At 41.6% G+C, this 230,686-nt stretch carries 183 protein-coding genes, 4 tRNA genes and 2 riboswitches (1 of these 189 only partly in view); of the genes, 95 read left to right on the forward strand and 92 right to left on the reverse strand.

Features of this window, described 5'->3' with window-relative positions:
* The 3 genes from AK823_RS08835 to infA all read left to right on the forward strand — a co-directional run.
* Positions 1 to 112, forward strand: the 3' portion of a protein-coding gene (locus AK823_RS08835) for an asparaginase (RefSeq protein WP_068328307.1). Its footprint begins 995 nt before the window's first position; the window shows 112 of its 1,107 coding nt (coding positions 996–1,107); the start codon falls outside the window, past its left edge; its stop codon occupies positions 110 to 112.
* A gap of 70 nt (positions 113 to 182) precedes the next feature.
* Positions 183 to 1,028: a tRNA pseudouridine(38-40) synthase TruA gene (truA, locus tag AK823_RS08840; RefSeq protein WP_228138836.1), complete on the forward strand. Its 846-nt coding sequence runs from the start codon at positions 183 to 185 to the stop codon at positions 1,026 to 1,028.
* A 296-nt stretch (positions 1,029 to 1,324) separates the two neighbouring features.
* Positions 1,325 to 1,546, forward strand: coding sequence for a translation initiation factor IF-1 (infA, locus tag AK823_RS08845; RefSeq protein WP_068036477.1), 222 nt, complete (start codon positions 1,325 to 1,327; stop codon positions 1,544 to 1,546).
* 477 nt (positions 1,547 to 2,023) lie between these two features.
* Here the strand turns inward: infA and AK823_RS08850 are convergent, their stop codons facing one another.
* From AK823_RS08850 to leuC, 5 genes are all read right to left on the reverse strand, one after another.
* Complete coding sequence (locus AK823_RS08850) at positions 2,024 to 3,169, reverse strand: L,D-transpeptidase (RefSeq protein ID WP_068328308.1); 1,146 nt, start codon at positions 3,167 to 3,169, stop codon at positions 2,024 to 2,026.
* A gap of 435 nt (positions 3,170 to 3,604) precedes the next feature.
* Positions 3,605 to 4,708 carry a 3-isopropylmalate dehydrogenase gene (gene leuB / locus AK823_RS08855; RefSeq protein WP_068328309.1) on the reverse strand — a complete coding sequence of 368 codons (1,104 nt, stop codon included), beginning with the start codon at positions 4,706 to 4,708 and terminating at the stop codon, positions 3,605 to 3,607.
* Between the two features lie 110 nt (positions 4,709 to 4,818).
* The gene (locus AK823_RS08860; RefSeq protein WP_068036484.1) at positions 4,819 to 5,529 is read right to left on the reverse strand and encodes a hypothetical protein; all 711 of its coding nucleotides are present in this window, start codon (positions 5,527 to 5,529) and stop codon (positions 4,819 to 4,821) included.
* A gap of 136 nt (positions 5,530 to 5,665) precedes the next feature.
* The gene (leuD, locus tag AK823_RS08865) at positions 5,666 to 6,316 is read right to left on the reverse strand and encodes a 3-isopropylmalate dehydratase small subunit (protein ID WP_068328310.1); all 651 of its coding nucleotides are present in this window, start codon (positions 6,314 to 6,316) and stop codon (positions 5,666 to 5,668) included.
* Positions 6,317 to 6,451: 135 nt separating this feature from the next.
* Positions 6,452 to 7,870 carry a 3-isopropylmalate dehydratase large subunit gene (gene leuC / locus AK823_RS08870; RefSeq protein WP_068328311.1) on the reverse strand — a complete coding sequence of 473 codons (1,419 nt, stop codon included), beginning with the start codon at positions 7,868 to 7,870 and terminating at the stop codon, positions 6,452 to 6,454.
* 319 nt (positions 7,871 to 8,189) lie between these two features.
* Here leuC and AK823_RS08875 point away from each other — a divergent pair, with 319 nt between their 5' ends.
* Both AK823_RS08875 and putP read left to right on the forward strand, forming a co-directional pair.
* Positions 8,190 to 9,062, forward strand: a complete 873-nt coding sequence (locus AK823_RS08875; RefSeq protein ID WP_068036490.1) for a LysR family transcriptional regulator — start codon at positions 8,190 to 8,192, stop codon at positions 9,060 to 9,062.
* A 622-nt stretch (positions 9,063 to 9,684) separates the two neighbouring features.
* Positions 9,685 to 11,187 (forward strand): sodium/proline symporter PutP, encoded by a 1,503-nt coding sequence (gene putP / locus AK823_RS08880; protein ID WP_068036492.1) that lies wholly within the window; start codon positions 9,685 to 9,687, stop codon positions 11,185 to 11,187.
* Between the two features lie 455 nt (positions 11,188 to 11,642).
* On the opposite strand, the gene AK823_RS08885 is transcribed toward putP, so the two are convergent.
* The 3 genes from AK823_RS08885 to AK823_RS08895 form a co-directional block, all read right to left on the reverse strand.
* Positions 11,643 to 13,142 carry a hypothetical protein gene (locus AK823_RS08885; RefSeq protein WP_068328313.1) on the reverse strand — a complete coding sequence of 500 codons (1,500 nt, stop codon included), beginning with the start codon at positions 13,140 to 13,142 and terminating at the stop codon, positions 11,643 to 11,645.
* Between the two features lie 407 nt (positions 13,143 to 13,549).
* Positions 13,550 to 14,935 carry an outer membrane protein transport protein gene (locus tag AK823_RS08890; protein WP_068328314.1) on the reverse strand — a complete coding sequence of 462 codons (1,386 nt, stop codon included), beginning with the start codon at positions 14,933 to 14,935 and terminating at the stop codon, positions 13,550 to 13,552.
* Between the two features lie 238 nt (positions 14,936 to 15,173).
* Positions 15,174 to 15,452: a SlyX family protein gene (locus tag AK823_RS08895; RefSeq protein ID WP_068328315.1), complete on the reverse strand. Its 279-nt coding sequence runs from the start codon at positions 15,450 to 15,452 to the stop codon at positions 15,174 to 15,176.
* 286 nt (positions 15,453 to 15,738) lie between these two features.
* On the opposite strand from AK823_RS08895, the gene AK823_RS08900 reads away from it, so the two are divergent.
* The 6 genes from AK823_RS08900 (at position 15,739) to AK823_RS08925 (ending at position 22,105) form a co-directional block, all read left to right on the forward strand.
* Positions 15,739 to 17,685 (forward strand): ATP-binding cassette domain-containing protein, encoded by a 1,947-nt coding sequence (locus AK823_RS08900; protein ID WP_068328317.1) that lies wholly within the window; start codon positions 15,739 to 15,741, stop codon positions 17,683 to 17,685.
* Between the two features lie 464 nt (positions 17,686 to 18,149).
* Positions 18,150 to 18,734, forward strand: coding sequence for a ubiquinol-cytochrome c reductase iron-sulfur subunit (petA, locus tag AK823_RS08905; protein WP_068036502.1), 585 nt, complete (start codon positions 18,150 to 18,152; stop codon positions 18,732 to 18,734).
* Between the two features lie 22 nt (positions 18,735 to 18,756).
* On the forward strand, positions 18,757 to 19,962 hold the full coding sequence (locus tag AK823_RS08910; protein WP_203226538.1) for a cytochrome bc complex cytochrome b subunit: 1,206 nt from the start codon (positions 18,757 to 18,759) through the stop codon (positions 19,960 to 19,962).
* Positions 19,962 to 20,675 carry a cytochrome c1 gene (locus tag AK823_RS08915; RefSeq protein ID WP_068036506.1) on the forward strand — a complete coding sequence of 238 codons (714 nt, stop codon included), beginning with the start codon at positions 19,962 to 19,964 and terminating at the stop codon, positions 20,673 to 20,675. Before AK823_RS08910 ends, AK823_RS08915 begins: the two co-directional genes overlap by 1 nt.
* Positions 20,676 to 20,893: 218 nt before the next feature.
* Positions 20,894 to 21,508: a glutathione S-transferase N-terminal domain-containing protein gene (locus tag AK823_RS08920; protein WP_068036508.1), complete on the forward strand. Its 615-nt coding sequence runs from the start codon at positions 20,894 to 20,896 to the stop codon at positions 21,506 to 21,508.
* 159 nt (positions 21,509 to 21,667) lie between these two features.
* Positions 21,668 to 22,105: a ClpXP protease specificity-enhancing factor gene (locus AK823_RS08925; protein ID WP_068036510.1), complete on the forward strand. Its 438-nt coding sequence runs from the start codon at positions 21,668 to 21,670 to the stop codon at positions 22,103 to 22,105.
* 105 nt (positions 22,106 to 22,210) lie between these two features.
* Here the strand turns inward: AK823_RS08925 and dcd are convergent, their stop codons facing one another.
* From dcd to AK823_RS08970, 9 genes are all read right to left on the reverse strand, one after another.
* Entirely contained in the window at positions 22,211 to 22,786 is a 576-nt protein-coding gene (gene dcd, locus AK823_RS08930; RefSeq protein ID WP_068036512.1) for a dCTP deaminase, read from the reverse strand.
* A 119-nt stretch (positions 22,787 to 22,905) separates the two neighbouring features.
* Positions 22,906 to 24,027, reverse strand: a complete 1,122-nt coding sequence (locus tag AK823_RS08935) for a DUF2804 domain-containing protein (RefSeq protein WP_068328318.1) — start codon at positions 24,025 to 24,027, stop codon at positions 22,906 to 22,908.
* A gap of 52 nt (positions 24,028 to 24,079) precedes the next feature.
* The gene (locus tag AK823_RS08940; RefSeq protein ID WP_068328320.1) at positions 24,080 to 24,511 is read right to left on the reverse strand and encodes a hypothetical protein; all 432 of its coding nucleotides are present in this window, start codon (positions 24,509 to 24,511) and stop codon (positions 24,080 to 24,082) included.
* A gap of 72 nt (positions 24,512 to 24,583) precedes the next feature.
* Positions 24,584 to 25,801 (reverse strand): iron-sulfur cluster carrier protein ApbC, encoded by a 1,218-nt coding sequence (gene apbC / locus AK823_RS08945; RefSeq protein ID WP_068328323.1) that lies wholly within the window; start codon positions 25,799 to 25,801, stop codon positions 24,584 to 24,586.
* Between the two features lie 389 nt (positions 25,802 to 26,190).
* Positions 26,191 to 27,540, reverse strand: a complete 1,350-nt coding sequence (mgtE, locus tag AK823_RS08950; RefSeq protein ID WP_068328326.1) for a magnesium transporter — start codon at positions 27,538 to 27,540, stop codon at positions 26,191 to 26,193.
* Positions 27,541 to 27,696: 156 nt separating this feature from the next.
* On the reverse strand, positions 27,697 to 28,497 hold the full coding sequence (locus tag AK823_RS08955; RefSeq protein ID WP_068036519.1) for a 3-hydroxybutyrate dehydrogenase: 801 nt from the start codon (positions 28,495 to 28,497) through the stop codon (positions 27,697 to 27,699).
* A gap of 65 nt (positions 28,498 to 28,562) precedes the next feature.
* Positions 28,563 to 29,192, reverse strand: coding sequence for a CoA transferase subunit B (locus AK823_RS08960; RefSeq protein WP_068036520.1), 630 nt, complete (start codon positions 29,190 to 29,192; stop codon positions 28,563 to 28,565).
* 77 nt (positions 29,193 to 29,269) lie between these two features.
* The gene (locus tag AK823_RS08965) at positions 29,270 to 29,983 is read right to left on the reverse strand and encodes a CoA transferase subunit A (RefSeq protein WP_068328328.1); all 714 of its coding nucleotides are present in this window, start codon (positions 29,981 to 29,983) and stop codon (positions 29,270 to 29,272) included.
* Positions 29,984 to 30,140: 157 nt separating this feature from the next.
* Complete coding sequence (locus AK823_RS08970; protein ID WP_068328330.1) at positions 30,141 to 31,481, reverse strand: TIGR00366 family protein; 1,341 nt, start codon at positions 31,479 to 31,481, stop codon at positions 30,141 to 30,143.
* Positions 31,482 to 31,849: 368 nt separating this feature from the next.
* Between AK823_RS08970 and AK823_RS08975 the strand changes: the two genes are divergently transcribed.
* From AK823_RS08975 to AK823_RS09010, 8 genes are all read left to right on the forward strand, one after another.
* On the forward strand, positions 31,850 to 33,265 hold the full coding sequence (locus AK823_RS08975; RefSeq protein ID WP_068036523.1) for a GntP family permease: 1,416 nt from the start codon (positions 31,850 to 31,852) through the stop codon (positions 33,263 to 33,265).
* A gap of 406 nt (positions 33,266 to 33,671) precedes the next feature.
* Complete coding sequence (gene metG / locus AK823_RS08980) at positions 33,672 to 35,777, forward strand: methionine--tRNA ligase (protein ID WP_068328332.1); 2,106 nt, start codon at positions 33,672 to 33,674, stop codon at positions 35,775 to 35,777.
* A 382-nt stretch (positions 35,778 to 36,159) separates the two neighbouring features.
* The gene (locus tag AK823_RS08985; protein ID WP_068328335.1) at positions 36,160 to 37,206 is read left to right on the forward strand and encodes an ABC transporter substrate-binding protein; all 1,047 of its coding nucleotides are present in this window, start codon (positions 36,160 to 36,162) and stop codon (positions 37,204 to 37,206) included.
* Between the two features lie 77 nt (positions 37,207 to 37,283).
* Positions 37,284 to 38,324 (forward strand): ABC transporter substrate-binding protein, encoded by a 1,041-nt coding sequence (locus tag AK823_RS08990; RefSeq protein ID WP_068328339.1) that lies wholly within the window; start codon positions 37,284 to 37,286, stop codon positions 38,322 to 38,324.
* 522 nt (positions 38,325 to 38,846) lie between these two features.
* Positions 38,847 to 39,749 carry an ABC transporter permease gene (locus AK823_RS08995; RefSeq protein WP_025651417.1) on the forward strand — a complete coding sequence of 301 codons (903 nt, stop codon included), beginning with the start codon at positions 38,847 to 38,849 and terminating at the stop codon, positions 39,747 to 39,749.
* A gap of 61 nt (positions 39,750 to 39,810) precedes the next feature.
* Entirely contained in the window at positions 39,811 to 40,605 is a 795-nt protein-coding gene (locus tag AK823_RS09000; RefSeq protein ID WP_068036530.1) for an ABC transporter ATP-binding protein, read from the forward strand.
* 188 nt (positions 40,606 to 40,793) lie between these two features.
* Positions 40,794 to 43,166, forward strand: coding sequence for an FdhF/YdeP family oxidoreductase (locus AK823_RS09005; RefSeq protein WP_068328342.1), 2,373 nt, complete (start codon positions 40,794 to 40,796; stop codon positions 43,164 to 43,166).
* 89 nt (positions 43,167 to 43,255) lie between these two features.
* Positions 43,256 to 44,338, forward strand: a complete 1,083-nt coding sequence (locus AK823_RS09010) for a formate dehydrogenase accessory sulfurtransferase FdhD (protein WP_082785687.1) — start codon at positions 43,256 to 43,258, stop codon at positions 44,336 to 44,338.
* 265 nt (positions 44,339 to 44,603) lie between these two features.
* Here AK823_RS09010 and AK823_RS09015 read toward each other — a convergent pair whose 3' ends face one another.
* The 6 genes from AK823_RS09015 to AK823_RS09040 all read right to left on the reverse strand — a co-directional run bounded on the left by AK823_RS09015 (position 44,604) and on the right by AK823_RS09040 (position 52,881).
* Entirely contained in the window at positions 44,604 to 45,044 is a 441-nt protein-coding gene (locus tag AK823_RS09015; protein ID WP_068036533.1) for an outer membrane protein assembly factor BamE, read from the reverse strand.
* A gap of 79 nt (positions 45,045 to 45,123) precedes the next feature.
* A complete protein-coding gene (locus tag AK823_RS09020; protein ID WP_068328346.1) occupies positions 45,124 to 47,889 on the reverse strand; it encodes a YadA-like family protein in 2,766 nt (921 codons plus the stop codon).
* 1,379 nt (positions 47,890 to 49,268) lie between these two features.
* Positions 49,269 to 50,501: a VWA domain-containing protein gene (locus AK823_RS09025; protein ID WP_068328349.1), complete on the reverse strand. Its 1,233-nt coding sequence runs from the start codon at positions 50,499 to 50,501 to the stop codon at positions 49,269 to 49,271.
* Between the two features lie 11 nt (positions 50,502 to 50,512).
* Positions 50,513 to 51,379 (reverse strand): MoxR family ATPase, encoded by an 867-nt coding sequence (locus AK823_RS09030; protein WP_068328355.1) that lies wholly within the window; start codon positions 51,377 to 51,379, stop codon positions 50,513 to 50,515.
* A 232-nt stretch (positions 51,380 to 51,611) separates the two neighbouring features.
* Entirely contained in the window at positions 51,612 to 52,304 is a 693-nt protein-coding gene (locus AK823_RS09035; protein ID WP_228138837.1) for a hypothetical protein, read from the reverse strand.
* Positions 52,305 to 52,560: 256 nt separating this feature from the next.
* Complete coding sequence (locus AK823_RS09040) at positions 52,561 to 52,881, reverse strand: YcgL domain-containing protein (RefSeq protein ID WP_068036543.1); 321 nt, start codon at positions 52,879 to 52,881, stop codon at positions 52,561 to 52,563.
* Between the two features lie 337 nt (positions 52,882 to 53,218).
* A riboswitch (glycine riboswitch) is annotated at positions 53,219 to 53,345 on the forward strand.
* A gap of 55 nt (positions 53,346 to 53,400) precedes the next feature.
* Positions 53,401 to 53,556, forward strand: a riboswitch (glycine riboswitch).
* Positions 53,557 to 53,722: 166 nt separating this feature from the next.
* Here AK823_RS09040 and gcvT point away from each other — a divergent pair.
* From gcvT to AK823_RS09065, 5 genes are all read left to right on the forward strand, one after another.
* Positions 53,723 to 54,898 carry a glycine cleavage system aminomethyltransferase GcvT gene (gene gcvT, locus AK823_RS09045; RefSeq protein ID WP_068328359.1) on the forward strand — a complete coding sequence of 392 codons (1,176 nt, stop codon included), beginning with the start codon at positions 53,723 to 53,725 and terminating at the stop codon, positions 54,896 to 54,898.
* Between the two features lie 160 nt (positions 54,899 to 55,058).
* Entirely contained in the window at positions 55,059 to 55,439 is a 381-nt protein-coding gene (gene gcvH, locus AK823_RS09050; protein ID WP_068036548.1) for a glycine cleavage system protein GcvH, read from the forward strand.
* 205 nt (positions 55,440 to 55,644) lie between these two features.
* Positions 55,645 to 56,457, forward strand: a complete 813-nt coding sequence (locus AK823_RS09055; protein WP_082785688.1) for a nitroreductase family protein — start codon at positions 55,645 to 55,647, stop codon at positions 56,455 to 56,457.
* Positions 56,458 to 56,586: 129 nt separating this feature from the next.
* Complete coding sequence (gene gcvP / locus AK823_RS09060; RefSeq protein ID WP_068328361.1) at positions 56,587 to 59,487, forward strand: aminomethyl-transferring glycine dehydrogenase; 2,901 nt, start codon at positions 56,587 to 56,589, stop codon at positions 59,485 to 59,487.
* Between the two features lie 293 nt (positions 59,488 to 59,780).
* A complete protein-coding gene (locus AK823_RS09065) occupies positions 59,781 to 60,455 on the forward strand; it encodes an alpha/beta fold hydrolase (RefSeq protein WP_068328368.1) in 675 nt (224 codons plus the stop codon).
* Here AK823_RS09065 and AK823_RS09070 read toward each other — a convergent pair.
* From AK823_RS09070 to AK823_RS09085, 4 genes are all read right to left on the reverse strand, one after another.
* Positions 60,445 to 61,776, reverse strand: coding sequence for an HRDC domain-containing protein (locus tag AK823_RS09070; RefSeq protein ID WP_068328382.1), 1,332 nt, complete (start codon positions 61,774 to 61,776; stop codon positions 60,445 to 60,447). The two genes, AK823_RS09065 and AK823_RS09070, sit on opposite strands and share 11 nt — an antisense overlap.
* 230 nt (positions 61,777 to 62,006) lie before the next feature.
* Positions 62,007 to 62,600 carry a recombination mediator RecR gene (recR, locus tag AK823_RS09075; RefSeq protein WP_068036554.1) on the reverse strand — a complete coding sequence of 198 codons (594 nt, stop codon included), beginning with the start codon at positions 62,598 to 62,600 and terminating at the stop codon, positions 62,007 to 62,009.
* Between the two features lie 107 nt (positions 62,601 to 62,707).
* A complete protein-coding gene (locus tag AK823_RS09080; protein WP_068036555.1) occupies positions 62,708 to 63,037 on the reverse strand; it encodes a YbaB/EbfC family nucleoid-associated protein in 330 nt (109 codons plus the stop codon).
* Positions 63,038 to 63,129: 92 nt separating this feature from the next.
* Positions 63,130 to 64,413 (reverse strand): O-succinylhomoserine sulfhydrylase, encoded by a 1,284-nt coding sequence (locus tag AK823_RS09085; protein WP_068328389.1) that lies wholly within the window; start codon positions 64,411 to 64,413, stop codon positions 63,130 to 63,132.
* Between the two features lie 476 nt (positions 64,414 to 64,889).
* Here AK823_RS09085 and AK823_RS09090 point away from each other — a divergent pair, with 476 nt between their 5' ends.
* The 3 genes from AK823_RS09090 to dusA all read left to right on the forward strand — a co-directional run bounded on the left by AK823_RS09090 (position 64,890) and on the right by dusA (position 69,143).
* Complete coding sequence (locus AK823_RS09090) at positions 64,890 to 66,533, forward strand: phospholipase D family protein (protein ID WP_068328397.1); 1,644 nt, start codon at positions 64,890 to 64,892, stop codon at positions 66,531 to 66,533.
* Positions 66,534 to 66,764: 231 nt separating this feature from the next.
* Complete coding sequence (locus tag AK823_RS09095) at positions 66,765 to 68,039, forward strand: MFS transporter (protein WP_228138943.1); 1,275 nt, start codon at positions 66,765 to 66,767, stop codon at positions 68,037 to 68,039.
* Between the two features lie 132 nt (positions 68,040 to 68,171).
* A complete protein-coding gene (dusA, locus tag AK823_RS09100) occupies positions 68,172 to 69,143 on the forward strand; it encodes a tRNA dihydrouridine(20/20a) synthase DusA (RefSeq protein WP_068328409.1) in 972 nt (323 codons plus the stop codon).
* A gap of 56 nt (positions 69,144 to 69,199) precedes the next feature.
* On the opposite strand, the gene AK823_RS09105 is transcribed toward dusA, so the two are convergent.
* From AK823_RS09105 to AK823_RS09120, 4 genes are all read right to left on the reverse strand, one after another.
* Positions 69,200 to 69,991 carry a CPBP family intramembrane glutamic endopeptidase gene (locus tag AK823_RS09105; RefSeq protein ID WP_068328412.1) on the reverse strand — a complete coding sequence of 264 codons (792 nt, stop codon included), beginning with the start codon at positions 69,989 to 69,991 and terminating at the stop codon, positions 69,200 to 69,202.
* Positions 69,992 to 70,058: 67 nt separating this feature from the next.
* A complete protein-coding gene (locus AK823_RS09110; RefSeq protein WP_068328414.1) occupies positions 70,059 to 70,946 on the reverse strand; it encodes an alpha/beta hydrolase in 888 nt (295 codons plus the stop codon).
* A gap of 135 nt (positions 70,947 to 71,081) precedes the next feature.
* Positions 71,082 to 72,143 (reverse strand): signal peptide peptidase SppA, encoded by a 1,062-nt coding sequence (gene sppA / locus AK823_RS09115; RefSeq protein ID WP_068328416.1) that lies wholly within the window; start codon positions 72,141 to 72,143, stop codon positions 71,082 to 71,084.
* A 168-nt stretch (positions 72,144 to 72,311) separates the two neighbouring features.
* Positions 72,312 to 75,287, reverse strand: coding sequence for a ComEC/Rec2 family competence protein (locus tag AK823_RS09120; protein ID WP_068328419.1), 2,976 nt, complete (start codon positions 75,285 to 75,287; stop codon positions 72,312 to 72,314).
* A 335-nt stretch (positions 75,288 to 75,622) separates the two neighbouring features.
* On the opposite strand from AK823_RS09120, the gene AK823_RS09125 reads away from it, so the two are divergent.
* Positions 75,623 to 76,198, forward strand: a complete 576-nt coding sequence (locus AK823_RS09125) for a DUF2062 domain-containing protein (RefSeq protein ID WP_228138838.1) — start codon at positions 75,623 to 75,625, stop codon at positions 76,196 to 76,198.
* A gap of 42 nt (positions 76,199 to 76,240) precedes the next feature.
* Here AK823_RS09125 and AK823_RS09130 read toward each other — a convergent pair whose 3' ends face one another.
* From AK823_RS09130 to AK823_RS09140, 3 genes are all read right to left on the reverse strand, one after another.
* Positions 76,241 to 76,549, reverse strand: a complete 309-nt coding sequence (locus AK823_RS09130; protein WP_068328426.1) for a hypothetical protein — start codon at positions 76,547 to 76,549, stop codon at positions 76,241 to 76,243.
* 118 nt (positions 76,550 to 76,667) lie between these two features.
* Positions 76,668 to 77,348 (reverse strand): lipoprotein-releasing ABC transporter ATP-binding protein LolD, encoded by a 681-nt coding sequence (gene lolD, locus AK823_RS09135; protein WP_068036567.1) that lies wholly within the window; start codon positions 77,346 to 77,348, stop codon positions 76,668 to 76,670.
* 99 nt (positions 77,349 to 77,447) lie between these two features.
* Positions 77,448 to 78,683, reverse strand: coding sequence for a lipoprotein-releasing ABC transporter permease subunit (locus tag AK823_RS09140; RefSeq protein ID WP_068328428.1), 1,236 nt, complete (start codon positions 78,681 to 78,683; stop codon positions 77,448 to 77,450).
* Between the two features lie 510 nt (positions 78,684 to 79,193).
* Here AK823_RS09140 and AK823_RS09145 point away from each other — a divergent pair.
* Positions 79,194 to 80,159, forward strand: coding sequence for a hypothetical protein (locus AK823_RS09145; RefSeq protein ID WP_068039279.1), 966 nt, complete (start codon positions 79,194 to 79,196; stop codon positions 80,157 to 80,159).
* A gap of 166 nt (positions 80,160 to 80,325) precedes the next feature.
* Here AK823_RS09145 and AK823_RS09150 read toward each other — a convergent pair whose 3' ends face one another.
* Positions 80,326 to 80,715 carry an SCP2 sterol-binding domain-containing protein gene (locus tag AK823_RS09150; RefSeq protein ID WP_068036570.1) on the reverse strand — a complete coding sequence of 130 codons (390 nt, stop codon included), beginning with the start codon at positions 80,713 to 80,715 and terminating at the stop codon, positions 80,326 to 80,328.
* 1,022 nt (positions 80,716 to 81,737) lie between these two features.
* Between AK823_RS09150 and ccoN the strand changes: the two genes are divergently transcribed.
* The 6 genes from ccoN (at position 81,738) to AK823_RS09180 (ending at position 87,809) form a co-directional block, all read left to right on the forward strand.
* Positions 81,738 to 83,219: a cytochrome-c oxidase, cbb3-type subunit I gene (gene ccoN / locus AK823_RS09155; protein WP_068036571.1), complete on the forward strand. Its 1,482-nt coding sequence runs from the start codon at positions 81,738 to 81,740 to the stop codon at positions 83,217 to 83,219.
* 9 nt (positions 83,220 to 83,228) lie between these two features.
* Entirely contained in the window at positions 83,229 to 83,867 is a 639-nt protein-coding gene (ccoO, locus tag AK823_RS09160) for a cytochrome-c oxidase, cbb3-type subunit II (RefSeq protein WP_068036572.1), read from the forward strand.
* Positions 83,867 to 84,049: a CcoQ/FixQ family Cbb3-type cytochrome c oxidase assembly chaperone gene (locus AK823_RS09165; protein ID WP_068036573.1), complete on the forward strand. Its 183-nt coding sequence runs from the start codon at positions 83,867 to 83,869 to the stop codon at positions 84,047 to 84,049. Before ccoO ends, AK823_RS09165 begins: the two co-directional genes overlap by 1 nt.
* Positions 84,046 to 85,194: a cytochrome-c oxidase, cbb3-type subunit III gene (gene ccoP / locus AK823_RS09170; RefSeq protein ID WP_068328430.1), complete on the forward strand. Its 1,149-nt coding sequence runs from the start codon at positions 84,046 to 84,048 to the stop codon at positions 85,192 to 85,194. The genes AK823_RS09165 and ccoP overlap by 4 nt, the downstream gene beginning before the upstream one ends.
* A 450-nt stretch (positions 85,195 to 85,644) precedes the next feature.
* Complete coding sequence (gene ccoG, locus AK823_RS09175; RefSeq protein ID WP_068036578.1) at positions 85,645 to 87,054, forward strand: cytochrome c oxidase accessory protein CcoG; 1,410 nt, start codon at positions 85,645 to 85,647, stop codon at positions 87,052 to 87,054.
* A 167-nt stretch (positions 87,055 to 87,221) separates the two neighbouring features.
* Positions 87,222 to 87,809, forward strand: coding sequence for a FixH family protein (locus AK823_RS09180; RefSeq protein ID WP_068328433.1), 588 nt, complete (start codon positions 87,222 to 87,224; stop codon positions 87,807 to 87,809).
* A 121-nt stretch (positions 87,810 to 87,930) separates the two neighbouring features.
* On the opposite strand, the gene ttcA is transcribed toward AK823_RS09180, so the two are convergent.
* Positions 87,931 to 89,145 (reverse strand): tRNA 2-thiocytidine(32) synthetase TtcA, encoded by a 1,215-nt coding sequence (ttcA, locus tag AK823_RS09185; protein WP_068328436.1) that lies wholly within the window; start codon positions 89,143 to 89,145, stop codon positions 87,931 to 87,933.
* Between the two features lie 304 nt (positions 89,146 to 89,449).
* Between ttcA and queC the strand changes: the two genes are divergently transcribed.
* The 3 genes from queC (at position 89,450) to AK823_RS09200 (ending at position 91,779) form a co-directional block, all read left to right on the forward strand.
* Positions 89,450 to 90,241 (forward strand): 7-cyano-7-deazaguanine synthase QueC, encoded by a 792-nt coding sequence (gene queC / locus AK823_RS09190; RefSeq protein ID WP_068328439.1) that lies wholly within the window; start codon positions 89,450 to 89,452, stop codon positions 90,239 to 90,241.
* A 463-nt stretch (positions 90,242 to 90,704) separates the two neighbouring features.
* On the forward strand, positions 90,705 to 91,034 hold the full coding sequence (locus AK823_RS09195) for a hypothetical protein (RefSeq protein ID WP_068036589.1): 330 nt from the start codon (positions 90,705 to 90,707) through the stop codon (positions 91,032 to 91,034).
* Positions 91,035 to 91,281: 247 nt separating this feature from the next.
* On the forward strand, positions 91,282 to 91,779 hold the full coding sequence (locus AK823_RS09200; RefSeq protein WP_068328442.1) for a peroxiredoxin: 498 nt from the start codon (positions 91,282 to 91,284) through the stop codon (positions 91,777 to 91,779).
* A 110-nt stretch (positions 91,780 to 91,889) separates the two neighbouring features.
* Here AK823_RS09200 and AK823_RS09205 read toward each other — a convergent pair whose 3' ends face one another.
* Entirely contained in the window at positions 91,890 to 93,263 is a 1,374-nt protein-coding gene (locus AK823_RS09205) for a DUF1501 domain-containing protein (RefSeq protein ID WP_082785689.1), read from the reverse strand.
* 25 nt (positions 93,264 to 93,288) lie between these two features.
* Positions 93,289 to 95,325, reverse strand: coding sequence for a DUF1800 domain-containing protein (locus AK823_RS09210; protein WP_149031857.1), 2,037 nt, complete (start codon positions 95,323 to 95,325; stop codon positions 93,289 to 93,291).
* Between the two features lie 647 nt (positions 95,326 to 95,972).
* Between AK823_RS09210 and AK823_RS09220 the strand changes: the two genes are divergently transcribed.
* The 9 genes from AK823_RS09220 (at position 95,973) to AK823_RS09260 (ending at position 107,922) form a co-directional block, all read left to right on the forward strand.
* The gene (locus AK823_RS09220; RefSeq protein ID WP_068328461.1) at positions 95,973 to 97,457 is read left to right on the forward strand and encodes a dihydrolipoyl dehydrogenase; all 1,485 of its coding nucleotides are present in this window, start codon (positions 95,973 to 95,975) and stop codon (positions 97,455 to 97,457) included.
* Between the two features lie 119 nt (positions 97,458 to 97,576).
* The gene (locus AK823_RS09225) at positions 97,577 to 98,764 is read left to right on the forward strand and encodes a mechanosensitive ion channel family protein (protein WP_228138839.1); all 1,188 of its coding nucleotides are present in this window, start codon (positions 97,577 to 97,579) and stop codon (positions 98,762 to 98,764) included.
* A 183-nt stretch (positions 98,765 to 98,947) separates the two neighbouring features.
* On the forward strand, positions 98,948 to 101,254 hold the full coding sequence (gene rlmKL, locus AK823_RS09230) for a bifunctional 23S rRNA (guanine(2069)-N(7))-methyltransferase RlmK/23S rRNA (guanine(2445)-N(2))-methyltransferase RlmL (protein WP_068328467.1): 2,307 nt from the start codon (positions 98,948 to 98,950) through the stop codon (positions 101,252 to 101,254).
* 251 nt (positions 101,255 to 101,505) lie between these two features.
* Positions 101,506 to 102,081 carry a TerD family protein gene (locus tag AK823_RS09235; protein WP_068328475.1) on the forward strand — a complete coding sequence of 192 codons (576 nt, stop codon included), beginning with the start codon at positions 101,506 to 101,508 and terminating at the stop codon, positions 102,079 to 102,081.
* A gap of 240 nt (positions 102,082 to 102,321) precedes the next feature.
* On the forward strand, positions 102,322 to 103,389 hold the full coding sequence (locus tag AK823_RS09240; protein WP_068036609.1) for a DUF475 domain-containing protein: 1,068 nt from the start codon (positions 102,322 to 102,324) through the stop codon (positions 103,387 to 103,389).
* 474 nt (positions 103,390 to 103,863) lie between these two features.
* Positions 103,864 to 104,439, forward strand: coding sequence for a TerD family protein (locus tag AK823_RS09245; protein ID WP_068328480.1), 576 nt, complete (start codon positions 103,864 to 103,866; stop codon positions 104,437 to 104,439).
* Between the two features lie 193 nt (positions 104,440 to 104,632).
* A complete protein-coding gene (locus AK823_RS09250) occupies positions 104,633 to 105,385 on the forward strand; it encodes a TIGR00266 family protein (protein ID WP_068036615.1) in 753 nt (250 codons plus the stop codon).
* Between the two features lie 153 nt (positions 105,386 to 105,538).
* Positions 105,539 to 106,147, forward strand: coding sequence for a TerD family protein (locus tag AK823_RS09255; RefSeq protein WP_068036617.1), 609 nt, complete (start codon positions 105,539 to 105,541; stop codon positions 106,145 to 106,147).
* A 341-nt stretch (positions 106,148 to 106,488) separates the two neighbouring features.
* Positions 106,489 to 107,922 carry a Na+/H+ antiporter NhaC family protein gene (locus tag AK823_RS09260; protein ID WP_068328482.1) on the forward strand — a complete coding sequence of 478 codons (1,434 nt, stop codon included), beginning with the start codon at positions 106,489 to 106,491 and terminating at the stop codon, positions 107,920 to 107,922.
* Between the two features lie 71 nt (positions 107,923 to 107,993).
* On the opposite strand, the gene AK823_RS09265 is transcribed toward AK823_RS09260, so the two are convergent.
* From AK823_RS09265 to AK823_RS09275, 3 genes are all read right to left on the reverse strand, one after another.
* Entirely contained in the window at positions 107,994 to 108,731 is a 738-nt protein-coding gene (locus AK823_RS09265; RefSeq protein WP_068036622.1) for a LytTR family DNA-binding domain-containing protein, read from the reverse strand.
* Between the two features lie 12 nt (positions 108,732 to 108,743).
* Positions 108,744 to 110,492 (reverse strand): LytS/YhcK type 5TM receptor domain-containing protein, encoded by a 1,749-nt coding sequence (locus tag AK823_RS09270; RefSeq protein ID WP_082785691.1) that lies wholly within the window; start codon positions 110,490 to 110,492, stop codon positions 108,744 to 108,746.
* A gap of 123 nt (positions 110,493 to 110,615) precedes the next feature.
* A complete protein-coding gene (locus AK823_RS09275; protein WP_068328489.1) occupies positions 110,616 to 111,908 on the reverse strand; it encodes a TerD family protein in 1,293 nt (430 codons plus the stop codon).
* A 271-nt stretch (positions 111,909 to 112,179) separates the two neighbouring features.
* On the opposite strand from AK823_RS09275, the gene AK823_RS09280 reads away from it, so the two are divergent.
* Positions 112,180 to 113,307, forward strand: coding sequence for an ATP-grasp domain-containing protein (locus AK823_RS09280; protein WP_068330258.1), 1,128 nt, complete (start codon positions 112,180 to 112,182; stop codon positions 113,305 to 113,307).
* Positions 113,308 to 113,484: 177 nt separating this feature from the next.
* Here the strand turns inward: AK823_RS09280 and AK823_RS09285 are convergent, their stop codons facing one another.
* Complete coding sequence (locus tag AK823_RS09285) at positions 113,485 to 114,225, reverse strand: MHYT domain-containing protein (RefSeq protein ID WP_068036631.1); 741 nt, start codon at positions 114,223 to 114,225, stop codon at positions 113,485 to 113,487.
* Positions 114,226 to 114,350: 125 nt separating this feature from the next.
* On the reverse strand, positions 114,351 to 115,055 hold the full coding sequence (locus tag AK823_RS09290) for a hypothetical protein (protein WP_068328492.1): 705 nt from the start codon (positions 115,053 to 115,055) through the stop codon (positions 114,351 to 114,353).
* A 1,045-nt stretch (positions 115,056 to 116,100) separates the two neighbouring features.
* Between AK823_RS09290 and AK823_RS09295 the strand changes: the two genes are divergently transcribed.
* The 4 genes from AK823_RS09295 (at position 116,101) to AK823_RS09310 (ending at position 120,658) form a co-directional block, all read left to right on the forward strand.
* Positions 116,101 to 117,369 (forward strand): phosphoribosyltransferase domain-containing protein, encoded by a 1,269-nt coding sequence (locus tag AK823_RS09295; protein WP_068328496.1) that lies wholly within the window; start codon positions 116,101 to 116,103, stop codon positions 117,367 to 117,369.
* Between the two features lie 54 nt (positions 117,370 to 117,423).
* Positions 117,424 to 118,242 carry an HAD hydrolase family protein gene (locus AK823_RS09300; protein WP_068328498.1) on the forward strand — a complete coding sequence of 273 codons (819 nt, stop codon included), beginning with the start codon at positions 117,424 to 117,426 and terminating at the stop codon, positions 118,240 to 118,242.
* A 78-nt stretch (positions 118,243 to 118,320) separates the two neighbouring features.
* Complete coding sequence (locus AK823_RS09305; protein ID WP_068328501.1) at positions 118,321 to 119,511, forward strand: cysteine protease StiP domain-containing protein; 1,191 nt, start codon at positions 118,321 to 118,323, stop codon at positions 119,509 to 119,511.
* A gap of 67 nt (positions 119,512 to 119,578) precedes the next feature.
* Positions 119,579 to 120,658: an HpcH/HpaI aldolase/citrate lyase family protein gene (locus tag AK823_RS09310; RefSeq protein WP_068036648.1), complete on the forward strand. Its 1,080-nt coding sequence runs from the start codon at positions 119,579 to 119,581 to the stop codon at positions 120,656 to 120,658.
* Between the two features lie 227 nt (positions 120,659 to 120,885).
* Here the strand turns inward: AK823_RS09310 and AK823_RS09315 are convergent, their stop codons facing one another.
* On the reverse strand, positions 120,886 to 121,698 hold the full coding sequence (locus tag AK823_RS09315) for an alpha/beta fold hydrolase (RefSeq protein ID WP_068328503.1): 813 nt from the start codon (positions 121,696 to 121,698) through the stop codon (positions 120,886 to 120,888).
* Positions 121,699 to 122,069: 371 nt separating this feature from the next.
* On the opposite strand from AK823_RS09315, the gene AK823_RS09320 reads away from it, so the two are divergent.
* Complete coding sequence (locus tag AK823_RS09320) at positions 122,070 to 122,867, forward strand: enoyl-CoA hydratase-related protein (RefSeq protein WP_068328506.1); 798 nt, start codon at positions 122,070 to 122,072, stop codon at positions 122,865 to 122,867.
* A 107-nt stretch (positions 122,868 to 122,974) separates the two neighbouring features.
* Here the strand turns inward: AK823_RS09320 and AK823_RS09325 are convergent, their stop codons facing one another.
* A complete protein-coding gene (locus AK823_RS09325) occupies positions 122,975 to 123,418 on the reverse strand; it encodes a PACE efflux transporter (protein WP_203226554.1) in 444 nt (147 codons plus the stop codon).
* A 237-nt stretch (positions 123,419 to 123,655) separates the two neighbouring features.
* On the reverse strand, positions 123,656 to 126,259 hold the full coding sequence (gene acnB / locus AK823_RS09330; RefSeq protein ID WP_068328509.1) for a bifunctional aconitate hydratase 2/2-methylisocitrate dehydratase: 2,604 nt from the start codon (positions 126,257 to 126,259) through the stop codon (positions 123,656 to 123,658).
* Positions 126,260 to 126,704: 445 nt separating this feature from the next.
* Between acnB and AK823_RS09335 the strand changes: the two genes are divergently transcribed.
* The 3 genes from AK823_RS09335 (at position 126,705) to AK823_RS09345 (ending at position 128,979) form a co-directional block, all read left to right on the forward strand.
* Positions 126,705 to 127,130: a carboxymuconolactone decarboxylase family protein gene (locus tag AK823_RS09335; protein ID WP_068330262.1), complete on the forward strand. Its 426-nt coding sequence runs from the start codon at positions 126,705 to 126,707 to the stop codon at positions 127,128 to 127,130.
* A 162-nt stretch (positions 127,131 to 127,292) separates the two neighbouring features.
* Positions 127,293 to 128,336, forward strand: a complete 1,044-nt coding sequence (gene lipA, locus AK823_RS09340; RefSeq protein ID WP_068328511.1) for a lipoyl synthase — start codon at positions 127,293 to 127,295, stop codon at positions 128,334 to 128,336.
* 169 nt (positions 128,337 to 128,505) lie between these two features.
* Positions 128,506 to 128,979: a GFA family protein gene (locus tag AK823_RS09345; RefSeq protein WP_068328515.1), complete on the forward strand. Its 474-nt coding sequence runs from the start codon at positions 128,506 to 128,508 to the stop codon at positions 128,977 to 128,979.
* Positions 128,980 to 129,205: 226 nt separating this feature from the next.
* Here the strand turns inward: AK823_RS09345 and AK823_RS09350 are convergent, their stop codons facing one another.
* From AK823_RS09350 to AK823_RS09360, 3 genes are read right to left on the reverse strand one after another with little or no spacing between them, the layout of a single operon-like run.
* Entirely contained in the window at positions 129,206 to 131,272 is a 2,067-nt protein-coding gene (locus AK823_RS09350; RefSeq protein WP_203226555.1) for a TRAP transporter permease, read from the reverse strand.
* On the reverse strand, positions 131,244 to 131,771 hold the full coding sequence (locus AK823_RS09355; RefSeq protein WP_068328517.1) for a DUF1850 domain-containing protein: 528 nt from the start codon (positions 131,769 to 131,771) through the stop codon (positions 131,244 to 131,246). Before AK823_RS09355 ends, AK823_RS09350 begins: the two co-directional genes overlap by 29 nt.
* Entirely contained in the window at positions 131,749 to 132,780 is a 1,032-nt protein-coding gene (locus AK823_RS09360) for a TAXI family TRAP transporter solute-binding subunit (RefSeq protein ID WP_068328520.1), read from the reverse strand. The genes AK823_RS09355 and AK823_RS09360 overlap by 23 nt, the downstream gene beginning before the upstream one ends.
* A 213-nt stretch (positions 132,781 to 132,993) precedes the next feature.
* Here AK823_RS09360 and mtnP point away from each other — a divergent pair, with 213 nt between their 5' ends.
* A complete protein-coding gene (gene mtnP / locus AK823_RS09365; RefSeq protein ID WP_068328526.1) occupies positions 132,994 to 133,926 on the forward strand; it encodes an S-methyl-5'-thioadenosine phosphorylase in 933 nt (310 codons plus the stop codon).
* Between the two features lie 113 nt (positions 133,927 to 134,039).
* Here mtnP and AK823_RS09370 read toward each other — a convergent pair whose 3' ends face one another.
* From AK823_RS09370 to arsS, 5 genes are all read right to left on the reverse strand, one after another.
* Positions 134,040 to 135,107, reverse strand: coding sequence for a methyltransferase domain-containing protein (locus AK823_RS09370; protein ID WP_068328529.1), 1,068 nt, complete (start codon positions 135,105 to 135,107; stop codon positions 134,040 to 134,042).
* A gap of 101 nt (positions 135,108 to 135,208) precedes the next feature.
* Positions 135,209 to 135,826, reverse strand: coding sequence for a TIGR04282 family arsenosugar biosynthesis glycosyltransferase (locus AK823_RS09375; protein ID WP_068328531.1), 618 nt, complete (start codon positions 135,824 to 135,826; stop codon positions 135,209 to 135,211).
* A gap of 131 nt (positions 135,827 to 135,957) precedes the next feature.
* Positions 135,958 to 136,716: a TIGR04283 family arsenosugar biosynthesis glycosyltransferase gene (locus tag AK823_RS09380; RefSeq protein WP_068328533.1), complete on the reverse strand. Its 759-nt coding sequence runs from the start codon at positions 136,714 to 136,716 to the stop codon at positions 135,958 to 135,960.
* 17 nt (positions 136,717 to 136,733) lie between these two features.
* A complete protein-coding gene (locus AK823_RS09385; protein ID WP_068036684.1) occupies positions 136,734 to 137,543 on the reverse strand; it encodes a DUF547 domain-containing protein in 810 nt (269 codons plus the stop codon).
* 78 nt (positions 137,544 to 137,621) lie between these two features.
* Entirely contained in the window at positions 137,622 to 138,602 is a 981-nt protein-coding gene (gene arsS, locus AK823_RS09390) for an arsenosugar biosynthesis radical SAM (seleno)protein ArsS (protein WP_068328535.1), read from the reverse strand.
* A 523-nt stretch (positions 138,603 to 139,125) separates the two neighbouring features.
* Between arsS and AK823_RS09395 the strand changes: the two genes are divergently transcribed.
* From AK823_RS09395 to AK823_RS09425, 7 genes are all read left to right on the forward strand, one after another.
* Entirely contained in the window at positions 139,126 to 140,055 is a 930-nt protein-coding gene (locus tag AK823_RS09395) for an alpha/beta fold hydrolase (RefSeq protein ID WP_068328539.1), read from the forward strand.
* Positions 140,056 to 140,315: 260 nt separating this feature from the next.
* Positions 140,316 to 141,137: a 2,3,4,5-tetrahydropyridine-2,6-dicarboxylate N-succinyltransferase gene (gene dapD, locus AK823_RS09400; RefSeq protein WP_068036694.1), complete on the forward strand. Its 822-nt coding sequence runs from the start codon at positions 140,316 to 140,318 to the stop codon at positions 141,135 to 141,137.
* 171 nt (positions 141,138 to 141,308) lie between these two features.
* Positions 141,309 to 142,529, forward strand: coding sequence for an L-2-hydroxyglutarate oxidase (lhgO, locus tag AK823_RS09405; RefSeq protein ID WP_068328545.1), 1,221 nt, complete (start codon positions 141,309 to 141,311; stop codon positions 142,527 to 142,529).
* 319 nt (positions 142,530 to 142,848) lie between these two features.
* The gene (gene queE / locus AK823_RS09410; protein ID WP_068036700.1) at positions 142,849 to 143,580 is read left to right on the forward strand and encodes a 7-carboxy-7-deazaguanine synthase QueE; all 732 of its coding nucleotides are present in this window, start codon (positions 142,849 to 142,851) and stop codon (positions 143,578 to 143,580) included.
* A gap of 99 nt (positions 143,581 to 143,679) precedes the next feature.
* Positions 143,680 to 144,753, forward strand: coding sequence for a multidrug resistance efflux transporter family protein (locus AK823_RS09415; RefSeq protein ID WP_068328547.1), 1,074 nt, complete (start codon positions 143,680 to 143,682; stop codon positions 144,751 to 144,753).
* A 131-nt stretch (positions 144,754 to 144,884) separates the two neighbouring features.
* A complete protein-coding gene (locus AK823_RS09420; RefSeq protein WP_068036705.1) occupies positions 144,885 to 145,520 on the forward strand; it encodes a trimeric intracellular cation channel family protein in 636 nt (211 codons plus the stop codon).
* 117 nt (positions 145,521 to 145,637) lie between these two features.
* Positions 145,638 to 146,303 carry a trimeric intracellular cation channel family protein gene (locus AK823_RS09425; RefSeq protein WP_068328550.1) on the forward strand — a complete coding sequence of 222 codons (666 nt, stop codon included), beginning with the start codon at positions 145,638 to 145,640 and terminating at the stop codon, positions 146,301 to 146,303.
* A gap of 45 nt (positions 146,304 to 146,348) precedes the next feature.
* On the opposite strand, the gene recJ is transcribed toward AK823_RS09425, so the two are convergent.
* On the reverse strand, positions 146,349 to 148,232 hold the full coding sequence (recJ, locus tag AK823_RS09430; protein WP_068328552.1) for a single-stranded-DNA-specific exonuclease RecJ: 1,884 nt from the start codon (positions 148,230 to 148,232) through the stop codon (positions 146,349 to 146,351).
* Between the two features lie 317 nt (positions 148,233 to 148,549).
* Between recJ and AK823_RS09435 the strand changes: the two genes are divergently transcribed.
* Positions 148,550 to 149,065, forward strand: a complete 516-nt coding sequence (locus tag AK823_RS09435) for a hypothetical protein (protein WP_068036713.1) — start codon at positions 148,550 to 148,552, stop codon at positions 149,063 to 149,065.
* A gap of 153 nt (positions 149,066 to 149,218) precedes the next feature.
* Here AK823_RS09435 and AK823_RS09440 read toward each other — a convergent pair whose 3' ends face one another.
* A complete protein-coding gene (locus AK823_RS09440) occupies positions 149,219 to 151,270 on the reverse strand; it encodes an autotransporter domain-containing protein (protein WP_068328560.1) in 2,052 nt (683 codons plus the stop codon).
* Between the two features lie 224 nt (positions 151,271 to 151,494).
* Between AK823_RS09440 and AK823_RS09445 the strand changes: the two genes are divergently transcribed.
* Entirely contained in the window at positions 151,495 to 151,884 is a 390-nt protein-coding gene (locus AK823_RS09445; RefSeq protein ID WP_068036715.1) for a hypothetical protein, read from the forward strand.
* A 258-nt stretch (positions 151,885 to 152,142) separates the two neighbouring features.
* Here the strand turns inward: AK823_RS09445 and AK823_RS09450 are convergent, their stop codons facing one another.
* The 4 genes from AK823_RS09450 to uvrB all read right to left on the reverse strand — a co-directional run bounded on the left by AK823_RS09450 (position 152,143) and on the right by uvrB (position 157,776).
* Positions 152,143 to 152,487, reverse strand: coding sequence for a hypothetical protein (locus AK823_RS09450; RefSeq protein ID WP_068036716.1), 345 nt, complete (start codon positions 152,485 to 152,487; stop codon positions 152,143 to 152,145).
* Positions 152,488 to 153,067: 580 nt separating this feature from the next.
* On the reverse strand, positions 153,068 to 154,120 hold the full coding sequence (locus tag AK823_RS09455; protein WP_228138840.1) for a histidinol-phosphate transaminase: 1,053 nt from the start codon (positions 154,118 to 154,120) through the stop codon (positions 153,068 to 153,070).
* A 250-nt stretch (positions 154,121 to 154,370) separates the two neighbouring features.
* On the reverse strand, positions 154,371 to 155,423 hold the full coding sequence (locus AK823_RS09460; protein WP_068328562.1) for a histidinol-phosphate transaminase: 1,053 nt from the start codon (positions 155,421 to 155,423) through the stop codon (positions 154,371 to 154,373).
* Positions 155,424 to 155,664: 241 nt separating this feature from the next.
* Entirely contained in the window at positions 155,665 to 157,776 is a 2,112-nt protein-coding gene (gene uvrB / locus AK823_RS09465; RefSeq protein WP_068328566.1) for an excinuclease ABC subunit UvrB, read from the reverse strand.
* 231 nt (positions 157,777 to 158,007) lie between these two features.
* On the opposite strand from uvrB, the gene AK823_RS09470 reads away from it, so the two are divergent.
* The gene (locus AK823_RS09470) at positions 158,008 to 158,430 is read left to right on the forward strand and encodes a GFA family protein (RefSeq protein ID WP_068328568.1); all 423 of its coding nucleotides are present in this window, start codon (positions 158,008 to 158,010) and stop codon (positions 158,428 to 158,430) included.
* A gap of 309 nt (positions 158,431 to 158,739) precedes the next feature.
* On the forward strand, positions 158,740 to 159,222 hold the full coding sequence (gene dps, locus AK823_RS09475; RefSeq protein ID WP_068036726.1) for a DNA starvation/stationary phase protection protein Dps: 483 nt from the start codon (positions 158,740 to 158,742) through the stop codon (positions 159,220 to 159,222).
* Positions 159,223 to 159,446: 224 nt separating this feature from the next.
* On the opposite strand, the gene AK823_RS09480 is transcribed toward dps, so the two are convergent.
* The 7 genes from AK823_RS09480 to AK823_RS09510 form a co-directional block, all read right to left on the reverse strand.
* Positions 159,447 to 160,550, reverse strand: coding sequence for a cation diffusion facilitator family transporter (locus AK823_RS09480; protein ID WP_068328571.1), 1,104 nt, complete (start codon positions 160,548 to 160,550; stop codon positions 159,447 to 159,449).
* Between the two features lie 149 nt (positions 160,551 to 160,699).
* Positions 160,700 to 161,263 (reverse strand): acyl-CoA thioesterase, encoded by a 564-nt coding sequence (locus AK823_RS09485; RefSeq protein ID WP_068328573.1) that lies wholly within the window; start codon positions 161,261 to 161,263, stop codon positions 160,700 to 160,702.
* Between the two features lie 157 nt (positions 161,264 to 161,420).
* On the reverse strand, positions 161,421 to 161,831 hold the full coding sequence (locus AK823_RS09490) for a DUF2177 family protein (RefSeq protein WP_068036731.1): 411 nt from the start codon (positions 161,829 to 161,831) through the stop codon (positions 161,421 to 161,423).
* Between the two features lie 74 nt (positions 161,832 to 161,905).
* Positions 161,906 to 163,297: a cyclopropane-fatty-acyl-phospholipid synthase family protein gene (locus AK823_RS09495; protein WP_068328576.1), complete on the reverse strand. Its 1,392-nt coding sequence runs from the start codon at positions 163,295 to 163,297 to the stop codon at positions 161,906 to 161,908.
* 63 nt (positions 163,298 to 163,360) lie between these two features.
* Complete coding sequence (locus AK823_RS09500) at positions 163,361 to 164,332, reverse strand: DUF1365 domain-containing protein (protein ID WP_068328578.1); 972 nt, start codon at positions 164,330 to 164,332, stop codon at positions 163,361 to 163,363.
* A 33-nt stretch (positions 164,333 to 164,365) separates the two neighbouring features.
* Positions 164,366 to 166,093: an FAD-dependent oxidoreductase gene (locus AK823_RS09505; protein WP_068328581.1), complete on the reverse strand. Its 1,728-nt coding sequence runs from the start codon at positions 166,091 to 166,093 to the stop codon at positions 164,366 to 164,368.
* A 65-nt stretch (positions 166,094 to 166,158) separates the two neighbouring features.
* Complete coding sequence (locus AK823_RS09510) at positions 166,159 to 166,896, reverse strand: SDR family NAD(P)-dependent oxidoreductase (RefSeq protein ID WP_068328584.1); 738 nt, start codon at positions 166,894 to 166,896, stop codon at positions 166,159 to 166,161.
* Between the two features lie 487 nt (positions 166,897 to 167,383).
* Here AK823_RS09510 and AK823_RS09515 point away from each other — a divergent pair, with 487 nt between their 5' ends.
* From AK823_RS09515 to AK823_RS09535, 5 genes are all read left to right on the forward strand, one after another.
* Positions 167,384 to 168,586, forward strand: coding sequence for a pyridoxal phosphate-dependent aminotransferase (locus AK823_RS09515; protein ID WP_068328587.1), 1,203 nt, complete (start codon positions 167,384 to 167,386; stop codon positions 168,584 to 168,586).
* Between the two features lie 289 nt (positions 168,587 to 168,875).
* Positions 168,876 to 168,951 (forward strand) — tRNA-Asn (locus AK823_RS09520).
* Between the two features lie 472 nt (positions 168,952 to 169,423).
* Positions 169,424 to 169,499 (forward strand) — tRNA-Asn (locus tag AK823_RS09525).
* Positions 169,500 to 169,731: 232 nt separating this feature from the next.
* The gene (locus AK823_RS09530; protein WP_068036744.1) at positions 169,732 to 170,061 is read left to right on the forward strand and encodes a CopG family transcriptional regulator; all 330 of its coding nucleotides are present in this window, start codon (positions 169,732 to 169,734) and stop codon (positions 170,059 to 170,061) included.
* Positions 170,062 to 170,518: 457 nt separating this feature from the next.
* Positions 170,519 to 171,337: a hypothetical protein gene (locus AK823_RS09535; RefSeq protein WP_227514049.1), complete on the forward strand. Its 819-nt coding sequence runs from the start codon at positions 170,519 to 170,521 to the stop codon at positions 171,335 to 171,337.
* A 131-nt stretch (positions 171,338 to 171,468) separates the two neighbouring features.
* Here the strand turns inward: AK823_RS09535 and AK823_RS09540 are convergent.
* The 3 genes from AK823_RS09540 to AK823_RS09550 all read right to left on the reverse strand — a co-directional run bounded on the left by AK823_RS09540 (position 171,469) and on the right by AK823_RS09550 (position 174,770).
* Positions 171,469 to 171,559: transfer RNA gene (locus AK823_RS09540), tRNA-Ser, on the reverse strand.
* A gap of 62 nt (positions 171,560 to 171,621) precedes the next feature.
* Positions 171,622 to 172,803 carry a type I glyceraldehyde-3-phosphate dehydrogenase gene (locus AK823_RS09545; protein ID WP_068328590.1) on the reverse strand — a complete coding sequence of 394 codons (1,182 nt, stop codon included), beginning with the start codon at positions 172,801 to 172,803 and terminating at the stop codon, positions 171,622 to 171,624.
* Between the two features lie 53 nt (positions 172,804 to 172,856).
* On the reverse strand, positions 172,857 to 174,770 hold the full coding sequence (locus AK823_RS09550; protein ID WP_068328593.1) for an AAA family ATPase: 1,914 nt from the start codon (positions 174,768 to 174,770) through the stop codon (positions 172,857 to 172,859).
* A 454-nt stretch (positions 174,771 to 175,224) separates the two neighbouring features.
* On the opposite strand from AK823_RS09550, the gene AK823_RS09555 reads away from it, so the two are divergent.
* The 12 genes from AK823_RS09555 (at position 175,225) to AK823_RS09610 (ending at position 190,675) form a co-directional block, all read left to right on the forward strand.
* Complete coding sequence (locus AK823_RS09555; RefSeq protein ID WP_068328596.1) at positions 175,225 to 176,751, forward strand: aldehyde dehydrogenase family protein; 1,527 nt, start codon at positions 175,225 to 175,227, stop codon at positions 176,749 to 176,751.
* Positions 176,752 to 176,849: 98 nt separating this feature from the next.
* Positions 176,850 to 177,878, forward strand: coding sequence for an alcohol dehydrogenase AdhP (gene adhP, locus AK823_RS09560; RefSeq protein ID WP_203226470.1), 1,029 nt, complete (start codon positions 176,850 to 176,852; stop codon positions 177,876 to 177,878).
* A 238-nt stretch (positions 177,879 to 178,116) separates the two neighbouring features.
* A complete protein-coding gene (eat, locus tag AK823_RS09565) occupies positions 178,117 to 179,559 on the forward strand; it encodes an ethanolamine permease (protein ID WP_068036760.1) in 1,443 nt (480 codons plus the stop codon).
* Between the two features lie 60 nt (positions 179,560 to 179,619).
* Positions 179,620 to 180,999 (forward strand): ethanolamine ammonia-lyase subunit EutB, encoded by a 1,380-nt coding sequence (locus AK823_RS09570; protein WP_068328600.1) that lies wholly within the window; start codon positions 179,620 to 179,622, stop codon positions 180,997 to 180,999.
* Positions 181,000 to 181,069: 70 nt separating this feature from the next.
* Complete coding sequence (eutC, locus tag AK823_RS09575) at positions 181,070 to 182,089, forward strand: ethanolamine ammonia-lyase subunit EutC (RefSeq protein ID WP_082785694.1); 1,020 nt, start codon at positions 181,070 to 181,072, stop codon at positions 182,087 to 182,089.
* A gap of 40 nt (positions 182,090 to 182,129) precedes the next feature.
* Positions 182,130 to 182,456, forward strand: coding sequence for a DUF779 domain-containing protein (locus tag AK823_RS09580; protein ID WP_068036766.1), 327 nt, complete (start codon positions 182,130 to 182,132; stop codon positions 182,454 to 182,456).
* A 222-nt stretch (positions 182,457 to 182,678) separates the two neighbouring features.
* The gene (locus AK823_RS09585; protein WP_068328602.1) at positions 182,679 to 184,322 is read left to right on the forward strand and encodes a GMC family oxidoreductase N-terminal domain-containing protein; all 1,644 of its coding nucleotides are present in this window, start codon (positions 182,679 to 182,681) and stop codon (positions 184,320 to 184,322) included.
* Between the two features lie 394 nt (positions 184,323 to 184,716).
* Positions 184,717 to 186,357 carry an ABC transporter substrate-binding protein gene (locus AK823_RS09590; protein WP_068328605.1) on the forward strand — a complete coding sequence of 547 codons (1,641 nt, stop codon included), beginning with the start codon at positions 184,717 to 184,719 and terminating at the stop codon, positions 186,355 to 186,357.
* Positions 186,358 to 186,559: 202 nt separating this feature from the next.
* Entirely contained in the window at positions 186,560 to 187,576 is a 1,017-nt protein-coding gene (locus AK823_RS09595; protein WP_068328608.1) for an ABC transporter permease subunit, read from the forward strand.
* A 143-nt stretch (positions 187,577 to 187,719) separates the two neighbouring features.
* On the forward strand, positions 187,720 to 188,631 hold the full coding sequence (locus AK823_RS09600; protein ID WP_068328611.1) for an ABC transporter permease subunit: 912 nt from the start codon (positions 187,720 to 187,722) through the stop codon (positions 188,629 to 188,631).
* Complete coding sequence (locus tag AK823_RS09605; RefSeq protein WP_082785695.1) at positions 188,631 to 189,707, forward strand: ABC transporter ATP-binding protein; 1,077 nt, start codon at positions 188,631 to 188,633, stop codon at positions 189,705 to 189,707. The genes AK823_RS09600 and AK823_RS09605 overlap by 1 nt, the downstream gene beginning before the upstream one ends.
* Complete coding sequence (locus AK823_RS09610) at positions 189,704 to 190,675, forward strand: peptide ABC transporter ATP-binding protein (RefSeq protein WP_068328614.1); 972 nt, start codon at positions 189,704 to 189,706, stop codon at positions 190,673 to 190,675. The genes AK823_RS09605 and AK823_RS09610 overlap by 4 nt, the downstream gene beginning before the upstream one ends.
* Before the next feature lie 23 nt (positions 190,676 to 190,698).
* Here AK823_RS09610 and AK823_RS09615 read toward each other — a convergent pair whose 3' ends face one another.
* From AK823_RS09615 to serS, 4 genes are all read right to left on the reverse strand, one after another.
* The gene (locus tag AK823_RS09615; protein WP_068328617.1) at positions 190,699 to 191,715 is read right to left on the reverse strand and encodes an NERD domain-containing protein; all 1,017 of its coding nucleotides are present in this window, start codon (positions 191,713 to 191,715) and stop codon (positions 190,699 to 190,701) included.
* Between the two features lie 121 nt (positions 191,716 to 191,836).
* Positions 191,837 to 192,343 (reverse strand): hypothetical protein, encoded by a 507-nt coding sequence (locus AK823_RS09620; RefSeq protein ID WP_068036783.1) that lies wholly within the window; start codon positions 192,341 to 192,343, stop codon positions 191,837 to 191,839.
* Between the two features lie 271 nt (positions 192,344 to 192,614).
* The gene (gene tkt / locus AK823_RS09625) at positions 192,615 to 194,612 is read right to left on the reverse strand and encodes a transketolase (RefSeq protein ID WP_068328620.1); all 1,998 of its coding nucleotides are present in this window, start codon (positions 194,610 to 194,612) and stop codon (positions 192,615 to 192,617) included.
* 278 nt (positions 194,613 to 194,890) lie between these two features.
* Positions 194,891 to 196,177: a serine--tRNA ligase gene (serS, locus tag AK823_RS09630; RefSeq protein WP_068328623.1), complete on the reverse strand. Its 1,287-nt coding sequence runs from the start codon at positions 196,175 to 196,177 to the stop codon at positions 194,891 to 194,893.
* 669 nt (positions 196,178 to 196,846) lie between these two features.
* Between serS and AK823_RS09635 the strand changes: the two genes are divergently transcribed.
* Positions 196,847 to 197,506, forward strand: a complete 660-nt coding sequence (locus tag AK823_RS09635; protein ID WP_068036786.1) for a YcxB family protein — start codon at positions 196,847 to 196,849, stop codon at positions 197,504 to 197,506.
* 330 nt (positions 197,507 to 197,836) lie between these two features.
* Positions 197,837 to 198,322 carry a Dps family protein gene (locus AK823_RS09640; RefSeq protein ID WP_068328626.1) on the forward strand — a complete coding sequence of 162 codons (486 nt, stop codon included), beginning with the start codon at positions 197,837 to 197,839 and terminating at the stop codon, positions 198,320 to 198,322.
* Positions 198,323 to 198,436: 114 nt separating this feature from the next.
* On the opposite strand, the gene AK823_RS09645 is transcribed toward AK823_RS09640, so the two are convergent.
* The 3 genes from AK823_RS09645 to AK823_RS09655 form a co-directional block, all read right to left on the reverse strand.
* On the reverse strand, positions 198,437 to 199,147 hold the full coding sequence (locus tag AK823_RS09645; RefSeq protein WP_068328629.1) for a DUF2057 family protein: 711 nt from the start codon (positions 199,145 to 199,147) through the stop codon (positions 198,437 to 198,439).
* Between the two features lie 85 nt (positions 199,148 to 199,232).
* The gene (gene hda / locus AK823_RS09650; RefSeq protein ID WP_068036793.1) at positions 199,233 to 200,036 is read right to left on the reverse strand and encodes a DnaA regulatory inactivator Hda; all 804 of its coding nucleotides are present in this window, start codon (positions 200,034 to 200,036) and stop codon (positions 199,233 to 199,235) included.
* Between the two features lie 374 nt (positions 200,037 to 200,410).
* Entirely contained in the window at positions 200,411 to 201,517 is a 1,107-nt protein-coding gene (locus tag AK823_RS09655; protein ID WP_068036796.1) for an AI-2E family transporter, read from the reverse strand.
* Positions 201,518 to 201,877: 360 nt separating this feature from the next.
* Between AK823_RS09655 and purM the strand changes: the two genes are divergently transcribed.
* Together purM and purN are read left to right on the forward strand one after the other, a co-directional pair.
* Positions 201,878 to 202,927, forward strand: a complete 1,050-nt coding sequence (purM, locus tag AK823_RS09660; RefSeq protein ID WP_068328632.1) for a phosphoribosylformylglycinamidine cyclo-ligase — start codon at positions 201,878 to 201,880, stop codon at positions 202,925 to 202,927.
* Entirely contained in the window at positions 202,927 to 203,652 is a 726-nt protein-coding gene (gene purN / locus AK823_RS09665; RefSeq protein WP_068328635.1) for a phosphoribosylglycinamide formyltransferase, read from the forward strand. Before purM ends, purN begins: the two co-directional genes overlap by 1 nt.
* Positions 203,653 to 203,793: 141 nt before the next feature.
* On the opposite strand, the gene AK823_RS09670 is transcribed toward purN, so the two are convergent.
* Together AK823_RS09670 and AK823_RS09675 are read right to left on the reverse strand one after the other, a co-directional pair.
* Positions 203,794 to 205,173, reverse strand: a complete 1,380-nt coding sequence (locus AK823_RS09670; RefSeq protein ID WP_068328638.1) for an NAD-dependent succinate-semialdehyde dehydrogenase — start codon at positions 205,171 to 205,173, stop codon at positions 203,794 to 203,796.
* Positions 205,174 to 205,569: 396 nt separating this feature from the next.
* Positions 205,570 to 206,559 carry a LysR family transcriptional regulator gene (locus AK823_RS09675; RefSeq protein WP_068036814.1) on the reverse strand — a complete coding sequence of 330 codons (990 nt, stop codon included), beginning with the start codon at positions 206,557 to 206,559 and terminating at the stop codon, positions 205,570 to 205,572.
* A gap of 818 nt (positions 206,560 to 207,377) precedes the next feature.
* Here AK823_RS09675 and AK823_RS09680 point away from each other — a divergent pair.
* Positions 207,378 to 208,964, forward strand: coding sequence for an isocitrate lyase (locus AK823_RS09680; RefSeq protein WP_068036815.1), 1,587 nt, complete (start codon positions 207,378 to 207,380; stop codon positions 208,962 to 208,964).
* 132 nt (positions 208,965 to 209,096) lie between these two features.
* A complete protein-coding gene (locus AK823_RS09685) occupies positions 209,097 to 210,710 on the forward strand; it encodes a CYTH and CHAD domain-containing protein (RefSeq protein ID WP_068328641.1) in 1,614 nt (537 codons plus the stop codon).
* Positions 210,711 to 210,843: 133 nt separating this feature from the next.
* Here the strand turns inward: AK823_RS09685 and AK823_RS09690 are convergent, their stop codons facing one another.
* Positions 210,844 to 211,359: a L,D-transpeptidase gene (locus AK823_RS09690; RefSeq protein ID WP_068328644.1), complete on the reverse strand. Its 516-nt coding sequence runs from the start codon at positions 211,357 to 211,359 to the stop codon at positions 210,844 to 210,846.
* 172 nt (positions 211,360 to 211,531) lie between these two features.
* On the opposite strand from AK823_RS09690, the gene AK823_RS09695 reads away from it, so the two are divergent.
* Positions 211,532 to 212,776, forward strand: coding sequence for a hypothetical protein (locus tag AK823_RS09695; RefSeq protein WP_068328647.1), 1,245 nt, complete (start codon positions 211,532 to 211,534; stop codon positions 212,774 to 212,776).
* A 142-nt stretch (positions 212,777 to 212,918) separates the two neighbouring features.
* On the opposite strand, the gene AK823_RS09700 is transcribed toward AK823_RS09695, so the two are convergent.
* Complete coding sequence (locus AK823_RS09700) at positions 212,919 to 214,157, reverse strand: argininosuccinate synthase (RefSeq protein WP_068328649.1); 1,239 nt, start codon at positions 214,155 to 214,157, stop codon at positions 212,919 to 212,921.
* Positions 214,158 to 214,694: 537 nt separating this feature from the next.
* Between AK823_RS09700 and pyrC the strand changes: the two genes are divergently transcribed.
* The 3 genes from pyrC to AK823_RS09715 all read left to right on the forward strand — a co-directional run bounded on the left by pyrC (position 214,695) and on the right by AK823_RS09715 (position 217,349).
* Complete coding sequence (gene pyrC / locus AK823_RS09705) at positions 214,695 to 215,774, forward strand: dihydroorotase (RefSeq protein ID WP_068328651.1); 1,080 nt, start codon at positions 214,695 to 214,697, stop codon at positions 215,772 to 215,774.
* Between the two features lie 277 nt (positions 215,775 to 216,051).
* The gene (gene rnt / locus AK823_RS09710) at positions 216,052 to 216,711 is read left to right on the forward strand and encodes a ribonuclease T (protein ID WP_068039308.1); all 660 of its coding nucleotides are present in this window, start codon (positions 216,052 to 216,054) and stop codon (positions 216,709 to 216,711) included.
* Positions 216,712 to 217,273: 562 nt separating this feature from the next.
* A tRNA-Glu gene (locus tag AK823_RS09715) sits at positions 217,274 to 217,349 on the forward strand.
* 198 nt (positions 217,350 to 217,547) lie between these two features.
* Here the strand turns inward: AK823_RS09715 and AK823_RS09720 are convergent.
* The 11 genes from AK823_RS09720 to AK823_RS09770 form a co-directional block, all read right to left on the reverse strand.
* The gene (locus tag AK823_RS09720) at positions 217,548 to 218,150 is read right to left on the reverse strand and encodes a BLUF domain-containing protein (RefSeq protein ID WP_068036840.1); all 603 of its coding nucleotides are present in this window, start codon (positions 218,148 to 218,150) and stop codon (positions 217,548 to 217,550) included.
* Positions 218,151 to 218,598: 448 nt separating this feature from the next.
* Positions 218,599 to 219,348 carry a 2-C-methyl-D-erythritol 4-phosphate cytidylyltransferase gene (gene ispD / locus AK823_RS09725; RefSeq protein WP_228138841.1) on the reverse strand — a complete coding sequence of 250 codons (750 nt, stop codon included), beginning with the start codon at positions 219,346 to 219,348 and terminating at the stop codon, positions 218,599 to 218,601.
* A 128-nt stretch (positions 219,349 to 219,476) separates the two neighbouring features.
* Positions 219,477 to 219,785, reverse strand: a complete 309-nt coding sequence (locus AK823_RS09730) for a septum formation initiator family protein (RefSeq protein WP_068036846.1) — start codon at positions 219,783 to 219,785, stop codon at positions 219,477 to 219,479.
* Positions 219,786 to 219,896: 111 nt separating this feature from the next.
* Entirely contained in the window at positions 219,897 to 221,213 is a 1,317-nt protein-coding gene (gene eno, locus AK823_RS09735) for a phosphopyruvate hydratase (protein WP_068036849.1), read from the reverse strand.
* Between the two features lie 322 nt (positions 221,214 to 221,535).
* The gene (locus tag AK823_RS09740) at positions 221,536 to 223,896 is read right to left on the reverse strand and encodes a cation-translocating P-type ATPase (RefSeq protein ID WP_068328655.1); all 2,361 of its coding nucleotides are present in this window, start codon (positions 223,894 to 223,896) and stop codon (positions 221,536 to 221,538) included.
* A 288-nt stretch (positions 223,897 to 224,184) separates the two neighbouring features.
* Positions 224,185 to 224,409 carry a cation transporter gene (locus tag AK823_RS09745; protein ID WP_068036854.1) on the reverse strand — a complete coding sequence of 75 codons (225 nt, stop codon included), beginning with the start codon at positions 224,407 to 224,409 and terminating at the stop codon, positions 224,185 to 224,187.
* A 263-nt stretch (positions 224,410 to 224,672) separates the two neighbouring features.
* Positions 224,673 to 224,927: a cation transporter gene (locus tag AK823_RS09750; protein WP_068328657.1), complete on the reverse strand. Its 255-nt coding sequence runs from the start codon at positions 224,925 to 224,927 to the stop codon at positions 224,673 to 224,675.
* A 36-nt stretch (positions 224,928 to 224,963) separates the two neighbouring features.
* Entirely contained in the window at positions 224,964 to 225,839 is an 876-nt protein-coding gene (gene kdsA, locus AK823_RS09755) for a 3-deoxy-8-phosphooctulonate synthase (RefSeq protein WP_068036864.1), read from the reverse strand.
* Between the two features lie 228 nt (positions 225,840 to 226,067).
* Complete coding sequence (locus AK823_RS09760) at positions 226,068 to 227,702, reverse strand: CTP synthase (protein ID WP_068328659.1); 1,635 nt, start codon at positions 227,700 to 227,702, stop codon at positions 226,068 to 226,070.
* Between the two features lie 186 nt (positions 227,703 to 227,888).
* Entirely contained in the window at positions 227,889 to 229,010 is a 1,122-nt protein-coding gene (locus AK823_RS09765) for a porin (protein WP_068328662.1), read from the reverse strand.
* Between the two features lie 272 nt (positions 229,011 to 229,282).
* Positions 229,283 to 230,458: a porin gene (locus AK823_RS09770; RefSeq protein WP_068328665.1), complete on the reverse strand. Its 1,176-nt coding sequence runs from the start codon at positions 230,456 to 230,458 to the stop codon at positions 229,283 to 229,285.
* Positions 230,459 to 230,686: the final 228 nt, after the last annotated feature.

Here is a 230,686-nt window from a genome sequence, read left to right on the forward strand (position 1 = left end):
CTATGCGCGATTGTTATGGCTATTGCTACGCTATGACACACCTGCACGAAGAAGACAACGCTGGACATATACTGTCAATCAGTCAGGAACAGCAATAAGAAAAAATCGTTGAACAATATTACCAAGTAAAACGACAAGCACCTGCCCCGAACACTACGCCTACTAGAGAAATTAAGAGATTAATGGAAGTTGAGAGACCAATGGAAGCTGAAAAACAAGACAACCCTACTTATAACTTGGCCATTGCCATCGAATTTTTAGGAACTAATTATCGGGGCTGGCAACGTCAAAAAGAGGTGCTTGGAGTACAAGAGGCGCTAGAGAAAGCCATTAGTACTGTTGCCAATGAATCTGTTGAAGTGGTCGCGGCAGGTCGTACTGATGCTGGCGTCCATGCCAGCAATATGATTGCGCATTTTATCACCCACGCTTACCGCCCGACTCATAATTGGCTACGCGGTGTTAACAGCCTATTGCCTAATGATATTGCTTTACGCTGGGTCCAACCTATGCCAGCAGATTTTCATGCCCGTTTTGGCGCTATTGCTCGCCGTTATCGTTACATTACACTCAATCAAGCTGCACGTCCTGCCATACTCAATCATCAAGTCACCCATATTCACGAACCTCTAGATTTAGCGGCGATGCAGCTTGCAGCGGCTGATATTGCTGGGACTCATGATTTTAGTAGCTATCGTGCTGCAGCTTGCCAATCTAATCAGCCCATACGTACTGTCAGCCATGCCAAGCTTTTCGCCCATGGCGCATTTATCGTTTTTGACATTCAGGCGAATGGTTTTTTACATCATATGGTACGTAACCTAATGGGTACTTTATATGCGATTGGAAGACATGAACTTGAGCCTACAGACTTCTTATCTATTTTAGAAAAAAAAGACCGCACTATCGCTCCACCTACTGCATCCGGTGACGGCCTATATTTTATTAACGCTTATTATCCTGAGCACTACCAGCAGCTGATGCCACAGGCCCCTCTTACCCCACTTTGGCTCAACCTGCCTGACTGAAAATAGGGCGTGTCCTCATTTTGATAATGGTAATAAAAATGAGATAGATTTTTATCAATCAAAGAAGATTTCGCAGAGAATATGAACATACTGTCTAGAAATTTTCAAAGAGTAACGAAAATATAGCCATTTTTAGCCCATTAGAGGTTCACTTGTTCAGATTGAAGACACGCCCTAGCTAGGATTGGCGAATATACATAACACTTACACAGTGTCAAGTAAAAACAATGTTTTGTTGCTTTAATATTGAAACTTACGTATAATATCGGCTTATTTTTCATTGATTGATACAAATTATGGCCAAAGACGATATTATTGAATTTGAAGGTGAAGTTATCGACACCCTTCCAAATACTTTGTTTAAAGTTCGTTTAGAAAACGGACACGAGATTATTGCTCATATCTCAGGAAAGATGCGTAAACACTATATTCGCATTTTAACTGGTGATAAAGTTAAAGTGGAAATGACACCTTATGACCTAACTAAAGGTCGCATTACTTATCGCGGCAAAAACTAATTTTTTTATAATGTCTTGTTCCTAAGACGACAGTTATTCGATTTTAAGTTATTAAACTGGTTATTGAATGGACTAGTTATTTGGTTGATATACAAAACTGAATGGTCTCCATAACAATAATAACAAAAACGACAAACTGTCCATTGCTATGACTTACAGCAGATAACTATCTACAAATAGCAGCTCGTTTAATAATTAACATTATTTTTGCAATATCTCTATTTCTGCAACGTCTCATTGTTTTACTTAATTTTGCATAAAAAAATACCGCTAATCTTCAGCGGTATTTTTATGTCTGGGTTTTCATTTTGTAACGTTAGCAATTCCTAGGGCTAATCATTTGCCTATATTTAAATCATTGCAAAATCTTCATCTCATTTTCAAAAATTGAAGTTAATGATAAAGAGATGCGTAAGCGTTACGGCTAGTAATTTTTACGCATCACTGATAGATTTAGCTCATTATTTAAAAGTGGTATTACTTGAACTCTACCGTCGCATCATTTTTGATTGTACCTAATAATGCTAAAGCGTCCCAATTGGTCAATCTTATACAGCCTGACGATGCTTGTCTGCTAATGCGCGCTGGATCTGGCGAGCCATGAATACCATATGAGGGTTTACTAAGCCCTATCCATACCACACCTACTGGATTATTAGGGCCAGGAGGGATAATAACTTGACTGCCATCATCTCCAGTATAAGTGTAGTTAGGTTCATGCACTTTGACTTCAACGGTATGTTTGCCTGATGGCGATGGTGTTGCCGTGCTACCTACTGTAGTTGGATAACTAGCAACCAAATTATTCTGCTCATCATAAGCATATAAAGTTTCAGTTGTTTTGTCAGCCACTACTCGACTTACGGGCTTAGTGTTTGGATTGCCAGGATTATAAACAGTGATACCCTCTCCGGCATTAAACTTGGCGTTTGGATTGAGTTCTTTAAGATACTTTTCACTCATATGGAATTTTTCTGCTAAGGCTTCGATAACGCTTTCGTAGTACATACCTTCAAGCTTAGCTTTGGCTTCTGCACCAGCAGGAATAGTGGTGGTTTTTAAATTTACATCAGCATCACTTAGCTTGTAGCTAACCAATACAGGTTGTGACATGAGCTTATTATTTTTAGTTAAAGCTTGCCATGTTTCTTCGTTGAGATTATTCGTCACCTTCAGACCACGAGACTTTTGAAACGCTTGCATGGCTTTGATGGAGTTCTTACCCCAATAGCCATCCACAGGTCCGACACTACTTTGATTCCAATTCAGCAAAGCCTGAAGCTTAGTGCTCATACTACGACTTACGTTTGCGCCTTTTTTCCAGCTGGAACTATTAACCTTCTGAGCAAACTTTGGCAGATTATTCGTTGTGTATTTGATAGTAGGTAGCAGCTTATTCAGCGAATTCGCAGTCTTACTATTCTCAGTAAGATTTTGGCTGACACCATTGGTGACCGGACTAGCATCAGTACTAGCAACCTTATTGGCAGTACTAATAGTATTAGTATTAGTATTAGTATTAGTATTAGTATTAGTATTTGCAGCAATACTTGGATTGATAAATAATACGGCAGATAACCCTAATGCCGCTATAGCAGAATTAATTTTTGTTATTTGATGCATGCTTCATTCCTCAACTGATTATTAATGAAATATTAAGATCACTATCTTATTTTTGTTTTTGACAATAAAATTTAGCGAAATCATTACTAATTTGTTTCTAATTTTATTCTTTATAAAAGTATATTTCTACATACTATTTTAAAAGAGATAATGATGTCACAGGACCATTTTCTGATGTAACAGTTTTATGTTAACAAACATCTAATCTTATAGTTTCTATGTTAAAAATGGACTATATGTCAGAAATTTTCCCATAACACAGTGCAAAAAACCCAATAGATTAGTATGCCGAATATTTATTCGATCATAAAAAACCCACAAACTGCTAGACAGCTTGTGGGCTTTATTCGACTTTAGCATGTATATAAATTATTTATAATCTAACCGATATAGTCAGCTTCAACTGTATCCGTCTAGTTTCCAAATAATGTGGGTTTATACTAGCTTCGCTAATACCGCCTCACCCATTTGCTTGCAACCAACTTGGATTAGCCCCGCCTCACTACTATCTAGAATATCAAGCGTACGCAGGCCATCATCAAGGACGTCACTGACTGCCTGTTCAATCGCTTGTGCTGCTGGTTCTTGTTTAAAAGTATAGCGCAGCATCATGGCGACAGAAAGTATCGTGGCTAATGGATTGGCTTTATCTTGTCCAGCAATGTCAGGTGCTGAGCCATGACAAGGCTCATACATACCCTTGCCGTTTTCATCAAGGCTAGCTGATGGCAGCATACCAATAGATCCTGTCAGCATAGCCGCTTCGTCAGATAAGATATCGCCGAACATGTTACCCGTCACCATGACATCGAACTGCTTAGGATCTTTAATCAGTTGCATACATGCATTGTCAGCATACATGTGCGATAACGCCACATCATTATAATCCGCTTGTTGCATCTCAATCATCGTCTGCTTCCACAGCTCAGTAACCTCTAGCACATTCGCTTTGTCTACTGAGCAGACTTTGGCTGCAGTACCTGCTGCTTGTGCACGCGTTTTTGCCAACTCAAAAGCGACCTTGCCAATACGTTGAATCTCACTAGTGCTATACACCATAGTGTTATAGCCTTGCTGCTCACCATTCTCTAGAGTACGAATACCACGTGGCTCACCAAAATAAATACCACCCGTTAGCTCACGGACAATGAGCAAATCTAAACCTGAGATAATCTCAGGTTTTATACTAGAAGCATTAGCCAGCTGCGGATAAAGTTTCGCGACACGCAAGTTGGCGAATAAACCAAGCTCACCACGAATTTTAAGCAGACCACGTTCAGGACGTTTACTGCGCTCTATAGCATCCCACTTAGGACCACCAACTGCTCCCAATAACACTGCGTCGGCTGCACGTGCACGACTAAGCGTTTCCTCTGGTAAAGGCTCACCAGTTACATCAACAGCTGCACCTCCAATCAATCCAGACTCAAGATTCAAATCTAGCGTAAATTTTTTATTGGCGGCTTGCAGTACATTAATGGCTTGGGTCATAATCTCAGGACCAATGCCATCACCAGCTAATGTTAAAATCGTTGCCATACTAATCCTTGTTGGTAGGTAAAGTGGAAAAAGACAAGAGCAAAGTATTGCTTGATTTGATTCATGTTAGTGAGATATGACACTAAATTAATTATTCAAATGATACAATACTAAACCTTAGCCTTTGATTTTGTTGTTTGGTTTATAACGCTATTTTCTACAAACTCACCCTGACTTTCAGTATTCATCTGTTTGCAAAACTGGCGCTTAATGCTATCGCCTTGAATAAGATCAATACATAAAGGATTAGGTGAAGCAGTGTCTAACAAACTGCCTGTATCTTGATTGGATTTTTTGCGATAAGCACGTAACAGATAAGTATCTGGCTGTACAAACTCATGAATCATCGCAAAGCGTTCAACATAACCGATATTATTTTCGGGATAAAAATTTATATGCACTTCACGCTTTGCAGGCTTGACCCGTGCATAATAGTTAGTCATACCAGGCATGCCAGACGCGGATAAAGGTACGATCTTGACAGACTTTTGGCTCTTTAGCGGTGCGATTATGTTGCTTGATTTAGAGTTAACAATATTATCGTAATCCACTTGCTCAACACTCAGCATGGCAGGATCTACTGGTTTGTGGGTATCTGGCGCAATGACTAAAGTTTGGTCGATTTGCATGATTTCACAATGATAGGTTCCTGCACAAGCAATGTTTACTTCACCAGCAATAGGCTCAATCTTACCTGCCCATCTCTCAGCATTTTCTGCTTTATCTATTTGCTGGTAGCCCGTCAATAATTGACAACCTGACAGTAGCAAGCTTGTTGCGACAGCTGCACTTGTAAATACAACAATACGTTTTTTATTCATAATGACGGCTACTATTTCATAGTGATAACAAATTACCTTTCATTCTAGCCATTTTGTTACCATAACTCAACGTTGTATTATTGACCAATCTACTTTTATTAAATGCTGCAGCTAAGTGCCCAATAAGATTCGTTGCTTATGCCTTGACTTCATTAAATATCCAAGGCGTCTGTTGCATCATTTTATTTTCATAATCCTTAATGGCATCGCTCTGCTGCAGAGTAAGACCAATATCATCTAGACCATTCAACAAACAATGCTTGCGAAACTCATCAATTTCAAATGGATATTCTTGTCCTACTGAATTGATAACGACTTGTCGCTCCAAGTCTGCCGTTAGCTCATAGCCTTCATTTTCTAAAGTCTCTTTCATCAACTTATCGACAATTGCTTCATCTAAAACAATAGGAAGCATGCCATTCTTAAAGCAATTATTATAAAAAATATCTGCAAAACTTGGTGCAATAACCGTACGAAAGCCATATTCAGATAATGCCCAAGGCGCATGCTCACGGCTAGAACCGCAACCAAAGTTTCTGCGTGACAGCAAAATAATTGCGTCTTGATAACGTAGCTTATTTAAGACAAAGTCTGGGTTAATAACGCGCGTGCTATTGTCTTGACCCGGATAGCCTTCGTCAAGATAACGCCAATCATCAAATAAATTGACGCCAAAGCCGGTACGTTTAATGGATTTTAAAAACTGTTTTGCAATAATTTGGTCGGTATCGACGTTTGCGCGATCGAGTGGGCAAACGATACCTGTTTGAGTATTATAAGCTTGCATAAAAATTTCCTATAAATGACATTTCTTATTTAGAAGTAAGTGGCTATTTTAAGTAGCGATACTGAGTGGCGATTAAAAGCAACGCTATGCACGTATCCATATAGAATTGACGCGCATTACACTGGCATATAGCTACTAAAACGTGCGCACATCCACAAAGTGACCAGCCAATGCTGCTGCTGCTGCCATCGCAGGGCTCACTAAATGCGTGCGTCCACCAGTGCCTTGACGACCTTCAAAGTTACGGTTGGACGTTGATGCACAATGCTCTTCTGGCTCAAGCTTATCGGCATTCATCGCAAGACACATTGAACAACCCGGCTCGCGCCATTCAAAACCTGCATCGGTAAACAAGGTATCCAAACCTTCTGCTTCTGCTTGCAGTTTTACTTGCCCAGATCCTGCCACCACGATAGCTTCTTTAATCGTATTTGCAACTTTACGACCTTTAATCACTGCCGCTGCATCACGCAAATCTTCGATACGTGAGTTGGTACAAGAACCAATAAAGATACGATCAAGCTGAATATCAGTGATTGGCTGCCCTGCTTGCAAGCCCATATACGTATAAGCGCGTAACCAGCCTTCTTGCTGCGACTCATCAGCCGCTTGATCAGGGGTTGGTACCGACTGAGTAATGTCAACGACCATTTCAGGTGAGGTGCCCCAAGATACTTGCGGTGCAATTTGACTACCGTCGATTTCAATAACTGTATCAAATACTGCATCATCGTCTGAATATAGTGTACGCCAGTAAGCTTCTGCTTGTTCCCACTGCTTATCCGTTGGTGCGTAAGGACGACCTTTAACATAATCAATCGTTAAGTCATCTACAGCTACCATGCCCACGCGTGCGCCAGCTTCAATTGCCATATTACAGACAGTCATGCGCCCTTCCATGCTCATATCTTCAAACACTTGTCCTGCAAACTCAATTGCGTGGCCATTGCCACCAGCTGTACCAATCTGCGCAATAATGGCAAGTACCACATCTTTTGAGGTTACGCCAGTGCCAAGCTTACCATTGACCCGAATTTGCATGTTTTTCATTTTTTTGGTAATTAAACACTGGGTTGCAAGTACATGCTCAACCTCAGAAGTTCCGATACCATGCGCAAGACAACCAAGTGCACCATGAGTTGCCGTATGCGAATCACCACATACGACTGTCATACCTGGAAGCACCAGACCTTGTTCAGGACCAACCACATGCAAGATGCCTTGACGAGCATCATTAATGGTGAACTCTGCAATATCAAACTTAGCGCAGTTATCATCTAGAGTAACCACCTGCAAGCGTGAGACTTTATCTTTGATACCAGCCACACCCTCAAGACGCTCTTTACTCACTGTCGGTACGTTATGATCAGGGCTGGCAATGTTAGCCGAGAGTCGCCACGGAGCGCGATTGGCAAGCTCTAAGCCTTCAAATGCTTGCGGACTAGTCACTTCATGCAATAGATGGCGGTCAATATAAATCAAGCTCGAACCATCATCACGCTTTGTGACTTCATGAGCATTCCAGAGTTTGTCGTATAACGTATGACCAGCCATATTGCTATCCTTTATTAATTGCCAATTACTTATTATGTATTTATCTCTGCCTATACTTCATAAATAGAGAGTTAATTATTGCAAATTCTTAGGGTTACCTATTTGTTCTTATACTTATTGCTCTTTACTGAAACAGTAATTTATAAAGCCATCAGAATAAAAATGTCAAAAAGTGTCCCAATGTCTTGTGATTATAGCAGCCTAATTCTATAATAATAATTGATGATTTTTATCTATTCACAAACTTTTATTTCTAATACATTATGAATAGGCAAGCCAACTTTTATTTATAGCTTATATCCAAGCTAAGGACATCGGTTTGAATACCACTAATTTGACGACGTTTGTGACCGTTATGCAAACAGGTAGCATATCAGGCGCAGCAGAGAAGCTGTTTATTACCCAGCCTGCTGTTAGCAAACGCATCAAAAATCTAGAAGATGAGTTTAAAATTACCTTATTTGATACCGTAGGTCGGGGTATTGTACCGACTCAAGCAGCCAGTGAAATGCTACCGCATGCGAAGCGCTGGCTAGAAGATTACGAGAATTTTAAGATAAACCTGCAACATTCTAAGCAAATCGTTTCTGGCAAATTAGTCATTGGTACCAGTCATCATATTGGCTTGCATCATCTTGCTCCAGTGTTAAAGGATTTTATCCAGAGTTATCCTGCGGTGCAGCTTGAAGTTCATTTCGTAGACTCAGAAGAAGCGCATAAAGCCGTCCTTGATGGCAATTTATCTCTGGCTTTTTTAACACTACCGCCTGTCTATGATAAGCGCCTCACCTATCATACCCTATGGTCAGACCCACTATATTTTATGACAGGTGCACTATCGCCTTTAGCGACGAAAACCAATGTAACCTTAGAGCAATTGGCACATTACCCTGCTATTTTACCTTCTGCTAACACCTTTACCAGTCAAATTACTCTAGCAGAATTCGCCAAACATAATCTAAAACCCTATGCGACCATGAGTACAAATCCACTTGAGTCTATTCGCATGTTGGTATCCGTTGGACTTGGCTGGTCGGTATTGCCGCAAACCCTAATTAGCCAAGATCTAGAACGTATCAATATGGCTGATAATATCGAACTACAACGATATTTAGGGGTGGTCATTAATCCCAAACTAACGCGTTCTAGTAGCGTTGAAGCTTTATTAGAATTGCTTGCGCCTATTGACTGATAATAGGTATAGCTGACAGTAAAGATAGCAGATCAATTCGTGACATGAATCTAATCAATAGTTTGAAATCTATATGCACAGGCGCTGTTCGCAATTATAATCTCTATACGTTATAATACGCACAGGTTTACTTTTATAACATATAGTTACCATAACAACACTGATACTCACTTACTGAATGGTTTGGGTAAGGTATGATGGCAAATATAGCTATTTTTGCCAATCATCTATCTATGATAAGTAGATAGATGATTTAACTACTATCAGTAATAACGTTTAACAATGGTACTTTATGTTTAATTTTTGCTGACTTCTGCATGTTATATTCTGTATAAGAGATATAGCCAAATTGCAGAATTGACAGTTTTAAATGATTGATTTTGTCCGTGATGATCAGTTAGAACTACTAACATTAGGTAATTTAATTGATTATTGATAACTTAATAAGTTATAGGTGAAAACAGCATCAATCATATAAAACTAGAAGTGAATACTGACTATAAGCAAAAAGCCATTTTGTTCTACTTAATGGCTTTTCTTGTCTTTGTAGATCGTATTTTAATCATAAGACTTTATAGTTAAATATAATTAAAACCAATACAGTTGGTTAAGGACAGTTTCTATGAATGGAATTTCTAGTGGTGTACTAATATCGCTTGGTGCCTATTTTTTGGTAATGATTGGGATTGGCATCTATGCCTACTTTAAACAAGCAAATGACACTGAAGGCTACATGCTTGGTGGGCGTAGCTTAGGCCCAGCAGTAACTGCTTTATCAGCAGGTGCATCAGACATGTCAGGTTGGTTATTACTTGGCCTGCCCGGTTACATGTATGCTGACGGGGTCGTTAGTGTTTGGATTGCACTTGGTTTAACACTTGGTGCCCTGCTCAACTACATCATTGTCGCGCCGCGTCTTCGCGTTTATACCGAGGTCGCTGATAACGCAATTACTCTACCTGACTATTTCGCTAACCGCTTCGAAGACAAGTCGCACATGCTACGTGTCATATCAGCAGTGGTTATTATCTTATTTTTCACCGTCTATACTGCTGCAAGCTTAGTGGGTGGCGGTAAGCTTTTTGAAAGCTCACTCAACCTATCTTATAGTACCGGTCTTTGGGTTACCGCTGGCGTTGTTGTCGCTTACACCTTATTTGGTGGCTTCTTAGCGGTCTCAATGACTGACTTTGTGCAAGGTATCATCATGCTATTTGCGATGGTTATTGTGCCTGTTGTTGCTTTCACCGATCTTGGTGGTATATCGGCGACTACTACAGCAGTGAGAAATATTGATCCAAGCCTGCTAGATATTACTAGTGGTATGAGTGTGATTGGTATTATCTCTTTGATGGCATGGGGTCTTGGCTATTTCGGTCAACCACATATCATTGTGCGTTTTATGGCAATACGTTCGGTTAAAGATGTACCAACCGCACGCAATATCGGTATGAGCTGGATGGTTGTGAGCTTGATTGGTGCATTGATGACTGGTTTTGCTGGTCGTGCTTATGTACAAAAAACAGCAATGACTCTAGATGATCCTGAAACTATCTTTCTAGTGTTTACACAGTTTTTATTCCATCCCCTAGTATCGGGCTTCTTATTAGCAGCTATCTTAGCAGCCATCATGAGTACTATCTCATCACAGCTGTTAGTAGTATCAAGCTCGCTAACTAAAGATGTCTATAAGTTATTCTTTGATAAAGATGCGCCAGAAGCTCGCCAAGTATTGGTCGGCCGACTATCAGTAGTAGCTGTAGCTGTGGTATCAATCTTACTCGCATCTGATCCGGACAGCTCGGTACTAAAGCTAGTGTCTAATGCTTGGGCAGGTTTTGGTGCGGCATTCGGACCACTAGTTATTATTAGTCTAATGTGGAAAGGTATGAACCGTAACGGTGCTGTTGCAGGCATGGTCGTTGGTGCGTTGACCGTTATCCTATGGATTTATGGTGGCTTCACTCTAGCTGACGGTACTGAACTTGGTAGCTGGTTATTCGCGATTGTCCCAGGCTTTATATTGAGTACGATTGCTATTGTCGTAGTCAGTATGGCTACTGGCGGTCCTAAGCCTTCTGTTATTGCGAAGTTCGAAGAGATGGAGCTTAACTTAGATAAGTAAACTATCGACATATTTTGTTGTTATCACAACTCTCGTTACTATCATGGTAGCGAGGGTTTTTTATTGGCTTTTTTTACTGTCTGATGATTTATATCTGCATTAGCTCAGCGATCATTTAGGGCGTGTCATCAATTTGAGTAGCAGGGAAAATGAGTGTAACTATAGTCAATTCATTTTAATCACAGATATAGTGTAGCTATGATGAGTTTACCCAGCCTATGATAGGCTTACTCACAGCAAGCAAAAAAGCTTTTATCAGCTAAACTTATAACCCTTATTGTCGCTACCTCCAAGTTTACAATGAGAGACTGAATCTACGCGATTTACATTGCCTTAAACCTGCTATAACACTCATACCCTTTATCTTTCTCTTAATTAAAATAATAAAAAAGCGACCCATCATGGATCGCTTTTTTATTGTTTTGAAAGTCAGTTACTAGCAAATAAAGAAACTACTAGTAATCTTGATAAGAAAGCTTCACACCCAGAATATAGCCATCATTGTCTTGGAAATCTCCAACGATTTTATCAGTTGGTAATTGACCTTTGGCATCACCGAACCATAGGTATTTACCACCCGCTGAGACTGCCCAGTTTTCGGTGACGTTGTATTTTGCACCAAGACCAACACTATAGTAGCCTTCAATAGGTCCTAATGAAGTCGTTGGATCGCCTGCGCCGCTATCCCAACCGACAGTACCACTAACGGCAAGTGCTGGCGCTAAACGCTTAGCCACACCAACTTCTACCTGCCACTGATCATCATCATATTCAACTAAGTTTAAACCGTTTTCTTCATACAATTCGTTATTTTTACTGACTGCATTATACAATGGTGGTGTTATTTTAAAATCACCCCAAGGTACCCAGCGTACTTTTGCTGTGGCTAAAGTCGTTGGGTTAATACCCGTTTGAAAGTCAAAGTTTACTGATTTAGGAGTCGTAATTTCCATGTTATTACTTTGATTGGCTGCTGCTGGATCACCAGCTAGAACACCAGCTAAAGGATAAGTTTCAGCTATTTTCATATTATGATCAATCTCTGATCGGTATGTCAAAGCAGCTTTTAACGCAATCTCTGGCTTACTATAAGCAATACCTGCTATATAACCGTAGTCTGTATCAGGGCTATTACGTGAGGTATAACCAGTAGCCGGACCATAAGCAAGGCCACGTAGTCGCACTTCAGACTCAATACGCTGAGCGACTGGACCACCATACACTTGGAATTCTTTATTGGCGCCAAACTTTGCACCCAGTATAGCCGTAATGCTATTACTACGAACTTCGACGTTTGTATTTTCACCTGCGTTAGCTGCTTCAGCTCGTGCGATTGCTCCTGCAGTACCAAGGCTAGTAGCATCCTTCACAAAGCCTTGCGCTGCTTCTGCTTGTGCTCTAGCTTGTTGTGCAAAATCTCGTGCGATTTGTGGATCTGTAGCTGTTGCAGCTAATTGTCCAAGTCGTTGCGCTTCTACACCAGCAGCTTGAGCAGCCTCAGTCAGACCTTGAATTGCAGGTCCAATAGTTGTAGCATTCACACGTCCACCAGTTAACTGAGTGATAGATGCATTAATATCGCCCTTCGAAACGAAGTTGCTATCACCAGTATATTCAGCAGCTGCACCGAACGGCTCATCATATAAAATACCAACACTAAAAGTGTCGTTAATATCGGCTTTTACACCATAACGGAAGAAATCATAAGACTCAGCAATATCACCAGTCTCACCACCTTTAACATAGGTATTACTACTAGGGACGTTATTGGCACTATCATAACCACTAACATCGGCATCAATATAAGTATAAACAGCCTCAGCATAAGTACCATCTTGGAAGAATGCGGTGACATCTTGACCAGAGCGATCAAGACCAGCAGCATTAGATAAACTAGCTACAGAAATTGTTGCGATTGCTACCGCGAGTGTTTTCAAGTGAAAAGTATTGCGCATTGTGTATCTCCAAACATCCTCGTTGTTTTACCGTTACCATAATTAGCCAGTGATAATATTTACCACGTTATGCTCGTTATTTAAACGGTCTCCTAATTTGAATAGTAATGGCTTTCTCACACTAAGACAACACTTAAAGTGCTTTATTTCTCTAATATGACTGGACAGTTCTTAATTATAACCATATCTTTAATCAATCGTAGCTAAGGGTTATATATAAATCTAGCTCTATTAAATCGACTTCTTAATATCAATAATATGCTAACAGCAGGATTTCTTTATTTACCTTTTTTACTTAGATTTATCTACAAAAAAAGCGACCCCTTATGGATCGCTTTTTTATAGCTTAAAATAATAGAAATGCAGTTAAGAACTTTTACGTCAGTATAAGTCTGAATATACTCAGATTATTGAGCTTGATAAGAGACTTTAACACCCAGTATGTAACCGTCATTATCTTCAAAGTTGCTAACGATGTCTTGGGTTGGCGTTTTGCCTTCTGCATCACCAAACCATAAGTATTTGCCACCCGCTGAGACTGCCCAGTTTTCAGTCACGTTGTATTTGGCACCAAGGCCTGCACTGTAGTAGCCCTCAATAGGACCCAAAGAAGTTACTGGATTACCAGCACCACTATCCCAACCAATATTACCTGTAACCGCTAATGCCGGCGTTAGACGTTTGGCTAAACCAAGCTCGACAACCCATTGATCATCATCATAGCTGACTAGCGGTAGACCATCAGGATATTTTGCTTTACTAACTGCTGTATATAATGGTGGTACGATATTAAAATCGCTCCATGGTACATAGCGTACTTTTGCAGTGGCTAGTGTCGTTGGGTTAACACCAGTTTGGAAATCAAAGTTCACAGATTCAGGGGTAGTAATATCGATGCTACTACCCATTTCAAGACCAACTGCTGGATACTGCTCATGGATAGGTATGCTGTGGTCAATCTCAGAACGATAAGTTAATGCTGCTTTTAAGGCAATTTCTGGTTTGCTATATGATAATCCAGCTAACCAGCCATAATCTTTACCAGAACTAAGATGAGCGGTATAGCCTGTAGCAGGACCATAGGCAAGACCGCGTAGCTTTACATCAGCTTGGATTTGCTGTGCAACGGGACCACCATAGACTTGGAAGTTTTTATTGACACCAAAGTTCATACCTAAAATACCAGTAATACTTTCACTGCGTACTTCAACGTTAGTACCTTCACCTTTACTATTAAGTTCTGCTTGGGTAGCACCTAAAGCAATATCTACATCTCTTTTTTGTTTTGTCAGAGCTGCTTTCAATTCTGGATCTGTTGTACGATCAATTTCACCTTGTAAAAAAGCTTGTGCACCTAATGCTTCGGTCACATTGGCAAATTTTCCTCTAGAAACAGAGTTAATAGTCGCACTTGTATCACCTTTTGCAACAAAATTATTATCACCACTATAGTCAGCGGCTGCACCAAAAGGCTCATCATATAAGATACCAACGCTAAAAGTATCGTTAATATCCGCTTTTACACCATAACGAAAAAAGTCATATGACTCAGCGATGTCATCAATTTTTTTACCTTGTTGATAACCGTTGTTATCATCACCGATATAAGCATTATCATGTCCACTAACTTTAGCATCAATATAAGTATAACTGGCTTCTGCGTACAGGCCGTCTTGTAAGAATGCAGTAATATCTTGCCCTGAGCGATCAAGACCAGCGGCGTTACCTATACTAGCAACAGAAAAGGCTGCAACAGCTACTACAAGTGTTTTTAAATGAAAATTAGGGCCCATTATATTTCTCCAAACGTCCTCATTGTCATACCTTCCTGATAATCATCATTATGCAGGTGGTATCCTCGGTGAAGGATGTTAATGTCTTTTGAACGTTAAGACAACAAAAAATATATATTATTTCTCGTTTATGACCGTTTGGTCACAGAATAATAGGTATATCTATTTATAGAGATATAGTTTAGTTAATTAAGAAGTTACCAAAAACCAAGATAAATAATAGGTAATTTCCTCAAATTTAATAATGTGGCGGTCTATCTGCTATTACATCAAAGGGCGCAATACCATCGTCAGCACTTTGACTTTCCACTTGCTTGTATACCAGCTGTAGCTGACGCTGCAGTGTATGAATATGTTTGTCTTGGCGAGTAACCACTTCATCAAGACGCTCTATTGTTAATTCAAGATGAGCTATACTCATTTGTAGTTCAACCATTTGTGTGTATAGCTCAGAATGGTCTGATATCCTATCTTTTTGGCTTGTACTGTCTTCTGTATTTTCTAATGCGGTATTCATACTTTTCTCAATGTCATGACTATTTATAGTATAGGTCTCATATTATAGGTCATTTATAGTTAACGAGGGGTTAGTCATGATGATTGTTACTAATAAGATGATAGTGATAAAGTGAAAATTACCTCATTTATATTCGTACTTTAACCATAATAGACATGATAAAAAATCTTTGCTCACGCTAAAGTCGTGTGGCAGCATGTTATACTGCTGACAATTTAGCAACATCCTTTATATCACTATCGTTCAATCATCACTTTCACCACTATATATAAGCTTAAGATAATTTATGGCACTGATACATTTAAAAAATATCCATCTCGCCTTTGGCGTTGCTCCTGTTCTCGATGGCATTGACTTTAGCATCAACGAAGGCGAGCGCGTCTGTTTGATCGGCCGCAATGGCGAAGGTAAATCTACTTTATTTAAACTAATCAACGGCTCATTGCAGCCTGATAGTGGTGAGGTCATCATTAACGGTAGTGCAAGCGTAGCAATGCTTGAGCAGGACGTACCTGAGACTAGCGGTAGAATATTAGACATCGTCATGGGTGGAAGTCGTCGTACCGCTGACCTATTGATTAAATACAACCAGCAGACTAATCTATGTGCAGATGGTGATATGGATGCTTGTGAGCGTATGGCAACGTTGCAGCATGATATTGATGCCGTTCACGGTTGGGATCTAGAACGCGAAGCAACTCGTCTGATCACTACTATGGGACTTGACCCTGAAGATGACTTATCCTCTCTATCCGGTGGTCGTAAGCGTCGTGTACTGCTTGCACGTGCATTAGTAACAAAGCCTGACATGCTATTACTTGATGAGCCAACCAACCATTTGGACGTTGATAGTATTGAATGGTTAGAGCGTTTCTTGCTCGATTGGCAAGGCCTGACCCTGCTGTTTGTCACCCATGATAGAGCATTCGTTGATAAGCTTTCTACTCGTATTGTGGAGCTTGATCGTGGTCAATTAACGAGCTATGACGTCACTCAAGGTGCAACAGGTTATGCACGTTACCAAGAGCTCAAAGAGCAACAGCTATTAGCAGAAGAAAAAAATAACGCAAACTTCGATAAAAAGCTAGCACAAGAAGAAGTTTGGATTCGCCAAGGCATTAAAGCGCGTCGTACCCGTAACGAAGGCCGCGTACGTGAACTAAAGGCGCTCCGTGAAGAACGTAGCGACCGCCGCGAGCAAGTCGGTAACGTTAATATTACGATGGGCGAAGGTGAAAAAAGCGGCAAGCTGGTCTGTAAGGTTAAAAACCTACATCTTGAGTACAACGGCAATGTATTGGTCGATAACTTTACGACTACTATTATGCGCGGTGACAAAATCGGTATCATAGGACCAAATGGCGCGGGTAAAACCACGCTTATTAAAGCCCTACTCGATATGTCTGATGATGAAGTGACCAAAAGTGGTAGCGTTGAGCTAGGCACTAATTTAAAAATCGCATTTTTCGATCAGCTTCGAGATCAGTTAGACCTTGAAGCTACTGTTGCTCAAAACGTATCAGAAGGCTCAGATTTCATCGAGGTTGGTGGACGTAAGACGCATATCATGAGCTATTTACAAGATTTCTTATTTGCTCCAGAACGTGCACGTACCCCAGTTAAAGCCCTATCTGGTGGTGAGCGTAACCGTGTGTTACTCGCCAAACAGCTGCTAAAACCTGCTAATATCCTGGTACTTGATGAGCCAACCAACGACTTGGACATGGCCACCCTTGAGCTGTTAGAAGAGTCCGTCAGCAGCTTTAACGGTACCATTCTTTTGATTAGCCATGACCGCTCATTTATGGATAACGTAGTCACTTCTACTTGGGTGTTTGACCAAGATGAAGATGGCAAAGGTATCGTTAAAGAATATGTCGGTGGCTACCAAGAATATCTGATACAGAAGAATCGCGCACAAGCAGCCAATGCAGTTAAGTCTACTAACAAAGGCGCTGAAAATAGTAAGTCTACTAATAAGTCGACAGCAGTAGCCAAGCCCAATAAAGCGGCAAAAAAGCTGAACTATAATGATCAGCGCGAACTTGATAATCTACCAAAAGAGATTGCCGCTCTTGAACAAGAGCAAATTCAGCTACAAGAAAAATTGGCTGATGGTTCATGGTTCATTCAAGACTTCGAGGCGGCAACTGTTGCAAGCGAGCGACTGTTAGTCATTGAAGATGAAATGATGAATAAGCTTGAACGTTGGGAAGCCCTTGAAAATGATTGAAGTGCTTTTGGTTAGCCAATCAAAATGATAAAGACAATCAATATAGTATTGTTAGGCAAAAAACAGACAAATAGTTGTCAGTTATCTTGAATATGTCTTAATGAGACAAATAGTAGTAAATGTATGGAAAGTTAGTGAACATTACCGTAATTTCAAGTATCATTCTCGGTCTTTGAATATCCTTATTGATTCTAGGGTAATTGTTAAAATCATATTTTAATATAATGAAATGTTAGTTTTAGACTGGCTGTAACTTTTTAGTAAGGTTACAGCTAGAAAAGATGTGCTGTCAGAGTAGTTTTATTTTTGACACAATAATTTATTTTATGACCAAAATAGCTTAGAATAGCAACAATTAGCAAAATTAGGCACAGCTAACGTGGCTTATATATTGGTATTGTAAATTTCTAAGTCACAAACCCAGTGTGGGATAATCCCATTTCATTCACCTGGAGGAAGTATTAATGAGCCATGCCGAAGGCGTTAATGTACAACGCCGTAGAGTTCTTATTGCCTCGACTGCCGCGATTGGTGCAGCTGGGGTAGCTGCTGTGGCGACACCTTTTGTTCGTTCTTGGTATCCAAGTGCTAAAGCAGAAGCTGCAGGCGCTGCAGTTACCCAAGATATCGGTTCTATCGAAGAAGGACAAATGATTGTCGTAAAATATCGCGGCAAACCTATCTTTGTAGTCAAACGCACTGAAGACATGTTAGGTACGCTTGAATCAGTAAAGCCATTATTATCTGACCCTGATTCTAGTGCATCACTACAACCTGAATACTGTACGAATCCTACTCGTTCTTTAGAACCAAGTGTATTGGTTGTAGAAGGCGTGTGTACGCATTTAGGCTGTGCACCAAATTACCGTCCTGATGTTGGTGCTGCTGACTTAGGTGGTAATGACTGGTACGGTGGATTTTTCTGTCCTTGTCACGGGTCTAAGTATGACCTAGCGGGTCGCGTCTATAGTGGCGTTCCGGCACCGCTTAACTTACCCATCCCAGAATATAGTATGGATGGTACCATCTTGACGGTTGGGGAGGCTTAATATGAGTATGGGTAAAAAGTTAATGCATTGGGTAGACGCGCGCTTTCCGGCGACTGAAACCTATGAATACCACATGTCCAAATATTATGCACCGAAGAACTTTAACTTTTGGTACTTCTTCGGCGTTTTATCAATGGTGGTATTGGTCAACCAATTGGTCACTGGGATTTGGCTTACGATGATGTACAACCCAAGTGCCGAAGGAGCATTTGCGTCTGTTGAATACATCATGCGTGACGTCAAAGGCGGCTGGCTTATTCGCTATATGCACTCGACTGGGGCATCAGCATTCTTTGTAGTAGTCTATTTGCATATGTTTAGAGCCTTGCTCTATGGTTCATATCAGAAACCACGTGAGCTTATTTGGCTCATCGGTATGGGCATCTACTTAGCCTTGATGGCAGAAGGCTTCTTCGGTTATCTACTACCGTGGGGCAATATGTCATTTTGGGGTGCACAGGTTATTTTGAATCTTCCTGCTGCGCTACCAGTTATTGGTGACGGTCTTGCTGAATGGGTACGCGGTGATTATATTATCTCAGGTATTACTCTAAACCGTTTCTTTGCCTTACATGTAGTTGCTATTCCACTAGTATTAGTCGGTTTGGTATTTATGCATTTAGTGGCTTTACATCATGTGGGTTCGAACAATCCAGATGGTATTGACATCAAGAAACTCAAAGATAAAAACGGCATACCATTAGATGGTATTGAGTTCCATCCTTACTACACCGTACACGATATGGTTGGTATTGTAGTGTTCTTTATTTGCTTCTTTGCAGTGGTATTCTTCTTCCCAGAAGGCGGCGGTTTCTTCCTTGAGCCACCAAACTTTGAAGCAGCTAACTCACTAAAAACGCCTGCACATATTGCGCCAGTATGGTACTACACTCCTTTCTATGCCATCTTACGTGCGGTTCCTGATAAGCTTGGTGGTGTTATAGCGATGGGTGCTGCGATTGCAGTATTGTTCCTAATACCATGGCTTGATAGATCTCCTGTACGTTCGATACGTTACAAAGGTATTTTATCTAAAATTGCTCTAACCATCTTTGCAATTAGCTTTTTGGTACTTGGCTATTTAGGTGCGACGCCAACGACGCCAACAGCGACATTAATGGCTCGTATATTTACTATATTGTATTTCTTGTTTTTCTTATTGATGCCGATTTACACTGCCATTGAGAAGTGTAAACAGCCACCAGAACGCGTTACCGGAGGTCACTAATGAACACGCTAACAAGATCCTTAACTGGTTTGGGCTTAGGTGCGGCATTAACCCTGACTGCTGGTACTGCACTGGCCGCAGGTAGTGGATGCGGTACGTTCACTAATGCCGAAGGTGTCGAAGAACATTTAGCTTGTAGCACAGCCCCAATTGATTTTACCAATAAGGGTTCGTTACAGAACGGTGCTAAGATGTTCATGAACTACTGCGCAGGTTGTCACTCAGCGAAGTACGTTCGTCATTCACGTATAGCGAAAGACTTAGAGATACCACCTGAGCTGGTCGAAAAGTATTTGATGGTGACCACTGATCAAATTGGTGATCATATTGATGCTGAAATTGATCCTGAGATTCAAGCATCATGGTTTGGGGCAGCACCACCAGACTTATCGCTTGAGACCAGATTACGCGGTGACGACTGGGTTTATACTTACTTGTTATCATTCTATGAGGACCCAAGTCGTCCTTGGGGTGCTAACAACTTAGTGTTGGCGAATGCAGCTATGCCTCATGTACTGCATAATCTACAAGAAGATTTAAGTAAAGAAGAGTTTGAAAGCGAAGTTGGTGATTTAGTTAACTTCATGGCATGGATGGGCGAACCTGTTCGTCATGATCGTCAGGTCATCGGCATGTTCGTTATTCTATTTTTGCTCGTCTTATTGATTCCTGTTTATCTACTAAACAAAGAGTTTTGGAAAGACGTAAAATAATCAAACAATTGAATGTGATATGTAAATTCTATATTTATTTATAAAAAGAGGCATTACTTCGGTAGTGCCTCTTTTTTTGTTTTGCATTAAGGAATATTCTAATACTTTTGTATTAAGCACTATTAGTACCGATACTCGATATAGTTTACGCTTACTACCTTGATAAACGAGGCAACTTTGTTTACGATGGCAGCCTTAACTATTAACATTAGGCTTTCATGATTGATGCGAATGACATTCCAAGTAGTCAGCTAATTTTATATGCTGATGATGGCTACGACAGTCATGTGGTACGCCTATTACTTGAAGAAAAGAAGCTCGCTTACTATTTATCACGCTTACATTCTGAGCGCCCTGAAGACCTGACCGAGCTAAACCCTTATCATACTTTGCCTGTCTTACAACAACGTGAAATCTCGCTATATGAGATTAACGTTATCTTTGAGTATCTTGAGGAACGTTATCACGCAAACAAACTGCTGCCTGATACCCCGCAAGAGCGGGCACAATTTCGACAGTTAGCATGGCGTATCCAGCGTGATTGGCTGGTACTTGGTAAACGACTGCTCATGCATCCAGATAGCTTTAATAAAGCCCAAGCTGCCGTGGCAAAAAAACAGTTGGCTGATTCATTGATTACCCTATCCCCACTGTTCGCTCATAAGTCTTATTTTATGGCAGATGAATTTGGCTGGTGCGATGTGCTGTTAGCGCCCTTGTTATGGCGTCTTGAAGAGATGGGTATCGAACTACCTCGAGCTATCAGTCGTCCATTGTTTGACTATCAAACACGACTCTTTGAGCGTGAGAGCTTTAAAAAAAGCGTTCGCTAATTAGACGACTGCAGACAGCTTGATTAAAATGGAAATTAGTCCAATACAAGCTAATAAAATAAAAGATAAGCAAATTTCATTGATGTTTTATCCGTTAATGAAAAGCTGAACAAGGTATTTTTTAATCATTAAAGACCATTAAATATAGGAAATCATCAGATGAGCGAAACCACGTCTATTACCCCAACCCGCCCCTATATGGTGCGTGCATTATACGAATGGATAGAAGACAATGCCCTGACACCATATCTAATGGTAGATGCCACTGCTGAGAATGTACAAATACCAACCGAACACGTCCAAGATGGTCGTATCGTGCTAAATATCGCTAGCCGTGCTACAGGCAACATGAGTATGGAAAATGAATACATCCATTTCAGTGCACGCTTCGGTGGGGTATCGCAAGAGATTTGGGTACCGCTTATTGCTGTGATGGGCATTTATGCAAAAGAAAACTCACAGGGTATGTTCTTTGATCCTAGTGAATATGAAAACTATAAGCCTGAGGACGAATCAGAAGTTGCTGCTAAGAAGAGTCCTACTGTCGCTCCTAAGCCAAAACGTGATAACAAAGCAGGTTTAAAAGTCTTAAAATAATAAAGCTTGAGTTAATAAACACTGAGACATAAAAAAGCTGAGCGTATTAGATACGCCCAGCTTTTTTGTTGCCGGTTCAAAGGGCTTGCATCCCTAAAGACCGTATTAGGTTCTTGGTAATGTAACGCCTCTTTGACCTTGATATTTACCGCCACGGTCTTTATAACTGGTCTCGCAGACATCATCAGCATCACTTTGGAAGAATAGCATCTGTGCCACGCCTTCACCTGCATAAATACGTGCTGGCAAATTAGTGGTATTACTAAACTCTAAAGTCACGTGCCCTTCCCACTCAGGCTCAAGTGGCGTCACGTTGACGATAATACCGCAGCGTGCATAAGTTGATTTACCAAGGCAAATCGTCAATACATCACGTGGAATGCGGAAATACTCCATCGTACGTGCCAATGCAAATGAGTTGGGTGGAATGATGCACTCATCACCTACAATATCGATAAAGCTTTTTTCATCGAAGTTTTTAGGATCAACCACTACTGAATGCACGTTGGTAAATACTTTAAACTCAGGCGCACAGCGTACGTCATAACCATAGCTTGAGGTGCCGTAACTAACCAAGCGTTCGCCTGCATCATTAAAGCGTACTTGACCCGGTTCATATGGCTCAATCATGCCATACTCTTCAGCCATTTTACGAATCCAGCGGTCAGACTTGATAGACATTGTTCTTCCTTAGCAAATATTTAATAGCGACGATTATACGGAATTGGCGGCTTAATTTATAGAGCAGTGGCGACTTTAAAATCCATAACGATATTAACGGACTTATTACCTATCATGATTCACCATTTGGCAAAATGATCTTCTGCCAGCCCTATCATCTTATCAATTCTAATCACCTTGTTTCCTAAGCGTATTTCACCACTATATAGTCCAATCCATTGCTCAAAGATACTGGCAAGCACACCAAAGTTATCCGTCTTCTTATAGACAGTAATAGGCGTAAAGGTTAAATCAATATCGACATTGCTCCAACCCAAGTTTTGATGATAGACACTCCAAATATTCTGCGCTGATGCGTCCAAATCTTTACGTATAAACATCACGGGCGGCAAGTAAGATATCTGTCCATCAAGCCAGCACGCATTTTCACTGGCTCCTGTCTCATTAACGCCCATCGATAAGTTCAATGCAAAATGACGACCATCTGGTAAATAGCTATTAATACACGTCCAAAACCAATTGGTCTTGTGACGCATATAACCAAGTGTCCAATCTAGATTGGCAATGGTGGTATTAGTAAAGTCTATTTGCTTGGCTTTAGAATCAGGAATATTAGAAGCATTAACGTTAAACTTTGACTTGCCTTTAATGAGTAAATGCCCAGATATGGCTGTCAAAGGTTCTTTTTGGGTGAACGTCCAGCCTCGCCTGCCCGTTGGTGTACAGACAGCGAGTGGCTGCGACTGCCTTGCTAAGGTTGCATGGAGTGCAAGGTTTTGACTGTCTAGCGCAACGATAACTTGCGCGGGCGTAAAATCTAAAGTAACTGTCAGCTTTGCATGAACAAACGCAATCTGCCCTTGATGGCAATCACCTGTTAAATGTGTTTGGCGAGTCAAAGGTTGTAGCGCTTCATCAACCTCTAACTCATCAGTCTTATCGTTATAAAGATAGACGAAGGCACTAGCCGCAAGCTTAATGGTCGCCAGTGCTAAACAGACTCGATAAGGAGGCTGAATAATTTGGATAAAGCAAAATTGGTTGGCTTTGAGCGCTTTGCGCCAATTGGGTAAGGATTTTTGTGAGATAAGATAACTATAATAGTCAAGATAGTTGATACTCTTGACGTGAGCAAAGACGCCAAAGGTAGGCTGACCATTTTGAATAAGCTCGTCAAGAGCAAATGGTCGCAAGCTGGTGGATAAGTGTTGCTGATCTTGTTCGTCGCGATTTTGATACATCGTCAAGGCATCCTAGCCAAATTTTTCTAAAGGTACTGGTTTTTTAAAGAGACTATTTATTTAAAGAGACTATCTTTCCTTGATAGCTGACTGTGGTGTGTAAAACTCTTCTTTTTGCCTGTGCAGAAGCCACAAAAAATGCTTCCGTTATTACCTTAACTTCAATGCTGGTCAATCCATCAACTAACGTTTCTGTCACATTCGTTGATGCCATTACACTCATCCATAAAAAGTGTCTAGGAAACTTAATTAACAGGTCAGCGAGAGCCTTTGAAAACTTGTTAAAATCAGCAATCACTAGTCGGCGGTTGCTAAAGTCAGCTTTAACCTGATGACGTTTGCTACTACCATCTTTATAGTAGCAAACGCCAATCAATTGATTGTTTGAGAGTTCAATCACATATATCGGAGGGCGCAATAATTTTAGGAACTTATACTGTTTGGGAATATTATCTAAATGACTTTGATAAATAGATAAGCTCACAATACTTCCTTTTTAAAATACAAGGACTTTACAGGTTAACCGTTCAGGCTATTTCAATACCATTAAGAACCATCAAAAAATACGCTTATCATCGACAGGCTTAGCAAATTTATTAATATTGGCTTCGATGTTCTTAGCAATACTCAGATAATACGGCGCAAATTCATCATCAGCGAGTACGCTTGGTTCGCCTTTATCCACTTGTGCGCGAATCCCACTTGCCAATGGAAGCTGCCCTAACAGCGGTACCTGATATTGCTCAGCGATAAACTCGCCACCACCAGTACCAAAGATAGCTTCGGTATGATTACAGTTGCTACACGTATGCAGCGCCATGTTTTCAACTACACCAAGTACCGGAATATTAGTTTTGTTAAACATCTCAACGCCCTTTTGCGCATCAAGTAGTGCAATATGCTGAGGCGTCGTGACAATCACTGCGCCAGTGACTGGAATACGCTGTGCTAGCGTCAATTGAATATCACCCGTACCTGGCGGCATATCAATCACTAAATAATCTAGCTGCGGCCAATTGGTTTGGTTATACAGCTGCATCAAGGCACCAGTGGCTTTTGGCCCACGCCAAGCGACAGGTGTATTATCACCATCGAGCAAGCTACCAATCGATAACATCGCCATGCCATGCGCATCGACAGGAACGAACTGCTCATTTTCTAGTTGCGGCCTTACATCGGCGACGCCTAGCATCGTTGGCATACTAGGGCCATAAATATCAGCATCGAGTACGCCAACACGGTTGCCTAGCTTTTGTAATGCTAAGGCAATATTAACCGTCGTAGTTGATTTACCCACACCGCCTTTACCTGACGCGACTACGATAATATGACGAATACGCGGATGCGGCGCTAGTGACGCTTGTGTTGGTGCAGCTTTAGTAATCGGTGGTTCGCTGTCTGTATTGGATTGTGCGGTAGGCTTGGCTTGCTTAGCCATGGCATCCGTCGTCTTTGGCATTTGCTTCGGTAAGCTTGAGCCTGCGCCCTTAGCTGCCGCTAATAGACGTACATTCATATGAATGGTTTTGATACCGTGCGGATGCAGCAGTTGCCCAAGCTCTTGCTGAATGATTTCAGGATCAGTATCTGCTGGTAAACGTAAGTCTAAGGTTAATTGGTCGCCATCACGTTCAAGCCCCGTTACCATGGTAGCAATACTAATAGTGCCGACTTCATAGCCAAGCAATACTTTATCCACAGCACTATCACGCTCTGCTTGCTGTTGCGGAGTTTCAGGCTTTTCTGACGTTATTTTTTTTATAAAGTTGAACATAGCTACCTTTACTTCTATATGAATAGGTTTGATGACATGACTTTTAAGAATTTAATAGTAAATATTCTTGGGATAGTCAGTGTATCTGAATTGAGAATATTAAAAAGACTATAATATTAATAGTTGTCATTAATAAAAAGACTGCAATGAAATTCTTCTATATTTTAGCTGTTCGCTACCCTCTTATAATTGGCGCTCACGATTATTTACTAATAAGCTATTATATATAGTCAGTTCAAAACAAAAAAAGGTATAAAACTTTTTAGCGTGCGACTAGGGAGTATTGAACATTCGACCATGACACTGATAGAGGCTACACAACCTATATTTTAAAATAAAACATCCTAGCAGCATTGTGTGTTTCTGAATTAAATTGACTATTATTAAAGTTATATAGATAAAAATTGAGAAGCAATAAATAGGTAAATCAGTACGCCTGAGGCGTCACATACCGAGGTTATCAAAGGCGCACTGGCAGTGGCAGGGTCAAGACCTATTTTATTCAATACAAAAGGCAAGCTCATTCCAATTACACAGCCAATCATAACCACAGACATCATACTAAGCGCGAGCACCAAAGATACTACCGCATCGCCGCGCACATAACCAATGATAGAGATAGCAACTGCCATAGTAGCGCCTAGCATTAAGGCGACTACAGCTTCTCGTCCCAATAGCGAGAGCCAATCTCGCATGACCACATCGCCCGTCGCTAAAGCACGCACCATCAAGGTGGCAGACTGAGAACCAGCGTTACCGCCACTATCGACTAGGAGTGGTAAGAAAAACACCAGCACTAAGTTGGCCGCAATTACCTCTTCAAAATTGGCAATACTAAAGCCCGAAAGCAAGTTGCCAAATACTAAAAAAACCAGCCAAAACACGCGCTTACGATACAGTACTCTAACGCTGACATCTTTGAGCCTACCAACCATAGTCGTGACACCGCCTGACTTATGAAAGTCATCAGTTGCCTCATCACTAGCGACATCCATCGCATCATCATGGGTGACAATGCCTACCAAGGCACCACTGTCATCAGTAATTGGCAGTGCAATCAAGTCATAACGAGCCACTACTTTGGCGACGTCCTCTTGATCGTCGTTCACATTACAAGACACCACAGTGCTCATCATAATGTCATTAATTAACTGTTCAGGAGACGCTAAAATTAGTACTCGTAACGACACAACTCCTAACAACTTACGTTCATCATCAATCACATAAGTATGGTAGATGGTCTCAGCATCGGGGGCTTCCAGTCGTAGCGCATCCAATGCCTCAGTTACTGTCATCCGAGCAGCTAAAGTAGCATAATCAGACGTCATTAAGGCGCCAGCAGTGCGCTCCTCATAGGCAGATAGCCTACGGATATCTTCACGCTTCGCTTGCGCCAATGCAGGCAGTAAAGCGTCGCGCTGATCTTGATTTAGGTGCTTATATAAATCGGTGCGTTCATCAGCGGGCATCTCCCCTACTAATATCGCCATGCTATCTCGAGGAAACTCATGTGCCATAGCGACCTGAACATCAGGTTCTAGATAAGAAAAAATGGTAGAGCGATTAGATAAGCGCTCTAATAGCTGCCAAGCAAGTTTAGACTCCATGAGTGCGAGCACATCAGCGATATCAATAGGTCGCAAATCTTGTACTTGATTAATCGCTTGTTCGAATTGCTGTTGTTCGATGGCACGGCCTAATTTCGCTGCAAAAGTTTCGGCAAAATCTTTATTATTCATTATTTTTACTCCGTGCGGCCCAAAACGGTGCAGCAAAAGCTCATAAAAAAGAGCCAATATTATTGGCTCAAATTAATAGAAGCTAGATGCTAATGGATTGGTCTTTTATTAGCAAGCTAATGAATACTAAACTAATAAAATATCAATCAAACCTGTTTAATTCATAAACCAACCATGACTGGCAACGATAGACTGCCCTGTAAACACATTGCTTGGGAACGCTGCTAAAAATAGCGCTAATTGAGCAATATCATCAACGGTGGTAAATTCTTTATCGACTGTATTGACCAGCATAATGTCATTAACCACCGACTCTTCACTGATGCCTTTTTCTGCCGCTTGTTGCGGGATTTGTTTTTCGACTAACGGCGTTTTAACAAACCCTGGGCAAATCACATGTGAGCGTACATTGTGCTCAGCGCCTTCTTTGGCTAACACACGGCACAATCCAAGCAAGCCGTGTTTAGCAGTCACATAAGGTGCTTTGTAAAGTGAGGCTTCATGCGAGTGTACTGAACCCATATAAATGACCGTACCACCTTTATCGTCTTTATACATATGCTGTACGGCAGCTTTGGTAGTCAGAAATGCACCATCTAAATGAATGGCGAGCATCTTTTTCCAATCATCAAATGCCATTTTATTAATCGGATCAATAATCTGAATACCGGCATTGGAGACGAGAATGTCAATACCGCCAAAAGTATCAACTAGCTGTTGCACGCCATCATTTACGGCATCCTCTGATGTCACATCCATAGCAATCGCCAGTGCGCGTCCACCAGCAGCCTCAATAGCATCGACCGTTTGCTGCGCCGCTTCAAGATTAATATCTGCAATACCAACCGCTGCCCCTGCTTTGGCATAAGTCTCAGCGATATCACGTCCGATACCACTTGCAGAGCCTGTGACTAAAGCTACCTTACCTGTCAAATCTTGTTGTAATTGAGTCGCCATATTTTATATTCCTTTATCAAATAGCTTGTTTTAATGCCTGTGCAAGATATATGTATGCAACATGCTTATTGAGCAATGCTCACTGGCGTCTTTTCTTGTAGTTCTTCAAAGCTAACGCCATCTGCAAGCTCAACCAACTTCAAACCATTGTCAGTGACATCTAATACGGCAAGCTCAGTGATGATACGATCCACTACGCCTTTGCCGGTTAATGGCAGCTCACAATTGGCAAGAATTTTTGGATCGCCGTGTTTATTAACTTGTTCCATTAATACAATCACGCGTTGCACGCCTGCAACTAGATCCATGGCACCGCCCATGCCTTTGACCATCTTTTTAGGAATCATCCAGTTGGCAAGGTCGCCCTGCTCCGAGACTTCCATCGCGCCCAATATTGCCAGATTGACATGACCGCCACGAATCATGGCAAATGACTCTGAGCTACCAAAATAACTGGCACCCGGCTCTGCTGTCACCGTTTGTTTACCTGCATTAATCAAGTCAGCATCTACGTTTTCAGCGGTTGGAAACTCACCAATACCTAACAGACCGTTTTCTGACTGTAGCCAAACATCCATGCCTTCAGGAATATAGTTAGCCACTAGAGTTGGTAGACCAATTCCTAAGTTCACATAATAACCGTCTTGTAATTCTTTCGCAGCGCGCTGCGCCATCTGCTCTCTTGTCCATGCCATGGTAATTTCCTTATTTTTTACAATGTTCTATTATCATTAATCTAAAAAGTTAAAAAATATTTTGACAGACTCTTTATTTAAGCGTTTTCAACTGCTTTAGTTGTCGTTTTTTCGATACGTTTTTCAGGGTTGCTGTTTAATACAATACGCTGCACAAAGATACCAGGCAGATGCACTTCGTCAGGATCGAACGTACCAGTCTCTACGATTTCTTCTACTTCGACGATGGTGATTTTGCCAGCCATTGCACAGTCTGGATTGAAGTTACGGGCGGTTTTGTTGAACATTAAGTTACCCGATTTATCTGCTTTTTGCGCTTTGATTAATGACACATCAGCACGCAATGTATGTTCAAGCACATATGTGCGACCATCAAAATCACGCGTCTCTTTACCTTCCGCGACGAGTGTGCCGACGCCAGTTGCAGTATAGAACGCAGGAATACCAGCGCCACCCGAACGTAGCTTTTCAGCCAATGTCCCTTGCGGGGTCAATTCAACTTCTAACTCGCCAGCTAGGTATTGACGCTCAAACTCTTTATTTTCACCGACATAAGATGAGATCATTTTTTTGATTTGACGAGTCTGTAATAGTAATCCTAAGCCAAAGTCATCAACACCCGCGTTATTACTGATACAGGTTAAATCTTTAACGCCGCTATCACGCAATGCTTCGATTAAAGCTTCAGGAATACCACACAGACCAAAACCGCCGATTGCGAGGGTTTGACCATCACTTACAATACCTTTTAACGCTTCTTCTGCACTACTATATATTTTTGATTGACTCATGGTTGTCTCCTATAATTATCGTTTATGATCTTTTCATTAATCCATAGATTAATAATGGTTTAAATTTATTACGTATCCGTTCTATTATTGCCTTTGAATCATTTCATTAAGTTTGTTGTTTTTATTACCTTCTGTATTTATTTACACGCCATACCAGTTATACCACTAACCAAAACACACCCATAATAATTGCCCCTGATACTGCAAGCACTATCAGACAGTAGCCCATGATAGCTCGAGCATCTAAGCCGGCAATACCTAATAACGGTAATGCCCAAAATGGCTGAATCATATTTGTCCACGCATCGCCCCACGCAATCGCCATTGCCGTGACTGCTGGTTTGACACCAAGCTCGACACCAGCAGGTATCATGACAGGCCCTTGTACAGCAAACTGACCGCCGCCCGATGGTACAAAGACGTTGACTAAACCTGCGCTTAGAAATGCAAAAATAGGAAAGCTGTCTGCTGAAGCGGAATTGACGAAGAATTCGGTAACTTGAGTACTAATAGAGATGCCGTCAGCGTTTGCTCCGGTCATGATACCCATGATGCCACCATAAAACGGAAACAGTAATACAATACCAGTGATGCCGCCTATACCTGAGTTTACTGCGCGATAGTAACGCTCTAGCGTGCCATGCGATAACAATCCTACAAACAAGAATAGCCCAATAACTATGTTTAATCCTAGATTAAAACCATTGCTGCTAAATTCACTAATATAGTACATTAAGGCTAACGCCAGCAGAATTACGGCGACAATACGGCTGTCATCTAATCTTTGTGCTGGGGTATCTCGGCGAGGCGACACGTAAGCTTCTTTTTTAATCAGCTTAGGGTCAATAACGGTAGGATTTTTTGGGTGCATAAAGCGATTTAACAGAGGCAAGATTATTACTAACAAGCCAACAATGAGCAAGTTGTATCCGGCAAACACGGTTTGTGATAAAGGCACCGCTTCGGTCATTGCGTTACCCGATAGCGTGAGCAAGGTATCACCGCCCGAACTCAACGTTAGCGGTATCGACCCTGAAAAGCCTCCATGCCAAATTACAAATCCTGAATATGCTGCGGCTACCAATAAGGGATAATCGACATTAGCTACTTTTTTTGCAAGTGACTTGGCAAAGATAGCACCAATAATTAGACCAAAACCCCAGTTTATCCATGAACCAACCAGACCCACCAAGGTTGATACTATGATAGCGGTCGAAGGGGAATGAATACGACTGGCAATATTATCCAGTAGACGCTGAATAAATGGCGCACTGGCAAACGCATAGCCTGTCACCAATATGAGCGCCATTTGCATAGCGAAACTATGTAGTGACCACAGTCCATTACCCCAATGTCCTGCCATTGCTATTACGTTTTGGCCCGTAATAGCAAGTCCAACGACAAAAGCAATGAGCGTTAAAACAATAGAGAATACAAAGGGGGATGGTAGATACCGATTTACCAGTTGTACGCTGGCGTTGGTGATAGCACTAAACATATCCACATTCCTTGTCGATTTAATGTTTATGGTTCTAACTTATTGTTAGTAGATTACTGCTTGTTAAATATGGTAGTTTATCCATAGCACTCAATACAAGTACAACCATAATAATACAATTTATATCGATATATCATATATGCGATACTTATGCTAACTTAACATATTATTCTCATAGCGACTAGAGAATAACTTTAAGATTATAGAGGTTGCGATTGGTAGTGTGAATAAAAATATTATAGGTCACAATCATATCAGTACAGATGCATACTAAATATAATCTATTACTAAGTATTTGATATCTTGTGTTGACCTCTACTAGCAAGCACTGCATAATCGCTGACTGAATTTTGCCAAGGAGGGCGATCATGTTTAGCACACTTGCTATTGTTATTACTTTATTTCTATTAATGTTCTTTGCTTATCGCGGTTATTCAGTGCTGATTTTAGCACCGATTATGGCGATATTAGCTGTATTCCTATCAGGGGATTTTTTAAGTAGTATTCCTGCCTATACCGATGTATTTATGGGCGCACTAAGTGGATTTTTACTTAAATTCTTCCCTATTTTCTTGTTAGGTGCATTGTTTGGTCGTTTGATGGCAGACTCTGGAGCGGCGACAGCGATTGCCAATACCGTGGTCGAAAAGCTTGGTGCCAGCAAAGCCATTCTAGCAGTCATCTTAGTCTGTGCTATCTTAACCTATGGTGGTGTATCGTTATTTGTCGTAGCGTTTGCTATCTATCCAATCGCCAAAGACTTATTCAAAGCCGCTGATATTCCTAAGCGCTTGATTCCAGCAGCGATTGCCTTAGGCTCATTTACCTTTACGATGACCGCATTGCCGGGCACGCCAGCCATTCAGAATGCCATTCCAATTCCTTATTATAATACCAACGTATTTGCCGCGCCTATCCTAGGTATTATCGGCGGTACTATCATGTTTATTTGTGGTTGGTTATGGCTACAGTCACGGGCTAGAAAAGCCAATGCGGCAGGTGAAGGCTACGGTCAGCATGACGAAGAGGATGTAGGCGGCGTTGGTGCAGCCAAAAAAGAAGCCGAAGTGCTAAATACTCATCACACCTCCTTTACGGTTGCTATGATTCCGCTGGTATTAGTCATCGCTTTAAACGCTTTATTAACTTATGCTATTTTCCCTTCGATAGACTTTAGCAGCTTACAAGCTCAGTTTCCGGATTTAAATATCGCCGGCTCACTCGGTCTATGGTCGATTATTATCTCGTTAGTCGTTGCCTGTATTGTTTTGATTTTGCTGCGTATCGGTCATTGGAACAATCTACAAAAAACCATCAACCGTGGTACTTATGATTCGATGTTGCCGATTTTTAACACCGCATCGGAAGTTGGCTACGGTGCGGTTATCGCTTCACTTGCAGGCTTCCTTATCATTCGTGACAGTATCTTAAACCTAAATCCTGATAACCCACTAATCTCAGAAGCCGTTGCTATGACCACGCTTGCTGGTATTACGGGCTCATCATCAGGTGGTTTGAGTATCGCTCTATCGACGTTGGGCGAAGATTACCTGAGAATGGCGGTCGCAGCTGGTATTGATCCAGAGCTTATGCACCGCGTGGCGGTTATGGCAGCGGGCGGGCTTGATACTCTTCCACACAGTGGCGCGGTCATCACGTTGTTTGCGATTTGTGGCTTGACCCATAAGCAGTCATACCTGAATCTTGCGATGGTCACGATGATTATTCCATTAATCGCTGTGGTCGCTGTTATCATCTTAGGGACGATGTTTGGCTCATTTTAGAAACCGTTTAAGCTTTAATCAGTTTCTTGAGCTTTGAATATGAATGAGTTTTAATGTGTAAATTCAAAACCCACTTGGCAAATTGCTTGGTGGGTTTTTTAATAATAACTTTATAACGAGCAAAGCTAGGGCGTATTATTTATATCTAATAAATGAGCGACCATTTATGTACCATACGGAGCTAACTACCATATTGGTTACCGTATTGGTTATCACATTAATTACTGTATTAATTAGTATGGTAATGTCACAAATTTGACCGATTTACGGTATCATAGGCGCACTTTTTGAATTTTCATTTTTAGAAGTTTTAGTATTGATAGTTTGATATTAATAGTATCGCGTCTGCTCGCCATAAACTGCTTGCGACGTTTGATAACCAACCCGTTTATATAAAGTATAGGTGATGAAAGTGCGTGAGATTCTAGTAACCAGTGCGCTGCCCTACGCCAATGGCTATATCCATTTGGGGCATCTTGTAGAATATATTCAGACTGATATTTGGGCGCGTGCGATGAAGGCACAAGGCCATCAGGTCACTTATGTCTGCGCGGATGATGCACATGGTACGGCGATCATGCTCAAAGCAGAAGCTAATGGCATCACGCCAGAAGAGCAAATTGCCTCAGTTAAAGCCTCGCATGAAGCGGACTTTGCTAAATTTTTGATTAACTTTGACAATTATCACTCCACGCATTCAGAAGAAAACAAGCATTTTTCCGAGCTGATTTATCGTCGTCTTGATAGCGCTGGACATATCAGTACCAAAGACGTTGAGCAATTATTTGATCCTGAAAAGCAATTGTTTTTAGCGGATCGTTTTGTCAAAGGCACTTGCCCTGAATGCGGTGCGCTTGATCAATATGGCGATAACTGTGAAGTGTGCGGCACAACGTATGATGCAACAGATCTTAAAGATCCTTACTCGACGTTGTCTGACGCCACACCTGTCCTAAAAACCTCTAAGCACTATTTCTTTGATTTACCTGAGTTTGAGCAATTCTTAAAGGATTGGACGCGTAGTGATAATCGCTTGCAAACATCGGTTGCTAATAAACTGCAAGAATGGTTTGACGCTGGCCTGACCAGCTGGGATATCTCGCGCGATGCGCCATATTTTGGTTTCCAAATTCCAGATACCCCAAGCGACGAGCCAGACAAATATTTTTATGTATGGCTAGATGCGCCAGTCGGTTACATGGCGAGCTTTAAGAATTTATGTGATAAGCGTGCAGGTACAAATGAAGCGCTTGATTTCGATCGTTACTGGATGCAAGAAAACGAGCATAAGACCGAGGTTTATCATTTCATCGGTAAAGACATCGTTTACTTCCATGCGTTATTTTGGCCAGCCATGCTTGCGGGTAGTGAATTCCGTACGCCAACGGGTGTCTTTGCGCATGGCTTCTTGATGGTCAACGGCGAAAAAATGAGTAAGTCACGCGGCACCTTTATCAAAGCCGAAACTTACGCTGAGCACTTACATCCTGAATACTTGCGTTATTATTTTGCCAGTAAGCTGTCTGATAAAGTCGAGGACATCAACCTTGATTTAGAAGACTTTATGCAAAAGGTCAACTCTGACTTGGTTGGTAAGGTCGTTAATATTGCCAGTCGTAGCGCTGGTTTCTTAGTGAAGAAATATGACGGTATGCTGTCGGACGTTTGCGTAGAATCAACGCTACTAGAAGATATTACCAAAACCGGTGATGAAATTGCTGCCGCTTATGAGAATCGTGAGTTCTCGCGCGCTATGCGTTTAATCATGCAATGTGCAGATAAGGCCAATGAGTATATTGACGAGAAAAAACCGTGGTCACTTGCCAAGCAAGAAGGCACTGAGCAAGAAGTGCAAGACGTTTGCTCGGTTGCGATTAATATCTTCCGACAATTGATGGTTTATTTAGCGCCAGTCTTGCCTGAGCTGACTGCCAATGCCAAAGAATTCTTAAACATTGATGATCTCAGCTTTGCCAGCCGTAATGAGTGGTTGCTTGGTCATAAAATCAATAAATTTAAACCATTGATGCAGCGTATCGAAGAAAAAGACGTCGCCGCGATGGTTGAGGCGTCAAAAGAATCGTTGGCGCAAACCACTACCCCAGTTGCTAGCAAGTCAGTCACCGAAAAAGATAGCAAGACAGAAGCTGGTACTGATGATGATATAAATGCTGAGCAAGCTGATTATATTGGTATTGAAGACTTTGCCAAAGTTGAGATGAAAGTCGCACACGTTTTAGAGTGTAACCATGTCGAAGGCGCAGATAAGCTTCTGCAATTTACCTTAGACGTTGGCGAAGATAAGCCGCGCAATGTGTTTAGCGGTATCCGTAAATTTTATGAGCCTGAGCAATTGGTTGATAAAAAAGTGATTTGCGTGACCAATCTTGCCCCGCGTAAGATGAAGTTCGGTGTCTCAGAAGGCATGGTGTTATCGACTGGCGATTCAAAGACAGGGCTAACAGTTGTTACCTTGCCTGATGATTGCGTGGTTGGTGATACTTTAGCTTAACTACTCCATTCAGCATTGACATAAAAAAAGATGTCCTTAGTGGCGTCTTTTTTTATGTCGTTTTTTATAGTATATAGGTTAATAAAACCATCAATACATGACTCAATCACAGCTATGACGAATACGCTTTAATTTTTTATTGCGATAACTTACATTACTGTCATAATATGAACATAATGATCGACGGAACGATTACCTTATTGTTAGCCTGCTATTTTGGCATCAACATAGCATTGACTCGGCTAACCTGCACTTTCCAGTATCATCTTTAAAAACCAAATATAACGAAGACGAACGCAAGTACTACCATAAGTAGACTTAGCTATTCTGATAATGTTAACTTGGTTTTTACGATTGATATAACTTATGAGTTAACCTAATAATGACTATTGCTTCTACTTTACGCTTAAGCCTATATGGTGCTGCTATTAGCGCCACACTTGGATTAATTGGCTGCTCAAATTCTACCGATACTGCTGCAACGACTGATGAGAGTGCAACCGCTGATACTGACAAGCCCGCTAAAACGTTGGCCATTACTCAAATCGTTGAACACCCATCGTTAGATGAGATGCGCCGCGGTATTATTGATGAGCTGGCTGATAATGGTTATGTTGAAGGCCAAAATCTAACCATCAACTTTCAAAGTGCTCAAGGTAATACAGCGACAGCAGGACAGATTGCTAAGCAGTTTGCAGGAGACAATCCAGATGCCATCGTAGCAATCTCAACGCCATCTGCTCAGTCAATTGTGGCGTCAACTAAAACGGTTCCGGTTATTTATACTGCTATCTCAGACCCTGTCGCAGCGAAGCTTATTAATGAAAATAATTTACCTATTCAATCTAACGTGACAGGCTTATCCAGTGAATTACCTATTGAGCCGCAGTTAGATAATATTTTAAAGATTGTACCCAATGCAAAAACCATTGGTTACGTCTATAGCCCAGGTGAGATTAACTCTGTAGTGGTGCTCAATCAGCTTAAAAAACTTGCACCAGCGCGTGGACTTAAAATATTAGATGTGACAGCCAATCGCCCAACTGACGTTGCAATGGCGACTCGTAGTCTTGCTGGTCGCGTCGATGTCATTTATACCTCGTTAGATAATAACGTTGTGTCAGGATTTGAAGCAATGGCAGGTGCCGCTAACGAGCTTGATATTCCAGTCATTGCCTCGGACGAGTTTAGTGTAAGACGCGGTGCCACTGCTGCGCTAGGTGTCAACGATTATGACTTTGGCCGTACCACTGGAAAAATGGTTTATCGCGTGTTAAATGGCGAGGCTGTCAATACCATTAAGCCTGAAGTCATGAATAAATTAACCTTGTATGCAAGTCCGAAGCACGCCGCTGAGCAAGGTGTCAGCTTGCCAGCAGATTTACTAAAAAATGCTATCAACGTTGATACTGATGTCGATACCAAATAAAAAGTAGTAAGCTATCAATTAGCACGTTAATTATTTATATAGTGTATGGACACACTATTATTTTAGGAGTAAGACCCATGTTGTATCAAAATCGTTTTGGTCATTTCAATTTTAGTAAAGCGCTATTATTAGGCGGCGTTTGTACTGCTATCTTGACTGGTTGTAATCAGTCAGCACAAGATACTAGCACTACTGACGTGGCTGCTACTGGCGATGCCGCAGTAGCTATGAAGACGGTCGCTATCACTGCTATTGTAGAACATCCAGCGCTAGATGATGTCCGTAAAGGTGTCATCGATGAGCTAAATGATGCCGGCTTTAAAGACGGTGAAAACTTAACGGTCAACTTCCAAAGTGCACAGGGCAATACTGCCACGGCGGGACAGATTGCCAAGCAATTCGTTGCAGACAATGCAGACGTTATCATCGCGATCGGCACTCCATCAGCGCAGTCAGTAGCTGCTGCGACTAGCAGTATCCCACTAGTATTTTCAGCAGTCACTGACCCAGTCGCAGCCAAACTAGTCACAAAACTAGATGGCTCTGGCACCAATGTCACTGGTGGCTCTGATGCACTACCTTATGAGCCACAAATTGAATTGATGCGTCAAATCATTCCTAGCTTAAAAAATGTCGGTTATGTTTATAGCCCAGGCGAAGTCAACTCAACGATTATCTTGAAAAACTTAAAAGAAAAACTGACACCACTAGGTATCAACGTACTCGAAGCGCCTGCCCAGCGTAGTACTGATATTGCGATGGCCGCCCGTAGCCTCGAAGGTAAGGTTGATATGATCTATACCTCAACCGATAACAACGTCGTATCGGCCTACGAATCACTATATCAAGTCGCTAAAGAGAGCAAAATCCCACTGATTGCCTCAGATACCAGTTCAGTTGAGCGCGGTGCCATTGCTGCCTTAGGCGTAAACTATTACGATCTTGGCCGCGAAACTGGTAAAATCGTTGTACGCATTCTAAACGGTGAAGAAGCCGGCGCCATTCCTGTTTATACGCCGCAAATGCTTGATTTATATGTCAGTCCAAACCATGCCAAAGAACAAGGCATTACTTTGCCACAAGCGGTTATCGATAAAGCAAAAGAAGTGGTAGAATAACGCACTTTTATAGTTGGCTCATCATAGCAATCATAATATAGATACCGAGTTTGATAGATTGCGTGTCAGTCGCCAGCTACCTTTATGCGATGAAGCTAAATGTTTAAGATAAGAAACCCAGCTATGAATTAGTAGGCTGGGCTTCTTATTTAAAAGGCTATTATTAAGTAGCGGTTATTTAAATGCTTTTATTTAGCTCATTACTTATAAAATACTTATAAGTGCCAAGGTATTTGCTTAGGGCTTTAGTATTTACATAGCATTTAACATAGCATCTAAATTTTGCAATATCTTGAACCAAAGCTTTGAACCAAGGTAGCTTATGATAGTTTTTCGTCGTGATATGTTTTGGTTTACCCTAACCGCAGATTGCTTAATCTGTTAAATTCACCGCTTAGCCGTTTAGCTAAAATTGACTTATAAGTTTATAGATAAGAGCGCGCTGGTATATGCCACTTACTCTATGAGTTAATAAATGGAATGTTATTTGCTAAACGCTTGGTTATGACTTACTGATATCTTATGTCTCTAATTGCTTTTTTTGGTGCGCTTGAAAGCGGTCTAATTTACGGCCTAGTAGCACTTGGTGTGCTCATCTCATTTCGTACGCTCGATTTTCCTGACTTGACCGCTGATGGTAGTTTTCCATTAGGTGGCGCAGTCGCTGGCATCTCTATTGTCGCTGGTGTCAATCCATGGTTGGCATGCGCTTTTGGTATGCTAGCAGGTTCAGTCGCCGGTATCGTCACTGCATGGTTGCACGTCAAACTTGGTATCTTGCAACTACTTGCCAGCATCTTAGTCATGGTCGCGCTATATTCTGTCAACCTACGCATCATGGGCGCGCCCAACTTGCCGTTATTGGGTGAAACTACGGTATTTAGCACCTTAGTTACTGATGGCAATGGATATTGGATGCGCTGCCTTATCATTGGTGTGGTCATACTGCTTGCCAAGCTATTCTTAGATTGGTTTTATAGCACCGAAACTGGCCTATCTATGCGAGCAACTGGTTCAAACTTACGAATGGCACAGGCGCAAGGCATCAATACCTCATGGATGACCATCATCGGTATGGCCGTCTCTAACGGCCTAATTGCTCTAGCAGGCGCACTGTTTGTACAGACTCAAGGTGGTGCAGATATCTCTATCGGTATCGGTACGATTGTCATTGGTCTAGCAGCGGTCATCATTGGTGAGACCATCATCCCTGCCAAGCGTATTTGGCTGATTACCTTTGCTGTAATCGTTGGCGCGGTACTATATAAGCTATTTATTCAGGTCGCGCTATCGAGCGATACGCTACGTAGTATTGGCTTTGGCCCGCAGGATTTGAACTTGATTACCGCTTTACTTGTAGTATTAGCACTAGTATTGCCAAAAGCTAAAACCAAGTTTTTATCTCGTAAAGTTCGCGTTCAATGACAGTCAATGCAGGCGGTAAAAAACTGTAATAAGCTTGAAGAGACAATAAGGAATAACGATTATGATGCAAGCCACAGATTTACGGTTAACCTTTAACCCGGGCACGCCTATCGAAAACCCTGCCCTCCGTGGTATTAATTTAAATATCGCTGATGGCGAATTTGTCACTGTGATTGGTACTAATGGCGCAGGTAAATCGACTTTTCTAAACGCAGTAAGTGGTACCACGCGTGTCGATAGTGGCTCAATCTTACTAAACGGCATCGATGTCACCAAAAAAACAGCGCATCAACGCGCTCATTGGGTCGCCCGTGTGTTTCAAGACCCGATGGCTGGGACTTGTGAAGCATTAACTATCGAAGAAAATATGGCATTGGCCTACAAACGTGGCGGCAAACGAGGTCTAAGCTTTGCACTAAACCAGAATAACCGTGATTTATTCCGAGAAAAACTGTCAGTCCTAAAATTAGGTTTAGAAAATCGTTTGACCGACCGTATGGGGTTATTATCTGGCGGGCAACGTCAAGCTGTGAGCCTACTAATGGCATCATTACAACCCTCTAAGATTCTATTGCTTGATGAACATACTGCTGCTCTTGACCCTAAAACTGCTGCTTTCGTTTTAGAATTGACAGATAAGATTGTCACTGATAATGAGCTAACTACCATGATGGTCACGCACTCAATGCAACAAGCATTAGCACATGGCACGCGTACAGTGATGTTGCATCAAGGCCAAGTGGTATTAGATGTCGCTGGTGACATACGTAAAGATATGACTGTACATGACTTACTTGATATGTTTGAGCAAACTCGCGGTGAGAAGGTTGAAGATGATAGCTTGATTTTGAGTTAACTAGTCTACCGGCTGCTATGTCCGCAAGAAATGTATTAGTTGACAATAAAATTATAAACCTTCAAGGAAACACTCTTTTCTTGAAGGTTTTTTGTTATCTATAGTTAATGATCCTACAAACTTTTCGCTAGCCATTATATAGTTGTTATATAAAGCTTATTTGCTGCCATTTACCTTTGAGGTCTGCTATGCGCAAAATTCCTGTTTATTCCCACCCTGCTGCCGGTTGGCCTGCGCTGATATCCTCTACTCGTAAAATGATGGATTATCAGACTTTCTTGCGTGGTAGTTTAAGTGTGCTAAAAAGCAATCAGCCTAAAGGCGGATTCGATTGTCCGGGCTGCGCTTGGCCAGATCATAAATCACATAAAATGATTGATGTCTGCGAAAATGGTATCAAAGTCATCGCCAGTGAGACTATGTCAAAAAAGGCAGATGCACAATTCTTTGCACGGCACACCGTAACCGAGCTACAAGGATGGTCGGGCTACGAGCTTGAGCATAGTGGCCGTTTATCAGAGCCCGTATATTATGATGCGACTCAAGACCGCTATGTACCGATTTCTTGGGAAGCTGCTTACAAACGTATTGCAGAACAGTTAGGACAGCTTGATTCGCCAGACGAGGCGCTATTTTATACCTCGGGCCGTGTAACTAATGAGCCAGCCTTTATGTATCAATTGTTTGTGCGCTGTTTTGGTACCAATAATTTACCAGATTGCTCAAACATGTGTCACGAGCCAACCTCAGTGATGCTCGGTAAACAGCTGGGCGTCGGCAAAGCGACGGTGATGTTAGAAGATTTTGAGCAAGCCAAACTGATATTAATGTTTGGGCAAAATCCTGCGACTAACCACCCACGCATGCTTGAAATGCTCGCCCATGCTCATGAGCAAGGCTGTCGAATCATCTCGATAAACCCTATGCGTGAACAAGGCTTAAGTAAATTTAGAAATCCGCAAAAGCCCACGCATATGGCGGCAGGTCAAAGTGATGATATGGTCGACGATGTCATTCAAATTCAAATCGGTGGCGATACTGCGCTGTTGACTGGTATTGCAAAATGGCTGATTGAGAACGATAAAATTAATAACGATTTTATTGCGACGCATACGTCAGGTTTTGAGCCATTAAAACAGTGGCTGACAGAACAGTCATGGGTGGATATCGAGCTTGGTTGCGGTATTGCTCAAACAGAAATTATCAATATCGCAAAGCTGGTTGCCAACAGTCCTGCGACGATTTGTACTTGGGGTATGGGCATCACCCAGCATGTGCAAGGTGATGACAATGTGGCGATGATTACTAACCTGTTACTATTGATGGGTATGATTGGGATTGATGGTGCAGGCGCTTCCCCAGTGCGTGGACATTCCAATGTGCAGGGCGATCACACCATGGGCATTCATGAACGTCCCGGACAGGCTTTGCTTGATAGCCTTAAGCGCGTTTTTGAGCGTCCAATGCCGCAAGAGGACGGTTTTGATGTGGTGGCTGGCGCCAAAGCATTAATTGCTGGTAAGCTCAAAGTCTTTATGAGTATGGGCGGTAATTATGCCGTTGCCGCGCCTGATAGCAGTGCCATTCAACAAGCCTTGACCACGACTCAGCTCAATGTTTTCGTAGGAACTAAGCTGAATGAGACCATGCTGTATCCGGGCGCAAATAACCTCATCTTACCTTGCTTAGGTCGTACTGAACGCATAATTACCGCTAAAGGTGAGCAGTTTGCCACTATCGAAGACTCTATGTGTCAGATTGTACCTACTCAGGGCAACCTTAAACCTGTTAGCAATACGTTAAAGTCGGAAGCGCAGATTGTGGCAGACATTGCTACTCACGTGCTTGGTGCTGACTCATCTATCCCTTGGCAAGCAATGAGTGAAGACTTTGACATCATTCGTGACTATGTTGCACAAGCGATTGATGGTTTTGAGAACTTTAACGAGCGTATTCGTGCGGCTGAGCGTGGCTTTCATTTATATCATCCAGCGCGCCATCGCGTGTGGAATACCGACAGTGGCAAAGCACAGTTTGAAGTACCGAAATATCCGATTACTTATGTCGCAGCACAGATGGCAGAGACAACCTCAGCCCTTATAGACAATGCGAGAGAAGATAACAATATCGATAGCACGCAAGATAATGAGCAAAAAATCTGGCAATTGACCAGTGTCCGTAGCCATGACCAATTCAATACTATGATATTTGGTTATCAAGACCGCTATCGCCAAACCAATCGCCGTGATGTGCTATTTATGCATCCTGATGAGATGAGCCGTTTAGGTTGGCAAGAAGGTGACCATGTTGTGGTATCGCGTCAAGCCAGCTCAAATAGCTCAAACATTACAGACGGCACAGATAAACCACGTACATTAGGGCCTTTAGTATTGACTGAGATGGATATCGCATCCAACGCCGTCGCAACTTACTACCCTGAGTGTAATGATTTATTTGATTTAGACACGCATGCGCCAGACTCCCACATACCAGCTTATAAATCAACGACCGTTGTTCTGCAACGTGTTGATGCAAACGCTGGCATAGCCGACCCTGCATAGTAAGCGTGAGATAATGATTGAGTTATGAATATATTTAAAAGGAAAACGGTAATAACTATGTCAATGCCCATAAGATATAACGAGCCATCATGATAGCTGAAAGCAATGCTGAAACTGACGCGAAATATAGCGATCAATTCTTAGTAAAGAATAAATTGGCAAATAAAATTTCAGAAACTATAGAATTATCTGCGATACCACTTGCGCGTAATCATTTAGCGCAAAAGCATTATTATCCGTCAGATAAGTATGGTCATCATAGTATTGCTGGGACCAGTGTTGCTCAGACTAGTACTGATCAAATCAGAGTTGACTCACAGTCAGCTAGCTTAGCAGTGGAAGCTGCGGTTGCTATCGTTATTAACGGTATTCACTATGCGGTATTGATGGCAAGTCCTCACCAGCTAGAATATTTAGCTGTTGGATTCTTATTTAGTGAAGGCTTAATTCAGCACAGTCATGAGCTGCTTGATTGGGAAGTTACCCAGCTTACAGATATCGCAAGTTATCAAAAGTTTACGCAAGATTCGTTTGGGCAGGATTCGCATGTAAAAAACCCTATGAATGAAAGTCTTGAATTTGAAGCATTTGAGCAAAGCTTAACATCACTGCAAGATTACGATATTTATGTGGTAGAGCTAGTGCTAAACCAACGCTGTCATCAGCGTATCCAAGCACAAAAGCGGCAGCTCGCAGGGCGTACAGGTTGCGGTATGTGTGGTATCACTGGACTAACGCAGGCACTGCCCGACTTGAGTGCTTATCGTCAAGACATGCAACAGGTCAAAGCAAATACTCCAAGCCTTGGCTATCTATTAGAAATACGGCAACAAGTCGATACCATGCAACATACACATCAGTTGACAGGTGCCGTACATGCCGCCGCAACGATGTATAACCAACAATTATATTTGTTTGAAGATGTAGGACGTCACAACGCGCTCGATAAACTTATCGGCTGGCAACTGCGCAACAAGACGGAGGTTGAATGCGTCCTTATGACTTCACGCTTATCAATCGAGCTGGTGCAGAAATCCATTCGTGGTCGTATACCTTGGTTAGTTGGTATGTCCGCCCCTACCAGTACCGCCGTTCGTGTCGCCGAGCGTTATAGCTTGGGCTTGGCTGGATTCTTACGTGATAACAGAGTGACTTATTACTCAGGTACTTAAGGTGTTAAATTGAAAAAATATATAGGTGAAAGAAGTATTTAAACACAACGATATTTTCATTTCAGAAAATAAGCTTTAATATGGTTATAGATGCCTCTTTTCTTATGTTGGTTTTCAGAGCTTAGTAAAATTAAAGCTTAGAAAATTATTTATAAATCTCTATTTTTTAAACAATAGATTTTCTTACCCTATATTCAGAAAAAAAGAACAAGACACTAGATGCCTTGTTCTTTTTTTATTATTCAACGTTTACTATTAAGTCAAACTATCTAGTAAATTGTGAATACTTAGCACATGACGCAGGCTGCCAATAAGTCTCAGTTGCAAAAAACTCATCTCTACGAAGCACACCTTCATAACTGTCATCGAAAATGACTTTATAACGGCAAGTTTCTACATTTTGATTGGCATCATAGAATTTGAGGATATAATCCCATTCACGAGCATTGAAGCCTTCTTGAAAGTGTGGAGTACCAATCAGTTTGTAAATCTCGTTTTTAGTAGTACCGACTTTAATTTTGGCAACATCATTTTGCTCAACGATTTTGCCTTCTCTTTGCCATGCTGAACTTTGATCAGGGAATACCAAATCATCAGGATTAACAGAGCCATGCTGAGCGCCCGGACTGACATGCCAAGTACAGCCAGTTACAGCAAATAAAAGAGCAGTAGCCAACAATCCGTGGCGATAAATAGATAAGTTCATTGTTTATTCCTTAATGTGTCATGAGTGATTTGACAATATCTGCCCGAGTACAGACATTGTCATAATGCGTTTGATTGGATTAGAAATGGAAGCCTGCACCGATAGCACCGCCAGCATTACCTTGAGTATCGGCTGTACCATTTATTTTCATCACCCAGCGACCGTTATCAGAGACTCTTGAGACACCGATAGCAACTGCGCTTTCGCCGTTATATGAGGCAATACCACCACCTATCATCGACTTACCTGCGATGTAAGCTTGTGGCAATGATGACATCGCCATCGCGGCTGAGATACCAGCATTGGCATTGTCTTCAACCTCACCAATTCTATAGCCTAAATTATTAACGTTTCTGTCAATAGTCACAAGCTCACCATTAATTGCTCTATCGACAGTATCAAGCTGACTCACGTTTACAGCATCAGTAGGATTAACACCAGCGGCGACATTAGTAATTGTATTGCCACCATTATCCAGACCATTGCTATCAAGCGTCGTATTGCCAGCTTTAATACTAGTCACTACTATATTTTCGGCAGTAGCTACTCTAATACCACCATTGTCATTACTCAGGACAATGTTATTTCCGGTGACAAAGTTAGCCGTATTGTTTGCTTGGTTAACAGTCTTGACATTATTACCATCAATCTGAGTAACGACTGTTTGCATGGCACTATCTGCTTTCACTAAGCTATCTTTACTGGCCTGACTGAGATCTACAGCATAGTCAGTAACGTTAGCGGCATTTTTATTACCAGCTGTTACGGTCACTGCACTAGAACCAGAAACGCTGGCACCATTCGCATTAACGGTATAGATATCTTGTCCATTTTCACCTGTTGTTTTAACCACATTAGTGATGTTAGTACCAGCAGCAACTTCAGTTCTAGAGCCAGCAGCAGCTGCTTGTATATCACCGATGTTAGCGGCATTGGTAGCGATATCGCCACCACTTGCAACGTTAGTAATTACAGTACCGCCTGCATTAATACCACCTGCAGTAATACTAGGTCCAGTAGCGCCATTGCTATTAGTAAAGCTTACGCCTGTTTGATTAACAACAGTGCTGTTACCAGCGTTATCACTAGCCGTAAAGCCGTTTGCACCGTAGCTAGTTGAATCACCAGCAGCATTGGTTACTGTAGTGCCACTTGCGGTCACAGTCGCTGTATTACCTGTACCATCATCAATACCCAGACCTTCATTGTTTAGAGTGCTATTACCAGCGGTAACACTAGTAACATCGAGTTCATCTGCAGTGGCCACTTGATAATTAGTTGAGCCATCTTCATTAGCGGTTGAAGTTACAACAATGTTTTTGCCTTGCGTAACTGTGCTCTTGGCAGCGGCACTGTTTCTGACTTCATTCAATTGATCAAAGTTAACTGCATCTGTGCCATCTGTAGCTCTAGCTACATTGGTAATTTTGTTACCACCATTATCTAGGCCATTATTGCTCAGTCTAATCGTTTGGTTAGAACCGCCAGTCAGAGTAACACCGTTATTATTAACAAGGGTGTTGCCAGTAGTCACACTGTTTAAACCTAAGTCTCTGTTCAATTGAAGTTGCACACCATTGGCTGTGGTCACTGGCGTTATATTTCCATCACCAGTAACGGCAATAGTGGCACCTAATTTAAAATTATTAGCTGTAACGCCATTTCCGAAGTTAATACCCTGATTGATGCTAGTGGTATTATTGGTAATGTTAGTCGTATTATTAGTAATATTATTTCTATTATCAGTAATATCTGTGTTCAACGTATCTGCAACAGAGAACAGCTGGCTACCGTTGATAGCATCTGTACTAGCCGCCGTTACATTGCCTGCCGCAACGTTTTTCACTTGACGCTCTTGACCCGCAGCGCCAACAGATACTTGATCACCTGCTGCGATATTAGTTGCTCCAGCAAAGTTGCCAAAAGTGACATCGCCTACAGTTGCGCTTGTAACAATGATCGCATCAACTAGGGTATTCGAATTGGTGCCAATCGCTACTGAACCGTCAGTAACGGCTTGAGCACCGCTACCAAGAGCAATAGTATCTCTACCAGATGCTTTGGTTTGCTCTACGGTTTGATAATTAGCGCCTGCTTGACCGTAACTTGGGGAAGCATTTTCAATGTCTGAAGCGCCAATTGCAATAGCTCGATAACCTGTAGCGGTTGCAGAATGACCGACTGCCAAAGAGCCTGTTCCTGTCGCTGCAGCGACGTTACCCATCGCTTGTGAGTAGTCTCCTCTAGCAACTGATTGACGGCCTATAGCTAATGCAGTATTGCCTTCAGATAATGAGCCAACGCCTATAGCTACACCAGCGCCACTAGTCGTTTTTGCATATTCACCTATTGCTACGCTAAATACATGCTCTGTACTTGCACCTGTTCCAATCGCGACGGAGCCTCCGTTCTTCATCCCAGGCGTAAAATCATTATTAGTATAGTAAGGGTTGCCACGATCAGCGATTTGATATCCCTTGTTGCTGGTAGAAGATTCGCAGCCAATAGCGATATTTTCTTTATTAGTGCCTGAATTTGCTTGGCTATCATTGGTACATTCAGAAACAGCTGTACCACTTCCTGTACCACCGCTCACGCCGACCGCAGCAATAGCCTGTGAGGATATACCAATTGCCAAACCTGTCATACCTACGGCAATTAGTCCCGAACGTAACGCACTAAGGCGCAAGCTATGAGCCTCTCCTTTCAACATACTGGTAGATACATTTGCAGAGCTAGAGCTTGCACTAGACTTCGATGATTTGCTATGTCCTTTAGCATATTCAGCTACTGCTGTAAAACACTGTAAAGCGTCATTCCAGATGACTTTATAGTTGTGATTCATGATATGTACTCCCGAATAGACCTATCAAATATAAAGAATTAGACCAAAATCTACGTTACAGAGAGCTTAAATAACAAAATAAAACGGGTCTTAAGCTTATGTGGAAGTAACATTTTGCTGGAAATGTAACTAGCAATTAAGTTTTAAGAAGCGAAAACGTTTTGTATTGTAAACCTACTGTTTCCATATATATATTCATGTTTGCGGATATATATATTCATATTAACGGATATATGCATAGAGAAACAACACCGTTAGTGATTTATTTACAACCGTTCGTCAATATCTTTACATATTAACAACAAAGTCAACTGTTAATATCTTAAAAAACTTATGACTAAATTCTCGTTTTAGTACAAAATTATTAGTCATTATCGACCATATTCAATATCAACAAAGACAAAAAGACCCCAAGCATTTAATAGCCTTGAGGTCTTTTTGTCTCTGCACTCACCTTGGTGAAATACACAAATATATGATTATAATTAAAGATTTAAACCAGCGTATTGGTTGGGAGTCTTAAAATTGTCACAGAAGACAATAGAATTAATTATTAATTGGAGAGTTTTTTCTGTAATGTGCAAGCTTGCCTGTCATATATCAATCAATGAACTGTATAACACTCTTACTGCTTACCAGCTAAATAGCAAAAAATGTCCGTTCGTCGGGATTTTGAAGTCATTTATTATCAGGGACAGATAAGAATTTGATTGGATTTGTGTTAATAATTTGAGAAAAGTTGCTGAATTTGGTTATGTAGGTCCATAGATGAAGGCAGTATTTTTGGTTAGTCTTCCATTACTCAGCCCTCTTAATTATCACTTTATGACCTTCCATCTTATTTTAGTGCTAAATAGAATAAAGCCTATGAACACTACTGTCTGTCAACTACTTATCAACCTTACAATCATGCTCCCCACACATAATAAATATTTAAATATCAGATCTTTGAAGATTCGTATTCATTTGTGCTTTTGATATCTGAGGATAAACTTTTTAAGCATAGGGAGTAGTGAGGTAATCGTATAGGATACAAGTGAGTCTTTAACAATTACATAGATTCATTTATCGTATTCGCATTGTTTAATATCAAATATAGATATATTGTTAGGAAGCTGAAAACCCTATCTTATCAACCAGTTAATGCATAATTATCACTATCCATATTTTAAAATTGTCAATAGTTATATAGTTACATTTTCTTGACAAATAGCATTGCCTTACTCAATTTAATTGTTTCTAGCAACATTTGTTGTTAAGCTGCTCTAAATTTATAATTACTTTAAATTAAATATGATACTGTTAGATACAAAAAACCACTACTATTATTTCATAGCAGTGGTTTTTATAATTTATTCAAAGTAAAAATTTATGGACAGCTAGCGAGCTAAATAGGCTGTCATATCTTCCACTCCATGTAGTGTCATAGGGTACATGTGATTATTGAATAACTTTTTGATTTCCCTAATAGTCTGGGTATATTGCCAATAAGCTGGGGTTTCAGGATTCAACCATGCGACCTTGTCAAAATGGTCAAGTACCCTTTTCAACCACACTACGCCAGCTTCATTATTCATGTATTCAACGCTGCCACCCACTGAAAATAGCTCATATGGTGACATTGAGGCATCACCAACGAATATCACTCGGTACTCGCGGCCATATTTATTCAGTAGCTCAAAGGTTGGCATAGGCGCACTATGACGACGATTGTTATCCTTCCAGACATAATCATACAAACAGTTATGAAAGTAAAAGAAATCTAAGGTTTTAAATTCGTTTTTTGCCGCTGAGAACAACTTTTCTAATGCTTCAACATGGATATCCATACTGCCGCCCACATCAAATAGCATCAGTACTTTGACACGATTGCGACGCTCAGCCTGCATATGAATATCGAGTACACCTTTCTTAGCAGTACGTCTGATGGTTTCATTAATATCTAGCTCGTCAGCGCTACCTGTGCGTGCAAATTGGCGCAAATTACGCAGTGCCATCTGAATTTGCCGCGTGCCAAGTAAACTATCATCGTCAAGGTTACGGTATTTACGCTGCTCCCAAACCTTTGCTGCACTGCGTTTACGTGACTCTCCGCCGACACGTACGCCTTCTGGATGATCACCATAAGCGCCAAACGGTGAGGTGCCACCGGTGCCGACCCATTTACTACCACCTTGATGCCGCTCTTTTTGCTCTTTGAGACGCTCTTCTAAAGCCTTCATCAACTCTTCAAGCGAACCGTACTTTTTGAGCAATCGCCGCTGTTCTTCTGTTAGATTTTTTGGATCTAACTTTAAGTCCAGCCACTCTTTGGGAACGTCCGTCAGCTTCGCCATCAATTCATCAATGTCTAAGCTATCGACTCCTTCAAAATAATCTGCCATTGCTCGATCGAACTTATCAAAATGACGTTCGTCCTTGACCATACACAGACGAATAAGGCGATACATATCTTCACGACTGGCAAAATCGCGCAGTGCTGGGTCATCTGGATATTCAGGATGCGGCTGCATCATCAACCCATGCTCAAGCGCAGCATTTAAATCAAGCAGCTCGCGTGTACTAACAGGGACACCATAAGTACGTAAGGTATAAAATAGTTTGATAAACATAATGTTTAACCTCAGCGGCGCATCATATTGGCAAAACGCTGTAATAAGTTCACATCAGCTTCATTTTTAAGCAATGCGCCATATAAAGGTGGGATAGATTTTTCACCACGCAAGTTTTCTTCTAGCTCTTCTTGTGCCATGTCATCAGCCAGCAATAAGGTTAACCAATCGACCAACTCTGAGGTTGATGGTGGCTTTTTAAGCCCTTGAATGTTGCGCAGCTTATAGAAAATATCGAGTGCATCATTGACCAGTTTTTCTTGAATATTAGGAAAATGGACATCAATAATTTGACGCATGGTTTGCTCTTCTGGAAAGTCGATATAATGGAAAAAACAGCGACGCAAAAATGCATCCGGTAGCTCTTTTTCATTGTTTGAGGTGATAATGACGACAGGACGCTGCTCAGCAGTAATAGTCTCGCCAGTCTCATAGACATAAAAAGACATTTTATCAAGCTCATGCAATAGGTCATTTGGAAACTCAATATCCGCTTTATCTACTTCATCAATCAGCAGCACGCTACGCTCTTTACTGGTAAAGGCTTCCCAAAGTTTGCCAGGCTTAATGTAGTTGCCAATTTCATACACCTTATCATCACCTAATTGTGAATCACGTAGGCGTGATACTGCGTCGTACTCGTACAGCCCTTGCTCAGCCTTGGTCGTTGATTTTATATGCCATGTAATAAGCGGCATACCTAAACTGCTGGCAACTTCTTCTGCAAGTAAGGTCTTGCCTGTGCCCGGCTCACCTTTGATTAGCAGTGGCTTTTGTAACATCATAGCCGCATTGACTGCCAGTTGCAGATCATCGGTGGCAATATAACTCTCAGTACCTGTAAAGCTTGGTTTTGCAATCTTATTTTCAGTGCTCATGGTCAAATCTCAATCGTTGTAATTAATATGAATATGCATAAAAAATTAATGGTTTAGATTAGCACAGCCTTTCTTAATGCCCAAATACTCATGCGTTCGCAGTAGCTAAAGAATCTTAAGTATTTTGCTAATCTAAAGTTAACGTATTGCCATAAAAAAAGACACGCAAAGGTGTCTTTTATTTTACTTCCTACAGTTTACAAAAAACTTGCTAGCTAATGTAAGTTGTTAACTATAGCTTCTTATCTGAATCAACCGAACCATCATTAACTTGTGTACTAGGCTTTATCGTACTTAACGTCTTATCTATATCATCGTTAGAGCTTTGCTTTTTCAAATTAATCTCTTGTTTGGCATTCATGGAATCATTAATTGAAGGCTGAGTAGTTACTGGAATGTTTACTAGTAATGACTCACTATTCTTCTCTTCTATATAATTACCCGTTGCCAGTTGCATATTTGCCTGCGCATCTTCAGTACTACGGCGACGCGCTTTGTCCAAACTTGAATCAAAAGCGCCACGAATAAGCTGCCAGACAAAACCAACGAATAACCCAACAACCAATACCACTAGAATTGGTAACGCATTGGTAATAGCAGTGGCAGTATCCTTCATCATAATCGCATAAACGACACTGATGCTTGCGGGCGCTATGACACTAGGATCATTAAGTGCAGTACCTGGCGCCAAGAGAACAGCAAACAATACCATCCAGCTCATGCCACCTAATGGACGCGGTAAAATGCGTGCGACCAAAATCCAAAGTAGTAATACCACGATGGAGCCACCGAGATAAGCGTACATTGGCAGGTCGGCGGGTGGTACGTTTTTGACCATCTGACTCCACCAAATGACAATCTCACCAAGAATGTCACTAAGCTTTTCCAGAGGTAAGCTTTCTAAGATACTTTTTAACCAGTCCATGCGTGTTTAGATACCTACGTTTGTAATTAGCAATAGAGTCATTGAGTAGTCACTAAATTAATTAGCAACTCAGCCCTAACGTGCAAGCTTGATAGGTGACTAGTTTATCACGACTTTATAGCAAAAAGCATATTAGCCTCTTGTGCAAAGACTTTTTTACGTGGGATTTTGGTAGCTTATTTAGTGGTTTTAGACTATCAGCTACCATCACCTTACTTGTGTTTCACTGGCAGAATTATAAGTGCCTAGTCATAACCTAGTCGTAAATATTATCCTGAGACTCGCGAGCGCGCAGTTCTGCTTGACGGCGCATCACATCTTGCGGTGGCACTTGGACAAAATACCCTTGTGATTTTAGCTTCGCCAATACTTCTTCCTTGTCGACGCGGGCAAGCTTTGGCGTCGTTTCCAAATCCAGATGTATAACGAATTTACTCATACCTAAACTGGCGCGAAAGTCTTTTGGTAATACACCCAACCAATCCTTGATTTCATCAGTATCATCAGGATAATCGGGACGCGCGATATAGACATACATATCGTCATGTTTGGGAAATTTATAAATATCACAATGCATAGAACACCTATTTAACACTAAAGATTAAAGCAAATTGCAAATTAAAGCAGTCATGCAAAATGCTTATGGATAATAGGATTATAGCCTATCATGGTTCACTTTATTATCAATACTCGCTTTCAGTGGTAGCTTTTTCATAAAGCAGCCATATCTTTCCCTACTACTTATATTTTGTATTAGCATTTATTATTAGTAATGACTGAACTATCAATGAGACTTGGAGCATGATTTAGGGCATATTTGACGGTCAAAACCAGCAAAAAAACGACTTTTTATGAAATTATTGGCATTAATCCAATTGATGACTTGTAAAACAGCTATGAACCTTTCATAATAAAAGCGTTTTTCAGGAGAGAGTTTTTGGCAGAAATGAGCGCTCATTGTGCGCTATTCATACTGTCATACGACCACCGAAGGCGCATCTACCCTGCCAATCGCTCAGGTAAAAGGACTGAAAAACGCATGCCCCCACTGTTTATTTGCATTTTTTATTTTAATTTTGCAATCATAAACAAGCGGCATAACAAATCTGGAGAGTGGTAAGGACGGACGACGCCTTACCCACCGAAGGGGAGAAAATACGACACTACACGCTCTGAGCTCATATTGAGTGCATAGCCTCTGATAAACAGCTGTCGTATTGAAAATCTCAGGTCACAGGACAGATAGGGCTTTTGCTTAAACGGACGTTACGCGTCTGTTTGGCTCACTGCTTTATGTTTTGTGTTACCCTTTGCGGCAATGTTTGCACCCTGCAATATTGCTTCTCGCTACTGTTACGACGCTCATCAACCTCGTACTTTTTTACAAAGTACTGATGACGTACACACAAGGATTTGTTATGACCGATACTAGTTCTCAAGACAATAATAGCCAAGCTCCTCAACGTACACCTCTATATCAGTCTCACGTCGATAGTGATGGCAAAATGGTGGATTTTTCTGGCTGGGAGCTGCCAATTCATTACGGCTCACAAATCGAAGAGCATGAGGCCGTACGTACTGATGCTGGGATGTTTGACGTCTCACATATGGTAGTGGCTGACGTCAAAGGCGCTGAAACCAAGGCATGGCTACAAAAACTACTAGCAAACGATGTCAATAAACTAAAAACCGTTGGTAAAGCCTTATACTCGCCTATGCTTAATGAGCAAGGCGGCATCATTGACGATCTTATTGTTTACTTGATGAATGCGGATGAAACCGAATATCGTATCGTGTCAAATGCTGGTACCCGTGATAAGGACATCGCTCACTTTGATAAAGTTGCTGAAGCTTTTGAGGTTGCTATTACCGAACGTCCAGATCTTGCTATGCTTGCCGTTCAAGGGCCAAATGCAGTAGCAAAACTGGCACAAGCTAAACCAAGCTGGGCTGATATTCTTGACGAGCTTAAGCCCTTTGTTGGTGCTGACCTTACTGATATAGAAGGTAAAGATTGGTTTGTCGCTCGTACTGGCTACACTGGCGAAGATGGCGTCGAAGTCATTATGCATGCTGATGATGCGCCCGCATTCTTTGAACAGTTAAAAGCTAATGGCATTAAACCTGCTGGCCTTGGTGCGCGTGACACCCTACGTATGGAAGCTGGCATGAACCTCTATGGTCATGATATGGACGAAAATATCAGTCCTTATGAGTGCAACATGGGTTGGACACTGGCACTAAAAGACGAGCGCGATTTTGTTGGCCGTGAAGCCATGGTTAGCAAACGTCAGCAAGCAAAAGATGACAGCACTGCGATGAAGCAAGTTGGTCTACTACTGACTACCCGTGGCGTTTTACGTGAAGGCATGGAAGTGACTATCAATCAGGGCACAGATAATGAGCAAAACGGCATCATTACCAGTGGTACGTTCTCCCCTAGCCTCAAAAACTCTATCGCTATCGCACGCGTTCCAGCCAGCTTATCAGATGACGATAAAGTACAAATCGACTTACGCGGTAAAGGTAAGTTCGTAGATGCTCGTGTCCTTAAGTTACCATTTGTACGCAATGGCAAGCAGCAGTTTGACTGATTTTAATGTTGACTAAGCTTAACGAATACTGTTTGATTGTGGTTTAATCGAAACTTTCAACGACCACAATGATAACTTCGATTAACCACAGCCTATTATTGGCTTTTATGATTTCTTAATATGTTTTATTATCCAGCCTCTATCACTTAGGAGAGACACCATGAGCAATGTTCCAGCAGAATTAAAATACATCGCCAGCCATGAATGGTTACGCTTAGAAGAAGACGGTACTATCACCGTTGGTATCACTGACCATGCCCAAGACTTGCTTGGTGACGTGGTGTTCGTTGAGTTACCAGAAGTTGGTGACACTATCGTCGTTGATGATGAAATCTCAGTGGTAGAATCAGTAAAAGCGGCATCTGACGTTTATGCTCCTATCTCAGGTGAAGTCGTTGCAGTCAACGAAAGCCTTGAAGACGATCCTGAAATCATCAACTCAGACCCATACGGTGAAGGTTGGTTCTTTAGAATGAAGCCTGACAACATGGATGACTACGAAGCCCTACTAACAGCTGAAGAGTACCAAAACGAGCTGTAAGCTTCTAAAGTATTGAAGCTAGTAAATAATACTAGCTGTCCAAAAACTGCAGATATTAGCGTCAGCTGGTATCTGCTTATATTTAGTAATATACAGACAACCTAATTCAACGAATAAACTGACCGTTGTATGACTTTATTCGTACCAAGCTACGATTACCTATTTTTATTGTTCTTTATATTAACGCTACGTTTTGGAGCCTCATATGAGTCAAGCAGATTCTAACGCCAATCATACCGATGCAGCCGATACGCATAGTACTAATGTGGACAGAAATAAAACAGCTAATCTAGCAACACCTAGCTATACGCCGCAACTGCAAGCCTTTCGCGAAGTAGTAGAATCGCGTCGTTCAGTACGTCGCTTTACGGATACCCCTATTCCTGACGATGTGCTCGCAGAATGTCTACGACTGGCCATGTTAGCGCCAAACTCTAGCAACTTGCAGCCGTGGGAGTTTTATGTAATTGATAGTGCAGATAGCCGCAAACGTGCTGTCAAAAACTGCATGAATCAAAACGCCGCGAAAACATCTGCGCGCTTAATTGCCGTGGTCGCACGTACTAATATTTGGCATGAGCATGCCCAGCAAGTTTTACGTGAATACCCTGATAAGCCTGTACCAAAAAAGGTCAAAGACTACTACACCAAGGTGGTAGCAGTAGACTTTTTACGTGGTCCGGTGAATACAGTATCCGCAGTTAAATGGGGCGCTACCCAAGTATTCAGACAAGTAAAAGGTCCGATTAAATCGCCTTATTATACCTCTGAAGATGTCAAAAACTGGGCAACCAACAATACTGCTCTTGCCGCTGGAAACTTAATGCTAGCACTGCGAGCACACGGTTTCGATAGCTGTCCTATGGGCGGATTTGACGAGCCTGCGATGAAAAAACTGCTTGGACTTAGCGATGATCATCATGTTGTCATGATGATTGGTGCAGGTGAGCGCTCTGACAAAGGTATTTATAACTCGCAGTTCCGCTTTGACCAAGACCAGTTTGTCCACTATGTTTAACTGATTGCCTGATTTGGCCGATAGCTTTTCCTTCATTTAGTGATTATTCGATTAAAGTTATCGTCTCAATTTTGCTCTACCCTTTTATCCTAACTTATTACTTTTTTATCCAGTCTATTAAGGATTGTCATGACTAATTCTCAAAAACCTACCTTTGATACTTTTAAAGGTTTATTTAATGAAACTGAATTCGTTTATCGTCACCTAGGTTCTAACGATACCAAGCAAGCCGATATGCTGAGTGCGATTGGCTATAACGACATGGCAAGCTTTATTAATGATACGGTCCCTGAGCCGGTACGCATACATAAAGAATTAGACTTGCCGCTTGCGATGAGTGAGCATGCAGCCCTTGCCAAACTACGTGCCATGGCTGATAACATTACGGTCAACAAGAGCTATATCGGTCAAGGTTACTCGCCTGTGCGTATGCCAGCCGTTATTCAACGTAATGTGCTAGAAAATCCAGGTTGGTATACTGCTTACACGCCTTATCAAGCTGAAATCGCTCAAGGTCGTCTAGAAGCATTGCTTAACTTCCAACAAGTTTGTATTGATCTGACTGGACTTGAGCTTGCTGGTGCTTCATTACTTGACGAAGCGACTGCCGCTGCAGAAGCGATGGCAATGTCAAAACGCATGAGCAAAAGCAAATCAAACCAATTCTTCGTTGATGACCGTATCTACCCACAAACGCTAGACGTTATCCATACCCGTGCTAAGTACTTTGGTTGGGAAGTTATCGTTGGTGATTTTGAACTGGCAAAATCTGGTGATTACTTCGGTGCACTATTTCAGTATGTTGGTAAAGAAGGCGATGTTAAAGATTTAACGGACATTATTAGCGCCGTTAAGAAAAACAAAACTTACACATCAGTCGTCAGCGATATCATGAGCTTGGTGCTATTAAAGTCACCTGCTGATATGGGTGCAGACCTTGCATTAGGTAGCACGCAGCGCTTTGGTATTCCTATGGGCTTTGGCGGTCCACACGCTGCCTATTTTGCTTTCTCTGATAAAGCAAAACGTTCAGCACCTGGTCGTATCATTGGGGTCTCAAAAGACTCGCAAGGCAACACTGCCCTACGTATGGCGCTACAAACTCGTGAGCAGCATATTCGCCGCGAAAAAGCCAACTCAAATATCTGTACCTCACAAGTATTGCTTGCCAACCTTGCTGGCATGTATGCCGTCTATCATGGCCCAAGCGGTGTAAAGCGTATTGCTACTCGTATTCATGCGTTCGCAACTGCCTTCGCTGATGTTATTAGCAATGCAGGTAGCGACAACCAATTAAATGTCGTCCATAAGCAATTCTTTGACATGGTTGTGGTTGATTGCGGTTCAGAAAAGATGGCAACTCAAATCTTTGAAAATGCAGACAATGTTGGCTATAACCTGTGGCGTCTGAGCGATAGTAAACTGGGTGTATCGTTTAGTGAAATTAGTGATGAAAAAGACTTTAATGTCTTAACTCAGCTTTTCGTTAGCAAGTCGCATAACTTACCTGAAGCGGCCAGTGTATCTTTAGATGCGGCGCACTTACGTACAGATGATATATTAACGCATCCAGTATTTAACTCGCATCATACCGAACATGAAATGCTACGTTATTTAAAGTCGCTTGAAGATAAAGATTTGGCGATGAACCGCAGTATGATTCCACTCGGTAGCTGTACAATGAAGCTAAACGCTACTAGTGAGATGCTACCTATCACATGGCCTGAGTTTGCAAACGTGCATCCTTTTGCACCGCGTGACCAAGTAAGCGGCTATATCGATATGATCGATAGCTTACAAGAGCAGCTAAAAGCTATTACTGGTTTCGATGATGTTTCTATGCAGCCAAACTCTGGCGCATCAGGTGAATATGCAGGTCTTCTTGCTATCCGTCGCTATCATGAGTCACTAGGTGAAACTGACCGCGATGTTTGCCTCATTCCTCAATCAGCGCACGGTACTAACCCTGCTACAGCAATGATGATGGGCATGAAAGTCGTTGTGGTCAGAACTGATGATAACGGTAACGTAGATATCGACGATTTAACGGCTAAGTGTGAAGAGCACAGCAAAAATCTTGGCGCTTTGATGATTACCTACCCATCAACGCATGGCGTGTTTGAAGAAGGCATCCGTAAGATTTGTGACCTTATTCATAAGCATGGTGGTCAAGTCTACATGGATGGCGCTAACATGAACGCTCAGGTTGGTATCATGCAGCCTGCTGACGTTGGTGCAGATGTACTACATATGAACTTGCACAAGACATTCTGTATTCCACATGGCGGTGGCGGTCCTGGTATGGGTCCTATCGGGATGCAAGCGCATTTGGCACCATTTATGGCCAACCATACCATCAGTCCAGTCCATAACGCTCAAAAGGACTGTTCAGCAGTATCAGCAGCACCGTATGGTTCAGCGAGCATTTTACCAATCTCGTGGATGTATATCGCGATGATGGGCCGTGATGGCTTGCTTGAAGCAACCAATCTGGCGTTATTAAATGCCAACTATGTTGCCTCTCAGCTTAAAGACCACTACCCTGTTTTATATACTGGTAAAAATGGTCAAGTCGCGCACGAATGTATCATTGATATTCGTCCACTAAAAGAAGAAACTGGCATCAGTGAGAGTGATATCGCTAAACGCTTAATGGATTATGGCTTCCATGCACCAACGATGAGCTTCCCAGTATCGGGTACGTTGATGATTGAACCAACAGAGTCTGAATCTAAAGAAGAGCTAGATCGCTTTATTAGTGCCTTAAAATCTATCAAAGCTGAAGCAATGAAAGCTAAAGCAGGCGAAGATAATTGGACACTAGAAGACAACCCATTGGTCAATGCACCGCATACAGCTTCTATGATTACTGATAGCGAATGGACGCATCCATACAGCCGTGATACTGCTGCGTTCCCGCTACCTTATGTCCGTGCTCACAAGTTCTGGCCAAGTGTGGCACGCGTTGATGATGCTTATGGTGATAAGAACCTGATGTGTTCTTGCCCAAGTATCGAAAACTACATGTAGTATTCGATAACAAAAAGCCATCTTAATACATTGTTTTATATAAAAATAAACCTCCAAGTCAGTAGCTGATTTGGAGGTTTTTATTTTGTTTACTATTTATGTATATAATATTTATAGTCAGTTCAATATAAAACAAGTACGTTCAAAATAGCGTTATGCTGGTATAAATTTTAAACTAAATCGACTATAACATCATCGCTAAACAATCCTGTTATTTAGCGATATAATAAAAGCTGAATGTGATAAAAATTAGCTTAACTCATTGTAATAAAACCACTTTTTTGGACAATATCATGCAACATAAAAATCGGGTCATTCTTATTCATGGCTTACATCAAACCGCATGGATTATGCGGCCATTGGCTAAACGCTTACAAGCAGCAGGTTTTGATACTCATCAATACAGCTACCGTAGTATGCGTGATGGCATCACAACCAATAGTCAGCGTCTCAATACATGGCTTGAGCATAACCATCATCCCGACCTGCCGATAGATTTGGTCGGGCATAGTTTAGGTGGCTTGATTATTCGCGATTTTGTTTATCATTACCCAAAGTGGCAGATTGGACGCTGCGTGACCCTCGGGACACCGCATGTTGGTAGCGTTTGTGCCGATTACATTTGGCGATTGACCCCTGTTGTCGTAGGTCGCTCATATGTTGATGCATTGGATGGGACGGTTGCGCCATTGCCGGAACATGTTACTTTGGGCGTGATTGCGGGCAATAAGCCCTATGGCTTGGGGCAGCTATTTTTGCAATATCATAATCGCAAGCTGCGTAAAGCAGGCCGATCGCAACTTGAGCAGGAGCTTGTGCATGATGGAACGGTATATGTAAAGGAGACTAAAATTGATGCTGCTACTGACCATATTGTCATGCCCGTCTCACATACAGGCATGTTAGTTAATGAGTCAGTGGCGGCGCAAACAGAATATTTTCTACAGTATGGAAGATTTAAACATTGATACCCATACCTTGCTGCAATTCTGTTTTATGCTTTTTAATGACAGGAATTAAAGTTTGCATTACCCAATCATTGCGCCAGCCCTTTAAGCCTTGCGGTAGTTCTGCTAAATCTTTATCAAAGGCAATCACTTCGTAAAGCTGCCCCAGCCATTTTTTGCGCATAAGCACGTTAGCTGGCACGCCAATTTTTTCTGCTTGTGCATCTACCGCTTGTTGAACCGCTTTTGACAATACTTTGTTTTTAGAGCGATATGGGGGTAGCAGACATTCTGGATGCTCAGCAGGTGCTAGATTTTTTGCTTCTTTAATCACCTTTAGCAACTCTTCACCATAAAGACGCAACATACTACGGTGAATTGTTGTCTTATGGGCAAGCTCACGCATACTGGTTGGCTTTTCAGTGATAATCTCACGCACTGCTTGTTTTTTAATCACAAAAGTACGCGGCTGATTGGTCGAACGTGCCAGCGCTTCACGCCAAGTAGCAACCGCTTGCAATATCGCCATTTGTTGCGAATTATAGCGATAATCTGCCATCGTTAAGTACATGGCCTCATCTTCTACATGCTGCGTTTGGTATAGCTCATAAGCATACAACTGGCAATCTGCCCATACATATTCAAACAGACCTTGTCTTTTTAACTCATATTCAAGGCTCAAATATAGCGCTGGTAAAAAACGTACATCATCGATTGCATATTGCTCTTGCTCATCTGATAATGGGCGTTGCAACCAATCAGATTGACTTTGTTCTTTATCAATATGCATATCCAACTGATCATCAAGTGCTTGCTGATAGCCCATTTGTAGCTGCCCAGTTAAATAAGATAAGGCAATCTGCGTATCAAAAATATTGGTCAATGGCGGACAACCAGATAGTAGATAAAAAATACCTAAATCTTCTCCGCAAGCATGCCAAATTGCAACATCAACTTCACTTAGCGCTTGCCAAAGTTCAGCTAATTGTAACTGCGGCGCATCTAACAAATAAATATGATCGCCCGTATTTAGCTGCACGAGTGCCAAACGCGGATAATAAGTATCACGCTTGATAAACTCAGTATCTAAAGCTACTCGTCCGCAAACCTTTAAGGCTTTGATGACTTCGTCTAATTGCTCTTGCTTACGCACCCAAGTGACAGACGCTTCATCCGCTATGTCTAGCAGCGCATCAATATCTGGCTCGGCAGGCACTGCTGCTGAATTAGCAACTGCGTGCATCTGGCTATTATTAACGCCTTCAGTTGGGTTAGGGTGCGAAATACTATCTTGAGAAGAATGGGTTTGAGAAGTTAAATCAAAAGAGCTAAGGTCAGACACGGGCAGATACCTGCATAAATAAAAGAAAGCACTAACAATAGCGCTTAGAAATAGTAGAAGTAAACGATTATATCAAATCAGAATGCTTAGTTCGGAATGGATAGTTCAAAACACTTGATTCAAAATGCTCAGTATAACAACACCAAGTATAAAATGATAAATAAGCGTTTAGAAATTTAAACGCTGAGAGCTGTTATTTACAAAATCAAAAGATACATGGCTTGTTTTTATTATAAAAAGGAGCGGTTTTGCATAGCTTGCCCAAGAGTCATACTATCAAGATATTCAAGTTCACCGCCCATGGGTACGCCTTGTGCTAAACGCGTGACTTTATTGACGTGACGGCTCACGGCTTCACTGATAAAGTGCGCAGTCGTCTGACCTTCAACGGTGGTACCCGTTGCCAGTATGAGCTCCTCGACTGGTTCTTGCTTGACGCGCCACACCAATTGGTCAATATTTAAATCATCAGCGCTGATACCATCAATCGGTGACAGATGCCCACCTAAGACAAAATAGCGTCCACGGTAGCCTGCAGTCTGCTCAATTGCCATAACGTCAGCAGCGGTCTCGACCACACACAGTATCCCATCATCGCGTCTTGGATCTTGGCACAGCGGGCAAACTGCATCATCACTAAAGCTATGACAACGCTGACATTCAACGATATCACGCATTGCCTCATCAAGTGCTTGAGCAAGTGCCATACCTTGTGGACGTTTCTTAGTGAGCAGATGTAACGCCATGCGCTGAGCGCTCTTTTGACCGACACCCGGTAAAATACGCAGCTGTTTAACCAGCTGATCAAATTTGGCTGTAAGCAAAGTTGCTTCCTTTATCTATAAACCGTAGCTATAAAAATGGGGTCGCATCCTATAGATAACAACCCCATTATTGTCTTCAATATGCAGTATTTACCGCAAATTAAGGCTTAGAATAAACCTTGCATACCTGGTGGTAGACCCATGCCTGAAGTCGCGCCAGCCATCGTTTCTTCATAGAGCTCATCCGCTTGACGAACCGCATCATTGATAGCAGCAGCGATTAAGTCTTCAATCATATCAGGCTCATCTTCAAGCAAGCTTGGATCAATACTTAAGCGCTTGACCACATGACGACCAGTCATAGTGACTTTTACTAGACCACTACCCGCTTCTGCATGGACTTCTTTATTAGCTAAATCCTTTTTTGCCGTCTCAACATTGGCTTCAACTTTCTTTTGCATCGTTTGTGCTTGTTGCATAAGTGCTTGAATGTTCATAATTGCCTCTTTCTTTTATAGTAATGAATGATAAATGATGAATAGCTGTTAATCATAAAATTGATACGATAACGTTGATTATACCGTCATCTTTATAAACTGTCTAAACCACGTGCCAAATCTTTGATAATATCTTCTACGTCTTCTAAACCTACCGACAAACGGATAAGACCATCTTTGACACCAGCCTCAGCGCGCGCCTCAGGTGTCAGTCGAAAATGTGTCGTGGTAGCGGGATGCGTAATGGTGGTCTTGGCATCCCCTAAGTTGTTGGTGATAGAGACCATTTGAGTCGAGTCGATGACATGCCAAGCAGCAGCCTTGGGATCACGGCTATTCGCATTAGCAAATGCTTCAACTTCAAAACCCATAATGGCGCCATAGCCTTCATTCATATGATGCTGACGCTTGGTAAGCTCATGAGAGGGGTGATCAGAGAGTCCTGAAAAATGCACTTTACTCACATTAGGATGACTGACCAAAAACTCCGCTACTTGATTAGCATTGGCACAGTGGGCTTGCATACGCAATTTAAGTGTTTCAAGTCCTTTGGTAAAGACCCAAGCATTAAACGGACTCATACTGATACCGCCTGAGCGCACAACTGTAAATGCCTCTTGCATCAGCTTATCACTACCGACCAGCGCACCACCCAATACTCGACCCTGCCCATCCAAATATTTAGTCGCAGAATGAATCACCACATCAGCACCCAAATCTAATGGACGTTGCAGCGCTGGCGTAGCGAAACAATTATCAACGACTAGTAACACATCATTGGCTTTACAGAGCTGACTTAAATAACCGATATCACAAATCTGTGCCAAAGGATTGCTCGGACTTTCGCAATAAATCACTTTAGTATTTGGTTGTATGGCATTTGCCCATGCTTCATTGTCAAAACAATCGACATAGCTGACCTCAACGCCAAACTTAGCCATATAATTATTAAATAACCCAATAGATGAGCCAAATAGTTGATTGGCGGCAAGCAGATGATCGCCTGCCTTTAAGTAGGCTAAGCACATGGTCAAAATGGCGCCCATGCCTGAAGCTGTAGCGACAGCGCGCTCGCCATTTTCAAGCGCTGCTAAGCGACGCTCAAAGGTGCGCACGCTTGGATTGGTATGCCGTGAATAGACGTTACCAGTCTTGGTGCCATCAAAATGCGCGGCGGCATCGCTTGCTGAAGTATAGACATAAGAGCTGGTAGTAAATATAGGTTCGGAGTGCTCGCCCTCGTCAGTACGGTGTTGCCCTGCACGAACCGCAATGGTCTGCATACCATAATCGAGGCATAAATCTAAGGCATCATTACGCCAGTTTGGATCTAATTTATTTAGATTACTTTCATCTTGCACTTGCGACTGACTCATAAGTTTTCCGTTGCTATGGTTAGTATTAAGATTACTGCTTATCTTTCTAATTATAGATTGATGAAGGCGTTTATCATATCATGCCACTATATTTCAGACATTAGATTTCAGTTAGTAGGTTTAGTTAGTAGCTTTCAGGTATCGCTGCTAACTACCTATATGTTTCAAGACAGCTAAAATTGATGATTAGTTTTGAGTATTCCTAAAAGGTTATTTTTGAAAACTATCTTGCCAAGCAATAGAGCTTAAGATAAGTTGTCGCTTCAACTCGATCAATATCTCAGTCTAAGAAAAATAACGTATTTTTAATAGGCAGATATTGCGACACCTGCTAAGCTAAGCAGCGATTTAATTCGTGTTCTAAACGTTGCTATTATATCGCCCATAAACAATGCTATTATTACTCTACATTAGTCTGTATAAATTCCAGTATATTTTTAAGCTCACTTTTTTAAGCTCATTAAGGTAAACCAGTTATGTCGATGTTAAGTATAGAGCCAAGCAGCTTGACGCTGAGTCTAACACTTGGACTAACCTTAGGCCTTAGTGGATGCCAAAGCTTGCCAAAGCAGCCACATTTGCCTGAAAGCCAAGCGCTATCAGCGCGCGTTAATGCTTTATACCAACAAGACAGTAGCCTAGACAGCTCTAAAAGTAGAAATACTGACATTAGTAATACCGACTTGGTTGCAGCCATTAGTGAACAAAATGACATTCACCCTGAGTTATCAGGCTATCATCCGATTGTAACTGGTGCGAACGCTTTTGCCTCACGTAGCATTTTGACTGATATGGCTACTCGCAGTATTGATGTGCAGTACTATATTTGGCATGACGATCAGGCAGGTCAATTACTATTGAAGGACTTATGGGAGGCAGCTGAGCGCGGAGTTATTGTACGCTTGTTGCTCGATGACTTTAATAACGATGCAAAATTTGATCAGCATTTACTTCGTTTTGCCAGTCATCCAAATATTGCTGTACGTATTATCAACCCCCTAATGCACCGCAAGTTCCAAGCGATGAACTTTGTCACTGGCCTGCCACGTATCAACCGGCGTATGCATAATAAAAGCATGACTTTCGATAAGCAGATTACCGTTATTGGCGGTCGTAACATTGGCAATGAGTACCTTAGTAATGATCAAAACAGTCAATTTGCTGATTTAGATGTGCTGCTCATCGGCAAAGTGGTTGCAGATATTGATAATAGCTTTATGAGCTACTGGTCAGCACCGATATCCTTCGATATTGAAACGCTGGTCACTCTAGATAAAGGGACTACCAGTAATTTTTTAATCGGTTTAGATAAGTTAGATGAAGATGAAAAGAGTAGTTCACGCAGTAGTTTAGCTATCTACAAAACAGCTATTGAAGACTCCTCTATTGATGTTGATTTGGTCAATAAACGCGTGCCATTTCGTTGGACAGACATGCAGTTTTTGAGTGATGACGTTGGCAAACTAACCAAAACAGTCCCTACTGACAGCAACTTGGTCCATCAATTACGTACCTTATTAGGCAGTCCGTCTAAAAAACTCACTATCATTTCATCGTACTTTGTCCCAACTAAGGATGGAGTAGATACTCTAGTACAGTTGGCAGAATCAGGTATCGATATAAAGATTTTGACCAACTCTTTTGATGCTACTGACGTGACTGCAGTGCATTCTGGTTATAGTAAATGGCGTCCTCACTTGCTGGGTGCTGGTGTCAAAATATATGAGCTAAAATCGACTGCTAGTGAAGAGAAACGCGAAAATAAATTATGGAAAGCGCGCAGTCAGTCATCAACCAGCTTACATGCTAAGACTTTTGCTGTAGATGACCATCAGGTCTTCATTGGCTCTTATAATGTTGATCCACGTTCAGCCAATATTAATACTGAAATGGGTGTAATTATCAATGATGATGAGCTAGCCAGTCAGTTGCATGAGGCGCTTAGTGATGATCTATTGAGTCAAGCCTACGAAGTAAAGTTAATAGATAACAATCAATTACAGTGGCATACCATCGAAGATGGTAAAAAGGTGGTTTATAATTCAGAGCCACGAGTAGGTTTCTCTGACCACGTATGGCTCACTATCATGTCTTGGCTACCTATCGACTGGCTATTATAAAATTTAAAACTGTTTAATTTCTAAAGATGTCCTTAAATTGGTTAGTGGGCTTTCAAGCAAAATCCTCTTAGCTTAAAACGTTCTAATTTATTTTTTCGGCAAATCAGCATCTAATTATGTTGGTTTGCCGCTTTTCATTATGGCCGGTTATCTCCATGATGACCGTCTTAACAACCACTTTAATATGTGGATGCGTGATCTATTATGCCGTCTCGTTCTCAATATGCACTAATGTCTTCTAAAGACAAAAATATCGTTCTATTTATCTGCTTTTGCAGCGCTATTGCTTTTTTCGACTTTCTGATCTATTTATATATTGCAGACATTGTGTCCTCTGCTTTTTTCCCCGCTAGTACCAATCCTGATGTTCTAAAACTTCGAGGAATTGGGCTTTTTGCCGTGGGCTATTTGGCACGACCGCTTGGTGGCATCATTCTTGGTCGATATGGTGATATCAAGGGCCGTAAGCCGACTTTATTAATCAGTATGCTGATCATCGCAGGTAGTTTGCTGGCAATGGCATGTTTGCCAACGTATTCACAATGGGGATTAGTAGCTCCAGCCTTATTTATAATATTAAGGCTTATACAAGGCATGGCGTTTGGTCTTTATGTGCCATTAGCTTGGGTTTTTGTGGCAGAGCATGTACCACGGCAGTATTTATCAGTTGGCTGTAGTTATGTGACCGCCAGTTTTTTTATAGGTGTGCTACTCTCCAACGCTTTTTTTGTATGGCTGACTGGTTCTATGACTCCTGAGCAACTAACCACTTATGGTTGGCGCTTGCCATTTTTTGTTGCAGCGGCCATGAGCTTTTTGCCATTATTGGCATGGCGCTTTATTGACGAGTCACCGTTTTTTTTAGAGATGAACAAGTCAAAGCCTAGTAACTATGTTGCCAAACCATTCACATTACTCTTTAAGCATTGTAAACATTCAATATTTATCGGCATGATGTTAACTTTGATTATTTCTAGCATTACTACCGTAATCGTACTATTGCTCCCAGACTTGATTGAATTGCGCTTTAGCTTGGACAAAGATTTGTTTGGGTTTTCACACAGCTTAGGTATTGTGTTTATGATTTTTGGTTGTGTGTTTTATGGAATACTATCTAACTATCAAAATTTCGGTAAAATTTTAGTCGCTGGTTCTATCTTACTAATCGCTCAAATGTTTGCCTTTTTTTACCATATGCAGGCTGGTGGCGATTATATTTTAATCATGTATGCACTCTTAGGATTTTGTGCTGGCATTGTTGGAATGGTGCCAGCTATTTTCGTACAGTTATTTCCGACCAATGTACGCCTAACAGGAATGGCGTTTTGCTACAACGTGACCTATGGTATTGTAGGCGTATCAGTACCTTTTGGGCTTGGCTATGCCACTACGTTTGTAAGTTTTTCACCAGCACTGTACATCGCTTTTATCGGCTGTATTGGAATTATTATGGGGGTTTATTTTTATAATTTGCCCGAATATAAAAAAATCAATCAGCTTATTTAGCATCGGTATTATTCAACTTACCTATTATTCATTTTTATAACTTCTTCGTTTAAAAGTTGAGCGTAATAATCTTTTTAACCCATTGCATCCAATATAAATATTTAAAAAATAAAATATTAAGGCTTAACAACCATGGTTGATATGACCAATAAACGACTCTCAGTCGCACCGATGATTGACTGGACAACGACAGATTATCGTTACTTTGCGCGGCTCTTTAATCCGCAAGTTTATTTATACACCGAGATGATCAGTACCGGTGCGTTAATCCATGGCAACCGTGCGCGGCATTTACGCTTTGATGCACTTGAGCATCCTGTTGTATTGCAGCTAGGTGGTGCAGACACTACCGAAATGACTCAGTGTGCTGAATTTGCCCAGCAGCATGGTTACGACGAGGTCAATATCAATGTTGGCTGCCCCTCTGACCGCGTACAGCATAATAAGATTGGCGCTTGCCTAATGGCAGAACCCCATACGGTCGCTGATTTAGTGAAGCACATGCAGGCTGCTGTCGATATTCCAGTGACGGTTAAGCATCGCATTGGTATTGATGATTTTGACAGTTATGAGTTCATGGCAGATTTTGTACAAACTGTGGCCGCTGCTGGTTGCACGCGCTTTATCGTTCATGCACGTACCGCATGGCTACAAGGTCTTAGTCCTAAGCAGAACCGTGAGATACCGCCGCTACGTTATGATGATGTCTATCGTCTCAAGCAAGATTTTCCAGAGCTTGAGATCGAAATTAACGGCGGTATCGATACAATAGCCGATATTGCAGCGCACTTGCAGCACATTGATGGCGTTATGATCGGACGAGCCTTTTATCACAACCCTTATCTATTAGCAGAAGCCAATGGCTTATGGGGGCAACCTGTACCCAAGCGCTCAGATATTTTAGCGCAGCTGTATCCATATCTGGATGAACAGGTCGCAAAAGGTGAAGCACTCTCTACGATGGCGCGACACTATTTAGGACTGTTCCAAGGAATGACTGGCGCACGCAAGTGGCGACAAGCGTTAAGTGGTAAGCCTTATTTAACGATTGAAGACATCAAGCAGGCAGCATCGGAGGTTCTACAGTTAAACCCTGATGCGTAGTTTGTCTTGGGTAAGACTGTTTTGATTAAGCTTATTTTGGCTAAACAGATTTTTGACTAAGCCACTTGTGCTAAATACTGCCACATAGCAACACCATTATTAATAATGTGTAATAGCATTGGCAGTATTAGCGAGCCTGACTTGATCCGCGCGTAGCAAAATATAAATGCTAGTACTACGATAGTAGTGATTTCATAAATACCATATTGCAGATGAATAATGGCAAATATAAGGCTAGTCACGATACTCGCTACCAGTGTACCGCGCTGCTTCGAATATGACGTTGCAGCAAACTGCTCAGCAATGGCTGACCATAATATACCGCGAAAAACCAACTCTTCATATATCGGTGCGACAATCACCATTGCAAAGATTAACAACCACACAGAACTGACAGATTGATATAAAGGATCTACGAAGACCAGGGGTGATTTATCCAACAAGTAAGTCAATGCCTGACTGCCAATCATAAATATTAATAGCAATCCAAGCACACCCATGCCGACTGCTATTGAGAACGGTTTGAGTGCTAAATACTGACGCATGTCACCAGATTTTAAGCGCACAATCAAATAGCTGAGTGCCATTAGTAACACGCAGCTAATAATAATCGATGCGCTTACTACTGTTCCATCATTACTACCAAAAAAGAATATATCACCCACTGTTGAGTTTTTGACGGCTGGCAACCATAGCTTGCCAGCGATATATATCCCAATCAATTGACTGCCAAAAAAAGCGATGACCATCCCTATAACAAGTAGGAATGCACCTAAGCGTGAAAATAATGGTAAACGCTTAGACTGCAGTGTCAATACATCGTTCGAAGCGGTGGCATGGTTTGGCATAACGTTATGACTCAAAACGGTAAACTGTCAATTCTAATAGAAAATTAATATTAATAATATCTAGCCTTTACGTTGGCAGTTGCTGCTTAATTAATGTTAATACCTGTAATGCTACAGATTCTGGATGCTCGAGTGGAAACATATGACCACCTGCATGCGTTTCGTAAGGAATACCCAGCCGTGTTTGTATTTGCTGCGGGAAACGACGCTTTAAAAATATACTATCTTCTCCAATAATCAGCGTAACTGGCGGTTTAGGCCTGCGATTAGGCGATAACCAGTACCAAGATGGATTGGTACGAAACACAGCAACCTCACTGTCTCTAGGGATTGCCAACGTTACTTTGCCATCTGCGCGCTCACATAAGCCATGCTGAATATAGCCCTCAAAACTACGTTCATCAAAATGCTTAAAAAAACCTTTATGACGCATCTTCTCGTAAGCATCTGCACGACTGTCCCAAACGTCACGACGATTCTTAGATATTCCGGATGGTGACAACTTATCCATCATGCGATTATCCATCAGGGGTAGCTTGTCAGCCGCCTTTGCCACATGCCAAATCAAACTGGACTTGCCATAAATCCAAGGCGGGTCCATGAGTACCGCTTGACTAAAGATTTCGGGTGCACGGTATAACGCCTGCAAGGTACACATGGCACCAAGTGAATGCCCAACTCCTATCACTTGCGTAACACCATGTTTTTCGCAGGCAGTCTGTGCACTATCGATAATCTGCTGGGTTAGACTGCGCCAATGATTATCAACAGGATAATTTGGATCGCCACCTAGCATCGGTATATATTCAATCGTAAAAAACTCAGCCAACTTCTCAAAGAATGGTTGATAGACCGCACTTGGCATCCCATTGGCATGGGCGAAATGGATGACCGGCTTCTGGGTTATTTTGGATACAGGCAACGATGCAAAGGTCTGCAAATTGATTTCACTCATGACAGGCTCTCATTGGTTCATATTATTATTTGGTACGTTATTTAGAATTATGAAACATCATATATCACTAAGGCTGAGCATAACTATATGCTCAGCCTCAACAATCATACACATTAAATATAAAACATAAAATGCTTAACGCATTTGCACGTTACCATCTTCTTGCGGTAATACATCAAGATTGATACTTGAACCAACGCCTGCGCCTAGTTTGACTGCGAAGCGATCCATAAACATTTGGAACGGATCCATCGGCGTATAGTTCACTACATTATCTAACTTTAGCTCTCTCTCTAAGCTAGCGATACTGCCAGTCTTATCGGCTAATCCTAAAGCTATCGATTGCTCACCAGTCCAAAATAATCCTGAGAATAGTTTGTTGTCTTCTGGATTTTTCAAACGGTCGCCACGACCTTCTTTTACGGCATTGATAAAGTGCTTATGCGTATTAGCGAGGACTTTTTCGACATGTTGCTCTTCGTAGTTACTTAACGGACGTGACAGGCTCAAGATATCTTTATACTCGCCAGCCGTTATAGTACGATCTTCAACACCTACTTTGTCCATCAGGCTTTCGATATTATAGCTTGGCATAATGACACCAATAGAGCCCACTAAACTTGATGGATTAACATAAATCTCATCTGCAGCTGATGCAATATAATAAGCACCAGATGCACCAATATCACCAATAACAGCATAGAGCTTCTTATCTGGATACTCTTGACGCAAGTCCATCATGGTTTGCCAGATTTCATCTGATTGTACCGGAGACCCACCAGGTGAGTTAATCTCTAGCGCTACCGCTTTTGAGTTGTTATTTTCAAAGGCACGCGTCAATGCTTTGCTAATGTCATAGGCATTGGCAGCGTCAGCGTTACTTATCGTCCCTTGTAGTTCAACTACGGCTAAATGTGGCTTACTGGTATCAATTCCGTCCAGACCAGAGGGCGCTTCACTAGTGCAACTACGACCTACCGTTAAAAATAACAATAGGATATAACCGAAAGTGAGCAATTTGAAAAAGATACTCCAACGCCTTGAGCGGCGCTGCTCTTCTACACTGGCTAATAAAGTTTTTTCAATGAGACGCCATTCTTGTCCACTTGGCTGATTAGGCGAGATTTGCTGCGATGTTACCGGCTGATTTTCTGAATTATCAGGACGTTTATTAGGGTCTGGTGGCCAGTTGGGCATATAACTTCCTAGGTAAGAAACAATCTAAAACAATAAAAAAATGGTCTAGAACATAAATATAGTAAAAATTGAAATATATGAATATTCTGTCTTAATAGGCCACTAAGTATGGTGGTATTTTAGTCATGGTTCAATAGTGAAACCGTGAATTATCATCATATTATGATGTTAGGGCGTGTTGAAACTCAATGCTACTTCTAAGGGATTATGATCGTGAGTAATTATTTCATCAACCTGTTGGCGCTTTAGTACGTCAGCAGATATCTGCGATGCGCTGTGACCAAGCCACTGTATAGGATAACTTGAAGTCTTGTCATTAGTAAATGACTCAGCTGAACACAGCAATGACCACATGTGCCAAATGCGCTGGTGAGTATCAGCATCCAAGATAATACGCGCTTTATAAGACTTGTCTTGTTCGTTTTGTTTATTTTGATAAGGACTTTGTTGAGTAGCTTGTAATGTCATTGGATTAAGTATCTGAGTAGTTGCAAGCAGGGATTGTTGTGGGTCGTTAGCGTTATACCGAACCACACGTATTGGTTGCTGACTGTCAATTGCTATGGTGCAATCCCAAACGCTATTATCCTCTATTTCACTCCAGCCTGTCATAGCATGCAGTGTTAAAGCACCATTAGCCAGCTGCCAATTCTTACCTTGCTCGCAATTTTGAGCACTGATCGTTGTTTTTTTCGTAGATTGATTACTGTCTAGATATGACTGTTGGTAGGCCGTCCAGCGTTCATGACGTCCTGCTTGCCAATATTGATTGGTAGGTATACTTTGACGTAGCTGCAATACAGTCATTGGTAGCAGCTGGGTATTAGTCTTAGCATTACTACTATTTCCATTCTTGCTAGGGAATGTTCTCATTAGTGCTGTTGCATTGGTTTGTACGACGATACCTTCTAAATGCTTAATCGATAAAGTCCGTAGCTGTTGCTCTAAACTTGCGGTCAACTTATCTGCAGTCAGTGCGCTTGACATCGTCCTTTTATCAAATGGTCTATGATCTGCTAAAAATAGCCAGCTAACGTTAGCTGAAATCAATGTACTGTTATTGCTATTGCTATTTTTTTTATCAGTCTTATCATTTACTACTGGATATTGCAGCACCGTAGCGCTCAAATATTGATCGCCAGTTGGTAGCACATATAGGGTTGGCGTTATCGCTAATGACTGCTGATTGGCATACACCGTCATCACTAATAAGCTCAGTGGCGGTAGTGCTAGCCAGCGACTGATAAGCCCGCGCGGTAGCAACCATGGCAACATAGCCAATAAGGCCATTAATAATATAGCCATGTTCACTGGTGTATATAACCATGCATCTGATAGTGATGGTAACGAGGTTAACCACATTATTAGTTCATGTAAGCCTGCGACTATCATACTTACCAATGACCAAATACTATCAGCTACCGCAGGCAGTACGAGATAACAAAGTCCTGCTAACAGATTCAATGGGACGATTATCCAGCCGAACAAACCAATAGCAAATAGGTTAATGACTAGCCCCCACAACGATGCCTTACCAAATAATAGCAACGTTATCGGTAGCAGCGCGATAAATAACCAAAACTGCAGTTTGAATATGCGTTTGCCCGTTATCCATAATTGCGTGAGAAAAATATTGCTTGTACGATTATCATGACTAATACTAGGTCGATACTGCTGTGGCAAAACTGATTTGTCTTGCTGGTGCGACATATCATCATATTTAAGCAATAATGCTACTGCGATAAAAGATAGCCAATAACCTGCCTGCCATAACACATAAGGATCATGCCATGCCATCAGCACTGCCAGTGCTAGCAATACACGCATAGTACTAATCGGTAGTAGCGTTAATCGTACCAATCCTACTATCAGCAACATCCAAGCAGTACGTGCAGCTGGTACATCAAAACCTGTAAACAAAGCATAGATAAAGGCGGCACTAATCATGACCCACCAGCGCACTTGCCAACGCGGTATAACACGATATAGCGCAGACCCTATGCGATCGACTAACAATACGGCTGCACCTGCGAGCATAATTGCTAAAAACAAAACATGGGTGCCGGAAATAGCCAAAAGATGGGAGATACCAGCCAGTTGGTATAAATCTTTAGTGTCACGGTTAATTAAACTGCGATCACCGGTGAGCAAACTCAATGTTACTGCTTTTGCTTGCTGCTCAGCTATGGTTTGCGCCGCCCAGTTTTGATAAAAGTGTTGTCGCAGTTGCCAACGCCATTGGTCAATGTGAGTACGCAAACGTTTCAAGAATGATTCAGATGCAGAATTCGAAGCTGACGCACTGTCTAATGAATTAACGGATGTTCCAATCGCAATGATAGTCGCCATACCATCAATATGACGACTACGTAGCCAACGATAGCTATCAAAACCCGTTGGATTATTGATTGATTGCTCGGAGGTAGCTAAAGGCATAAGATTCAAGGTCATTAGCAGCTGATCGCCAGGCTGTAAATTATTGAGATCTGATGTCTGCTTATTATTAGATGATTTATTAGAATAGGCATTGAGTAATACGCGATATTCTAAACCTATACCAGTGTCATCATATAAATTCTTATCATGTAAATTACTATTGCTTAGGCTATTATTAATATAATCGCGTGTTTGTGCATGTAAATCTTGAGAGGTTAATTCGGAGACTAATGGCGACACGGCTTGTAAGGTTACCACTTGCCGATAGCCACTGTTTATTTCAGGATTATAGACGCTATCGCTGATACCCTCGATAGTAACCAACGCTTGGACTCGCATAGGTTCATCAATTTTCGTACTCTCTGCTTGTTGATAGCCAGACAAAGCTTCCAGTGCACTGCCGATAATGAGTAGGCCTACCAATACAATCACCAGCAGATAACGGATGAATTTAAAAGGCAAGGTTATCTTCTGTGCTTTATATTTGAGAAGAGAGCTATTAGTTGATTTAGTTGATAGCGGTAACAATGCATTACGCTGAATAACGAGAAGTAAGATAACCATCGTTAAGATTAACAAGAGCCAAATTGTAGAGCTCACTACGAGCGAATTTAACGGTAGAGCCATATCTTCAACAAGGTTCAATGTTGCTATCGTCAACGTCCCTATCATAACTACGATTATTGAAATGCCAACCAACCAATACACCAGCACTCCTTGCTTGATAGTTTATTAAATATATTTTAGCTTGATGCAACTTGCAACCTTCTGTATAAGATGGCAAGTAACTTTAAAAAGATAGTGATGAACTGTTCTGAATGGCTTATTATTTATTGAATTGTCTATTATCTGACATAAGACGACTAAATACCGATGATAGCATTATTAACTATATTACCCTATACTAATTAAACATGTCGCGGTTGCCATTACTTATAGCTACCCTTCCTATTATTTTACTGACGATATTTTATTAATATTGCTACATACCAGCCTCTTACACTCTGCTGAGTGGACTGTAGATAATGATCAAAGGCAAACCTGTGCCCCAAAAACGTCTCAAAAGCCTACTACCCACGCCCGAAAAAATCTTAGAAAGTCGCACCTTAAAGCTATTTGCGCCGCATCTGGCTGATCCGCGTTTATGGCAATTCAACCGCCATAGTTTGAATAAGGCAGTTTATATTGGCGTGCTCAGCGCATTTTTTCCGTTGCCAGGACAGATGCTGTTGGCTTTAATCGGCGCGCTTATTTTTCGCGCTAACGTACCTATGGCGCTTGGCTTAACATGGATCACAAACCCCCTTACCACCCTTCCAGTTTTCTACGCTGGTTATTATGTTGGTGCTAAGATTATGGGCGAGCCAATGATTAGTTTAAGGGTAATTGGGAGGATGATTACTGACTTTAGCTTGTGGGTATTGTCAAGTGGTGCTAATCCGTTCGTTACTTATCGCGGTACCGTATCATTGACCGCATTCTGTTTGGGATTAACGTTGCTAGCAGTGGTTACTAGTATTGTTTGTGGTTTAACCTTCAAAGCAATTTGGCGCTATAAAACCGTTACTAGCTGGCAAAAGCGTCAAAAAAAATCTTTGGATAAACCACCAAAATCCTAATAAAACTTAGTCATTCCTAAGCGTTTTTATTATTCGAAAACCTTAGTCATCTTCTTGATTTTTGTTTATCGATTCAATAACTTGATCCGTAAAACTACTATCCATGACTAGAATATCGATCACTTCCTTATCTTTAAGTAAAGTATAACGCTTGCCGGTAGCGCTATCTTGAGCTTTTATGTCGTAATCAGCACCAGCCAGCGTTATGGCATCAAAAGCTGGTGTTAGTAACTCTATTTGTGCCTGCCTATCAAGCGTATCAAATAACGTTGGATCAATATATGTCTTTAATGGGTCGTTGCCTTCTTCAGCACTACCAAAAGCGGCCACTGGGTCATCATTTTCATTCATAATATTCGTCCTCATGAATTTTGCTCAGACTGTCAATTATATGAGCAGTTGTCGTTATCAAATTGCTATCGTACTTATCTGTTATCTGTTATCTGTTATCTGTTATCCGTTTAGTAGCTTAATACTCAGCCCAGTGGCCATTGCGTAGTAATAATTGGCGATCGGCAAGTGCTGCTAGATTACGGTCATGAGTCACCATAAGCAATGCCGTTTGCATCGTACTCTGCAACTCTGACAATAAGCCAAATACGCTTTGGGCATTATCGTAATCCAAGTTACCGGTCGGCTCATCCGCCAATATTAGTGAGGGCTTAGTAACCAATGCGCGAGCAATTGCCACTCGCTGACGCTCGCCACCTGATAGCTCACCTGGTCTATGGTCTAATCGATGTCCTAAACCTACATTCTCTAACAGCTCAACCGCCTGCTTACGCGCTTCTGTCGTTGATACTTTTGGGCGCATCAATAGCGGCATTGCGACGTTTTCTACTGCAGTGAATTCCGCCAATAAATGATGGAACTGATAGATAAAACCCAAATGCTTATTACGCATCGCACCGCGCTCAGTTTCATTCATATGATTTAAGCACTTACCATGCAGCCATACTTCACCCTCAGTTGGTGTGTCTAGACCACCCAACAAATGCAACAAAGTACTCTTACCTGAACCACTGGTACCAACGATAGCGATACGTTCGCCAGCATTAACGGACAAATCCAAGCCCGTCAGTACTTGCGTGCGCACGGCACCTTCGTCATATATCTTATTGATGTTGCTTGCCTCTAAAATGGCCGCCATACTACTTCCTTTATTCATATTTATTGTCAATTTAAAAACTGACACATGAAATTTATAATTGTATTTTTCCACGCTGTTATCGTAAAGTATTAAAACACTCTATTCATAACGCAATGTTTGTGCAGGCTGAATTTTAGCAGCTCGACGTGCAGGGTATATGGTTGCCAAAAAGCTTAGGACAAATGAGGCGCCTGTAATCAGTACCACATCAACCAAACGTAGCTGCGACGGTAAGTAATTGATAAAATATGCGTCAAAAAGATTTAGACCGAAACTTTGGTTAATCCAACCTAAAATATCACTAATACTTAATGCAAATATAACTCCGAGCACAGTACCAGCTACCGTACCAATAACACCAATCACAACACCCTGTACCATAAATACTTGCGTAATCAAACGTGGGGACGCACCAAAGGTTTTCAAAATCGCTATATCTGCTTTTTTATCAGTCACTAGCATGACTAAACTTGAGACAATATTGAACGCTGCAACAAGAATAATTAAGAATAGTAGCAAGCCTACCATCGCTTTTTCCATTTGAATAGCACCAAATAGATTGCCATGGGTTTGGGTCCAATCGTTGGGGTACAGTTGTTCTGGCGCGATGGCAGCCGCTTTCTGCGCTGCCAGCGGTGCATTGAACAAATCATCAAGCTTCATGCGAATACCTTGTGCACCTTCTGGTAGGCGCAGCAGTTTCGCCGCATCGTTCATTGGAATGAACGCCATCAAGCTGTCCACTTCTGGACTGATACTAAAAATACCGGTTAAAGTAAAACGCTTAAAGCGTGGTATCACGCCAGCTGGAGATGGCGATGCCTCTGGTAGCACTAAAGTGACTTTATCACCGATACTCAAACCTAAAGACTGCACCATCTCTTCGCCCAGTACAATACTAAAGTCGCCACCTTTTAGAGTATCAATACTGCCTTCCGTCATATGCTCATTAATAATCGAAACATTTTTTTCGTACTCAGGATCGACACCTGTGACCATAATCCCTGCAACCTGACCGTTTGACGTCAGCATACCTTGCAGTTGAATGAATGGTGCTACTGCTGCAACCTCTGGATCTTCTTTGATGCGATCAGCAAGCTGCTTCCAGTCACTGATAACTTCGGGCGAAGTCACAGTCGCTTGCGGAACCATTCCCAAGATACGAGTTTTCAACTCGCGATCAAAGCCATTCATAACTGATAGTACGGTAATCAATACCGCCACCCCAAGGGTTAGACCAATCATTGAGATGAGCGATATAAAAGAGATAAAGCGATTACTGCGCTCTGCTCGGGTGTACCGTAAACCGATAAATAACGCTAAAGGACGAAACATATTAAAACTCTTTATCTTATCTGGGTGAGCAACTTTCATATAAGCACATCAATGCAAACTAGCAAACCTGATGTGCTTGGCAAACAACTGAGCCAACAAGGGCGATGGTTGTATTAATATTAAGTAAACACATAACGTAGTTTCAGACACGCCAACTATGGGTGTCAAAAAAGTGGATAGTTTGACACAATTTTTCCAATATGTGCCAATCATTAGCAAAAACTGCGGGTCTTTTTTAACAAAACATAGTGCTTTGTTATTATTTTTTTATGGGGGGCTTGCTATTAGTTGCGTCTATACCTATATATTGTATGCTAAGGACAATTGTCATTAACCCCTCATTGTTGTTTGTTGACCCATCGCTAATGTTGCTGCGCAAACATAGCACAATAATAAGCATGTATATAATATATTGCTTAGGTATTGGCTTACTGCGTCAGTAACAAATAAAGACTAACTAGCGATATTTGGTGTCCAAACTTCATGCCTGACTTAAGTTTGAGTATTTTCATGACCATTAATTATCAATATAAAAACGTACAATCTCCTACCAAAATTACCTTAACAGACGAGCAAACTGCTGGTCATGCTGATCATTGGCGTATTTTAACTGATGATATGAGTCGTGATGTGCCGGAATGGCTACAGCAGATGATCGAGCAAGCGGCTATGCCAAAGGGACTAAATAATAACGTTAGTGCTCAAGATACTTGCTTGCTACTCTCAGAAGATCAACCTTGTCATATCAATCAAGTACTAGCGATGAAAGACGGCAAGCCTGAGTGCTTTATCAACGCCTATCCTTGCGTCAACGGTCCTTACGGTCTGACTTGTACGATTGAACGTACGATCGTCAATGAGAGTACACACGATGCGGTTCTACGTTTACGTAGTGTTGATGGCAGTATCATTTATGCTTTCGATCAACTCTATACTGCCAATCGTAATTTGTACCAACAAAACACACCCTATTTTGTGAATTTTAGTGCATGGGCACATGAAATTACGATCAGCGAGCAGAATGAAGTTATTATGGTCGAGGATCAAGAAGCCATTCGCTATCATCGTGCCTTTAATGACATAGTGGCTGCTAATGATGGACAAGTACCAGATGATATTCAAGAACAAATTAAAGACTGGCAACCAGAAACCAAAGAACAAATGGCACCTGTAGAAATCAACTTGGGTCATATGTGTGCGTATTTATTTGGTGACACGCTAGGACAAGAAGACGAAGCATGGTGTCAAGGACAGGTAATTGGCAAACAAGACACTACATTCAATGATAAGTCTATCATTTTGTTTGATGTGGTTATACTACGTGAGCAAGATGCAGACCCGTTTGTCGTACGTGTCGGTGCGCTGAGCACGGTGACTACCAAAGCTATCCAAGTAAACGATTACATACAAGCAAATATCTGGCTACAAGCAGCAATTTATAAAGAAAATCAGACATCTGAAAATTCAAAAGTATAGATACAGAATCAGATACAAGCCAGTTAAACATTTTAAAAAAATTAATTTAGCTAGGGCATAATATTATTATCTACTAAGTATAAATATGAATTTTTAACAATCTGTGGTTCCAATAAAAAGCCCCTAATAATTAATTAGGGGCTTTTTTGTGCATGGCTAAACAACTCTAAGCCATCGTAGTCATTGATTTAATACGTTTAAATAGCTCTTTTTGTTCCGTACTCACACGTGCAGTTTGTAAGGCCATCAACTGTGACATATCACCTTCAACACGGATCTTACCGCCCATAAAAGCACCCATAATCTCATTCATATCAAAATCTGTGATAATAGACTGCAGAGTATCACGATCGAGCAACAGCGTAGTAGTAGCACTATCGTTTAAACCTTTATGAAGCAGACCATCTGAAAAACTGGCTTCGATATCTTGCTCAGCATCAGAAACTTTTAGATTAATAATCATGTTTGCCAATGCTGGCGGTAAGTTTAGCTCACCAGCTTCGTTGCCTAATTGTGATACTTGCTCAAACCATGCATCCGTCAAAAAAACTGCCATATTATTATCCTTTATAAACTTACGGTTGATGTTACTGCGTCTCATTATGGCGCGGTTTTAGGATAAGTAAAACCCAAAGATGCCACTATTTGTCAAATTGTAACAAATTATCATATTTTTATATCTACCTGACATAGTCATAAATCAATATATTGATATCTCTCGCTAAATATGAGCTTATATTGAGCTAATGAGGCAAACCCTTACATTTTGTATTGATATATACAGGGTTTTTGTTATGATGAGCGCCGATAGTTATAGATAAATAGATAGCCTACGAAGATTGTCAATGTGACAATCAAATTGGGTTAACTTAATGAAAAATACTGATAACCTTCAATTATTTTTGTCTTAACATATCCACTCTATAGGAGTATCATAAGTTAAATCATATGGTTAGTGACACATAAGCTGACAATGTTGATAAAGCCGTTTAGTGATACTTAGCTCTATGGGAGGATAATGACAATAGGATGACTATTCATTAACGTTATATCAAAATCTTATTTATTTTTACCACGAACATAGAGGTTTACAGTCATTTTGCTAGAATATTAGTGAAGGTTGTCAGCCAAATTGTTTACCAAAGAGTTTGTATTTTGGCGCATAGTTCTGATGATATTTTATTAAGATTGCGTTACAATACCTTAAACAGAGTCGGGAGTTTTAACTAAACATTACGTAAACATGTTTTTTGTCAGCTGCCGCTAGCATACGTCTATGATTCACACTCTATATAATAGATGTTTGATGCTCAAGTACGGCTTGTTTCCTTATTAACCTTAACGATGTATTAATCGCCTCAATCTCGCCGAATAGTGATAATAGCGCTTCTTAGTGCTCATTTATCGTCATTATTAGTCAATCCCCTGCGAGAAATTTCACGTGGTAGTTAATAAACCCTTACGGTGATAAGTGAGTCAGACAACAGCATGTGCCACGATCGTTATATTTTTATAGCATAGGTATCGTGGAGAGTTAGTTAATTCTGTTGATAATTCGGGCTGTAAAGGAATCATCCAATGAGTTTACAAAACACAGCAGTCGCCCCAGTTGACCGTGAATATGAAATCACTATCATAAGATTTTTTACGATCATGGCCGTAGCATGGGGCATCGTCGGCATGAGTCTTGGTGTGTTCATTGCTTCACAGTTGGCATGGCCAGCACTTAACTTTGACATTCCATGGCTGACCTTTAGTCGTCTAAGACCGCTACATACTAATGCGGTCATTTTTGCGTTCGGTGGTTGTGCCCTGTTCGCAACGTCCTACTATATTGTCCAGCGGACTTGTAAAACAAGGTTATTTGCGCCTTATCTAGCTTGGTTTACTTTTTGGGGTTGGCAAGCGGTTATCGTATCAGCCGTCATTACTCTACCTCTAGGTTTAACCTCTACCAAAGAATATGCTGAACTTGAGTGGCCTATCGATATCTTGATTGCTTTGGTCTGGATATCTTATGCCATTGTTTTCTTCGGTACACTGATCAAACGTAAAACCTCACACATTTATGTGGCTAACTGGTTCTTTGCTGCTTTTATTATTACGATTGCCTTACTTCATATCGTAAATAGTATGGCTATTCCTGTTAGTGCGTTTAAATCTTACTCACTATTCGGCGGTGCAACTGACGCCATGGTACAGTGGTGGTATGGACATAATGCGGTAGGTTTCTACTTAACCGCAGCTTTCCTTGGGATGATGTATTACTTCGTTCCAGTACAGATTGGCCGTCCTATTTATTCTTATCGGTTGTCTATCGTTCACTTTTGGGCGCTAATTGCGTCTTACATGTGGGCTGGTGGTCACCATTTGCATTATTCAGCGCTTCCAGATTGGACGCAGTCACTTGCAATGGTATTCTCAATCATCCTATTCGCTCCATCTTGGGGTGGTATGATTAACGGTGTATTAACGCTATCAGGTAGCTGGGATAAACTGCGTACCGATCCAATCATTCGCTTTATGATTGTGGCATTGTCGTTCTATGCGATGTCAACTTTCGAAGGTCCAATGATGTCGATCAAGACGGTCAACGCGTTATCGCATAACACTGACTGGACGATAGGTCACGTACACTCAGGTGCGCTTGGTTGGGTAGGTATGATTACGATTGGTTCATTATATGTATTGTTACCACGTATTTATAACAAGCCAAAAATGTACTCTATCAGCTTAATTACTACGCATTTCTGGCTAGCAACTGCTGGTACCATATTTTATATCGTATCAATGTGGATTTCAGGTATTGGCCAAGGCATGATGTGGCTTGCTACGAACCCAGATGGTACTTTAGTATATAGCTTTGTTGATACCGTTGAGTTCTCGCATTATCCGTATATTGGCCGTGCTTTTGGTGGGTTCTTATATGTATCGGGTATGTTTGTTATGGCATATAACTGTTATAAAACGCTCAAAATGCCAGAGGGTAAGCCTGTAGATATCGCAGACCCTACTGATCATCAACCCAGTGTCGATGACTCAAAGACAGCTAACGTATAAGGAGCTATCATGGCTGGTACACCGCATGAAATTATTGAAAAAAATACAGGCTTGTTGGTCATCTTTATCGTTATCGCAATTAGCTTTGCAACGCTAGTTGAAATCGTACCATTGATATATGATAACAAGAATCCTGAAGACGGCGGGGTGAATACTCCCCTTCCTGCCATGGAGCCTTGGACTGCACTTGAATTTGAAGGCCGTGATATTTATATTCGTGAAGGTTGTCACGTATGTCACACTCAAATGGTTCGTCCATTGCGTGCTGAAGTTGAGCGTTATGGACCATATTCACGTGCTGCTGAGTCTACGTGGGATCATCCTTTCTTATGGGGATCAAAACGTACAGGTCCTGACTTAGCACGTGTTGGTGGACGCTACTCTGAAGATTGGCAAAAGCAGCATTTAATCGCTCCACGTTCACTGGTGCCTGAATCTGTTATGCCAGGCTTCCCTTGGTTGGCAACTAACGAAGTCAACGGTGAAAACGTTCAAGCTAAGATGCGTCTATTCCGTGATCGTTTTGGCGTGCCTTACACTGAAGAAGATATTGAAGGTGCTCCTGATGCGGTTATTGGCGCCACTGAGCTTGATGCTCTGGTTGCCTATCTCCAGCAATTGGGTACCGCTATGGAAGGACAGCGCTAATGGGTATTGGTGAATTACAAACAATTGCGACCGTCTCTGCCTTTATTGCCTTTTTGGGCGTTGCATGGTGGGCGTATTCGCCAAAAAACAAAAAACGCTTCGAAGAAGATGCACAACTTGCGCTTGATGACGAGGTCAAAGAGACTTTGTCTGAAGAGCAGCGCAATAAGGATGAACGATGACATTTTTTTGGAGTTCTTGGATTACCATACTAAGTATTGGTTGTTGGCTTTTTATTCTTGGGGTTTTATTATTTGTATTAAAATATAAACCAGATCTCGAGGAAGACGGTACTACAGGTCACACTTACGACGGTATTCAAGAATACGATAAACCACTTCCTAAATGGTGGTTAGTAATATTTTTTGGCTCAATCGTTTGGGGTGTTGCATATTGGGTGTTTTTCCCAGCTCTTTTCCCATCAAAGTGGGACGGTATTGCAACAGTAGAAGTCGATGGCGAAACTCTGCCTTGGACATCAAAAAACGAGCTATATAGTGAGCTTGAGAGTAACAATAAAGTATTTACAGATAACTTTGAGAAAAACATTCTAGCAAAAGCTAATGCCAGCGGTGCTACATCGACTCTAGCGACACTTGCTGACATGCAAGCGACCATGCGTCGTAGTGAGAATCCGCCAGCAGATTTGCAAACTCAGATTGATCAAAAAGTTGCAGAACTTGCACCTTATGTAGAGAAACTATCTGAGAACCCAAATGCGCTGAAAGTCGGTAGTCGCCTGTTTTTACAGAACTGTGCAGTGTGTCATGGCTCTAACGCTAAAGGTGCAACAGGTTATCCAAATCTAACTGATAATGATTGGTTATATGGTGGTGCACCTGAAAATATCCTGACTACGCTTCATAACGGCCGCGTCGGTGGTATGGCAGCATGGCGTGATCAACTTGGTGAAGACGGTATACGTGCTGTCTCTGAGTATGTTTTATCAATATCTGGTAATCAAGAAGATTATGACCTTGATCAGACAATGGTTGCACAGGGTAAACTGATATTTAATGAGCCTACTAACTGTGTACTCTGTCATGGTCCAGATGCTAAAGGTATGATTTCTACTGGCGCACCTAACTTGACTGATAATATTTGGTTATATGGTGGTGAGCGTGAAACCATTCGTGAGACTTTACGTTATGGACGTGCTGGTGTAATGCCAGAGTGGCAAACTAAGCTTGGTAATGAGCGTATTATGCTTCTTGCTGCTTACGTTTATTCACTATCAGATAAAAAAGTTCAACCTAAAGCGTTACCTGTTATGGCTACTGCCACTGCTCCTAATGCAGCCGAAACTGTAGAAGTTTCTACTAACTAAGCTTTTTTAGTTAACAGTTATATTATGGCGCAAATAGATGGATGTTATTTAAAAAAAGGAGGACTGTCATTACAGTCCTCCTTTTTTAGTTAAGCGTTTATTTACAGCCCTTGACCCTATAGTCAGACTATGATAAATCCCATTATTTTTACGCTAATAATAATTGTTTTTTAAGAGTATCACCCCATTTAAAGTAAGGGGAATGCTAAAATAGTAATGATTGTAAATAGGGCATTAATTATTAATTTAGATAAAATTTATCCAACTCCAACCAGTTGTATATAACCGCTCATTTTTTAGCTGGTTAAACCTATTTTAATATCCATATTTATTAAGCTATCCTGTTACTTACTGACATTGATAACATCGTAAGCATTTACATCTTATTTTTATCACAGGTGTATGTTACTCATGCCAGCAGACTGATTCTTTTTTAAAAGAGGCAAGTTTATGTCAGCACAACAACCTAATAAAATCCCAGTACAACAAATAGATCTTGATGCGACAAAATATCGTATCCATCCTCGGTTTGTCACAGGTTTTTATCAAAACATCCGTGTCATTAGCATGTATGCATTTTTGGCATTGTTTTTGATTCTACCTTGGTTGCGTTATAACGGTAGGCAGGCAATTTGGTTTGATGTACCATCGCAGCATTACTATATCTTTGGCATGACTTTTTTGACGCAAGATTTTTATTTTATTGCCGCATTTGCCCTAATTGCCGCTTTTACTTTGTTTATGGTGACTGTTTACGCTGGCCGAGTATGGTGTGGCTACGCTTGCCCACAAACGATTTGGACGCATCTTTATCAATATGTCGAAAAAGTAGTCATTGGCGATCGCAATAAACGTATTAAGTTCGATAAGTCACCAATGAGCGCTACTAAAGCTTTTAAACGTTTTCTGATATATTTTATTTGGTTTGTGTTTTCGATGATAACCGCCACCACTTTTGTCAGTTATGTGGCAGGAACTGACTATCTGTATAGTAGTTGGCAGATGATAGGTTTTATTCCATTTCCTGATTGGTCAACGTGGGTTTGGGTCTCAGTATTTATATTTGCTTTTTCAACTTATGTTAATGCGGGCTACATGCGTGAGCAAATGTGTGTCCAAATTTGTCCTTATGGTCGTTTTCAAAGTGTCATGTTTGATAAGGATACACTCATTGTTTCTTACGATTATGAGCGCGGTGAGCCTCGTGGCGCGCGTAAAAAGGGCACTAACCCTGACGATTTAGGCGATTGTATCGAATGCCAAATGTGTGTGCAGGTATGCCCTACTGGTATTGATATTCGAGATGGCTTACAAGTCGCCTGTATTCAATGTGCGGCTTGTGTCGATGCCTGTAATGAAGTCATGGACAAAGTTGGCTATCCACGGGGACTCATCAGATATACGACTGAGCGACAACTGGCTGAAAAAGAGCCAAGCCGTGTCTTGCGTCCGCGTTTATTTGCTTATTTAACGTTACTGGCTGTGTTATGTGGTGGTCTTATTTATGCTTTGACTGATCGCGTGCCATTAGAGATTGATATTCGCCGTGACCGTAACCAGCTGTCTTCTATGACTACTCAAGGTATGATTGAAAATAGCTATATTGTGAAGCTAACCAATAAAACGCAAGAGCCACATGCTTATACGATTGCGCTTGCGCCGCAAGATGGTCTGAGTTTAGAGCTACGTTTTAACGATGTACCGTTAGAAGCTGGCGAGAGCTTTGATATGCCAGTCAGTATTTATGGTGACCCTGATATCGTTGAATCGGGTCAAACGCCTATTACGTTAAATGTGGTGAGCGAAGATGGTCAGTACAAGGTAAGTAAGCAAAATATTTTTACTACGCAAGGTCAGTAAACATCTGAAATATAACGTATAATCTATGGTTAAGTGTTGTTATATCAGACACTTAACCGATAGAACAGCGCATTAATCAAGCTATATTGATTGTGCTTATGGATTATCCTTAAGCAGACTTCATTTAACGGTCATGTTTATCAGTTCATACATTTAATAGGTATTCTATGTCTACACCAACTCCTACGCCAAACTTTAAGCATCAAGATAGCCAGCCTTGGTATAAGAACTATATGGTGGTCATCTTTGTGATCGGTATGCCAGCTTTTGTGGTTATCGCCTGTATTTGGTTTGTTTACTACTCTTACCAGATTCGTGACAGTGTAGTACGTGATGACTGGTATATGGATGGTAAGACTCTTTATCATGATGTGTCACGCGATAAGCTTACATACGACTTAAACCTGCATGGCAAAATGCAGTTTACATCAGACGGCGATATTACTTTTTATCTTGACTATCCACAGCAGAGTCTGCAAACAGGCAAGTTGCTGAACGGTGAACCACTCACCTATCCTGATAAGTTAGAGTTATCTATCTCGCATGCAACAGATGTCAAAAAGGATCGTGACGTGGTGTTACAGCATCAAGATGGCAATAGATACAGTGCCAAAGTAGTTATCGACCCAGTAAAAGCTAAGTACTATCTACAAGTCAGCAATGATGGTAAAGATGACTGGCGTATGCAGGATGTCGCAAAGTTGCCACGTCCAGAAGTTAGCTTTGATCCATTGCCTGTCTTTGCTAAAAGTTAAAGCGAGTCTTGAAAAATTAGTTTTAAAATACAAAAAACCAGCTATTAATCAGCTGGTTTTTTTGTGAGTGTTATTTGGCTTGTGTCGCCTACTAACCAATTTTACTTAGTGAAATAGACAGCTAAATAACGGGATTAATTGTGGGAATTTTTAGTGTAGTACTGCTACTTTCTGTCGTTTTATCCGTGCTTATCGTTTTATTAGTGCTTACTGATTGCTGATTATCATTATAATTATGAGTACTAGCGAATTTTGGATTAAAAGTCTGAGTTTTTGGCGCTATAGGAAGACCAATCTCAGCGAGACTAGCAGTCTGCCCTGCTTGGATATTATCACCTTCAAATAAGCGTTCGTTATCATCGCGCTCTAAACTTAACTGTTCAAAATCAAATAGCTCACGATCTGCTAATTGTGAAGGCGCAACATTTTGCATGGCTTTGAAGATAGAAGCCAAACGCTGCGGATGAGCATCATCCCATTCGCGCAGCATGTCATTGATAATTGCGCGTTGTAGATTGGTTTGGCTACCGCATAAGTTACAGGGAATAATTGGAAATTCCTTTAAGCGTGCATATTCGATAATGTCTTTTTCTTCAACATACGCTAATGGACGAATAAGTATGTTTTGTTTATCGTCGCTGAGTAATTTGGGCGGCATCGATTTTAGCGCACCACCATGAAATAGATTCAAAAAGAAAGTCGCCAACATATCATCGCGATGATGTCCAAGGGCGATTTTGGTCGCGCCAATTTGTTTGGCAAAACCGTATAACGAACCACGACGCAGACGCGAACACGCCGAGCAATAGGTTTTTCCTTCTGGCACTACGCTTTTGACGATACTATAAGTATCTTTTTCTAAAATATAGTGTGCAATTCCTTGCTCATTTAAATAAGCGGGCAAGATATCTTCTGGATAACCAGGCTGCTTTTGATCAAGATTAACTGCGACGATATCAAAGCTAATCGGTGCAATACGCTTCAATAACAGCAAAATATCTAGCAGTGTATAGCTATCTTTACCGCCTGAGACGCAAACCATTACCACGTCGCCATCTTCGATCATATTAAAATCGCGAATCGCCCACGATACTTGTCTACGCAGTTTCTTTTGTAATTTGAGAAACGATGCAGACTCTTTATATACATGCTCTGTAGATGCTTGTTCGTCATCTGACTGTCCAGAAGCAAGCTCAATAGCGACATTCATATCAGCTTCATCATCTTCCATACTATAGAAATCAGTCTCTGAAGTGTGGCTATCCAAATCAACTTCAGAAGACATATTGTCAACCTGAGACGTATTTTTGGGCGTAAACAAGGTCGCTGCGGTCATAAATTACTCAATATCTCTACAAGGATTATTTTATAAGAAAGCAGTTTGCAATAAAACGGACTATGAATAGGTATTACTACTGATACTTCCAAAACAGGAGCGATTATAACAAAAATTGCTAACAGATTGAAAAGCTGAGATTAAATTATAAGGTTTAAATGCTACATCTATTTGCCAACGCTACAAATACAGTCTTAAAAATCTTATGCGATGTTCTGACATCTTATCGTCTTTATGGTTGTGTAATAGTAGCGGTATTTTTGTTAAAATAGCCTTTTTTCGCAAATCAATAATAGACATCCTTATGACTAACGTTAATCCGCAAACCAACTTTCCTAATCACGCATCCGAGGCTACCTTGAATGATCTTCATAAAAGCCAAAATGCTGTTGTGCTATTGTCAGGTGGTCTCGACTCGGTAACTTGTCTGTATTGGGCCAAAGCACGTTATGCCTCTGTCACTGCCGTAAGCTTTAATTATGGTCAGCGCCATAATAGTGAACTTGTCGCGGCAAAAGCGATCGCTAAAACTGCAGAGGTTAATCACCGAATCATTGATATCGATATCGCCCAGCTTGGGGGTTCATCGTTAACTGACCACAGCATGATAGTTCCTGATGGCGATGCGGATAAATTCCCTAACAAAAAACATGATGAGATTGATAACGACGCAATTCCAAATACTTACGTGCCTGCGCGCAATACTATATTCTTATCTTATGCGCTAGCCGTCGCTGAAGTGGCTGATGCCAATCACATCGTCATTGGGGTCAGCTCAGTAGACTATTCTGGATATCCTGACTGCCGTCCTGAATATATCGCCGCCTTTGAACATATGGCAAACCTTGCAACCAAAGCGGGTGTCACTGGTCATCATTTGAGTATTCAAACACCACTACAGCAGCTGTCTAAAGCACAAACGATTGAGCTTGGACTATCGCTTGGTGTCGATTACGGACAGACAATTTCTTGCTATCAAGCAGACGTAAACGGCCTTGCTTGCGGTGTCTGTGACAGCTGTGCATTACGCCGTCAAGGCTTTATCCAAGCTGGGGTCGCTGATCCTACGCACTATCAAGCACAGTACCAAAGCTAAAACTAAATCATACTTTGTGTCTAAATTTTATCTGATAAGTGCAGCGTAATTTACGAATTTTACAAACATAAGCGTAACATTTGATTGCATCAACACAGCAAGCGCGTGGTGTTTTTTGACAACTATAATTGTTATGGTATGAGTCCTTATGTTTTTACGACCTATGTTTTTATTAAATAACATCTACACAAGTGGCGCAAAGAAATTTTTAGTTAATACTAGGGCATGTCCTCAATTCAATTGATAGTCATCTAAATGGTGATAAAAATGGCTAAATTTTGCCAAACAGCGTCAAATAGCTGGTCAATATCTCGATATTATCTGCGCTATTTTTCTTGTTTGACTGCAATTTATCTCATTTTCATCACCATTTTTAAAATGAGGACACGCCCTAGCATTACCCATTTAGCGTCTGTTCGTTTTTTATTCTATTGACGCTGTATCTATTTATAAGAGAATATTTATGAAGCTATTACAAATACTACCCCTAGCATTAATTGGTCTGATCGCTATGCCGCAAGCAAATGCTATCGATATTAAGCAAAACAACGTTAATCAATGTGTCACTGGTGCAGTCAAATATAAAGTTGCTGATAAAAATACTGCTACTAAGCTCTGTGATTGCACTATTGGTGTACGTAGTGAGATGACTATTGGTCAGATGTGGGAAATTGAAAGCTATGCGCAAGACAAAAAGGATCCTTCAGGCCTACCTTACGTGAAAAAAATGCAAAAAGATCTACAACAGTGCACGAAAGGACTAGACTTAAAGCAACCACAAAAACCTGCTTAAACTATCAGTTAAAAACGTATAATAAAAAAGACTGGCAAGTGTCAGTCTTTTTTTTGCTAATAAATGAGTAGAATATTAAATTCATCATTTATTTCTGTTAATCTAATTATAATAAGCTAACCAATAATCAAAATTGACCCTATTTTCAAAGATTAAAATAATACTGAAGATAAGTATAAGCCCTACATATATTAGGCTAAATGATTTTAATCATATTTTTTGAGTTTGACATAATAAGGAATTTAACATGGCTAAGCCAACAACAGAAAGCATTGTTCTACCAGATTTTCCAGTAACTATAGTACGTAATCTCGATAATAACTTTATCCACGATGATATTAGTTTAAAAGAGTTGGTTCAGCATACCGATAAAGGGCTCATTCTTTATTTTTATCCCAAGGACAGTACGCCTGGTTGTACCACTCAAGCCACAGAGTTTACTGAGCATCTTAATGCCTTTGATACGCTTGGCTATGACATCATTGGTGTATCGCGAGACAGCGTTGAGTCTCATGAAAAATTTATCACCAAATATGATTTACAGATTCCATTGATTAGCGATAGCGATGAAAAGCTATGTCAGTACTTCGATGTCATTAAAGAAAAAAACATGTATGGTAAGACGACTATCGGCCTTGTGCGCTCAGCATTTGTGTTTAATAAGGACGGCGAGCTCACCCATGCACAGCGCAATTTACGTGCAAAAGGATATACTGAGCGTTTGCTCGACACATTAACCTCTTAATAAGTAAGTTTAAGGTCGAAAGAATAGATAAGAATATAAAAAGCCTTACCAACACTGATTAATATGTATCAGTACTAGTAAGGCTTCTTATATCTGCTATCGTTCTCTTACTAGACTCTCATAAACCCTAAATCTTGATTATTGAAATTGTGAAGATTGGGGGCTATCAGTCTTAAATCACTATTCGGTACGCCAAACCATTTAGCCAAAGTTGCGGAATACTGGTCAATAGAAGTGGTGGGTAACATTCTCCCTTGTCCTACATCTTCTGCCGTATCAAGGCCGATTTCAGGACTTTGACCATAAAAGTCTTTGCCATTTACCGCACCACCCATAATCATATGATGACTACCCCAACCATGATCAGAGCCGTTACCGTTACTACTAAATGTACGACCAAAGTCTGATGCAGTAAATGTCGTCACGCTTTGAGTTACATTAAGCTCTTCAGTCGCTTCATAAAAGCTGGCTAACGCATCATCAACTAAGGACATCTGTTTGTCATGTCTTCTGAGCAAATCAGAATGAGTATCAAAACCTTTTAGACTGACAAAAAACACTTGTCTCTTAACCCCTAAGCTATTACGTGATTTAATCAGTTTTGCAACGATTTTTAGCTGGTCAGCTAATGAATTGTTACTTGAAAACTGTGTCATTAGCTCCCCTGAATTCTTTAAAGCCGCTGACATCATGCTTTCAGCTTCCATCGAACGCTTATTAACAGAGTTAAGATGGTTCTCCATTATATTGTAACGCTCTGAAATAATAAGCTCTTTTAATGCCGATGCACACTTTTGTGAACCATAAAGCCTTGCACCATCTACAGCAGACTTAATAGGTACGATACCATTTGTTTCAATATTTAATGGAATAGCATCGTCTCCTGTCAAAAACAGTGAATTATTGGCAGTACTTATACAAGAAAACATAGCTTGCGAGTTTTGGTTTAGAATCAGATCACCAATTTGTCCACCCCATCCTTCTCTAAATGCACCAGATGATGTCGTCTGCCATACTTTTTTCTGTGTAGAGTGTGAAAATAGTATATTTGGTAGAGGTACTGTTTTTCTCATAAACTGTTCTACTGACGTGGGTTGAATTAAAGTACCCACGTTCTGTAAGACGGCAAGTTTCTTTAAGTGAAACAAGCTATTCAAGCGTTTAAGTTGAGGATGGAATCCCCATTTTAGCCCATCTGATAATCTCGTTGACGGTATTAAAGGAAGAACCTTTGATTGATCTATAGCAATTTCTTGGCGTATTTTTTCATACTCTGCATAATTGGTAGAATCAATAGGAATAAGGGTGTTAGCTTGATCGTTACCCCCATCTAAAAAGACACAAACTAAAGCTTTATAATCTGTAGCTGTTGCTGCTGCCGCTTCAGCCATACCCATAAGATTTATAGTAACAGGGTTAGCAACACCTGCTGCGGTTAAGTAACCTAAACGCTTCAAAAACGCTCTTCTTGATAATTCGCTCATAATAGTAATTCGCTTATAGTGTATGTTATCTTTGTACTAGATAATCGGGGCTGACCATAGTCATTAAAATAGCTAAATGTACGCGGTTTTCCTTCCCTCTAGGAGAATCATCTGTCAATTCGTTTAGAGCGGAAATAATTAGACTAGTCGTTTTATGTGACATTTGACCTGCACATAGCGTAAGTTTCAGGTGTTCTACTAACTTCTTAGGCTGGTCATGTAATTTCATTTCTTCATCGTAATTTGGTGCTATTTCGATGATTGTTTCAATGAAACCATACAGCACCCCTTTTTCGATGATTCGTTTTATATAATTAATATAACTTACTGTAGAAGTAACATTATGTAGCTGTAGCTCTGGCGCTACTATTCCATTTCTAGTGAAATCATCAGTATTCGGTGCATAATCGGCATCAAAGAAGTTGAATACTGAAGGTGCTCTGAGAGGGCTCTGACCCAGTCCCCACTTTCTACTAATTGTAGTACTAATCATCCACTCACCTGAGATACTTCTACGATTAGTAAAAGTATGAACCCATTGGATCAGCCTTATCATCGGCTCTCGGACCTTACCAATAGTGGGTTTGTGTTCTTTAGGAAGAATGCGAGCCTCTTTATCAGTTAAAATTGCTTGTAAAACTGACTTTAGATTACCGCGCTCGCCTTTGTCATTACTATTAAAAATAGTAGCAACTCGACTTACATAATCAGGGCTTGGATTACTGGTGACTAAACGCTGGATAAGTTGCTTGCTTATAAATGGTCCAACATTAGAATGATTGAATAAAGTGTCAATCACGATCTCAAGTGCCTGCTCGCCATTTGACCCTTCTGGTACAGTGACACCAAAGAAGCTTGCGCTACGAGTATCGTGTCTGCTCGGTATATTAATCATAGGATTACGCGTGAATTCAACGTAAGTATCTGATTTGGTAACGTTAGATCTATTATCTACCGTCCAACCAGTTAAAGCTCGAGCAATATTGGTGACTGTTTCTTGGGTATAAGTTTCTATCGGCTCGCCATTGTGCAACTTGGGCGTACCATCAAGATTTAGCTCTACTAAACCAATAGTAAATAGCTGCATAACTTCTCGGGCATAGTTTTCATCTGGTCTGCGCCCTCTATCATTAGCTCTTCTACTATGCCTTAAGTCTAAGTAAGCACCCATACCTAAATTTAAGGTAACAGACTTCAATAAATCCCTAAAGCTACCAAAAGCATACTTATTCAGTAAGTCCCAGTATGCGCCGATTGCAAACCCTCGATGAGGAAGACTTAGTTGTTCAGAAGACAATACCAAAATCTCAGAAAGGGCTAATGCCATGCGCTTACGCAAAGTATCTTTAGAAGACAAAAGCTGCTGCCATGCCATCCAGTCTCCAGGTCTATCAGAATACTTATTCTTTTTAGTATTATGTCCTTGTTGTAGCAACCAGTTATATGCAGTAATTTCGACAGGCATAGAGAATTGTCTGTTCAACCATTGATTTATGCCAATACTTTTAAGATCTTTAATCTCTGCTTTGGTTGAAGAAAACTGCGCTTGCTGCAAAAACCTAGCAGCACTGATATCATTCAGTGGTTCTACTTCCATAACATTGTCTTCAGACGAACTGGTTGTGTCCGAGCCTGTCGTATTAGAACCTGTCGTATTAGAACCTGTTGTACCAGAACCTGTTGTACCAGAACCTGTTGTACCAGAACCTGTTGTACCAGAGCCTGCTGTACTAGAACCTGTTGTACTAGAGCCTGCTGTACTAGAGCCTGCTGTACTAGAGCCTGCTGTACTAGAGCCTGCTGTACTAGAGCCTGCTGTACTAGAGCCTGCTGTACTAGAGCCTGCTGTACTAGAGCCTGCTGTACTAGAGCCGCTCGATGAACCACCTCCTCCACAACCGATGAGGAATAATGGCATAGAGGCTATGACAGGGTGTTGCATCTTAACCGGATAAAATCTCTTACTATCACTGGAATGTTTAAGATGAGTTTCTTTTAATGCGTTAGTAGGAGTCCATTCATTAATCGTAGATAAAGATGCTCTCTTGCCCACGTTTTCCATGCAATTGCCTTAAATAATAGGGTTTGATATGTTTCTTAATCTATATTCTCACTGATACACAGAAATCTTGATGCCATCTCTACCATGCTTAAAAAACGCAACTTATGGTCTTTTATTTCAATAAGTTAGAGCACAAGGCATTATATTGAATAAAAAAATCAGGTATTCTTTCGAATATCTGATTTTTTTCCAGACTGTCTTTTAACGTTAATTTGGTTTGCTATAATAAAAACGACATTTATATTTATGTCAGTAAAAAAAGATAAAGCACTTGATTAAAAATTGTGCAATTTGCATACCAAAAACCCATCTAGCTTCTTTCATTAATATGACTTGTTAGTAATATTTATTAACAAATTAGCTTGCTTATTTATGATAGACGGTGTTTTTTTACGATAGATGGTTTTATTTTGAGGTAAACAGTCATGTGGAAGTGACTGCAAAACTACTTTCGTTTAGCGTAGTTCCTATTCGAATCTAATGAACTAGTCAACATAGTCTTGAAAAAATGACTACACATTTTTGCAACAGCTTGCTACGTATAGATAGATGTATGACGTTAAGATAACCTTTAATATTGAAAGCTATTATTAAAAATAATCGACTACTGAAGTATTAATCTGAATACCTAATTAATTGAGGACAATATGAGCAAATCATCTAATGAAACCAATGGCAACGTCAATCGTAAGGTAGATGTGGCGGTGATTGGCGCTGGCACTGCGGGCCAAAACGCCTTTCGCCAAGCGAGAAAAACCAATGATAACGTTGTCATTATCAATGATGGATTTTGGACAACGACTTGTATCCAAGTTGGCTGCATGCCGAGTAAGCTATTAATTGCAGCGGCTGATCGTGCATACGAGGCCAACCATTCTGCAGATTTCGGTATTCATGCTACTGCTCAGATAGATGGCAAACGAGTGATGGAGCGGGTCCGTGATGAGCGTAACCATTTTGCCAGCTATATCAAAAAACAGGTCGAAGGCTGGCCTGAAGATAAAAAAATAGATGGCCGTGCTCATATCAATAAGCAAGGACTGATTGAGGTAAATGATGAGCTGATAGAAGCTGAGAAAATCATCGTCGCTACTGGTAGTTCAACATTCATTCCAGATGGCTGGGCTGATAGACTTGGCGATACCATGATAACCTCTGACACTGCCTTTGAACTTACCGACTTACCAAGATCCATGGCAGTGGTCGGTGCAGGTGCTATTGGGTTAGAGCTTGCTCAAGCATTTCAACGATTGGGCGTAGATGTAACAGTATTTAATCGAGTCAAACGGGTGGCTGGGCTTAAAGATCCTGACATTAGTAATAAAGCCATCGATTGCTTAAGTCGCGAATTAACGATGCATCTAGGCAGTAAAATCAATGATGTGGGTACCCAAGTAGCAGATAATGCTAAAGGGTCGATTGCTTTCATTGATTATGAAGATAGTGCTGGTCAGTCACAGCAATGGCAAGGTGAGTATGTACTGGTCGCAACTGGTCGCCGTAACAATATCGAGCAATTGGGCATTGAAAACCTAGGTGTTGAGCTTGATGATAAAAACCGCCCAAAACAACTAGATAAAAAGACCGGACAAATCGGTAATCTTGATGTTTATATCGTTGGTGACGCTAATGCGAATATCCCTCTATTACATGTGGCCAGTGATGAAGGGTATAGTGCGGGCAGTATGGTTTGTAAAAACGAAGCAGATGCTTATATACGTCCACCTGCTATTCCTTTTTCAATCGTTTTTTGCTCACCACAAATTGTCAACGTTGGCCTGTCTCTACCAGAAATCCAGCAAAATCCAGATCTTGAATATGTGGTTGGTAGCGTCAGTTTTGATAATCAAGGACGTAGCCGTGTGATGGGAGTCAATTGTGGCCTATTGCACATCTATGGTTGTAAAAAGACTGATAAAGTTCTAGGCGCTAGTATGGTTGGTCCTGATGCCGAGTATATCGGACATATATTAGCCACCGCGATTACCAATGATTTAAGCGTCAAAGCATTACTTGATACCCCTTTTTACCACCCTACTATTTTGGAAGGTCTACGCACTGCTCTACGCGATGTACAACATAAAATGAAAATACCTTATCAATCTCAAGATGCACAGGAAGATAGCTTTTAATCACCTGCTCGGTTACACTTTCAAATAAGAGATAGGCGTAGTGCCAGCCATGACTCAGGTCATGGTTGATCGGTATTAAGCTGACAGAATTTGAAACTTAACTTTGCATGGACAAGACGATGGCAATTGCTGGTATTACTGATTTTTTTCAAGAGATTATCCGTGACCTGCATACTAGCTTATATCTTGCTCTTGGTGGCTCAGTAGAGGAAGACTCTTTCGATTGGTCCTCTCAAGCGGTAGAGTTGGTTAGCACTGGCATCAAAATCCTAATACTGCTTGCGATATTAGGATTTTTTTATTGGCTGACCATTTATATTATTAAACACAATAAAGCACGCTTTCGCTTTAATGAGCGCCGTAACAATATTGCACGTTCAGTGCTGCGTTACATATGGGTGGTTGCCAGCTTAATCGCAATTATGAGTCAGATTAACTTTGAGCCAAGTACTGTCAAAGCTACAGCAAAAGCCAGTACTTGGGCGGGTATCTACTATATATTATGGGCATCATCGGGACAAATTATTCATAGAGTATTGCAACATTATGGCCTTAATGCCTCTATCGAACAGCTACTTAAGAATATTTTATCTGTACTGATTTGGGTACTGGGACTGGCCAGCGTCATGGCACAATTTGGCTTCGATATTGTGTCGCTGGTGGCTGGTTTGGGCATCGTTGGCTTGGCGGTTGGCTTTGCTGCCCAGTCAACGCTCGCCAACTTTATCGCTGGTATTACTATTTTGCTTGAACAATCATTTCAAGTTGGCGACTGGATTAATATTAACGACCAAGAAGGACGCGTTGTCCTCATTTCACTGCGTACAACCCATATCTTAACTCGAGATAACATCACCGTTATTATCCCAAATTCTAATGTAGCCTCGTCCGAGGTTACCAACCTAACCTCCAAAAACTTTATACGATTTGATATTCGTATGCGTATTGCTTTTGAGGATGATATTAACACTGCACGCAAGGAGATCTTGCAAGTACTTACTGACACCGATGTAGTACTCAGTCGTCCTGAAACTTCAGCAACAGTAGCGGAGATTGGCGAATACGGAGTGTTTTTTATCGTGCGTTTTTGGGTTAAGCCAGCCGCCGTGGCTCGTATGCCCAAAATTAAAGAAGGCCTACAAGAAGATATCAAGCGCGCTTTTGATGCCGCGAATATCTCAACCCCCTACCCTCATATGCGTTTACTAATGCCAAAAGACGTCGATTATCCTATCGCTACTAAACCCTTTGCGACCACGACTCAGATCGTATCAGAAGAAGTTTCAATGACAAAGAATGATAAGTAACGGTATTAGAGTGTATGAATTTTTTACATCTCAAACACAGCCTTTTAAACCAAGTATTTTTGGGTTAAGAGCTTTTAAACATAACCACTTTAAACCATCCTATCTTGAAATATGGTAAAATTACCGGTTAAACATCTTATTGTATGATGTGCATTACTTATTAATTTAGCCACAGGTATCCGTATGACCGAAACAACCTCGCCCGCATCTTCAACAGCTTCTTCGCCAGAGTTGTCGCTTGACCTTATCATTACCTGCGCCGATGGGCTTGAGGCACCGCTACAAACTGAGCTGACAAGCTTTGGGATTGCAAGTGACATTAAAAGTACAGGTCGTCTGACCGTTACGGGTACGTTGCGTGATCTCTATACGATTTGCCTCTGGTCACGGGTGGCCTCGCGAGTATTGATGTTAATTAAACGCAAAAACATCAATACTGAATATGATGTGGCTGAGCAGCTTTACGGTCTGGCAAAATCGGTCAACTGGACTGAGCAATTTAGCTTAGAGCAAACGTTTGCTATTCGTCTATCTGTCGATAAGCGCGTTGCCGTCAGTCAGCAGTTTGCTATGCTGCGTATCAAAGATGCGATTGCGGATACTTTCAACGAAGTTTACGACAGTCGTCCTAACGTTGATAGTAAAAACCCAGACTTTTCTGTGTTTGCAACTGTCAATGATAAACAAGCTGAGCTGTATCTAGATTTATCAGGTACCAGTTTGCATCGCCGTGGTTATCGCGTGGCAATGACAGAAGCGCCATTAAAAGAAAACTTGGCAGCGGCTTTGCTCTACAGCGCAGGCTGGCATAAGAAAAACGACGCTGGCAATGCGCCTTTCTATAATGCTTTGGTCGATCCGATGTGTGGCTCTGGAACATTTATCATTGAAGCGCTGCTCATGCATTGCGATTATGCGGTTGGTATCGATAAAGCCGCCAATCAGTTTGGCTTTTACCAGTGGCAACATCATGATGATGCATTATGGCAACAGATGATTGATGATGCCCAAACACGCTTCCGAGAAGCCTTAGCAATCGCTAACGAGCAGCCAGATACCCTACCGCTAATTTTGGGTTTTGATGCGGATAGTGGCGCAATTCTCGCGACAGAAAAGAACCTGATTGCTGCAGGTTTGCAAGATTTGCTGCCGCTACTTGACCTTGAGACTCGCGCCCTCGATCAACTAAGTACTGTTCTAAAGCCGCTGGCCGACGATGGTAGATTAAACAATCCTTTAATCATTACTAACCCACCTTATGGTGAGCGTTTGGGTGATGAAGAAATGATTAAGCCGTTATATCAAGCATTAGGGCTTATCTTACAAGATAGCTTTGCAGGTAGCGGTGTCGATCCGATGCTTGGCATATTGGCCTCAAATGTCGAACAGGTTGATATCTTACCGATTAAAGAACCAAAAACGTTACGTTGTCATAATGGTGCTATCACTGTTTATTTCCGCTATGGCATCCTGATCGCTGGGCAAACGGGCAATCTCGTTAGTCGCTTTGAGAAGCGTGAGATTGAAGTGGAAGATGGACAGGACTTTATTAATCGCTTGCAAAAAAATCTTGCCAAACTTAAAAAGCTCGCCAAAAAAGACAACGTGAGCAATGTGCGTGTCTACGATGCTGACTTGCCTGACTTCAAAGTTGCTATCGACTTATATGGCGATTATGCACACGTGCAAGAATATGCACCGCCTAAAACCATTCCACCTGAAACTGCTAAGAAACGCTTTAATTTGGCGTTGATGGGTATTCGTGAAGTGTTCGACATTAACCGCGAACAAATCTTTATCAAAACTCGTGCGCGTCAGTCTGGTAATGACCAATATAGTAAACAAGGCAATGTCGAAAAGCGTGGCAAATTTTATGTGGCTCGTGAAGACGGCGCGTACTTTTATGTCAACTTCACTGATTATCTCGATACAGGTCTTTTCATTGACCATCGCAATATGCGTGCGCGTATCAAAGACAACAGTCGTGGCAAAGCCGTACTGAACTTGTTTGCCTATACTTGTACGGCTAGTGTGCACGCGGCATTAGCTGGTGCTAAAAAAGTCACCAGTGTTGATTTATCACAGAATTATCTAGATTGGGGCAAGCAAAACTTTGTGCTTAATGGTCTGGACGTTAGTCGTAGCAAATATCAATTTGTAGCTGCTGATATCTTTGAGTGGATTAAAGACAATACTGAGCAATTCGACATTATCTTTATTGATCCACCGACCTTTTCGAACTCTAAAAAGTTCCAAGGTACTTTTGATGTGCAGCGCGACCATGCTGCTCTCATCAATCGTGCGATGAATCGCTTAACCTCTGATGGCGTATTGTATTTTTCTAACAACTTTACCCGCTTTGAGCTGGATGAGCAATTGACTGAACGTTACGATATTATCGATATTACCCAAAAAACAATTGGCTTTGATTTTAATGTCAAAAAACCGATTCATCAAAGTTTTGAGATTCGTCACCGTCAGAGTTTATAAGGCAATAGACAATTGAAAATAGTAATCAAAGCAGTTTAAGCCGCTAAATTTTAGGTTTTATAGTCAATTTTATATTAAACGCAACAATGACCTAATCTGCTTTGATTGGGTCATTTTTTGTTGTTATGATAGAGCGTTATTAAGCGTTGGTCTTGCGCCAGTTTTGGCTCAACATCGCTTTTTTTTGCACAATCTTAATCTCAAACCTTTCAACAAAACGTTTAACTTCCCCTAATAACAAGGACAATTCCATGGCTTTATCACTTAATAAAGGCGGTAACTTATCGCTAACCAAAACTGACCCAAATTTAACCAAGCTGCTTATCGGTCTTGGCTGGGATGAGCGCGCAACTTCTGGCGCTGAGTTCGATCTTGATGCCAGTGTCTTTTTGCTAAGCACGGCTGGCAAAGTACGCGGTGATCATGACTTTATCTTTTATAACCAGCTTAAGTCTGACAATGGCGCGGTTGAGCATACTGGTGATAACCGTACTGGCGAAGGCGATGGTGATGATGAAATCGTCAAAGTAAACCTGACCCAAGTACCTGCTGACGTTGATAAAATCGTCGTAACCGTTACTATTCATGATGCTGCTGCTCGTAGTCAAAACTTTGGCCAAGTAGCGAATGCTTTTATCCGTGTGGTTAACGAAGAGACGGGTACTGAAGTCGTACGTTTTGATTTAGCAGAAGACTATTCTGTTGAGACTGCCATGGTATTTGGCGAAGTTTATCGTCATAACGGTGAGTGGAAATTCCGTGCCGTTGGTCAAGGCTACTCAGGTGGCTTACAAGCGATGTGCCAGCAATATGGTGTTGATATCTAAGTTAGTACTTAAACTGATATTAGAATAGTTATCACATCCAAAATATGAAGTAGCTACTTATCAGCTATCAATATTTAATATAGTTGCGAAACAGTCACAATTATTGTTAGCCAAACGACTAGTAATGCTTTATGTTTCGTTTAAAATTATGGATAAAAAGTGGTTAGCAATAGCCGCTTTTTTGTGGTTAGTGTCTATAATAGGCCGACCTTAGCTTTACGCAACCAGACAGGATGTGTCATGAGACATTTTTATTTAGACTTTATCTTCACGGCCATTGCCTTAGCGGTAGCGGCGTGGTGGGGATATTCACATGGCGGTATGGGCGGCTTGATTGCCACCCTATCTATTACTGCTATTTTGGCCGTCATGGAGATTTCATTATCATTTGATAATGCGGTGGTCAACGCCTCAGTCCTTAAAGGCTGGGACGAATTTTGGAAAAAGATTTTCTTAACCGTTGGTATTTTAATCGCGGTATTTGGTATGCGCTTGGTCTTCCCTATTGTCATCGTCGCGGTTACCGCTGATCTTGGCATGATGGAAGTGATCAACTTAGCCTTGTATAATCCTGAAGAATACTCAGCAAGATTAATGGCACATCATGCTGAAATCTCAGCATTTGGTGGTATTTTCTTATTGTTGGTCTTCTTAAACTTCGTATTCGATGATAAAGACGTGCACTGGTTTGAGTGGCTTGAGAGTCGCTTGGCTAAACTCGGCAAAGTCGATGCTATGAGCGTATTCGTCGCCCTTATAGTCTTAATGATTGCCGTAACATGGGCCAGTGCAGAGCAAGCTTCTGCGGTATTAATCGCTGGTGTTTGGGGTATCCTAGTTTACCTTGGCGTACAGGTTATATCTGGTATGCTTGAGGGTGATCTTGAAGAAGATTTAGAAAACGAAGAAAGTGGCTCAGGCGCAGCGGCGACTAGCGCTATTATGAAAGGTGGTATTATCGGTTTCTTATACTTAGAAGTCCTTGATGCCTCGTTCAGTTTCGATGGTGTTATTGGTGCATTTGCTATTACCAATGACGTTATTGTCATTATGCTAGGCCTTGCTATTGGTGCGATGTTCGTGCGTTCTATGACCATCTTCTTAGTAGACAAAGGCACGCTTGATGAGTTTATCTACCTTGAGCATGGTGCACATTATGCTATCGGTGCATTAGCAATTATCATGCTACTATCGGTGAAATTCCATGTGCCAGAGATTATTACTGGTCTTATTGGTATTGCCTTTATTGGCTGGGCATTGCTTGCCTCACTTAAGTACCGTAAGGAAGAAGCGAAATCTATCACTTGATGTTAGTTGGACATTAAATATAACTCCACTTAATTTAAATTGATATCGAACTAACAACAGGCTATACCAATACGTTTGGTATAGCCTGTTTTCGTTTTTGAGTAAATTTTTAATGTTTCTTACATTAATACTCTTATAAAATTATTTGTCATTTTATTATGATGTTTTCTACGCAATTTGCGACTATTGATGAATTTACTTTTTGATAACAATGTCTTAACGACTATTGCTGGGATTGTTAAAAAGTATCAGAGATGCATGATTATTATGTCCCTTAGTAAGCATATGGTAAGCTCACAAAATTCGCCTTGCTTAGTGGGCAAACGCTTAGTATAGTAAAACGTAATGATATGCAGGACGTGGCGTGCAGGTAAATATACTTACTGTTTGCTCTTACGGATAAATTACTGCATTATTTTTAGCTCATTTGTTCAAAACCCAATCCACTCAATTATTAATCTAAAGGATATTTATATGGCTATTAGCTTAACGAAAGGCGGCAACGTAAACTTATCAAAAGAAGCACCGGGTTTAACCAATATTACTGTTGGTCTTGGCTGGGATCCACGCGCTACTGACGGTCAAGAATTTGACTTAGACGCTATCGGTTTTTTGGTTAATGAAGCAGGCAAAGTCCGTAATGACCAAGATTTCATCTTCTTTAACAACTTAAAGTCAGACAATGGCGCAGTTGAGCATACTGGTGATAACCGTACCGGTGAAGGCGATGGCGATGATGAAAGAATCAAAATCAACCTTGCTAGCATTCCTTCTGATGTCAGCAAAGTAGCTATCTGCGCTATCATTTATGAAGGTCAAAACCGTAATCAAAACTTCGGTCAAGTGGCTGAAGCTTATATTCGTGTCGTAAACGACAATGGCGATTCTGAAATCGCACGCTACGACCTATCAGAAGATGGTAGTACTGAAACTGCGATGATCTTCGGTGAATTGTATCGTCACAGCGGCGATTGGAAATTCCGTGCTGTTGGTCAAGGCTTCAGTGGTGGTCTTGGACCATTAGCAGCCTCTTATGGCGTAAATGTTTAGTTTTTGACTCTAATCGTTTATAAGTACAAGAGTTCAGTCGGATAGCTGATTGCACTCTATATAAGCTATCAAGTGTGTTAAAAGCACTTGATAGCTTTAAAAGTAAATGGACCTTGAAAAATTTTATTTAAAGATTAGTGTTTGAAAATAAATCTTAAGATAAACCAAGAACTAGAATAAGGATTTGCTACCCATGACTGCCACGTTTAGCCTAATCGGTACCATTGAGCCATTTTTGCATTGCAACCTTAAAAAAGGCGATTCGATTTATTGCGAAGCTAATGCAATGGTGATGATGGAATCCAATCTTGAGCTTAAAGGTAAGTTGCAAGGCGGCTTGGTGCAGTCATTAATGCGCCGTTTCGCTAATGATGAATCACTTTTTCAGCAGCAGATTGAAGCGGTCAATGGTGAGGGCGATTGTTTGCTTGCGCCTACCCTAGACGGTGATATGCAAATTATTGATGTTGGCAAGCAGCAATACACGTTGAGTGACGGTGCTTTTGTTGCCGCACAAACTGGCGTGGATATCAGAGCGAACATCCAGCGCAACCTTGGCGGAGCTGTATTCGGTGACACTGGTGGCTTTATGGTTATGCAAACCCAAGGGCAAGGTCAGGTCGTGGTATCGGGTTTCGGCTCGCTATTTGAGATTGACGTAACTCCAGATAAAGACGTTATCATCGATAACGGTCATGTCGTCTGCTGGGATTCAAACCTAGATTATAAGCTGTCGGTTTCTACCAGTAAGAAAAAAGGTATCATGAGTAACATTATCAATTCGGTCACCAGTGGTGAAGGTATGGTTTTGAACTTCTCAGGTACAGGTAAGGTTATCATCTGCTCACGCAATCGGGACAGCTATCAAGGTTGGTTACAAAGCATCTTGGGGACTAGCTCAGGGGGTCGCGGCGGTAGTGGTGGCTTTCTAGACAATATCTTATAACTAAATTTTTAAACTATTCCACTCACAATTATTATAATACCATTCACAAAAACTAGAGTAGCGAGGAAAACGAGTGCAAGTACTACGTTTTGTAGACTAAGCAAGTTTGACACAGCTAATCATATTTTTTGGAGTTGGTATAAGGATCTTATCATGGCAGTTAGTTTACAAAAGGGTCAAAAAATATCCCTAAGCAAAGAAGCTGGTGGCAACCTTACCCAAGTGAAGCTAGGTCTTGGTTGGGATGTCGCACAAGGACCTCAAGACAAAAAAGGCGGCTTCTTAGGTAAGTTGTTTGGCGGCGGCACTGGCGGCGACTCTATCGACTTAGATGCTTCATGCATTATGTTTGATAGCAATAAACAGCCCGTCGATGCTATTTGGTTCAGTCAGCTTAAATCAAAAGATGGCAGTATCGTTCATACAGGTGATAACCGCACTGGCGATGGTGACGGTGATGATGAAGTAATCAACGTTGATCTGTCAAAAGTACCTGCTGATGTGGTGTCATTGGTCTTTACCGTTAATAGCTTTACTGGACAGACGTTTGAAACAGTAGAGAATGCATTTTGCCGTATCGTCAATGCTGATAATAACTCAGAAGTAGCACGCTACAACCTATCTGCACAAGGTAGTCATACGGCAATGGTTATGGCAAAAGTATACCGCCACAACGATGAATGGAAGATGCATGCTATTGGCGAAACCGCTTCTGGTCGCACGTTCCATGATTTGATGCCTGCTATTACACCGCATGCATAAATAGATCGCTATTATAGTAGCGTATAGAATGTCAAAAAAGCCCAGTTATTTATAATAGCTGGGCTTTTTAATTTGCAAATTATTAATATTAAATTAAAGCTCTTTGATTATTTCTCTCTACCACACTTATCAGCTAAAACTTCAATAGGAGGTTTTATCACTCTCCTGATAACTTCTAAATAGTATAGAAGTGTGCAACTCGTTACTCATAATGTACAACTGGTCGCCTATATGCTCATCTCGTACGTCTCACGACACTATAAGCCGTTTCTATATTACAGTTTAGTTTCTATTGAAAGATACATCACATTCTCTAAAACGGATTATTTGGAGTAAACGGCATGTCAAAGAACAAAATTGATAATACAGATTTAGTGAGTACGCAAAAGAAAAAATTTGAGATGCCGCATATTTACGTCATATTATTTGTATTTAGTGCTATTGCTGCTATTCTTACGCACTTTGTACCCTCTGGCAAATACGACCGAGTTCTTGGGCCAGAAGGTAGAACAACCATTGATGCCACGTCCTACCATCTTATAGAGCAAACTCCAGTTGGTGTCACCGAATTTCTAACTGCCGTGCCTAGAGGTCTTATCGATGCAGGTGAAGTCGTGTTCTTCACATTTATTATCGGTGGTATGTTTATGGTACTTAGAAGAACAGGAATTATCGAAGTTGCTGTTGATAAGCTAGCTCGAAAATTTGCAAATAACGGCTTGCTATTAATAGCAGTACTAACAACAACATTTGCTTTTATTGCCACATTAATTGGTACACCGGAATTATCATTAGTATATATTCCAGTCATTATGCCCTTAATTATTGCCTTAGGATACGACTCGGTAACGGCTGCTGCAATTGCACTATGTGGAACTGGTGCTGGTTTTAGCGCCGGTGTGCTCAATCCAATCAATACGGGGCTTGGACAAAAGTTGTCTGGACTACCAGTGTTCTCAGGAATGGGATTACGTTCAATCGTATTCGTTTTAGCAGTCACTACAGTTATTTTCTTTATTATAAGATATGCAAAGAAAGTTAAAAACAATCCATCCAAAAGTTACGTCTATGAAGAGGACAGTGAAAAGAGAATAGAGTTTAATCAAATTGTCGGCGGTACTGCTCTTACCATGTCATTTCGTCAAAAGCTAGCTGCATACGCAATGCTTATTCTATCCGTAGTACTAGTATACGGAGTACTTAAGCAGGGTTGGTTCATGGTAGAGATGTCCGGACTATTTGTCATCATGGGCATCGTAGTTGGAATGATTGCTGGTCTTAAGCTTACTGAAATATGTGATGGGTTTAACCAAGGCTTTAAAGATGTATTAATGGGAGCATTCATTGTTGGCTTAGCTCGTGCAGTTGCTGTAGTCTTAGAAGATGGCAATGTTATGGACACAATTGTACATTCTTTAGGCGTATTAGTTGGAGATCTACCTCCTGAGCTTGCAGCTGTTGGCATGTACTTTGTTCAAACAGCAATTAATTTTGTGATCTCTTCTGGTAGTGGACAAGCCCTTGTTACTATGCCTATTATGGCGCCACTTGCTGACCTTGTAGGTGTAACTAGACAGACTGCAGTTCTAGCCTATCAACTTGGTGATGGCTTTACTCATGTTCTTTTCCCAACTAGTGGATATTTTATGGCAGCATTAGTTATCGCTGGTGTTCCTTATCAAAAGTGGTTACGCTTTTTCTTACCTATTTTTGCAGTTTGGGCCATGATTGCCATTGGCGCGCTAATTATCGCTCAGATTATTGGTTGGTCATAACTGATAATGAGATAATCTCATTCACAAATAAGAGGGATAGAGGTTTCCTACATCTATCCCTCTTATTCATATTATAATCCAAGCGCTTTTTTGATTGCTTTAACGTACGAGCGACTTACCGAGATTTTAGAGCCATTTTTTAGTACAATTAAATAAGTTCGATTGAACCAAGGCTCTAAAACTGCTATTTGTTTGATATTAACGATATAGCCTCTATGCACTTGGATAAAATTATTACCAAGTTTTTCCTTCATTTTATAAAGTAAGGTATCTGTTAGGTATTTTTTTTCTAGGGTTTGAATATAAGCTTGACGATTTTCAGTACCAATATATAGAATATCTTTAGTATCGATGACAATGATTCGATCATTTTCTTTTACTGTAATGCTATGTTTTTTCTCTTTATTTATTGAGGGTACGAGTTCAACATTATTCTCTAAATGAGACGTACTATTCAAGTTTGCTAACTTGTCCACCGCTTTTAGTAGCCTGACTTTATCAATGGGCTTAACGATATAATCTATAGCATCAAGCTCAAAGGCGTCTAATGCGTACTCACCATAAGCAGTTACGAATACAACCATAGGACGTTTTTTCATATTGTTAAATTGCTTTGCAAGATCAAGGCCGTTACCATTTTCAAGTTCTATATCCAAAAACACAGCGTCGGGTTGCTTCTCATTAATATCCCATAACGCCTGATGCGTGTCTTCTGCCTCACCGATCACTTTTATCTTCCCTGTATCATGTAGAAGATAAATCAGCTCTTGCCTAGCTAATATCTCATCCTCAATAACATACACATTCATCCGCATTCTTCCCTAATCTTTAGCTGGCAATATAATTGAAACACAAGTTCCTATACCAATATCACTATCTACACTAAAGCGGACCTCTTGATTATACAATGCTGTCAGTCGTTCTTTTATATTAAAAAGTGCAGTACCACTTCCATCTTTAGACGAGGTTACAACACGCTCACCTAAATCCACTATTCGGTTTGATTCAATACCAACGCCATTGTCAGATACTTTGATTGAAATTAAGATCTCTGATACTTTTTTAATTTCAATACAAACCGCACCTTTTACTTGTAACCTTTTAAATCCACCATGCTTTATCGCGTTTTCAACTAAGGGTTGAATGATAAATGGAGGAATAAGATAATCCATTAAATCAGAATCTATCTCTATACGCATCGCAAACTTGTCTGGAAAGCGAGCTTGCTCAATAGCTAAATAGGCCTGTACATTATCCATTTCTTTATAGATAGGGACCAAAAAATCGCCAATACCTGTCAAATTATTTCGTAAATAAGTTGATAAATGTACTAATAGATTTCGCGCCAGCATTGGATCAATTCTACATAAAGCGACGATAGTATTAAGAGCATTAAATAAAAAATGCGGCTGCAGTTGGGATTGTAGTGATTCGATTTTTGCACTTTGTAGTAGTTGGTTATGACGCTCAATCTCACCAAGCTCTAACTGATTTGAGAACAGCTTCCCTAATCCTTCGATCAACTCTTTTTCGACGGAAGTAATGTGTGCTGAGCTTCTATAGTAGAAGCTAAGGGTACCAATTACCTTATTTTTTACGCAAAATGGGACTACCACAGAAGCTCTACTATTAGGTTTATTCGAAAACAGCCATTTTGACTTTGATTCATTTAATACGGATTTGCCCGTTGCTAAAACTAACTTACGCGAAATCAAATCTTCTTTATCATTTCTCTTTTGATTGGTTACTTCTCCAGTATAAGCCAGCTCACGTAACCCTCTAGTAATCGCTACATGCTCTACAGCAGTTAATTTTTTAATAATTTCTGTACTTTTTTTAGCCGAGTTTTCATTCAAACCCGATCGAAATAAGGAAAAGGTTTGATCAGCAATTGAGAATGTTTTGACCGTTTGATTTGCTCTCGTTCGCTCTTCTTCTTGTATGGCATTATAAAAAATCATCGCACAAATCCATATACCAATACTATTTATAATGATAATTGGGGGACCTGTAAAACTAATTAATGTAAGAGCAGCAGTATAATCGGCAGTTAAGACTGGAATGACTAAAATTTGAATGGTTAAAATAACAATACTAATAAAAAACATATATTTGGGCTTGATTAAACCTACTCCGCGCCACTTATATCCAAACCATCCTGCAAGGCAACCGCCTAAAATAGATACCCAAAAAGTAGCGCTGCTGATAAAGCCACCCATTAGTAAGCGATGAGCTCCTGCAATTAGAGAGGCTCCTACACCAACTATCGGACCTGCAAAAAATCCACCGATAATGATGCCAATATTTCGTGTGTCCACTACTGCATTGTTTGATTGAAGAGTAGGGTTCCATAAATCAGATATAATGGTATGGTTCCCTGGTTCTACAACAAGGGCCGTATAATTACCAATTACTCCAAACATACCGAATATCATGGTTAAGAAAAATAAGTCAACTATTCCAACTCGGTGGTAAATCATTTTTCTAAAGATAGATAGTCTAGTTATCAAAAAAGCAATAGTGATAATAAGGGTCATTCTTGATAGCATTTGTGTCAGTATTTCCCACATCGAACTCTCTCATTTCTATAGTGGATATAAACCTTTTAGCACATAAGAATCAACCTAATAATTACCATCAGATTTTTCACTAGACCGCAATCATAACTGGTATGTCAAGTAAAGCTGAAGCACCTACTTGCGCCCACGCTTCCAACTAAATCCCCAGTTAAAGGCTTTGTCCATTTCTTGATGGCCTTTAAAATATTGGTTAATACGCTCAACATTGATACTACCTTGCTGGTTGACCAAACGTGCAATACCGCACATCGGCAAATTGCCTGTCCCTTCCGTTAATCGTGTTTCGATGGGTGGCTGATCTGGCACATGAATGGTCACTACCCCATCCGTTTGCGCCCAGTTCGGTGCACCTTCGTAGATAAAAGCAAAGATGAATACTTCCTCAATCTGTGACCACTGTTGACCATTAATATCAAGCCACTCACCGCCGCTGACTTGTCCGGTTCTATCATCAGCACGTAACAACACATAAGGCGCTGATTGTAGATTACCGAAGCGATTTCCCAAGGCTTGAATCAGTGTTTTTTCGCCATTTTTCAGATGAATCATTGCACCAACGTCGAGATCAATACCGCCTTTACCATGCTGCTTAAATAAATCGCCTAGCAAGCCTTTTTTAGGCGCTTGCTTGTCAATATTTGGGCGTTGGTTCCAGTTTAGGTTGACAGATATTTTGCCAAAATCATCGCGTTTTTTAAGATTAATACTAGATTGGTTTTTGGTTAAGGTGATTTTGCTTAAATTGATTGAAGGGCTAGTGGAGCTTGTAGGAATCGGTGGTGGTGTACTTGCTTTATTTGCAGAACTGCCTGCTTTTTGCGTGTTAATAGGTCTTTGGGTATTGATAGGTTGTGACTGGTTCTGACCTTGACTTTGAGCTTGGGACTGAGCCGGCGCTTCATCCGCAATCTCAACACCGAAATGCTCAGACAACGGTTTAAGACCACCTTCAAAACCTTGAGCGATAAAGCGAAACTTCCAGCTACCTTGCCGACGATAACATTCAGCTAAGATAATGGCTTTTTCATTACGTCCAGTGCTACTAAGTTGGCAAGTCATCAATATTTGGCTGCCTTGTAGCACTTGAATATCTACATCGCCGACTTGAGCAAGCGTCTGCGCGCTAGAAAACGCAAGGGCAATCTTCTCAATACTCGCGGGCTGCACAGGCAAGTTGATATCAAAAAACCCATCGCTATCATGACCTCGGAAACTCACGCTACCATCATCACTACGCGTCTGTCCATAAAATATCATGTCACCATCGCCGCGTACTTTACCTTCACTTGTTAGGCGATAAGCGGCACAATCGATAGCATTTTGGCTTAAAATTCTGATACTAATATTATCAGTTGGTAGTGGTGCATTAGCACCTGCAACCAGTTTTTGAGGTTGGGCTTGACTCATAATATGTCCTTTGAATTACTTATTATCTCGTTTTGTTTATTGTATTAACTATCGTCATATAGTAGCACGGATATTACTAGAGTTTTAATAAGCAAACTCGCTAAGTAAACAGTCAACAAACCGCCTTACAAATCCTTGATACTATTTCATCAGGAGCATTTATAACTGCTGGCAGTTGTATATAATGGAGCATACGCTAAGCAACCACTCTTTGATAATTATCTCGATTTATCTAACTACCTATAAAATTTATTATAACGCTGAGAGAACTATGGATAACTCTGAAAACACCAATCGTAATACAACAGTAGCCGCTTGGTTAGCTGAAGGTCAATCCAGCCAGCGTGATATGTTAGCAAGCTTGCAATCCCTAAAAACCAGATTTGATACGCCATTTAATATCATTGCGTCCCATCGCCACAATAGACCTGAGATTTTTGAATTTGCTGATAGTTTTTACCTTGAGCCATCTTTAAATCCCTTAGATGATAATGAGCAACCGATACCCGAAGCTATTATTCCACGCTGGCAATTTGTACTGGAACAAGCCAAGCAGCATAACGTGAAAGTGCTACTTACGGGTCGCAATGGTATCGACTACGAGGCGCAGCGCGAAGCATTTAGTGCGGCTGGTATTCGTCTATTGACAGGGGCAACTAGCGTAGTAGCATTAGAATCAATCGATGACAAGTTTGCCTTTATGCAGCATTGCCACTTGCATAATATTCCAGTTGCAGATGCGTGGCGTTTTGATAATACTGCTGAACTTGACGCTTTACTTGCCGAACATGGTCATCAACCATTATGTGTTAAGCCTGTTACCGGTATATTTGCACAAGGATTTTGGCGACTTGATTCAGGTAAAGAAGAGGATGAGACCTACGATAGCTTTGAGCATCTGTACTTTACCGAAGAGAAGAAGATTAATACCGACCAGTTTTTGAATGCCTATACTAATAGCCAAATGATACACGAACGTCCTATTCCAATGCTGTTGATGCCTTACTTATCAGGGCAAGAGTATTCTATCGATGTTGTGTGCGAATATGGTGAAGTCTTAGCAGCAATCACTCGCCATAAAACCGGTAAAATCCAGCACATCGGCTATGAGCGGTCAGTTATGGATGTCGTCATTCCATTGATTAAAGTTTTTGGCTGCGATGGTATCGTCAGTGTACAGACTAAGGCAGATGATGCTGGCCAGCAGCGCGTCCTTGAGATTAACAGTCGCCCATCAGGTGGTATTGGCTATACGACTCACAGCGGTGTAGACTTAACGCAAGTAGGATTTTCCTATTGGTTAGGCTTAACTGAAAAACCTGATTTAGATGATATCATCCAGAAGATTACACCTTGTCAAGTACGCTCCATTATGACAAGTGTCATGATCGATGATTAGATGATTACTTAAATTATCCTAAAAGTAGTGAGTTACAGCATCTAAAGGACTGAGCAGATTTTTTAAACAGTCAGGCACAAAAAAGGTTTTTAGATATAAATCTAAAAACCTTTTTTTATGGCTCTCTTCACTCAGCTGTAGGAGTGATAATTGCTTATAATTATATAGCTATAATAGTTACTCGCCAAATACTAGAGTTGCTTTCTTAGGTGCGTTATAAGAAGCAGCGGCCCATAGCAAGCTCAATACAATTACCGAACCTACAAAGATAGTAAGCGATGAAGTAAACGCGCTTGAATTATTATAACCCATAGACATCATTTCACCTGTATGAGTCATCTCCATAGCCGCCATACCAGTATAGTGCATACCGCAAACTGCTATACCCATGATGAACGCGCTACCAAAACGTTGTAGATTTCCACGTAGGTTAAATGCCAACCACAGTGCTGCAATAGCGGCTACGATAGCAATAACAATTGAGGCAATTAAAAGTGTCGTGTTGTACGACATAGTTGCATCCATCTGCATTGAAGCCATACCAGTGTAATGCATCGCTGCAACGCCAAGACCCGTTAGTGTACCGCCGCCTAATAATTTGGCAATGCTTGGTGTACCACGGCCTACGATAATAATTCCAACTGCAACAAACACAATTGCAAGCAACATAGAGACAATTGTCATACCGATATTATAAGTAACAGGCATCTGCATATCGACTGCCATCATACCAATGTAGTGCATTGACCAAATTGCGCCACCAATAGCAATTGAAGATAACGCTACCCAAAAATATAGATCTGATCCTGGTTTTGCAGCTGGAACCCGAATAGCAAGGTTTAAACCAACATAAGAACCAAATACTGCAATCGCGTATGAAACAAGCACCAAAAGCATGTCATATTGAACTTCAATCATTTTTCTACCCTTCATATTTAATAAAAACTGAGCATAAGACAACGCTGGTTTGGTTGAACCGAGGTGCTTAATACGTTTACTATTTATTGTTCATAGGAATTGAATTTCCTATGAATGATTACTTTCTATCTAATGCTAAATTCACAAATATTGGTACTACCAGATCCGCAACTGGTTTCCTCAACGCTCGCTCTCCCTACTGCAGGGTTGGCCGTCAAGAATCCTTCTATATAACCTACAACAAAGTGGCAACCTGAATGATTGGTATCTGATGGACCACAAAATGGACATCTAATTAATGTGATTACGTTCTCACCTGCTTTCACTTTAGAAAAGTCTTTTAATGCTGGGACAAGCTCTCGACTAATCGCCGCCGATTTTTTTAACGGGCTACCAAGAGCATAGTCGCGTTGGTAAATACCGCCGCCGACCTTGCGACCCAATTCATGCAATGCAGCAGCACGCTTATCACTTGCCAAACTTTCTTCATATTGTTTGACGACATCAACTATATTTGGATACTGCGCTCCGATAGCCGCTAGAATAGCTTTCTCATCTAACGCTTTTTTATTCGGTGCTACCGTTTCTTCGTCTTCAGAAATTTCTAGGTTGAACAATGTACAACCGGCAATAGAAGATAAGTCATCGACTAAATCAGCTTGCGTTTTCGATCCCTGACTTCTGGCAACCACATAAATAATGTTTCCACCATTTTCTGATGGTTCTTGTTTCTGCGATACTAGTTGATAACCTGCTTTAATAAGAGGTGAAATAACGTTGACTAGGCGAATGCGTTCAGACGACGTTTCCAATGCGCAAGAAAATTTCAAAGACCACTCCTTTTTCTGAAAATATAGCTAGAATTTTCTAATACCAAGCTATTTAAACAAAGCTGATAATTAAAATAAACCGCATACGATTTTTTATAGAATCGTCCCGAATTTATTATACTATTTATTTAATATTTACAATATGTAATTAATGATAATATTGTAACTTATATTTTGGATGAATTTTTGTCGCATAATCGTTATTGGACCACAAACCTATACTTCTTACATATCAACTCTATGCTCTTTACCTATTAATTAGCAGTCGTTTATTTATTTCCATAAGTCCAAAAAACAAATAACTTATCGGCAACATAAAACCAGTCAGATACACTAAATTATCAATAATATCAGTATCTTAAATAATTTCTTCTTAACGGTTACTTATATGACAACGAAAAGTAAACTAGAAAACAAAGGTAAAAATCCTAAGTTTAAAAATATAAATTTTGTTTCCTTCTTTATCATTGAGAAACTATAACAGTACTAAGTTCTCAGAAGGATTTCGTCAGCATTATTACTCAAGGTATACACACTAGCAAGTCTTAACGCGATATCGTCCGATAGAGGGTGATATCATCCGATAAATGACATTGAGATAGTGACATACATGATTAAAGTCAGAATAGGAGAGAGATTTTCGTTTAAAGGTCATAGCTTAAATAGCGTTTTTATTTGACTTAATTTTTGTTGGATAAATCTAGTTGAACTATGGCTGAACTGACTTGTTACCCAGTCTAGTGAAAGTCCAACTATCACGTTATTCATGATCAACGAATATTGCTTTAGGCTTCCTACTGTCGGGAGTCACTACAAGTCTTTTTGTGACTATTCATAAAATATGCGCTATATGACGAAATTTCAGTTATTATCTGCGCTATTAGCGAACGCTTAAATCGTTTCGGACAACTCGTTTGGTTGGTCATTCATGACAGCTACACCTCTGACTACACTATAATTAAGCAAGCAAAGCCGCAGCACGTTATGGCTGTTGTAATTGATAGAATTTATAACTATACAAGATCAAAAGTACAAAGGAATATTAATGTCAAATAAGCAACACAGCACCACTATTAACTTACCGCGAGGTAATCTTGATCTCACCTATCAACTTAACGATACTTCAGGTAGTAAAGCGACTTATCAACTAGAAGAACTATTGAGCTTTGCGCAACGTATAAACCCCAAACGCGCATTTCTATTCGTCTCAAAAGTCTTAGGTCGTCATATTCCAGTCGCACCTAGTACCATGCGCAGTGCTTTTACTGATTTGGCAAATTTAGTACCTAATGATTTACCCGAGCCGATTTTGGTCATTGGTATGGCAGAGACTGCCGTTGGGCTATCTGCTGGTGTGCATCAAGCGCTACAAACGCGCTATCCGAATGCACTACTATTAAACTCTACGCGTCATGCGCAACATAGTGGCAATAATGACAAAAGCAGCGACTCTTTGTTGACCACTTTTAGCGAAGACCACAGTCATGCCAGCCAACATTTAATTTATCAAAGCTCTGATAAAGTCACCCAAGAGCAATTACTTGCTAGCAAGACGCTTATTATGGTCGATGATGAAGCCTCAACGGGCAATACTTGCGTCAATGTCGTGACTGCCCTACGTAATGCTGGACTCGCACAATTAGAGCAAGTACATCTCACCACTTTGGTTGATTGGTCCCTAAATCAGAATCAGGGTACAGCTGATGCAGACGATACAATATCTACTCGTTTGCCTAATATAGACTTTCATCGTCATCATTTATTGTCTGGTGCATGGCAATGGACGGATGCACCCGACCCTGAACCTATTATCATGCCATCGGTCGATACGACAGAGGCTGGCAGTCAGCCATTAGGCAACACTGGTAATTGGGGACGCTTCCCAACGCTAGATAGCACAGATGGATTTGATAATTATCTGGAGAAGTTTCAAACTGCATTTACGCGTTTTAGTGAGCAAGCACAGTTTGATAAAAAGCAATTACCTGAGCGGATTTTGGTATTGGGTAGTAATGAGTTTGTGTGGTTGCCGTTTTTATTGGCGGAATGGCTTGAGCAAACTGCTAGCTTAAATAGTGACAATCAGACAGTTAAATTTAGCGCCTTGACACGCTCACCGATTGCACTTGGTGGTGCGATTACCACCATGCTAAGCTTTAGCGACAATTATGGTCTAGGTATGACCAATTTTGCTTATAACGTTGAGCCAAGCGATTGGGATTTGATTGTGCTTTGTGTAGAAACGGCTTCTGATAGCGTGGATGACATGTGGCAAGGTTTGGATAATGTGTTGGTGGTGAGTCCTACACTTTGAACTATCCTCTAAATCATAATCTGATTTTCAAATCTATTATTTATGGACGCTTTTATGACTACCCCATTCTTCAAGACCAGTCCCGACATCATCAAACCCTACGCGCTAATGGATTTGGACGATACGCTTTTTCAAACCCAACGCAAAATTGATGCATGGGATTTGCCAATGGCTGAGTCTGAAAACTTAGTCTGCGCCACGGTTAATAAAAAAGGCGAGCCGTTAAGTTTTATGAGCCAGCGCCAAGCGTCATTCTTTAATTGGTTGCTTGCTAGCACTGAATTAATAGTAGTAACCGCGCGCGACCGTAGCGAAATCAAACGTGTAAAGCTACCTTTTGACAGTTGGCAAGTTTTGACTCATGGCGCGATTATTTTAACAGCTGATGGCGAACTATTAAGCGCATGGCAACAGCATATGTATGAGCAGCTTAGCCTCTTGCAAGACAAACTTCACCAGCTAAGCCAATTATTCGCGGATCACAGTAGAAAAGATGACAGTCAATTGGTATTTACACCGCATATTGATAGCTTTAATAATGGTTCTGCTAATGAGGAGCTCACCATTTATCTGGCTATTAAACATGCGCAAAAAAACCATCAAGCGCTAGTAGAATTAGCTGCACAGTTACCTAATCTAATACGTGATTTTGATCAGGATTTTTATGTGCACGTCAACGCAAATAATCTCGCAATACTGCCACATGCGGTTCATAAGCATCATGCGGTACAGTTTTTATTAGACCATCATTTAGACAGTCAACGTCCGAGTTTTGGCTTTGGTGACAGTCTGGCAGATTTACCTTTTCTGCAACTGCTTGACTGGTATGGTATGCCTAATCATGGTCAACTGCACGACAATCTTAACTCTTAATAATTTTCGGCGATTAACAACTCTCAAATATCAATAATTATAATAACGATAGCAGCTTATACGAGTAAAAAACCTCCTATGACCACTCCCAATATTCAAAAACTCGATAAATACGGCTCAGGCAGTTACCTTGCCAGCGATGTAACAGTGCTACTCGATATCGTTGATAAAGACGCGGTTGCAGACGTGCCGGTTAGCAAAAAAGAAGCGCTTATTCAAAGTGGCCAGCGCCATTATTCAGACATGCTGACCTTAGAGAAAGCACCGTCAGCCATGCATGAGCAATTATACGCGCAGGCATTAGAGCAAGGCACAAATAGAACCGCGACTGATATCGCTAATTTAGCGCATACGTTACACAATACTTTCGAGCAAACGGTTAGTGCTGAGCGCCCATTAATATTGGTCAGCTTAGTACGAGCAGGTTTGCCAGTTGGAGTATTATTACAACGTGCCCTATCAGATAATGAAAGGTCAGATGCCGATAGCGACTACTCTCTGCCCAGTGTGCATTACGGTATTAGCATCATCCGTGATCGTGGCCTTGATCCAGTCGCTTTACAGATGATATTACACGCTTACCCAGACAGCCCCATCGTATTCGTTGATGGCTGGACAGGGAAAGGCGCTATTTATCAAGAGCTTGCTCATAGCTTAGAAGTCTTTAGTGACCCTAGCCATCCCAATTTTGCCAATATTTTTCATCAAGGAAAAGACGCCATCCCGCTACTTACACTCGCTGATCCAGCGGGCGTAGCATGGCTAGCTGCTAGTGAAGAAGACTGGTTGATCCCATCAGGTTTATTAAATAGCACGGTGTCGGGATTGATTTCACGTAGTCTTTATACTGAGCCGCAATCAGGTCTACATCGCAGTGTTTTTTATGATAATTTAGTAGAAGCAGATCATAGCTTAGCGTTTATCGATCATATTGATACAGCACGACGTGCATTAACGATACCTTTGCAACGTTTGCCAACATTTAAGCAGCCGCGCTATCAGACTGCTGATTTAATAGATAAGCTAGCTGCAGACTACAATATCACCAATCGTAACCGTATCAAGCCGACGATTGCAGAGGCGACACGCGCCATATTACGCCGCGATCCCGAGCGCATTCTACTGGCTACTGCCGAGCATCCCGATACCGTGTTATTGCGACATTTATGTGCGCAGCGAGATATTAATATTACTGTGTTAGGTGCTAAAATACTCCCCTATCAAGCCATCACTCTTATCAAGCAACGCACAACAGACAGCCAATCATAAGTAGGATAAGCGTCCGACGCTTTTGTCCCTGCACTATCATTCACTACTATTTACGATAACATCTACTATGTCAGAAAAAACGTCCAGCCTTTATAATTATACTCAGTCTTATGAACACCTGATCACTGAGCGTCATGCTATGATCAAGCCGCATACCCATCACCCTTATCAACTTGGCGCTAGCCTTTATATGCCAGCTACTCGCCAAGACATTTGGCAAGTCATTAAGCGTGACAAATTACCGACGATTAATAGCATTATCATTTGTTTAGAAGACGCGGTTAGCCATAGTGATGTTGAGTTGGCACTCGAGCGCTTGCAGGTACTGCTCCATACGTGGTCGGCACATGTTAATAGTATTAATGAGCCAACCAGACAAGCTAATCTTCAATCAGAGCAGCAATCAAAGCAGCAAAACCAGCAGCCGACGCGACCATTGGTCTTTGTACGTCCACGTAATCCGGCCATGCTACAGCAGCTAGCAGATTTTGCTCACATTGATCTGATTGATGGCTTCGTCATGCCTAAAGTCGATATGTATAGCTTATCCAATTGGCGTATGGCCTGTCAGAATGTAAGTACTGACCAGTTATTGATGCCGACCTTAGAGACTGCAGCCCTATTCAACCCGCATCATAATCAAGAGTTAGCGATTGGCTTTAAAGAAGCCTTTAGTCAGCCAGTCTTTGCCCTACGTATCGGTGGCAATGATCTGTTTGCCGCGCTGCGTTTGCGCCGTCCGAAAGACAGCATTGTCTACGATACTCCGATTGGTACTCTTGCCTATCAGTTACTTGGCTGTTTTGTACCGCATGGTTTTTATCTAAGCGCGCCAGTCTTTGAATATTTAGACCAGCCAACGCTATTTATGCAAGAGCTGACTCGCGATGTGAGCTTAGGTTTGGTCGGAAAAACCGTCATTCATCCAAGTCAGATTGCTTTGGTACAACAAGCTTACTGCGTGCCCCTTAGTATGCTAGATGAGGCGCAAGCGATACTCCATAGTGAAGCGAAAGCTGTATTTAAATATAATAATACGATGTTAGAGCCTGCCACACACCGTGCTTGGGCGCATGAAGTGGTCAATCGTGCAGAAGTGTTTGGTACGATTAACGATGGTAATAGTGACTATAAAGCGCGCTTATAATCAATCCTAAATAAAACTGGCACGCTCTATGCCACAGGCTGCTGGTATTAATTTCCCTTGCGTGCTGTGCCTACGCCGACAGAGGCTGCGCGAAACTAACACCAGCAGCACTGTACCTATTTTAACTATATAAAAAATGCAGTCGTAAAAGTCGTCTATTAATTTTAATAAAAAAGCCGCTATTCAATCAATGATAGCGGCTTTTCTATTATTCAAACTTTGAAATCTTACACACAGCATTCTAGGAAATTACTCATCACTGTATTTACTTGCTCAGGCTCTTCCACGGTCGCAGTATGACCAGCTCGCTCAATGACAGCAAGCTTGGAGCCTTTAATCGCAAAATGCATCCGCTCAGACTTGGCATATGGCGTCGCTGCATCTTCATCACCGACCACTATCAATGTCGGCGTCGTGATACTTCCCAGCTGATCATAAGTCCCCTTGCGCTCAATGACGCCCATCGTGGCCTTGGACACACCAACCTTATTATTGCCTTGTATCTGTGCCAGCCAATCTTTGCATTCAGATTTGCGCGACTTGTCTGCTAAGAAGCTACTGCCAAACATAATCGGCATAACCTTTTTACTGACTCGCTTCATACCTAGCCAACGAATCGCTGTAATCAATTTGCGATATTGCGGTGCAGACTTAGGATCTTCAGGATCAGATGACGTTTCTAACAATATCAATGAAGACAACAGCTCCGGGCGACTTATAGCGATACGTTGCCCGATAAATCCACCCATCGATAAACCTACAAAATGGCAACTATCAATGTTAAGGGCATCAAGTAGCGCGATAGTATCATCGGCTAAAGTGTCCATATCATAGCCGGACTTAGTAATCTGCGACTGTCCCTGCCCGCGAAAATCAAAAGCGATGCAGCGATACTCATCTTGAAAGTGTGCTACCTGCTTATCATACATTCGTGTACTCCACAGTAGGCCATGAGCGAACACCATTACGGGTTTACTCTGATCATTAGGTGCACTGTCTTCGTAATAAATATTCGCATTGTTGATTTGAATATGAGGCATAGAAACTTCCTTGTCTGATAATTATTTATAAGTAAAAAGCGATTAGCTCGTTTGTGAATGACTTTTTGGTACAAGCGTGAATGCTTTAGCATAAGACATAAGATATTTATTTCAAGTAATGTTTCTAATAATGAATGTAAGCAGCTTTAAACCCGTAAAGACCTCTCATTACCTATTAATTCCTGTCTATAGCTATGCGGAAATACTATCAAGATTAGTATGGCTTAAGCGCCCACAAAACCTGCTTTTATAATCATGACAAGCTGCTATAGTAAGCAGAATTAGCAACAAATACTGAATCATTTATTCGGATCACTTTTCATTCATTATCGATCAATGTTAATCAGCCATTTAAAATAAGGAAATCAAAGATGTCACAATCTCTAGTCGAGTATCACAGCGAAAACCATATTGCCACCATCACTCTAAATGACCCAAAAAGTCTGAATGCCTTTAGCACACCATTAAAGACCAGTGTACTAGAAGCGCTTGAGCAGGCTGAAGCTGATGATAAAGTTAGAGTAATTGTCTTACAAGGTGCAGGCGGCAATTTCTCAAGCGGTGGTGACATTAAAGAGATGCTATCTGAAGGCATAGACAAAGAAGTCATTTCAAATAAACTAAAAGGCATGGTGGAAGGCGCTGGAGAAGTCAGCTTAAAGTTGCGTAAAATCCATAAACCAATTATTGCTAAATTAGAAGGCGCGGTTGCAGGCGCAGGCATGAACTTAGCCTTAACTTGTGATTTTCGTATCACCGCAGATAACGCGAAATTCGTGCAAGCGTTTGTACATATCGGCCTCGTACCTGATGCTGGCGGTGTGTATTTATTAAATCAGTTAATTGGCCCTGCTAAAACCACTGAGCTTGTAATGCTTGGCAATAAAATCAGTGCACAAGACATGGCTGACTTAAACTTGGTCAACCAAGTCGTGTCATCTGAAGATCTTGATGCCGCAGTGTTAAAGATTGCCTCTCGTCTGAGCGCTCTGCCAGCTAAAGCCTTGTCTAGCATGAAACATATGCTCAATACTCATGCTTACTCAGGCTTGAATGAGGCACTCGATATGGAAGTGCAACAACAAGCAATGCTGGCGAAAACTGATGATTTCATTGAAGGGGTTACAGCGTTCATTGAAAAGCGCAAACCAGTTTATCAAGGTAAGTAATAAACTAGTCAGGCTCGCTTTTGCAATATCATCAAAAAGGCTGCCAAATGGCAGCCTTTTGTCTTGAGTAAAACCCTATATATTATGGTTAACCATATCGTTACTTGTTAAGAGGCGGAGGCTGACTCCTGTTGATATGGTAAAGTAAATATCTTGTCAAAACCTAACGTGAAAACAAAGGTATAAACTAAGAAGAATAGCAATAACGCTGCCTCCATTATAAAGGCTTTTGTCACACCAACATCATACCAAATCATATACAGTGGTAAGCAAATTAAAACCAATCCGCCTTCAAATCCCAAGGCATGGGCACTACGTATCCATAACGTGCGCTTGGTCACCTGCTTACGACTTTCCCACGCCTCAAAGGCCGTATTGTAAATAAAGTTCCAGATCACAGCGGCCAATGACACCATCACAGCAACTGGTAAGGACTCTGCCACATCGCCACCACTGAGCTTCATCAGTACAAAGGTAGAAGAAATGATTGCGATAATCTCAAAGATAATCACATAGACGATACGACGTTTGAGTGGGGATAAAGTAATCAACCAAAACTCCAGAGCACTTGATTGTAAACAAAAAAGTGCCTATCAAAGTATCGGTCCGTCCCGAGATAGAAAAAATAGATTAAGTGCAGAGCCACGGTTTCCGCCTGCGCCTATATTATACCTAAAATAGTAAGAGAAGCCAGTTAGTGCTGATAACAAAAAAAACCCGCATCATTACGATACGGGGTTACTATTTAAATAAGAGCTGTAAAACTTAAAAACATTTCATTTTAAAGCTTAGGTCAACTGAGCAACGTTAATTTTATCCGCTTCTTCAGTGTACTCTTCCATACGGTCGAAGTTCATGTACTGATACACTTCTTCGCCCATGCTGTTGAGCATGCCAGCATACTGCTGATATTCTTCATTGGTAGGCAATTTACCAAGTACCGCTGCTACTGCTGCAAGCTCTGCAGACGCCAGATATACATCAGCGCCTTGACCTAGACGGTTCGGGAAGTTGCGGGTTGAGGTCGATACCGCAGTAGAGTTCGGTGCGATACGTGCTTGGTTACCCATACATAGTGAACAACCTGGCATCTCAGTACGAGCGCCGGCTTGAGCATAAATGTTGTAATAACCTTCTTCCATCAACTGACGCGCATCCATCTTAGTAGGTGGCGCAATCCATAGACGAGTTTTGAGGCTACCTGCTGGTACGTCTTGTAGCAGTTTACCCGCAGCACGGAAATGACCAATGTTGGTCATACATGAACCAATGAATACTTCATCAATGGTATCACCAGCCACGTCAGCCAATGTTTTTGCATCGTCTGGATCGTTCGGGCAGCAAAGAATCGGCTCTTTAATCGTGCTCATGTCGATAGTCATATCGATTGCATATTCTGCATCTTCGTCAGCACGCATGAGGCTTGGATTAGCCAACCACTCTTGCATTTGCTCGATACGACGGCTGATAGTACGCGCATCGCCATAGCCTTCTGAAATCATCCACTTAAGCAGCGTGATGTTTGAGTTTAGGTACTCAGTCACTGACTCTTCAGATAGCGTGATAGTACAACCTGCAGCACTACGCTCAGCTGACGCATCAGATAACTCAAACGCTTGCTCAGCGGTTAGATCTTCTAAGCCTTCAATTTCAAGAATACGACCATTGAATTCGTTGATTTTGCCTTTCTTATCAACGGTTAATAGACCTTCTTTGATCGCTTGATAAGGAATCGCATGGACTAAGTCACGTAGCGTGATACCAGGCTGACGTTCGCCAACGAAGCGGACACGGACAGACTCAGGCATATCAAGTGGCATAACACCAGTCGCTGCTGCGAATGCTACTAGACCAGAACCAGCTGGGAACGAGATACCCATTGGGAAACGAGTATGCGAGTCACCACCAGTACCAACGGTATCTGGAAGTAGCATACGGTTCAACCACGAGTGAATGATGCCATCGCCCGGACGTAAGCTGACGCCGCCACGGTTCATGATGAAGTCAGGTAGTGTATGCTGAGTCTCAACGTCAACTGGCTTTGGATAAGCAGCAGTGTGACAGAATGACTGCATGACTAAGTCTGCTTGGAAGCCCAAACATGCCAAATCTTTTAGCTCATCACGGGTCATCGGACCAGTGGTATCCTGAGAGCCAACAGTCGTCATTTTAGGCTCACAGTACATACCCGGACGTACGCCTTGCAGGCCACAAGCTTTACCAACCATTTTTTGCGCAAGGGTAAAGCCTTTACCCGTATCAACTGGCTCTTCTGGCTTGGCAAAGATATCTGAATGACCAAGACCCATGTATTCACGAGCACGGTTAGTCAAACCACGACCAACGATTAGTGGAATACGGCCACCAGCACGAACTTCATCAAGCAATGTTGGTGAGTTTAGCTTGAACGTTGACAGTACTTCGTCAGAGTCATGCTTAGTGATTTTGCCTTCATACGGATAGATGTCAAATACATCACCCATGTTTAGGTTATCAACCGCTACTTTTTCGATTGGTAATGCGCCAGAATCTTCCATAGTGTTAAAGAAGATAGGTGCAATATTGTTACCTAATACTAAACCGCCGCCACGTTTGTTTGGCACGTTAGGGATATCATCGCCCATGAGCCACAATACTGAGTTCGTCGCAGACTTACGGCTAGAACCCGTACCAACCACGTCACCAACATAAGCCAGTGGATGGCCTTTTTCTTTTAACGCTTCGATCTGCTTCATTGGACCGACAACGCCCTCTTCGTCAGCAGTGATGCCGTCGCGAGAGTTTTTGTGCATGGCTAATGAATGTAATGGGATATCAGGACGGCTCCACGCATCTTGCGCAGGTGACAAGTCATCAGTGTTGGTTTCGCCAGTCACTTTAAACGTCGTGTAAGTGGTCTTTTCTGGTACGGCAGCACGGTTCAAGAACCATTCAGCGTCAGCCCAAGATTGAACGACTTCTTTAGCGATGTCGTTGCCAGCTTCAGCTTTTTCAGTGACGTCATTGAACGCGTCAAATACGAGCAAGGTCTTTTTCAATGCTTCTGCTGCATCTTGTGCAACATCGGCGTCATCTAGTGCAGCAACCAATGGCTGCACGTTGTAGCCACCTTGCATAGTGCCTAGGATTTCAACGGCTTTTTGCTTGCTGATAAGTGGTGATGATGCTTTACCCTTAAGAATAGCAGCTAAAAATGCAGCTTTAACGTAAGCAGCTTGGTCAACGCCAGCAGGAATACGGTTTTCTAGCAGGTTCATTAAGAACGCATCTTCGCCTGCTGGTGGGGTTTTTAATATTTCAACCAACTCTGCTACTTGTTTTTCATTCAGTGGTAGCGGAACCGTTCCTAGCTCAGCACGTTCTTCGACATGTTTACGATAAGCTTCTAACACAATAGTCGTCCTCGTCAGTTGGGGGGTATTAGCACATTACGTGGGTAGTCAGCATGACAGCCTGCGTCTATGTACTAGGTGGAATAATTATCCGTGCAATCATAGCTTAAAACGCTCTAAATGTTAATGGCTCAGCCTTTAAAAGGCTCATAAAGCAGCCATAAAGGGGTCATATTGAACATTTATTATATAAATAGTACCATCAACAATATGATTGACTGCCTTTATAGAACCCGTACTCAGCTTGTAACTCTTGTCAAGCACAGCTCGATTTACGGTTAAACAAATACTGTGCGACGTCGATACTCTTTTGTAAGATATTATTTTATAAAATATCATTTTAATACGATAGCTTAGAAAAATAGCGCTTGAAAAAATATTTTTTATTAGCAAATACTAAATTGATAAAATAAATATGAAGGATGACGACATGGACGGTAGTGATATGGAAAACCACGACATAGAAAACAAGGATATAGAGCACAACGCTAATTATCAAAACGGTCTCAAGGTTCGTACTGAAGTAATGGGCGAGGCACATGTCAAACGCTCGCTTGATAGCGCAACTGGATTTACCCAGCCATTGCAAGACTGGATCATTGAAAACGCTTGGGGCAGCACTTGGCAAGATGACTCGGTATTACCGCGCAAATATCGCTCATTAATCACCATCGCCTTTTTAATTGCGCAAAAGAGCCCAACTGAGCTAAAAGGACACATTCGAGGTGCCATTAATAACGGTGCCAGTGTCGCTGAGATTCGAGAAGTATTGATGCACAGTTTGCCTTACTGCGGTGCACCTGCCACCCAAGAAGCGTTTCGTGCTGCTATAGAAATACTGAATGAATTGGACATTGACATAGATATTTAAAACTATGGTAATCAGACCAATCGTAGTAGTCTTGATTAGGTCAGTGAGACAATATTCTTTGGAAATTAACTCCTAAATCTCTGCTATAATATCTCAACTCATAAAACATTTTAATAATTCCATAAACCCTTATACTACAAAGGGTTAAGAGATAATTTAATTATGACAACTGCCGTACAAACACATGTGCCTGCTGCTAAGGTCAAACCCAAAAAAGCCATCCAAGGCGAAAAGCTACGTGGCTACGATAAAGTTGCACGTATCCCAATTAAAGTAATCCCGACCGTCGAGGCGAAGAAAAAGCCAGATTGGATTCGGGTTAAGATGTCGTCGCCTGCTGAAGTGGCCCGTATCAAAGCCACCTTGCGTGAGCAAAAGCTCTATACCGTCTGTGAAGAAGCTGCCTGCCCTAACCTGCCGCAGTGCTTCGCTGATGGTACGGCGACCTTTATGATTATGGGTGATATTTGTACCCGTCGCTGCCCGTTCTGCGACGTGGGACATGGTCGTCCAAATGAGCTGGACGCTGATGAACCCCGCCATACGGCTGAGACCATTTTAGGCTTGCAGTTGAAATATGCCGTTATCACCTCTGTTGATCGTGATGATCTAAAAGATGGCGGTGCTGCGCATTTCGTTGAAGTACTCAATGAATCAAGAGCGCTTAGCCCGAACTGCTTAATTGAAATCCTAGTACCTGATTTCCGTGGGCGCATGGAAGTGGCTTTAGATTTGCTGACGGAAACACCGCCAGATGTGTTTAACCACAATATCGAAACTGTGCCTCGTCTGTACAAAGCCTTCCGCCCAGGCTCTGACTATCAACATTCATTAGATTTGCTCAAGCTGTATAAAGAGCGTCGTCCTGATATCGCTACCAAGTGCGGTTTTATGGTTGGCCTTGGTGAAACTGAAGAAGAAATATATGCATTGCTTGATGATTTAAAAGCGCATAACGTGGATATGATTACGGTTGGTCAGTATCTACAACCTAGTAAAAACCACGCGCCAGTTGATCGTTATGTCCATCCAGACGAGTTCCAGCGTTATATGGATTATGGCAAAAAGATTGGCTTCTTTAACATTTGGGCAGGGCCGATGGTACGCTCAAGCTACTTTGCCGATCGTCAATACTACGGCGAAGATTGCCCAGCACCTATTCGTAGTAAAAAGGCATTGGCAGCAGAAGGTAAGCTTGGCTGCTAGTATCTGATTGATTAAGCCAGTTATTTATAGAAAAAGGAGACTCGAAAAGGTCTCCTTTTTTATTGTGCTCTACTCAAAGCGACTACATTAGTACGCTAAGATAGTGCTATATTTTGCATTAATAAATTATGACAACTCTCTTACCCTCTTATTAATGAAGGACTAACTAATGAGCAGCGAATTTACCCCACAAGAAGGCTCTTGCTCCTGTTATAGCAATACTTATACGGTCAACAATAAGCCCATTGGTCGTTTTATCTGCCACTGTACTATTTGCCAAGAATTTACTAGCCAAGCTTATAATGATGTGACGGTTTCAATGAAGTCCGATGTCAGCAATTTAAACCTCATTAGAACCAAATTTCGCCGTTGGAAACTCCCGCCAAATATTAGTCGCGGGCTTTGTACTCGCTGCAACAAACCCAGTATAGAAATGGCGTTGGGTGGCAATCTCATATTAGTACCGACAACAAATTACCCTGATATAGCTGCATTGCCTGAACCGACTATGCATCTATATTATAACCGCCGCGTTGAAGATATGGACGATGATTTGCCCAAATACAATGGCTTTGTACAAAGTCAGGCAATGATCGTTAAAGCGCTTGCTCAGGGTATGTTTAAAAGAGTGAGTAAACGCTAGTGGCTATATATTTAGAATCTGAGTTTACAATCTATGTTTAGAGCTTAAGATCTGTTAAACATTCAAATGTGGTACTGGCAATTCTAATATTTGAATGTTTAACAGACCCTAAAAATCATAACTAAAAACAGTTAGCTGAGAATCTAAAAAGGGTGAATAACAAATAATCGTTATTCACCCTTTTTTGTGACTTTAATACATCTCTAAAACCTTCAAACCTAACGCTTTAAACGGTTAGAGTTGGCGTTGGCTTATCAGCTGTTTTTATATTAAATACAGCCACGATTAATACTATTACTCCGCCGATTAATCCTGTCGTAAGCTCAGGATAGATCAATAGTAACGCGCCAATGGTCAGTATTCCACGAGTTAGTGGATTCATAGCACCTTTAAAATAACCCTCCAGCGCCGCACTTAGCGCGATAACACCTGTGACCGAAGTCAACACGACAGTTACTATGTCAAGAATAGGCGGTAGCGGAAAATCTTTCGCCGTGACCGCTAGACCAGTTGGGTCTATCATCAGCATCGTGGGGCTATAAATAAACATAAATGGCACGATGAATCCGGCCAATGCTAACTTTAACGATAAGAAGCCTGTCTTCATCGGATCGCCACCGGATATACCAGCGCCGGCAAAGGCTGCCAGACACACAGGCGGTGTAATATTAGCGAAAATACCAAAATAGAATACGAACATATGCGCTGATAAAATCGGAATATCAAACCCTGCTAAAGCTGGTGCTGCCATCGTTGCCGTAATAATATAAGCTGGAATAGACGGTAGCCCCATGCCCAATACCATCGATGCTAGCATCGTTAAAATAAGGGTTAGGAATAATGACCCTGCTCCTAGCGTCACGATTGATGAGGTCATCACCGTACCAAAGCTGGTCAAACTCACAACCCCGATGATCACACCTACCACCGCACAAGCTGCCATCACGGCTAGCGACTGACGAGCACCATCTTCTAAAGCACCCAAAATGTCAGAAAACCCCATTCTGGTCTCTTTGCGTAGCATACTAATCACGACCGTAAAACCAATGGTATAAGCCGCGGCATAGCCTACGGGTACGTTTCTGATTAATAGAAATATCAAAAATACAATCGGTAATAGCATGTGACCGCGCGCTTTTAACACCTCTTTTACCTGCGGTAGGCTTTCTTTGGCGATACCTTTTAGGTCGCGACGTCCGGCGCGAAAATGCACTTGAGCAATGACGCCCAAATAATAAAGTACCGCCGGTAGTAATGCTGCTAAAGCAATCGTACTATATGGCAACCCTGTGGTCTCCGCCATGATAAAAGCACTGGCACCCATAATAGGAGGCAATATCTGCCCGCCCACAGAAGCGCTCGCCTCTACTGCACCTGCAAAGTCCTTATGATAACCGACCTTTTTCATTAAAGGGATGGTAAACGCTCCGGTGCTGACAACGTTCGATAACGCTGAGCCGTTGATACTGCCCATAAAGCCACTTGAGATGACTGCAACCTTGGCAGGCCCGCCTTTTTTATCACCGGCTAGCGCGAGTGCCAAGTCATTAAACAGCTGTCCCATGCCAGAGCGAGCTAAAAATGCACCAAATAAAATAAACAAAAAGATGAAAGTAACCGACGCCCCAATCGCAACGGAGTACAGACCTTCAGTCTTTAAAAACAATTGACCAAAAATATCACCCATATCATAAGGGCGCGTAAGCAGCCGATCAGGCATAAAGTCTAGATGACTGACAAACGGATAAGCCAAAAATATCGACGCTAATATAGGCAAAATCCAACCAGTGATACGCCGACTGCCTTCAAGGACACAAATTACCGTGATAATAGAAAATATCACATCAACCTGATTGGCCATGCCGCCACGCGAGGTCACAATGTCTTGATACTCGTAGATGAGATAGGCCATTCCAGATAAGGACAGGGCAAACCAAATCCAGTCATACCAAGCCACCTGCTGTCGGCTGCTTTTTTTACTGGCTGGAAAAATCAGAAATATCAAGGCAAATCCAACACCGACATGCACAGAGCGTTGTAGCAGTGCAGGCATGGGATTAAAAGTGATATACAGATGAAACAGAGAATATAAAATGCAAATTCCAGCGATAAAATACTTTACTGGGCCTTGGGTGATGTTACGGGTGATTGACTCTCGGTCATACTTTTCTAATATTGCTCGATTATGAGCTTCCGTCTCAGCTTCAGTGCCAGTATCTGGCTGCTCAGGCAAATGAGCGTCATCGCTGAGCCCAGTCATCACGCTATCGTGATCCGTCACTTGAGAGTTCATGACAAAAGTCCTTTTTCAATCTATCAATTAAATTATACGCCTTAGGCGTAATAGTTACTTCAGAATAATCTGGCGCCCACTCATGAATCAAAAGCCGATAGTCAGCATAATCAAGCTCACCCTTGGTAAGCCTAGATACTACCCAATTAAGGCTGGGCAGTTTTTCATTGATTTGATAACCCAAATAGCCAGGTTTTTGTATGGGTGCAAGCGCTTCAGTAGAAGGGGTGCCAGCGCCAAATGCTTCAAAATAAGTAGTGGTCAGGAGTAGTCCATCGTTTTCACGTTGATATTGCTCCTCCCACCATTGCTTTTCTACAGAATGAATCCAGCGCAACTGAAAGTTAGGCTCAGTGAAATAACAGGTTTTTCCATCGACTTGCACTTCGATAACGGACTGACGTGATAAGCTGGCCCATAGCGCAAAAAAAACTAGCGCAACAACCAGTGCCGCGCTAGTTAATAGCCATAAACGTTTATTTGGCTGCTTGCTCATCATAGTACTTTTTAGCTCCAGGATGAATCGGCGCTACCATGCCAGTATTGGCAGTCTCTAGACTGATATCAGTGGCCGCTTGGTGTGCTGTTCTTAAACCATCTAAGTTTTCAAATAAAGCCTTGGTCAACTTATAACCGTCAGCTTCAGATAAATCCGAGCGTACTAATAAGGCATTCATAATCGCTGCAGTTGGAATGGCTGTATCATTACCATAAGTGCCTGCAGGAATCTCGAAAGTTTTAAAGTAAGGTTTGGTTGCAATGATTTCATTAAGCTTGTCTTGATTGATGGTTATCAGCTGCAAAACTAAGCCCTGCTCTAACTCCATCAATGACGAGTTTGGTAGACCACTACTAAAGAATGCCGCTTCGATTTTACCCGCTTTCATGCCATCTGCTGCTTCAGCAAAGCCTAGATAATCTACTTCAACATCATCATAAGTAATGCCAAACCCTTCTAATAACGTTCTAGCATTAACTTCAGTTCCAGAGCCTTGATCGCCTACTGCAATACGCTTACCGCGCAAATCTTCAATATTTTTGATACCAGATTTTTTGGTAGTGACAACTTGCACCACGTTAGGATATAACACAGCAATCTGTTGAATGTTGGCTATTGGCTGATCAAAGTTGTTTTTACCTTCAACGGCATCAGTGACGACATCACTAAGCGCCAGTACCATATCGACCTTGCCTTGGGTCAGTAGATTGACGTTTTCTACCGAAGCGCCTGTCGTTTGTGTCTTTGAGTTAACCCCAAATGTCTTGGCATAAATCTCTGATAGCGATGTACCAATGATATTATAAGGGCCTGACGCGCCCCCTGTCGCTATGGTGACAAACTTAGTCTCAAGCTTATCATCAGCAGCTGGGGCAGCCGTTTCTGACTCGCCAGTGACCGCTGAATCATCAACGCTCGCCGTTTCATTTTCTGTTTTTGAGCACGCAGTGAATGCTAAACTAGACGCAATCATTGCTATGATTAGAGACGTTTTACTGGTCAATTTCATTGGTTTCTTCCTTGATGGTTAAGACTATCTTCGGTTATAAGTTAATTTAATTTATCAATAGCCTAGTAAGCATACCGCAACTCACTTCAAATACAAATTATATCTAACGACTTTTTCGTGTTATACCTATAAGCCTCTCATTAATAGTGATTTATTTTTGAAAAAATATAACCTATGCTGACGACAATCATAACGACATGGAAGCCAATTAAGATGAGCACAGTAAAAGATAGTCAAATCGCAAATGAAAAGCCTTTAAACGATAGCACCTCCACAACTATTCGCAAATCAGCTGATATCGCTATTATCGGTGGTAGCGGTCTGTATCAAATGCAGGCTTTAACCAATAAGCGCAGCGTTAAAGTTGAGACACCCTATGGAGATCCATCCGATGATATTGTACTCGGTGAACTTGATGGCGTAACGGTTGCATTCTTAACGCGACATGGTCAAGGGCACAGATTGACCCCATCTGAAGTGCCTTATCGTGCCAATATCTATGCATTAAAAACCTTAGGCGTCAGCTATATCGTCTCAGTCTCAGCAGTTGGCTCATTGCAAGAGTCGCTGAAGCCATTAGATATGGTCATTCCTGATCAAATGATTGATATGACTAAGCAGAGAGTAAACTCGTTCTTTGGAGATGGTGCGGTCGCCCATGTGTCAATGGCTGACCCTTTATGCCCTGAAGTAGCAGACATCTTAATGCGAGCTTATGATAAAGCCAATATTACGGATGGACAGTGCCACCCTAAAGCAACCTACGTGTGTATCGAAGGGCCGCAGTTTTCGACTCGCGCAGAATCACACTGGTATCGACAGATGCAAGCGGACATCATCGGCATGACCAATATGCCAGAAGCGAAGCTGGCACGTGAAGCAAGTATCGCCTATGCCACCTTGGCGCTAGTGACCGACTTTGATAGCTGGCATCCTACTGAGGAAGCCGTCAGTGCCGATTATGCTATGAAAAATCTAATGAAAAATGCGGATAACGCGCAACAAGTGATTAAGCAAGCGGTCACTTTACTTGCCGCCGAAAAGCCTAAATCAATCGCTCATACTGCGCTAGCTCAAGCGTTAGTCACCCCTATTGAAGCGATGGATGAACAAACCAAAACTAGACTTGCAGCGTTACTTCCTTAGATGTTGAAATATGCATTCAATAAAAGAGGCCATCAAATCATTTGATGGCCTCTTTCATGTTTAATAGACTATTTTTTAACAAATAGTTTTTTTAAATCATACGAATCTTATTTTTAACAACAGCTGCCTGAATCAACAGACGTCCCAGCATTTGAGCTAGACATTATGTTCGCTTGATTACCAAATGGCAGGATGTCACCACAGCCTGCAAAAATACCGTAGTGGCGACTATCATCTCCAATAAAGTCAAAATGCTTAGCAAATCGTGATTCTTTTAGCATGCGAAAAGTATTACCGCAGACGGGGAAAACGCGACCTGTCTCAATCGCATGATGCTTATCTAAATCAAAACAATGCGTTAGCTGGTCAATGGTTCCGTGATAAACGACTGCTTGACCGTGGTCTTCACAAGCATCTTCAAGCGTGGCGATTTTAAACAATCGATAAGTAGCGGAAAAAAACTGAATATCACCAATCTTAGCAGCAAGTAGCGGATCAGTGATTTCAAGCGGACGATCTTCAACCAAACGTGGGTCTAAAAAATCAGCATTTCGCGCTAGACGCTCAAAATCCTTCCAGTATAATGCACCGCTCAAACACTCTCCATAGAGGATAGGATCATTAATTAAGTGCTGCGGGATACGGCGGTCTGCATAGACATCAGAGAAGTAAAACTCACCGCCCGGCTTAAGCAAACGCTGCACACTGGCCATCACCGCGGCTTTATCAGGTGATAGGTTAATGACACAATTTGAGACAATGATATCGAAACTATTAGGGTCTAAATTTAGCTCATCTAGCTTTTCGATATAACCTTTTAAAAAAGTCACATTGTCGTAGCCGAATTTATCGATATGATAGTCTTGATACTGGTTAGCAATAGCCAATTGCTCATCCGTCATATCAACACCGACCACATGACCTGTCTTGCCAACTAATTGTGCGAGCGCATAAACATCACGGCCTGATCCACATCCCAAATCTAGGATACGGCAACCTTTAAGTAGCGCTGGGCATACCAATCCACACCCGTAGTAGCGACTTAAAACTTCATCATGAATATTGGCTAACAAAGGCTTTAACCAACTTGGCATATTGCTAACATCACAGCATGCTGACGTTTTTAAGTCCTCGGTGCTTTGTAGCTGCTTGCCATAATAATCTTGAACGACCTCATGCATAATAACTTCCTTGTTAATAATAAAACAGCTTAAGCAATCTTATAAATGTCATTCTAAAAGTAATAAAAATTAGTCACATTTAGAGGACAAGCCAATCAACATCATATTTTTTCAAGCCAGCCTACGGGCAGGTATTTTAAATCTGCAGGCTCATCAATATCATGTAATGGATTTAGTAATATCAGCGACCAATCCAATGCTTTAATACGCTGTCGAGTCACCGCTGCTACGCTGGCAGTACTCCACTCGATATCCGAGAATAAATCAGCATGAATTTGCTTAAATCCTAAGAGCACATAACCGCCATCCGAGGCTGGAATCATTACGGCATCAGACTGCTCTAGTTGCTGCGCTGCACCTTGGATACGTGTTTCGGTCAGACTGGGACAATCAGTACCAATTAATAAAACCTGTTCAAATTTACTCAAAGCTTGCTGGCTGGCAGTTAACATACGCAACCCTAAGTCACCATCTGCTTGCGCTGACCACTGTAATGACTCGGGTAAATTAAGCATCTGCCAACATGGGTCATTTGGTGCTGGACTAACGCACAGCTCAACGCTAAACCCAGTTGCTACTGCCTGCTCAACACTATGCGATAACAGCTGGCGTGCCATACTGGTAGAGCCTTCGATACCGAGTGCGGGTTGCAGACGAGTTTTTGCCATGTCACGTGCGGGAAACTTGGCAAAGATAATGATGAGCGTGTCTGTTGGCATAGGATACTTTGGCATATAATATTTAAATTTATTTGTAGGGTGCGCCGCGTGCACCGATAGAAAGTTGTTGTTCTAAATTGGTGCGCATGGCACACCCTACGCTTGCTGCTTAATGGTCTTTAAGTTAATAACTAATTTTTATAGTAACGCTGTTTGATATTATCAGCAGATACACCGCACCAATAATCAAAGCGCAACCGCCACATCAGTAATATCGTGCGCCAAGTGCCATACTGTTGCCAGCGCCGTGGTGAAGTTATCACCTTACTATTTAGACAAGCTGGCTTACCGATAGCTTTAAGACGTTTGCAAAGCTCAATATCTTCCATCAACGGCTGGTCAGGGTAACCGCCTAGCTGCTCAAAAAGTTCTCGCTCAACAAATATTGCTTGGTCACCTGTAGCAATCCCACTCAATCTCGAACGCCAATTCATCATTTGACTGACTACCTTGAGCATCCACTCAGAACTGTCCAAATGTACATCGAAACGCCCCCACTCTGCTCGCATGACTGCCGATTTAATATCGGTGATAGCGTGGTTCGGCAACTGCGTATCAGCATGCAAAAATAGTAATATGTTACCTGTTGCTAGGTCAGCACCTGCATTCATCTGGGTAGCACGACCAGCGGCGGACTCTACTACTTGCCAGTCAGCAACTTGCCCGTTACTAGCTGATTGGCTAGCGATAACTGAGTGACTGGTATCGATCAACCCTTCAATCAGTTTCTTGGCGACAGCCACTGAGCTATCCGTTGAACCGCCATCGACTAATATGACTTGATGCGGTAGTGGATTCAGATGGACAATATGACTAATCAATCGCGGCAAATTGTCCGCTTCATTTAATACCGGTATTACGATAGAGATATTAATTGCCACAGCAGTCATGTTTCTTAACGCCCAGTTTATTTTTTATTCAAGCGCCAATCATAATCAGTGTAGCTGATTTTAGTCTTGCCACTTTTTAGATCGGCGGCTTGAGATTTATTAAGACCCAAAGATGAACTATAACGACCTAAAAAACCCTCTAAGTTATTAGTACCACGCCAATTTGTCGCGAAGTCTTCTTTGTACCATTTAAAAATTGGTGAGACCTCAAGCGTGCTGCCTTTAAGACGATTACGACTACTATCGGCTAAGAATTTACTGGTCACTTGCTCTAGCTGCTTGTCTAATTTGTTGCCTGTGAAAGCATCATCCAACAGGGCTGGGCAGCCAATGCTCGCACAATTAACCGCAAAGTGAATACGCGGATCGTTATAACGCTTGGAGCCGCGAATCAGATTATGTTCAATATCATCCAGCGAGCGTGTTTTACCCAATAATGGAATAAAATCCTGCTTCCAAGGCGAGCTTAATAATGATCCAATATCTTTAATCGACTTGATATTTGGATATTTAGTGAGCACCAACTCTACCGTAGCCGCGTTGTAGACATTAATTAAAAATGCTAATTGCTCATCTTTATTCCAACGATTGAATTCAGACTGAGTCACTTTACTAGTGGCACTCAGATAGCTTGACAGCTTACTCTTATCCGCCTGCATACCAGCATAATCCACCACTGACGCCTTACCAGCACTAGTCATGGTCACATGTTTGTCTAGCAACGCATCCCAACTGCTGTGATTAAAGTCAGCATAGGCCACTGCGCTTGATAACAAGATAGTGGTAGCAATAGCCATCTTGACTATTAAGTTATTGAATAACGACATCGTATTAACTCCGTTGAAATTGATAAGTGTTTACCTATGCTAATTTTATGTACTTTAATTTTGTGGACTATAACAAAGCTAAATAGCTGACTCTTCTAAAATTCCACCGCAGCTGCTGCCTTGTCCTGCCGTACAACCATAACAGTGATCTGCAATGGCAATATCATCACCAGCAGGATTCTGCATTAATAAATCTCGTAGATGCCGACGGGATTTGTTTGGTACCGGAATCTTTAGCTGCTGATTAAAATCGCAATCAAACAACTCTCCTAACCAATTGACACTAATGGTCGAGCGGCACATAACTTCGGTTAAGTTAGCAGCCACATAATTGGCTTTGAGCAGATCCATATAGGGATGGAATTCGTTTTTAGCTAATAGCACCGCACCAAAGCGCTGAATAGGCATATTGGTTAAGGCAAACAGCTGATTAAACTCAATATCGAAGTGCGCTTTCAACTCGTGCTTATAGTCAGCTTCCAGCTGTTGCTGATTGGGTGGTAGCGTTGCACCTTGCGGGTTATAAACAAGATTCAACGTTAAATTAGAGCCAGCTTTATTATCGCTCTTTCCATAACCCAGGGCGTTAAGCTTATGCAATCCTAAAATACTGTCATCAAAAGCCCCTTTACCGCGCTGCTTGTCTACATTTTCTAACGAGTAACAAGGCAGCGAGGCGACGACTTCAACCTCATTATCCGCTAAAAACTGCGCCATATCTTCATAACCTTCTTCCATCAGAATCGTCAAATTACAGCGATCAATCACTTTTACACCCAAAGCTCGTGCTGCTTTGACCAAGTGCTTAAAGTCTTCGTGCATCTCAGGCGCGCCACCGGTCAAATCTAGCGTATCGATATTTTGTGCTTGGAGGACTTGTGGAATCAGATCAACTAGCTCACGTGACATCATCTCCGTACGGTACGGACTGGCTGCGACATGACAATGCACACAGGACATGTTGCATAAGTAGCCCATATTAACTTGCAGGACTTTGAGCTTCTGTCTTTTAATATTAGGAAAATCAGTATCTTCGAATAGTTCAATGGTAGATTTCATAATGGTATAGAATCCAGTTGTTGGCCCTCTTTAGCGTAAGGAAATATAACTAAAACTTTGACTTAAGCAATATTTATCTTATAAGTGTGCTATCAAAATAAAGTTAATCTAATTAATAATACCTTATTTTTCTCTCATATTTTTATTAATATTAACTATTTAACTGGTTATTCCATATCAGCACTAACTTTTATTGGGTGCTACGAGACGTTCATCGGATATATAAAGACGATATAAATAGCCAAATAATATTGACCGCATCTGGCTTTATAGTTAGATTGGTTGCAGCCATAATTTGTTGAATGATGAATTTATCCTAAATAAATGTGATAAAACATTGATTTTGTAGCTTATCGATATAATAAAGTGCTATTAAAGACAGGTTATCTAGAATGATATGATTATAATATGCACCCTAGAGCGCGTTAAATAATCAAAAAGGATAAGACGGTTATAAGCGTAGACTCCAACACAATACAACAGGCCATACGTTTTAAACCCATAACTATTTAAGGATTCGCTTATGAGTACTTTTGAACAAATTACTTCTTCTGATAATACCCATTATTTGCATCATACATTTTTTGAGCCAACAGACGGCGAGGTTAAGGCGACCTTGCTAATCGTACACGGCATGGCAGAGCACAGTGGTCGCTATGCAGAATTTGCGCAATTCTTAGCTAACAATGGTATTGCAGTCGCTACTTATGATCAGCTCGGTCATGGACGTACCATTAAAGCACCAGATGAGTTGGGGTTTTTCGGTAATGAGCACCCTGCACAATCATTATTAAAAGATGTCATCGTTATGGCGAATACTTTAAAAAATCGTCATCCTGATGTGCCGCACTTCGTTATGGGTCACTCGATGGGTTCATTTATCGTGCGCACCGTACTTAAGCATCATGCTCAAGATTTTACTGGAGCCATTCTGATGGGCACCGCAAATGCGAATCCACTAGTAAAAATCCTGCTTCCGTTAAACACGATTCTTGCAAAAACAGCCCCAAAAAAGCCAAATACCGTATTCGCCGAAATCATGAATAAGGTACTCAATGCTAAGCTTAATGAGCGTATTTCCCCCTCTCCATTTGCATGGTTAAGTGAAGACACTGCTAATATTGAAGCATATGAAGCTGACCCACTGACTGGTTTTGACTTTACTAACAATGGTTTTATGACATTGTTTACGTTGATGCAGGCTGGATTGCATAAAGGCTGGGCATCTACTATCAACAAGGGCTTTCCGATGCTATTTGTCAGCGGCGAGAACGATCCTATCGGTAATATGGGTCGCGGCATTCGCGATATAATCAAAAACTTGCATAAGCAAGGCTTTAGCAATACTGATGCACGCTTATACCCTAACATGCGCCACGAGCCGCTACATGAGCAACACCACACCGTGGTTTATCATGATATTTTGCATTGGATACGTCATTTAAGTGCATAACAGTGGCTGACTCGGTTTGCTAAAACTCGCCAAATTAGCGACAATACGCTAAGCTACTTTTTTAGTATTAGTTGCCAGTCATATTTAGTTGCAGCTCATATTCAAATATAAAATCTATTTTCAATTACCTTCACCTATACCATCTCAAAAATTAGAGTAACGCGGAAAACGAGTGCAAGCCCTACAGCTAGTAGGCTAAACGAGTTTGACAAAGTTAAGCAGGTTTTTAGGTTTGGTATGATCACTTTTTAGGAACTTTTATGTCATTACAACAGACCATCGAACAAGCATTTGAAAAACGTAACGAATACAGCCCAAGCACTATGCCACAAGACGTACGCGACGCCATTAATGAAGTGCTTGAAAAGTTAGACAATGGTAGCTTGCGCGTTGCTGAAAAGAAAGATGGCGAATGGGTTGTCAATCAGTGGGCCAAAAAAGCGGTCTTACTATCGTTCCGCCTCAATGACAACTATGTTATGCCAGCTGGCGAGCATGTGCAGTTCTATGACAAAGTGCCAACTAAGTTTGCTGATTGGACCGAAGCACAGTTTAAAGAAGCTGGCGTACGTGTCGTACCACCAGCAGTTGCTCGTAAAGGCTCATATATCGCAGCAGGCGCAGTGTTAATGCCATCATATGTCAATATCGGTGCTTATGTCGATCAAGGCGCCATGGTAGATACATGGGCGACGGTTGGCTCATGTGCTCAAATTGGTAAAAACGTGCATCTATCAGGTGGCGTGGGTATCGGCGGCGTACTTGAGCCATTACAAGCCAACCCTACTATTATTGAAGACAATTGCTTCATCGGTGCACGTTCTGAAATCGTTGAAGGCGTAATCGTAGAAGAAGGCGCAGTTATCTCTATGGGCGTCTATATCGGTCAGTCTACGCGCATTTATGACCGTGAAACGGGTGAGATTCATCGTGGTCGCGTACCAGCAGGCTCAGTTGTCGTACCAGGCAGCTTGCCTTCTGAAGACGGCACGCATAGCTTATATGCTGCTATCATTGTGAAAAAAGTGGATGCGCAGACACGTGCTAAAACTTCAGTGAATGAGCTATTACGCTTAGCATAAACGAATCACCTTTAAATAACTTTTATATCATTTCAGCTGTTATTTAATTGTGAGCGTTGTACTCAGTTTAATGAAAAGCCGACTTGTCCTAAGTCGGCTTTTTTCTGAGTGCTTGGCAATTGGAACAGTTCTATACTGTTCATTTTCAGACTGCTTATCAAAGGAACTGATATGATTAACCGTCACTACGCCATTATTGGTGGAGGCATTAACGGACTCTCTGTGGCACGGCAATTACTTTTGGATTTTCCAGAATCTGGAGTCACGGTGTTTGAAAAAGAAGGCGATGTCGCCCAGCACCAGTCAAGTCATAACTCCGGTGTAGTACATGCTGGTCTTTATTATGAGCCGGGTGGTCTTAAAGCACGCTTATGTCGCCGAGGTGCTGAACTGGTCAAACAATACTGTTTAGAAAATAATATTGCTTATGATGAGTGCGGAAAAGTAGTAGTGGCATTAAATGTCGTTGAAGAAGCTAGGTTAGAGAGTATCTATCAAAAATCTATCGCCAATAAAGTGCCAAACGTTCGCATGCTAAATGGCGAAGAAATCAGAGAGGTTGAGCCCAATTGTATTGGTACTAAAGCTCTCTACTCTCCGCGTACCGCTATCGTAAGCTATGGAGATATTGCCATAGAAATGGCAAAAGAAATCAAGAAAAAAGGCGGCAATATTATCCTTGGGAAAAAGGTGATTCGTTTAACTGAAAAAAATAATAAAGTTATTGTCCATTTCTCAGGCCATCTTTCAGACAGTGACCAACACGATATTCATTTCGATCAGGTTATTGCTTGTGCTGGCCTGCAGTCTGATCGACTAGCCGCTCATTCAGGCGATATAGAAACTCCTAAAATAGTGCCATTTTTTGGTCAGTATTACGTGATTGATGAAGCTTACAAAGCACACGTTAAAGGTTTAATTTATCCTGTTCCCGACCCTAGCTATCCCTTTTTAGGCGTGCATTTTACCAAACGCATTGATGGTCAAATGACCATTGGGCCAAACGCATTTATCTCTTTTGGTCGTGAAAATTACAGCGGTAAAGATTATAATATCTCAGATATTTATGACTTTCTCACCTATAAAGGTTTTTGGAAGTTTTCCTCGAGAAACATGTCTGCGGCCGTGCGTGAGTTACGTACGGTACTAAGCCAAACGAACTTTGTCGAACAAGCCGCTAAATATGTTCCCTCTTTAGCAAATGTCTCAGTAACCCCCGCTACCAGAGGGATTCGTGCGCAAGCAATGGAGACTGACGGCTCTTTAGTCGATGATTTCGTTATTAGAAAACAGGGAAACATTACCCATATTCGTAATGCACCATCGCCAGGTGCAACGTCATCCTTAGCGATTGCCGAATATATCGTCAGAGAAGTCATGACGCATTCATAAATATAGTCAGTACAACATAAAATCGTTACGTTGGTGACCATGTTACGTTAATAGCCATGTACTGCATCTATTTTAAAGTAAATGAGCTATAGCATGATTAACAGTCTAATGAATTAGTCGTGAGCTTTTTTGCTACACTCCAGTATCTTTTTTTGCGGCTTAATAGGATAGCTTACGTTATAATCCTTTTATTATTAATAATATGACTGAGTTATAAGTTTATCTACCTTGTAAATCATCTTTTTATAAGCCCTCTTTTTTCGTCTTGATTGATACCTGTCTAAACATGTATCGACACTTAACTGTATTTGAAAATGTTATGAATGAGTCATCACTACGCAACCTTACTATTCCTGTCACCGATCCTGAAGCAGGACTTCGTATCACTGAAATTTTTTATTCTTTGCAAGGTGAAGCCTTAACTTCAGGCTTGCCGACGATATTTGTACGCCTGACTGGCTGTCCGCTACGCTGCGTCTATTGTGATACTGAATACGCTTTTAGTGGTGGCGAGCGTCAGGCGCTTGAAACCATTATGACTACGATTAAAGGTTATCCTTGCAAACGCATTTGTCTTACCGGTGGCGAGCCCTTAGCACAGCCTAATGCTATTGAACTTATGAAGCGCTTATTAGCCGATGATTATGAAATCTCCCTTGAAACAGCAGGTGCACTCACGGTAGAAAACGTCCCGCCAGTTGTCAGCAAAGTTATGGATCTTAAAACACCAAGCTCAGGTGAAGTTGATAAAAACCTATGGTCAAATCTTGATTATTTAACCCAACATGACCAGATTAAGTTTGTCATTATGAATCGTGAGGATTACGATTGGGCAAAGGTGAAACTGTTTGAGCATAAGCTTGATAAACTGGTCGGTACCGTTTGGTTTTCACCAATGTTCAATGTAGCAGATGATTTTGATGAAGAGGCCAGCCCTGAAGTGCCTGTACTGGCGCGAGAACTTGCAGAATGGATGTTAGCTGATGCGCTGCCTGTACGCTTTCAATTGCAATTACACAAAATCATCTGGGCGGATGCCAAAGGTAAATAGCCAATAATCAAAGCCTAATAGCTGCCCTGTCTTAGTAAAATTATAATAGTCAACCCACACACTTAAAAGCATATACCAGCCAGCTGTAAGGACACAGGAATGGTCAGATTAATTTTGTTAGGCCTACTGGCTGGTGCGTTTTTTAGCTCGACGTTTATTTTAAACGAGCTGATGAGTGCAGCCGGTGGTCATTGGTTTTGGTCGGCAAGTCTACGTTATGTTTTTATGTGGCTTATCATTACCGTTATCATTACGATGCAATATGGTTTTGGTCGCATTAAAGAGCTGACCACTATTTTTTGTCAGCATTGGGGTTTTTGGTGTGTGACCGGAAGTATTGGCTTCGGGTTATTTTATACGGGCATCTGCTATGCCGCTGACCATGTCGCAGGTTGGGTCGTTGCGGCGACATTTATGTTCACTGTCGTCACCAGTTTGCTCGTACTATTGGCCTTTGGACAGCGCTTTGATAAAAAGTTTATTGGTTACGCGCTATTATTATTTATCGGTGTGGTGCTAGTCAACGTCAGTGAAGGCCTACGTGCCGCTGCTGTAACGGATATCAATGCTGCGCCAATGGCAGAAATGCTGCTTTACGGTGCATTACCTGCGCTGATTGCCGCTTTTAGCTATCCCATCGGTAATCAATTAGTCTGGCAAGTCTCTTACAACGCGAAAAAAGCTAACGCTGATAAGCGTGATGCTGCGAAATATAAAACCTTAGCAGACGACGCTATTAAACAAAGTAGCGCCACTACCGTCCAATCTCAAACTACTCTCCAAACCCTGATTGCACGCATTCCTGCTATCGAAACCTCACTCTTGCAAAATGCTTTTAATAAAGTATGGCTAATGACTTTGGGTAGTTTGCCGTTTTGGTTACTTTCAGGCATTATAGTGCGGCCTGAATTGCCTGATACTTCACAACTATTTAATACTTTATTAGTAGCACTATTGGCAGGAGTAGCAGCGACCACTATCTTTCTGTATGCGCGTGGTCAAGCGCAAACGTCAAGTGAGGTTGCTGGGGTAGATTCGACCCAAGCCAGCGAGGTGATATTTGCTTTAATTGGCGGTATATTATTATTGAATAATGCGATACCCTCAGCGATGGGGCTCATTGGCATTGCACTGATTATGCTAGGATTGGTATTGTTTGCAAAAGATGGTTAAAAAACGGTTAAATCTTATCCGACCACTTAGCAAAAGTTATACCCGTTATCTAAGATAAGTTATTAGTATTAAATAATGCTCAAGTTAGAGCGTTCCATCAACTTTGATAGTGAGTGCTTGGTGATACAATCATGACTAATGATTTGATTTTTCCTGATATCTTACTCTATTTACTCGATATGGTTGGCGTGATTGCTTGTGCTATCGCCGGAACTTTGCTGGCTCAGCATAAAGGCTTTGATATCGCTGGCTGTATTCTCGTATCTATGGTCAATGCAATTGGCGGCGGTACGCTACGTGATATGGCATTGGATCGCCATCCTCTATTTTGGATGACCGATCTCAATTATGTGATTGTAATCACTGTGACTTCCTTAATTCTGCAAATCTTTTTTCATTTGTATCACAAGATTGATAACGCACTGAAGCTTTTTGACGCGATTGGCTTAGCAGCATTTAGCGTTATTGGCTTTAAAGTTGCATTAAACCAAGACATGTCACCGCTAATTGCAATTATGATGGGGGTCTGGACCGCTATCATTGGTGGTATGCTGCGCGATATTATTTGTAATGAGATACCGATGGTACTGCAGCGTGAGATTTATATCTCTGCAAGTATTGCCGGATCAGTGACTTATTTGCTGCTTGAAAATTTGGGCGTAAATGCAGGATTGAATGAATTTATCATGCTTGGCGTTATCTTTGCCGTGCGTATGCTAGCGTTGCGCTTTGATTGGCATCTGCCCTCTATTCGCTTGGTTGATTAGTTAATTAGAATAAATCTTGCATAATCTTAGAATCAAACTGCTCTGTTTTTCCTGTTGAACATACTGACTATTAGCAATCATACCTTTTAATAATTAAGAACTTAGTGAGAATCACCCATGTTGGCTATCGCCCTGGATCCCGCGGAATTGATTACCACTTTTGACCCACGCTCTTTGATATATCTGTTTGATATGATCGGCATTGTTGCTTGTAGTATTTCGGGTACGATATTAGCCAAACATAAAAACTTCGATGTATTTGGCTGCTTACTGGTATCGATAGTGACGGCAATCGGTGGTGGTACGGTACGTGATGTGATTTTGGATCGTCATCCGCTATTTTGGATGGTGGACATGAGTTACCTTACGGTCATCACTATCTCTTCATTAGCGATGCAGATATTCTTTCATCCCAATTCAAGACGGGTCGATAAGTTTTTAAAACTCTCTGATACGATTGGTCTATCAGCCTTTACTTTAATCGGGATCAAAGTTGCCGATAGTATGGGAACGAATGTCCCCGTGGCATTATTACTGGGCGTCATTACAATTATTGTCGGCGGTATCATCCGCGATATGATCTGCAACGAGATTCCGTTAGTGCTTCAGCAGGAGATTTATATTACCGCAGCACTAACTGGTGGCATTCTCTACTTTGCACTGCACAACCTAGGCGTAGCTGAATGGGTTGCTGATATCTCTGCTATGACTACTATCTTTACCTTAAGGATGCTTGCCATTCGTTATGACTGGCAGTTTCCGACACTCGAATGGAAGTATTAAAGCTTAGCAACTATTAATACAGCAACTGCCAATACAGCTAACGCCCTAGCCCACTTCTACAGTCTCTTTGACGAGCGCTAAATCTTTTACCATAAGCTGCAAACTTTGTTTACCATTCCATTCGTTGATGTCCAACTGAAATAACAAATGTACTTTTTCAGCGCGGTAATCCCAAGCACTGCTATCAAAGTTAAAATAGATCGCCTCAATCGGATACTGCACCTCAGGATAACGCAGTGATAGCTTCAAATGCTTGTCTTTTAAGACTTTAAAGCTCAGCACCTCAAATATGCCGTCAAATATCGGCGGTGCAAAGCCATGACCCCAAATACTGGCATTGGCTAAATGCTCAGCGAACCATAAGCTAAAGTCACCTGCTTGTAGTGGCCCATCGGTGAATTTCTGCTCGGCGAACACCTCATCATCCATCTCTGCCATGACTTCATTAAACGCCATCACAAACGCTTCAAAGTTGCTACGTTTAATAGTCAAACCTGCTGCCATCGCATGACCACCAAAGTGAGTAATCAATTCAGGATAACGCTCGGCGACTTGTTCAATGGCATCACGAATATGCACGCCAGCGATAGATCGTGCTGAACCTTTAATCGCATCATCATCTCCAGTACGCTCTGTATCCGCTGGTGCAAAGACGATGCTAGGCAAATAATGACTCTCTTTTAAGCGCCCAGCGACGATACCGATAACACCTTGGTGCCAATCATCCCGATATAAAATAATACTACGATTGCCATTGCTGCTAGGTTTGTTTTTAACAAGGCTATTATGAGGAATAATTCCATCATTGTTTGCGTCAGGATTGCTGTTATTAGAACTGCTATTCTCCAGATCGTTGTTTTCAAGATCGTTGTTTTCAAGATCATCATCAGCCGCCAATGTTTGCACGATGCTATCAGCTTGCGCGCGCATCTCGCCTTCTACATGACGACGGGTACGATTAAGTTGTTCAAGCTCCTGTGCTAAACGCTGCGCGGTGCTCCAATCTTCAGTCAATAAACATTCAATACCGATACGCATATTATCCATACGCCCAGCGGCATTGATACGTGGACCTAAAACAAAGCCGAAGTCCTGCGCGTGTAACTGCTTGGGGTCACGGCCAGCTTGCTCAAGCAGTGCCAATATGCCCATACAGCAGCGCCCTTGACGGATAGCGGTCAAACCATGATGAACTAAGATACGATTGTTTTTATCGAGTACGCCAACGTCTGCAATTGTCCCAAGCGCCACTAAGTCTAAATATTGACTGACTTGTACGGTAGACTTGCCAGCTTCGCGGCGCAGTTTTGCCAAACGCCCAAGTACATAAAACGCCACGCCGACCCCTACCAATGCCTTACTAGTAAAATCACAATCGAGCTGATTGGGATTGACCACCGCTTGAGCAGGCGGGGTCTCTTTGGTCGTAAGGTGATGATCAGTGATAATGACAATAATACCGTCAGCCTGTGCACGCGCTACGCCTTCATGGCTTGAGATACCATTATCAACAGTAACTATCATGTCTGGCTTGTAGGTCTCAATACCTAACTCGACAATCTCTGGCGTCAGACCATAGCCATATTTGAAACGATCTGGTACTAAAAAATCAACGACCGCGCCCATCTTCGTGAGCGCACGCATCATCAGCGCGGTACTGGTCGCGCCATCACAGTCAAAGTCGCCAACGACAAGGATACGCTGACCTTCATCAATGGCCACGTCTAATAGACGCACTGCTTCGGTGACGCCATGTAGCATCTCAGCTGGCAGTAGACCAGACAATCCAGTTTCAAGCTCATCAGGCACAGTAATACCGCGACCTGCATACAGGCGAGCCAGAGTAAATGATTGAGCGGCAATTGGTTGCAACGCAGTGGGCAACTCGTCGATGCGAGTGCTGGTATAACGGGGGGTTAAATTTAGCATGAGCGTATTCTACTGGCTTTGTTAGATGGTCACAACGGGAATTTATAGCGCTTCAGTCTATGGTACATGATGCATGGTTGCCCAAAATTGATTACGTTCGGCGCTTCGCGAACTTTCTACAGGTTAAATTTCTACTCAATACGGTGCGTTATTTACAAAAACTGTGCATAGTGACCTTATTTTTCTGCATTTTGATACAAAGCAATGATTGTAAGCAGTCTATAAATCCATAAAATGGTAACCATCTTAGATACTTGCTATCTGTTGAATTTTTGCTCTTTTGTTTTTTATCATTTATTCATTTATAAGGAAGCCTTATGAAAACCACTCCAGCAGCTGAAAAACTACCAAATACTATTGATCCAAATTTAGACTTAGAACAAGTAAAAAAAGACTGCCAAAAATTGGTCAAAAAACGCGCCAAATATTCAGCTGGTGTCGCCGTCGTCCCTGTACCATTCTTTGATGTCGCGGTTGATGCAGGTATGCTTACCCAGCTACTACCTCAAATTAGCGAACGCTTTGGCCTGATTGAAGGTCGTGAATCAGCAGTCGATTTAGAGTCACGTGCTGTACATTGGGGTGCTTTAAAAGATCGTACTGTTGATTTCGCTGGTCTCATGGCGACACGCGGTATCGTCAAAAAGACTGTACAAGGCTTTGGTGGTCGTATCGCTGCCAAGCAAGTAACTAAGTTTATTCCTCTTGGTGGTCAAATGGTTGCAGCTACCATGGGCTATATGATTTTCAAAAAAATCGCGAATGACCATATTAATGAATGTTACAAACTAGCGAAAGACATTCAGAAAAAACAACATGGTAAAAATGTCTAAAATTATTAGATAAGCGCATAAAAATAAAACCAGCTAAGATAATTTGTCTTAGCTGGTTTTTTGATGGCAATTAAAGTATTTGTAAGCTCAATAGCAATTATGACAGTACAGCATGCATTCAGAAAATCTGTAAAGAACAGACCTTATCCAAGATTAAAACTCGTACTGCAAACCCAGTTGTACTGAACTGTCTCTATTATCCCGTGCAAAGGTGGTGTCCCCGTTTAGATAAGCATAAACGTTCTTGTGAACTTTGCTACTGACACCCAGGTCAAAACGTCCGTAATTATCATCGTTATCTTGAGTAATTCTAACCTCTCTCTTTTTACCATCAGCTAAAGCAGTCGCTGATAAATTAGCTATCAAGCCATCTTCAATGACATGCACGTAGGCAAGCTTGCTTTGTAACTTAACGGGCGTATCCGCCACATTGAAACGATACTGTAATTGGTAACCAAGCTCTGAATCCCACGCATCATTAGAGATATCGTCAATATCAAGAGCAGTACGAGAGTTAGCGTTGCCACTGGTATAACCATCGATGTCGATCTGGCTATAGTTGAGACCTAAATAAGCGCCATGAGCGACATTTTTATTAATAATAAAATTATAACCCAATTCATTGTGTGCGCTAAACACATCAGCATCAACGCTACCACGCTCATTATTATTGATGATATTGATACCATCATTCCCATCCAATCTTACCGTTCTATTGGTATCTAAATCATGTTGAGACAGGCTCAAAGACGTGGTATTCCACCAAGGTGTGTTTTTGCCACCCAGTAAAGAGTAAGCTTGAACACCATAGCTCGTGTCTTTTTTGATGCTATTTTCCATACTCTTATTGTTTTGATTGGCAGCCAGCAAACCTGCACCCATTCGCCAATTGGGCTGTAGAGTGTATTCGCCATATAGACCAATCTGTGCCCGTCTACTCTCTTCCATATCCTCAGTATCTATATAACTTTGAGAGCCATCAACCCAGACATGAGTACGCGAATCAGAATCGAGAGATGCAGGTTGATCAATAGCATTTAAAGCGAGAAAATTGGCACGCTCAAACACTGGTGAATGTGAATCAGTAGCGTTGTTTTTTAAATGCTCGCTCATCGTATTTTGCAGATTAATAGCACTCTTCATCGATTGCACGATGTCTGCATTGGTTTTCTCAACGATTAATCGAGTAATAATACGAGAATAATCACGCATTCTTTGAGCAATACGCGCCTCACCAAAGGCATCTACCAACACCTCTTCATTGTCTAATGCAGGATTGTGCCACGTATAACCATCTGGAATTTTTGGATTGTCAGTCTGCGTATAACCATCATAATAAGGACCTAAGCTCCAATTTGTCGCTTCAAATGCAACTACCGGCATAACACTATCAAAAGACTCTTGATCGCTACAACACCCTACACCATAAGGCTCGTATGGCTCAGTTTCACCTGGTGGAATAATGGCTGGGTTAACTTGGAAGTCAATGCCCAGCTCTTTTGCAATACGAAGCGCATTTTCACGCAAGCTCACGTTAGCTGCCACTTCTTGACCGTTATCGTCATACGCGTTTCGACCTGCATTGGCATACATAATGTCACCAGTGATTAAGCTATCTAAATTAACCATACCTAGCGCATTTGATTTTTTTGCTGCGCTCAGTGCTTCAACGAAAGCTTTTGAGCCATTGAGTCCGCCTTCTTCAGCACCGAAGGCGACGAACTGAACGTCCTGCTCGGCTTCGATACCATTCAAGTTTCTGACCAGTTCTGACAAGACTCCTGCGCCAGAGGCATTGTCATCCAAGGCTTGCAAGTTTTGGTAGTTTGGATAGGCTACAGCAGAATCGTAATGCGCCCCTACGAATAAGGTTCTATCGGTATCAGCCGTTCCTGATTGAGTCACCACTACATTATTACTAGTGAGCTGCTGGTCTTTAAATAATCCGTACGGGGCGGTAAAATCAAAAGTCCGAAGATCGACTTGATTATTGCTGCCATCGATAGTCATACGTTGTTGCATATAATCGGCAGCTTGTGATTCTGTATCAGAGCCTGTATATCTTCCAGAGTAGTTACGAGCAAGTGTTAACGCTGTCTCTGTGCCATAAGCCCCATATTCAGCGCCTGCCCATATCTGTGTCCCTGTCAATGCGGTCAGCACTGCAACCACTGACAAAGTAAGTTGTGATAATTTAATAGCCATTGCACCGCTCCTTGGTTGGGACGTATTTCACATTCGACCATAGCACTGACATTAATGGCAGAACTTATCTATGAATGTTCAACACGCCCTAAATAAATGTGACTAATAATAAAAATTAATTAAAAACAACATCATTTACAAGCTATAAAAATCTCAGGTTTGGAGGTTTATTTGCTATAGTCCGTTAAGCTACAAACACAACTGGAAACATTGAAGGGAAAACCATGAAAAAAATCTTAGTTTCAACCGTTATGCTTGCTACCTTCGCCCTAGCTGGATGTACAACCACAGGTGGCGTAAATACTAATGCGGGCACTGCGATGGGTACAGCGAACGAAATCGGTATGAACGTATTCAAGGCAGCTATTGATAACCAATGCCGCAGTCAGATTGAAAATCAAAGTGCTTGGCGTATTGCTAGCGCTGCCATGACTGAGACACAAGAAGAAGCGGTAAAAAGTAAAGTTTGTGGTTGCGTGAGTGAGCAAGCACCTCAACAAGTTACTATTGTTGAGTTGGGAAACGCTGCTATAGATTCAGCATACCGTACACAGTTAGTGGCAAAAGTCGTCGCCAAATCGTTGCAGAGCTGCTACGGCAGTATTGTTAAATAAGAAGTATTGTTAAATAAGAAGCATCGTTAAATAAGAAGCATCGTTAAATAAGAAGCATCACTAAACAACGATTCTGCTCAGAAAAAGCCGCTAACAAAGGGTGCGTTGGTCAGTCTTGACGCACCCTACTCCCTATTATGTACAATACACTGCGTAAAACAGTACAACACACTGCCTAACACCCTAAATATAGCCATTATCAAAAGAAAACACCTGAGCTCAAAAGACTTAATTTTTATTTGTTATAGATTAACTTGGCTACAAAGGGGCTGCTAGAGGCAGAATTTTATTACGAAAATATTTGGATTTACCATCAAGAACTTTATCAACTTCTTTGATTAAATCTTGGATGATGTCGTCGTAAATGCCATGATTTAACTCTTTTTCAAAAGGCGTATATGGATGTTTACGAGCTGCTGATCTCACCTCAGTTACACCTTGCTTGGTATAAAAAATATCGACTCGACCATCACTATTTAATACACAATTTAATTCTCCATTCTCGATCACCAGCTCTACACGTTCAGGCATGAAAATATAATCATCCACATCAATTAGCTTTTTTTCTACTTCTCGTTTTAAAAACGACTTAATATCAAACATAGATATATCCCTAACATTCAAATTTTTATAAAATCAATCTAAAATAACTTTCACGCAAGTTTGCCTATAATACAGACTCGCTGTTACTTACCTTCAGTTGAATACAGCAGACGTACAATCTTTAAAATTAATCACTTTACCTATCATAAGTTTTATATGAACTCTCAAACTTAAATTCATAAAGTATCTGCATTATTAGCTTTTAAAGTCTACCAACTATAGGGCTAATCATCGATTAACCCAGCATTTGTTCAAATATTTGATAAATAAAGCTTTATCTAACTATTTTATAAGAGACAACGCTTTTTTTTAAGATAGGAAATGTAAAACTGCGTGTGCTGTTAGTAAGATCAGGGATAATTGTTAATAGTGGTATCAGAGTCACTAAAAAATGGCATTACTATGTAGGAAAAGCAGGAAAAGCAGGAAAAGCAGGAAAAGCAAATATAGAACAACATAATAGCGGATGGTAGGATTAGCGCCATTATTACACTCCAATAAAAAAGGTGAGCTGCAAATTATGCGACTCACCTTTTTTAGTGTTAATTTTAGTGCTAATTAATCTCTTGCACATCATCAATCACACCCAGCCTTTCTCACGAAATGACTTTAACACTTTAATGAACACTGCCATCTCATCGGGTGTACCGAGTGTTAAGCGACTAAAACCTTCAATTGGTGGAAACTCGCGTCCGACCACAATGCCATGTTCTCGCATTCTTTCCATGTAGGTTTTTACATCGCCTTTGACTTCATGAAAAATAAAGTTGGCTTGTGAGGGCAAATGATGCAGACCCAGTTCGTCTAACGTCGCTTCAACCATTTCACGTGATTGATTAGTCATACGTAAGCTGCGCGCCAAAAAATCTTCGTCATCTAGCGTCGCGAGGACGGCCACTGCACCTGACAAATTGGTATTGTCTATGGACATAAAAGCTTCGATGGCAGTGGTCGTTTGCGGATTAGCAATGGCATAGCCCATGCGCATACCTGCCAGTGCACATAGTTTTGAGAAGGTACGCACGACAATCAGGTTAGCTGATAATTCTTGCTTTACCCACTCAACCCCACTCTCAAAACTTGGGTCTATAATGTACTCTGAATAAGCTTGATCTAATAAAAAGTAGTGATTCTCTGGAGCATCTTTTATCCAAGCTTTTAGCTTATTCGTTGCGGTGATGGTTGCCGTTGGATTGTTAGGATTGCAAAGATAAAACAAGCTAATGCCATCGAATTCGTTGGCTGCTTTTTGCAAGCTGTCAAAATCCAAATCGTAACTGTCAGGCGTGAGTGGTACTTTTACGACAGACTCACCGATAGAGAGTGCATACAATTCTGCATAAGCAAAAGTAGGATCAGGCACGATGACTTGGAATTGCTTACCTGCTTTTAAAGCTTTGGTTTGTAGCATTTGCACGACGGCTCGGATGTTTTCGCTGGAGCCATTACCTAGCGAGACGTGGCTTTCTGTCACGCCGTTTATTTCTGCAATTTTGCTAATGAGAGCGGCACGTTGATCGTCTGGATAACGAAATCCAGTATCAAAAGATTGTAGGATAGCTTGTTTGGCGGATTCTGCCATGCCAAGTGAGTTTTCGTTAGAGTTTAACTCTAGTAAGTTATGAGTATGCACAATGGATAATAGACCTAATTTGGAAGTGAATGATGGGGTGAATGGGTGCCATATTAAGTGGCATTGAATTTGATTACAAGGGGGTCTCATAAACAAACATGAGATACTTTTTTGGTATTAATTTTTACAGGCAAAAAGACCGTTTTTTAATTTTGAACATGTCATAAAAAAGGTGAGATGCAACTTATGCAACTCACCTTTTCTAATATTAATTAGTCCTGTTTCGTTCACTAATCTTTTAAAGTACCAATCATACCCAACCTTTTTCACGAAATGACTTTAGTACTTTGATAAATATTTCCATTTCATCAGGCGTGCCAAGCGTTAGGCGGTTGAACCCTATAACAGGAGGAAACTCTCGCCCAACCTTAATACCACTGTCTCGCATTCTAGCGATGTAGGTTTTTAAATCGCCTTTGATTTCATGAAAAATAAAATTGGTCTGGGATGGTAAGTAACGAAGTCCAAGCTCGTCTAATACGGTTTCAATCATCTGGCGCGACTGATTGGTCGTGCGCAAACTTAACTCTAAAAATTCTGCATCATTTAACGTCGCAATGGCGGCGACCGCACCTGATAAGTTGGTGTTATCCATAGACATAAACGCTTCGACAGCTTCAATAGCTTGCGGGTTAGAAATCGCATAGCCCACTCGCATACCAGCCAAGGCACATAACTTTGAGAAAGTATGAATCACAATAAGATTGTCTGATAATTCTTGTTTTACCCACTCAACCCCACTCTCAAAGCTTGGGTCATTCACGTATTCTAAGTAAGCTTGATCTAATAAAAAGTAGTGGTTGTCTGGTGCGTCACCTATCCATTTTTTAAGCTGTTTCGTTGATGTAATGGTTCCGGTTGGATTATTAGGATTGCAAAGATAAAGCAAACTAATCCCGTCAAACTCGTCGGCAGCTTTTTGCAGACTTTGAAGATCTAAATCATAGTTTTGGGCAGTTAATGGTATCTTGACTACGGACGCCCCAATTGAGTTTGCATACATTTCTGCACAATCAAACGTTGGCACAGGGATTACCATCTGAAACTCTCTGCCCTCTTTGAATGCTTTATGTTGCAGCATTTGAATGGTAGCTCGCATATTTTCAGTCGAGCCATTACCTAATGAGATTTGGTCTTCTGCCACGCCATGAATGGTGGCAATTTTGCTAATGAGTGCAGCGCGTGGATTATCTGGATAACGAAAACCTTCACTTAAAGATTCTGTAACGGCTTTTTTGGCAGAATCTGACATGCCTAGCGAGTTTTCGTTTGCATTTAACTCTATCATTTTATTATTTTGCATGATGGACGATACGCCTAAATGTCAGTGGATAATAAGATCAAATTTAATCATTGATATCATATTAAGTGGCATTTGGTATGATTACAAGTTTTCTAAACCCCAAACATTAGTTATTAATCCTATCCAACAAAAAGCTATCTTATTTCAAGCATTTAGCAGACCATAAAAAGGTGAGCTACAAATATGCAACTCACCTTTTTGTTAAATACAAATTGATATTAACTATTATCCAAGTAATTTGTTAAATTAAGTGTGCTTTTAGCTCAAGCACTTTATCTCTTGTCTTCGCTGCATCCTCAAACTTCAAATCACGCGAGAACTGTTTCATAAGCTTCTCAAGACGATTGATTTCTTTGGCAAGCAAATCAGGACTGCGCAAGATACTGATATCGACATCAGGCAGATGACTCTTAATTGGAATCACCTCATTATCATTGGCATTGAGATCATCACCAGTATCAATTTTATCGGTGATGTTCCGTCGCGCGCCTTTTGGCGTGATGTTATGTTCAAGGTTAAAGGCCACTTGTTTTTCGCGGCGACGATCCGTTTCTTCAATCGCTTTTTGCATACTGTTGGTGACACGGTCAGCATAGAGAATAGCCTTACCATTGATATGACGCGCGGCACGACCAATAGTCTGAATCAAAGCACGCTCAGAACGCAAGAAGCCCTCTTTATCCGCATCAAATATCGCCACCAATGATACCTCGGGCATATCCAAACCCTCACGTAGCAAGTTGATGCCGACCAGCACATCATGCACGCCAGTACGTAGTTCATGAATAATCTGCATACGTTCAACGGTATCGATATCCGAATGCAAATACGCGACTTTGACATCGTATTCTTTGAGATAGCTGGTCAAATCCTCTGACATGCGCTTGGTCAACGTGGTGATTAGCACACGCTCGTCTTTTTCACGGCGTTTGGTAATCTCCGATAGCACATCATCGACCTGTGTGAGCACGGGACGAATTTCAATCTCTGGATCAATCAGACCCGTTGGACGCACCACTTGCTCAACCACTTGCTCACTGTGTTCTAACTCATATAAGGCGGGCGTGGCGCTCACATAAATAGTTTTGGGCTTGATGCGTTCCCACTCTTCAAACTTCATCGGGCGGTTATTCATCGCACTTGGTAGACGGAAACCGTAATTGACCAAGTTTTCTTTGCGCGATCTATCGCCTTTATACATCGCGCCAATTTGCGAAACGGTCACGTGCGACTCATCGAGGAACAATAACGCATCCTCTGGAATATAATCAAACAGGGTCGGCGGCGCCTCCCCTGATGGACGACCAGAGAGATGCTGTGAGTAGTTTTCGATGCCGTTACAGTAGCCAAGCTGTTGAATCATCTCAAGGTCATACTGTGTGCGCTCTTTAAGACGCTGCGCTTCAATCAGCTTATTATTATCGCGGAAATACTCTAAACGTGGCTCAAGCTCCGCGCGAATAGTATGACTGGCCGCTTCTAGTTTATTACGCGGGGTCACATAATGCGATTTTGGATAAATAGTAATACGTGGAACCTTGCGTACCGTCTTACCAGTCAGTGGATCAAACCATGTAATTTTCTCGACTTCATTATCAAATAGATGCACACGCACAGCCAGCTGCTCAGATTCAGCTGGATAGATGTCTAATAACTCCCCGCGCAATCGATAAGTACCACGCCCGAAGTCCAGCTCGTTACGGGTATATTGCATCTCAACCAAACGCTTAATGGTCGCAGTACGATCTATTTTGTCGCCGACGACGATATGCAGTAGCATTTTCAAGTAACTTTCTGGATCACCTAAACCATAGATACACGATACCGAGGCGACAATAATCGCATCACGGCGCTCTAATAATGCCCGCGTTGCTGACAAGCGCATTTGGTCAATATGATCGTTAATAGCACTGTCTTTTTCGATAAAGGTATCACTGGCGGCGACATAAGCTTCGGGCTGATAATAGTCATAATAGCTGACAAAGTACTCAACCGCATTATTCGGAAAGAACGCTTTAAACTCACCATATAGCTGTGCAGCTAGGGTCTTGTTATGCGCCATGATAATGGTTGGACGCTGAGTTTCAGAGATTACCTTGGCCATGGTATAAGTCTTACCAGAACCAGTGACCCCAAGCAACAACTGCTCATCCATGCCAGAATTAATACCTTTGACTAACTTTTCAATCGCCTGCGGCTGATCCCCTGCTGGCTCAAAGTCCGTGACCATCTCAAAAGCACGACTCGATATTTGCGTCCCTGACGCATTGACACCACTAATTTCAGCTTCGCCTTGCAGCTGAGTGGCCAATTGGTTTAACTGACGCGACGAGCGCGGTTCAGGCATTCGCATAATGGCTTTCTTCCTGGTATTTATAAAAGGTTATAAGAGGTAAGGTTTAAAACAATATGGGGGTCAAACTACTCTTTTTAAAGGATAATTGCAGGTTTTATCGCTAGGATTGACTGACGGCTAATCTAGTGATTAAGACGCAAAAATATACAATAAAGAGGTTAGAAACTCAGGTATATTTTATCGATAGAGCATCTTAATTATCAAACATAACGAACCAAGGAATATACTATGAAAGGCAACTGTTTGTGCGGCAACGTAACGATTGAAGTAGAAGACATCAATACTTTTGAGGCATGCCATTGCGGAATGTGTCGGCGCTGGGGCAGTGGACCTTTGATGGCGGTACATAGTCAATCAAAACCTAATATTAAAGGTCAGGAATCGATAACTGTATATCAATCATCTGAGTGGGCTGAGCGTGCATTTTGTAATAAATGTGGCACTAATCTGTATTACCATCAACTTGGTTCTGAGGTTTATGTATTGTCACTAGGACTATTCCAAGAGCATGCCAACCTTAACTTTGCTAGCCAAATATTTATTGATAAAAAACCTGACTATTACGAATTTGCTAACGATACTGAAAATCTTACTCAGCAACAACTGTTCGATAAATTTGCTGAGAAAGGCATCACCACGGCCAAAAAGTAATCATCATACGCATTAAATCCATGTTGAATAGCCTTATATTTTCTTCTAGCGTTACAAAGCTTTTCACGATTAACAAAGTCATTACACGACCACTTAATAAAGCCTAACGCTTAAGGGTTCAATCATCGATTTAAGCTGTTATTATCATTAATGAATTAACGAGCAACACCCAAGCAGAATGTTAGTCAGGATTTCATACTGATTGTAAAAGCTAATGCATCATTTCTGCTTAAGAAATATATTAATAAAGAACTATTAATCATAGAATTTCTAGACTCAATAAAATAAATCTAACTAATGGAGCAAGATATGAGAGAACGTTACGCAAGTGGTATAAACGACGACACTGCTAAAAAAATGGTCGATCTACTAAACGCTAATCTAGCCAACTTAATCGATTTAAGTATGGACAGTAAACAGTGTCATTGGAATCTACAAGGTACTGGCTTTATCGGTGTACATCAGTTATTAGATGACACTTATGGTCGTTTGACTGAGGCTTTTGACACTGTCGCTGAACGTATTGTTATCCTTGGCGGCAAAGCCAATGGTATCTCTAAGCGTGTGGTTGAGGACTCTATCTTAGAAACTTATCCAACTGACATTACTGAAGTTGATCAACATGTTCGTGAGCTGACCAATCGCTATAAGACAATTGCAGCATCATTGCGTGAAGCGATCGATACCGCTGGAGATGCTGGTGATGAAGATACCGCTGATCTATTAACTGAAATTAGCCGTATCGTTGACAAAGATGCTTGGTTCATCGGTGCAAACGCGCCAAAATCATAAATTTTTTATAAACTTAGCTAACTAATAGCTTTGATATATAAAAATTTGATACATAAAAGCTAGTATAAAACTGAATATGAATGCAAAAAGGTCACCGTAATTGGTGACCTTTTTTTGCCTGTCGTTTAAAACTTAAATACTCACTCAGTAATACTTATTCAGCGTTATAAAAGTTACTAGAATGTCAGCTTTGATAATTGCTATCTACCAGTTTGACAGAAATATCAGACAGCCTCACTACTTTCTAGACTCAAAATTTCGGCATTGGGCACGGAGAGTGTCAGAATAGCCTCTTGAAATAACGGATCTGCACGGAATTGGTTTTCAATATCTTCGAATTTTTGTGCGATTTTTTCTTCTTTTTGATTGCCAGCAATATCTACTGCCGCTACCATAAATATCTTTTTGGGTCCGACCCACTCTAAATGCAGATACGAGACACTATCGATATCAGGATGATTGAGCAGCTCGACTAACGCATAATTGTGTATGCTATCTGTTACTTTATATCCGACTAAAAAATCACGATTACGGCTGATTAGAAAGATGGCTACTACTCCTAATAGTAGGCCAACAATGATGGAGCCAAGTGCATCCCAAAACGGCTGCCCAGTATAAGCATGCATACCCATTGCCGCAGCAGCGATAACCAAGCCAATAACAGCTGCCAAATCTTCAAAGAATACACCACGTAAAGTTGGGTTTGAAGTATTAACAACATAACCAATGGCGCTAACATTAATCGCTTTGCCATGTTTTTTGCTTTGTAAGTAAGCTTGTATTAACGAAAAACCTTCAAGTACAAAAGCTACCGCTAATACGATAAAGCCGATAGTGTAGTTAGTTTCACTCTCAGCAGCATTCCATTCGGTGATGCCTGTATAAATAGAAACGATGGAACCTGCCATAAAGACGCCAAAAGCCGCAATCATTGACCACACATAGGACTCTTTACCGTAGCCTAGCGGATGGCTTTCATCAGCAGGTTTAATAGCCTTTTTTTCTGCGACAATTAATAAGGTGCCGTTACCCGCATCTGCCCAAGAGTGCGCTGACTCCGCTATCATAGAGGCAGAGCCAGTCATAAATGCAGCCACTGTTTTTGCAATAGCAATGATAAGGTTTGCCCCGACTGCAATAAGTACCGTAACTAATGACCCAGAATGTTGATCGTCGTTATTAGATGCAAAGTTAGAGGCCTTATCAGGAGCAGAACTAGAATTGGACTCTTCAGTGGGATTACCAGCACCGCGAGCACGATGACTGCGCGGCGCTGACTGGCTATTAATATGGCCATGTAGATTGGTTTTCGAGGGCTTCAAACTCATAATAGTCTCAATAAAATAATGAATGTTTAATCACTATATTTACTATATGGTTTACGGCAGTTACCTTGCTGTTTAGAACAACAGATACTTTGCTATTTAAAATAAAAGCCAGCCCAGTCTGAGATATGGCCTAGTCTAAGATAAAGTAATCAGTCGCTTTTTTTAGCATTATCATTAGTGGCACTAGCTGAATTTCCAATCATTTCATCGATATCACAGCTAGGACGTTGTGAGCTATTCATGCGCAGATTTTTACGCTCCAAACCTGCATCAAAGCGACATTGCTGCATGGCATTTTTAATATCAAGCGGCGGAATAGGTGTCGGCTTACCATTATCATCGATAGCTACCATGGTGAAATAGCAGCTATTGGTATGGCGAATGGTACGCGCGCGCACATCTTCTGCTTCAACGCGAATACCAATTTCCATAGAAGTTGTGCCCACGTAATTGACACTCGCGGCAAAGGTGACCAGCTCACCAACATAAATGGGCTCACGGAACATCACTTGATCGACGGACAGCGTCACCACATAACTACCGCTATAACGACTGGCACAAGCATAAGCGACCTGATCAAGCATTTTAAGCAAATCACCACCATGTACATTACCAATGAAGTTTGCCATATCAGGCGTCATTAGCACCGACATATAGAGCTCATGGTTTAATGGGGCTTTTTTGGCCGTTGAAGTGGTGTTTAATTGTGGCATAGTTTTCCCAGTTCGCTATTATCAGTTAAAGGTGGCGTGCATAATTGGCAATAGTGTAACGCAAACCAGCTGTTTTATGACAGCTTTATGATAGTGTCCGGTCGGTCAGCATCAGCGGTTAATCAATATTTCGAGCTACTCATCACTGTCAATTTAACTAGCTCAGCCAGTGAAAACGATAAGCCAGCCATGCCACAATAGCACTGACAGAACCTGTTAATAACCCGCCCCATACGAAATCCACTAAGGCAGTATCTAACGTAAAGCCTTTATATAACGCAAGATTGGTAAAGTCATAAGTACCGTAAGCCATTAGTCCTATTAACCCGCCCAGTAAAAAAATATGACCGATCGAAGCACCTGCTTTAATTTGCGGGTAAAGAATCAATATGCAGAGAGCTAATAGATAAAACATGTAAAACACGCCAGCCGCGACCATATTTGGCTCATCAGCGAGTAAGTGTCCGATACGCTTTTCATAGAATAAGCCTGTCATAGTCTTAAGCCAGACCGCGTCGATACCTAAAAATATAACAACCGCAGCAAGGTAGATAAATACATAACCCATGATAATATCCTTTTATGATGGTAACTAAGCATGAGACACGCTTGCAGCATTGCTTATTATTACGCTAATTATACCTAAGCTGACACCAGGGCTGCTGGCGAATCAGAAAAATGCAGCGAATCGATATTGTCCTTCTTAACTGCTGTTACCTGTACTACTCCAATCGTACGCTCCAAAAAGCCGCCTTCACAGTAGCAGAAATAAAATTCCCACAAACGAATAAATGCCTCGTCGTAACCGAGCGCTTTAATCTCTTCACGTTGCGCCATAAAAGCAGTACGCCAATCGCGCAATGTATAAGCATAATCAAAGCCGTAATCATGCAATTGCTTAATGACCATGTCTGTCTGTTCGGTAAATTGAGTATTTAGCTCTTGGTTGGATAGCAAACAACCACCAGGGAAAATATGTGTCTGGATAAAGTCGACCGATTCTAGATAATCTTCATAATCTTGATCATTAAAGGTGATGGCTTGTAGCACCATCAGTCCTGTAGGCTTGAGTAAGCTATTACATTTAGCAAAGAACGTTGGCAGATATTCATGACCAACTGCCTCTATCATCTCAATACTTACTAGCTTGTCGTAATTCCCTGTCAGCTCACGATAATCTTGTTTAAGCAGAGTAATCTTATCAGACAGTCCTGCCGCCTCGACTCGGCGATGCGCCTCCTGATACTGAGCGTCAGAGATGGTCGTCGTCGTTACCTGACAGCCATAATGCTTGGCCGCGTAAATCGCAAAACCGCCCCAGCCTGTGCCGATTTCAATGACATGATCATCAGCCGTCAATTGTAAGCGCTGACAAATCAGTGCCAGCTTATGCTGCTGTGCCTCTGCAAGCGTTGTATCAGGTGTCATGTATACCGCTGATGAGTACATCATAGTCGGGTCTAAAAAGCGCTCGTACATGGCATTACCCAAATCATAATGCGCTAGAATATTAGATTTGGAGCCAGCCTGATCGTTACCGCGCAGTTGATGCTTGGCTTTCTCTAAGGTTTTACTTAGACCTGCAAAGCGATTTTCCAAACTGTTCAGCACTGCTAAATTGCGTGCAGCCAGCCGTATTAAACCAGTCAAATCATCAGTATCCCACTCACCCTCAATATAGCTATCGGCAAGTGCAATAGAGCCGCCAAATAATAATCGACGATAGACATTACTGTCATGAATTGTCAGAGTAACGTCTAACGAGTGCCGACCCACTGCTGAGCTGCTTATTACGCTTGATTGCTTGCTACCGAAGCTGTTTGTCTTCGGTGCTCGCTCGTCAAAATCTTCAATCAAAGTGATGCTACCGAATTGAAGATAGCTAAGCGCACGGCATATTGCCTTTCTAGCCAAGTAATTTACACTCTTATTAACTGGCTTTAAGATAGCGTTGTTACTGACCGTTTTGCTTAAACGCGCAGTAATTTTATCTAGTTTTGATGTAGGTGTACGGTCGGTTGGGCTTGCTGGCATCGTGCTATTATCCTTTTATATTTTAAAGCGGAAATTTTCTATTAGGATTGACGGTCACTCTTACTAAGAGATATCTTTAGAATCTTTGACGTCCTGCTGACTATCAGCCAGCTTTTCATCATAATTGATATAAGGAACTTTTTTGATAGCATAGAGCTTGAAAGCATGCCAATAAATACGTGTCAGCGACGTAAAATTCATTAACGGATTTTTCCGCAGACTGTCACGAATTGTCGTCTGTGTCATCGGTATACCGGACATCTTGACCCCTGTTTTTAATACTTCACCACGCGCGTCACTTATGTTGATAGCGATGCGAACTTGCAAGCAATTATCTGACTGTTTTTTTACCTTTACCTGCCAGCGATACAGCTGATCTATCGGGTTAAATGGTGAAACATGAAAGTCTTTATCGTGGCAAAACTTGGTGTCAGTACCGTCTAATAAAAACCCATAATAGTGACGTTTGTCCCATGGTGTGTTGGAAACCTCTGCGAGCAGATGCGTAGGTATTTGCTCCTTATCAAAACCCAAGTAAAAATTGACTGGGCTAAAATATAGTCCAACATTGCGGCAGACTACCATGCCCATCATTTCACCTGCCGGAGCACTACCTGCATGCTCAATGAACGCTTTTTTTAAGCGCTGTTCGAGAGTTTCAGCACTATTTAAACCATTCTTCTTGTCGTTATCAGCATCATCGTCATCTACACTTGGATGTAAATAATCATCTGCACAGAACTGCTGCAATGCTTTTTTTTTCGCTGAAAATAGCAGTAAGCCTTTTATACCGATACGCTTATTTAACATTGATTTGGCTAAGGCTAATGTGCTCACTTCCGGTAATAACTCTCCCGCTGCTAGCGCACTGATATTGACACCCCAATAACGATACGGATAAGCAAATTTGTGCACGCTTGGTAGCAACCGACTATGCCACGTTGTCCCATGAAACAATTGATGCGGCAACATATTAGAGACTTGTGGTAACTCATGAATTGGCATGGTGTCAGACGGATGGGCTGAAGTAGTCATAATGTGCTCTTATATAATGATATTATTGCACTGCTATGCATTTTTAGCTTTGCGACGGCCGAATAAGCCTCGTTTTTTCTTATTATTAAATGCTTTTACAGCTGGTTGTAAAGTTGCGATATAGTCCACCAGCTCTTGATTGGTAGTAGCCGTCATTACGTGACGTTTTTTGAGTTTGCGTGCTTTCTTATCTGCCTTTACTGGCAAGTCTCTATAACGAAATGGCGTGTGTGTGCTATCACTATGGGGTAGGTGATTTGGATCGACTTCATCTTTAATATCAATCGTACTACCCAATGCCTGACAGACACGCAGGCCACTACGTACGCCATCTTCATGAAAGCCATTGAACCAATATGCTCCGCAAAAATGCGTATGTAGACCACTACCCGATATGCGCGACCACTGAGCTTGTGCAGCAATCATCTCGTTGTCGAATACGGGATGGTTATAGTCAATACTTTTAATGACCTGCGCTGGATCAATATCTTTATTTAGCGTGACTAGATAATTATGCTGCTTGGTCAAACGCTGCAAGATATTCATATGATAAGTCAATACTGGCTTCGCAGATGCTTGTTGTTCGCGTTCACCAGTCTTATCCTGAGCTTTATCTTTACTGTCAATCAAGTAATTCCAACTGGCCCATGCTAGTGATTTCTTTGGCAATACTTCGGTATCGGTATGCAGCACCGCCGTATTATTAGTAAACTGAAATTGTCCCAGTACTTCACTCTCATCAGGACTGGCATCTTTCAGTAATTTTAGCGCCGTATCTGCATGACAAGCAAAGATAACGTCATCAAAGGTTAGCTGTTGCGCATTGTTATTGGCATCTTTATCAATGACGTTTAACGTCACTTTATTGTCATGCCGAGTGACCGATTGCACCGGACTATTGACTCGCACAGTACCGCCGGTTTTAACGAAACGCGTCACTAACTTATTAACATACTGCTTAGAGCCACCTTTGATAGTGAACCATTGCGGACGATTAACCACATCGAGCAAGCCATGGTTATCAAAAAACTGGGCAAAGAATACCAATGGCGTATCTTGTACTTTTTCTAGACTGGTTGACCAGATTGCTGAGACCATCGGCAATAGATAGTTATCGGTAAACAAAGCGCCATAACGCTTACTCGTCAGATAGCTACCTAGGGTTTGCTCAGTAAAACCCCTAACATCCTGCCCTTGTGCGCGCGCTGTCTCATAGTCTTGACGCAATTGACGGATATGTTTATTGAACTGCAAAATATCAGTCATAAACGCCCAAAACTTAGGATTAAGGACATTTTTGCGCTGCGATAATAAGGTGTTAAGCGTATGACCGTTATATTCAAAGTTGCGAGCGGTATTCTTCACTGAAAAGCTCATATCCGTTGCTTGAAACGGTACTTGCAAGTCATGCAATAAACGAAAAAAATTAGGGTAAGTACGCTCGTTAAAGACAATAAAACCCGTATCTATTGCACTATTCTCCACTTTATTTTCTTTTGACTTTTTGCCATATTGCAATGTCACATCAATCGTATTTACATGCCCGCCAATATAATCGCTGGCCTCAAACACTGTTACTTCATGGAGCTTTGCCAAATAATGGGCACAAGTTAACCCTGCTACCCCAGAACCGATAATAGCGACACTTTTTGTTGCTTGATCATTGACTGCTTGATCATTGACTGTCTGGTTAGCTTGTACTGGTTGTTGCTTTACAGTTTTTGGTTGATCAGATACATGCTGACGGCGAAAAAATGGCATAAAACTTTCCTTGGTGTTCTATTTAATAAGACATTACTTAGCTTGATAATGGGTCGTTTAGCTAACTATTTTTTATTCATTTTTTCACTGACTTGTTGCCAGACCGTATCCGGCAATGCGCCTAACGTCTTTAATGATAGCGTTAGTCTTCTGGGAAATTCAATGACCTCATCGCCATCTTTGATACCTTGACGAATAGCAAAACTTGCTTGCTCAGGCGTCTGTATAAACGGCATTGGAAAGTCATTTTGCTGCGTCATTGGCGTTTTTACAAAACCTGGTACCACTAAACTAACATCGACATGGTGCGGTGCTAGGCTAATTTGCAAGGTTTTCATTAAGTAATGAATCGCAGCTTTCGAGCTACCGTAAGCTTCCGCACGGGCAAATGGCACATAAGCCGAAGCAGAACCAAGGCCGACTAAACGTCCTTTTGAGGCAATGAGTTTGGGCAACACGCCTTCGATAGCATGTGATAGCGTACCCATATTGACCGACATGACTTTCATAAAGACGCTACTATCAAAATTGGGCATATCTAAATACTCACACATGCCTGCGCCACAAATCGCTAAATCAATTTGATTTACTTTGTCAAAGGCCTCGATGACCTTGTCGCGATCCATCAGATCTAAATCAATCGGTGTTGCGCCTAGGTCTTTTAGCTCTGCTAATGCCTTGTCATCACGCCCAACCGCGTACACTTCATGACCATCTTGTAAGTAGTCCTTTGCCAATTGATAGCCAATACCAGAGGTTGCACCAGTGATTAAAATATGTAGTTTTCTAGGAGAGTCCGTCATCGTAAGATCCTTTTTTGAGTGGTCTTTTTTCAGTAGTTCTTTGAAGTAGCTTGTTAAATACCGAAATTTTTATAAATTCAAAAATATGAATATGTTAAGAGATAATACTAGGTATCTCTGTTAGCAATAATCTTATCGAAACTTCTAATTCATTTAATAAAACTAAATAATAGGCAGTTAAATAATTATAGTATAAGGACTGATAATTACTGTTGTAACTTCGCAAGATGTTTCTTATAAATGTTGTTGTTTAGAACCAACTTTCTTTCTTACACTAGCCACAGCAATGCCCTATTGCCAATTAAGACAGCGCAATATCAGCATGCTACAATGCCAAGAATGAACTTATTAAAGTTAATATAAAGGCCTTCATGGATTTATATTCAACCCAGCCTTCCAGTTTTTACCCCGTACTAACGATAACTAATAACGCTATATAATTAGCCTTGATTACCCAACTTTTACTCCCCGCTAAAAAGGAGCTCTCATGAGCGAATTGCAACTGTCTGACCGCGTCAACAACATTAAACCATCACCTACCCTAGCTATTACTAATAAAGCCAAAGAGCTAAAAGCGTCTGGTAAAGACATCATTGGTTTGGGCGCAGGCGAGCCTGACTTTGATACCCCAGAACACGTAAAACAAGCAGCAATTCAAGCGATTAACGAAGGTTTTACTAAGTACACCGCTGTCGATGGCACCCCAGAGCTTAAAAAAGCCATTATTGAGAAGTTCAAGCGTGATAATGACCTCAGCTATGAGCCTAATGAGATTTTGGTATCGGTCGGTGGCAAGCAGTCATTCTTTAACCTTGCGCAAGCTTTTATCAATCCAGGTGATGAAGTCATCATTCCAGCACCGTATTGGGTCAGCTATCCTGACATGGTTATCATCGCTGAAGGTGTGCCAGTCATTGTGAAGTGTCCAGCTGAGCAAGACTTTAAAATCACTGCCGAACAGTTAGAAGCGGCCATCACTGACAAAACCAAATTGTTGGTGCTGAATAGCCCCTCTAACCCAACGGGCATGATTTATACCTTAGATGAGCTAAAAGCCATCGCTGAGGTGCTCAAAAAGCATCTACAAGTTTATGTAGTCTCAGATGATATGTATGAGCACATTCGCTGGACAGGTGATAAGTTCTACAACATCTTAAATGCCGCACCTGAGCTAAAAGAGCGTGCGATTATTTTAAATGGCGTATCAAAAGCGTATGCGATGACTGGTTGGCGTATTGGTTATGCAGGTGGCCCTGCTAAATTAATCGGCGCAATGAAAAAAGTACAATCACAATCAACCTCATGCCCAGCATCGATCAGTCAAGTCGCTGCCGAAGCGGCTATCAGCGGTGACCAAAGCGTATTGACGCCTATGGTCGAAGCTTTCGAGAAGCGTTGTGACCTCGTCGTCGATGGCTTAAATGCGATTAAAGGCATTACTTGTCTGCGTCCTGATGGCGCATTCTATGTCTATCCTAATGTCGTGCCATTGATTAAAGCGGCTGGTCTCTCGTCTTGTACTGAATTCTCAGAATGGTTATTGGAAAAAGTCGGTGTCGCGGTCGTCCCTGGTGATGCATTTGGTCTTGGTGGCTACATGCGTATCTCATATGCCACTGATGAAGCTACTTTAAAAGATGCCCTATCACGTATTGAAAAAGCGGTTGCAGACCTTGATGTTACTGAGTAAGTTTTAGTAGAAACTCGTTTAAAAATAGCTGACTTAATAGTAAGTTTTAAACTAAAAAAGACGTCTATGATATCTATCGTAGGTGTCTTTTTTCATATATTTCTTAAATTTTTCAACTTCAAAAATACGCTTATAACGGGATTTGTAAGCACAGAAAAATATAATTTTTGTAGAAAATGCGAAAAAAGCTTGACGTATCTTTTATTTTTGCTAGAATACGCCCCACTTAGCAAGAACTCGTTAGAGCCTTCTAAGTCTCGTTGTAAGAAGTTAAACACTTACAGCTTATTCTCCAATAGCTCAGTTGGTAGAGCAACGGACTGTTAATCCGTGTGTCCCTGGTTCGAGCCCAGGTTGGAGAGCCAAATTTTAGTAGTAAACTACTTTGAATTATTATTAATTCAATTATGGCATTTGCCAAAACCCTCGTCGATTTGATGAGGGTTTTTTTATGGGTGCTATATGCGCAACTCTACGATTAACCTTAGATAGTTAGCCCTAAATAATTTGACTAGAAAAAACTTAATCAAAAACAATCGCAGCTTGGCTATTACTCAAGTTTTCACCTGCATTAACCATCTTATCTGTCTTTGCTTAAATCAAACTCTTACTTCCAACCAAAATAGCTTGAAAAAACGACAAATAATGGTCAAATATGCAGCACAATTAGCACTAAACATCGTTAAATCAAAAATTATCATCAATAACTGATGATTAGTGATTTATTTGGTTGACAGGCTACAGCTACTTGGCTAAAATGTGCCCCACATAACGCAAACGAGCTTAGTGCTTGCTATGTCAGACACGTTCAGCAGGTTTGCCGTTATCACAGCTTATTCCCCAATAGCTCAGTTGGTAGAGCAACGGACTGTTAATCCGTGTGTCCCTGGTTCGAGCCCAGGTTGGGGAGCCATATATTGAAAAGCCTTCATCTACTATTGATGAAGGCTTTTTTATGGTTATTGTTTTTGCCTCTGTAGTGTTCTTTGCAGTGGTTTTGTTGTATGGTAAGTAGTATTGATAACTGTTGATCTATAACGGCTATCTAAAATATTTATAAGTAACTACTGTGAGCGTCAATTGCAGATGAATAGCTACTATTATTCTTGTTCTTTGTTTTTAGTCACTAAAAGTAATGGTTTATTATGATACCTGTACGCATAAAAAATAAGTTCTCTGATCATCCGCAAAAAATCATGCGCCCGATCAGTATTCGCCTCTCTGAGGAGATGATTGAGCTGCTAGAGGCAACTTCATCGGAGCTTGGATTTAAACGCATTCAAGGGCTGATTCGCTTGTACATTCGCCAAGGGCTTGACCGTGATCATCAAGACTATACCTTAGCACATGATGAAGTTTTTATTGAGACCTTGCGTAAGCGCGGTGTCAGCCAACGTATCATTGATGAAGCAATTGTGGTCACTCACAATAATAACATCACGCATCCGTTGACTGAATTACAAAATAACGACTAGATCTGGCCTACGTACTGGATTAGTTATTAGTTATTGGTACTAATGTTCTAAGAGATAGATAAAAAAAGCTAGCAGCTAGGTTGCTTAAACGCACTTATCTGCTAGCTTTTTTATGGTTGTATTTTGCGTACCTTATTTTCAACAACCTACTTTATTATTTACCTTACTACTTTTCGCAACTATTCTTTATCCCTAGTCTATCTCTACTCTATTGTTAATCGTATAAATCCTTCTTTTTTATTATATAAAGCTTCTCTTTCTATCATATAAAACTTTAATGTTAAGCATAATTTAACATAACAGCCAACGATGACTCATAATACTACTCATCAAAATACGGTATATTGCAATTGAAGTGAGTTGCAGTAAGGCCGATTCAATCCTAATAGGCAAAATAGATTTAACCCTGCCACTATATAATAATTAGAGAGTCTATTAGAAAACAACAAGGAGGTAGATGATGGTAAATTTTTTGAAGAAACGATTGGTAGCGAGCACGCACGCTTTGGCACATCGCTCTAATACCTCGCATAAAATTCGTGCTCAATACTCTTACCAGCGTATGAGCACAACTGCATTGCTTGTCTTGTGCCTAGGAGCATTACCTTTAGTAAGTGGCTGCTCAAAGCCGCAGACTGATCCCAGTAAGCAGACCATACCAACTAACTCTGATCAATGGCAGACAAAGCTAGGAGATACCTTTGAGCAGCTACCTGAGGGTGATAGACAGCTGCTTAGCCGCTACATGCTACGAATGAAGCTTAGCGGTGCCTACGAGTCTGGAGCGATGCCACGCATAACGATTAAGCAAGCGCTAGTACAACAACGCGAGTACGAGCGCCTGCATCCTAACAATCCAACTGGTAAAAAAAGCCCTGTTGTTATAAATCAACAGAAAGGCGCTATTCATGCCTTAACTTATCCTGTCGCCCTACTACCAGTCAAGACCAGCGATAGCGATAGCTTAAATCAGGTGAAGCTACAGTTTATGCTGTCTAATCATGGCACAGTGGCTATTAAGAGCTTTCAAGGAACACTGCTAATGAAAGACGCAAAGCTGACAAAAGGCAAAAAATTTAATGTGCCGTTAACGCAGTTCAAATCGCCAATCGAGCCGGAGCAATCTGGCAAAATAATCATTGAGAGTAGTATTGAGGATATCAATGTCATGCGTGCGATTAGAAATGCACAAGATGTGACAATAGAAATTAGTGAAGGTACGCTAACTCTGACGGATGGACAGAATATTAAGTTTGTAAACGCGCTTGCGAAGTAGACTGTTTAATTCATATTAAGGCTAATTAAATGTTTTACTGCTAGATATATTGTAAGTTATTTGGCTTATAATTCTATAAAAAATAGCCATAAAAAAGCCCCAATCAGTTATTGATTGGGGCTTTTTGAATTTGGCGGAGACGGAGAGATTCGAACTCTCGAAGGGCTATGAACCCTTGTCGGTTTTCAAGACCGGTGCATTCAACCGCTCTGCCACGTCTCCATTTGTGCATCATTATAGCGATATGAAATGAGAATGCAAGCGCATATTTCAAAAAACTTGAATTATTTTACCGCTGGACGTTTTTTACTTATTTCTTGCTTACTAGAAGCTAGGTGCAAACACATATCAAGAAGCCTATTCGCATAGCCCCACTCATTATCATACCAAGCAAAAACCTTATATTGATTACCTATTTGCATAAGCTGCTGACCATCAATGATGAGTGACTCAGGCTGATGAATAAAGTCACTTGATACTAGAGGTTCATCGGTATAGGCCATAATATCGAGCAAATGCGCTTGGCTGGCAGATTTAAGCACTTCTCGCATGTTATCCACGCTAACATCTGGCGCATTAAATACAAAGGTCACATCAATCGCTGCAACATCAATGGTTGGTACTCGAATAGAATGACCATTAATCTTCCCTACCATTGCTGGCAACACGCGTTCCGTGGCTGCGATACTACTAGAAGTCGTAGGAATAATATTATAGCCAGAAGCACGCGCTCGTCTTGGGTCTCGGTGAGCCTGATCAAGTACTGTCTGATCAGCGGTGACCGAATGTATCTCTGTCATCATCGCCGACTCTACACCAAATGCTTTATCAAGCGTATCAATCAGCGGTACTAATGCCTGCGTAGTACAAGAGACGCTAGAAATAATCGGTAGCTTGCACGTTAGCGACTCAGTATTTACGCCCATGACAATACAAGCGTCGACATCATCAAAGGGCGCAGCTCCAATAATAACTTGTTGTGCCCCAGCTTCGATATGCAAATGTGCTTGCTCATAAGAGCGAAAATGTCCCGTACACTCTAAGACCACATCGATTCCAAGCGTCTGCCATGGTAGCTGCTTAGGATCTGGCTCTGAGAGCATGCGTATACAGTAAGTATGATTGTTTTTAGTTAAGCATAGCTGAGTTTCACTATATTCGTCGGCCAAGCCTTCTACTATGTCCGCACTAACGCCAAGACGGCTCAATCGACCATGAGTGCTATCAAACTTTAATAGGTGCAATAAAATATCGGGGGATGCCAAGTCATTAATAGCCACTACATGAATCGCTCGTCCAAGCACCTCAAAACGCTCTAGCAGTGCGCGCAGTACATTACGCCCTATACGTCCAAAACCATTAATAGCGACTCTTAGTGGCTGCGTGTGCTCACTGGTAGCATGAAACACCGCTGCTACTGCAGGATCTGACGTGAGTCGATAGTTGGCACTAGAAAAATCAGGCATAACAAGGTATCGCTATAAAAGTAGGGGATAATATAGGGAGCAAGATTGCAAGCCTACGGTGTAATAAAAATCAGCGCCAAACGAATAGTATTGTAATCAACACTTTGTTTAAGACTCTCGTAAATAGGCTTGATTTTCACACTACCATTATCGTTAAAATCATTCGGATTATTGGCGACTTTAATCGCCACATAGGCATTACCTACTGCCATCATTACTTCGTCATCAGGACGCAGATGATCACAGGCAAGGCTTGGGTCTTGGCGTTTGAGATCACTAATGTGGCGCATAATCGTTGACTGCGCAAGCTCACGCGTCTGTGCTATATCAGCGATAGATAAGCTTTCTTCTAAGAGCAGCCGCGTCGCTAACAAGGTGCTTTCCGATTTATCAGAGACTTGATTGCCCAGTTTTTGTTTCTTATCTTGCTGCGCCTGTACCTGTTCGCGGCGTTTCTTTTGTAGACTTGTATACGCGTCAATGACTGACTGACTCAGTGTACCGCCTGCTTTCAAAACAAACTTTTCATGCGCCTGCTTCATGCTTTCTTCATCAAGCATTGCATAGTTGGCATCAGCTTCATCGGACAGCACCAAAAAGCGTTTGTCGGCCCCGCGTGCCAGTGGATCAAGTTGCAAGCTCATATCATTCATACCCAGCAGCTGCAAACCCGCCAGCGACTTAAGCCGTGATAACGCCACATAACCTTGTCCCAGCTCAAAAGTACGTGACAAGTCAATTTCCGCAGCATCAAGGGTCATGCCTTGCGACTTATGAATGGTAATCGCCCAAGCTAAGCATAATGGTACTTGCAAATAACTTGCTAGCACGTCTCCAGTCTCATCTTCGATTATCCACTCTTCAGGCTCAGCGATGACTTCACGTCCTGAATTAAGCCTAACCACTGGCATTTTCTGCGTCGTTAGCTTTTTAGCTTTGGGCTTCTCTTTATCTTTGCTTTTGTTTTTGGCAGTATCTGTATCACTGTCCGTACTGCCGTCTTCTTCAATTAAAGGGTCACTATTGTCTTTGCTGTCATCGACCTTTACTGCCGCAAAGCCTATCAACTCACCCATCGTGCCATTAGAGACGCCAAGCTCGGTATTGTTTTTGATAAACATCACTTTTGCGCCAACTTTGAGAATGAGCTCATCTTGAGTACGCACCGTCTTTTTGAGTGTCTCAACCAGTTTACTATCGCCAGTCACCGTGGACTCAAAACGCATCATCTCGCCATCTAACGCTGCCAGTTCTTTGTCATTGATTTTATTGACGTTGAGATTGTGCGTGTACAGACGTGTACGCTTGATATCGACGTTTTGATCAAAGGTAGCTTCTAACGCAGCAATCGCTTCAAAAGTGACTTCTTGGCGACGGATTTGGTTAAGAATATCGTCTAAATCAAGCCCGCCATTAGCTGCCTCGCTCACTTGCCGATGTTGCTCAGACAGATAGCAAATATGAAACTTGGCATCAAGCCAAGCCTCCGACATAAAAGCGAACTTCTCACGGTTACTCTCGCCCTTACTGCCAATTGGCGGTAGCTGAAAAAAGTCTCCAGCGACAACGACCTGAATACCACCAAATGCCTTGTCATTTTTGCGCACATGCTTAAGCACTTGGCTGACCAAATTGATCTGCTTGGCATGCAACATCGATATCTCATCAATAATTAGAACAGCAGTGTCTTTCAACCTGTCCGCTAAAAATTGTTTGCGTGATAAATTGGTTAAATCACGATCAGTTAGCTCATCTTTAATACCGATGCCCGACCAGCTATGAATAGTTGTGCCGTTCATGTGTGTGGCCGCGATACCGGTACTTGCAGTGACAGCGACTGGCACACGGCGCGCACGCAAATAATTGATATATTGATTGAGAGTATAAGTCTTACCTGAACCTGCTGAGCCTGTCAAAAATACATTTTGACCTGTTTTTAAGATATCAAGAGCAGAAGATTGACGCATATATCCAAACCAATTAAGTTAATAGTAATAAGAAAAAAGTAGAAGAGAACAAAGTCGCCCTCTATGCATTGATAGTCGAAGCAGTTAAAAATTGGTACAAGGCAATTCAGCGCAAATAGTACATTGGATAAATCAAGCAAGATGAGCGCCTTAAAATTGTACAAATGCTTTGACTGTAGCAGCTTAGAGTATTTGGCAACAATTATAACAGCTGCATCAGCTTTGCGAACTACTTTAACTCAATCATCTTATATAACTTAAAGTTATGCGATGCGAAATATATCATTATAAAAAGTCATTATAACTCTGTGTCAAAGCTCAGTACGATAGGGTGAGTAGTTAATCAGGAAGATTGGCTATTAAACACGTAAGCATATATTTTTTATAGCATTTTATAAAACAATAAATAAACTTTCATGTGATCTATCTCAAATAATACAACAAGGAGTCGTTAATGTTATACGCCTATCCCAATACTGAAAACAGTCCCGTCCAATTCCGCAAAAAATATGACAACTTTATCAACGGTGAGTGGGTTGCACCAGCTGATGGTGAATACTTTGATAATACAAGTCCTATCGATGGTAAGTCTATCTGCCAAGTCGCACGCTCAAAAGAAGCGGATGTCGAAGCTGCGCTAGATGCCGCTCATGCCGCCAAAGATGCGTGGGGCAAAAGCAGTGTTACTGAACGCTCTAATATGTTGCTCAAACTTGCCGACGGTATCGAGGCCAATTTAGAGGCAATCGCTATCGCCGAGAGCTATGAAAACGGTAAACCTGTACGTGAAACCCTCGCCGCTGATATTCCAATCGCCATCGACCATTTGCGTTACTTTGCTGGCGTTATCCGCGCACAAGAAGGCGGCATCAGCCAAATTGATGAAGATACAGTCGCTTATCATTTTCATGAACCACTTGGCGTCGTGGGTCAAATCATTCCTTGGAACTTCCCTATTCTAATGGCAATCTGGAAAATTGCCCCTGCTCTTGCAGCGGGTAACTGTGTCGTCCTCAAGCCAGCCGAGCAAACCCCTGCTTCTGTTTTATATATGCTTGACTTAATAGGCGCAGCGGACATTCTGCCTAAAGGCGTACTGAATGTCATTAACGGCTTTGGTGTTGAAGCTGGTAAACCAATCGCTTCTAACCCACGTATTGATAAAGTGTCCTTTACTGGTGAGACCACCACTGGTCGCCTCATTATGCAATATGCCAGTGAAAATATCATTCCGGTGACTCTAGAGCTGGGTGGAAAAAGTCCAAACATCTTCTTTGCCGATATCATGGATGAAGATGATGACTTCTTAGACAAGGCAGTTGAAGGTTTGGTCATGTTTGCGCTAAACCAAGGCGAAGTCTGTACTTGCCCATCACGCGCCCTCGTGCACGAAAGCATCTATGATGAATTTATGAAGCGTTGTATCGCGCGCGTTAAAGCCATCAAAATGGGCAATCCACTCGATACTGATACTATGATCGGTGCTCAAGCCAGCTCAGATCAGTTAGAAAAAATCCTATCTTATCTCGATATTGGTAAAAAAGAAGGCGCGAAAGTCCTTGTCGGTGGTGAACTCGCCAAACATGATGGTGAAATGGCAAACGGTTATTATGTACAACCAACCATCTTTGAAGGCACCAATGATATGCGCGTGTTCCAAGAAGAAATCTTTGGTCCTGTGCTTGCCGTTACTACCTTTAAAGACGATGAAGAAGCGATGGCGCTCGCCAATGATACCTTATACGGTCTTGGTGCTGGCGTATGGACGCGTAACGGCACTCGCGCTTATCGTTTCGGTCGTGGCATTAAAGCCGGTCGCGTTTGGACGAATTGTTATCACCTCTATCCTGCGCATTCAGCGTTTGGCGGTTATAAGCAGTCTGGTATCGGCCGTGAAAACCATCTAATGATGCTAGATCATTATCAACAAACCAAAAACATGCTGGTATCTTATAGTCCTAAAGCGATGGGCTTCTTTTAAATCTACCTCTCAAAGCACTTTATGGCAAAAACCGTAAAGTGCGAACTTAATGCTCGCTGAGTATTTTAAAGTAAAGAACGATGATAAGGAGTTGCAACGTGAGTAATAAAATGAAAGCTGCTGTTTTACATGAGTTCGGACAACCTTTACAAATTGAAGAAGTGGACATTCCGACCCCCGGTGCTGGTCAAATCGTTGTCAAAATGCAAGCATCAGGTGTCTGTCATACCGATTTGCATGCGGTTGAAGGAGATTGGCCAGTCAAACCTAGCCCACCATTTATCCCCGGACACGAAGGCGTAGGCCTTATAACCGCCGTTGGCGAAAACGTACATCATGTCAAAGAAGGCGACCGAGTCGGTGTGCCTTGGCTTTACTCTGCCTGTGGTCACTGTACCCATTGTTTGGGCGGCTGGGAGACTTTATGTCTACGTCAAAAAAACTCTGGCTACTCAGTAAACGGCAGTTTTGCAGAATATGTTCTAGCAGATGCCAACTATGTGGGCATCATTCCTGAGGGCGTTGACTCTGTTGAGATTGCACCAGTTTTATGTGCAGGTGTCACGGTGTATAAAGGTCTTAAAATGACCGACACCAAGCCAGGCGATTGGGTTGTCATTTCAGGTATCGGCGGACTTGGTCACATGGCGGTACAGTACGCCATTGCCATGGGCTTGAATGTTGCCGCTGTGGATATTGATGATGAGAAGCTTGAGTTTGCCAAAAAACTGGGTGCGACCGTCACTGTTAATGCCAAAAACACCGACCCTGGTGAGTATCTACAAAAAGAGATCGGTGGCGCTCATGGAGTGCTCGTGACTGCCGTATCCTCTAAGGCATTTGATCAAGCCTTAACTATGTTACGACGCGGTGGTACTTTGGTTTGTAATGGTCTGCCTACTGGTGATTTTCCTGTATCTATCTTTGACACAGTTCTGAACGGTATTACTATTCGCGGTTCAATCGTGGGTACACGTCTTGACTTGCAAGAATCGCTAGAGATGGCAGCAGAAGGCAAGGTGAAAGCAACCGTTGCCGCTGAGCCGCTTGAGAATATCAATGACATTCTTGAACGTATGCGCCAAGGTAAAATCGAGGGTCGCATTGTGATTGACTACTCCATGTAGCCATTTCAATTTTTTGAGACATTTTGATGTTTTTGAAACTGTCTCAGTGATTGGCACTTTTCGTCATAAACAACAGGTCGTATCCCTTCAACCATGCATTACTAGCAATTTGAGTTGAAGGGATACGACCTTTTTATTCTCAGATGTCAGTTATTAATAATTTTTTAATAATGAGTTATTTACAGTATAAGTTAGCAGTACCCTTAGTCTATTCATAGCCTTTATGTAGGGGAATAACATGACAAGCACGCCTAACGATCAAAAGAGCGCGGTCTCTGGCAGCACTCAAGCTGAAAAAGATTATTTCGCCAAACGTCAACTTAAAGAAGGCGCGGTTGGTTGGGTTTTATTAATAGGTCTTGGCGTCGCCTATGTCATCTCTGGAGACTTTGCTGGTTGGAACTTTGGCCTAGCACAAGGTGGTTGGGGCGGTATGTTCGTCGCCTTGATAGCCGTAGCTCTCATGTATCTATGTATGTGTTTATCAATGTCAGAGATGTCCACCATGTTGCCTACAGCAGGCGGCGGATATAGTTTCGCCCGTACCGCTTTTGGTCCTTTGGGAGGGTATTTAACTGGTACTGCGATTTTGATTGAATATGCTATCGCACCAGCCGCTATCGCAGTGTTCATTGGCTCATACTGCGAGTCATTGTTCGGTATCGGGGGCTGGATCGTATATTTAACATGTTATATCGTCTTTATAGCTATTCACTTAAAAGGCGCAGGCGAAGCATTAAAGATTATGTTTGGCATTACCGCTGTTGCCTGTATTGCCCTGGTCGTATTTATTGTGTCGATGTTTCCGCATTTTGATAGTAAAAATTTATTTGATATTGCCGTCGGTACACAAGCGGGAGCAAGTCCGTTTCTACCCTTTGGGTATATCGGGATTTGGGCTGCCGTTCCTTATGCAATTTGGTTCTTTTTAGCGGTTGAAGGTGTTCCTCTAGCGGCTGAAGAAGCTAAAGATCCTGCTAAGTCATTGCCGCGTGGATTAATCGGTTCTATGCTAATTTTAGCGTCATTCGCGCTGCTTATTTTATTCTTAGGACCAGGTGCTGCGGGTGCAGATACCTTAAAAGATTCAGGGGCGCCTTTGGTTGATGCCCTAATTGCCGTATACGGTGAAAATACGTGGTTGGCAAGTTTTGTAAACTTCGTTGGTCTCGCAGGTCTTATCGCCAGCTTCTTTTCCATCATTTATGCCTACTCTCGGCAGATTTTCGCCTTATCGCGTGCGGGTTATTTACCCAAAAAACTATCGCTAACTAATAGCAATAAAGCGCCTTATTTGGCTCTAATTGTCCCTGGGATTATAGGTTTTTTGTTATCGCTTACTGGCGAAGGAGATCTTCTTATTCTTATGGCGGTATTCGGTGCGACTATCTCATATGTATTGATGATGGCCTCGCATATTAAGCTGCGTTTATCTCGTCCTGACCTGCCACGCCCTTATAAGACACCGGGCGGTATCATGACTTCAGGTATAGCGCTTGTGCTTGCTTCTCTTGCCGTAATCGCAGGACTGATGGTAGATCCTAAAGTTTGGTTTATGGCAGCGGGGATTTATGTCGTATTTATTCTCTACTTTGTCATATTTAGCCGTCATCACTTAGTGAGTGGTACGCCAGAAGAAGAGTTCGCTGAAATTAGAGCCGCGTCAGATGATTTGAGCTAATGATGTTTATAGAGCTTATATTTTATAGCCTATAAAATTGATAGATAGAAGGTGAACAAAATGGCTTATCAACATACTGTAGGACAGAAAACCTACCAATTTGAGAGTTTAAAGGTGTTACTTGCTAAAGCATCACCACGACGATCGGGTGATGAGTTGGCTGGGGTTGCAGCCTCTGATGCCACTGAACGCGTAGCCGCGCAAATGGCTTTAGCGGATTGTTTATTAATCGACTTTTTGGATGATATTACTATCCCCTATGAAGACGATGAAGTAACTCGGCTGATTATGGCACAACATGATAAACAAGCCTTCGCTAAAATATCTAGCTTTACCGTTGGTGATTTAAGAAACTGGCTATTAGGAGAATCTGCTACAAGGGATGAAATAGCCCAATTAAAATATGCCTTTACCCCAGAGATGGTAGCTGCCGTTAGCAAAATAATGCGCGTACAAGACCTAATTTTAGTAGCAAAGAAATGCCAAGTCGTTACTAAGTTTCGTAACACTATCGGTCTTGATGGTTGCTTATCTACGCGCTTACAGCCCAATCACCCTACTGATGACATGCTGGGCATTTCTGCCAGTATTATCGATGGCTTAATGTATGGCAATGGGGATGCTGTGATTGGCATCAATCCCGCCACTGACAATCTACAAAATTTATCAGAATTACTAAAGCTGCTAGACCATGTGATATCTGAATATCAAATTCCCACTCAATCTTGTGTATTAACTCACATAACCTCCGCTATCCAATTGATTGAGAAAAAAGTACCCGTTGACTTAGTCTTTCAGTCAATTACCGGCAGCGAAAAAGCCAATACTAGCTTTGGTATAGATTTAGCGCTATTGAGAGAAGGCTATGAAGCGGGGCTCAGCCTAAATCGTGGTACGGTCGGGCAAAATGTTATGTACTTTGAAACTGGACAAGGCAGCGCGCTGTCAAGCAATGCACACTTCGATGTCGATCAACAAACGCTTGAAGCAAGAGCTTATGCAGTGGCTAGAGAATTTAACCCACTGTTAGTAAATACGGTCGTTGGATTTATTGGCCCTGAATATCTGTTTGATGGCAAACAAATCATTCGCGCCGGCTTAGAAGATCATTTCTGTGGCAAGCTACTTGGCGTACCTATGGGCTGTGATATTTGCTATACCAATCACGCCGATGCCGATCAAGATGATATGGATACCTTATTGACCTTGCTTGCGACCGCTGGAATCAACTTTATTATGGGTATTCCAGGCTCCGATGATGTCATGCTCAATTATCAAACCACCTCATTCCATGATGCACTCTACGTTAGGCAGCTGCTTGGACTGACCCCTGCCCCTGAGTTTGCGCATTGGCTCAGTGAAAACGGCATTTATACTCAAACGCAAAACAGTATCCAATGGTCAGATAAACCATCCTCTCTACTTTCTGGAATTATGTGAGAATGATAAAACTAGATTTATGAGATATAGCAGTTGTGAACTATGGCTCTAAACTATAAAGGAGGAGCACATGCCTACTAATGATTCGCAAATTCAGCAGTCAAACGTTAACAATGACAAGCTACCAGTTAATGGCAGTCTCTCTGGATCTGATGATTCTAAAACTGGCGAATTTAAAGCTAGCAAATCCGACGCTGCTAAGCAAAATGAATTGGTTCATCTAGATCCTTGGCAGAAACTAAAAGAATATACAGATTCTAGAATCGCTTTAGGACGAGTTGGCTGTAGTATTCCTACCAAAGCTTTATTAAAGTTTCAGCTTGATCACGCTGAAGCCAAAGATGCGGTATTACAAGATTTGGATATCGAACGCTTGGTTGATGATTTGTCTACACAATGCCATCTTATTTTTAAAGATATGGACACAGAGGCTGCGACAGAAAATTTAGAAAAAAGTGACGAACAATCTCTAGAGCAATCAGATGAGGTTTGGGAGCTATTCAAAGTGATGAGTCAGGCAGAAAACAAATCTGACTATCTTAAACGTCCAGATTGGGGAAGGCTATTAAACAGTGACTCCTCTGAAAAACTAGAGCACTTTTTAGAACAATCTGGTACAGATAAATCTTATGATGTCATCATCGTGATGGGAGATGGTCTATCGGCACGAGCGCTAGAAGAAAATGGGCCCAAGCTTGTAGCAGAGCTTATTCCGTTATTCAAAGAGCAAGGCTGGAGCATCGCGCCCTTGGTCATTGCTACTGGCAGCCGTGTGGCTTTAGGCGATAAAGTTGCTGAACGTCTCAATGCCAAAATGCTGGTAATGCTTATTGGTGAGCGGCCCGGTCTTAGCTCCCCTGACAGTTTAGGTATTTATTACACTTGGGACGCGCATGCTGAAAGCCATGATGCCATGCGCAACTGTATCTCTAATGTGCGAGCCGCTGGACTGCCTGTCAAAATGGCAGCAAATCGACTATTAGCGCTAATGAAAAAATCTTGTGAACTTAAATTATCTGGTGTTGATTTAAAAGATGAGCAAGAGCTACCAACCCTAGATCAAAGTCAGCCAGCGATAAAACTGCTATAAAATAAATTGCATAAATTATTGTCATGACAAGGAGTCCGACATGAAACTTGAAGCTACAGAATCCTGTAAAGAATTAATCGAACTATTAAAATCTAAGCACGGTGACCTGATGTTCCATCAATCTGGCGGCTGCTGCGATGGCAGCTCACCGATGTGTTATCCGTTAGGTGAATTTAAAGTTGGCGGTCAAGATGTGTTGATCGGTGAGCTGGCTGGCTGTCCATTTTATATGGGTAAAGCACAATATAAACTATGGCAGCATACCGATCTAACTATCGATGTGGTAGACGGTCGCGGTGCGAGTTTTTCACTTGAGATACCAGAGGGCAAACGCTTTATCGTGCGCTCAGAAATATGTGAAGTATAGGCAAATCACTTTAAAAGACAAATATCACAGCTCAAAATAACAGACATATTCCATCTCGAAAATCTATTTTGTTAACTTGATTCATCAAACCTTCCTTTCCTTAAAGGCGTATTGACCAATCGATACGCCTTAGTCATTTTTATTTATTTATTCTGATAAAATAATAGTTATTGTAATGGACGACCAATGTTTAATTGGCATGGATGCTACAAGGAATAAGAAATGGAATTTGATACAAAGTTTGATTACGTCATCGTTGGTGGCGGTTCAGCGGGCTGCGTACTTGCCAGCCGACTTACGGAAAACCCAGACATTAGTGTTTGCTTGTTAGAGTATGGCGGTGATGGCAAAGACCTTACTATTCGCGTACCTGCTGGGCTTATTCTTCTTGTCCCTGGCAAACCGCTCAAGTTAAACAACTGGTGCTTTCATACCACCCCTCAAACTCATTTAAATAACCGTCGCGGCTTTCAACCTCGCGGACAGTGTTTGGGTGGCTCATCCGCTATTAATGCTATGATTTATACGCGCGGCAGTGCTCTAGATTATGAGCGCTGGGTAGAACAAGGTTGTACTGGATGGGGATTCGATGATGTCTTGCCTTATTTTATCAAGGCCGAAAATAACGTCCATGGTGGCGATGATCTACATGGCGATAACGGGCCGCTCCATGTCAGCGACTTACTCAGCCCACGTGATATCTCAAAAGCATTTGTAGAAGCAGGTGTTGCCAATGGACTGGCTCACAATCAAGACTTCAACGGAACAAAACAAGACGGCGTAGGCCTGTACCAAGTCACTCATTTTCATGGTGAAAAACAAGGTCAACGCTGCTCTGCCGCTGCCGCTTATCTACACCCAGTCGAAAGTCGGCCTAACCTTACTATTGTTACTCACGCTCAAGCCAACCGTGTCTTAATCGAAGATAATCAAGCGGTGGGCATCGTCTACGAAAAAGATAGTGTTGAACATACCGTTATGGCTCGTCATGAAGTCATTTTATCAGGTGGCGCTTTTGGCTCACCTAAAGTACTCATGCTATCGGGTATTGGTCCAGCCGAGCATTTGCAAGCGCATGGTATTGATGTTGTAGTAGATTCACCAGAAGTAGGCGGCAACTTACAAGATCATTTGGATGTGGTGTTTGACTACGAGGTCAATACCACCGATGTATTTGGAGTCGGCATGGCTGGTGGTAGAAACTTCTTCAAAGCTCTTTCACAATGGAGAAAGGATGGCACAGGTCTGCTGTCCACCAATTATGCTGAAGCTGGTGCTTTTTTTAGTGTTGGCGATGACCCGCAAGAATGGCCAAATACTCAGCTACACTTTGTGATATCTCGAGTAGTCAATCACGGCCGCGATATCAAACGTGGCTACGCTATCTCATGTCATGCTTGCTACCTGCGTCCTGAAAGTCGCGGTACTGTCCGCCTTGATTCTGCCAATCCCTCTGATCCAGTGTTGATTGATCCAAACTATCTCTCTCATCCCAAAGATATTGAGTACATGGTTACAGGAGCAGAACGTACCCGAGCAATCATGCAAGAAGCACCAATCGCCAAATATATCACCGAAGACTACCCTGCTCCTTATCTCGAAAAAGACGGCATGCTTGGCTATATTAAAAATAGATCTGATACCATCTATCATCCTGTTGGTACCTGCCGAATGGGCTCAGATGACAGCTCCGTAGTGGATTTGGAATTGAAGGTGCGCGGTGTAAGCGGATTACGGGTAATCGATGCGTCAATCATGCCAACTTTAATCAGCGGCAATACCAATGCGCCAACTATTATGATCGCTGAGAAGTTAGCCGATATGATTAAAGACAAACATGATCATGTCAAATCAGTTTCATCCTAAATCACCGAAATTTAATGGCTGAAAGTTAAAGGCTATATCACTAGCTCTGATATGTATCATATTACGAAGAGAGTAGTTAAATAGCTCTCTTCATTCAGTCACTTCCACTTAATTAACAACGTTAAGACGTGATATTTTTGTTGAATTTAGTTTACAGATATCTTGCGTTGTAGCCATTTAACAGAGTATATTCAAACGACTTATTTATATTTGTATTTTTTGCAGACTTGATTCAGAGTGGGTAAAACATAACTACTGTTCTGCATTGCATATTAAAAATACTATATTAATAAATACTTTAAAGGGAATTAAGAGCTTGCCAATTGTGTTCATGGTTCGAACACGGATCTGTATATTTATTGGCAATGACTTATCGTTTACATAGGATGTAACAATGCAAAAATCACTCTTCAAACTTACGATGTTGGCTACGGTTGTCTTGAGTATAAGCGCTTGTAGCGGCGACAACAAAACCACTGATGATTCTGCTGCCAGCTCAGACGCCAAAGCGGCTAAAACATTACTTTACTGCTCAGAAGGCAGCCCCGCTGGTTTCGATCCAGCACAGTACACTTCTGGTACTGACTTTGATGCCAGCGCCTACCCCATCTATAACGGCTTAGTAGAATTTAAAAGAGCGGGTACTGAGATTCAACCAGGGCTGGCTGAAAGCTGGGATATTAGCGAAGATGGTAAGACCTATACCTTTAATCTACGTAAAGGGGTCAAATTTGGTAAAACAGACTACTTTACCCCAACCCGCGACTTTAACGCTGATGACGTCGTCTTTACGCTAGAACGTATCACCAACCCAGACTTTGAATTTAATAAAGCTTATCCTGCTGAGTTCCCATATTCGGTCGGCATGGGATTGCCTGATATCATCTCTGATATCGAAAAGGTCGACGACTATACGGTAAAAATCACCCTCAGCGAAACCAACGCGCCGTTTTTACAGAACCTAGCAATGGCCTTTGCTTACATCAATTCTGCTGAGTACGCAGATCAGCTAATGGCTGCGGATAATGCGGCTGATATTAATACCAAACCAGTTGGTACCGGACCTTTCGTCTTTACCTCCTATCAAAAAGACGCGCAAATTCGTTATACCAAAAACCCAGACTATTGGAACAAAGACGATATTCATATCGACAATCTAGTGTTTGTCATCACCAAAGACTCAGCAGTTCGCGCCCAAAAAGTTCAAGCCGGCGAATGCCATGTGTCAGCCTATCCAAAACCTGCCGAAATTGATTCTGTCAAAAAATCTGGTAAAGCCACAGTCCTTGATCAGCCTGGCTTCAACGTAGGCTATGTGGGCTACAACGTAGAAAAACCAAAGCTTAGCGACCTGAAAGTGCGCCAAGCTTTAGATATGGCCATCAACAAAGACGCTATTATTAACGCGGTTTATCAGAGCGAAGGGCTTAAAGCGACCAATCCTATGCCGCCAACACAGTGGGGTTATGACGAGTCGCTTAAAGACGCTCCTTATGACGTTGAAAAAGCAAAAGCGCTTATGAAAGAAGCCGGTGCTGACAATCTTGAAATCGACCTATGGTATATGCCTGTTCAACGGCCGTATAACCCTAATGCCAAGCTAATGGCAGAAATGCTGCAAGCAGATTGGGCAAAGATTGGCGTCGATACCAAGCTTGTCACTTATGAATGGGGCGAGTACCTGAATCGCGCTGCTAAAGGTGAGCACGATGTTATTCTAGCTGGTTGGACCGGTGACAATGGGGACCCAGATAACTGGCTTGGTACCCTATTATCTTGTGATGCTGTCGGTGGTAACAACTACTCGCGCTGGTGTAATAAGGACTTTGACAGTTTAGTGACCAATGCCCGTCAAATTACCAATCAAGATGATCGCGTCAGTGATTATGTACAAGCTCAGCAGATATTCAAAGAGCAACTGCCTTGGACAACGATGGCACATTCGGTGGTAACCGTATTCACGGCACCAAACGTTGTCGATTATAAAATTAGTCCACTAGGTTCAATACGCTTTGATGGTGTGAAGGTTGAATAACCTTGGCTAATTAAGTCCGGTACGACATGCACTGTTATTTAATTTGTATTCGGCTGGATCAGACTCTCTGCTCCAGCCGTATTTGTATGAGTTAAGCGCTTTGCTAAACACATTGCCAAACATATTGTCACGGACAGTCTCAGCACTGCTAATACGCTAATCATCGATCTATAACTATTGACCCTCAACTATTGAGCAGCCCATGCTACTGTATATTCTGCGTCGAATTGCTATTCTAATTCCCGTCTATCTTGGCCTAACGCTATCGACCTTTACCCTAATTCGTCTCGTACCTGGAGATGCCGTCGAGATTATGATGGGTGAGCGTATGGTCGATCCAGAGCTACATGCCCGTGCACTAGAAAGACTTGGATTAGACAAACCACTCATCGTCCAATATTGGGATTATTTGACCGGTATCTTGACCGGTGATTTTGGACAATCCTTTCGTACACGTACCCCAGTACTACAAGACTTCTTTGCCCATTTTGTACCAACCTTAGAGCTGGCGGTATGCGCCATTGTCATTGCCAGTGTCATTGGTGTTAGCTTAGGTATCTTTGCTGCGCTGCGACGTGGTACTTGGATTGATTACACCTTAATGTCAGGGGCGCTGGCAGGATACTCTATGCCCATATATCTATTGGGACCTATCCTAACCGGTATATTCGCCCACTATTTAGGCCTGTTACCAGTCGCTGGAGTGATATCTGTCGCGCAATTTTTAGATGTTAAGCCCTTATACGGCTCGTGGTTATTGGGTTCTCTGACGTCAGGAGAACCTGGCGCATTTTGGGATGTGGTAAAGCACTTTATCTTACCTTCTATTGCCTTATCGACTATTCCATTAGCGATGATTGCACGCATGACACGCTCTGCAATGCTTGAGGTGTTAGACGAGGACTATGTGCGTACGGCACGAGCCAAAGGCTTATCGCCGCGCCGAGTGATATTAGTACACGTTATGCGCAATGCTTTAATCACAGTAGTCACTGTTGTTGGTTTGCAGATGGCGACCTTGCTTGCTGGCGCTATTATCACTGAGACTATCTTTAGTTGGCCAGGCGTTGGTAATTGGCTACTCGATGGGTTTTTTACTCGTGATTATCCTATTGTGCAAAACGGTATTTTACTGGTAGCCACTGCCTTGATTTTGGTTAGTTTATTTATCGATATTTTGTATGGTCTTATCAATCCACGTATTCGACATACTTCTTAATTTAACATTGATAAATAATCATATTACAAATAGTGACGACTAGCGCTTGCATGGTTTAGAGAAATTTTTAGCAAATTCTTAGTACTTTTTTAGGAATGAGCCTCTAAACACTGTCGAAGCGCTAGCCACTACAGGAATTGCTCATGAAGCCTTCTGTTCTCCCCTCTGATATCAATCTGGCAGCCACGCCACCCTCGTCTTGGCAGCTATTTTTATCGACGTTCTGCCGAAATAAAGGCGCCGTACTTGGTTTTATTGTACTGGCATTGATGGTCATTATTGCCATACTTGCGCCCGCCATTGCGCCTCATGACCCTTATGAATTATTCACCGGCCAAGAGCAATTGCCACCAGCATTTCTGAGTGGTGGCGATACTATGTTTTGGCTTGGTACTGATGATGCAGGTCGAGATACTTTGTCTCGGGTAATGTATGGCGCGCGTTACTCATTGTTTATTGGTCTAAGCGCCACTACCCTTGCTATGTTGGCCGGTGTTTCATTAGGACTTAGCGCCGCGTTTTGGCCAAAGGTTTGGGGCAAGGCTGTCATGCTGGTCAATGATATTTTGATGTCCTATCCTAGCTTGCTATTGGCTATCATTATCGCGGCTATCTTAGGCCCTTCTATGACCAATACGATTATTACCATAGCCTTGGTCTGTACACCGCCTTTTATTCGCCTGACACGTGCCACCGCAATGGTAGAGCTACAACGTGAGTATTTTGTTGCCTCACAAGTGATGGGTGCTGGCGTATTCCGCTTATTGTTCGTAACCATTTTACCTAACTGTATGGCCCCGCTCATCGTACAAGCGACGATGATTTTCTCTTCTGCCATTTTAGAAGCAGGCGCGATTGGTTTCCTAGGCTTTGGTGTACAACCGCCAGATGCTGAATGGGGCGCGATGTTAGGTACGGCGCGTCAATATATTCAGAGTAATGTTTGGCTAGCTATTTGGCCGGGTGTCGCTATTTTCTTAGCTGCATTATCAATTAACCTAACTGGTGATGGCCTACGCGATGCTCTAGATCCTAAATTGAAGCAGGTAACCTAATGACTGAAATTTTAAATAATGCTTCTGTAGTAAATTCAGCGCGTCAATCGGTAAATAACACGCCGTTATTATTAGATATCAAAAATCTCTCGGTAACCTTTGGTGAAGGGGCGCGTGCTTTTCGCGCAGTAGATGATGTGTCGTTAACGATTAGGCAAGGCGAAGTTGTGGCAGTCGTCGGTGAATCTGGTTCAGGAAAGTCCGTCACTATGATGGCCTTAATGGGACTGTTGCCGCCCTCTGCAACGGTTCGTGCTAAGCGAGTGATGTTTGATAATAAAGACATGCTGAGTATGCGAGCTAAAGAAAAACGCGGCATTATAGGCAAAGATATCTCGATGATTTTTCAAAATGCGATGTCTTGTCTAAATCCAAGTTTTACAGTTGAGATGCAACTGGGTGAAGTACTACGCAAGCATCTTGGTCTGCGCGGTTCAGCAGTCCAAACGCGTATCTTAGAGCTATTAGAATTGGTTGAGATGCCCGACGCCAAAAACCGACTTAAGGTCTATCCGCATCAGCTGTCAGGCGGTATGAGCCAGCGGGTCATGATTGCGATGGCGATTGCTTGTGAGCCCAAATTACTTATCGCTGATGAACCAACCACCGCTCTTGATGTCACGGTGCAAGCGCAAATCATGGACTTGCTCAGCCGACTACAACGCGAAAAACAAATGGCAATGGTGCTTATCACCCATGACTTAGGTTTAGTCGCGCAGAATTCACGCGATGTCGTCGTCATGTATGCTGGACAAGTGGTTGAAACCAGTACCGTACCAGAGATTTTCCAAAACCCTGCGCACCCTTATACCGAGGCATTGCTACAAGCAATCCCCGAACTGGCTATTGGTCAAGATAGGCTCAATAGCTTACCGGGTGTCGTACCAAGTCAATATGATCGCCCGAGCGGTTGCTTATTGTCTCCGCGTTGTCCGTATAAAGAGCCAGCTTGTGAAGTACCACCGCCCATTTTAGAGACGCCTAATGGCAACGTGCGTTGCATTCACTCAGACCTGCCAAACTTACCTTCTCGCCCTTCTATCGCTAACACTGCTACTGTGGAATCCCAGTTATGAGTAATAAAGTGGTCTTAAAAGCAGTGGATCTACACAAGCATTACCCAGTATCACAAGGTTTGGGCAAACCTAAAGCTTATGTTAAGGCCTTAAACGGTATCTCGTTTGAGCTTGAAGCTGGCAAGACGCTTGCGGTCGTTGGTGAATCAGGCTGCGGTAAATCGACTCTCGCCCGCCAGCTGACACTGATTGAACAGCCTACTGACGGTGAGTTATTTATTAACGATGAAGCGACGACTGGCTATAGCCGAAAAGCATTAAAAGATTTGCGTACCGAGATTCAGATGGTATTCCAAAACCCTTATGGCAGTTTAAACCCGCGCCATACTATTGGTTATCAATTGACTGAACCCTTAGATATTCATACCAAGCTATCAAAAGAAGAAAAGCGTAGCAAAATTAATGAGATGATGAGACATGTTGGTCTGCGTCCCGAACATGCTGGCCGTTATCCGCATATGTTTTCAGGTGGACAGCGTCAAAGAATTGCTCTTGCCCGCGCTATGATGCTCAATCCAAAGATTGTGGTTGCTGATGAACCTACCTCCGCGCTCGATGTCTCGATTCAAGCGCAAGTATTGAATTTATTTATGGATTTACAGGACGAATACCATACCGCTTACGTCTTTATCTCTCATAACTTATCAGTGGTACGCCATGTCGCTGATGATGTAATGGTGATGTACTTAGGTCAGGCGGTCGAACACGGGCCTAAAGAAGCCATTTATAATGCCCCAAAACATCCTTACACCATCGCCTTATTGGCAGCGGCACCGACTGTGACTGGCCATAAAAATGACTTGACCTTACATGGTGAGCTGCCAAGTCCACTTAACCCACCAAGTGGCTGCGCGCTGCATAAACGCTGTCCTTATGCCAAGCCTAAGTGTAGCGAAATAGAGCCCAAGCTGCGAGAATGGGAAGGTCGATTGGTCTCTTGTCTGCGTCTGGAAGAGATTTATGGGTAAAGTAGCTATTGGTCAAGTCCCAGTTAATTAACGTTCACCACACCGCGACATTTAGGAAACTGACTACAACCAAAAAAGGTTTGCCCTTGCCGCTGGCCTTTTTTTGCCACGCGCTTGACCATCTCACCGTTGCATTTTGGACAGGTTGGCGTTTGGATCACATTAGTTGTATGGTTTGCCACTTGAACTGTCACAGGGTTATTTATTGTTGGGTCAGACTCGACAAGCTCAAATGGTGTGATAAATACGAAATCATCATTATTTAGCTGAGTGCTAGACGGCACATTGCTAGAGAGCACAATCGATGTCTCATCTTGTTCAACTTCCGTTTGACCAGACCATCGGAACACTTCTCTGCTTTTCAAAGTTGATGTTTTCGCAGTGTCTTTTATGATTGGTTTAGGCGCAGACTTAATAACTGGTTTGATAACTGACTTGCTATTCGGATTGCCACTAGATTGCTTATTTGAGTTGCCATGCTTGTCTTTTAAATACGCTTTGTGCTGACTGTTAGTTTTCCAAGATTTGCTAAATCGATTGTTTTCAATCTGCTTAACGATAGATTCAACCTCTGTTTCGCTTAATATCTTATCCTGCTTTTTCTTAACATAAGACACCATACCATTCGTTAATACGTGCTCAGGTAGCTCATCGCGAGTCTTAAGCTCACACTCACCGATAAAAGCAATCATCGAATGGAAATAGTTCATATCCAATTCTAATAAATCACCTAGCGTTTTAATATGTAGATAATTCTGCCTGAGTGGGTTTTGAAATTTGTACTTGCGTCCCATGATGACTTGCGTCCACTGTCTTTGCTTCTCGTTACCGAATATCCAACCTTTATAGTTTTTGGTTTCGATGACGAAAATGCCATAGATCGAGACGATGACATGGTCAATTTGAGTGCTGCCGCCATTGGCTAATGGCAAGGTGATATTGTTTAAGCGGTGATAGACCTCTTTATCAAGCTTTAGCCACATAGCTACATTGATGACGGTTTCACCTAGGAAGCCTTTAAAGGTGGACTTTAGGGACATAGCTTTTCTTTTTAATACGTGGATAGAAGTCGTAGGAGGTATATATGCGATGAATAGAGCAAATATAAAAAATGTACGTTTAATTTTTGCAGCGCAAACTGAATTATTCGTCGCTTAGAAATTAGGTATATTTTGGAATACATTCCTTTATATTATTATAAAAGCTATCATAAATCTCTTCAAAATATTTTTGTCTTTGTTCAAGTTTGTCTAGATTTTTTTCATTAGCGTTCATTTCGTGAAGTCGCTGAGCGACACATAAATCCAATCCTGCTTGTAGAAAAGCCTTACATTCACCTTCAAGTTCAGAGAAATATAGTATTGTTAATATCTCAATTTTTCCACCTTCTCTAGAAAAATTACTAAGATCGAAGCTTTTACTATCTTTACCTTGAAAACGCTTAGCTTCGTTCTCTTTTACAAGCGTAGCAAAATCTGCAAGCTTAAAAACTAGCTCCTCAAACTTATCTCTAAGAAAAGCTCGCCGCTCTTTTTTTCGGTCAAAATATTGAGTAATGAAAATACCGCACAAGCCTAAGAATCCAATAATAAAGGCTGCTATCACTCCTTCACTTAGACCTATTTGATGTAACCATGTTGTATGTGTTGTTAGTTTTATATCTTCCATTTATTTCATCCGAATTTCAGCATCATAAAATCAGAAACTGCAACTCCTATCTAATTATATTATAGAAAATAGATGCGATGGTTTTTACTATATTCTAACACCAAAATAAAGTCTAGCCACATTAAGAAGCTAAATGATGATCCATATTTTATTGGAGTTATTTTGTTAGTATATAGTTATTTAAAATAACTACTAAAACCCATCACGTAAAAAAAGAGCCACCAGATTTCTCTCGTAGCTCTTTTTTTGATTACTAACTAAGTCAGGTTTATTACATCAAACTATTTACCGCATCAACGACAGCTTCAGTAGTAATACCAAACTCTTTATACAAGTCGCTTGCAGGTGCTGATTCGCCATAAGTGGTCATGCCGATGACTTTGCCATCTAGACCAACGAACTTATACCAGTAGTCTACATGCGCAGCTTCTACCGCTACGCGAGCACGAATAGTGGCCGGCAATACAGCGTCACGGTAGCTAGCATCTTGCTCCATAAAGATTTCTGCACATGGCATAGAGACCACACGGACGCCAACGCCATTTTCGCTAAGCGTCTCGTACGCTTCCATCGCTAAGCCAACTTCTGAACCCGTTGCAATGATGATGGCTTTTAGCTCGCCTTGTTCCTTCGCTAGCACATAGCCGCCTTTAGTGATATTAGCGACTTGCTCACTGTCACGTGCTTGATGCGGTAAGCTTTGACGGCTAAAGATAAGTGCAGATGGATTGTTTTCTGACTTAATCGCTTCTACCCAAGCCGTAGCAGATTCGGTCGCATCACAAGGACGCCATGTACGTAGATTTGGCGTGGTGCGTAGGCTAGTCAGTTGCTCAACTGGCTGATGCGTTGGGCCATCTTCACCCAGACCAATAGAGTCATGCGTATAAACATGGATGATACGTTGCTTCATCAATGCGCCCATACGCACAGCGTTACGCGCGTATTCCATGAACATCAGGAAGGTCGCCACGTAAGGGATAAAGCCACCGTGTAGCGCGATACCATTGGCAATCGCGGTCATACCGAACTCGCGCACGCCATAGTAAATATAGTTGCCATCAGCGTCAGTTTCGATGCCTTTAGCACCTTTAAATAGTGTGAGGTTTGAGCCAGCTAGATCCGCTGAACCGCCCAACAATTCTGGTAATAATGGCTGCAAAGTATTAATCGCATTTTGACTGGCTTTACGACTGGCAACATCACCGCCCTGCTCTTGGGTTTGTTGGATATAGTCTTGCGCTTGCTTGTCAAAGTCCGCTGGCAACTCACCATTTAAGCGGCGTAGTAGCTCGCTTGCCAATTCTGGATAAGCCTTTTTATAAGCTTCAAAGTCCGCATCCCAGTTCTTTTGTTGCACATCACCTTTAGCTTTGGCATCCCACGCTTCATAAATTTCATCATCTAATTCAAACGGTGCATGCTTCCAAGATAACGCATCACGAGTCAAGGCGATTTCGTCATCACCAAGTGGTGCACCATGGCTGGCTGCTAAGCCTTGCTTGTTCGGACTACCAGCGCCGATAGTGGTTTTGCAGATGATTAAGCTTGGTTTAGTGGTCTCAGCAATCGCTTTCTCAGTTGCTTGAGTGATAGCATCGGTATCATGACCATCAACCTTGATAACTTGCCAGCCATACGCTTCAAAGCGCGCTTGCGTATCATCAGTGAACCAGCCTTCGACATTACCATCGATTGATATGCCATTGTCATCATAGAAGAATACTAACTTGCCAAGCGATAACGTGCCAGCCAGTGAACAAACTTCATGGCTGATACCTTCCATCAAGCAGCCATCACCCAAGAACGCATAAGTATGGTGGTCAACGATGTTATGTCCGTCACGATTAAACTGTGCCGCTAGCGTCTTCTCAGCGATAGCAAAACCAACCGCATTCGCGATGCCCTGACCTAGTGGACCAGTCGTGGTTTCAATACCTGGTGTATAACCAAGCTCAGGATGACCTGGGGTCTTTGAATGTAGCTGACGGAAGCCTTTTAGGTCATCGACGCTGACATCATAGCCTGATAAATGGAGTAACGAGTAAATAAGCATCGAGCCATGGCCGTTCGATAACACAAAGCGGTCACGGTTGTGCCATTGCGGATCGGCAGGATTATGTTTTAAAAATTTGCGCCACAGAACTTCAGCAATATCAGCCATGCCCATCGGCGCGCCTGGATGTCCAGAGTTGGCTTTTTGAACCGCATCAAATGAGAGCACACGGATGGCATTGGCTAATTTACGTTCGTTAATTGGGGTGGGCATAGAGTGTCCTAATATTCGAATAAGAAGTATGGAAGATAAGAGGAAAATCGATTGAACAATAGAATAAGAGCGCGATAAACGCTCTTAAAAATAAGGTGATTAATTAAGGGGCAATATTAACATATTTGCCATGAGCCAAGCCAAAAACGGCCTCATAAAATCGTTTGTATTTAATAATGACTTATATCGATTTTGTTAAACAACAATTAATAATAGGCAAAAAGTAATAAATAGCGAGTTAGCATTATAACTCGCCATTTATATAGACAGAATACTTATTAAACTGAAATTGTCTCAGCACCGCCCATAAATGGACGCAACACTTCTGGAATCGTGATACTACCATCCGCATTTTGATGATTTTCCATGACAGCCAATAAAGTACGACCAACTGCCAAGCCTGAACCATTTAGCGTATGCGCCAAACTAGTCTGCTTGCCGTCTTTGACCCGTGTGCCCATACGGCGTGCTTGGAAATCACCACAGTTAGAACAACTTGAGATTTCGCGATAGGTCTCTTGGCTTGGTAACCATACTTCGATGTCATAAGTTTTTTGCGCGGCAAAGCCCATATCGCCAGTGCACAGTTTTACAGTACGGTATGGCAGATTCAACTGCTGCAAGATATATTCAGCCTGTCCTGTCATCGCTTCAAGCAAGTCATCTGAATGCTCAGCGCTGGCAATATTGACCATCTCAACTTTTTCAAACTGATGCTGACGAATGAGACCACGAGTATCACGACCGTGCGAGCCGGCTTCACTACGGAAACAGGGTGTATGCGCGGTAAACTTTAACGGCAGCTCTTTGATATCTAAGCGCTCGCCGCGTACCAAATTGGTCATCGGTACTTCCGCCGTCGGAATGAGATAAAAATCCATATCATCATTATTCGTATGATTAGTAAGTTTAAACAAATCATCTTCAAACTTCGGTAACTGACCTGTGCCTTTTAAGCTTTCTGAATTGACGATATAAGGAACATACGTTTCAGTATAGCCGTACTTAATCGTATGAGTATTCAGCATAAACTGAATTAAGGCACGGTGCATTTGTGCCAACTGTCCTCTAAGCACGTTGAAGCGGCTACCAGTTAGTTTGGTTGCTGCTTCAAAGTCGAGCATACCGAGTGTCTCACCTATATGAGTATGGTCTTGAATCTCAAAGTCAAACTCGCGCGGCGTGCCCCATTTGCGCACTTCGACGTTATCATCTTCTGACGTACCCACTGGCACATCTGCTGCTGGAATATTGGGAATCTGCAAAGCCGCTTGGGTGATGCGCTCTTGTAAAGTGCGCAGCTCGTCTTCGGCCGTTTTAATCTCACCGCTGACACTTTGCATCTCAGCCAATAGCTCACTGGCATCTTCGCCCGATTTTTTTAGCGCGCCCACTTGCTTAGCACCAGCGTTACGGCGCGATTGCAACTCTTCGGTTTTGACTTGTAGCGATTTACGCTCATTTTCAATGGTTTGCCAGAACTCCATATCAAGCGTATAGCCACGGGTGGCCAGCTGTTGCTGTAAGTCGCTTAAATCGCCGCGTAAGAGTTTCGGATCAATCATAATAGTTGCCTGTAACGCTGAGAGTGAGTAGAAGGTTTAAAAAAATTTTTAATATAATAAGTGGCCAGCTTAGATTTATAACAGAGCTTTATGCCTAGTTATGACATAGTTATAGTCTTGCTGTGACGCCATGCTTTTTATGACAAAATATTGTAGCCGCTATAATACCAAGACCCAGTAGATTTGACCATGTTTAGACCATTTTTTAACTAGGTTTTCAGGATTTTCTACCTCTAATTTATAGCAACTACTTTTAGCTTAACGATACCCTTCAGCGCTCAATAATGTATGTCTTTTTGAATTAATGTATGCCTTTTTGAATTTTTAACCCTAAAGTCATACTAATTCCAAAATTTTGAGTGACAAAGACAACGAGGGGAAATACTACATGTAACGGATTAGGCTAGTTTGGCACAGCTAGTCGCATTTTTTGGAACCGATATTAGCTTTCATAACTGATATTAACTCTAATAAGCGTCGTATATCTCTATTAATGTCATTAATATGGCATCTATAAGGGCACAGATATCCTTATATGTTTCATTTAAGAGCACTTTTCGGTAAGATAAGCGCATACCTTTATTACACTTCCAGCCAACGACGGCGTAGCTGCTTACGTTTGGCGTTTTTAAACCCAACACTTTTAATATAAGTATTTGAGAAACCTTTATGGCCCTGTACCCCTACACGCTACAACCTGTCGCCTTAAATTTAACCGAGGCTGAATTCCATCAAGCACAGTATGAGCTATTCGCCAGCGCTAGCCCCTCTTTCGGTTTAAAAAGCATCAAAATGAAAGAATGGATTATCATGGCAGTGGTCGTAATACTAGCAATTGTAGGGTTAGTCTTCGTAACAGGTTACTCGACGATTATTTTTTGGCTAATGCTGGTTGCGGTAGTGATTTATTTACTGGTTCGTACCCTTGGCTTTAAATGGTATGTCAAAAGAGAATTTGAAAAACAAGTTGCTGATCAAGAGATGCCAGACGAGATGCGTCAGATGAAGTTGGGTGTGCAAAAACATGGTTTAGTCATGGCAATGCCAACCAATCAGCCTGATTTGATGAACAATAATAAGATGCGTGGCATGCAAATGCGGGCTGGTACTACTCAACAAGCGGTTATTCCATGGACTGCGGTCAAAAGCTGGGATGAGACTGATGACTATATCTTTATGATGTTTGAAATGAAGGGTCAGCAAGGCAGTCAAATTGTACCTAAACGTTTGCAAGCGCAAAAATTCCCGATTGATACGGTACGTCAGCACCTGAAAGAAGTAGTTCCTGTAAAAGGTTTAAACCCTGAGAGCATTCAACCACCTTCATGATAGTATTTAGGTCTCTTTATCTGTTTTACTTTAAATGATAAAGAGACTTGCTTAATAGTAAAGAGAGTTTCTTTAGAGTTTTACAAAACCAATCATAACATTATATTTATTAAATTTAACTAATCCATTATGGTTTGCTATTATAATAGGCATCAAAAGTTAAAGCATCGTAGTTATTAGTGGTACCAGTCTTTTTCAGAATCTAGCCTCTTTCGTAATATCGTCGTTATATGTTCAGACTTTGGTACGATAAAGAAGGTAATCATAAGTAACGCGACTTGCTATACTCCTATTTTATAAAATCAACACTCACATTATAAGGATAATATTATGAGTAATACTGATAACAGTACTAACCAGATTGGTCTAGAAAAAGCTGAAATGAGTCAAGTAATTGATAAATTAAATGGTCTATTATCTAGCTATCATACTTTCTATATTAACGTCCGTGGTTACCACTGGAATGTTAAAGGCGAGCATTTCTTCTCATTACATCCTAAGTTTGAGGAGTTATACACTGCTCTACAATTACAGATTGATGAGATCGCTGAACGTATTCTAACCTTAGGTGGTACACCATTACATGCTTATAGCGATTTTTCACAGCACACTAGCATCAAAGAAGACAAGAACGTTAAAGACGGTAACACCTGTGTAAAAGGTGTGGTGACTGGTCTGCAAATGCTTATTGAAGAGCAGCGTCAAGCTTCAGCACTAGCAGCAGAAAGCGATGACCAAGGTTCAGCCGACCTAGTTGATGCTTATGTACAAGAGCAAGAAAAACTAGTTTGGATGTATAACGCATTCTTAGGTTAATGATTAACTAGACTCTGCTAGTCATTACATCTAATCGTAAATAAAAAAAGCACCTATTATTAGGTGCTTTTTTATTACTCAGATATCGTTAACTAATACTATAAAAACAGATGGTTACTGTTGAATCCATTGGCGCATTTTCTCACGTTCAGCAGGCGTTGCATTAAGCCAAATTTGCATAAAGCTATCAAGGGTATTCGCAGACTGAGTGCTAGAGCTTACCGTACCAGTGTTTACCTTAGGCTGGGTTATTACAGTTTGCTGCCCAGTAGTTGAAGTCGGCTGCTCTAATGCAGCAATAGCGCGCTGGTTCTGTAGTTCGGCATCACTGCTACCACCAAACACACCGCCTAGAGCTTTACCTATACCTGATAGCAAGCCACCTTGATTTCCACCGATGCTTTGCTGACTGGCGATAACCCTATTGTCCTGTTGTACTGCTAGCGTTGGACGTTCAGCATATTCTTTGGCAGCTTTATACTCTTCTGGTTGATTAGGCATAGTCAAACGATAGGTTTGATTGTCTGCCAGTTCCGCCGTTACGCTGATATTCCCTGAACGCAAATAGTCATGCTCATCACGAGGCAAATCATATAAACGGTCATATTTAGCAGTAATGGCATGTTGACCAGGCTGCAAAGTAAACGTTTTAGTTAAAGGCTGAAAGGCACTTTGTTTAACTTCCTGCCCATTAATAGCGGTCACTTTAATATGGTCATCGACGAGCAAAGTAACGGCTGCATGTGAAAGCATAGACACTGAACCTGCGCCAATTAAGAGCGTGCTGATTGTCAGTTTTTTAAGCAAAGAGGCAGAGATTTTCATAAGATATCCTATCCATGATAAAAAATTTGGTAAAAAAATTAAAGGTTAGAGCATTGAGCTATTTATCTTCAATAAGTGTCAGCAGCTAAAAATCCAGTGGTATTGTATGGTTGTCATTACTTGCTGCTTCATCATCTTTTTGGGTTTCTTGAGCGATATCAGCAAGCTCTGCCGCGAGCGTTTGTTCATCAATAGTACGCAATGCATCGCTTATCACTGCTTTAGATATATTACTACGTCCAAGATTAGAAAACATCGGCTGAATATAGTTGAGCACCTCCATCATTGCCCCGATACGATGCGGTCCTTCGGTCAGCAGATGCTCAATAATACGCTCATCAAATTGCCAACCACGCCGACGTAAAATAGACTGTAATAATGCTTTACGGTCTGCTAGGTCATGACCATTGGGTACTTTGAAAGTGGGTGCTTGTGCTAAACGAGTCAGCAGATCAGTCAGCTGAAACGGCAATTCACTGGCTGGTCTATTGGCAGCAAATAGTAACTGGCGCTGCCCTTCACGGCTGCGGTTTATCAAATGAAACAAGGCTTCTTGCCATTGAGCGCTATGTTCCAACACTTCTAAATCATCAATGGCGATAAGATCAAAGTTCTCTAAGGATGACAGTACGTGGACATCGGTATGAATCAACTCATTAAGTGATAAACAAATTGCTGACTTATCCATCTCAATGAATGACTCACAAATAGCCGATAGCAAATGAGACTTACCAGTAGCAGGGCTACCGAATAGGTACAGCTGGCCTATCAGGCCGACATGTAGCTGCCGCACTGCATCAATAATCGACATCCAACCTGGACCAGCAAAGTCGCTGAGACTCGCATCGTGCTTAATGTCCAGATTGAGACTTAGCTGTGCTTCTGCCATGAATCATCAACTCGTTTTGCATAGCGCAATGTAAAGAAAAAATTAATTTGTTGAACAATCTTCTTTAAACTGGCTTAAATACTGCGTGACATAAATTTTTTGGTATTGGCATGTAGTTTTCTTAACTTACATTTTTTTGTTATCCAACAGTTCTCTCGTTCAGTAATAAATTAACTAAATGCTTTATTAAAAAAGACCTTTGTCAAAATTAACCGAAACGAGCAACTGCTATAGTTAATACTGCGCCTATATATAACATATTTACAAAATGACTGACAAGTCTTTTACTTACTAAGCCTGATTAACTGCTATTCGTCAATCTAACATTTAACAACTGCTGCTTGTCTGATCTATCGCCTTCAATCTTAACTTACTTATCTTTCTTCAAATAAATTTAGTTGTTTACGACCCTTATAAAAGTCGGTAGAGCGATAATAATTATAGAGATGTCGAAACAGTACGTTAAGTACAGCGGATACAGGCAAGGCAATCAACATACCGACGAAACCTAGTAAGCTTGCGCCTGCCAATACAGAAAAAATAACCCATAACGGTGAAAGCCCGATTTTATCACCCAACAGGAGTGGCTGTAACACGTATCCTTCGGCCGCTTGTCCTACTAAAAACGCACCAACGATTAGAGACAGATAAGTCCAATTTAGACCAAATTGGAACAGACAAGCAATAACGGCGGCTATGAAACCAAGTCCAAAACCTAAATACGGTACAAAACTCGCAACACCTGCAACCATACCAATAATTAGTCCAAGTTCAAGCCCAATCAGTTGTAATTGCACAGCATAAATAATCCCTAACAGCACCATGACCAGTAATTGACCTTTAATGAAAGCCATTAATGCACGGTCACACTCTTGGGCGATGCCAATGACTGTTTTGCAGTAGGCAGTAGGAATAGCCACTTTCCAGCTAAGCAGACGTTTGTCCCAATTAAATAAGAAATAAAACGTCAGAATGGGTACTAGCACAATCAGTCCGGCATTATTAATAAAGTTCATACTTGAGGCAAGTATTTGGCTCATCCATGTACTGGCGTCTGAGAATCTATAATGCGTCTGCATATAATCTACTAAGGTTTCGGACAAACCCTTTGCCTCTAACTCTGGCAGACGAACGGGGCTATTATTAGTAAACCATTCACGTACCACTTCATCATACCAGCTTAGAATTTTGGGCAAATATTCCCAAGCGGCTTGCAGCTGATGCCACAACGTTGGCACAATCCACCAGAGTAGCAACACCATACTGAAGGTCAGTGCTGAATAGACGACAATAATGGCTATCCAGCGTCTAACATACCTTGATAAGCGTTTGACCAGTGGATTAAGTAAATAAGCCAGTATGAATGCAATAACGAACGGTATAATGACCGGCATCATCAAATACAATAAAAATAGGGTTACAACAATAGCAACGACAATAAATAAGCGCCGAAAAAAAGGATCTATTGGTTGATTTATCATTAAGGGCAATCCTACGATTAAGCTGATTTGAGATGATGACGTTACTAGAGCTGGTCATATAAGTTATTAAATGACTTTCCTATAATAGTAATCATTAGTACGGTAATTTTACAATTACTTTGGCGCTTTATTATCGCAGAGTACAGTAAAAAATCAGTCATTTTTTGTGTCTTGGTTTTTTATTTGCCGCTTATAGCAAATCTTGGTCAAATATTGGCAAGTTGCTTTGCGAGTGTGGCCTGTTTTTGGGTATAATGCGCGCACCACATTCAAATTTTATAATACTAACTTCAATTATTCATTGTAATGAATAACTTCAACTATTAATTCCAATTATCTATCCCCAACTGTGAGATGACTATGAGTGACAAGCCTTCTTTAAGCTACAAAGATGCCGGCGTTGATATTGATGCAGGCGATGCACTGGTTCAACGAATCAAGTCCGTAGCAAAAGCCACTACTCGCCCTGAAGTTGTGGGTGGACTTGGCGGTTTTGGCGCCCTATGTCGTATTCCGACAGGTTACACCTCTCCTCTACTCGTATCTGGTACTGACGGCGTTGGTACTAAGCTTAAGTTGGCACTACAACTAAATCGTCACGACACTATTGGCATTGATTTGGTGGCGATGTGCGTTAATGATCTATTGGTTTGCGGTGCAGAACCATTGTTCTTTTTAGATTACTATGCAACGGGTAAACTCGATGTCGATGTTGCTGCTACCGTCGTGACTGGTATTGGTGATGGTTGTAAACTTGCCAATTGTGCCCTTATCGGCGGTGAAACGGCTGAAATGCCAGGCATGTACCAAGACAACGATTATGATTTAGCTGGATTCTGTGTGGGCGTGGTTGAAGAAAGCGAGGTTATCACTGGTGAAAATGTCGCAGAAGGCGATGTTCTAATCGCTCTTGCTTCAAGCGGCGCGCATTCTAACGGCTATTCGTTAGTACGTAAAGTTATCGAAGTCAGCGGTATTGATGTTACTAGCAGCAATGAGCAGCTAGATGGGCAGCCTATTCAAGATGCGCTAATGGCACCTACTCGTATTTATGTAAAAGCGATTAAAGCTCTGCAGGATACCCTTGGTAGCTCCGCACTGCATGCCATGTCACATATCACTGGTGGCGGCTTAACGGATAACTTGCCACGCGTATTACCGGATAATTTAGCCGCTAGCATCGATACCAATAGCTGGCAGTTCTCAGAGCTATTCACTTGGCTACAAACTGAGGGCAATATCGAGCAAAGTGAGATGTACCGCACCTTTAACTGCGGTGTTGGCTTTGTTATCGTTGTGCCTAAAGATAAAGCTGAAGCGGCGATTAAAACTTTGAATGATGCTGGCGAAAAAGCATGGCAACTAGGTGAGATGGTTAATCGTGAAGCGGATGCAGTGGTGTACCGTTAATGTCAGTATCGCCAATATCAGATGATAATCTACAAAGCACTTCTAAAAGTATCGCAAAAGTATCGGCTAAACCTTTACGCATTGCAGTATTGGTGTCAGGCAGTGGTAGCAATCTACAAGTATTAATAGATGCTATGCAAGCAGGTGCGCTACCGATTGAGATAGTCGGTGTCATTAGTAATCGTGAGGATGCTTATGCCATCACACGTGCGCAAGATGCCGCTATTCCAGTAGAAGTATTGTCGCACGTTGCTAATGGCAAACGCATGGGAATCAAAACTTTTGAGAGTCATGCTAATGCTCAACTGGTAGAATGGCAAGCAGATTTGATTGTATTAGCTGGTTTTATGCGGGTATTGAGTGCAGATTTTATCGATAACGCACCAGCACCGATGATTAACCTACACCCTTCTCTATTACCTGTTTATAAAGGGCTAGATACTCACCAGCGTGCCATACAAGCAGGTGAACGTCATCATGGCTGTAGTATTCATGTCGTCACTGCTGAGCTCGATGCGGGCGCTGTTTTGACCCAAGCTTTATTAGATGTCAATCAAAAAGATACGGCGGATTGTCTACAAACGCGAGTGCAAAAGCTTGAGCATCAGCTATTGCCTTGGACAATTTTGTTATTAGCTAAAGGTGTAATCAACCTGAATAGTCAGGGCAAAGAAACTTTTTCTATGTTACCCACCTTACCTTTAAAGCTTTATTTAAACAGTTAATGCAATGGCAAGAAGTAAAGAAAAATATTAATCATTTAAAACTATCGACCACAAAAAAGCCCAGTCACTCAATTTATGAATGACTGGGCTTTTCGTTATCCAATATTTAAAGTGTCGTAACTTCAAAATCTGTACGTGTTCTTAACTGTTATGAACATGGACACCTTTGATGTTTACGAATTCTTTAATACCGAAACCACCATGCTCGCGACCATGACCCGAGTTTTTCACACCACCAAAAGGTAATGCTGGATTTGCGAGGCCATAACCATTGATATAGACCATACCCGTATCAAACTGTTCATTGGCTAGACGTATAGCTTTGTCTTCATCTTTAGAGAAGATAGCGCCACCTAAGCCATAACGGCTGTCGTTAGCAATACGTAATGCATCGTCTTGATCTTTAGCACGTATCAGCGATGCTACTGGACCAAATAGCTCATCATCATAAGCTGGTTGACCTTTTTCAACATTTTCCAAAATAGTCGCTGGATAGAAGCTACCTTTACCTTCTGGTAATTTACCACCAACAGATATAGTAGCGCCTTTGCTTACGCTCTCTTCCACTTGTTCATGCAATTTTTCTTGCAGATCTTTGCGGGCTAATGGACCAAGATCCGAGCTGTCGTCCATTGGGTCGCCTGCTTTTTTACTTGCAAACTCTTCAACGATACGCTTACGGAACTCATCATATAAACTGTCGACAACGATAAAGCGCTTTGCAGCAACACAAGTTTCGCCATTATTTATCAGACGCGCTAGAGTACAAGTTTGTACTGCAAGCTCTAGGTCAGCATCCTCTAAAACGATAAATGCGTCATTCGAGCCCAACTCTAGGACTGCTTTTTTGATTGCTTTTGCTGCTTGCTGACCGACGATGCTACCTGCACCATCACTACCAGTAAGCGTCACACCGCGTACTTTATCATTACCAATTAACTTTTCTGACTGATCATGATCGATTAGAATAGTACGGAACAAATCGTTCGGTAAGTCAGACTCATGGAATATTTTTTCAATTAATAAGCCAGAACCAGTCACGTTTGCTGCATGCTTAAGCAGAACGCTATTACCTGCCATCAAATTGACTATGGTATAACGGAACACTTGATAAGCTGGGAAATTCCAAGGCTGCATACCATAAATAACACCAATGGGCTGATAAGTGACAATACCTTTTTTGAGACCTTCGATGTCACGTTCATCATCAGCAAGCGCGGCCACACCCTTCTCTGCGGTGTAATCACAAATCGCTTTACATAGATCAATTTCTTGTAGACTCTGACTATAAAGTTTACCGCGCTCTTCAGTCATAAGACGAGATAGCTCCTCTTTGTACTTCATCAAGGTCTCGCCAATAGAATTAATAACCTTCGCACGCTCTTCATGGCTAGTTTTACGCCATTCTAGAAATGCTTGATGCGAGGCTTCAACAATGTTGTTAACCTCATCATTACTCATATAGTTATATTCTTTAATGTCTTCGCCTGTTGCTGGGTTTACAGTAGTAATATCTGCCATGATTATTGACCTTATCCATTTATTTAGTTGATTGATAAATTGCTTAGATGATACTAATTACAAAACACATATTTCTTAGTCTTATCATCTAGCTCTAAACAGTTATTATTCTAAAGATGTTCGTTTTAAAGATATTCTTGCTTAACGTTCAACTTTTCTAAGTTCGAATTATCATAACAAAACTATTCGCTTACAGTTTTACAAGATATAAAGAAATGTGCTTGGTATGTTAAGAATGTGACTGTCTTATTAAGAACTACTTAACCAACCCTAAGTTCAGACAAATAAAAAACCAGCACAAAGGCTGGTTTTATTTAACATTAAACTTTAATAGAAGTTGCAATGATTTAGAACAGCCCTGATGCTGAAATGGGAAGTGCCTAAATAAAAGCTACCTTAAAACAGATGATTAATGGTGGGTATTTCTTGCTCCTGATTCTCTTCATCAGCAACCACCTGCCGTGCAACATGCATGATAAGTTGTCGTAACCAGCGATGCGCTGGATGATGCTGTAATAACGGTGACCATGCCATCGTCAGCTCAAATTCAGGAATAAAGAATGGTGGCTCTTTCATCATAATACTATCGTTATTGGCCTGCATGCGTGCAACTCGGGTCGGCAATGTCGCAATCAAATCTTTGTTTGCCGCGAGCATGGCCGGCATCTGATAATGACGAGTAAAGACACTGATTTGACGCTTTTGACCCAAACGTTGTAGTGCTTGATCGATAGAGCCAAGTCCGCCAGACTTTTCTGGATTGACTCCGAACCCCACGCCCATACCTGTCTTGGATACCCAGACATGCTGCGCTTTTAGATAGTTTTTTAGATTAAAACGGTTAGCATAAGGGCTTTCAGATGAGAGTAAGCAGCTAAAAGTGTCGCGCCAAACTAATACTTGATGGAAGCTTTGCGGAATCTCGTTGAAGCGGTTAATCGCCAAATCAACTCTCCCTTGCTCCATATCACGATAAGACACGTCTGAAGGTGTCAAAAAGTCCAAAATCACATTCGGTGCTTCAGAGCGTAAAGCTTTTACCAGTTTTGGTACTAACGTTGCCTCAGCATAGTCTGAGGTCATAATACGAAAGACACGTGACGTGCTATACGGTCGAAACTCAGTACGCGGCTCAAGTACTTGAGTCAGATCAGCGAGTATCTCACGAATACGTGGTTGCAGCTCTAAAGCTCGTTCGGTCGGCGTCATACCTTCAGATGAACGCACCAATAACGGGTCGTTGAATAGCTTACGCAAACGTCGCAATATATTACTCATTGCAGGCTGGGTGATGCCTAACTGCTCAGCAGCACGTGTGACGTTTTTTTCTCTTAACAATACATCTAAATGCACCAATAAATTTAAATCGACCCGCTGCAAATTCATATGTATTTCTCTTTTACTTAGAATAAATGCTATTTAATACTTAGCAATTTTTGCGTTGTTTTTATAGATAATTATGGGTGTTATACAGCCATTAGTAGGAAATTAAGAGTATTTTTTGCATTAACTTTGCTCAATATTAGCTATTATAACGTAATTCTTCTAAACTCAAACCATTGTTTTTGTTACTCTATATATTATGGAAATACCAAAGATAACTATCATAAATTAGGTAAATCTTGGTAACCCCGCTATAGTGAGTTATACAAATAATTGACAGCACAGACAATAATTCTTATCTCAAATCGTTATTTTATTTATATAACTAAACAACGTATTTGTACGATGGGTTGTTACGTAGCTCAATGATTAAGTGCTAGCATCATATAATGCTTTGACTATTTATGTCTAAATACGCAGTTAGTTATTGTAACATTTCTTATTAGTAAGCAGAGATTTGGTAGGTGGTGAGATTTCTGCTGCAATGTATCGAGATATGAATGTCAATACAAACCTAATATGCTTTGACTACTAACTACTTTTTCTAGTAGAGTCAAGTAAACCTCTTGTATTTTACAGCAGGTTTGTTTAGGGTAATAGAGATAATATTTATAGTAAATTGTCATTCGCCGTTTGTGAGGCGGACTTCAATTTGCCCTTAGTAGTACCAATAGCAATTAAGTTTCAACGCAAGTTAGTACAATCGTAATCCCTGTAAATTCCTCGCAAATCAAATTTAGTTACGATCATTTTACCACTTGATTCTGTGCTCGTTAGAATTTGTTCGTCAAACTTTTAATACCCCACCAAGGAGACTGTAGATGTCAACTACTTATAAATCAGCAATCGATTTAGTACGTGAATTAAAGCAAAAACACGGTAACTGGCAGAATATCAGCGAAACTGATGCTGCACGTATGATGGCACAAAACCGCTTCAAAACTGGTTTAGACATTGCAAAGTACACTGCAAAAATCATGCGTCAAGACATGGAAGATTATGACAACGACACATCTCAGTACACGCAGTCTCTAGGTGCATGGCATGGTTTTGTTGCCCAACAAACTATGTATGCTAAGAAAAAATACTTTGGTACTACTGCTAAAACTTACATCTACCTATCAGGTTGGATGGTAGCAGCCTTACGTTCTGAGTTCGGTCCTCTACCTGACCAATCGATGCACGAAAAAACATCAGTACCTAAGCTAATCGCAGAAATCTACACGTTCTTACGTCAAGCTGATGCTAAAGTGCTAAACGACTACTTCCGTGAGCTAAACGCTGCTGAAGAAGCGGGGCAAGATACCACAGCCATCCAAGAAAAAATCGAAAACTTTGATTCACATGTTGTGCCAATCATTGCTGATATCGATGCTGGTTTCGGTAACGAAGAAGCGACTTACCTATTAACTAAGCAAATGATCGAAGCTGGTGCTTGTGCTATCCAAGTTGAGAACCAAGTATCTGACGCTAAGCAATGTGGTCACCAAGCTGGTAAAGTAACTGTACCGCATGAAGATTATATCGCAAAAATCAATGCGATTCGTTATGCATTCTTAGAGCTTGGTGTTGAAGACGGTATCATCGTTGCTCGTACTGACTCTGAAGGCGCATCACTAACGCAAAAAATCCCAGTATCAAATGAGCCAGGCGATCTTGCTTCTCAGTACATCGACTTCATCGAAATGGAAGAAGTGACGCTAGAGAACGCGAAAGAGAACGATAGCTTGCTTAAGCACAACGGCAAACTTGTACGTCCAGTTCGCTTGCCAAACGGTCTATATCAGTTCCGTGAAGATACTAACATCGACCGCGTTGTCCTTGACTGTGTAACCGCTCTAGAAAACGGCGCTGACCTACTATGGATCGAAACACCGACTCCAGACGTAGAACACATTAAAATGATGGTTGATCGCATTAAAGAGCAACAGCCTAAAGCTAAGCTAGTTTATAACAACAGCCCATCATTCAACTGGACGCTTAATTTCCGTAAGCAAGTTATCGCTCAGTGGGAAGAAGAAGGTAAAGACATTTCTGCATACAATAAAGATGACTTGATGAGTGCTGATTATGACGGTACTGAGCTTGATGCAGCAGCTGACGTTGCCGCTAAGAACTTCCAACGTGATGCATCACGTGAAGCTGGTGTATTCCATCACTTAATCACGCTACCTACTTACCACACGACAGCACTTAGCGTTCATGAACTTGCTAAAGGCTACTTCGGTGAAGACGGTATGCTTGCTTATGCAGCTGGCGTACAACGTAAAGAAATTCGTGAAGGCATCGCTTGTGTTAAGCACCAAGCAATGGCGGGTTCTGACCTTGGTGATGATCACAAAGAGATCTTCTCTGGTGACAACGCTCTAAAAGCTGGCGGCGGCAAGAACACAATGAACCAGTTCTAATTACCGACCATCTCTAAGTACAGATTACAAGAAAAGCTGCCCTACATCATGTAGGGCAGCTTTTTTATTGCAACTTAAATAATTGTAGAATGGTAGACTAATAGTTATTAGTCAGAATTATTAGGAGCCATCATGCAGGAAATAGAGCTAAAGTTTTTAGTACCAGAGTCGCGGCTAAAGAGCCTGATGCGTCAAGCCCAAGTCAAGTCCTCACAGATTACGCAACTGGCAGCGCATTATTACGATACACCTGATCAACAGCTTGCACAGGCTGGTATTGGCTTACGTATTCGTAAAGAAGGCGACACCTGGGTACAGACTATCAAAGCTGGTGGCGATGGTATTGCTGCACGTTTAGAGCATAATGCTATATTAGATAATGGACAAGTACAGGCCATGCTGGATAATAATAAGCTAATGCCTGATTTGACGATTTATAAAGACACCTCAATTGCTTCTACTTTGGCCGATTTCAAGCTCAAAAAACTGGCACAAAAACTAACACGCCAATATGTTACTGATGTAAAGCGCACTACCCGTTTGTTAATGGAAGACAGTAAAGATGAGGATAGCAATAGTATTGAGATGGCGTACGATCATGGAGAAGTTATCCATGGTCATGATGATACCCAGCGCGATCCTATTCAAGAGATTGAGTTTGAGCTGGTCTCAGGAGATTTAGACTTTTTATTTACGACTGCTAAAACGTGGTGTAAGCGTTATAAGCTCTGCTTGTCTACCGTCACCAAAGCTGAGCGCGGTGGTCTACTAATCACTGGGCAAAATCATAGTCCAGCGGTTAAAGCTGACCTGAGCCAGCTGAATATTAACAAAGACAGCAGCATACCTGCCTTTGTACGCGCAGCAGTGCATAATTGTCTGTTGCAGATATTACCGAATAGTAGTGCTGTCGTGGCTGGCAGCAAAGATGATGAGCATATCTTACAACTATCCATTGGTATTAACCGCCTGCGTGCTGCATTACAAGCATTTACTGGCTTTTCTGATGAGCTTAACCCTGACTGGCAGCCGATACTAAAACAAACAGCGACCTTACTTGGTAGCTATCGTGAACTCGCCTATCTTGCTTCATATATCGAGCCTAAACTGCAAGAATTTAATGCGCCTGTAGTCGATTGGACTGCAGACCTCGAAGCACTCAAAATTAAGCCTATCGATGTGGTAGCAGCCAATGACTTTCAACTAACTCTACTGGAGCTGATTGCCTTTGTTATGAGTGATCCGCACCTTGAACCGCAAGCTGATAAGTGCGCCAATGATAAACTGGCAAAAATACTATCTAAGCAGCATACAAAGTTTGTGAAAGCCGAGCAAAGCCTAGAAAGTAAAAATGATGCCAGCGACAATGGCTCTGATAGTAAGGATTTGGAAAGCGTTGATTCACATAATGTTAATTTAGAAAGCAGTGACAAAGACCAAGCGCAGCATAAATTGTACCGCCAATTAACAGATTTACGCTATATCAATCAGTTTGCCGTGCCATTATTGAATAAGAAAGATGGTAAAAAGAAAGCCAAACGCTGGTTAAAACGTTTGATAAAAGCGCAAAAATCATTGGGTCGATATTGTGAACATCTTCAATATCAACAACGTTATCAGCAAAAGTCAGAAGAAAACTCTAATGCGCTGTATGGTGCGGGCTGGTTTGCTGCAACGCTAAAAAAAGACCTTAAACGCACTGAAAAACACTTGGCTAAAGTGAAAGACAGCTCGATATTTTGGTAAAGGTATTTATAAAAAATAATAAAAATGCAGAATAAAAGAGACAGCTCCATTTATAAGAGCTGTCTCTTTTAACCTTAAATTAATGAATATAACATCGCCAGTTATTTATAAACTTTATTGACCAAACCAGTATCTAGCTAGCTACAATAGTAACCGCTATGCCTTCTTCAACCTTCTCAAACAGCTCAATAATGTCCTCATTACGCATACGTACACAACCATGGGAGTATGGTGCGCCCATAGGTTCAGTGTCTGGTGTGCCATGAATATAGATATAACGCTGATACGTATCACAGCCGCCTTGACTGTTACTGCCTTTATTAACACCTTCCTCAAGACCACTTAGCCATAAAATACGGCTTAATATCCAATCACGTTCAGGATGTAGCGCGCCAAGCTCAGCACTATATACCTCGCCCGTAGATACTCGTCCAACAAACACAGCATTCATAGGCTCATCCTTACCTATCTTCTTGGCAATGATATGGTTGCCGAGCGGTGTGCAACCACTATCTTGCTGGCTACCAATGCCGTTCTTAGCAGTGGATACTTTATATTGAGCAAGCTCAGTTTGCTGCTGATATGCTGTTAGAGTTTGCTTAGCAATATTGATTACTAGCTGCGTATCGGTGCGGTTGTTATTTATCATAAAAGCTTCCGGCTGTCATTCATAACATGATTAATAGCATGATTAATAGCATGATTAATAGCATGATTAATAGCATTATCAGTAAAATGATTATAAATTTCTATTATTAAGGGATTGTATCAAGACATTTGGCACCGTAATATAGGGGCACACTTTTTGATGCTAGCAGATTATGACGACTATTTCACCGACACGTGTGTCGATGTATGACTTTTTATACCAAGATACTCAGCCAATGGTGTCGTTATTAGCTGATGCCGCTCAACTATCGTTACCACAGACACGCCTTGCAGTTGGCTTTGGTTTACAAGCGATTGTAAGTGCTCTACTCGCTTATCAACAGCGTTATCAAGGTCTGTCTGTTAGCAAAAAGCTATTTAATCGTAGTGCAGTAAAAGAGCTACGTCGATACAATTCTATGAACTTTACAACCATCAAGGTAACGTCATATCATCGTCATGATGTCGCCAACGCAATATTTAAAGACAGCACTGATGTGATCAAGGCTAGCGAATACATAGCAAATAAGATTGACGCTACTACCTCTCAGGTCCAAACCTTGCTCACCTGTCTGTGTGTTATCGTTTTACGAGAGCTTGCAATCTTAGCGGACTATAGCCAGCTTGATAATGATGAGATTGACAAATGGTTTGCTTTGCAACCACAGTTTTTATCACTTGAACGCTTTGCAGCTATTGAGCCGAAGATAACTCCTGCAGATAATAAAGAATATACCATATCGACAAAATCGACAGAGTTAGAATTGGATAGCAAAGAGCTTAATGTCTTTAATAACAAGCAACTATCAAGCGTGCCCCCACCTTTCGACCCTTATTGGTATGAGCTGACCGCATTCAAACCCGATAATTATAAACCGGTACAAGATATGCAGCTGGCAACTGGTCACTATCTAAAAGCCATCGGCCGTTCATCTGACAATTTGCAGCAAGGCGGGCATAATGACTTGTTGATATTTGCAGAAATGACGGCCATCACGTTGCCGCATCAACGCTGGCTATTACAGCTGGCCAAAATTTCAGAAATCTACTTGCAGCGCGATCGTTTGCGCATTACCTCTGAACCTGAAAACCCACCAAAACCACCTTTGGTAAGTTTAGGACTAATCGGCGGTAACAGTGAAAGTACGCCAGCAACTACTAGCGAGATACCAATTGAATACGATGCACCAGTCCCTATTTGGAAAAACCCCATTATCCTGATTATTATTTTGGTTATTGGTAGTCTCAGTGCACTTGCGACCTTAAAATACCAAACGCAGAAATCTAATGGCGCCATACCTGCAACGGCAGAAGTGTTAAAGCAAGACCTCATGGAAGAACGTCAACAGCAGGATGTAGCCATTGTAATGGTAGACAATGGTGAAACTGATATTAAGAAAGCAGCAAAAACTGAATAGAAGAGATTAGCTATTAGAGCATGTTCATAAAATAGGCTTTTAATAAAATTTAGTAGCAATAAAAAACAGAGACACTATTGATATAGGTCTCTGTTTTTTCTGTAATCTAAAGGCTTACTTGACTATCAATAGTCTATAAATCTCATTTTGATAAGTCACGACCACGGCTGGCTTCAATAGCTAGACGTAGACCATTTAGACGGATGAAACCTTCCGCATCTTTTTGATCATACGCGCCAGCATCATCTTCAAAAGTCGCGATTTTTTCATCGAACAAAGAATCATCTGACTTACGACCAACGACGCTAACAGCACCTTTGTACAACTTCACACGTACCGTACCGTTTACATACTCTTGTGATTTATCAATCAAAGCTTGTAACATCATACGTTCAGGACTAAACCAGTAACCATTGTAGATAGTTTTAGCATAGCGTGGCATTAGCTCATCTTTTAGATGCGCCGCTTCACGATCTAGCGTTAATGACTCAATGCCGCGATGCGCTTTTAACATAATTGTACCAGCTGGTGTCTCGTAGCAACCACGTGACTTCATACCAACGTAACGGTTTTCTACGATATCTAAACGTCCGATACCATGCTTGCCACCGATTTCATTTAGCTTAATCATAATCTCATATGGCTTGAGTGTCTCGCCGTCAATCGCAACGATATCACCTTTTTCGTATTCTAATTCTAGATATTGCGCTTCATCAGGTGCTTCTTCTGGGCTGACTGACCAACGCCACATATCGTCTTCTGCTTCAGCATATGGATCTTCTAGGATACCGCCCTCATAAGAGATATGCAGTAAGTTAGCATCCATTGAGTAAGGAGATTTGGTCTTATTACCCGCATAATCGATCGCAATATTATGCTCTTTAGCATATTCCATCAAGCTTTCACGGCTAGACAAATCCCACTCACGCCAAGGCGCAATGGTCACAACATCTGGAGACAAGGCAACAGCACCGAGCTCAAAACGCACTTGGTCATTGCCTTTACCGGTCGCACCATGGCTGATAGCGTCAGCATTGTGTTCTTTGGCAATCTCGACCAATCGTTTGGCAATCAGTGGACGGGCGATAGAAGTACCGAGCAGATACTCACCTTCATAAATAGCATTGGCACGGAACATAGGAAATACATAATCGCGGGCAAATTCTTCACGTAAGTCTTCGATATGGATATGTTTGATGCCCATCGCTTCAGCTTTAGCGCGCGCCGGCTCTACCTCTTCACCTTGACCAATGTCAGCAGTAAAAGTAATCACTTCGGCATCATAGGTTTCTTGAAGCCATTTAGCGATGATTGAGGTATCAAGGCCACCTGAATATGCCAATACGATTTTATTGATATTTTTTGGATCAAGCTGAGCCATGAATAACTCCTAATATAAGAATTTAGTTATCAGAAAAGATGCTAAGAATGAATTGAAGTATAAATTGCCTACTCAGTGTACATCATATTCACAATTGGCAAAAGTGTAACTCTCTTACGAGTCATGATTTATCAACAATTCATCTTATATTTGCTAGCGATATTGATGATAATTGTAGTGATAATCATGAAAAAGGTATTCAAGGATTGCGTAGTTATATTTGGTTGCATATTTAGTCAAGCAGTCAAATCTGCTATGATAGTAAAGAGCCAAATATCGATGTAAATAAACATTATGACGGATAAGCATTGTTATAAAATAAACAACCTTATGTTAAGCAAAATATTTAACCATAATTTTTGAATTTGAGACGACGGGTCAAAGAACCTATCTCAACCCATAGCAGCAACTCTGATGTTTTATTTTCATCTATACCCTTTATATACCTTTTTTTAACGATAGCAATTATTACAAAACTTGCGCCTTAGCGTCTTTTACTATCATCTTTTTTCACTATACCTTAAGACATAGAAAACTATGACCCCAATTACTGATTCCATTAAAGAGTTAACTATCCTTCAGCCAGACGATTGGCATATTCACTTGCGTGATGATAAAGCACTTGCCACCACTGTAGCGCATGCGGCGGCAAGCTTTAATCGCGTCATCTGTATGCCAAATCTAGTACCACCAGTTAAAAATACTGATGATGCGCGTGCCTATCGCGCTCGTATCATGCAGCATTTGCACGATAGTAATTTGGATGCTGAGCGCAAAGCTGCTTTTGACCCACGTATGACTTTATATCTAACTGATCAAACTACCGCAAAAGATATTGAAGTAGCTGCCCAATCAGGTATCGTACAAGCGGTCAAACTGTATCCTGCGGGCGCTACAACCAACTCTGCTGATGGCGTGACTGATATTAATGCCTGCGTTGATGTGTTCGAAGCCATGGAAAAGTATAATTTACCACTACTACTACACGGTGAAGTAACGCACGACCATGTCGATATTTTTGATCGTGAAAAACGCTTTTTAGAAGAGGTGCTTGGGCAAATTATTGCTAAATTCCCTACTCTCAAAATTGTGATGGAGCATATTACTACTAGTGACGCGGCTGACTTTGTCTTAGCACAAGGTAATCAAGTTGCAGCCACTATTACCCCGCAGCACTTGATGTTCAACCGTAACCACATGCTATTGGGTGGTATCAAGCCGCATTTTTATTGTTTGCCCATCTTAAAACGTAAACAACACCAAGAAGTACTGCTAAATGTTGCTACTAGTGGCAGTCCAAAATTCTTTTTGGGAACTGATTCAGCGCCACATGCAACAGATAAAAAAGAAGCCGCTTGTGGCTGTGCTGGCTGCTACAGCTCATCAATTGCCCTACCCTTATATGCGACCGCATTTGATAGTGTCGGCAAAATTGATAAATTAGAAGGTTTCACTAGCCTTTTTGGTGCACAGTTTTATGGCCTACCAGTTAACGAAACTACCGTGACCTTAACGAATAACCCTATGCAAGTGCCTACAGGTTACCCTTACTTTGATGGGCAAACGCTTACACCACTAATGGCTGGTGAGATGCTACCCTGGTCCATCAAAGCATAAACAGTACACAAATCCTCTCAATGCTATCGAGATGCTGCGAGTGTTCAATGGCTATTGTTTTGATAGCATTGGACATTAACAGCATCTCAATGTATTCGCATCACCGATAGAAGTGACTTAACTTAATATGACCACCCAAAACAAAGCTACCTTGTCTACTGACGACTCATTAAACACTCAAGCCAGCATTGCTTCTGATAGCACTCTAAATATGCAGTCAACTACTGATGTCTGCTCTAGTACCAATACAAATGAGACTGAGCAAGATTCAGCTCCAATGACTATGAAAGAGCGCTTTCGTAAGTTTGTACCCGTCATTGTCGATGTTGAGACAGCAGGATTTAATGCGCAGACCGATGCACTACTAGAAATTGCTTGTATTCCAATCTTATTAGACGAGCATGGAGTATTTTACCCAGGAGAAGCACTCAATGCTCATATTGAACCTTTCGAAGGTGCCAATCTAGAGCCAAGATCACTGGCATTCACTGGTATAGATCCTAACAACCCTATGCGTAAAGCAATTGCAGAAGATGAAAAGACTGCGCTACGTCGGATCTTTAAAGGACTAAAAGAAGTACGCCGTGCTGAAGACTGTCGTCAATGTGTACTAGTCGGTCATAATGCGCATTTTGACTTAGCATTCTTGAATGCCGCAGTAATGCGTACTAATAGCAAAAACCATAACCCGTTCCATCAATTTTCAGTGTTTGATACGGTTACTTTATCAGCGTTGGCCTTTGGTCAAACAGTACTAGCACGTGCTTGTAAAGCTGCTGGGCTTGAGTTTGATGGTAGTCATGCTCACTCAGCACTTTATGATACTCAAAAGACAGCCGAGCTATTTTGTCATATTCTAAACCAGTACCCTATGTTGCCCAATGCTTTACATACTGAGCAAACAGAGGTAGAGTTAACTGACAACGACGATGAATAACCAGTAGCATGCAGATATCGATTATGTCTATTCATCATTATGATTAGCCAGATAATTTTATTTTTGGAATAACTTTGCCATCTTGATTTTATAATCAATAAGGACGTAACTGTTAGGATGATGATAAATGACAAGCAAGATAACTGTCACTCGAGGTTTGTATATTGTACTCTCTGAACAAAACTGATGGTTCGCTTTCTTTTTATGGATTCCGTCTGTCTCAATGTGATGTCCTATAGATGACTTAAGTTACTCATATCCCAACTAGTATATGTAATATGCTAATTAGGGAACTACGGAGGGGCTTTATCATGGATCCACAATTTAAGTTATGGGGTACTATCATTGGTTACATGATACTCGCTTTGACTATCAGCACCTGTACCTCTCTATGGATTCGCCATCATTTAAAGAGTAATGACTTACATCCACGCCGTGCTATCAAAAAAAGATATTTAATTTTAAAAAGACGAAGAAAAAGGCTTGACACAAAGCGCAGACGCCATTAGAATGTGCACCACTTCAGCATAAATGGTGAAAGCAGCTGAAGGTGCAGTACCTAGTCCCCATCGTCTAGAGGCCTAGGACACCGCCCTTTCACGGCGGTAACGGGGGTTCGAATCCCCCTGGGGACGCCACATATTAAAGCGCTATTGGCAATTGTTTTAGCACTTTTGAAACCCGTAAAATCTTATAGATTTTACGGGTTTTTTTATGCCTATCTTTTTCTAGCAATCGCATTATTCCAGACGTAGATAACATAACCAGATATACACAACACAAAAAGCCAGCAGGACGCTGGCTTTTATTATAGAACACTAAGAATCAATACTTTATTAGAATTTATCAGATAGCATAAACCATAATAATGCCAATATGATTAGCGCACCCAATACAGTTTGAATTAAGAAAAAAGCTTGATGCTGCCCTACAACTTTACCTAATGTTAAACCTAGTGCATTGTACTTAATTGGCTGAGCATCGACTTCACCTGTCTTTTCTTGCTCTTTATAATAACCTTTCAAAATTTTCAAAAATTGTTTCCACTCATTAGGAGCCCAGTTATAGGGTTTAAAAGGCATAAGTGCCTTGGCTTTAGGATCACTGATCATCCAACGTTCAAGTATGATGGAGCGTAATGACCAACCAGTAAATCCGCGCTCGCTAATCGCACAGAAATCTAAAGTTTGGATATCTTTATGCCTATCATCCATGAGTAATCGATTTTTCAAATTAGTTAGTACTTGCTCTGTACCCTCTACGCATTGGAAAAAGTATCCATTGCCATAACAAAGTACACCAGTAATATCATCATCTTTATTATTTTTTATAGAAATTTCAGCAATATCATTTAGTGTGCTAGCGCCAGATAGCCCCGTTGAAGTAATCCGGCTAACATATACAAACTGGTAAAGATCAATCTCTTCTAAATGGTTCATAGTAGTAACGTGCGACAATCAAATGCCCCTTAACATTAGACGAATAAACGCCTCTAGACTTTAAAATATAATAAATAAGACAGAAAACAGAATTTTTATGCCTTGTCATATTATTGATATTATAAGTTTTTATTATTAATTGTATTAACTTGGTTACATCATAAGGCAGTTAGGTCAACTAAGCAACTCATTACGTTAATACAACAATAAATTATTGTAACTAAACAATTTTTCATCTTCTATTATATTCGGAAAGGCTGATATTTAAAGGGATTAAGTTGACTAGAACCAAAAATAGGTTGAATAAAGAATTCTGACAACACAATCTATTGAGAGTTAGTTGTGAATAAGGAGTGCTTACAATAATAAAGCTAAAAGACCAGAGAACAAATAGGAAGGGTGGTATTAACGAATTCTATTTATAAAAAAGCTTCGTTAATACAATGGTCTAGCTTTGAGCGTTGAGAATAGCGGCTAGCAACGTAGCATCTTCAGGATAGGTAAGTTTGATATTTTGACGACTGCCAGTAACGAGTCGAATAGGCAGCTGTAAGTGTTCGAAAGCACTGGCTTCATCGGTAATAGCTAGTTGATGTTCAGCGACATATGCTAGTACTTTCTGCAGCTGATCTAGTCGAAAGACTTGCGGGGTTTGTGCTTGCCACATATTACTACGGTCGATAGTACGTTTAGCATAAGGATGTGTGCTGCTACTTATTGTATTATCTACGAGCTCAGATTGGGCAGTAGACTGGAGATAGGACTCTTTTAGGGTATCAGCCACAGGTGTGGCTAAAATAGCGCCATAAGGCTCTAGTATCGCCGCTTCAATAACTTGATCGATATCATGACTGGGCACAGCAGGACGCGCAGCATCATGTATCAGCACTAGATCTGAATCCTTAGCACCTGCATTACTGATGGCCTCTACCCCTGCCTGTACTGACTGCCAACGCTCAATTCCACCGACAGCATAATGTATAGGAAGTGCAAAATCTAACGTCTGTGCTGTGCTGTCATTTGCCGCTATTACCAATAAGCACTTATCAATATAAGTACTACACGCAAGCCTTGCCACACTATGCTGTAGCAGCGTCTGATCTTGCAGCTGGATATATTGCTTGGCTATAGACGCACCAAAACGACTACCGCGACCAGCAGCGACGATCATGGCATGTATACGAGGTATAGTATTCATAAGGTAGTACTCATGGTTTGAGCCCATGACAGTATGGTTAGACAAAAATCAAAGCTAGGAGAAGTGAATAGTTTAAGATGTACAACGTCTCTATTGTAGGTAAGAGAAGAAGATAAATCTTTAGAAAATCAATAGCGGCTGTGCGTGGTTGGTGCGGTTGATACTTGTACAAAAGTCTCATTTGGCTTAATCAAGCCCAAATCTAAACGAGCATGCTCTTCTACTGCTTCAAGACCATTTTTTAAATCATGGACATCGGTACGTAACAGGTTGTTTGCCGCCACTTGATTGTCATTCAAGCGCTGCTGATCTTCAATTTGAGTTAACAGTTTGTTGCGCTCAAAGCGACCATTTTCACCCAGCCAATACTGATATTGCAGACCCAAAAGTACTGCAACAGCTAGAGCGAGTAATATAAATTGGCTTAAGTATTTCATAAAGTGATAACGCCAAACCATATAGAGATAATAAAATGGACATTAACTAAACTTGCTAGGCGAAATACAAATAATGATATATCGCCTAGCTTTAGCTATAAGTTCAGCTTCTTAACCACGTAGACCAATGAACTCTTCACGGCCACGATAGCTTGCACGGACTTGTTGTTCGATACGTAGCAACTGATTATATTTCGCGACGCGATCTGAACGGCATAGTGAGCCAGTTTTGATCTGACCAGCAGCAGTACCAACCGCTAAATCTGCAATAGTACTATCTTCAGTTTCACCTGAACGATGCGAGATAATCGTTGCATAGCCATTTTTCTTGGCAAGGTAAATCGCATCTAACGTTTCTGATAATGTACCAATTTGGTTAAACTTAATCAAAATTGCATTGGCGATATGCTTATCAATACCTTCTTGTAAAATAGCAGGATTGGTCACAAATAAATCATCACCAACCAACTGAACCTTATCACCAATCTGCTCAGTCAAATACTTCCAACCATCCCAATCTGACTCATCAAGACCGTCTTCGATAGAGATAATAGGATATTGACGTGCCAATCCAACTAAATAGTCGGAGAATCCTTGACTATCGAAAGCCTTATTGCCCTCGCCTGCCAAGATGTATTGACCATCTTTATAGAACTCGCTAGCAGCACAGTCTAAAGCCAAATGAATATCTTCACCCGCTTTATAGCCAACTTGCTCAATCGCCTGCATGATAACAGTGATAGCTTCTTCATTGCTACGTAAGTTCGGTGCAAAGCCGCCTTCATCGCCGACTGCTGTATTCAAGCCTTGTGATTTCAAAACAGACTTTAAGCTATGGAAAATCTCCGTACCAGCACGCAGCGCTTCTGAGAAGCTGGTGAAACCAACTGGCTCAATCATAAACTCTTGGATATCAACCGTATTATCCGCATGCTCGCCACCGTTTAAGATGTTCATCATCGGTACAGGCATCGTCAGCGACGTCTGATTACGTAAGTTGGCAATGTATTGATGTAATGGCAGATTTTGTGACTTAGCAGCAGCTTTGGCAGTCGCCAGTGACACGGCTAGCATCGCATTAGCACCAAGACTGTCTTTGTTTTCTGTACCATCTAACGCAATCATAGCGTCATCGATACCTTGCTGCTCTGTAACATCTTTATCTACCAAAGCACTGCGAATCTGGCTATTAACGTTGGCAACGGCTTTTTTAACGCCTTTACCCATATAGCGATCTTTGTCGCCATCACGCAGCTCAAGCGCCTCACGCGAGCCAGTAGAAGCGCCGCTTGGAGCAGCAGCACGGCCGATAGTACCATCGGCTAAAATTACATCGGCTTCAATCGTTGGGTTACCGCGCGAGTCTAAAATCTCACGAGCGCGAATGTCTTTAATTGCGGTGACGTTGTTGGTTTCTTCAGCGTACATAATGTCTGTTAATTCCTTTGGTCATGCCAAGTTTGTGGGATAAATAACGGCAACTAGAATACAAAAAAGATAAAGCAAAATATCATATAGCATCCGTGTCTAAAGTTACTTTAGACATCTATACAGCCAGCTACTTTTTGACATTTTTAAATGTCTAATTGATGCATCAAATACTTGACTATAGTGCTTGGCATAATAGCATATATTTTGCCAAACTTCCCTTATCTTACACCAACTTGCGCCCATAAAATCAAACATAAGTAATGATGCTAGCGGTTATAGTCTCGTTTAAGTGCATATAATATCAAAGACGATATGATATTTATATCTTCGCTGAGCTTTGCGTTTCCATATCAGATGGGGATACCGTATTATGTAGCTCCACCTCTGTTTTAAATCGTGTCAATCGTAGCGCATTCATTAATACTGAAATGGAGCTAAGCGCCATAGCGGCGGCGGCAATCATAGGGTTTAAAAAGCCAAAAGCGGCAAGCGGAATACCAAGGCAATTATAGATAAAAGCAAAAAACAAATTTTGCTTGATATTACGCAGTGTTGCTTGAGCAATTTTTTGCGCAGCATCGATATGCATGAGCGACTCGCCCATCAAGCGTGCAGAGGCGCTATGCTGAGCAACATCAGTACCCTCAAACATGGCAAAGCTGGCATCCGCTGTTGCCATCGCTGGCGCATCGTTGACACCATCACCTGCCATCGCAACTTTATGACCAGCGGTTTGCAATAAGGCAATTTGGCTTGCTTTATCACGAGGGCTCATTTTACCGTAAGCTTGTTCAATACCCAGCTGCCCTGCCACATGATCGACGACGGACTGCTTATCACCACTCATCAAAATGACATTGATACCAGAATCCTGTAGCGCGGTAATGGCTTGCGGCGTATCAGCCTTTAAGTCATCAGCAAGGGCAAAAGCACCAAGCGGCTCATCATTAATACTAATCGCAACGGTACTAGCAATTTGCCATACCTTTGGCATCAGCTTTGGCAACGTCAAGTTAGCAAACTCTGCGGTACCGACTTTTACAAGACCTAAGCCTTCGATATTTGCTTGTATACCAGCGCCTTTGATGACGCTAATATCAGTCACATTCATTAACGGTAAGTTTCGCGCGGTAGCCGCATTGATAAGCGCAGTCGCTAAGGGGTGGCTGGCATGCGCCTCAACGCTCGCGGCAATTTGTAAGACATCATCAATGGCAAGCGACTTATCTACCATCACATTGTCCACGATAGTAGGCTTACCGATGGTTAATGTGCCTGTTTTATCCAAGACAACGGTATCAATATTACCTGCGGCTTCTAGGCTTTGCGCGTCTTTAAACCAAACGCCATGACGCGCAGCGACACCCATACCAGCCATGATAGCGGCTGGTGTGGCCAAACCAAGTGCACACGGACAGGCAATGACTAATACAGACACTGCATGCATCAAGGCGATGTCAATCATACCGGTCAACCACCATGTCAGCCCAAAAGTGACAATAGCAATCGCCACTACGACTGGGACAAATACTGCCGTTACTCTATCGGCAAGTCGCGCTAAATTGGCTTTTGAGCCTTGCGCATCACTGAGCGCCTGTACCATATCACCAAGCTTCGTATCGCTGCCTTTAGCACTGACGCGATATAGTAAGCTGCCGTTTTCGACTAGAGCGCCTGCTAGTAGTCCATCGCCCTCTTCTTTTTTGAGTGGTACTGACTCACCAGTTAAATGACTCTCCACACACCAACCACTGCCACCGATAACCGTACCATCAGTTGCTACGCGGCTCCCTTGCTTAGCGCGCAAAATATTACCAATCTGCACATCTTGCAGGGCAACATTATGAAAGTCGCCATTCGGCTGCTGTTGCTCGACTTCATCAGGAGTTAATGACAATAATAAATCAATACTATTAAGGCTGTGCTTTTTGGTGCGCTCTTCAAGATATTTACCCGTACGAACAAACGCAATGACCATTACCCCTGCTTCAAAATACACCGCAGGACCGCTATCCGCACCGTGACCACCAGCATGACCACTTTGCAAAAGACTACTTAAGGTGCCATCGCCATGAGTGAGCCATAAATAAGTTGAGTATGCCCAAATGGTTACCGTACCGATGACCACCAGCACATCCATATTGGCAAGACCACCTTTGATTGACGCCCAAGCGCTTTTATAAAATGGTAACGCCAGTCCAAATTGTACAATTGTCGCTAAGACAAACTGCATCCAGACCGGTAGCATCCATGACATACCCTGACCGAAAAGCATGCCTGCCATACCAACTAAAAATGGCACCAAGCAAATCCATAACCCAATCAGTCGCCATGGGTATTCAGTCGCCGTATCTTTATCTGTTTTCGCAAACAAGCTATCACCTGCCTGCAAGTTTGCAACGAAACCCGTCTTATTTACCCAATCCGTGACTTGCTCGGGCGTGGTCTGCGTCGGATCGTAATCTACATTGGCGGTCTCGCCAGCGAAGTTTACACTCACCTCATATACCGACGGCTTTTTATTAAGTACCTTCTCGATGCGTGAGGCACAAGCCTGACATGTCATTCCATCAATGGCCAGTTGCAGGTGTGCACGCTCGGGCGCGAGCGTCGTATTAGACTGAATATCAGTCTCAACATCATAGGACTGGTCATTGGCGGTACGGGTAGAATCATTCATAAATAGAACTCGTCATTGCGTTATAGCGTTTATAAATTCGTATGATTAATAAAGATATCAGTGGATAGGAAATCTAAATGAAACAAGTAAGACATTCTAAAATTAAATATCAGTGTTAATATTAAATGGTTACGACTGCTGTCTATTCAAGTCAGATGCTCTCTGCAAATCAATAACAGTAAGCCAGTGAAGTTACAGAAGCAACCCCATATTCATAACGACTGTTCATTAAAATATCCATTAAAAAACCAGCCATGATAGCTGGTTTTCTTACATAAACGACAATGCTTAAGAGTTAGCGACGGTCGCATCAAATCCAGCTTCGTCGATAGCAGATGCAATAGCTTCTGCACTGGTTTTGCTATCGTCAAAGGTTACCGTCGCTTGATTGTCTGCAAGCTCGATACTGATATCATCTAAACCATCGATATCGGCGGTGGCATTATGGACGCTTGCCACACAGCCACCACAAGTCATGCCATCAATTTTAATAATACGTGTTTGGTCTGCCATGTTAGGCTCCTTATTCTTGTAAATGAGTTTTTATAGATGAATATTTTTATAAGTAAATAAACTGCTTTTATAGTTATTTTCTAAAGACTAATTTTTAAAATAACTGTCTTTTAAAGTTTTATAAAAACAATACTTAATCAGCATAATCCGTATTATCGTTAACAACAAGACTCATTGGTTATTACTTTATTAACAGAACCATAAATTTGTGCCAAAACGATAAGGAACATCTCTTATTCTAGAGCAAAACCTGCAGGCAATAGCTAATCATGATGATGTGGATTTTGCGGTGCATCAATAGGAAACGGCTGGGTAACATAATCGACCATGCTAATTGCGGCAGTTAAGGCATGAATACTGGTATCGGTATCATCGTAGCTTACGGTAGCAATGTCTTTATCAGGATCGAGCTCGATTGCGATCACCCCTGTAATATTCTTAAGAGCAATCATCACACTATCTAGACCTTCTGCGTCATCAATATTTTCAATACTGACTTGTGCAATTTGAATGGCCATTATCTTACCCTCTTATCATTTCTTACATTGACTACATTAATGAGTATCTAATACCTCAAAGCCTTTGACCAAATCATCAATCTGCTTCAGCTGACGTAAGAATGGCTCTAGTTGACTCATACGCAATGCACATGGGCCGTCACACTTTGCCGTTTCTGGGCTTGGATGCGCTTCTAAAAACAGCCCTGCTAGTCCTGTTGCCATACCTGCACGGGCAAGCGTCGTTATTTGCTCACGACGTCCACCTGCACTATCACTACGTGCACCCGGCTGCTGTAAGCTATGTGTCACATCAAAGAATACTGGAATATCCATCTGCTTCATGGTATCAAAGCCCAGCATATCAACAACTAGATTATTATAACCAAAGGCACTACCGCGCTCACAAAGGATAAGCTTATCGTTTCCACCTTCGAGGCATTTATTAACGATATGGCGCATCTCGTGCGGGGCTAAAAACTGCGCTTTTTTAATATTGATGATGGCGTCTGTCTTAGCCATCGCATGTACCAAGTCAGTCTGGCGTGATAAAAACGCAGGAAGCTGGATAATATCAGCAACCTCAGCCACTGGTGCCGCTTGATATGGTTCATGCACATCAGTAATGATCGGCACTTGGAACTTCTCTTTAATTTGCCCTAGCCAATCAATACCTTGCTCTAACCCAGGGCCTCGATACGAATGTAGGCTCGAGCGATTGGCTTTATCAAAGCTGGCTTTGAATACATAGCCGATGCCCAAACGCTGGCATATCTCGACATACTGCTCAGCAATCTCAAATGCCAACTCTTTTGACTCTAAGACATTCATACCGCCGAACAATACAAATGGCTGATCGTTACCGATATTAATGGTGTTATTGTTAGGAGTAGTAAGCTGAATATGTGATTGCGCGGTTAATAAGTTATCCATGAAGTCATTGCCCTCTTTATTGTTATTCATATTGCTATCCCATATTGTAACCGATAGCCCAATTAAAAAAAGTGTACAAGCGTAATTAGACACAATCAGTAGTCATCAATCAATAATCATGGATGGCATGGCGTTAAGACCATAGTGTCACAAAAACATGATTCAAAAAAAGACCAATCCGAAGATTAGTCTTTTTTTATTGTGGATAAAGCTGTAATGATTATGCCATTACTTAGTTTCGCTATAATTTTTTGCAGCTTTAACAAAACTGTTAAACAGTGGGTGACCACCACGCGGTGAGCTGGTAAATTCAGGGTGGAACTGAACCGCGATAAACCATGGATGATCGGCAACCTCAACCGACTCAACCAAATGTTGCTTAGCAGAATAGCCTGATATGGTCATGCCTGCTTGCTCTAATGGTTCGATATAACGATTGTTCATCTCATAACGATGGCGATGACGCTCAGTGATATTGCTTGCGCCATAGATTTGGCTCAGCTTGCTACCAGCAACCAGTTCAGCTTGCTGAGCACCCAAACGCATAGTGCCACCAAGATCTGAATCATCACTACGAATCTGTAGCTCGCCGCGCTCATCTAACCACTCAGTAATCAGACCAATGATAGGCTCAGCGGTCTTGCGATCAAACTCAGAAGAATTGGCATTAATTTTGAGTACATTACGCGCATACTCAATTACAGCTAGTTGCATACCAAGGCAGATACCTAGATAAGGCACGTTGTTTTCACGAGCATAAGTGATGGCTTTTATCTTACCATTGGTACCGCGCTCTCCAAAACCACCTGGTACCAAGATGGCATCAGCATTATTTAGCTGCGCCAATAAACTGTCATCATCTTCTAAACGCTCAGCATCGATATAATCAATTTTAACGTCTGCCTTATGCGTGATACCTGCGTGTAGCAACGCCTCGTTGATAGACTTATAGGCATCAGGCAATTCGACATATTTGCCAACCATCGCTACGGTAACCGTTGATTCAGGATTGAGCTGGGCTTCAACCACTTTGTCCCAATCACTCAAATCTGCTTCAGGTACATCAAGACCGAAACGCTCGCAGATTAGATCATCAAGATCTTGCTCATGAAGGGTACGCGGTATTTGATAGATGCTTTGCGCATCTTCACACATGATGACTGCACGTTCTTCAACGTTAGTAAACAATGCAATCTTACGGCGATTATCTTGCGAGATATGATGGTCAGAGCGACAGATTAAAATATCAGGCTGCAAGCCAATAGAACGCAGCTCTTTCACTGAATGCTGAGTAGGCTTAGTTTTGGTCTCGCCGGCACTGGCAATATAAGGTACTAGCGTCAAATGCATCAACATGGCTCTATTGCGACCAAGCTCTACTTGCATCTGGCGTACGGCTTCCATAAAAGGTAGTGACTCGATGTCACCGACCGTCCCACCAATCTCAATAATGGCGATATCATAGCCCACACCACTGGCTAAGATTTTACTCTTAATCTCATCAGTGATATGTGGAATAACCTGTACCGTACCACCTAGATACTCACCGCGGCGCTCTTTATTCAGGACATTCTGATAGATGCGACCACTGGTAAAGTTGTTACTCTTACTCATCTTGGAATGGCGTAAAAAACGCTCATAATAACCCAAATCTAAATCCGTCTCCGCCCCATCTTCAGTGACGAACACCTCGCCATGCTGGAACGGACTCATCGTACCTGGATCAACGTTAATATACGGATCCATCTTGGTCATCGTTACACTCACGCCGCGCGCTTCGAGTATCGCAGCAAGGGAAGCTGCGGTAATACCTTTCCCTAGTGAGGACACTACCCCACCGGTCACAAATATAAACTTGGTCATAGTACTCTATCGGTAATTGGTAAAAGAGGATTTTACTAAAAATGCGCCATAAAATATAGGGCAAAAGCTTAAAGACTTTTAAACTATTAGGTTTTGCTAGTTGTTTCTCTATTAATGTTGGCACAATGAAAAAAACCCACCCCGAAGGATGAGTCTTTTAGCATGCTAGCTATGCAATGTTTTGATCTAGAATTTATATTCTAGACCGCCACCGATAGCAAGTACATCGGCATCGCCACGAGCTTGAACTAGATCAGTAGTATCATCATCATTGTTTCTAACAACGAGAAGACCATTTTCCAAATCAGCAGAGTTTTTGCCGACATAGGCATGCGCAATCATGTTGTCTTTAAACATGTATTTGCCACCTAATACGATTTGATCTGAATCATTGCCACTAAGGCCGCCTAAGTTATCTGTCTTATCATATTGGAGATAGACAGAGGCTGGACGAGCGAAGTTGGTTAAACCCATTTCAGCACTTACGACTAGACCCTTCTCTTCATCATCATAACCATCAAAGTCTACTTGTTGATACAAAGTGCCTAAAGTAACAGGAGCAGCAACGTATTTACTGAGATCGACACTAGCACTGCCACGAAGCATTTCACCATTAGTACTCATGTCTTTGTCATAAGCAACACCAGCAGTAAAGCCCGTACCTGGATCAAACATTAATGAAGCACCAAAGCCACTATCGCGATCATCGCTATCAGTTACAAAAGCTTCATCAGCACTGTACTGTAGTGCAAGCTCTAGCGGTAAGCCACTATACTTAGGCGCAATCCACACGATTGAATTATTGATACGCTTACCATCAGTCAAGGTTAGCGCTTCACTAAGTGTGCCTCCATCACTAAGAGAGCTTGAGCCGATATTATCCCAATAACCTTCATTGACGGTTACGTTGTTAATATAATCAGAGACTGAATAATTGCGACCAAAGCGAAATTGCCCATAGTCTTTATTCTTTAAACCAAGATATGTGTCACGGCTTTTAAAACCAATGTTGCTGCTACCACTGTCATCAATTTTGATACCGTATTCTAATTGATAAATGACATCAGTATTGGCCGTTATCGCCTCAGATCCTTTAAATCCTAGGCGTGAAGAATGCGAGCTGACTTGTACTGAACTGTTATCCTCATTGACATTGATAGCGTCGTTGGGGATATCCATAGACTGGCGATTAAGTTCAGCATCGACATAATTAGTGGTCACGAATGCTTTGCCGTAAACGGTTGGTGTGGCCTGAACGGTAGAAACTGATAGCATTGTAATTGCTGAGGCTAAAAGTAGTTTTTTCAAAGGGTATCTCCACTTTACGATTTGAGTGATAAATTGGCTAAGATTGGCTGGGAAATATAATGGTGTCGTTACAGCCATACTATATAACGAGCTATTAAAACTGTTCAGACCCTAAAGTAGCAAATTCATATTACCGTAAGATGAAAAAATCCAAATTTACACAACTGTAATTATTGAGACAACTGCCATACTAGTCTAGACCTTCCTGTTTTTATCACAAAAAAACCCACCCCGAAGGATGAGTTTTTTAGATTCAAGTTCTAATGTTTAAATTAGAATTTATATTCTAGACCGCCACCGATAGCGAATACATCAAGATCAGTACTACTATCATTGTCTTCAGCTGAGTTGTTACCAACATAAGCATGGGCAATCATGTTGTCTTTATACATGTATTTACCACCTAGAACAACTTGATCTGAGTCGCGGTTGTCAATACCAGCTAGGTTTTTAGTACCGTTATACTGTAGATATACAGCAGCTGGGCGAGCAAAGTTGGTTAGACCCATTTCAGCACTTACAACCAAACCTTTTTCTTTTTCAGAGCCAGCAAAGTCAAAATCAGCTACTTGATACATTGCACCTAGAGTAACTGGCGCTGCCATGTACTTACCTAAATCGACAGTTGCACTACCACGGATAAGTTCACCACCGCTGGTACGAGTAAGGTTTTCGCCACCAATAAGAACTTCCTCATCGGTAATAGCGTCAACAACAGTAGTGCCACCGATAATAATAGGGTTACCATCAGCATTAACAACATTTCTAGTAGAAGAAAGGCTCATATCTTTTTCATAAGCAATACCAGCAGTGAAGCCAGCACCTTGATCAAACATCAATGAAGCACCAAAACCGCTGTTGCGATCATCGTTGTCAGATACAAAAGATTCATCAGCACCATACTGTAGAGCAAGCTCTAATGGTAGGTTATTATATTTAGGTGCTTTCCATACGATTGAGTTGTTAACACGGCCACCATCAGCCATAGTTACAGCATCAAGAACACTACCATCCATATCAAGATTGCTAACGCCCAAGTTATCCCAGAAGCCTTCAGTAACGGTTACGTTATTGATGTAATCAGTAACTGAATAGTTACGACCGAAACGGAACTGACCGTAGTTTTTGTTATCTAGACCAAGGTAAGTATCACGGCTTCTAAAACCAATATTGTCACTACCACTGTCATCGATGTTGATGCCATACTCTAACTGATAGATAACATCAGTGTTAGCAGTCATTGCTTCAGAGCCTTTAAAGCCTAAACGTGAAATATTTGAGTTGACTTGTACAGAATCATTATTTACGTCGTTGTCTGTACCAGCGCCATCACGTTCAACGTCAACATAGTCGGCAGTTACGAATGCTTTACCATACAGAGTCGGCGCTGCATTTGCTGCAGATACAGATAGGGCAGCAACTGCTGTAGCTAAAAGTAGTTTTTTCATGGGGGTATCTCCACTTTACAATTTTAGTAATAAGCTAGCTATTATTAGCTGGTGCTCATAATGGTATCGTCACAAATCCTCAAAGATATAATGTGTAACTGGCTACCGAGATTAGTCAGGAACAAGTGTGGCGAATTTCTATTACCGTAAGATAAAAAAACCATGACTTACATGAATGGGACCGAAAAAGTAACTGCCATGTAAACTTAGGTCTTTATTGCTCTAGTG

Source organism: Psychrobacter sp. P2G3 (assembly GCF_001593285.1).
Classification (GTDB): domain Bacteria; phylum Pseudomonadota; class Gammaproteobacteria; order Pseudomonadales; family Moraxellaceae; genus Psychrobacter.

What these genes read in the sequence shown, in the direction of transcription:
- uvrB (WP_068328566.1), bottom strand. Translation starts at nt 157,776, where the DNA reads ATGCGAATGCCTGAACCGCGCTCGTCGCGTCAGTTAAACCAATTGGCC.
- AK823_RS08890 (WP_068328314.1), bottom strand. Translation starts at nt 14,935, where the DNA reads ATGGGCCCTAATTTTCATTTAAAAACACTTGTAGTAGCTGTTGCAGCC.
- AK823_RS09150 (WP_068036570.1), bottom strand. Translation starts at nt 80,715, where the DNA reads ATGGCAGTTTTTTTGACGGATGCATGGTTTGAGCAAGTATCACAATTA.
- AK823_RS09130 (WP_068328426.1), bottom strand. Translation starts at nt 76,549, where the DNA reads ATGAATGAAAATGATGACCCAGTGGCCGCTTTTGGTAGTGCTGAAGAA.
- AK823_RS09600 (WP_068328611.1), top strand. Translation starts at nt 187,720, where the DNA reads ATGAAGCCTTCTGTTCTCCCCTCTGATATCAATCTGGCAGCCACGCCA.
- AK823_RS09395 (WP_068328539.1), top strand. Translation starts at nt 139,126, where the DNA reads ATGAGTACTTTTGAACAAATTACTTCTTCTGATAATACCCATTATTTG.
- AK823_RS09655 (WP_068036796.1), bottom strand. Translation starts at nt 201,517, where the DNA reads ATGATAAATCAACCAATAGATCCTTTTTTTCGGCGCTTATTTATTGTC.
- AK823_RS08860 (WP_068036484.1), bottom strand. Translation starts at nt 5,529, where the DNA reads ATGAATAAAAAACGTATTGTTGTATTTACAAGTGCAGCTGTCGCAACA.
- AK823_RS09770 (WP_068328665.1), bottom strand. Translation starts at nt 230,458, where the DNA reads ATGAAAAAACTACTTTTAGCTACAGCAGTTGCTGCCCTATCTGTATCT.
- AK823_RS09335 (WP_068330262.1), top strand. Translation starts at nt 126,705, where the DNA reads ATGGAAAACCACGACATAGAAAACAAGGATATAGAGCACAACGCTAAT.
- putP (WP_068036492.1), top strand. Translation starts at nt 9,685, where the DNA reads ATGAATGGAATTTCTAGTGGTGTACTAATATCGCTTGGTGCCTATTTT.
- AK823_RS09240 (WP_068036609.1), top strand. Translation starts at nt 102,322, where the DNA reads ATGAGACATTTTTATTTAGACTTTATCTTCACGGCCATTGCCTTAGCG.
- AK823_RS09380 (WP_068328533.1), bottom strand. Translation starts at nt 136,716, where the DNA reads ATGACTGCTGTGGCAATTAATATCTCTATCGTAATACCGGTATTAAAT.
- AK823_RS09760 (WP_068328659.1), bottom strand. Translation starts at nt 227,702, where the DNA reads ATGACCAAGTTTATATTTGTGACCGGTGGGGTAGTGTCCTCACTAGGG.
- AK823_RS09695 (WP_068328647.1), top strand. Translation starts at nt 211,532, where the DNA reads ATGACGACTATTTCACCGACACGTGTGTCGATGTATGACTTTTTATAC.
- eat (WP_068036760.1), top strand. Translation starts at nt 178,117, where the DNA reads ATGACAAGCACGCCTAACGATCAAAAGAGCGCGGTCTCTGGCAGCACT.
- leuC (WP_068328311.1), bottom strand. Translation starts at nt 7,870, where the DNA reads ATGGCTGGTCATACGTTATACGACAAACTCTGGAATGCTCATGAAGTC.
- AK823_RS09425 (WP_068328550.1), top strand. Translation starts at nt 145,638, where the DNA reads ATGTTGGCTATCGCCCTGGATCCCGCGGAATTGATTACCACTTTTGAC.
- AK823_RS09450 (WP_068036716.1), bottom strand. Translation starts at nt 152,487, where the DNA reads ATGTTTGATATTAAGTCGTTTTTAAAACGAGAAGTAGAAAAAAAGCTA.
- ccoG (WP_068036578.1), top strand. Translation starts at nt 85,645, where the DNA reads ATGTCAGCACAACAACCTAATAAAATCCCAGTACAACAAATAGATCTT.
- ccoO (WP_068036572.1), top strand. Translation starts at nt 83,229, where the DNA reads ATGGCTGGTACACCGCATGAAATTATTGAAAAAAATACAGGCTTGTTG.
- AK823_RS09085 (WP_068328389.1), bottom strand. Translation starts at nt 64,413, where the DNA reads ATGAGTCAGTCGCAAGTGCAAGATGAAAGTAATCTAAATAAATTAGAT.
- AK823_RS09140 (WP_068328428.1), bottom strand. Translation starts at nt 78,683, where the DNA reads ATGTTTCGTCCTTTAGCGTTATTTATCGGTTTACGGTACACCCGAGCA.
- AK823_RS09440 (WP_068328560.1), bottom strand. Translation starts at nt 151,270, where the DNA reads ATGGCTATTAAATTATCACAACTTACTTTGTCAGTGGTTGCAGTGCTG.
- AK823_RS09110 (WP_068328414.1), bottom strand. Translation starts at nt 70,946, where the DNA reads ATGAGTGAAATCAATTTGCAGACCTTTGCATCGTTGCCTGTATCCAAA.
- AK823_RS09095 (WP_228138943.1), top strand. Translation starts at nt 66,765, where the DNA reads ATGTCTTCTAAAGACAAAAATATCGTTCTATTTATCTGCTTTTGCAGC.
- AK823_RS09300 (WP_068328498.1), top strand. Translation starts at nt 117,424, where the DNA reads ATGACTACCCCATTCTTCAAGACCAGTCCCGACATCATCAAACCCTAC.
- AK823_RS09730 (WP_068036846.1), bottom strand. Translation starts at nt 219,785, where the DNA reads ATGAAATACTTAAGCCAATTTATATTACTCGCTCTAGCTGTTGCAGTA.
- AK823_RS09515 (WP_068328587.1), top strand. Translation starts at nt 167,384, where the DNA reads ATGAGCGAATTGCAACTGTCTGACCGCGTCAACAACATTAAACCATCA.
- AK823_RS09200 (WP_068328442.1), top strand. Translation starts at nt 91,282, where the DNA reads ATGGCTAAGCCAACAACAGAAAGCATTGTTCTACCAGATTTTCCAGTA.
- AK823_RS09750 (WP_068328657.1), bottom strand. Translation starts at nt 224,927, where the DNA reads ATGGCCATTCAAATTGCACAAGTCAGTATTGAAAATATTGATGACGCA.
- dusA (WP_068328409.1), top strand. Translation starts at nt 68,172, where the DNA reads ATGGTTGATATGACCAATAAACGACTCTCAGTCGCACCGATGATTGAC.
- AK823_RS09360 (WP_068328520.1), bottom strand. Translation starts at nt 132,780, where the DNA reads ATGAAATTGACCAGTAAAACGTCTCTAATCATAGCAATGATTGCGTCT.
- AK823_RS09065 (WP_068328368.1), top strand. Translation starts at nt 59,781, where the DNA reads ATGCAACATAAAAATCGGGTCATTCTTATTCATGGCTTACATCAAACC.
- AK823_RS09345 (WP_068328515.1), top strand. Translation starts at nt 128,506, where the DNA reads ATGAGCAGCGAATTTACCCCACAAGAAGGCTCTTGCTCCTGTTATAGC.
- ccoN (WP_068036571.1), top strand. Translation starts at nt 81,738, where the DNA reads ATGAGTTTACAAAACACAGCAGTCGCCCCAGTTGACCGTGAATATGAA.
- AK823_RS09415 (WP_068328547.1), top strand. Translation starts at nt 143,680, where the DNA reads ATGGTCAGATTAATTTTGTTAGGCCTACTGGCTGGTGCGTTTTTTAGC.
- AK823_RS09080 (WP_068036555.1), bottom strand. Translation starts at nt 63,037, where the DNA reads ATGAACATTCAAGCACTTATGCAACAAGCACAAACGATGCAAAAGAAA.
- metG (WP_068328332.1), top strand. Translation starts at nt 33,672, where the DNA reads ATGAAAGTGCGTGAGATTCTAGTAACCAGTGCGCTGCCCTACGCCAAT.
- AK823_RS09460 (WP_068328562.1), bottom strand. Translation starts at nt 155,423, where the DNA reads ATGCAAAATAATAAAATGATAGAGTTAAATGCAAACGAAAACTCGCTA.
- AK823_RS09025 (WP_068328349.1), bottom strand. Translation starts at nt 50,501, where the DNA reads ATGTTTATCAAACTATTTTATACCTTACGTACTTATGGTGTCCCTGTT.
- AK823_RS09490 (WP_068036731.1), bottom strand. Translation starts at nt 161,831, where the DNA reads ATGGGTTATGTATTTATCTACCTTGCTGCGGTTGTTATATTTTTAGGT.
- AK823_RS09620 (WP_068036783.1), bottom strand. Translation starts at nt 192,343, where the DNA reads ATGGAAGATATAAAACTAACAACACATACAACATGGTTACATCAAATA.
- lipA (WP_068328511.1), top strand. Translation starts at nt 127,293, where the DNA reads ATGACAACTGCCGTACAAACACATGTGCCTGCTGCTAAGGTCAAACCC.
- AK823_RS09355 (WP_068328517.1), bottom strand. Translation starts at nt 131,771, where the DNA reads ATGATGAGCAAGCAGCCAAATAAACGTTTATGGCTATTAACTAGCGCG.
- AK823_RS09640 (WP_068328626.1), top strand. Translation starts at nt 197,837, where the DNA reads ATGAGTAATACTGATAACAGTACTAACCAGATTGGTCTAGAAAAAGCT.
- ispD (WP_228138841.1), bottom strand. Translation starts at nt 219,348, where the DNA reads ATGAATACTATACCTCGTATACATGCCATGATCGTCGCTGCTGGTCGC.
- AK823_RS09500 (WP_068328578.1), bottom strand. Translation starts at nt 164,332, where the DNA reads ATGACTACTTCAGCCCATCCGTCTGACACCATGCCAATTCATGAGTTA.
- AK823_RS09510 (WP_068328584.1), bottom strand. Translation starts at nt 166,896, where the DNA reads ATGACGGACTCTCCTAGAAAACTACATATTTTAATCACTGGTGCAACC.
- truA (WP_228138836.1), top strand. Translation starts at nt 183, where the DNA reads ATGGAAGTTGAGAGACCAATGGAAGCTGAAAAACAAGACAACCCTACT.
- AK823_RS09000 (WP_068036530.1), top strand. Translation starts at nt 39,811, where the DNA reads ATGATGCAAGCCACAGATTTACGGTTAACCTTTAACCCGGGCACGCCT.
- AK823_RS09015 (WP_068036533.1), bottom strand. Translation starts at nt 45,044, where the DNA reads ATGAACTTATCTATTTATCGCCACGGATTGTTGGCTACTGCTCTTTTA.
- AK823_RS09055 (WP_082785688.1), top strand. Translation starts at nt 55,645, where the DNA reads ATGAGTCAAGCAGATTCTAACGCCAATCATACCGATGCAGCCGATACG.
- AK823_RS09420 (WP_068036705.1), top strand. Translation starts at nt 144,885, where the DNA reads ATGACTAATGATTTGATTTTTCCTGATATCTTACTCTATTTACTCGAT.
- AK823_RS09105 (WP_068328412.1), bottom strand. Translation starts at nt 69,991, where the DNA reads ATGCCAAACCATGCCACCGCTTCGAACGATGTATTGACACTGCAGTCT.
- dcd (WP_068036512.1), bottom strand. Translation starts at nt 22,786, where the DNA reads ATGTCTATCAAGTCTGACCGCTGGATTCGTAAAATGGCTGAAGAGTAT.
- AK823_RS09595 (WP_068328608.1), top strand. Translation starts at nt 186,560, where the DNA reads ATGCTACTGTATATTCTGCGTCGAATTGCTATTCTAATTCCCGTCTAT.
- purN (WP_068328635.1), top strand. Translation starts at nt 202,927, where the DNA reads ATGTCAGTATCGCCAATATCAGATGATAATCTACAAAGCACTTCTAAA.
- AK823_RS09320 (WP_068328506.1), top strand. Translation starts at nt 122,070, where the DNA reads ATGTCACAATCTCTAGTCGAGTATCACAGCGAAAACCATATTGCCACC.
- leuD (WP_068328310.1), bottom strand. Translation starts at nt 6,316, where the DNA reads ATGCAAGCTTATAATACTCAAACAGGTATCGTTTGCCCACTCGATCGC.
- AK823_RS09740 (WP_068328655.1), bottom strand. Translation starts at nt 223,896, where the DNA reads ATGAATGATTCTACCCGTACCGCCAATGACCAGTCCTATGATGTTGAG.
- AK823_RS09635 (WP_068036786.1), top strand. Translation starts at nt 196,847, where the DNA reads ATGGCCCTGTACCCCTACACGCTACAACCTGTCGCCTTAAATTTAACC.
- AK823_RS08965 (WP_068328328.1), bottom strand. Translation starts at nt 29,983, where the DNA reads ATGAGTCAATCAAAAATATATAGTAGTGCAGAAGAAGCGTTAAAAGGT.
- AK823_RS09195 (WP_068036589.1), top strand. Translation starts at nt 90,705, where the DNA reads ATGAAGCTATTACAAATACTACCCCTAGCATTAATTGGTCTGATCGCT.
- gcvH (WP_068036548.1), top strand. Translation starts at nt 55,059, where the DNA reads ATGAGCAATGTTCCAGCAGAATTAAAATACATCGCCAGCCATGAATGG.
- AK823_RS08985 (WP_068328335.1), top strand. Translation starts at nt 36,160, where the DNA reads ATGACTATTGCTTCTACTTTACGCTTAAGCCTATATGGTGCTGCTATT.
- AK823_RS09040 (WP_068036543.1), bottom strand. Translation starts at nt 52,881, where the DNA reads ATGCATTGTGATATTTATAAATTTCCCAAACATGACGATATGTATGTC.
- kdsA (WP_068036864.1), bottom strand. Translation starts at nt 225,839, where the DNA reads ATGGATAACTTATTAACCGCGCAATCACATATTCAGCTTACTACTCCT.
- AK823_RS08915 (WP_068036506.1), top strand. Translation starts at nt 19,962, where the DNA reads ATGAACACGCTAACAAGATCCTTAACTGGTTTGGGCTTAGGTGCGGCA.
- AK823_RS09645 (WP_068328629.1), bottom strand. Translation starts at nt 199,147, where the DNA reads ATGAAAATCTCTGCCTCTTTGCTTAAAAAACTGACAATCAGCACGCTC.
- AK823_RS08935 (WP_068328318.1), bottom strand. Translation starts at nt 24,027, where the DNA reads ATGTATCAAAATCGCGACGAACAAGATCAGCAACACTTATCCACCAGC.
- AK823_RS09280 (WP_068330258.1), top strand. Translation starts at nt 112,180, where the DNA reads ATGGATAACTCTGAAAACACCAATCGTAATACAACAGTAGCCGCTTGG.
- AK823_RS09145 (WP_068039279.1), top strand. Translation starts at nt 79,194, where the DNA reads ATGACCATTAATTATCAATATAAAAACGTACAATCTCCTACCAAAATT.
- AK823_RS09530 (WP_068036744.1), top strand. Translation starts at nt 169,732, where the DNA reads ATGATACCTGTACGCATAAAAAATAAGTTCTCTGATCATCCGCAAAAA.
- AK823_RS09720 (WP_068036840.1), bottom strand. Translation starts at nt 218,150, where the DNA reads ATGAACCATTTAGAAGAGATTGATCTTTACCAGTTTGTATATGTTAGC.
- AK823_RS09700 (WP_068328649.1), bottom strand. Translation starts at nt 214,157, where the DNA reads ATGGCTCAGCTTGATCCAAAAAATATCAATAAAATCGTATTGGCATAT.
- lolD (WP_068036567.1), bottom strand. Translation starts at nt 77,348, where the DNA reads ATGGCGGCCATTTTAGAGGCAAGCAACATCAATAAGATATATGACGAA.
- AK823_RS09020 (WP_068328346.1), bottom strand. Translation starts at nt 47,889, where the DNA reads ATGAATCACAACTATAAAGTCATCTGGAATGACGCTTTACAGTGTTTT.
- AK823_RS09235 (WP_068328475.1), top strand. Translation starts at nt 101,506, where the DNA reads ATGGCTTTATCACTTAATAAAGGCGGTAACTTATCGCTAACCAAAACT.
- dapD (WP_068036694.1), top strand. Translation starts at nt 140,316, where the DNA reads ATGTCATTACAACAGACCATCGAACAAGCATTTGAAAAACGTAACGAA.
- AK823_RS08955 (WP_068036519.1), bottom strand. Translation starts at nt 28,497, where the DNA reads ATGGCGACTCAATTACAACAAGATTTGACAGGTAAGGTAGCTTTAGTC.
- AK823_RS09165 (WP_068036573.1), top strand. Translation starts at nt 83,867, where the DNA reads ATGGGTATTGGTGAATTACAAACAATTGCGACCGTCTCTGCCTTTATT.
- AK823_RS09350 (WP_203226555.1), bottom strand. Translation starts at nt 131,272, where the DNA reads ATGAACTCTCAAGTGACGGATCACGATAGCGTGATGACTGGGCTCAGC.
- AK823_RS09555 (WP_068328596.1), top strand. Translation starts at nt 175,225, where the DNA reads ATGTTATACGCCTATCCCAATACTGAAAACAGTCCCGTCCAATTCCGC.
- AK823_RS09255 (WP_068036617.1), top strand. Translation starts at nt 105,539, where the DNA reads ATGGCAGTTAGTTTACAAAAGGGTCAAAAAATATCCCTAAGCAAAGAA.
- AK823_RS09580 (WP_068036766.1), top strand. Translation starts at nt 182,130, where the DNA reads ATGAAACTTGAAGCTACAGAATCCTGTAAAGAATTAATCGAACTATTA.
- AK823_RS08910 (WP_203226538.1), top strand. Translation starts at nt 18,757, where the DNA reads ATGCATTGGGTAGACGCGCGCTTTCCGGCGACTGAAACCTATGAATAC.
- AK823_RS09590 (WP_068328605.1), top strand. Translation starts at nt 184,717, where the DNA reads ATGCAAAAATCACTCTTCAAACTTACGATGTTGGCTACGGTTGTCTTG.
- AK823_RS09585 (WP_068328602.1), top strand. Translation starts at nt 182,679, where the DNA reads ATGGAATTTGATACAAAGTTTGATTACGTCATCGTTGGTGGCGGTTCA.
- AK823_RS08970 (WP_068328330.1), bottom strand. Translation starts at nt 31,481, where the DNA reads ATGTTTAGTGCTATCACCAACGCCAGCGTACAACTGGTAAATCGGTAT.
- dps (WP_068036726.1), top strand. Translation starts at nt 158,740, where the DNA reads ATGAGAGAACGTTACGCAAGTGGTATAAACGACGACACTGCTAAAAAA.
- AK823_RS08920 (WP_068036508.1), top strand. Translation starts at nt 20,894, where the DNA reads ATGATTGATGCGAATGACATTCCAAGTAGTCAGCTAATTTTATATGCT.
- AK823_RS08850 (WP_068328308.1), bottom strand. Translation starts at nt 3,169, where the DNA reads ATGCATCAAATAACAAAAATTAATTCTGCTATAGCGGCATTAGGGTTA.
- mtnP (WP_068328526.1), top strand. Translation starts at nt 132,994, where the DNA reads ATGAGCACAGTAAAAGATAGTCAAATCGCAAATGAAAAGCCTTTAAAC.
- AK823_RS09550 (WP_068328593.1), bottom strand. Translation starts at nt 174,770, where the DNA reads ATGCGTCAATCTTCTGCTCTTGATATCTTAAAAACAGGTCAAAATGTA.
- sppA (WP_068328416.1), bottom strand. Translation starts at nt 72,143, where the DNA reads ATGCCCAACTGGCCACCAGACCCTAATAAACGTCCTGATAATTCAGAA.
- AK823_RS09295 (WP_068328496.1), top strand. Translation starts at nt 116,101, where the DNA reads ATGTCAAATAAGCAACACAGCACCACTATTAACTTACCGCGAGGTAAT.
- eutC (WP_082785694.1), top strand. Translation starts at nt 181,070, where the DNA reads ATGCCTACTAATGATTCGCAAATTCAGCAGTCAAACGTTAACAATGAC.
- AK823_RS09275 (WP_068328489.1), bottom strand. Translation starts at nt 111,908, where the DNA reads ATGAGTCAAGCCCAACCTCAAAAACTGGTTGCAGGTGCTAATGCACCA.
- AK823_RS09605 (WP_082785695.1), top strand. Translation starts at nt 188,631, where the DNA reads ATGACTGAAATTTTAAATAATGCTTCTGTAGTAAATTCAGCGCGTCAA.
- AK823_RS09675 (WP_068036814.1), bottom strand. Translation starts at nt 206,559, where the DNA reads ATGAATTTGCAGCGGGTCGATTTAAATTTATTGGTGCATTTAGATGTA.
- AK823_RS09445 (WP_068036715.1), top strand. Translation starts at nt 151,495, where the DNA reads ATGAAAAAAATCTTAGTTTCAACCGTTATGCTTGCTACCTTCGCCCTA.
- AK823_RS08895 (WP_068328315.1), bottom strand. Translation starts at nt 15,452, where the DNA reads ATGAATACCGCATTAGAAAATACAGAAGACAGTACAAGCCAAAAAGAT.
- AK823_RS08925 (WP_068036510.1), top strand. Translation starts at nt 21,668, where the DNA reads ATGAGCGAAACCACGTCTATTACCCCAACCCGCCCCTATATGGTGCGT.
- gcvP (WP_068328361.1), top strand. Translation starts at nt 56,587, where the DNA reads ATGACTAATTCTCAAAAACCTACCTTTGATACTTTTAAAGGTTTATTT.
- AK823_RS09485 (WP_068328573.1), bottom strand. Translation starts at nt 161,263, where the DNA reads ATGCCACAATTAAACACCACTTCAACGGCCAAAAAAGCCCCATTAAAC.
- AK823_RS09315 (WP_068328503.1), bottom strand. Translation starts at nt 121,698, where the DNA reads ATGCCTCATATTCAAATCAACAATGCGAATATTTATTACGAAGACAGT.
- AK823_RS09385 (WP_068036684.1), bottom strand. Translation starts at nt 137,543, where the DNA reads ATGTCGTTATTCAATAACTTAATAGTCAAGATGGCTATTGCTACCACT.
- AK823_RS09005 (WP_068328342.1), top strand. Translation starts at nt 40,794, where the DNA reads ATGCGCAAAATTCCTGTTTATTCCCACCCTGCTGCCGGTTGGCCTGCG.
- infA (WP_068036477.1), top strand. Translation starts at nt 1,325, where the DNA reads ATGGCCAAAGACGATATTATTGAATTTGAAGGTGAAGTTATCGACACC.
- AK823_RS09090 (WP_068328397.1), top strand. Translation starts at nt 64,890, where the DNA reads ATGTCGATGTTAAGTATAGAGCCAAGCAGCTTGACGCTGAGTCTAACA.
- AK823_RS09370 (WP_068328529.1), bottom strand. Translation starts at nt 135,107, where the DNA reads ATGCATGAGGTCGTTCAAGATTATTATGGCAAGCAGCTACAAAGCACC.
- AK823_RS09570 (WP_068328600.1), top strand. Translation starts at nt 179,620, where the DNA reads ATGGCTTATCAACATACTGTAGGACAGAAAACCTACCAATTTGAGAGT.
- arsS (WP_068328535.1), bottom strand. Translation starts at nt 138,602, where the DNA reads ATGAAATCTACCATTGAACTATTCGAAGATACTGATTTTCCTAATATT.
- serS (WP_068328623.1), bottom strand. Translation starts at nt 196,177, where the DNA reads ATGATTGATCCGAAACTCTTACGCGGCGATTTAAGCGACTTACAGCAA.
- AK823_RS09285 (WP_068036631.1), bottom strand. Translation starts at nt 114,225, where the DNA reads ATGATTGAAGTTCAATATGACATGCTTTTGGTGCTTGTTTCATACGCG.
- AK823_RS09305 (WP_068328501.1), top strand. Translation starts at nt 118,321, where the DNA reads ATGACCACTCCCAATATTCAAAAACTCGATAAATACGGCTCAGGCAGT.
- AK823_RS09610 (WP_068328614.1), top strand. Translation starts at nt 189,704, where the DNA reads ATGAGTAATAAAGTGGTCTTAAAAGCAGTGGATCTACACAAGCATTAC.
- apbC (WP_068328323.1), bottom strand. Translation starts at nt 25,801, where the DNA reads ATGTTCAACTTTATAAAAAAAATAACGTCAGAAAAGCCTGAAACTCCG.
- AK823_RS09220 (WP_068328461.1), top strand. Translation starts at nt 95,973, where the DNA reads ATGAGCAAATCATCTAATGAAACCAATGGCAACGTCAATCGTAAGGTA.
- AK823_RS09670 (WP_068328638.1), bottom strand. Translation starts at nt 205,173, where the DNA reads ATGGCAGATATTACTACTGTAAACCCAGCAACAGGCGAAGACATTAAA.
- purM (WP_068328632.1), top strand. Translation starts at nt 201,878, where the DNA reads ATGAGTGACAAGCCTTCTTTAAGCTACAAAGATGCCGGCGTTGATATT.
- ttcA (WP_068328436.1), bottom strand. Translation starts at nt 89,145, where the DNA reads ATGACCGCAGCGACCTTGTTTACGCCCAAAAATACGTCTCAGGTTGAC.
- AK823_RS08885 (WP_068328313.1), bottom strand. Translation starts at nt 13,142, where the DNA reads ATGCGCAATACTTTTCACTTGAAAACACTCGCGGTAGCAATCGCAACA.
- AK823_RS08990 (WP_068328339.1), top strand. Translation starts at nt 37,284, where the DNA reads ATGTTGTATCAAAATCGTTTTGGTCATTTCAATTTTAGTAAAGCGCTA.
- AK823_RS09375 (WP_068328531.1), bottom strand. Translation starts at nt 135,826, where the DNA reads ATGCCAACAGACACGCTCATCATTATCTTTGCCAAGTTTCCCGCACGT.
- tkt (WP_068328620.1), bottom strand. Translation starts at nt 194,612, where the DNA reads ATGCCCACCCCAATTAACGAACGTAAATTAGCCAATGCCATCCGTGTG.
- AK823_RS09690 (WP_068328644.1), bottom strand. Translation starts at nt 211,359, where the DNA reads ATGATAAATAACAACCGCACCGATACGCAGCTAGTAATCAATATTGCT.
- gcvT (WP_068328359.1), top strand. Translation starts at nt 53,723, where the DNA reads ATGACCGATACTAGTTCTCAAGACAATAATAGCCAAGCTCCTCAACGT.
- queE (WP_068036700.1), top strand. Translation starts at nt 142,849, where the DNA reads ATGAATGAGTCATCACTACGCAACCTTACTATTCCTGTCACCGATCCT.
- AK823_RS09030 (WP_068328355.1), bottom strand. Translation starts at nt 51,379, where the DNA reads ATGAGCACTGAAAATAAGATTGCAAAACCAAGCTTTACAGGTACTGAG.
- AK823_RS08960 (WP_068036520.1), bottom strand. Translation starts at nt 29,192, where the DNA reads ATGGCATGGACAAGAGAGCAGATGGCGCAGCGCGCTGCGAAAGAATTA.
- AK823_RS09615 (WP_068328617.1), bottom strand. Translation starts at nt 191,715, where the DNA reads ATGTCCCTAAAGTCCACCTTTAAAGGCTTCCTAGGTGAAACCGTCATC.
- AK823_RS09250 (WP_068036615.1), top strand. Translation starts at nt 104,633, where the DNA reads ATGACTGCCACGTTTAGCCTAATCGGTACCATTGAGCCATTTTTGCAT.
- AK823_RS09245 (WP_068328480.1), top strand. Translation starts at nt 103,864, where the DNA reads ATGGCTATTAGCTTAACGAAAGGCGGCAACGTAAACTTATCAAAAGAA.
- AK823_RS09260 (WP_068328482.1), top strand. Translation starts at nt 106,489, where the DNA reads ATGTCAAAGAACAAAATTGATAATACAGATTTAGTGAGTACGCAAAAG.
- recJ (WP_068328552.1), bottom strand. Translation starts at nt 148,232, where the DNA reads ATGCTAAATTTAACCCCCCGTTATACCAGCACTCGCATCGACGAGTTG.
- AK823_RS09310 (WP_068036648.1), top strand. Translation starts at nt 119,579, where the DNA reads ATGTCAGAAAAAACGTCCAGCCTTTATAATTATACTCAGTCTTATGAA.
- AK823_RS09035 (WP_228138837.1), bottom strand. Translation starts at nt 52,304, where the DNA reads ATGGACTGGTTAAAAAGTATCTTAGAAAGCTTACCTCTGGAAAAGCTT.
- hda (WP_068036793.1), bottom strand. Translation starts at nt 200,036, where the DNA reads ATGGCAGAAGCACAGCTAAGTCTCAATCTGGACATTAAGCACGATGCG.
- AK823_RS09495 (WP_068328576.1), bottom strand. Translation starts at nt 163,297, where the DNA reads ATGCCAGCAAGCCCAACCGACCGTACACCTACATCAAAACTAGATAAA.
- pyrC (WP_068328651.1), top strand. Translation starts at nt 214,695, where the DNA reads ATGACCCCAATTACTGATTCCATTAAAGAGTTAACTATCCTTCAGCCA.
- rnt (WP_068039308.1), top strand. Translation starts at nt 216,052, where the DNA reads ATGACTATGAAAGAGCGCTTTCGTAAGTTTGTACCCGTCATTGTCGAT.
- AK823_RS09225 (WP_228138839.1), top strand. Translation starts at nt 97,577, where the DNA reads ATGGCAATTGCTGGTATTACTGATTTTTTTCAAGAGATTATCCGTGAC.
- AK823_RS09480 (WP_068328571.1), bottom strand. Translation starts at nt 160,550, where the DNA reads ATGAGTTTGAAGCCCTCGAAAACCAATCTACATGGCCATATTAATAGC.
- petA (WP_068036502.1), top strand. Translation starts at nt 18,150, where the DNA reads ATGAGCCATGCCGAAGGCGTTAATGTACAACGCCGTAGAGTTCTTATT.
- AK823_RS09265 (WP_068036622.1), bottom strand. Translation starts at nt 108,731, where the DNA reads ATGAATGTGTATGTTATTGAGGATGAGATATTAGCTAGGCAAGAGCTG.
- AK823_RS09210 (WP_149031857.1), bottom strand. Translation starts at nt 95,325, where the DNA reads ATGGAAAACGTGGGCAAGAGAGCATCTTTATCTACGATTAATGAATGG.
- mgtE (WP_068328326.1), bottom strand. Translation starts at nt 27,540, where the DNA reads ATGAATAATAAAGATTTTGCCGAAACTTTTGCAGCGAAATTAGGCCGT.
- AK823_RS09010 (WP_082785687.1), top strand. Translation starts at nt 43,256, where the DNA reads ATGATAGCTGAAAGCAATGCTGAAACTGACGCGAAATATAGCGATCAA.
- AK823_RS08900 (WP_068328317.1), top strand. Translation starts at nt 15,739, where the DNA reads ATGGCACTGATACATTTAAAAAATATCCATCTCGCCTTTGGCGTTGCT.
- AK823_RS09745 (WP_068036854.1), bottom strand. Translation starts at nt 224,409, where the DNA reads ATGGCAGACCAAACACGTATTATTAAAATTGATGGCATGACTTGTGGT.
- ccoP (WP_068328430.1), top strand. Translation starts at nt 84,046, where the DNA reads ATGACATTTTTTTGGAGTTCTTGGATTACCATACTAAGTATTGGTTGT.
- AK823_RS08975 (WP_068036523.1), top strand. Translation starts at nt 31,850, where the DNA reads ATGTTTAGCACACTTGCTATTGTTATTACTTTATTTCTATTAATGTTC.
- rlmKL (WP_068328467.1), top strand. Translation starts at nt 98,948, where the DNA reads ATGACCGAAACAACCTCGCCCGCATCTTCAACAGCTTCTTCGCCAGAG.
- AK823_RS09205 (WP_082785689.1), bottom strand. Translation starts at nt 93,263, where the DNA reads ATGAGCGAATTATCAAGAAGAGCGTTTTTGAAGCGTTTAGGTTACTTA.
- AK823_RS09180 (WP_068328433.1), top strand. Translation starts at nt 87,222, where the DNA reads ATGTCTACACCAACTCCTACGCCAAACTTTAAGCATCAAGATAGCCAG.
- queC (WP_068328439.1), top strand. Translation starts at nt 89,450, where the DNA reads ATGACTAACGTTAATCCGCAAACCAACTTTCCTAATCACGCATCCGAG.
- AK823_RS09545 (WP_068328590.1), bottom strand. Translation starts at nt 172,803, where the DNA reads ATGCCTGATTTTTCTAGTGCCAACTATCGACTCACGTCAGATCCTGCA.
- eno (WP_068036849.1), bottom strand. Translation starts at nt 221,213, where the DNA reads ATGTACGCTGAAGAAACCAACAACGTCACCGCAATTAAAGACATTCGC.
- AK823_RS09535 (WP_227514049.1), top strand. Translation starts at nt 170,519, where the DNA reads ATGATGGTAAATTTTTTGAAGAAACGATTGGTAGCGAGCACGCACGCT.
- AK823_RS09505 (WP_068328581.1), bottom strand. Translation starts at nt 166,093, where the DNA reads ATGCCATTTTTTCGCCGTCAGCATGTATCTGATCAACCAAAAACTGTA.
- AK823_RS09680 (WP_068036815.1), top strand. Translation starts at nt 207,378, where the DNA reads ATGTCAACTACTTATAAATCAGCAATCGATTTAGTACGTGAATTAAAG.
- AK823_RS09470 (WP_068328568.1), top strand. Translation starts at nt 158,008, where the DNA reads ATGAAAGGCAACTGTTTGTGCGGCAACGTAACGATTGAAGTAGAAGAC.
- leuB (WP_068328309.1), bottom strand. Translation starts at nt 4,708, where the DNA reads ATGGCAACGATTTTAACATTAGCTGGTGATGGCATTGGTCCTGAGATT.
- lhgO (WP_068328545.1), top strand. Translation starts at nt 141,309, where the DNA reads ATGATTAACCGTCACTACGCCATTATTGGTGGAGGCATTAACGGACTC.
- AK823_RS08995 (WP_025651417.1), top strand. Translation starts at nt 38,847, where the DNA reads ATGTCTCTAATTGCTTTTTTTGGTGCGCTTGAAAGCGGTCTAATTTAC.
- AK823_RS09435 (WP_068036713.1), top strand. Translation starts at nt 148,550, where the DNA reads ATGAAAACCACTCCAGCAGCTGAAAAACTACCAAATACTATTGATCCA.
- AK823_RS09270 (WP_082785691.1), bottom strand. Translation starts at nt 110,492, where the DNA reads ATGTGGGAAATACTGACACAAATGCTATCAAGAATGACCCTTATTATC.
- AK823_RS09685 (WP_068328641.1), top strand. Translation starts at nt 209,097, where the DNA reads ATGCAGGAAATAGAGCTAAAGTTTTTAGTACCAGAGTCGCGGCTAAAG.